Raw genomic sequence first — 230686 nt, 5'->3', positions numbered from 1 at the left:
AGGAGGACCTGCTCGCCATCGGCCGCCAGTTCAGCCGCCATGTTGGCGGCAAGGGTGGTCCGGCCCGGAGAGCCGGCGGGTCCCCATACAGCGATGATGCGTCCTGGTCCGGGCCTGCCCGGATCTGGCTCAGGCTCCGCGGCGACGGGATGCAGGGCTGCGCCGGTGTCCGCAAGGGAGCTCATTGCGGCCGCACGGGCCGGCGCCCCTGTCAATTGCTCCACGGCGTCGGCGATGCGGTCCGAAAGTTCCGCGGATTGCACGCCTGTCAGGGCGGACGCCACACCGATCTTGCGGAGGCGCGCTGCTTCTTCGGCACTGTCGGTGAGGGCGATGATGGCCACGCCAACCGCTCCCAGCCGGTCTACCAACGAAGCCGTGAGGCCTTCGGATCCGTCTGCCACGACGGCCGCCCTGGCCAGACCGCTTTGGCATGCCGCCAGCAGTTCGGGCAGTTCGGCGCATCTCCTGACCACGGTGACAGGGCCGTGCAGGCGTTCGAGTCCGCCCACCAGGTCTTCCCGGCTTTGCCCGACGGTGACGACAGGTATGCTCACTTTGCGCCCCCGGGGTTCCACACGACGGAGATTCGGGCGTCGTTGGCCTGGGCGCCCAGGATGGCCGGCATCCGGCCGTCCTCCACCAGCACCATCAGCACGGTGCTTTTGGCGGATCCGAGTGTTGTTGAACCTGCTGTTACCTCGGCGATCTCAGCACCCGGCAGCAGGAGCTTGGGTTCACTGAATCCGTTCTTGGTATCCGGCTGGGCAACCCAGACGTCCACGCGGGCCCCTGCGATAACCTGCGCAGGAAGGGTTCCGTCCACCGTAATGGCCACCGGCTTGCGGTCAAGGTCGTCCACCTCCCCGAGGCTGGCACGAGGGACGAGCTGGTCTTTTCCGATCCGTTGCACGGCCACGGCACCCTGGGGCAACCCGGATTCGGCGGTGATGTAGTGCTGTTCCGAATCGCCGAGCCGCACCTTGGCACGGACCACGTTCTCCTCCGTCAATGCTTCGCCCACGGCTATTCCGTCGCGGGCAGCGTAGACCTCTGTGGTCTGGTCTGCACTTCCGACCAGGAATACAACTCCTGCCACTGATGCAAACACCAGGAGGATCCCTACCAGCAGGCGCGGATCTTTCCACGAGGGGCGCTTCAGGCGTGCTGATGCGGCTGATGTTTCTGGAACCATGCCGTTTCTCCCCCTAGACGTTCCGGCGGGCCGTTCCGTGGCCGGACACCTCATTGTTGCGGGACGGACGCCGGAACAAAAGTCAAAGTCCCAAATATGGCGGAACTGTGGATAACGCAGGCGGGTACCCCGTTCGGATGGCAAAATGGTGGCATGCCCAGGTTCCTCACACTCGCAGATGTTGCCGAGCAACTCCAGATCAACTCTCCGGCCGCGTACGCACTTGTACGGAGCGGAGAATTGAAGGCCATCCAGGTTGGTGGCCGCGGGCAGTGGCGCGTGGAAGAGAAGATGCTCGAACAGTACATCGAGGAACGCTACGCAGAAGCGAGCAGGATGATTCAGGAGTCCAAGTCCAAGTCGGTCTGAGCGGGCGTATGCTCCGTCCCCGCCGGCCGTGGCCGGACCGGGCGCTGGCTACAGTCCGGCCTGCTTCCTGGATCTGATGGCCGCAAGTGCGGCGAACGGCACGGTTGATACGTCTCCAACATGCCGGCTCCTCCGGGCTTCACCGGAAGTTACTGCCGCAACGTCCACATAGTCCTTGCCCACGCGGTCAATGACGCCTTCCAACCGCGTGACACCCGTGCCGCCACCGAGGCTGATACTCAGCTCAGCCCTGTCCCTGGCGAGGGCCCGGAGCGAATGCGCCAACCCAAGCGCCCGCCGCACGGCTGACGGTTCGGTTCGAGCAAACCTGCCCAAGCCTACATAGCGGGCAACCGCCGGGTATGGAATGAGGACCTGATGCCAGTCTTCGTCTATAACCAAGGCCTCGGCACCAGCGTGGGCAAGGCGGCCGCTGACCGATTCCCCGCTCAGGAGGTGGACTCCAAGCGTGCATCCAAGGACGCCGCGGAGCCTATCGGACAATTCGATAGACACCAGTTCAGCGCGGGTCCTCTCCCCGATCTCAGCCTCCAGTAAAAGCCGGTCGGATTCCGCCAGTTGGCTTTCCATGTCGTTGAAGAGTGCATCCCAGCGCATCCGGCCACAGTAGGTCCGACCGGGCAAGCCGTCAATTCCACGAAGTTTTTCTCTCCACCGTCTGGACATAAGACTGAATACTGGCGCAAACTGAATCAAGCAACATCAAACTGCATCAAACGACATCAAAAGGATGAATCAATGATGAAGCGCGAATCCCACGGAATCAGAATGGACGCCCTGACGGCCTTGGCGTTGTTGGTCCTGGGAGCCGTGCTCGTCGTCATTGGACGCGGTCTTGTCCTGCAGTGGCAGGAGGCAGCGGCCAGGCACCAGAGCACGTCAGCCGAGGGCATCCTGGGGGCCGCAGCACTACTTTCGGGTTCGGTACTCATCGCCTGGTGGTTTTTGTCCCTCGCGGCTGCCGGAGCGGGCGTGCTCCTGGAGCGACATGGAAAGGTCCGTTCAGCTTCGCTGACGCGCAGGCTTTCGCCCGCTTTTATGAGGCGCCTGGTGGTCGCAGCGGTCTCCTTGCAACTGGCGTCGGGTGCAGCGGCCAACGCCGAAACCTTGGCTTCGGGTCCGCAGTGGGCCCCCACGCAAGAGTACGCCTCGGCTATGGAGGCAGCCCCGGACCTGTCGGACCCGCACCCGGCACCGTCCACAGGTACGCCAGGCGATCCTATGTGGGGCGCCGCCTCCACGCAGGCTGCGGCACCGGATGCAGCTCCGGCTGCGGGCCATCCGGAGCATACCCTGACGCCGGGATTAATCCCGACGTCAACGGCTCCGGTAGAACTTACCCAGCCAACTCCCGCTGCCGCCCCAATAACTGCGGACGCAAGTTCCGGCGCCGCGAATCATTCCCAGCTGCAGCCTAGATGGCAGCCACGGACTGCCCCGCTGGTGGACCCAGGGCTCTTGGCCCCGCCAGCCGCGCGCGAAGAGGCCGCACCGGGCCGGGGGTCAGATCAGACAACAGGGACGGTGACAGTCCTCGCCGGGGACACCCTGTGGGACATTGTGCGGGGTCAGTTGGGAACTAATGCTTCCGACATTGACGTCGCCCTTGAGTGGCCGAGGTGGTACGAAGCCAACAGGGCTGTCATCGGCCAGAACCCGGATGTCCTGCTCCCGGGCCAGGTCCTGCAGGCACCCTGAGCGTCGTAAGTATCCGTAACCATGCCGGCCGGATGCCGGCACCACAAAAACCAAAGGGGAAAGCAATGCCAGCAGTGACGCCTATCCGTGCCCTTCAGGGAAGAACCGAGAGTAAAGGTGACAGGGGCCTAACCCCGGCCGCAGCCAGCCAGGAGGCGCTGGGACAATCACAGCTGCGACAGGGGCAGTTGCGGGCCCTGGGCCAAGGCCGGCCTGCCCCGCATTCTGGAGAGCCGGTTCGGCTCCGGGCCGCGGACGAGGAAGCGGAAGTCCGGGCCATCACGCGGGGAACGGTGCAGGCTGCCATGGAAGTGCTGGCCGGTATCCGGCCCGTCCACCAACTGGCCCGCCGGCTTGACCCCCGATGCCTCGCTGCCCTCCAGCATCGCGCCGCACTGATTCGACGGGAAATCACCAGGACCGGAAATCCGACGGTGGGCCGGCTGCACCGGAACTCCATTGTCCGGTCAGTAAGGATCTGCGAGGTAGCAGAAGGCACCTATGAAGCAAGTGCAGTGGTGGTCGATGACGTACGTGCGCGCGCCGTGGCAATCCGCCTCGAGCGCAGCAAGCAGGTGTGGCGTGTCACGGAACTCGTTATTGGATGACGATCCGGTTGGCCGCCCGGACGAAGAAAGGGCAGGGCACCGGGATGCTGTCTCCCGCTGGCCCTGCCCTTGACTTACACGCCGTCGTCCGTGGACGCTGCCTTAGCGCCGCTTCTTCTTGGCCGGGCGCTTGGCGGCTTCCTTCGCTGCATCCTGCTCCGCCGCCTTCGCGGGGTTGCCTGAGCGTCCTGAGGAACGGGTTTCCACCCGGGTCTGAGTGCCACCGCCCTCGCTGGGTGCCGTGTACTGAAGCTGCGCAGGCTTTTCGGGGGCTTCCAGACCGGCAGCCCGGACCTGCGGTTCGACGTGTTCGGTGTGTCCGCCGGCGGCGTCCTCTACCACCACGTCCTGGGCCGGAGTCACTTCGACTTCCAAATTGAACAGGAACCCTACGCTTTCCTCCCGGATGGCTTCCATCATGCTTTGGAACAGGGTGAAACCCTCGCGCTGGTACTCAACCAAGGGGTCGCGTTGGGCCATGGCACGCAGCCCGATGCCCTCCTTGAGGTAGTCCATCTCGTAGAGGTGTTCCTGCCATTTGCGCCCAATGACTGACAGCACGACGCGGCGCTCCAGTTCCCGCATACTCTCGGAGCCGATGCTTTCCTCCCGCGCCTGATAGACAAGCCGGGCATCCGAAAGCAGCTCTTCCTTCAGGAACTCCACCGTCAGCCGGGACTTTCCTCCGGCTTCTTCGATGATGTCGTCCGCGCTCACGCTCACCGGGTACAGCGTCTTGAGATTGGTCCACAGCTGGTTGAAGTCCCAGTCGTCGCCGTTGCCTTCGGCGGTGGCGTCGTCAATGAGGGCCAGGATGGTGTCCTCGACAAAGAACTGCACCTTTTCGTGCAGGTCGTCACCCTCAAGGATCCGGCGGCGGTCGCTGTAGATCGCTTCACGCTGGCGGTTCAGGACGTCGTCGTATTTCAGCACGTTCTTTCGCTGCTCAGCGTTGCGGCCCTCCACCTGGCCCTGTGCTGAGGCGATGGCACGGGATACGAGTTTGGATTCGAGTGCCACGTCGTCAGGAACGGAGCTGTTCATGAGGCGTTCGGCGGCGCCGGAGTTGAACAGCCGCATGAGGTCGTCCGTCAGGGAAAGGTAGAACCTGGACTCGCCCGGGTCGCCCTGGCGTCCGGAACGGCCGCGGAGCTGGTTGTCGATGCGGCGGGACTCATGGCGTTCGGTGCCGAGGACATACAGTCCACCGAGGTTCAGGACCTCTTCATGCTCATCCTTGACGGATTGTTTGGCTGCTTCAAGCGCAGCCGGCCACGCGGACTCGTACTCCTCGGAGTTCTCCTCCGGGTCGAGGCCGCGCTTGGCAAGTTCGGCAACCGCCGTAAACTCGGCGTTGCCGCCCAGCATGATGTCGGTGCCTCGGCCGGCCATGTTGGTGGCCACCGTGACGGCGGCCTTACGGCCGGCCTGCGCAACGATCGCGGCCTCCCGTGCGTGGTTCTTGGCATTCAGGACTTCGTGGCGGATGCCGTCCTTGGCGAGCAGCCGGGAAAGATACTCGCTCTTCTCGACGCTGGTGGTACCCACCAGGACGGGCTGGCCCTTTTCATGGCGTTCGGCAATATCCCGGACGACGGCGTCGAACTTCACTGTTTCGTTCTTGAAAACGAGGTCGGACTGGTCGATGCGCTGCATGTCGCGGTTGGTGGGAATGGCTACGACGCCGAGCTTGTAGGTGCTCATGAACTCGGCCGCTTCGGTCTCAGCGGTACCGGTCATGCCTGAGAGTTTGCCGTACATGCGGAAGTAGTTCTGCAGGGTGACGGTGGCCAGGGTCTGGTTCTCCGCCTTGATCTCGACGCCTTCCTTGGCCTCGATCGCCTGGTGCATGCCCTCGTTGTACCGGCGGCCGGCAAGGATACGGCCGGTGTGCTCGTCAACGATCAGGACTTCGCCGTCCATGATGACGTAGTCCTTGTCCCGCTTAAAGAGTTCCTTGGCCTTGATGGCGTTGTTAAGGAAGCCGATGAGCGGCGTATTGGCGGACTCGTACAGGTTGGTGATGCCGAGGTAATCCTCGACCTTCTCGATGCCGCCCTCAAGGACACCGACGGTGCGCTTCTTTTCATCGACTTCGTAGTCCTTTTCGGGCTGCAGCCGAAGAACGACCTTTGCGAATTCGCTGTACCAGCGGTTTGTGTCGCCCTGGGCGGGTCCCGAGATGATGAGCGGGGTACGGGCCTCGTCAATGAGGATGGAGTCAACTTCATCGACGATGGCGAAGTTGTGTCCACGCTGGACCAGTTCGTTCCGGTCCCAGGCCATGTTGTCGCGGAGGTAGTCGAAACCGAATTCGTTGTTGGTTCCGTAGGTGATATCCGCTGCGTACTGCTCGCGCCGGACCGCAGGGTCCTGGTTGGCAAGGATGCATCCGCTGGTCAGCCCGAGGAAGCGGTAGACGCGGCCCATGAGGTCGGACTGGTATTCGGCGAGGTAGTCGTTCACGGTGACCACGTGGACACCCTTGCCGGTGAGGGCATTCAGGTAGGCAGGAGCGGTTGCCACCAGGGTCTTGCCTTCACCGGTCTTCATTTCCGCGATGTTGCCCAGGTGGAGGGCGGCGCCACCCATCAGCTGGACGTCGAAGTGCCGCATTCCCAGGGTACGCGAAGACGCTTCCCGAACAGCAGCAAAGGCCTCCGGCAGGAGGTTCTCGAGCTTTTCGCCGTCCTGGTGGCGTTCGCGGAGCCGGTCCGTTTCTTCACGGAGCTCGGCATCGGTAAAGGTCTTGAACGAGTCTTCGAGGGCATTAATGGAGTCGGCATAATTCCGCAGTTGCCGAAGTGTTTTCTTGTCACCCGTGCGGAGAAGTTTTTCGATAAGTGATGCCACGTGAAGATGCTCCCAGTCTCATGCCGCCGAATTCTGGCGTTTTTAGTCTACGGGAGAGACAACCTGCCGGTGCCGGTTTCCCTCAGAGCGGATCGGAGTCCGCGTTGCCGACGGCCCGCGCAAGGTCCGGCGCGAGGTCACCGGACGGCCAGACCTCCACGGACTGGAGGTCCAGCCATTCAGCCATAAGGCGCAGTTCCGCGGCAAGTTCGACGGCGGTGTCCGGCGGGGCGGCCGGCTCGGCGAAGGCGGCCCGGGCCAGCAGTTTTCCGCCTGCGCGGTCGGCCTTCAGGTCCACCCGGGCAACGATGCCGTCCCGGAGGAGGAAGGGAAGGACGTAATAGCCGTGCCGCCGCTTGTGTTCGGGCGTGTAGATCTCAATCCGGTAGTGGAAGCCGAAGAGTTCTTCCAGCCGGCGGCGCTCGAACACCAGCGAATCAAAGGGGCTGAGCAGGGCACGTCCAGTTGCCCGCCGAGGCAGGACAGCATCGGCATGGCGGTAGACATCCCTGTTCCAGCCCGTGACGGTCACCGGTTCCAGCACACCCCGCTCCACCAGGCGTTCCACAGACTGCGCCGTTGCCTTGACGGGTGTCCGGAAATAATCGGCAATACACCGGACAGTTCCGACGCCGTGCGCGCGGGCGGCAGCCTCCGTCAGCCGGTCCAGTGCCCCGGCCCGATCCCCAGTTCCCGTGGGGTCCTCCCCCGCGCCTATTCCGGCATGCGGGAGAATCTTCGCCGTGAGGGTGTATTTCCGCTCGAATTGCTCTGTCCGTGCAGCTGCGGAGACGAGCCCCGCTTCAAAAAGGTGTTCGAGGACCCTTTTGACGGCATTCCAGTTCCAGCCCCAATTGCCTGTTTGCCGTTCTTCCACGTGGCCGATCCGGGCGGTCAGCTCGGATGCGGTCAGGGGACGGCTACCGGCAAGGGTTGCCAGGATCAGCTCCGATATCGCAGCCCGCTGGTCCGGGTCCATGCTTCCGGCACCAACCCACGAACGTTTCTGCCAGAGCAGGAGGTCCTCATAGTGTTCCGGCCGGATGTAGCTGGCCTCGTGTGCCCAGTACTCAACCATCCGGCGCGGGTGGACACCGGACATCCGTTGCAGAATGCTCCGGTCGTAGTTCCCGAGGCGCGAGTAGAAGGGAAGGAAATGGCTCCGCGCCAGGACGTTTACGGAATCGATCTGGACCAGCTGCAAGCGGGCAAAGGTGCGGCCCACCGTCCGTGAAGTTACGGGTCCGGTGGGCCGTCCTTTGTCGAGCCCCTGTGCTGCCAGAGCGATCCGCCGGGCCTGGTTAAGGCTCAGCGAAGCGGGCACCCCAGTCCTCTCTGTTGGTTGTTGCTGCCAGCACCCTAAGCGGTTGCCGCGGCATCATCCGAACGGTAGGCGAGGATCTTTTCTTCCACCACGGTGTCTCCGGGTTCGCACTCGTGGTCAAGCGTGATCACACCATAGGTCCAGCCGCGCCGCCGGTACACGACGGACGGCGTATTGGTGGCCTTGTCGACGAACAGGTAGAAGTCGTGCCCCACGAGTTCCATGTTGTCCACGGCGTCGTCGAGCGTCAGCGACGCGGCCGGGAAGACCTTCCGGCGGATCAGGACGGGGGAATCGCCCGCCGGGATATCGTTGTCCACGTCGTAGGGAGACCTGTCGGCGGATGACGCGCTGGCCTCGCTCCGGTGGCTGGCCTCCATGTAAAGGGGCTCGTGCGCACTGGCCGGTTCGAGGGACGCGGTTGCTTCCCTCACAGCCTTGGGCGTGTGGCGTCCGTGATGGACCTTCTTCCGGTCCTTGGCCCGGCGCAGGCGTTCAAGCAGCTTGTTATACGCAAGATCGAAGGCGGCGAACTTGTCTGCAGCGCTGGCTTCGGCGCGGATCACCGGTCCGCGGCCCAGGACTGTCACCTCAACGGTCAACTGGTCGCCTGTTTGCCGGGCATTGGTCTCTTTGGAAACCTTGGCATCGACCCGCTGGACCTTGTCCCCCAACGACTCAATCTTTGAGATCTTCTCCCCGGCATATTCGCGGAACCGGTCTGACACTGTCAGATTGCGTCCGCTGATCATAAACTCCATGGTGCCCTCCAAATGACTTCGGTGACACGACGGCGGCGCTTCCCTGGGCCGATCTGCCTGACAGTCGAGCCCCTCTCCGAGCCGCCATCGAAAGGTACATTCTGTCTTGGTACCCACCACCGACGTTAGTTCATCGTCATCCGTTATTCATCCTTTCCCGGTTTATTTTTTTCTAAGTCGCGGTAGTTTCGCTGCTGGCTTAGGATGGGCCGTCCGGGCCATCCGGGACCGGCGGACGCGTTGCCGCGAGGACCACCGCCCCTGCCACCCGGGCCCCGTCGCGGTGCAGTGCACGCGCGGCTTCGGACAGCGTGGAACCGGTGGTGAGGACGTCATCGACGATGATGCAGCGTCTCCCGGCCACCGTGCCGCGGGCGCGCCGCCGCACCGTCATGGAGCCCCGGACGCGCCTCGCCCGGTCCCCCCTGTCGAGGCCTTTCTGGCCGCCGGCCGGCCGGATACCTGCGGGCGTGGCCTTGGCAAGGACGTCCTGCATAACGGCGCCGGGAAGCTGCCGGACTGCCTCGGCAAGAAGCAGGTGCACAGGGCTGAATCCCCTTGCCAGATAGGCGGCTGAACTGGTGGGAACCGGCACCAGGACAAAGGGCCGGCAGTCTCCCGTTGCCGTCCGCACCGTGTCTGCGAGCGCCCTGCCCAGGCACTTCCGGAGCCGGTGCTGGCCATGGCGCTTAAAGGACAGCAAAGCCTGGGCGAGTTCTTCCCTGTAGACACCTGCTGCAACCACCGGCAGCAGGATCCTTCCGTCCACATCTGTCAGCGCGGGTGCGGCAGCTTCGGCACGGAACGGTTGCGCGGTGAGCCGGCGTACCTGCCGTGAGCAGTGCGGGCAGAGCTGGTGGTCCTCAGCGCCGCAGCCCACACAGTCGGCAGGAATCGCCAGAGCCAGAAGGTCGGCCGCGGCTCCGCCCACCTGGTCGCTAAACCGAAGAAGGGCGCTCCGATGTTCTGATCTGTGCCTTGCCGCAGGTTGGGACGGCAGGAGGTCAGGGTCTGCCCCGCCACTTCCGGGTGTTGATTCGCTGCTCACGGCTCAACGATTCCTCCAGCCGGCAGCAAAGGAAAGCAGCAACAGGGCCTATGTGGACCCAGCCCACTCCGCGTTCCCCACGGGCCGCAGTAGGTTCGGTCCCTACCCCGGGTACGAAGGATCGATGGGGCCCTTGATCTGCGGCGACCATCCGTTCCCAAGCCGCTGGAAGATTCCCTCTGACGATTGCCCGTAGATCTCCTCCGGCCCGTTTCCTGCGCTGAGCGCCACCAGGCCCGGCCAGGGAGCGAGCTGCTGGGGCTGGCCCGAGGTGAGGGAGAGCAATTCCGGCGTCACGTTGGCCGCCGCCGCGCCCTTCATGACCACGACCGTAGAGTCGTTGACCCAGGCACCCTGGTCCGGGTTGCTGTCGGTCACTAGGGTGGTCGGCTGGGTCAGTTCACGGGGTGTACCGTCACCGCCGCGGATGATCCCTGCGACCTGGACCCGGGTCTTGCCGTTCTGTTCGGAAATGACCAGCGCACGGACGCCTTCCCGGGATACCCGGAATTCCTTGACGGACCGTCCCGCCAGCCAGGCAGGCGCCAGCGTCACCGACGGAACGGAAGCCCCTTCCGCTACTCCGGTGGGGCGGAAGGCCACCACTTCAGTGGCCCCGTTTCCCCCGGGCCCGGCCGACCAGACCCAGTCGTTGAGGCTGAAGGAGGGCCGGCTCAGGGTGCTCCGGGTCGTCAGGGCGCGGGCCGGCTGGCCCGGATTGATGCTGTACAGGGTTGTTCGGCTCTCATTGAGGAAGGCAGCGGTCTGCGAGACCGGGGATTCCGCGGGGAACCGCGGGTCCAGGGCCGAGACGGGCTGCATGTCCGGTAGGGGCGAAATCCTGTTGTTTTCGTACCGCACCAGTTCATTGCCGCTGACGGCGATCTGGCGCGAGGCGGCGCTCTTGTCCTGGACCGGCGGGAGGACTGAGCCGTTGTCCTCCACCCTTACCAGGTCCTGGTTGGCCCGCAGCTCGACATTCACGACGTCGGGCTGGCTGCGGAACGTCAGGGTGAGCTGCATCTGCATCCGGAGGCGGTCCTCCGGGGATGTCTCCGTGAGTTCCTTAGCTGTCAGGTCCACCTGCGCGGCTCCCGAGACTACGGGGACGGACTCGCGGGCGAGCTTGATGCCCGACGGGAAGGCGCTGGCCACCGCGCCCCGAAGGTAGGGGGCCGGCCCCGCCAGCAGGGCACTTGTCATGGCCTTGACCGTCTTGTTCCTGATGAACCAGCGGACGTCGGGGACGGCGTAAGTGAACGTGGGATCGTAGAAGTAGATGGGATAGGCACCGTAGATCACCTTGAACGTTTCCTCGGCGATGGCGGTCCCGTCCGGTATTGCAGAGATACGCCATTCTCCGTCCACCTGGGTAACCGTGACGGGGATCCGTTCCACGGTGCCTTCCGGGGACTGGGTGGTGATGCCGTCTGCATCGACGGTGTAGGCCACATCCAATTCATAGTTGTAGACGTTTTCGGTACCTGTGGCCACCACGCGCGCGTCCCGGTATACGAGGGCACGCTGGTCCGGCTTCCAAGACACGGACGAGGCCTGTGTGAGGTACTGGCGGGCCACGGCGTAGTCGTCCTCGTAGCCGCTGCCCGCGCGGTAGAAGTAGTCAATGATGGTTTCCGGCGATGCGCCCGGCTGGGGTGCAGCCGGGAGGAAGACCGGCGCGTTCAGGTTACCGGCGCTGCCTTCGCTGCTCTTGCCGACCGGTCCCGAGACAGGGATCCGGGCGCAGCCTGCCAGCAGCACAACCAGCAGGGCCAGCAGGAAAGCACCGAGCTGTGCCGGACGGCCGCGGCCGGTCATGGGTTCTCCTTCGTCGTCGGCACCGGCGCCAACCGCGCCGCACCGGTTTCCAGGACCAGGATGTTCCTGGTGTCGGGTTCCCGGGGAACGCTGCCCGGTTCGCCTGTGGTGATGTTGTCTTCGGGTTCGAGTTGGACCGGAGAGGTGCCGATCTCTTCGCCTTGGCGCAGCGGCAGGGTAAGCCGGAAGTTTGCCCCACTTCCTTTCCTTCCCCAGGCCTGCAGCCAGCCGTTGTGGAGCTTGGTGTCCTCCGCGGCAATGGACAGCCCCAGGCCGCTACCGCCGGTGGTCCGGGCGCGGGCAGGGTCCGCGCGCCAGAATCGGTCGAAGACCCGGGCCGCCTCGGCAGGTTCCATCCCGATGCCATGGTCACGGACGGCGATGCCGACGGCGGTTTCGCTGGCTGCCACAGTGACGGTCACCGGCCTGCCCTCGCCGTGTTCGACGGCGTTCAGGATCAGGTTCCGCAGGATCCTGTCGATCCGGCGCGCGTCCATGTCCACAACGATGGCGCCGGCCGGTGCACTCAGCACGATCTCTGAGCCGTATTCCGCGGCTACGGGCGACGCGCCTTCGATGACGTGGGCGATAACTTGGAGGATGTCTTCCGGTTCGGCGTCCAGCACGGCCACACCGGCGTCGAAGCGCGAGATTTCCAACAGGTCCGAGAGCAACGACTGGAACCGCTCCACCTGGTTGTAGAGCAACTCGGCAGACCGCTTGTTGATGGGGTCGAAATCGTCACGGGCGTCATACAGCACCTCGGCCGCCATCCTGACAGTGGTCAAGGGCGTGCGCAGTTCGTGGGACACGTCGGACACAAATCGCTGCTGCATCTGCGAGAGTGTGGCGAGCTGGGTGATTTGCTCCTGCAGGCTGGCAGCCATGTGGTTGAACGAGGCGCCCAGCCGGGCCACCTCGTCCTCGCCGCGGACCACCATCCGTTCCTGCAATTGCCCGGCGGCCAGCTTCTCCGAGACCATCGCCGCGTGGCTGACCGGGCTGACCACGTTGCGCGTGACGTACCAGGCCACGGCACCGATCAGGAGCACCAGCACTGCGCCGCCGGCCCAAAGGACGCTTTGGATCTCGTCCAGCGTCTGCTGCGCTGTGTTGAGGTCATAAATCAGGTACAACTCATAAACCGTGCCGTTGAAGGTCACCTTGTTACCGACGGCGATGCCCGGCCGGTCCTCGGTGCCCACGGGGATCACGGTGGACGCCCAGTACTGGTCTTTACCGGATTCCTGGACCGCCTTGCGGAGCTCAGGTGGGATGACACTGACTGTCAGCTGGTCCGAGGCCCGGGACTCCACCCAGCGGTTCCGTGGCTTGGTCTGCTCCGGCATGGCTTCGAAGACGTAGCGGCGCTGGATCACGGAGCCACGGCCTTCCACCGCGTTCAGGGTGTCGTAGACCAGCGTGATGACGCTTGACTGGTCGGTGACCTGGGCGCCGTCGAACGTCTCCTGGACCTGCTTGACGTTGTACCGGGTTTCCGATTCAGCTTGTGTCAGCCGTTCCTGGAAAAGGTTGTTCGCGATCTGGTTCGACAGGTAGGCGCCAACTACGGCGAAGGACGTGACGGCCAGGAGAAGCGTGGTGAGGACAGTCCTGAATTGCAGGGAACGGCGCCAACGCTTCTGCAGGGCGCGTCCGACGTAGCGCAGGGCCGGCAGGAAACGGAGGATACCGGTTTTGACCAGCCGGGCCACCCTGAGGCTGACAATGACAGCACGCCGCTGCCAGATCCGCACGCGGAAGGCGAACTGCCTGAATCCGGGGCTGATGGCATCGGTGTGCTCCGGCACCTGGTGGTGCTGCACTGTTTGATGCTGCAGTTCCTGGTGTGGCTGCAGTTCCTGGTGTGGCTGAGCCACGGTACGCCGTTCCGAATCCGCCGCTTCTCCGGGGGTCGCCTGGGCGGGGACGCCGGTCCGGCGTTCCCCGTCGGAGGAGGCGGGGTCAGGCCCCTGCTTTGTAGCCGACACCACGCACCGTCAATACAACTTCCGGAGCTTCCGGGTCCTGCTCGATCTTGGACCGCAGGCGCTGGACATGGACGTTGACCAGGCGGGTGTCAGCCGCGTGGCGGTACCCCCACACCTGTTCAAGCAGCAGTTCACGGGTGAATACCTGCCACGGCTTGCGGGCAAGGGCCACCAGGAGGTCGAATTCCAGCGGCGTCAGCGAGATCCGCTCGCTTCCGCGGCTTACCGTGTGCCCGGCAACGTCAATGGTGATGTCCGCGATCCGGAGGGTTTCCGGTGCCTTCTGGTCTCCCGGGCGGAGCCTGGCCCGCACCCGCGCCACAAGTTCGGCGGGCTTGAACGGTTTTGGCACGTAATCATCGGCCCCGGATTCAAGGCCACGGACGACGTCGGACGTGTCCGCCTTGGCCGTGAGCATGACGATGGGCACGTCCGACTCAGCGCGGACCTGCCGGCATACCTCTATGCCATCCACCCCGGGGAGCATAAGGTCCAGCAGGACCAGGTCCGGCCGCGATGACCGGAAGATGTCAAGCGCCTGGGCGCCGTCCGCGCAGAAGACGGGTTCAAAGCCGTCATTGCGAAGAACAATTCCAATCATTTCGGCCAGCGCTTCATCATCATCAACCACCAGAATGCGTGCCTTCATAGTTATATATTCCCTTATCAGGGGGGCTTTGTCCTGTTGAGCGGCTTCGGCATGGCGGAACGCTAGGACGTCCGACGCCGGAACTATAGGCTGGGACCGTGCCGGACCTTCCCGGCGGCGTACGGCTGCCAAGGCCCGGCCGCGGGACAACGGTGCGGCCGGAATGGGGGAAGGAAGAGCGTGTCAGGACAGGATTCAGGCCGGGAGGAACCGGCCGGAGCAGAGCAGCCCTCCGACGGTTCCCGGGAACCGTGGCACGGCCAAAGCCAGGACGGCCGCGGCGGTCACCAGCGGAGCCGGGACGATGACGGATGGGTGGCTCCGAACCGGGAAACTGCCGGCGAAGGCAACGGGATATGGGGTGGCACGCCGTCGTGGGGTCCCCCCGGGCCATGGTCCCAACAGCCGGGCCCCTATGGCCAGGCCCAGCCGGATCCCGGCCAGCCGACGTACGGCCAGCAGGCACCGTGGAACGGTTCTCCGCCGGTTTACCCTGGCGCAGCCTATCCGCAGCAGCCGTACGGAACGCCGTATGGACCCGGCTCGGGGAACCACTACGGCAACCAGTTTGGGAGCCCCTACGGACAGCCACGCTATGTTGCCCCGCCGAAACCCGGCATCGTTCCGCTGCGGCCGCTGATGTTCGGCGAAATCCTTGACGGATCCTTCCAGGCCATCCGCCGCAACCCGAAAGCCATGCTCGGTGCCGCCCTGCTGGCGCAATCGCTCTCGGCGATACTCGCCGCCGTCGTTACGGCAGTGTCCGCCACATCTGCCGGCTCCATCGAGGCCTGGGTGGAGGGCGCCAGCCCCGCGGACCTGGCCGGCATGGGCTTCGGCTTCGCCGGCGCCATCCTGGTGGTCAGTATCCTGACGCTCGTTATTTCTGCGGTGCTGCAGGGTGCCATGGTGGTGCCGGTCGCACGCTCAATCCTCAACAGGCCCACAGGGTTCCGCCAGATGTGGGCGCTCGCCAAGTCCAGGGCCGGCGCGCTGATTGGCCTCGCTGCACTGTTGGTGGCAGCCATGCTGCTTGCTTTCCTGATATTCGGTGGCGTGGCTTTCGCGCTCATCGCCGGGACCGACCGGGCAGCGGGCGCCCTGTTCCTGATTCCCCTTGTCCCTGCCTTCATTGCAGTATTTGCCTGGATCGCCATCAAGGTCATGGTGGCCCCGGCCGCGGTGGTCATCGAGGAAGTTGGTCCGCTCGCCGCCCTGCGCCGGTCCTGGCAGCTGACCCGCGCCAACTGGTGGCGGATCTTCGGAATGACCCTGGTGGTGAGTCTTTTGGTGGGCGTGATCAGCCAGGTGGTGATGATCCCGGTCAGCCTGCTGACCAGTTTCCTCGGCACCGTGGTCTCACCCCACGGCGGATCCGGACAGGACGCGGGGATGGCAGTGGCTATAGGGATCGCCACCGCTGTCCTCGGCGCCCTGGTGGGTGCACTGGGTTATGCATTCCAGACGTCGGTGATGGCCTTGCTGTATATGGACCTCCGCATGCGGAAGGACGGCCTGGACATCACACTCCTCCGCCTGCTCGAGACGGGCGCTGATCCCGACGGCGTTCCTGGCCGGGGTGCGGCATTCTCCGCACCGGGCCACGGTTCCCAGGGGCCGTCCGGAAGTGCATGGCCGGATGTCCGCTGAACCCCCGGTGCTTCCCGACGCGGACCAGGCACGCAGGTGGGCCGCGGAGGAGCTGGCAAAGCCTGAGTACCGGGAAGCCGAGCCGTCCTGGCTGGAGACCGTGTGGCGGGGCTTCCTCGATTGGCTGGGTTCCCTGGACGGCCCCTCGGGGCCCGACGGGTCGGTTCCCACCCCTGTCATAGGCATCGTTATCGTCCTGGTCCTGGCCGTGGCCATTGTCCTGGCCCGCCCACGGCTCAACCCGGCTGCCCGGAAGCCGAAGGATGTCTTCGGTGCTGACAGCACCCTCACTCCCACGGACTACCGCCGGCGCGCCGCTGAGGCCGCGGCCGGCGGAAAGTGGGGTGACGCCGTCGTCGACCGTTTCCGTGCCCTGGTGCGCTCGGCCGAGGACAGGGCCGTCATCGATCCGCAGCCGGGACGGACCGCGGATGAGACCGCACGAGAACTCTCCGTGCCGTTCAGGGCTGAGGCGCAGCGGCTGGCCCAGGCGGCTGCGGCCTTCGACGCGGTCCGCTACGGCAACAGGCCTGCCGGCAGCGCGGAGTACCAGGACATGGTCCTGCTCGATGACGCCCTGGCGGCGGCCAAACCCGAACAGCCCCTGGACCGGCACCAGCCGGCGGTTCTGCCATGACCGGACACGCGACGGAGGCTGCACGGGACGCGGGCCCGGGGACTATCCGTCCGTCCTTCCGGTCCCGGCTGCGCCGCGACCGGGGACTGGCCGCATTCGGCGCGCTGGTCGCGGTCGGGCTTGGCCTCGTGATCTGGGCCCAGCTGGCGCCCAAGGGAGACGTCGTCCCCCTGTCCGTGAGCAACGCCGGCCCTGACGGCGCCCGTGCCGTCGCCCAAATCCTTGGCGACCACGGGGTGCAGGTCCACGACGTCCGGAACTACGACGCTGCAATGGCTGCCCTGGACGGCAGTTCATCCCCCACCCTCCTGCTTTTCGACCGGAACGGAGCCCTGGACGGGCAGCGCCTCCGTGACCTCGCGGACTCAAGTGCCCGGGTGGTGGTGGTCTCGCCACGCCTTGAGACGCTCCGCGCCCTGGACAGTGGCATCCGGCAGGCAGGCGTTGTGCCGGACGGCACGCCCGCGCTGGAACCAGGCTGCTCCCTTCCGGATGCGCGGGCCGCAGGCCAGGTCAGCGGCGGGTCAGGATTCGTGTACGACGGCGGGACCACCTGTTTCCGCCCGCCCGGCTCGGCCGCCGGGGTGCTTGCGGCCGGCGCTGACGGCCGGTTGGTGGTCCTCGGCAGCACAGCAGTCCTGGGAAACGAACGGCTGGACGAGCTGGGAAATGCCGCCCTCGGGCTGCGGCTGCTGGGCGCCTCGCCAGACCTCGTGTGGTACCTGCCGTCCCTGGAGGACATGGATCTCACCGGATCGCCGCGCACCCTCGACGAACTGGCCCCGGACTGGGTGCGGTTCGTTGGCCCGTGGCTGGTGGTCGTCGCTCTCACCGCCATCGCATGGCGCGGCCGGAGGCACGGGCCGCTGGTCTTCGAGCCCCTCCCCGTGGTGGTCAAGGCGGTGGAGACTGCCGAGGGCCGCGCCCGGCTCTACCACGACTACCGGGCCCTGGACCAAGCCAGGGACAACCTGCGCGCGGGCACGCTGTCCCGCCTCGCCGCAGCCCTTCGGCTTGGCCCGGGAGCCACCGCTGAGGCCATCATTGATGCCGCCGCTCGGCATTTGGGTACGGCGGCATCCACGGTCAGCGGCCTTGTCAATGAACATCCCCACAGCGAGGCCCGCCTGGTGGCCTGGGCCCGGGAACTGCAAACCCTGGAGAAAGAGGTCAGAAAACAATGAGTGAACATGGCAGCGGCCAGCGGGTCCTTGACTCGATGGAGCACGACTCCGCCCGGCAGGCGCTCCTGGATGTCCGGCATGAAGTGGCCAAAGCCGTGGTGGGACAGGACGCTACAGTCACCGGCCTGCTGATAGCCCTGCTGTCTCAAGGCCATGTCCTCCTGGAGGGGGTGCCCGGCGTCGCCAAGACCCTGCTGGTGCGGGCATTGTCCGCGGCACTGGACCTGGAGACCAAGCGGGTCCAGTTCACCCCGGACCTCATGCCCGGTGATGTGACAGGGTCGCTGGTCTACGATTCCCACACGTCCGAATTCACGTTCCGGGAGGGGCCGGTCTTCACCAACCTGCTGCTGGCCGACGAAATCAACAGGACACCGCCCAAGACGCAGGCCTCGCTGCTGGAAGCCATGGAAGAACGCCAGGTCTCGGTGGACGGGGAGCCCCGCCCCTTGCCGTCGCCCTTCCTGGTTGCCGCCACGCAGAACCCGGTGGAGTACGAGGGAACCTATCCCCTGCCGGAGGCGCAGCTGGACCGGTTCCTGCTCAAGCTCACCATGCCCTTGCCGGAGCGCGGCGACGAGATGGAAGTCATCAGGCGCCACGCGGCAGGTTTCGACCCCCGGGACCTGGCAGCGGCGGGTGTGCGTCCCGTAGCGGATGCCCATGACCTGGAACGGGCCAGGCACGCAGTGGCCACCGTGGACGTTGCCCCCGAAATCATCGGCTACATCGTTGACATCGTGCGGGCTACCCGGACTGCCCCGTCCTTCCTGCTGGGTGTATCGCCACGCGGGGCGACAGCACTGCTGAACACCTCCCGGGCCTGGGCATGGCTGTCCGGGCGGACGTTCGTCACGCCGGACGACGTCAAAGCGCTCGCCCTCCCCTGCCTGCGTCACCGGGTGGCCCTGCAGCCGGAAGCACAGATGGACGGGGTGCAGGTGGATGACGTGCTGGGCAGCATCCTGGCGTCGGTCCCCGTCCCGCGCTGATGGCCATTTCCGGGCGTTTCGTCCTCCTGGTACTGCTGGGGCTGGTACCGGTCCTGCTGCTGCCGGGCTGGGGCTCGTTCTTCGCCGTAGCCGCTGCGCTTGCCGCCGTTGCGGGCGCCGACCTTGCCCTGGCCGGATCGGCCCGCTTGCTGCAGGTGGTCCGCGGCGGGCCCGTCAACGTTGCCCTTAACGCGCAGGTGCACGCCGCGCTCACCATCCAAAACAACGGACGGCGCCGCGTGCGCGGCAGTTTCCGTGACGCCTGGCAGCCTTCGGCCGGAGCGGCCGACCCGATCCAGCTGGTGGACGTGCCCGCGGGCGAAAGCCGGCGTGCCGCCGTCGTGCTCCGGCCCGTCCGGCGCGGCGACCTGAAGTCGCCGCATGTAACCTTCCGTTCCTTCGGCCCCATGAGGCTTGCCGCCCGCCAGCGGACCGTCACTGCCGCGGGGTCGATCCGGGTGCTTCCGCCGTTCACTTCGCGGCGGCACCTGCCCTCGAAGCTGCAGAAGCTCCGCGAGCTCGACGGCAAGGCGGCGGTCCAGATCCGAGGCGCCGGCACCGAGTTCGACTCCCTGCGCGACTACGTCCGGGGCGACGACGTCCGGTCCATCGACTGGCGGGCAACGGCGCGGCGCTCCGCCGTGGTGGTGCGGACCTGGCGTCCCGAACGGGACCGCCGCGTGGTGATGGTGCTGGACACCTCCCGCACCGCGGCGGCAAGGATCGACGACGAGACGCGGCTGGACAGCGGCCTGGAAGCTGCCCTGTTGCTTGGCGTCCTCGCCGAGCGCGGCGGAGACCGGGTGGACTTCATCGCTTTCGACCGCAGGGCACGCGCCCGGGCAGGCACCGCGGGCAAGGGCAACCTGTTGGGACGGCTTGTCCAGGCCATGGCACCGCTGGAACCGGAACTCATCGAGATGGACTGGGCAGCCGTTCCTGCCCAGGTACGTGCGGTAACTGCCCACCGCTCCCTGGTGGTGCTGCTGACCAGCCTCGACGGCGGCGCACCGGAGGAAGGCCTCATTCCCGCGGCGGCGCAACTGGCCGCACAGCACGAGGTGGTGGTGGCCGCGGTGCGTGACCCCCAACTGGGCGCCATGTTGGCCGAACGCAGCGATGCTGCAGGAGTCTTCAGGGCAGCAGCCGCCGAACGTGCCCTCCTCCAGCGTGCCGCCGTCAGCGCTGAACTCCGCCGTTTTGGCGTGGAAGTGGTGGATGCCGAACCGCACCAGCTGCCACCCGGGCTGGCCGACATGTACATCCGGCTCAAGGCTGCCGGTAGATTGTGAATCCAGCGCCGCAATCCAGCAGGAGGTCCCCATGAACGCACCGATCTATCAGCAGGCCCTGGGCGCGCAGTTCAGCCGGCTTCAGCCGGAACTCCAGGACTATTTTTCCCTGGTTCCCGGCTCGGGGCAGTACGGCGTGGGTGAAGGAACGTTCGACGTCGTGGGCTGCCGCCAGTCCTGGCTGCGCCCACTCATGCGGCTTACCAGCAGCGAAGAGGCGTTCTTTCCGGAGTACGGCGAGAATGTCCCGTTCCGGATCGAGAACCACGCTCACCTCGATCCCTTCGGCCGTTCCAGCCTGACGGCACGGCGGGAAATTCGCTTTACGGGTCGCACCCGGATGTTCCAGGACACCACCAGCGTCAACCAACAGGGCAACGGGCAGGAGCACGGCGAGGGGAAGGGGCCGCGCCGCGGAACCCCCTTGGTGGATTACGTTGGACGGTACCGGCGGATGGTCACCGACCTGAACCTCAGTGTGACCCCGGAGGGCAGGTTGCGCGGCGTATCCGAGGCCTCCCGCCTCTTCCTCGGGCCGCTGCGCATTCCCCTGCCGTCCGCGCTGGACGCCAAGGCCTACGCCGAGCAATGGTGGGACCCGGCAGAAGGCCCCGCCGGCAGGCACCGCATCCAGGTCAAGGTCATCCAGCCGCAGATCGGCCTGGTGCTGGTGTACGCCGGCAGCTTCGATTACCGGCTGCGGCCCTACACCGGGGGCAGCTCCGCCCAGAGTTTCCTGCCGCGGTACGCACAGCCTGACCGGTGGGAAAACCGAACCTGAGCGACCCGACGCGGGCCGCCCTAGCCGAGCGCCTGCTGGTTCAGCCCGTCGGCCACCTTGGTCAGCTGGCCCAGGAGTTCCTGTGCCCGGGACGGGGTGACCGCGGCGAGCCCGGACGAGGGGGTGATCCGGACGCTGCCGATGGCTGCGGCAGGAAGCCCGAGCTGCCGCCACGGGCGCCAAACAGCGTCAACGCAGTCAGCGGTCTTCGTCCTGGCAGTGCCGGCCACGTCCAGCGCACCGATCCAGAGCCGCTTTCCCGCTTCAGCGGCGCCAGCCAGCTGTTCCCACTGGCGGGTGGTCAGCGCCTTGAGCGGCACGGCAATACCGTCGGCACCGGCCGCGAGGATCTGTTCGAACGGCGCCTCCACCTCAGGTACCGCAATAACAGTTTCCACGGCGCCGGCATCGCGTAATGCATCAAGGACGAGGCGCCACGACTCCCGGGCTTCGGAACCCGCCACCGCACGGAGCGTACGGTAGCCACTGGCCGTGGGGATGGTGCCGGCCAGGACCGCAGCGATGTCCGGTTCGTCAAGCTGGACAACCAGCCGGGCTCCGGGCACGGCGGCCGCCACCCTGCCGAGGTAGGTACCCACGCCGGCAGCCAGCGACGCTGCGAGGTCCCGCCGGGCACCGTAGTCGATCAAGGCACGCTCACCGTTGTGCAGGTGCAGGCCCGCGGCCAGGCTCATCGGGCCGACCAGTTGAATCTTGATTTCCGGGGCAGGACTGTCTTCTGCGCCTGCGACATCGGCCAGGATGTTGATGTCCGTGGACAACGCCGAGGCCGCGCGGCGGTAATCCTTGCCCGGCCGGTCCACCAGGCGCCAGCCGAAGGGCTGCACATCGACGGCCAGCTCTTCAAGGAGGGACGCGGTGCGCCCCAAAGCGTCGGAGCCGACGCCGCGGGCCGGGAGCTCCGGGAGGAACGGCAGGTGCGGGCTGCCGAGTTCGCCGCGGATGATCCGCATTGCTTCATAGGGGTCTTCACCAGGCCACTGCCCGAGTGCCGTGGCGGTCACTTCCGTGGGCAGGAGCTGTTCCGGTGCCGGAGCGGAAACCCCCGGGTGTTGGGCGGTCACGCGCGCGTCGGCGCCTGCGCCTGCCGGCCGGTCGCCGCCTGGTGGTCCTCGGCAATGGCTTCGTGGTGCCGGATCACTTCGCCAATGATGAAGTTGAGGAACTTCTCGGCGAACGCAGGATCCAGGTGCGCGTCCTCCGCGAGCCTCCGCAGCCGTGCGATCTGCGCCGCTTCCCTTCCGGGATCGCCCGCAGGCAGGCGGTGGTTGGCTTTGAGGAATCCGACTTTCTGCGTTGCCTTAAACCGCTCGGCCAGCAGGTACACCAGCGTCGCATCGATGTTGTCGATGCTGGAGCGGATTGACAGCAGTTCAGCCATCACCGATTGGTCGACCTGCCCGGCCAGCGAACTGGCGGCGGGGTCAAAATCGTCGGAATCGGAAGAATGGAGGTTGTGCTGCGTCATGCATCCAGTCTATGGGCAGGCAGCGTATTGAACCGGCTGTGAAGCGCCGGTGCAGCGTTTGCCGCACCGGCGCTCCACACAGTGGCCGAACCCCGTGCCTAGAGGCCCAGCAGTGCCCGGCTTTCCTCCCGACGCCGGGCCTGCTCGTCGGGATCGGGAACGGGTAGCGATGCGATCAGGCGGCGGGTGTAGTCGTGTTGCGGGCTTCCCATGACCTGGCTGCCGATCCCCTGTTCCACCAGCTTTCCCTTGTACAGCACGCCCACCCACGTGGACAGGATGTCCACCACCGCGAGGTCGTGGCTGATGAACAGGCAACCGAAGCCGAACTCCTCCTGGATGTCCCGGAACAGCTCCAGGACCTTCGCCTGGACCGAGACGTCGAGGGCCGACGTCGGCTCGTCGGCAATGAGCAGCCGCGGGTTCAGGCTCAGTGCACGCGCCAGGGATGCCCGCTGCCGCTGCCCGCCGGAGAGTTCATGCGGGTACCGTCCCGCATACGACGCCGGGAGCTGGACTGATTCGAGCAGCTCGCCGACGCGTTTGCGCGCCTGCGCTTCACTGGGCCGGGTGTGGATCACCATAGGCTCGGCGATGCATTCCCCGATGGTCAGTTGCGGGTTGAAGGAAGCGGCCGGGTCCTGGAAGACGAAGCCGATGTCCTTGCGGAGTGGCTTGAAGGTCCTTTCCCGCAGGTCCAGCATTTCGTAGCCCAGGACCTTGAGGCTGCCGCCGGTAGTCCGGTTCAGGCCGGCGATGGCCCGTCCAATGGTGGTCTTGCCGGAGCCGGACTCCCCCACCAGCCCGAAAACCTCGCCCCTGGACAGGCTGAAACTGACGCCGTCCACTGCCTTGAAGGCCGGGGTTCCCAGCCTTCCCGGATATTCGATGGTGAGGTTTTTCGCCTCGACCAGCACCTCCTCGTCCTGGTGGCGCCGTTCGGTCAGCCCTTCCGACGCCGAGTTCCGGCCCAGGTGCGGCACGGCGGCCAGGAGCTGCCGGGTGTACTCCTGCTTGGGCTCGGCGAACAGCTTCCGCGCCGGCGCCTCTTCCACGATGTCGCCCCGGTACATCACCACCACCCTGTCGGCCAGATCTGCCACCACGCCCATGTTGTGGGTGATCAGGACGATCGAGGTGCCGTACTGGCCGCGCAGGTCGCGGAGCAGTTCCAGGATTTCCGCCTGGACGGTGACGTCGAGGGCTGTGGTGGGTTCATCAGCCACGATCAGTCCGGGGTTCAGTGCGAGGGCTGCTGCGATGACCACCCGCTGCTTCTGCCCGCCGGAGAACTGGTGGGGGTAGTAGTTCACCCGGTGTTCAGGGTCCGGGATACCCACCTTGCGCAGGGCATCGATGGCCCGTTCCTTGGCTTCCTTTGCTGAGACCCTCTTGCTGCCGCCCTGTCCGGAGTGGGCGCGGATACCCTCGGCGATCTGCCAGCCGACAGTAAAGACCGGATTCAGCGCCGTGGACGGTTCCTGGAACACCATTGCCACGTCCCGCCCGCGGATCTGGCGCAGGCGGGCAGGGCTGAGGCTGATGATGTTGGTGCCGTTGATGAGGACGGCACCGGAACTGGTGGCCGTTTCAGGTAGCAGGCCCAGGATGGTTTTGGCGGTGACGGTCTTGCCCGAGCCTGACTCCCCCACGATGGCCAGGACTTCACCGGCTTTGAGCTCCAGGCTCACATCCTTGACGGCATGAACGTCGCCGGAGTCGGTGGCGAAGGTGACCTCCAGATGGTCGATGCCAAGGACGGTCTTTGTTCCCGGGCCTCCGTTGCCCGATGGCGTGTCCAGGTTTTCGGTCACGGGTTGCTCGATTCTGTGTCAGGTCCCAGGGCAGCCGTGGCGGCCGGGGCCTTGCGGTTCGCCCGCTTGCGGCCGCGGAGGCGGGGATCGTTGAGGTCGTTGATGCTTTCACCCACCAGGGTCAGTCCCAGGACCACCCACACAATGGCCAGGCCCGGGAAGACTCCCGTCCACCAGATACCGGACGTGGTGTCGGCAAGGGCTTTGCTCAGGTCGAAGCCCCATTCGGAGGCCGAGCTGGGTTCGATGCCGAAGCCCAGGAAACCCAGTGCGGCGAGGGTGAGGATCGCCTCGGACGCATTGAGTGTGAAGATTAATGGCAGTGTCCGCGTGGCGTTCCGGTAAATGTGGCGGGTGATGATGCGCAGGTTTGAAGCACCCACCACCTTGGCGGACTCAACGAACGGTTCGGCTTTGAGCCGGATGGTCTCGGCCCTGATGACCCTGAAGTACTGCGGGATGAACACCACGGTGATGGATATGGCCGCTGCCATGACACCACCGAAGAGGCTGGACTGTCCCCCGCTGATCACGATGGCCATGACGATCGCCAGCAGAAGGGACGGGAAGGCATAGATGGCGTCCGCCACCACCACCAGGATCCGGTCAAGCCAGCCGCCGATGTAGCCGCTGACGAGGCCAAGGATGACGCCGGCGAAGATGGACAGCACCACGGCGATGATGATGACCAGCAGTGCCGTTTGGGTTCCCCACATCACGCGGGAGAGGACGTCGTAGCCGCCCACGGTGGTACCCAGCGGGTGTTTGCCGCCGGGCGGCTGCTGGGCGGGAAAGTTTCCGTCGCCGTCAGAGAGTTGGGCGAACCCGTACGGGGCCATGAAGGGGGCAAGCAATGCGGTCAGGAGAAAGACTGCTGTCAGGACAAGGCCCATGATGAGCATCCCGCGCTGCAGTCCTACGCTTTGGCGGACATGCGACACCACCGGGAGCCGAAGGAAGAAGGATGCCCGCGGGTTGGCCACGGGTGCTGGTGCTTCAGTTGTGGACATGGTCAGTACCTCACCCGCGGGTCGATCAGCGCGGCGACGACGTCCACGATGAAGTTGGTGGTGGCGACGATGACTGCCAGGAGCACCACAATGCCCTGGACGGCCACGTAGTCACGGGCCGTGAGATACGTTGCCAGCTGGAAGCCCAGCCCCTTCCATTCGAAGGTCTTCTCCGTCAGGACTGCACCACCGAGCATCACGGCGATCTGCAATCCCATCACGGTGATGATCGGAATCAGCGCCGGTTTGTACGCGTGTTTGGTCACCAGCCTGAACTCGCTGACCCCGCGTGAACGGCCCGCCTCGACATAGTCCTTGCCGAGCGTGCCGATGACGTTGGTGCGCACCAGGCGGAGGAAGATCCCTGCCGTCAGCAGGCCCAGGGCGATGGCCGGAAGCACAGCGTGGGCCATGACGTCGCCCAGGGCGGCCATGTTCCCGCTGCGCAATGCGTCGAGCCAGTAAATTCCCGTGGGAGCCTGGAGCGACGTCAGTGCCAGTTCGGTGGATGTCTTCGCCCGCCCGGCCACCGGCAGCCAGCCAAGCCAGACGGAGAACGTCAGCTTCAGCAGCAGTCCGGCGAAGAACACGGGCGTGGCGTAACAGAGGATGGCGAAGATGCGCAGGACGGCGTCCGGAAGATGGTCCCTGCGCTGTGCCGCCAGCATGCCCAGCGGAATGCCGACGAGGAGCGCCACGATCAGGGCGTTGACGCTCAGTTCCAGGGTGGCGGACCCGTACGTGCTGAGCATTTCGGTGACTTTGCGGTTGTCGGACAACGTGGTGCCGAAGTTGCCGGTCACCAGCTGTCCCAGGTATTCGAAGTACTGCACCAAGAGCGGCCGGTCGTACCCGGCTGCGGTGATCCGCTGCTGCAGCTGGTCGGGTGGCAGCCTTCCGCCCATCGCGGCGGTGATCGGGTCGCCTGTGATCCGCATGAGGAAGAACACCATGGTGACCAGGATGAAAATAGTGGGGAAAATCAGGAGGAAACGGATCAGGATGTACTGGCCAAGTCCCCCGCCGGACGACTTCTTCCTGGCCGGCAACAGGCCGTCGGAATCTTCCGGCGGCGCTTCAATCAATGTGGTCATCGGATTACCTAAAAGCTAAAGCCCGCGCCATTGCTCCCCCACAGGTGGCTGGAGGCGGCCAACGGGGCGGGATGCTGGTGCATCCCGCCCCATTGCCCGCCGTGGGCAGAATTGGCCGGACTACTTGGAGATAACACCCAGGCGGGTCTTGAACGAAGCGTCCAGGGTGGTCTCCACGCCCTTGACGTCGGCACCGGCCACCAGGACCTGGGCCCCCTGGAGCAAGGGCAGGGTGGAGAGGTCCTTGGCAACGGCGTCCTGGGTTTCGCCAAGGATCTTGACGCGCTCGTCCTTGTCTACAGTGGTCAGCTGCTTCTGGATCAAGGCCGCAACGTCGGCGTTCTCGTAGTGGTTCTTCAGGAAGTTACCCGGAACGAAGAACGGGGTGAGGTAGTTGTCCGGATCGGAGTAATCGGGGAACCAGCCCAGCTGGTAGACCGGGTAGGCGTCGGCGGTACGGTCCTTGGAGTAGGTGACCCACTCGGTGGACTGCAGGTTCACGGTGAACAGGCCGGACTTTTCAAGCTGTTCCTTGATCATGGCGTATTCGTCGCCCGAGGAGCTGCCGTAGTGGTCCGGGTTGTACTGGAGCTTGATGGTGACCGGGCCAGTAATTCCGGCGTCGGCGAAAACTTTCTTGGCCTTGTCCAGGCTCGGCTTGCCGCCATCTCCGTAGAGGTCCTTCAGCGGCTGCTTTGCGCCGAGGAATCCTTCCGGGACCACGGAGTAGGCAGGCAGGTACGTGCCCTTGTAGACCTGGGTGGCGATGGCGTCGCGGTCCACGATGTTGGCCATGGCCTGGCGGACGGCCAGGGCCTTTGCGGGGTCGGCCTCGGGGGTCTTTGCGCCGTACGGCATGGTGTCGAAGTTGAAGACGATGTACCGCAGCTCGCCGCCGGGGCCCTTGTGGACCTTCACCTTGGAATCTTTCTCCAGGTCGGCGACGTCCGTGGCGGTCAGCGACCGGCCGGCAACATCTATATTGCCCTGCTGGATATCGAGCTTGAGGTTGTTGGCGTCGGCGTAGTACTTGATGTTGGCGCCGTCGTTGGCGGGCTTGCCAAGCAGTCCCTGGTAGTCAGGGTTCACGCTGAGGCTGATGAGCTCGTTCTTCTTGTAGCTGTCGATGCTGTAGGGACCGGCGAAGGGCTTGGCCTTGACGATGTCGTCGTCGCCCATGACCTTGTCCGCCGGGAAGACTTCCTCGTCGATGATGGGTCCCGAGTTTGATGCCAGGACACCCGGGAAGACCTGGTCGTTTGCGGCCTTGAGCTTGAACACGACTGTGGTGTCGTCAGTCGCCTCAACGGATTCCAGGTTGCTCAGCAGCGACGCCGGGCCGTTGGGGTCCGCGATCTTCACCACGCGGTCAATGGAGAACTTCACGTCGGACGAAGTGAGCGCATGCCCGTTGGCGAATTTCAGTCCGGATTTCAGCTTGACCGTGTACTCGGTGGGGGCGGTGAAGGACGCTGATTCAGCGATGTCCGGCGAGGCGTCGGCACTTCCGGGCTTGGCGTTCAGCAGGAAGGGGTAGATCTGGTTCATCACCAGGAAGGAACCGGCGTCGTAGGAACCCGCGGGGTCGAGCGTGACCACTTTGTCAGTCGTTCCGAGGGTAATCGTGTTGCCTCCGCTGCCGTTCGTGGAGGTACCGCCGCCGCCCGACGGGCCCGTGCAGGCCGTCAGTGCGAGTGCGGAGATGCCTGCCAGCGCGATGGCGCCGTGCAGTGCTTTGTTGCTCTTGGTCATCTCTGAACTTTCTGTCCGATGAGTACCTGCGCGCCGGCCACGAAAAGGCGCATGAGCCCGGGCAGCGGCGCGCAGTGCTGATGGGTAGATTCAATCAGAGAGTAAGCACCCGGGAGCGCCAATCCTGTGAGTTGAGACACAAAATTTACCTTGGGCAACAGATGTTGTCCTCCGGCCTGCCGGTCAGGGGGCGGCAGGGCAAAAGGCGCCGCCCATACTGCGCCGGGCGGCGTCGTGAGGCAGGTGACTGCCCGGCCTGGGAAAATGCCCTAGAGCACTGCTCGCTGAAGCGAGCGGGCGGCGTCGATGGTGGCCTGGCCGAGCACCCGGCTGCCCTGGTACAGGACAACCGTCTGCCCGGGAGCCACGCCTCGCAGCGGGTCAGTCAGCGTGACCACAAGCCGAGCCGGTGCGTCCGCGGCGTCGGGATCCGCTGCCATCCGCGCACGCGCCGGCACGGGGTCCCCGTGGGCCCGGACCTGCGCGTAGCAATCGAATTCCGCGCCGGTTTCCACTTCACCGATGGGCAGTCCGGCCCAGGATACTTTGATGCCCTGGATCTCATCAATGGCCAGCAGCGCCTCAGGACCGACCACCACTTTGTTTTCCTTGGGCCGGATCTCCAGCACGAAACGGGGTTTGCCGTCAGCGGCCGGGCGTCCAAGCTTCAGGCCGCGGCGCTGCCCTACCGTGAAGGCATTGGCGCCGGGGTGCTCGCCAACCTTTGCGCCGGTTTCGTCCACGATGTCCCCAGTGGCCATGTCGATCTTTTCGGCGAGCCAACCGGCGGTGTCGCCGTCGGGGATGAAGCAGATGTCGTGGCTGTCAGGCTTGTTGGCAACCGACAACCCCCGGCGCTCAGCTTCCGCACGGACCTCGGCCTTGGAGGGCGTGTCCGCAAGGGGAAACATCGAGTGCTTGAGCTGCTCGTGGGTCAGGACGCCCAGCACATAACTCTGGTCCTTGGCCCAGTCCGCGGCCCGGTGAAGCTCGCGGTTCCCGTGGGAGTCTTCGATGACCTTGGCGTAGTGGCCGGTGCAGACGGCGTCAAAGCCCAGGGCGATGGCCTTTTCGAGAAGCGCTGCGAACTTGATCCGCTCGTTGCATCGCATGCAGGGGTTGGGGGTGCGGCCCGCAGCGTATTCGTCGATGAAGTCCTGGACCACATCTTCTTTGAAGCGCTCCGAGAAATCCCACACGTAGTAGGGAATGCCGAGTACGTCGCAAGCACGCCAGGCGTCCCGCGAGTCTTCAATGGTGCAGCAACCCCGGCTGCCCGTCCGCAGCGTACCGGGCATCCGGGACAGCGCCAGGTGGACGCCGACGACGTCGTGGCCCGCCTCGACGGCGCGGGCGGCTGCAACGGCGGAATCAACGCCGCCGCTCATGGCTGCTAAAACTCGCATGCTGGCTTTCTGGTGGAGGTATTCGGCTCGTGGCCCGGGGCGGACCGCCGGCACGTGCCGGAAAACGATCCTCGCCTATCTATTCTACGGCCGGCCGCAAATCGCCGCCCTTGCGCGCCCGCGGCCGGTAACGGCACCCGGTCAGCGGATGTTACGGCGGGCCACCGTTGCGGCCGTCTGGATGGAGGATTCATGGCCGGCCATCCCCGCCTGCCGTGCACGGGCGCAGGCATCCGGAAGCGCCGCCAGCAAGGCCTCCACGTCCGCTTCCGTGGACGCGTGGCCGAGGGTGAAGCGCTGCGCACCACGTGCGGTTTCCTCATCCAGCCCCATGGCCAGGAGGACGTGCGAGGGGCGTGGCACCCCGGCGGTGCACGCCGAACCGGTTGAGGACTCCACCCCGGCGAGATCCAGCAGGAACAACAGCGAATCGCCTTCACAGCCCGGGAAGGTGAAGTGGGCATTGCCGGGGAGCCTGCCGTCGCCGGGCGCACCCCGAAGGACCGCTTCCGGCACCCGCTCGCGGACGCCGTCGATCAGCCGGTCCCGAAGGGCGGCGATCCGGCTGGACTCCGCGGCCAGGGCAGTGGTGGCCCCCTGGGCAGCAGCGGCAAAAGCGGCGATCGACGCGGTGTCCAGGGTTCCCGAGCGGACATCGCGCTCCTGGCCGCCTCCGTGCTGTACCGGGGTCAGTTTGACTGCCCGGCCCAGGAGCAGCGCACCCACGCCCACCGGCCCGCCGATTTTGTGGCCGGACACGGACATGGCGTCCAGTCCCGAGCCCTTGAAGTCCACCTCTACCGAGCCGAAGGCCTGGACGGCGTCCGAATGGACAGGAACGCCCGCTGCGTGGGCCATCTCGACAATCCGCGAAACGGGCTGGATGGTCCCCACTTCGTTATTGGCCCACATCACGGTCACCAGGGCGATGGATCCGGGGTCCCGGGCAAGTTCGGCGCGGAGGACGTCCAGGTCCACTACGCCGTGGCTGTCTACAGGCAGCCACGTCACGGCGGCGTGTTCGTGCCGCTCCAGCCATTCCACTGTGTCCAGTACTGCGTGGTGTTCGACGGCGGAGCAGAGGATTCTCCGCCGCGCAGGATCCTCTGCCACCCGGGACCAGAACAGGCCTTTGACGGCGAGGTTGTCGGCCTCCGTGCCGCCGGAAGTGAAGATGACTTCGGAGGGGTGGGCGCCGGCGGCAGCGGCCACCAATTCCCTGGCGTCCTCGACAGTGCGGCGCGCCCGCCGCCCTGAGCCGTGCAGTGACGACGGGTTTCCGGTACGGGCCAACTCGCGCGTTAAAGCGGCCAGCGCTTCGGCGGAAAGTGGGGTGGTGGCGGCGTGGTCGAGGTAGGCGGACACGCTGCAATTCTATCCCCGGGGCGTGACCGCCCCGGGCTGCTGTGTACCCGCAGCTGTATCTGCAGTGATCCTGGCGCAACATCCTCCCGGGACGGCGGCGGCCGCCACATCGTCCCCGCTGCCTCCGCAGGCCAGCGCGGCGCCGCGCAGGAAGGCTCCGTTCATGACGCAGACTACGTCCCGGTACTCCTGGGACAGCCGGTGGAACGGGCAGTTCGGCAACGTATAGCCGCCGCGCCCGTCCGGAACGGGCCGGTATCCGGTGGACGTCAGGAAGTCCTCCAGCGAGGCGGCGCCGCCGGCCTGGTCGTGGCCCACCGTAAAGGCAACCTCCCGAAGCGCATCGCCCACGGCCTCCCCCGTGGTTTGCGCCCGCTCAATGGCCGCAGCAAGGACTTCTCCGGCAAGGTCATAGTTCCGCTCGGGAACCGAGGCCGAAACTTCCCGGGCAGCGGGCCGGTACATCTTGGCCGGGCGGCCCGATCCCGGCCCGGTGCGCTCGGGCGGCTTGTGGAATTCAACGGACAGGAGGCCGTCCTGGACCAGCCGGTCCAGGTGGAACGAGGCTGTGCTCCTCGGTACGCCGGCCGCGCCGGCCACCTCATCGCGTCCCAGCGCGTGCTGGGCGGCTGCGACGAGTTCAAAGATCCGGAGCCGCTTGTCGTCTGCCAGCGAGGCGAGGGCTGCCACGCGGCGCACCCAGGGAAGCCTGCCCATAATCCACCACTTCCATAGTCAAGATCTCTTGATTATAGACCCCGATATTTCTAAAATAGTGAAATCTACTTTTAGAAGGAGTTGCCATGAAAACTTCATCAACCACCCGCACCCATCACCTGACGGCCGTTGATCCGGCGCGGCAGGCCTTCGTGCTCCTGCACACGGTGTTCACCGTTGCGCCCATCCTGTTCGGCCTGGACAAGTTCACGAACGTGCTTACGGACTGGACCATCTACCTCGCCCCGCAGGCCACCGCCGTGGTGCCGCTCCAACCCCAGGCCTTCATGTACGTGGTGGGTGTCGTGGAGGTGGTGGCGGGCATCGCCGTCGCAGTGCGCCCCCGCTTCGGATCCCTGCTCGTGGCCGCATGGCTGGCCGGCATCATCATCAACCTCCTCGTCCTGGGAAGCTTCTTCGACGTTGCCCTTCGCGATTTCGGCCTGCTGGTGGGTGCACTGGCCCTCAACCGCCTGGCGCAATGGAGCAGCAGCGCCCAGCGGAACGGAGCGTCCCGGCAGGAGCAGGCAGCGCCGCGGACCGCTTAGTTGGACGGTGGCAGGACCGGCAGGAACTTTACGACGTCGCCACGTGCCGACCCCAAGGATGCGGTATCAGGGCAGGACACACTGACGTAGACCGAAGAACCTGCAGTAGCAAACAGCCGGGCCAGGATTGCCGTGGCCCGGCCGCCCTGCGGAACGGCGGGCTCCAGCGCCAGTACCTCGACGGTACGGGCGGGCGCGTCAGGATCGCCGCCCCACCGCAACTTCTCCGTCTTGAGGTATTCCGGCAGGATGGTGGGATCCAAGTATTTGAAGAGCGCCACTGTGGATTCGCGGTCGTCGCCCTTGGCCAACGCCGCCTGGTTGCCCCTGACCTTCGCCGCCACCAGGCAGCCGTCCGCCTTCAGATATTGGCTTTCACCGGCGACGTTGTCCTTGACCTGCTTCCACCCAGGGGCCTCCTTCAGGCCGTCCGCCAGCCCCACCGGAACACCGCGCGCCAGGATGGCGCCGGCGCTGAAGGGAAGGTTCTGCGCAGCCACGGCTTCAGCGTCATGGCCTGGAGTGATACTGGGGGTGGCCAGCGCCGACGGAGTCTGCACCGGTTCAGGAACGGACGGATCGCGGACATCCACGCTGCACCCCGCCAGCAAGGTACCCACCACTGCGGCTCCGGCCGCGAGCGCCTGCAGCGGCACCCGCCGAGGCCTTACGCGCGCAGCCCTGTCCGCCGTCGGTATCTCCATCTCCACCCCAGTCAGTTCCCGGACGGCCGCCCCGGCCGTGCCCCCACGAGTCTAAACTCCAGGGCGCCGGGAACCGGAGCCACACGGACAGACGTTGAGAGAACAGGGTCCGCGGCCGTCCCACAAGGAAAGTCGCTGGCTAGACTGGGCAGGCCGGATTCCCGCGGACCGGCCGACGGAGAAAAGGATGAGTGTTTGACTGAGGGCAACAGTTCCCACTACCAGGTCCTCAAGGTGGCCGTCACTGCCACCGACAAGGAAATCAAGCTGGCGTACCGCCGCGCTGCCCGCTCTGCCCATCCGGACCAGGGCGGCGATGCCGCGATTTTCCGACAGGTGACAGCAGCGTATGAAACCCTCATCGATCCGCAGCGCCGCAGGGCGTACGACCGTTCCTATGCGGCAGGCTCCTTCCAGAACGGCTCAGCGGACAGTGGTCCTCATTTTGACGCTCCGCCTGCCGGCAGCCGGGCCTCCGCTACTGTCCACCGCCAGCCCGGGACGCGCAACACCGCCGGCGACCCGCCCGTTTATGTGCCGCCCTACGACGACGGCGGCATGGTTCCGCTGATTCCCCTTGCCCAGGCAAGCCAGCAGGTCCACGGCATGCCGCGTAAACGGGGCATCTTCGGCGCCGAAGCCAGGATCCAGCGCGAAATGCGCACGGTACAGCTCCTCACCCGGCAGGTGCTGCCGGCCATCCCGGCCGCCAGGCTGATCAACGGCCTCCTGTCCCCTGCGGACAACAGCCATATCGATCACGCGGTCCTCTCCGGCTACCGGCTGGCGCTGGTGGGTTCCATGCTGCTTCCCAAGGGCGCCTACGCGTGGGACGGCCGGACGCTGAACCACGGAGGGCGTGCCATCGCACCACCGCAACTCGGGCAGGTAGTGCGCGCCATGCAGGATATCTTCCCGGAGCTGAACGTGACGGGCTGGACGGTGGTCCACAGCCCAGGCGGAAACCTGCACGAACCGGTGATTGACCAGCACCGGCGATCAGCGGGAGAACTTGAAACTGTCAGGATCGTGAACGCTGCGGGGCTGACCCGGGGGCTCAAGGAGTTCCTGTCCTCCGGCCCGGCCCCCAACACCGTGAATGTTCCGGTCCTTGCCCGCCTCCTGCGCGGAATGCACTGACTGCGGTAGCTAGGATGGGATGGTGTTCCGCATCCTCTTTCACGAACCCGAGATTCCCGGCAATACGGGCAATGCCATCCGGCTCGCAGCCATCACCGGTGCGGAACTGCACCTCGTGGAGCCGTTGGGCTTCGACTTTTCTGATGCGAAGCTCCGGCGGGCAGGCCTGGACTACCATGACCTCGCTGTCGTCACCGTGCATGCCACTCTTGAGGACGCGTGGCGCCACCTGCAGCCGGAACGCGTCTACGCCTTCACCTCCGATGGCACAGCCAGCTACACGGACATCGCCTACCAACCCGGTGACGTGCTGATGTTTGGCCGCGAATCCGACGGCCTGCCCGCCGAGGTAAAGACCGACCCGCACGTCACGGCCACGGTCCGGCTGCCCATGCTGCCCGCACTGCGCTCCCTCAACCTGGCCAACGCCGCCTCGATCGCCGTCTATGAGGCGTGGCGGCAGCAGGGGTTTACCGGCGCCAAAGTGTGACCAGCCATCGTCATCCCGCGTCGCGCCGAACCCGGGTGCCTGCAGGAATTCCCCAAGGCGGCCCATCCATTGGCCCGGCAGCCCCGAATCACAGCTGGGAATCGTCGCACGCGTGATGGAGGAGGAGCAGGTGACACTTCTGGAGGCAGGGTCCAGACCCGCTCGGCATGTCAATGGCATTGCTAAAGATTCTCCGCCAGGAGACTTATGCTTGGAAGCAATGGAGACTCCCAAGGCGCCAAACACCGAGGCTGTGGCAGCAGTAACAGATCCCCCGGCTGACTCGAGCCACCAACTGGCAGTTCTGCTGGAGGGTATAGCGCGGGGCGACCAGGCATCGTTTGCCGAGTTTTACCGGCTGACGTCACGCAGGGTATTCGGCATGGCGCGCCGGGTGCTGATCGACCCCGAACTCAGCGAAGACACCACCCAGGAAGTGTTCCTGCAGGTGTGGCAGAACGCTGCGAAGTTCGATTCCTCGGCAGGAAGCCCGCTCTCCTGGCTGATGACCATTTCCCATCGGCGGGCCGTGGACCGGGTGAGGTCGGCACAGTCCTCCAGCGACCGCGAGGCAAAGTACGGCGCGAGCTCGCAGGACATCGAGCATGACAGCGTTTCCGACGAGGTGAGCAGCAGGCTGGAAGCCGAAGCTGTGGTCCGCTGCCTGGAGACCTTGACCGAAACGCAGCAGGAGTCAGTACGCCTGGCCTATTACGGTGGCCTTACTTACCGGGAAGTCGCTGAACGGCTAAACGCTGCAGTACCAACCATTAAGTCCCGAATCCGCGACGGGCTGATCCGATTGAAGACCTGTTTGGGGGTGAGTTGAGATGACAGACATGAACCATGGACACCACGGCCGATCTTTTGGCGATACGGTTGCCGCGGACCTCGCATCAGGCAGGGCCGTGGATCTCGCGGAGCTTTATGCCCTGGACGCAGTGACGGACCAGGAGCGGCGGGCCATCGACGAGTACGTTTCCTCCGCACCGGAGCCCGAGCGGCAGGCCTTCCTCGGCAGGGTCCGCCAGGCGCGGGAAACACTGGCTGCCACCTTCCGCGTCGAGGAAGAACCCCCCGCAGATCTCTTTGAACGGATTGTCGCCCAGCTTCCGGCGCACGCAGTGGCCACCGAAGCCCCACCGGCAACAGTCCCCGCCGCGGCGGACGGCGATGAACTCGCCATGGCGCGCCAGCGCCGGGAAGAACGGCGCCGGCCTTCGGGAACACGCCGCTGGCTCGCGGGCGTTGCTGCTGCCGCGGCAATAGCTTTGGGCGGAGTCGGGTTGGGAGCGTACTTCGCAGACCAGAACGATCCCGTCAACCAGGTAGTCCGGGCGTCGGATCTGCGCGAGGCGTCTGTGGACGTTACCGGTGGCGGCACGGCGACACTGTTCATCTCGCCCTCGGAAAACGCCGCAGTGGTGAAGATGAACGGCGTTCCGGCGCCTCCGGCGGGCAAGGTCTACCAGATGTGGCTCATTCCCAAGGACGGTTCGGCACCAGTTTCCCAGGGTTTGATGGACAAGGAAGCACTGTCCAAGCCGGCTGTGGTTGAAGGAATTTCGTCAGCCGCAACGCTCGGAATCACCGTGGAGCCTGTAGGCGGTTCCCGCACCCCCACCCTGCCCACGGTCGCAGCTGCTCCGCTCGGAGCGTAGCCGCACCCCGAATGCGCAGAACACCCCGCCTCCTGAAGGAGGCGGGGTGTTCTGCGCTGGCGGCTAGAAGCCGGCGATGGTGCCTGGGCCGTTCACGGCCACTACATGGAACGCCTCTGCGCTCTGCCCTGCCGGAAGCCCGGCCCGCTGGGCGTTGACGCTCATGCCCTGCCTGACGGCTGCCTCCATGGCTGCCACATCCGGATGCTGGCTCACGTGCACGTGAATGGCCTGAAGCTTGGCATCCACGTGGCCGGTCACGTCCACCACGTGGTTTTCACGCTCCTCCGGGCCTGCATAGAGCCACAGCCACGGCAGCTTGTAGGCTTCGAGCCCCGCTTCAGCCAGTTCCGGGTAGGCGAAGGGGTTTTCGACCGCCGGGTAGACGGCGCGTGTCACGGCCTCCCCCACCGCCAGATGGTCCGGATGGCTTTTCTGGATGCGCCGCCAGTTGCGTTCAGGATGCATGGAAAGCACGACGTCGGGACGGATTTCGCGGATAAGCCGCACCACTCCGCGCATCACCTCGTGCGTCGGTTCGAGGTAGCCGTCGCGCTCGTGGAGGTAATGGATGTCGGAGACGCCCACGAGTTCGGCTGCCCTCCGCTGCTCAGCGTCGCGCATGGCGATGATGTCTGCCCGATGGGCCGGGTCGAATCCCCCGGCGTCGCCGTCGGTCATGATGCAGTAGCTCACCTGAACCCCTGCCGCCGTCCATGCGGCGATGGTCCCGGCAGCTCCGAAGTCGATGTCATCCGGATGGGCCGCGAAACAGAGCACCCGCTCCACCCGGTGGATTTCCGGATTGAACGGGCTCTGGTCCTGCTGAATCAGTGCAGCCAAGGTCAGCCTTTGCGCTTCCTGATTTCCGCCGCTGCCTGGGGCAGCACATCAAAAACGTCGCCGATGATTCCAAAGTCTGCGATTTCGAAGACGGGAGACTCAGCGTCCTTGTTGACCGCGACGATGACCTTGGAGGTCTGCATTCCGGCTTTCTGCTGGATGGCGCCCGAGATGCCTGCCGAGATGTAAAGCTGCGGCGAAACGGTCTTGCCGGTCTGCCCCACCTGGGCGTCGTGGCTGATCCAGCCTGCGTCGGTAGCCGCACGGGATGCACCCACGGCAGCGCCCAGGGCGTCTGCCAGTTCCTCGACAGGGCCGAAGTCACCGTCCATCCCGCGACCGCCGGCCACTACTACGCGTGCGTCCGTCAGGTCGGGGCGTCCGCTCGCCGCCTTCTGCTCGCGGGCAGTGATGCGGGCAGCGGGAACGGTTCCGGCTGAAACCTCCACGGTCACGGTTTCCGGTGCCGAGGCTGCTGCCGCCGGTTCCGGTACCACGTTGTTGGCCTTGATGGTCAGGACGGACACAGGGGTCTTGGCCTTGCAGGCGGTGGTGTAGGACCCCGCCAGGACCGACTTGTGGGCGGTTCCGTCGGCATCCACGGACACGACGTCTGTGATGACGCCGGCGTTGAGCCGGATGGCCAGGCGTGCCGCTACTTCTTTGCCTTCCGGCGAGTTATCCAGCAGGACGACGCCGGCTCCCGTGTTCTCTGCGGCGGCCGCCAGGAAGGCGGCCTTGGGGGCAACCAGGAAATCGTTCAGGTCCTGGGCAGAGGGCCGCAGCACGGCCGCGGCGCCGTATTCGGCGAGGGAGGCGGCGACGGCGTCGGTGAGTTCACCGTTGACGGCGACGGCGGGCTCCCCCAGCGAGCGGGCCAGGGTGAGCAGCTCAAGGCTGCTCTTCTTCAGGGCTGCGCCCGGGTTGTCAATGAAAACGAGTACTTTTGCCATGTCTGTGATCCTCTTAGAGCAGCTTCTGGGCGGCCAGGAAGTCCACCAGCTTGATGCCGGCGTCGCCTTCGTCGGTGATGATGGTGCCGGCGGTCCGTGGCGGCCGTTCTTCGGCGCTGGTCACCGTGGTCCAGGAGCCGGCGAAGCCAACCTGGTCGGGGGAAACTCCGATGTCCGCGAGGGACAGCGTGGCGATGCTCTTGCGCTTTGCAGCGATGATTCCCTTGAAGTTGGGGTACCGGGGCTCGTTGATCTGGTCCGTCACGGACACAATGGCGGGCAGCGGCGCTTCCACGGTTTCCGAGGAAGTGTCCGCGTCGCGTCGCGCAGTCAGGCTGCCGCCGCCGACCTCCAGCGAGGAAGCAAAGGTCACCTGAGGCAGGCCAAGCCGTTCGGCCAGCTGCGCCGGCACCAGGGACGTCTCACCGTCAGTGGACGCCATGCCGGTGATGACCAGGTCCACCTGGCCGAGGTGCCGGATGGCTGCTGCGAGCGCGAGCGACGTTGCGGCCGCGTCGGAGCCTGCCAGGGCGTCGTCGGTGAGGTGGACGCCTTCTGTGGCACCCATCTGCAGGGACTTCTTGACGGCGTTGACTGCGCCGGAGGGGCCCATGCTCAACGCGATGACCTGGTTGCCGGCCTTGCTGCCGCCGCGTGCTTCGGCGAGCTGCAGCGCCGCTTCGAGCGCGTACTCGTCCAGCTCTGACAGGATGCTTTCATCGCGGTCCGTAGTGTTGCCCTCCCCGTTGAGGTGGCGGTCGAACTGGGCGTCCGGTACATGCTTGACCAGGACGACAATCTTCAAAGTATCTTCCACTGTAGTGACAGCAGCCTTCCATGCTTGTGGACAGCCAGCCGGGTGAGGTCATGGCCGCGGAGTGCCCGGCATGCGGGTAGGTCTAGCTAACCATATTGCGACCGCCATGTGACGCCCGGTTAACCCCTGTGTCCGTGCGTTTCCCTGCGCGGACGCCCGCATCCGGAAACCCGGCGGCAGGGTGGTCAACCCGAAGGCGGCGCCGCCCCCGAAGGTGCGGCGCCGCCGTCGTTATTGCCGGTTCACCGGTGAGGTGGCCTTAGCTGGCCGCGGTGCCCAGTTTGACGTCGAACGTCTGTTCCTGGCCGCTGCGCAGGACGGTGATCTTCACGGAAGACCCTGCCGGCTGTTCGCGGACAGCCGCGGTCAGCTGGTTGGGCTCACCGATGGCGAGGTCGTTGAACTTGGTGATGACATCGCCCACCTTGATCCCCGCGTTGGCTGCGGGCGAGTTGGCTTCGACCGTGGCAACGTCTGCACCGACGGAGAACTCGGAGGATGCTCCGGAGGTCGTCTTTGCCTTAACGCTGACCCCCAGCTGCCCGTGGGACGCCTTGCCGTTGTCGATGATCTCCTGTGCCACGCGCTTGGCGTTGTTGATCGGGATGCTGAAGCCAACACCGATGTTGCCGCTGGAGGAGGATGAAGTGCCCGAGCCGGCGGAGGCGATGGCAACGTTCACGCCGATGATCTCGCCCTTGCTGTTGACCAGTGCGCCGCCGGAGTTGCCCGGGTTGATGGCCGCGTCAGTCTGGATCACGTTGATGGCGATGGATCCCTGGCTTGAATTCTGCTGGCTCTGGCCGCCGCCGGGAGGCGCGAACTGGAAGCCTTCGTCTCCGCCCTGGCTGTTGTCGCCGCCTTCGGGTGCTGCCGATGAGGCCACGCTGATGGTGCGGTTGAGGGTTGAGACGATGCCGTCCGTCACGGTGCCGGTGAGTCCCAGCGGTGAACCGATGGCAATGGCGGTATCGCCCACGTTGAGCTTGGAAGAGTCGCCGAGAGTGGCAGGCGTAAGCCCGGACGTGTCATCCACCTTGATCACCGCAAGGTCGGACAACGGGTCGGTGCCCACCAGTTTGGCGGGAACAACCTTGCCGCCACTGGTGCGGATTTCCAGGCTGGCGTTGGCGGACTGGCCGTCCAGGGTCACCACGTGGGTGTTGGTGAGGATGTGGCCCTGGTCGTCAAGGACGATGCCCGAGCCGGTTCCGCCGGAACTCCCGCTGGTGGCGCTGATGGTGACCACGCTCGGTGAGGCCTTCACGGCTGCGGCGGTAATCTCGTTGACGCTGTCCTGGTTGTTAACGATCACGGTGCCGGGCTGGCTGTTGCTGCTGGCCGTCGTGGAGGTTCCCGTGCTGCCGAACAGCTCGCCGGAACCAACTGTGGCAACGCCGCCTCCCACGAGGCCGGCAGCAAGGATGCTGGCCACCAGGGTCCCGACGCCGAACGTCGCCTTGCGCCGAGGTGCATCCTTGGCGTTGGGGGCAAATCCAACGCCGCCAGCGGGTGCCCCGTGGGCAGTTCCGGCAGCGGGCTGGCCGTAGTGGTGCGCGTTTCCGTTGTGCTGGTTCTGCTCGTGTTGCGGGTTCTGCCCGTAATAGGCCGACTGGCCGTAGAACGGCTGGCGCTGCGGGTACTCGGGGTGCTGTCCCCGCGGAATTTCTTGGGTGGGGTTGTCCGTGGCCTGCCGTTCGAACTGTTCCGTGGGGTGCTGGCGCCCTTGGTCAGCTCCCCCGGTGTTCGCATGGGTAGGAGTATTGCCGTCCGCGCCCTGGCTTCCTGCTGCTTCAGGGCCGGTACCCGGACTGTCCGCATGCCGAGCGTCCGTGGGACCGTCTCCCGGCATGGTGGGCTGCTGCCAGGGATTCCGGCTGGTGGACCGGCTGTCCTCGGGGCCTTGTCCGGAACTTTGGTTCTCAGTCATGGGACTTCCTTTCATCCTCGTCTGCATTAACTATGTACCCCGTCGCTGGAACAAGTTCGGATGTTTGCTGGGAGCTTGCTGAACGCGGCCGGTTCCTGCCCAGCAGCTATGACCTCACCTGGAAGCGACCCCGCCAGCAACGTTTCGCTGGTGGCATATTCAGCTCAATGGACGGCCTGTGGGGTGCACCATAGAATCAAGATGAAATGCCACAGCGACCTGCGGCTTCACACCGAGCGTGGGGGCGCTGCTGGATTTCGTGACGACTGATTCGTCCGGAATCGGTGTCAGGCGTGCTGAAGGGTTGCACATGCGGTCAAAGTTCAAACGTATTCTCGCCGTCGTTGGCCTTACCGGCCTGCTGGCGGTGCCCGCCGGCGCGGCCTGGGCCGAAGATCCGGTCACCCTGGATCCCCAGAGCAAGATCGTCGACTCGGCCGGAGTGCTGGGCGCAGACAAGTCCAAGGTCGAAGCTGCCATCAAGAAGCTTGGCACCGACCACGCCACCGTGCTGCATGTCGTCACCGTGAAGAAGTTCGAAAACCCCACGGATCGCGAAGCCTGGACTGACGAAGTAGCGCAGAAGGCGAACCTCGGGTCCAACGCCCTCATCTTTGCGGTAGCCACAGACACCCGGCAGTACACCCTGAACAAGGGCGGCAGTAAGTTCACCACCGCCCAAATCGACAACATCAAGTCGTCAGCCATCGGGCCGCAGCTCGCCAACGACAACTATGCGCAGGCTGCAATCAACGCGGCATCGGCGATCGGCGACGCCGCGGGCGGCGGCAGCGGTAAGCTCCCGTCCGAAGGCGGAGCCGGGGCCGCGGTGCTCGTGGGTACAGGTGTTGTGGCCGCCGGCGGTGCCGGCGCCTACCTGTATTTCCGCAACCGCCGCAAGAAGGCGGCCGGACAGGCCTCGAGCGCCAGCTATGGACCCCAGGGTGGCCAGGTGGACCCGCTGGCTTCCCTCAGCGTCGAGGAACTGCGCCGCAAGAGCGGCCCGCTGCTGATCGAGGCTGATGACGCCATCAAGTCCAGCGAGCAGGAACTCATGTTCGCCCAGGCGCAGTACGGCGACTCCGCCGTCGGCAACTTCACCAAGGCCCTCGATGAGGCCAAAGCCCACATGACCGAGTCGTTCAAGCTCCAGCAGCAGCTCGACGACCACATCCCGGACACTGAAGAGCAGCAGCGGACCTGGCTGGGCGAGATCATCCGGCGGTCAGAGGCCGCGCTGGCCTCCCTGCAGGAGCAGAAGGCGGACTTCGACTCGCTGCGGGAACTCGAAAAGAATGCTCCCCAGGCCCTTGCCGCCGTCAATGCCGGAGCGCGCGACGCCGATGCAAAGATTGCCAACGCTGAGGAATCGCTCACCACGCTGCGCGCCAAGTACGCCGACAGCGCCCTGGCCCAGGTGTCCGACAACATCCTCCAGGCCAAGGAACGCCTCGCCTTCGTCAAGAACGCCAGCACCGCCGCGCAGCTGAAACTGGATGAGGGCGAAGCAAGCCTCGCCGCCGTGGCCGTGCGCGCTGCCGAGGAAAGCCTCCACCAGACGAATGTCCTGATGGATGCCATCTCCAAGCTCTCGTCCAGCCTGGACGAAGCCCGGAACAGCCTTGAGGCAGCGGTGGTGGACACCTCCCAGGACCTGGCCCAGGCCCGGGCCATGATCCAGTCAGGCGCCCACCCTGAGCTTGCCGGCCCGGTAGCAGGCGTCGAGGCTGCCCTGGCGCAGGTCAAAAACGAAATCCAGGGTGGCAAGATCGACCCCATGGCCACGCTGCAGCGGGTTGAGACTGCCCATCAGTCCCTTGACCAGTCGCTGACCGGAATCCGTGACCAGCAGGAACAGGCGCGCCGGGCCCAGGCCTCGCTGCAGCAGACCATCATGTCCGCCCAGGCACAGATCAGCGCCACCTCGGACTACATCACGGCCCGCCGCGGCGGCGTCGGCACTGAGGCGCGGACCCGTTTGGCGGAATCCCAGCGGAACCTGGACTACGCCCTCTCCATTGCACGGACCGATCCCGTCACAGCCCTCACCTACGCACAGCAGGCACACGCCCTCGCCGCGCAGGCAGCCCAGTTGGCCCAGGCGGACGTGGACCACTTTGACGGCTACGCCAACCAGGGCTACGGCCGGGGCGGCATGTTCGGTGGCGGCGGAGGCGGCGGCCTGGGTGGCGCGATTTTGGGCGGCATCCTGATCAACTCCATCCTCAACGGCGGCGGTGGCGGCGGTTGGGGCGGCGGCCACGGCGACGGTGGTGGCGGTTTCGGCGGAGACTCCGGCGGTTTCGGCGGCGACATGGGCGGCGGCTGGGGCGGCGACTCCGGCGGCGGAGGCGACTTCTGACCACCACAAGCTAGGCGCCCGCCGGAATGCCGGTGGGCGGGTAGACGCAGTACACCACTGTTCACCGGCAGCAGTGGCCACAACAGAGCAGGACGAAAGGTAACACCATGGTTAAGCAGTCCATTTTCGGCCGCATCGCTCAGCTGGCGAAGGCAAACATCAACTCCTTGCTGGACAACGCTGAGGATCCGCAGAAGATGCTGGACCAGATGGTCCGGGACTACACCAACAACATCGCCGAGGCTGAGTCAGCCGTGGCGCAGACCATCGGCAACCTCCGCATGCTCGAAGACGACTACAACGAGGATGTCCGCAATGCCCGCGATTGGGGCAACAAGGCTCTGGCAGCCTCGCGCAAGGCCGATGAGTTCCGCAGCAGCGGTGATGTGACGGACGCCGAGAAGTTCGACAACCTGGCCAAGGTGGCCCTGCAGCGCCAGATGGCTGCCGAGAGCGAGGCCAAGGGCGCTGAGCCCAGCATCGCCTCGCAGCGCGAAGTGGTTGACAAGCTCAAGAACGGCCTCGACATGATGAAGGGCAAGCTCAACCAGCTCACCAGCAAGCGCAACGAACTGGTGGCACGGTCCAAGACCGCGGCTGCACAGACGCAGGTCCACGACGCCATCAAGAGCATCGACATCATGGATCCCACCAGCGAGGTGGGACGCTTTGAGGAGAAGATCCGCCGTGAAGAGGCGAAGGTCCGCGGCCAGCAGGAACTCGCCGCGTCGAGCCTCGACGCACAGTTCAACCAGCTGGAAGACCTCGGTGAACAGGTGGAGATCGAGGCCCGCCTGGCCGCACTGAAGTCCGGAGGCAAGAGCACCCAGGCCATCGGTTCGGGCAATTCGGCCGACTCCGCATCCACCGTGGATGAGGCGGATTTCGATAAGCTCTGAGCCTGCGGGAGCAGGTAATCACCAACGCTGAAGGGCCGGGACGGAAAGTCCCGGCCCTTTGCCGTTCCCCGGTGTGTAGCGTGGTGGCATGGCATCCACAGATCTGACGTCACTCGTATGGCTGCGCGACGACCTTCGCCTCGACGACAACCCCGCACTCTCCGAAGCTGCCCACCTCGGCGCACCGATGACAGTGGTCTATGTACTGGACCAGGAGTCGCACGGAGTTAGGGCGCTGGGAGGGGCCACCCGGTGGTGGCTGCACCACTCGCTGGCGGCACTCAGCGCCGATCTGGAAGCCAAGGGTTCGCGGCTGGTGCTGCGCCGCGGCAAGGCGGCGGATGTCATCAGTTCACTGGCTGCACAGACACACGCGGGCCACATCTTCTGGAACCGCCGCTACGGCGGGCCGGAACGCGATATCGACGCCGGCCTGAAGGAATGGGCTGCCGGGAACGGCATCGAGGCCTCCAGCTTCCAGGCCAACCTGCTCTTCGAGCCCTGGACCATTAAGACCGGCGCAGGCGGCCCGTACAAGGTCTATTCACCGTTTTGGCGCGCCTGCCTGGCAGCAGGCGATATCCGGGATCCTTTCGACCCTCCCCAAGACCTTCCCGAACCTGCTTCCTCCGGCCGCGGCCTCCCGGCAAGCGACTCCCTAAGCAGTTGGAAGCTGCTGCCCACCTCGCCCGACTGGAGCGGAGGGCTGGCCGAAACGTGGGTGCCCGGCGAAAAGGGCGCGCTGGACCGCCTGACAGACTTCCTGGACGGTCCCATCGAGGACTACGGGACAGGAAGGAACATCCCCGGCACTGAAGGGACCAGCCGGTTGTCTCCGTACCTACGGTTCGGCGAAGTCAGTCCGTTCCGGGTGTGGCGTGAGATCCGCCGCCGCCATCCGCGGCAGGTTCCTGCCGACGTCGGCATCTTCCGCTCCGAACTCGGCTGGCGGGAATTCAACTGGCACCTGCTCTATCACAATCCGGAACTGGCCACCCGGAGCTTCCGGCCTGACTTCGAGAAGTTCGAATGGGGATCCCTGAGCCGGAAGGAACTGGCCGCGTGGCAGCAGGGCCAGACCGGCTATCCGCTGGTTGACGCCGGCATGCGGCAGCTCTGGCAGACCGGGTGGATGCACAACCGCGTCCGCATGGCAGCGGCATCATTCCTCGTCAAGAACCTCCTGACTGACTGGAGGGTAGGCGAACAATGGTTCTGGGACACCCTGGTGGACGCCGACGCCGCAAACAATCCCGCCAACTGGCAATGGGTGGCCGGCTCCGGCGCGGACGCCTCGCCCTACTACCGCATCTTCAATCCGGTAACCCAAAGCAAAAAGTTCGACGCCGGCGGCGAGTACCTGCGCCGGTTCATCCCGGAGATCGCCGGCCTTGAGGGCAAAGCGATCCACGAACCCTGGACGGCGGAGCTGGACAGCTACCCCCAGCCCCTGGTGGAACTCCCCGAGTCACGGGAGCGGGCACTGGATGCCTACCAGAAGCTCAAGGACTCCTGACCGCCTCTACGGGCCACCAGGGTCAGCGGCTGACCTTGCCCATCAGTGACGCGATGGGGCGCAGGAAAAGCGGGCGGGCGAGGAACCAGGCGCCAACCATGACGGCCACGGAAGCGGCGAAGACCCAGAAACCGTACCAGCCGTCGTCGTCACGCACACCGTACATGTGGTTGAGGTTCCGGAGCGCCCCCGTGGCGAAGACCAGGAACACGTGCACCGCCACGAAGGCCACGAAGTAGATCATCACCGGGAAGTGCACGGCACGGGCCCACTCGATGGGGTAGGCCTTGTTCAGGCCGGCAGCTTTCTTGGGCCACGCACCGGACATGCGCAGCCCGGTGATAAACGCCAGCGGTGCGGCGATGAAGACGGTGATGAAGTACGTGAGCAGCTGGAGCGCGTTGTAGTTGACCCAGCCGTTCTCGGTGGGCCAGTTCAGCGATGCGTACTGGAGGGCGGCCGAAACGGCATTCGGGAAGACATCCCAGCTGGTGGGCACGATGCGCATCCACTGGCCGGTCGCAAACAGGAGAACAGCGAACACCAGGCCGTTGAGGATCCACAGGGCGTCCAAAGAGAGGTGGAACCACAGCTCAAGGCTGATCTTCGTTGGCGCATTCCTGGTCCGGATCAGGCCCTTGTTGTTGCGCGTCCAGTGGGCGCTGGGACGGGTGGTGGTCCGCACCTGCCAGCCCGTACGGATAATCAGGAGCAGGAAGAAGGCGTTGAGGAAGTGCTGCCATGCCAGCCACGCCGGGAAGCCCTCCGGGGCCGAGTCCGGCAGCTCTGAATGCCCCGGGTAGTCAGCCACGAAGGAAGCCACGGCTGGAAGGCCCACAAGCCATCGGGCGGCGAGGACCACCAGTACCAGCGCCACGAGGACGGCCGGGACGCCCCAGTAGAGTCGGGACCGCTTACCCGTGGCGGTGCCGGGCTTCTTCGTGGGTGTGGACATCGAACTACATTCCTCTCGAGAATGACTGGCCAGGTGCTCGCAGCACGCAAGCCCTGCGAACGAGAATACTAGGAACTATCCCGATCCACGGAAAAAAGAAGACCCCGTCCGGCTGGTGTGCCGAACGGGGTCTTTCCATAGTTGCGGGGACAGGATTTGAACCTGTGACCTCTGGGTTATGAGCCCAGCGAGCTACCGAACTGCTCCACCCCGCGTCGCTTGATCAACACTACCCTATCTTTTGGGCCGCCGTGACCACGTGGCCCAGAGCCCCTCCCGTCAACTCGCCAGAGACGTGATGTGCCACCGCCAACCGACGCATCCAGGAGCACAAAAAAGACCCGGACACTGTTTCCAGTGTCCGGGTCTTCTACCAGTTGCGGGGACAGGATTTGAACCTGTGACCTCTGGGTTATGAGCCCAGCGAGCTACCGAACTGCTCCACCCCGCGTCGCAGGATCTACTTTACCGGGAGGTGAACGCCAGGCCAAATCGGGAGAGCGTGACGTCCGTTACGCAAGCGGCACCCGCTTCCCGGAGGAAGCGGGTGCCGCTTTTCGTCGTCGTACTTTCGTTCAGGTCCTGGCCGCCCGGGGGCGGCTCAGGACCCCGCGAGCCTGGCTAGTTGCTGGGCGACGGTGACGGCGTGGCCGTCGGTGCCGGGCTGGCTTCCGGGGTGGTGCCGGGCATCTTGGCCTCGGCATCCACGGCCTTCTTCAGCGCCGCGGTGATCCGCTTCTGCGCCTCACCGTACGCGGCGAAGTCACCGGTCGAGAGAGCCGACTGGCCAGCCTGGATGGCAGCATTTGCTTCGTCCAGCGCCGCCTTCAGCTCAGCCTTGGCGTCCGCTCCCGGCTCCGACGGAGCAGCCGGCCCGGCAGGCGCCTGCCCGTTGTTGTCCGAATCGCCTGCTGCTGCGCCGGAATTACCGCCGAACAGTTGCTTCAGAGCTTCATCCAGGGTGGGTGCGAAGCCCACCTTGTCGCCGAACGCCACCAACACGCGCTGCAGGGTGGGATACGACGTCTCACCGGTCGACTTCAGGTAGACCGGCTGCACGTACAGGATGCCGCCGCCCACAGGCAGGGTCAGCAGGTTGCCGTTCAGCACGTCCGAGGCACCCTGGCGCAACAGGTTCAGGGCCTGGGACACCGTGGGATCGGAGTTGAACTTGTTCTGCGCCTGGCCCGGGCCGGGGACCTGGGTTTCCGGCGGGATATTGAGCAGGCGCAGCTTGCCGTAGCCCTCACCCTTGACCCCTGCCTGGTTACCGGCGTCGGAATCCGCCGCCAGGAAGCCATAGAGGACGTTGCGGGCGTTGTTGTTCACGATCTGCGGAATGAAGGATGACGTGAGCTGGAACGCCGGCTTGTCCTGGTCCGGCATCTGCAGCGACATGTAGAACGGCGGCTGCTTGACGTCCGTGTCCACGGTGGGATCGGCCGGAACGCTCCAGGCGTCGTTGTTCTTGTAGAAGCTGCGGGGGTCCGTCACGTGGTACTGGCCCAGCAGTTCACGCTGGACCTTGAACAGGTCCTCCGGGTAGCGGACGTGGCTCATCACCGCACCGGACATCTCCGAATAGGGCTTCAGGGACGTGGGAAACACCTTGTTCCAGGCCTTGAGGACGGGGTCCTGGTCATCCCAGGCGTAAAGGGTGACGGAGCCGTCATAGGCGTCCACGGTTGCCTTGACGGAGTTCCGGATGTAGTTCACGGTGCTGTTCGGCAGGGCCACGGCGCGGCCGGAGGTGGTCTGCGTGTCAGCAGTGGCCTCAGACAGCTGCTTTTGCTGCGAGTAGGGGTAGTACTGGCTGGTGGTGTAGCCGTCCACGATCCACTTCACGCGGCCATCAACAACCGCCGGGTAGGCGTTGCCGTCAACGGTGAGGTACGGCGCAACTTTCTGGATGCGTTCCCGGGGGTTGCGGTCGTACAGGACCTGCGACTCCGAGTTCACGCCGTCCGAGAGCAGCAGGTCCGAGGACTGGAACTTGATGGCGTAAAGGACCTTGTTGAAGAACGAGCCCACGTTCGGGCCGCCATTGCCGGTAAACGTGTACTGGGTTTCGCCTTCGCCTTCGCGGCCGGAAGGACGGTCCTGCTCACGCGGAGCGGTGCCCTCCGGAGCGCCGACGATCGAGTACTCGGGTGAGGATTCACCGAAGTAGATGCGGGGCTGGTAGGAGGAGTCGTTGCCCAGGACGCCATTGGAGGGGATGCCCGACTGCAGGAATTCAGGCTTGCCGTCCACGGTGAACTTGTTGCCCTTGGCCGCCACCACGCCGTAGCCGTGCGTGTAGACGACGTGCTGGTTCAACCAGCCCTGCTGGTTGGATGCCACGTTGGTGGGGTTCAGCTCCCGCACAGCGATCACAGTGTCCTGGATCTTGCCGTCCACTTCGTACCGGTCAACGTTGAGGGCTTCCGGGAACTGGTAGTACGGGCGGTACTGTTCCAGCTGCGAGAATGCGTCAGAGATCAGGTTCGGGTCCAGGAGTCGGATGTTCGCGGTGGTCTGGGCGTCCGGGGCCAGTGCGCCTGAGGTTGCGGTGTTGGTGGCGTCGTAGCGGGTCTCCTGGATTCCATCGAGCCCGTAAGCGCTGCGGGTGTTGTCGATGTTCCGCTGGATGTAGTCCTTTTCCAGCGTTTCTTCCGAAGGACGGACCTGGAACTGCTGGATCACCCAGGGGTACACTCCACCGGCCAGGATGGACGTGATGATGAGCATCGCCGTTCCGATGACCGGCAGGCGCCAGCGGCCGATGATGGCTGCCACGATGAACAGGGCAGCTACCAGCACGGCAGCGACGGCGAGGATGGCCTTCGTGGGGATGACGGCGTTGACGTCCGTGTAGAGGGCGCCGGCCCAGCGGCCGCCATTGCTCTGCACCGAGGAATACCGGTCAAGCCAGAAGTTGATGCCCAGCAGGATCAGGAACGCGGCACCGGTGACGGCAATGTGGATCTGGGCGGCACGGGCGGTGTAGACGCCGCGCTCCATGAGCCGGATGCTGCCGTAAAGGTAGTGGGTCAGGATGCCGGCGATGCCGGCAATGACAACCACGCTGATCAGGAAGCCCGTGACGAATCCCAGGAAGGGCAGGACCATCACATAGAAGCTGATGTCCATGTTGAACTGGGGGTCCTGCTTGTTGAAGCCCACCTGGTTGAAGAAGAGCAGTACCTTCTGCCACTGGCTCGCGGCAGCGCTTCCGGCGAAGAGGCCGAACAGGATGGGCAGGCCAATCATGACCACCCGCCGTACCGGTTCCAGCTGTGCCTGGTAGCGGTTGAGGTTGTCCCGGATATCGGAATCAGGCGCGTAGACCGGCCGTGAGCGGTAGGCAATGCGGATGGCGAAGAAAACGCCCGTGAACATCACGGCGAACCCGGCAGCGAAGATGGCGATCTTGGCGAGGTTCTCGGTGATGAAGACTTCCATGAACCCCAGCTGCCGGTACCAAAGGACATCGGTCCAGACGTTGGCGAAGAAGATGAAGCCCACGACGACGAGGGCAACAACGATCAGGGTGGGCGTCAGCGCGCCGCGTCGGGAAGGGGGTCTGCCGGTGGACATGGTGCTGGCGGGACGGGACAAACTGGGTACCTCATAGCTGGTCGTCAGATGTTCGAAGCGTGCGTGCGAGTGACGTACTCCCCCGGCCTGCAGCTGGAATTGTCCGTCACCTTTGCCACGAGTGGCGGTAAGGCTTAGTTCCTGTCGAGTCTAGATGCGCCCAGTCTAGTTGTTTCCGCAGGTGGGCAGGCCCGTTGTGTCCTGGCCGCTGCCGGCACGTTCGACGGCGGCCCTCGCCTCCGCGAGCTTGCCCACCTTGACCACCTGGAGCCCATCCGGGATGTGCCCCACCACTTCCCCGCAGTTTTCCGCGGGTGCCAGGAACAGGGTGGCTCCCCCGGCGCGGGCGCCCTGCATTTTCTGCACGATGCCGCCAATGGCACCAACAGTGCCGTCCGGCGAAATGGTGCCTGTGCCGGCGATGTGCTTCCCGCCGGTCAGGTCGCCGGGGGTGACGGTGTCGATGATGCCCAGGGAGAACATCAGTCCGGCCGACGGGCCGCCCACTTTGTCCAGCGAAATGTGCACGTCGAAGGGGAACGTAAACAGGTACTTGAGCATCACCCCGAGGATGAACCGGCCTTCGCCGTTGTCCTTGGGGGTGATGGTCTCAGTCACCGGCTGGCCGTCCCGCTCCAGCACCACTGCTGCCGGGGCGCCCTTGCCTGCCGCGAGCTCCTCCTGGATGACGGCCAGTGACGTAATGTCCTTGCCGTTGATGGTCTTGAGGACGTCCCCGGTTTGGATCTTGCCTTCCGCGGCCGATCCGTTTGACAGGCCCGCGGTCTGCAGCTGCTGGCCGAAGGGGATGTCCAGCTCGTTCAGGGCCGAAGCGACGGCATTTTCCTGGGAAGTGGTCATGGCGACGGCGCTCTGCTCCGCGGCTTCTTCCTTGGTAGTCCCCGTCGGATATATCAGCTCCACCGGATAAACGGACTTGGACCGGTCCAGCCAGGCGGAAAAAGCGGTCAGGATGCTGACCGGGCTGTTGGGGCCGCCGTCGACGTACACCGTGGTGAGGTCCAGGTTGCCGGCCGCCGGGTAGGACTCATGCCCGGTGACCTTGATGACGGGAGTCCCCTGGCCCTGGCCCAGCGTGTTGTACGTGGGCCCCGGGGACTCGATGACGTACGGCACAGGGAGGACCCCGACGGCGATGCCGAGGCCCAGCGCCGTCATACCGGCAAGCATCATGGCTGAAACCCTGGGGCTCCGGCGAGGCGCAGGTCCTGTTGGCGCGCTGCCGTCCGCGTCATTGCCGCCGGCTGCTCCGCCGTCGTAATCCCCGTGCCGGGGCTGGGAAAGAAGCTCTGAAGCGTGGTCCTCGGAGGGGTACCCGCCACGGGTTGTAGTCACCCAACAACAGTACGCGGTGGCAGGACCCGGGGACTCTTTGCCCACAGCGAACGTCTAGCCGGTGCGGCAGACAGCCGCGGATGGCCGGGGTACCGTGAAGGTTGAGCACCAGTCACACCGACGATCGGCGGGATCATGACCTCCAACCCACACAATTCTTCGAACGGCGACGATACCCCCAAGGACCCGTTGGCCGAGATGCTGCAGAACCTGATGGGCGGCAAGGGCATGGAAAACTTCGATCCGGCCGAGCTCGCCAAGGCCGCCGGCCTGCCGAACGATCCCAACCTGCTGGCCCAGATGTTCTCCCAGGTCCAGGCCATGATGAGTGCCCCGTCCGAAGGGCCCGTCAACTGGACGTTGGCACACGACAATGCCCGGCGGGTGGCGGCGAGCAGTTCCGATCCCTCGGTGACCTCCCAGCAGTCCCGGGAGGTGGATGAGGCCCTTCGCCTGGCGGAGCTGTGGCTTGACCCGGTCACGGACCTGCCGTCCACCGGACTGATCGGGCGCGCCTGGTCGCGTGCGGAGTGGGTCGAGGCAACGCTGGGAACCTGGAAGCGGCTGACGGAGCCCGTGGCGAACAGCATCGCCAATGCCCTTTCCTCCGCCATGACTGAGCAGATGCCCGAGGAGATGAAGTCCATGATGGGCGGCGCCTCCTCGATGCTGCAGAACATGGGCGGCGCCATCTTCGGCATGCAGCTGGGTCAGGCCATCGGCGCACTCTCAGCAGACGTTGTCAGCTCCACGGATATCGGCGTGCCGCTTGCGGACCTGGAAATGGCTCTGTTGCCGGCCAACGTTGCCGCGTTCGGGGAGGGCCTGTCCCTGCCGGAAAACGACATCCGGCTGTTCCTTGCAGTGCGTGAGGCCGCCCACGCCCGGCTGTTCGTGCAGGTCCCCTGGCTGCGGGGGCACCTCCTCGGAGCCATTGAGGCATATGCCCGCGGCATCCACATCGACACCTCGCGCATCGAAGAACTGGCCCGGGACCTTGACCCGAGCAACCCCGAGGGAATCCAGGAAGCCCTCTCCCAGGGTGTCTTCATGCCCAAGCGCACCCCTGCGCAGGAGCAGGCCCTGGAGAAGCTCGAAACGGCGCTGGCCCTCGTGGAGGGCTGGGTAGACGAACTGACGGCTGCCGCCACCGAGAATGTGCTCCCCTCCGCTGCCGCGCTGCGTGAAACCGTCCGGCGGCGCCGCGCAACGGGCGGCCCGGCAGAGCATGCCTTCGCCTCCCTGGTGGGGCTGGAGCTGCGGCCGCGCCGCCTCCGGGACGCGGCCACGCTGTGGGCCGCGCTGAAGGACGAGCGTGGCGTTGAAGGCCGGGATGCCATCTGGCACCACCCGGACCTGCTGCCCACCGCCGAGGACCTGGACGACCCCAAGGGTTTCAGCGCCCGCCGCAAGCTGGCCGAGGCCAGCGACAGCGAAGTGGACGATGCCCTGCAGAAGCTGCTCAGCGGTGGGTTTGATGCGCCCGCCACTGATGACGCCAACGACACGTCGGCTGGTGCCGCGGAGAAGGGCGACGGTGGCGCGGGTTCCGGCGAGGTTCCCGGCTCAGCCGGTTCCGCAGGCGGCAGCACCGATGACAATGGCACCGATAGCGACGCTACTGACGACGGCGGCGAAGGCACCCAGCCGAAGGCCTGACCCTCCCGCTGCGGCGGCAGCATCCTCTACTTAGTCGGCGTCCTCCGGCCAGCCTTCGGGCTCCGGCAGGGCGCCGGCTTTGTCGTCCCCGGCTCCGCGGCCGGTGGCCAGACCGCGCGCGGACGCAAAGGACACCCCTTCGAGGAACGCTTTCGCCCGCTGCGTTTCCGGGTACGCCTCGAGCATCTTCCAGAACGCGGAGTTGTGCCCGGCCACGAGGAGGTGCGCGAGTTCGTGCAGCAGGACATAGTCGATGACCCATTGGGGCATCGGCTTCAGCTTGTCCGAAAGCCGGATGGTGCCGTCCGCCGGCGTGGCAGAGCCCCAGCGTGAATTCTGGTTGCTGACCCACCTGACAGAAGCCGGAGTTGACCGCCCGCCCAGGTACTGGGCAGAAAGGTGGGCCGCGTGGGCTGCGAGGGCGGCATCGGACGCCGGCCGCTTCCTGCCTGCCGCGCTTCGCCGCTCCCCCTGCCTCTGCAGCTTTGCCAGCATGCGCCGGACCCACTCGGTCTCCTGGGCCGGCGTAAACCGCGCAGGGATGGCGACGACGGCGGTCCCGTCCTCCCAGAACGCGGCCACTGTCCGGGTCCGCCGGGAAGACCGCCTGACCTCCACCGGCGCGCCGTCGGCTGTGGTCAGTGCGGGCGTCGCGCCGGACCTCACAGCTCGGCGCTCTCGGTCAGCACCCGCAGGACGTCTTCGCCGTACTTCTCAAGCTTCGATGGACCCACGCCCGCCAAGCCGGCGAGATCCTCGATGGATGCCGGCCTCGCCTCGGCGATGGCGGTCAGGGTGGCATCGGTGAAGACCACGAAAGCGGGCACATCGGCTGAGAGAGCCACTTCGCGGCGCCAGGTCCGCAGGGCTTCGAAGGTCTGTTCCTCGTAAGTGGGCGGGCACGCATTGCACCGACCCACCTTGCGCTCCGCGCCAGAGGACAGCATGCTGCCGCAGACCCTGCACACTGCCGGGGCTGCAGCCTTCCGCCGTGGAGCCGGGCCCTTCCCCCGGGTGCTGGACGTTGCCACGGAATTGGGACGGAGTCCGTCAAGGAACCTGGACGGTTTCCGGTTGGCCCGGCCACCCGGCGTCCGCGCCGTACTCCAGGACAGGGAAAGGTTCTCCCGTGCCCGGGTGATGCCGACGTACAGGAGCCGGCGCTCTTCATCCACCGACTCCGGGGAATCGGCGAAGGAGATGGGCATCAGGCCTTCGCTGAGGCCCACCAGGAACACCGCGTCCCATTCCAGCCCTTTCGCGGCGTGCAGGGACGCCAGAGTGACGCCCTGCACCGTGGGGGCGTGCTGGGCGAGCGAGCGTTCCTGGAGTTCGTTGACGAAGTCCGCCAGTCCAAACTCCGGGCCGCGGACCTGGACCAGCTCATCGGCGAGGGCCACCAGCGCCGCCAGGGATTCCCACCGTTCCCGCAGTGCACCGCCGCTGTGCGGGGCGGAGTCTGTGTACCCGAGGGAGGAGACGATGTCCCGGACCAACTGCCCGAGCGGTTCACTGGCTCCTTCTTCACTCACTGCCCTGGTGGCGGCACGCAACTGGAGGATGGCGTCCCGGACTTCCTTCCTGGCAAAGAACCTTTCGCCGCCGCGGAGCTGGTAGCCGATGCCGGCGGCGGCCAGCGCCTGCTCGTAGGCCTCGGACTGTCCGTTGGTGCGGAAGAGGATGGCTACTTCGCTTGCCGGGGTGCCGGCGTCGAGCAGTGCCTTGATCTTTTGGGCGACGGTGGCCGCCTCGGCTTCGTCGTCGGTGCACTCGGTGAACGTGGGCACCGGGCCGGCGGGCCGCTGCGCCACCAGTTGCAGGGGCGCGGCCCACGCGGCATCCGCTGCCGGACCACCGCTGCGACGTCCGGCCAGCAGGTCGTTTGCCAGCTTCACCACCTGGGGTGTGGACCGGTAATCGCGGATCAGCTTGACCACGTTGGCCTGCGGGTACCTGGCCTTGAAATCCAGGAGGTGCCGGGGCGAGGCGCCAGTGAAGGAGTAGATGGTCTGGCTGGCGTCGCCCACCACGCAGAGTTCGTCCCGGCCACCGAGCCAAAGCTCCAGCAGCCGCTGCTGCAGGGGCGACACGTCCTGGTACTCGTCCACGACGAAGTGCCGGTACTGCTCCCGGACGGTGGCAGCAACTTTCTCGTCCTCCTGCAGGATCCCCACGGTGATGAGGAGGACGTCCTCGAAGTCGATGACGTTGCGGTCTGTCTTCACGTCCTCATACGACTGGAAGACTCGGGCCACGGCGGTGAGGTCGAAGCCGCCCGGGGCGCCCCTGTCCTGGGCGTTCTCGAGGTAGTTGGCCGGGGTCAGCATGGAAACCTTGGCCCACTCGATTTCCGAGGCGAGGTCGCGGATGGAAGCCCTGTCCGTGCTGAGCCGCAGCCGGCGTGCCGCCTCAGCCAGGGTCTGTGCCTTGTGCTCCAGGAGGTTCGGCAGCGTGCCGCCAACCGCCTGCGGCCAGAAGAACTGCAGCTGCCGCAGCGCCGCCGCATGGAACGTCCGGGCCTGCACGTTGCCTGCCCCAAGGTCCCGGAGCCGGCTTCGCATCTCCGCCGCGGCCCGTGCCGTGAAGGTCACAGCCAGGAGCCGCTGTGGTGTGTAGACGCCGGAGTGGACGCCGTAGGCAATGCGGTGGGTGATGGCCCGGGTTTTTCCGGTTCCGGCACCTGCCAGGACGCACAGGGGTCCGTTCAGGGTGCTGGCCACCTCGCGCTGTTCGGCGTCCAGTCCGCCCAGGATGCGGTCCTCCAAGGAGGCAGTACCGTCCTGCGAAAGGGCTGCGGTGAAGTTGTCTGTAGTCACGTCTATTGCTCTGTGTCCCGTTGCTGCTTTGTTCGACTGCCGCGCCCAGTCTTGTGAATATGGATCTCAGGCGTCGGCGAGGTCCCGGATCCGGCCGCCGTACCAGTGTTCGATGAGTGCCCTGGCGATGGAGAGCCTGCTGGAAATGGTGATCTCACCGCTGAGGACGGCGTCCTGGAGTTCCTCCCGGCTGAACCAGCGCGCCCTGGTGACCTCCACGCCGTCGGGCGTTGCCACGGCGTCATCGGTGATGGCGGTAAATCCAAGCATAAGGGAGGCGGGGAAAGGCCACGACTGCGAGCCCAGGTACTGGCAGGCTTTCACGCGGACCCCCACCTCCTCGAACAGCTCCCTGACCACGGCCTGTTCCAGCGACTCGCCCGGCTCCACGAAGCCGGCCAAGGTGGAGTAGTTTTTGGCGTCAGCCGGCCCCCCGCCGCCCAGGAGCAGGCGGCCGTCCGGGCCCACGACCGTCACGATGATGGCAGGATCTGTCCGCGGATAGTGCTCGGACGAATCCGCGGGGCAACGCCGCACCCAGCCTCCGGCCTGCACTTCAGTGGGCGTGCCGCACCGCGGACAGTGAGTATGGCCGGCGTGCCAGTTGGCAATGGCACTCGCCTCCACGAAGAGGGCTGTCGCCGTGGGACCCAGGCCGGCCGCCACATCACGGAACCCGGCCCATGAAGCCTCTTCGGGGACGCCTGCCGTTCCCGGTTCCACCGGGGCGGGCAGCACGAACAGCAGCAGCTCCGTCCCGGTGGGAAGATCGGCTGCCTGCAACGCGGAACCCAGGTAGACCATCAGCTCCGGAACGGTGCCCGCCGCCGCCAGCTCCCCGTGCAGTGCGCGGGCGTTGGCAAGGAGCAGGCTGCCCCCGCTCACCAGTCCTTGCCTGCCTGACAACACGACCGCCAGGGTGTCCGGAGCAGCCAGGAGCTCGTCCACCATTCCTGCCCTCATCCGTTCCGTGGAGCCCCTGTCCACCAGGGCGGGCCGAACCGGAAGCAGGGTGTCGCGAAGATGGTTGGCAGCAAGGAGTCCCGGCCCGTCCGGCGTAGTGGCTGGTTGCTCCTGGGCGGGCGTTTCCTGGTGGACGGGCGTGGCAGACTCCGCGTGGCTCATGACTCCACCGTACTGACTGGGACTGACATTTGAACATTTTGGCCTAGTTGGGTATCCCCCTGTTTTGCACGTATCTGGAGACTCGCCGCTACCGGACCGGCGTCTTGGACGGCGGGCAATCTACCGTGGGACGGTGAGAAGAAAACCGATTGAACTGGCAGCCGTTGCAACCGCAGCAGTCCCCGGACTGACCCCGACGGCAGTTAGCTCCGCTCCGGATGATCCCGCGGACTTCGACTCGGCGCTGCTCCTTGACTCCGAAGGAAAACGCTGGCGCGTCAGGTCACCCCGCCATGCGGAAGCCAGCGCCCGGCTGGAAACGGAATTCCTCGTCCTTCGTGCCTTCGCTCCTGCCATCCGGGCTGAACTGCCGTTCCTCATGCCCACGGTGGCCGGCAGCGTCCGGCTGGGGACCCTGAGCACCTTCGTCTACTCGCACCTGGCCGGCAGCACCCGCAGCGTTGAGGACCTCACCGCCGGCCCGGCTCCGCTGGCCCGGGAGATCGGCGTTGCCCTGGCAGCCATCCATGACCTTCCGCGGTTGCTGGTCAGCAACGCCGACCTGCCCAGCTACACCCCCAATGAGTTCCGCCAGCGGCGCCTTAATGAGCTTGACCAGGCGGCCACCACCGGCAAAATTCCTTCGGCGCTGCTGCTGCGCTGGGAACACGCCATGGAAGACGTGTCGCTCTGGCGCTTCAATCCCTGCGTGGTGCACGGCGACCTGCACGAGGACAACCTGCTGGTGGAGGGCCAGCGCGTCACGGCCGTCACCGGATGGACCGATCTGCGGATCGGCGACCCCGCCGACGATTTCGCATGGCTGGTGGCCTCCAACGAACAGGACTTTGTGGACGCCGTCCTGGCCGGCTACACCGCCAGCCGCCGTGACACCCCGGACGCGCACCTGCTGCGCCGGGCAGCCCTGTCTGCGGAGTTTGCCCTCGCCCAGTACCTGGTCAAGGGCATCGCCGCGGGGGACGCCGAAATGGTGGCCGAAGCAGAGGGCATGCTCGAGACGCTGGCCGCGGATATCGCCGAGCACGGCGGCCAACCCATCAGCGTCGAACCCCAGCCGCCAATCCAGCCGGGGCAGACGGCCGGCGTGGCGCCGGCAGATTCGGGCGCCGGCACCGCATCGGACACCCCGTCCCCGGGGGACCAGTCCCGCACGGGATCTTCCACGCAGGAAGCGCTCGACGACGGCTCGGCGGCGGGGATGCCCTCCGTGACGGTGGTTCCGGTGCCGGTCCAGCCCTCAGTCTCCGCCATTCCCTTGCCGGCGCAGGCAGCAGTTCACGTGACCAGGATTCCTGAGGCGCCTTCCGCAGCAGCAACGGGCGAGGGGGCGCCGGCCACTGAGCACGGCAGCGACACGGCTTCCCCGGCCTGCGTGGACCAGGGTGCCGGCAGGGCAGGAGACGATACCTCCACTGCGGCGCTTTCCGTCATCAAAACCAACCACGGCCAGTAACCGTTCGCTGCCGAGCGCGGCAGCGAACGTTTACTGGTTGGCAACAGCGGCGGCAACGATCGATTCGAGTTCTGCCGCTGTCCCGAGATCGTGGGGCCGGACGACCTCGTTGTCTCCCACGTAGAAGAACGCTGCCCGTACCGATTCCAGTGGAACGTCCTTGAGCCGCGCCCAGGCCAGCCGGTAGACGGCAAGCTGTACCGCCCGCGTCTTGAGCCGCGCGCCCGACGGCCGCCGCCCGGTCTTCCAGTCGACCAGGTCCCAGCGTCCGTCGGCGTCGCGGAACACAGCATCGATCCGACCGCGCACCACCACGTCGCCCACCCGGGTTTCCACAGGCACTTCCACATAGGCAGGCGCCCGTTCGGCCCATTCCGAAGCCCGGAAAGTCGCCACCATGGCGTCGAGGTCGTAGGCGGCATCGATGTGGTCATCAGACCCAGGGGCCTCGCCGAGGTCCAGCATTCCCGCGGAGCCGAAGTAGTCCTCCACCCATGCGTGGAAGGCTGTCCCCTTGCGGGCGGACATGCCCGGTTCTCTGGGTACGGGCCGGCGGAGCCTGGCCAGCACGGCCCCGGCATCCTCGTCGAGGTCAACCAGGGTGGACGCAGAAATGTGGGTTGGCAGGTGGACGTCCTGTCCCTGGGACCGGCGTGAACGGCGCTGCAGCAGCAACGCAGCTTCCCGGGCCCAGCCGGCTGCCGGGCCGGCCAACCCGGGGTTTTTGGCCGGGTCCTGCTGGGTCCGGAGATCGGCAGCCCCTTTTTCCAGTTCGGCCAGTACCCTCGCTGCGGCGGCTTCCATGGGTGCCCTGCGCCCTCCGGAGAGACGGAGCCGTTCTCCCGAACGGGGATCAATTGGTCCTTCCAGCGGATCGTAGGGCCAGCCCGCCACTTCCGTTTCCACCGTCAGAGGGCTCTTTTCCGGCAGGGCTTCTTCATCGAGCGACAGGGGATGCACGCTTGCACGGGCGGGTGATCCGGCCGCCGGCGCCGCCAAGCTTTCCAGCTCGGCAAGGAAGGGGGACATGGTGCTCCGCCCCGACCGTGATCCCACCCAGGCAGCGCTGGACACCCACAGGACATGTTTCGCCCTGGTATAGGCAACGTAGGCAAGCCTGCGTTCCTCGGATTCACCGTGTACCTGGACGGCTGCCTTGAAGTCCTTTTCGGCGTCGATCCAGCCCTTCTGGTCAGGCTGGTCCAGGTCCCATTGCGGGAGGTCGGACCGGTCCCCGCGAAGCGGCCACGGAAGCGCAGCGGTTCCGCTGCTCCAGCGTGAGTCCTTGTCGGTGGGGAAAGCCCCGGCGTTCAGCCCCGGAACGAACACCGCATCCCATTCCAGTCCCTTGGAGGCGTGAACCGTCAGGAGCTGGACGGCTTCCCGGTTCACGTCCCCGGGCGGGGCCTCGAGGCCGTTTTCCTCAGCAGCAGCTGCCTCGAGCCACGAAAGGAACGCGAGGATGTCCACCCTGTGGGAGGTGCGCAGGAACCCGGCAGCGGCGTCCTGGAAGGCGTCGAGGTTCCGCCGGGCCTGGTGGATGCTGACGCCGGGCAGGGCCGCAACCTCGATGTCGAGGAGCATGGCCCGTTCAACTTCGCCCAGCAGGGTGGTGAGGTCATCGCCCAGGTAGCCACGAAGCTGGCGCAGCTCGACGGACAGGCGGTGGAGCCTCCCGCGGGCAACCTCCGTCAGGGACCGCCCGGCGGAGGAGGTCCAGCCCTCGCGGGGCAGCCAGTCAAGGGCTTCGACAAGGCTGGCGCCATCGGTCAGGTCAGACTCGGGGACGGTTCCGTCGTCGTCCCCGTCGTCATCACCCTCCGGACTTGTTGAAAGCTGGCCGCGCCGGCGGGCCAGGTGGCTGGACCAGTCCCGCAATGCCATCAGGTCAGCAGGTCCAATCCGCCAGCGGGCGCCGGCCAGCAGGCGCATCAAGGCATCGGACCTGCCGGGGTCGGCGAGGACCCTGAGGGTGGCCACCAGGTCCACCACCTCCGGGGTATCCAGGAGTCCGCCGAGGCCGACAATTTCGTAGGCGATGCCGCGTGCCTCGAACTGCCGGCGGATCGTTTCCATCTGGGCACGCCGCCGGCACAGGACGGCGAGCGCCGGGGCCACCGACGATCCGTCCGCCTTGGTTTCAAAGTCAGTGACCCGGTACTTCAGGACATCGTCCGCGAGCGCAGCGGCCTCGTCAGCGTCGCTGGCGAAGCGCCCCAGGACCACCCTGCCCTCCACTGCGAACGGACTGGGCTGCAGCGGCGGCACGCTGGCCGCGGCCGGGGCTCCCCCGCCGGCCGGTCCGCGCTGCGCTTCGGCCTTGGCCAGGGACTCAGACATGACGTTGGCGGCCGCCAGGATCGACTTGCCGTTCCGCCAGGCGGTCGTCAGGTACGACGTGGGGGCCGGCCTCCAGTCGGCGTCGGCTTCCCCCGGGCCGGTGCGGACCGGGAACTCGCGGACGAAGTGGAACAGTTGCCCTGCCGAGGCACCCCGGAATCCGTAGATGGATTGATTGGGATCGCCCACCGCCGTGACGGCGTGACCGCCGCCGAACAGGCGCGAGAACAGGACCAGCTGGGCATAGGAGGTGTCCTGGAACTCATCAAGCAGCACCACCTTGTACCGCTGCCGCTCCATGTGTGCCGCGAGGGGAACATCGCGGGCAACCCGGGCGGCCAGGGAAACCAGGTCGCCGAAGTCCAGCGCTCCCCTGGCGCGTTTGGCATCCGTGTAGCGGCCCACCATGTCCGCCACGCTGGCCCGCGTCCTCAGCATGCGTGCGATGTCCGCGGCTGCCTGCGGCGGATTCTTCTGCTTCTCGGCGAGGTACGGCAGTGCCTCATAGTCGGCAAGCCGGGCCATCAGCCAGGCCTCCACCTCCTCGGGCTCCTGCAGGTGTTCGGCGCATTCGCCGGCCAGCTGGATGACGGCCTTCACGAGGGTGGACTTGGCCGCGCGGAAGTGGCCGTACTCGCCGTCGAACGCCTCGACGACTTCGGTGGCGAGTTGCCAGGCCTGCGCCCCGCCCAGGAGCACCACGTCCCGCTCGACGCCGAGCCGAAGCCCGTAGTCCGACACGATGCCGCTGGCGAAGGAATGGTAGGTGGAGACCTTGGGTTCAAGGGCGTCACTGGTGATCGTCCCGGCCGGAAACAGTGGTGCGCCAGCGTCCCGGGACGCCACCCGCTGCAACGCCACGAGTTTGGCCCTGATCCGCGACGCGAGTTCGCCGGCGGCTTTCCGGGTAAACGTCACACCGAGGACTTCCTCGGGCCGGACCCAGCCGTTGGCCACCAGCCACACCACACGGTCCGCCATGGTGGCGGTCTTGCCCGAACCTGCCCCGGCAATGACCAGACGCGGCGTCAGTGGCGATGAGATAATTGCCGACTGCTCCGCGGTGGGAACGTTCTTCTCACCCAGCAGGACCGAAAGTTCCTCAGGGCTGAAGCGCACGGGCGGCGGGAATTCACCGTCAGCAGGTTCGGCGGTTGGCCGGCCGTCGAGAGGCGCCTGCACATCCTGGCTCATTCGGTCACCTGCCGTCCGCGGGCACAGAGCGGGCAGACCTCAGGGAGCCTGCAGCCGTGTCCGCCGAAGCTTCCCTTGCCGGGGTCGTGCCTGGCCTCGAACGTGTTGCCTCCCATGACGGCTGCGGCCTCCTTGACCATGTCGAGGGCCCAGTTGTCCTGCGGATCCAGCGGCTCCTGTTCCTGGACAGCCGGCGACTTCGCCGTTGTCCCCAGCTGGGCAAGCACAGCCCCGCCGGGAAGCACCTGCCGGGTGTCGCTGCCATCGCCGAAACCGCCGGCGAGAACGGCGGCCTGATAGGCGCCCAACTGCGGGTGGCTGGCCAATTCAGTCTTCCCCGGCTGCCGTTTCCCTGTTTTCAAATCGACGACGACCAGTCTTCCCTCGCTGTCGATTTCCAGCCGGTCCACCTGGCCGCGGAGCACCGCTTCCCGCGGAGAGGCGTCATCGAGCAACACTTCTCCAAGGGCAACGTCAAAGTCCTGTTCCACGCCCAGCAGGCTGCGTCCACTGCCGCGCATCGCCAGGACGTATTGGGCGAGCTTCCGCACCATGGCCTCGGCCCTCTGGTGGTCGAGCCTGCCCTCCCAGTTGTCCTTCATTCCCAGCTGCGGCCAGCGGCGGGCAAGCTCTGCAATGTATTCCTGGCCGGACGCATCAGGCATGTCCTGGGCGATGGCGTGGACCAGTGTGCCGAGGCTGCGGGCGAAGTCTGTCGCCGCTTCGCCGCCGGCAGCCTGGACGAACCAGTCCAACGGCGATTTCTGCACGGATTCGACCTTTGATGGGGAGACAAACACCGTGCCGCCCGGCGGCACCACGGCGTCGGCGGATGTGAGCGGCTGGATCCCCCACCAGCTGTCCGGATGGGCGCCCGCGACCGGAGGCTCGGCGGCTGCGAGGCCTGCCAGGACCCTCGCCGCCTCCTGCGCCTGGGCGCCCTCCAACTGTGCATGCTGGCGAAGCTCCGCGACGAGGGCACGCAGCGTCATGGGCCGTTCAACTGCCGTGAAGCTCCGTGCATCCTCACCCGGGGCCAACGGTGCGGCGTAGTCGAGGAATGACGACGGCTGGTCGTCTTCGGAGGCCACTGCAGTGCAGATCAGCAGTTCCTCTGCACGGGAGACGGCAGTGGAAAAGCTGCGGAGTTCGTCATACCGGATGTCGCGCAGCCGGCTGAGCGGGTCGCGCTGCAGGGCGTAGGCCGTCCCGTGTTCAACAGCGTCCGCATAGAGTGTGCTGCCCAGGAGTTCCCCCCGGAGCCTGGTATTGGGCCACACCCCTTCCTGCAGGCCTGCAAGAAGGACAACTGGCCATTGCCGGCCGGCGGCGCTGGCCGGGGTCATGAGTTCGACGGCGTCGTCCACCTGGGCACGGGCGGCGAGAGTGTCCATGGGCAGTTCCTGGTTCAGGAGATATTCCAGGAACTGTTCCGGGCCGGCGCCGGGCATCTGGTCCACGTAGCGCTCTGCCGTGTGGAACAGGGCCATCATCGCGTCCAGGTCCCTGTCTGCCCGGGCACCGTGCGGCCCCCCGGCCAGGGCGGTTTCCGTCCAGGCCGCGGAAAGGCCGGTGGCGCTCCACAGGGCCCACAGCACAGACTCGGCGTTGGCCCCAGGCTGTGCGGCTGCTTCCTTGCCGGACTGGATCATCCTGGCAGTCCGGCGGGCGGCACGGCCTTCAATCCCCAGGCTCCCCAGGGCCCCAGGTTCCAGGAGTGCCTCGACCAGCAGGGAGTCGCTGCCGCGGCCGCCGCCACCTGTCAGCTCCTCGCGCCGAAGCGATTGCCGGAGCCGCCGGAGTTCGAGGGGGGTGGCTCCACCGATCCTGGACGTCAGGAGAGACACCGCCGCTTCGGGTGCCAGGAGCGAGGGGTCCAGGGCGATGGCGTAGGCGTCCAGGAGGGGGCGGACGGCCACTTCGTCACGCACTGCCGACTCAGCCACCGGGACCCGCACCGGGATGCCCTGCCCGGACAGGTAGCGCTGCAGTTCGCTGACCTGGCCGCCGTTGCGCACAATGACGGCGATGTCCGTCAGGGGCCGGCCCTGACCGATGTGCTGGTCGAGAATCCGCTGGGCCACGTACCGTAACTCGTGGACGGCCGAGGGCACCAGATGGGCTTCAACCCGGCCCGGATGATCGCCGGCGGAGCCTTGCTCCAGGCGGCGCGAAAGCTGGCCGCCGGCCCGCTGGGAGATGCGGCCTGCCACACCGAGCCAGGCTTCCGCGACAGCGGGAGCCAGCCGGTGGGCGTGCCATAGCGGCCTTTCGAGCACCACGGCGTCCGGAGACAGCAGCCGGGGCAATTCGGCCACAAGATCGGGCCGGGCGCCGCGGAACCCCTGGACCACGGTGTCCGGAGACGAGGTGACCAGGCAGTCCTTGCCGGCGGCAATGTCCGCCAACAGTTCGAAAACCGCAGGGTTGGCTTCCTGGATGTCGTCCACCAGGATCAGCTGCAGCCGTTGCCGCTCCGCGGCGAGGAAGTCCGGGGCGTCCTGGAAAATCTGCCGGGCAGCGGTGATGATGCCGGCCGGATCGAAAGCCTCAGGCATGCGCAGGTCCAGCACATCCCTGTACTCGCTGTAGAGGGCGGCCGCCGCGATCCAGTCCTGCCTGCCACACGCCTTGCCCAGCTCCACCAGGTCGGCGGGCGTCCGGCCGGACTCGATGATGCGGTCGAAGAGCTGGCGGACTTCCTGCCGGAACCCGCGGGTCTCCAGGGCACCCGCAAGGTCGGCAGGCCAGGGCAGTTCCAGCCCGGGCAGCCGGTGCCCTTCCAGCAGCTCCTTGATAATCAGGTCCTGTTCCGGACCCGAGAGGAGCCGCGGGGGCCTGGTGAGGGGGATGATGCCTTCAGCCTTGGCCCTCCGGATGAGGTCGAATGCGTAGGAGGCCCAGGTCCGCGCGGGAGTGGTGCTAAGGCTTCTGTCCAGGCGGGCGGTGAAGCGGTCGCGCAGGTGGTCAGCCGCCAGCCGTGTTGGAGCGAGGATCAGGATCCCTGCAGGGTCAAGGCCGTCCCGGTGGACACGCTCAACGGCGGCCTCGACAAGGACGGTGGTCTTGCCGGTTCCGGGAGCTCCCGGAACCAGCACCGGCCCGGAACCGGCCGCGACGTCGACGGCGGCTTGCTGGTCCGGGGTCAGTGCGGGCCGTACGGCATGGGACTGGCTCGGAGGAAGCAGCCTGAGGGGGCCGGAACCGGAGAGCATACCCTGCGCAGTGCGGCCGCCAGGAGCTTCCCCGCCCGCGCCGTCCCGGTCGCCAAAACCTGGGCCCGCCGGGTCCGGGTAGTCCTCTGGGTATCCGCCAGCCGCGTCTGTCAGTGGGAGTGTTACCGTCACACCGACATCCCATCATCAGCCACTGACAATCTGTGGAGCTCGCGCTCCAGTTGCTCCGCCACCGCATCCATCCGGTCGAAATCCTCTCCATCGGGCGCCCAGCGCGCCGCCTGGAGGTCCACCCGCCACCGGCCGTCTCCGGTGCGCTGCCACTCCCGGTAGGCGCCGACCAACGGCGTCCCTTCATCAAGGTATCGGCGCAGCGCGTCCGCCTCGTGTCCTTCGGGGGCGTGTCCACTGGCTTTCAGGATCCGCCACCAGGGGACGCCGCTGCCGTAGTGGCTCATGACCGAACCGATCTGGCGCGGTCCCCCGGAACCCAACAGCTCGGCGACGTCGCCATAAGACACCGCGGATCCTGCCGGCACCATCCTCACGATGGCGAGGACCGCCTGCACATACTCAATCCGCATTGATCCAATGTAGCCGCAGTGGCGTTCCACGGAATTGTCCGGGGGTCCCTTTAGCGTGGAGGTATGAGCACCTGGAACACCCTCCCCCGCGCCGCTTTTGACCTTGAAACCACCGGCCGCAACTCGCGGGCCGCCCGGATAGTGACCGCCTCGGTCACCGTCGTGGACCACAGGGGCGAGGTCATCCGGGAGCACGAGTGGCTGGCCGATCCCGGGGTTGAAATCCCCACCGAAGCCAGTGATGTGCACGGCGTCACCACCGAGCAGGCACGCAAGGACGGCCGTCCCGCGCATGAAGTCACCAGGGAGCTTGCGGCGGTGCTGCAGGAGCTTTTCGATACTGGCGTCCCCGTCATCGCGTTCAACGCCAGCTACGACTTCACGGTCCTGGCGGCGGAGTCGGCCAGGTACGGTGTTCCCCAGCTCACCCGGTTCCCCGTGCTGGATCCCTACATCATGAACAAGCAGGTGGACCGCTACCGCAAAGGCAAACGCACGCTGACAGCCCTCTGCGAGGAGTACGGCGTGGTCCTCGACAACGCCCACACCTCCGCAGCCGACGCCCTGGCCACGTTGAAGGTCCTGGACGCCATGGCAGGTAAATTCCCTAAACTGATGATGCCCGCAAGCCAGCTCCATCAGCTGCAGGTGGACTGGGCGGTGACGCAGGCCGCGGATTTCCAAGGATATCTCCGCAAAACGAAGCCCACGGCCGTCATTGAAGGTGATTGGCCCGTGCTGCCCCCGCAGGACGCTACCGGCGGCGGTTTCTAAGCCGCCATAACATCGCTGCGAGGTACGTCACAGTAGTGCCGCGTAACATTTGGCGCGTCCAGGAGCGCCCATCTGTTCGGCTGTACTGGATTTGAGCGTCCGCCCGACGTCCAGGAGGCACTAAAAGCCGAATTTCATGCGGCGTTTTCTTCGTTTGTTGTCCTGATCTTTGTCTCACGGCAGTGTTTGCCCAAGGTGAGAGAATTTAGTTTTGCGGTCACCCCTGCCCTGGCCATGCTGGACCAGCACCGGGCAGGTGCCAGGCGCCACCAGCGCAGCCTTGCGGCCCGGTTGACTTAAGACTCAATGAAAGTGACAACCTGATGAAAATCAAAGCGATGAAGTGGCTGACTACCGCTCCCGTTGCCATTGCACTGGCGGTCTCCCTGGCCGCATGCGGCTCCGGCTCTTCCCAGCCGAGCGGAACGCCTACTGACGCCCTGCAGGGCAGCGACCAGCAGACGCTGGATAAGTACACCACCGCCGATGTCACCCCTGTCGACAAGATCGACAAGACCAAGCTTGGTCTGAACACCGAAGGCAAGCTCGAAGTGGGCACGCTCTCCGACGCCCCGCCGAACATCTTTATCGATCCGTCCGGCAAGTTCACCGGCTACGACAACGAGCTCCTGCGGGCCATTGCCGGCAAGCTGGGCCTTGAGGTCGAGTTCGTGGCTACGGACTTCTCCGCTCTGCTGTCCCAGGTTTCCACCAAGCAGTTCGACGTCGGGTCCTCCTCGATCTCCACCACGGACGCCCGCCGCCAGAACGTTGGCTTCACCAACGGCTACGACTTCGGCTTCATGGCTGTTGTCGCCAAGAAGGACAGCGACGTCAAGGGCTTCGCTGACCTCAAGGGCGACCTCCGCATCGGTGTGGTCCAGGGCACGGTCCAGGACGATTACGTCACCAACACGCTCAAGCTCGAGCCCATCCGTTTCCCGGACTACGCCACGGTCTACGCCAACGTGCGCAACGGCCAGGTGGACGCCTGGGTGGCGCCGTCGCAGCAGGCCACCGGCCAGGTCAAGGAAGGTGACGGCACCGTCATCGCCGAGTCCGTGGTCAACACGCAGAACTTCACGGCCTACGCCGTCGCCAAGGACAACCAGCCCCTGATCGACGCACTGAACTCCGGCCTGGACGCCGTGATTGCCGATGGCACCTGGTCCAAGCTCACCAAGGAGTGGTACCCGGACCGCGAAACGCCGACTGACTGGAAGCCGGGCAGCAAGGCCGCCACGGTTCCCCAGAGCTGATTGAGCCGGGACGTTTATGGATCTCCTCGATCAACTGGCTGACACCTTCTTCAACTGGGAGGAAATGGCCAAGGTCATTCCCTCCCTGTTGTCGGTGGGCCTGCCCAACACCCTGATCCTCGCCGTGGCCTCCGGCATCCTCGGTTCCCTGCTGGGACTGTTGCTGGCCATGATGGGAATCTCACGGAACGCCGGTGCGCGTTGGGTTGCCCGCATCTACACCGACATTTTCCGTGGCCTCCCGGCCATCCTCGTGATCCTGGTGATCGGCATCGGCCTGAGCCCGATTGCCCGGGAAATCACGGGCTCGCGGAACCCGTACCCGTTGGGCATCCTGGCCCTGACCCTGGTCGCCGCCGCGTACATTGGCGAGATCTTCCGTTCAGGCATCCAGAGTGTTGAAAAGGGCCAGCTTGAGGCGTCGAGGGCGCTCGGGTTCAGCTACGGCAGTTCCATGCGCCTGGTGGTGGTGCCGCAGGGTATTCGCCGGGTCCTCCCCGCCCTGGTGAACCAGTTCATCTCGCTGCTGAAGGACTCCTCGCTGGTGTTCATGCTCGGCCTGGCTGCCTCGGACCGGGAGATCTTCCGGATCGGCAACGATGCCATGGCAAACACCGGGAATCTCTCGCCGTTGGTGGCTGCGGGTGTCCTGTACCTGATCCTGACCGTCCCGCTCACCCACTTCGTCAACTTCATCGATAACCGGCTCCGCACGGGCCGGCCGGAGAAGAAGGAACCCGACGACGCGGCAGCACCTATCGGCAAGGGGGCACAAGCATGACCGAATTCGCTTCCGGAACCCTGACCGGCAAGAACCTGCACCTTTCGTTCGGACACAACCACGTCCTGCGCGGTATCGACCTGCACGTGGAGAAGGGCACCACCGCATCGGTGATCGGCCCTTCAGGTTCGGGCAAGTCCACCCTGCTGCGGGTCATGAACCGGCTGATCGAGCCGGACCAGGGCGACATCCTGCTGGATGGCCGCTCGGTCCTGAAGGACAACCCGGACGAACTCCGCCAGCGGATCGGCATGGTGTTCCAGCAGTTCAACCTCTTCCCGCACAAGACTGTGGCGGAGAACGTGACGCTGGCGCTGCGCAAGCTGCGGAAGCTGCCCAAGGACCAGGCGCGTGCCGAGGCCCTGGAGCAGCTGGACCTGGTGGGACTGAAGCACAAAGCTGATGTCCGGCCCGCCAACCTTTCCGGCGGCCAGCAGCAGCGCGTCGCGATCGCCCGCGCGCTGGCCATGAAGCCCGAGGTCATGTTCTTCGACGAGGCCACATCAGCTTTGGACCCCGAGCTGGTCAAGGGTGTCCTTGCGCTGATGACGGACCTGGCCAAAGGCGGCATGACCATGGTGGTGGTGACGCACGAGATGGGCTTCTCCCGGAACGTGTCGGACACCGTGACATTCATGGACGCCGGCGTAGTGGTGGAATCCGGGCCGCCGGAACAAATCTTCACGGCTCCCGCCACGGACCGGCTGAGGGGCTTCCTCTCAGACGTCCTCTAGCCACAGGAACACAAGGAAAATCCCCGGTTGCGCCGCAGCCGGGGATTTTCTTTATGCTCTGGGCCGTGTGTCCGAAGCCTGTTCGCAGTTGGCCCGGGCGGAAGCTAGCCTTGTGCGGCTGCGGCAGCCCTGGCCGCCGCGGGCAGGGCGTCGAAGATCCGGTTCATGGCAGCGTCGTCGTGCGCGGCGGACAGGAACCAGGCCTCGAAGACGGACGGGGGCAGGTACACGCCGGACTCCAGCATCGAGTGGAAGAACGGGGCGTAGCGGAACGCCTCCTGGCCCTGGGCATCTGCGTAGTTGTGGACCCCGTGGGCCGAGGTTCCGAACGCCACCGAGAAGAGGTTTCCGGCGAACTGGATGGAGTGGTCCACCCCGGCTGCGTCCAGAGCCGAGGACAGGGCGGACGACAGCTCCAGTGAACGCACGTCGATGTAGGAGTACACGTCGCGGGTCGCGTGGGTCAGGGTGGCCACGCCGGCGGCCATCGCCACGGGGTTACCGGAGAGTGTCCCGGCCTGGTAGACCGGGCCGGTGGGCGCGAGGTAATCCATGACGTCGGCACGTCCGCCCAGGGCCGCCGTCGGCATTCCGCCGCCGATGACTTTCCCGAAGGTGAGCAGGTCCGGCGTCCACGGGTCTGCAGCGTCCGGAGCGCCGCCGGTGAGCCCCCAGTATCCGGAGTAGCCGGTGCGGAAGCCGGTCAGGACTTCGTCCACGATGAGCAGCGCGCCGTGCTCCCGGGTGATCTGTGAGAGGCCCAGGTTGAAGCCCTCGCCGGGCGTGACCACGCCCATGTTGGCGGGGGCTGCCTCGGTGATGACGGCCGCGATGTTGGGCCCGTGGGTGGCAAACGCCTCTTTCACGGCCGTGAGGTCGTTGTAGGGCAGGACCAGGGTTTCGGCCGCGGTTGCCTCGGTGACACCGGCCGAACCGGGCAGGGCGAGGGTTGCCACGCCGGAGCCTGCGGCGGCCAGCAGCCCGTCCAGGTGTCCGTGGTAGCAGCCGGCGAACTTGATGATGAGGTTGCGGCCGGTGAACCCGCGGGCAAGCCGGACGGCGGTCATGGTGGCCTCGGTTCCGGTGGAGACCATGCGGAGCCGCTCGACGGCGGGGACGCGTTCCATGACGATCTCGGCCAGGTTGGCCTCGTCCGGAGTGGAGGCGCCGAAGGACAGGCCACGGTCCACTGCAGCGTGGACCGCGTCAAGCACGGCCGGGTGGGCGTGGCCCAGCAGGGCCGGACCCCAGGAGCACACCAGGTCCACATACTCGTTGCCGTCGGCGTCCATCAGGTACGGGCCCTTGGCCGAGACCATGAACCGGGGCGTTCCGCCGACGGACCCGAAGGCCCGGACCGGGGAGTTGACCCCGCCCGGCATCAGTTTGCGGGCGCGGTCAAAAAGTTCCTCGTTGCGAGGGGTGCTGGAAGTCATGGTTCCTATTCTCTCAGTTTGCCGGCGCACCGGGTGCCGCCCTGTACAGCTGCCGCAGTGCCGGGGCCGGCTCCGCGGCGCGCCGGGAGGCGGGGCGGAAGATCAGCCGGCGAGGGCGTCTGCCACCCGGGGCGCCACCGCCGTGCCGAGCAGTTCGATGGAGCGCATCATGGCCGCATGCGGCAGCGGTCCGTTGCTGTACTTGAAGTCGAAGCGGTCCACGCCCAGGTTCCGTTTCAGCTGGACGATCTTCCGCGCCACCGTATCCGGGGAGCCGACGTACAGGGCGCCTTCCGGGGCGCAGAGGGCATCAAACTCACCGCGTCCTGCCGGACCCCAGCCGCGTTCGGCACCGAGCCGGTTGCGCAGGGCCAGCCAGTGCGGGAAGAACTCTTCCCGCGCCTGCTCGTCCGTGGCAGCGACGTGTCCTGGTGAGTGCGTGGCCACCTGCTGCATGGGATGTCCGTACTTGCCCATGGCTTCGCGGTAAAGGTCCGCCAGTGGACCGAAGGCACGCGGCTGGCCACCGATGATCGCGAAGATGATCGGGTACCCGTACTGGGCGCACCGCAGCACTGATTCGGGGGTGCCGCCTACGCCAATCCACGTGGGCAGCAGGTGGTGTTCGAGAGGCGGGTAGACGCTCAGCCCGTGCAGTGAGGGACGGGTCCGCCCTTCCCAGTGCACGGGTTTCTGCGCCCGCACCTTGTCAAAGAGCTCCAGCTTTTCTTCGAACAGGACATCGTAGTCGGCCAGGTCAAGGCCGAAGAGCGGGAATGATTCCACGAAGGATCCCCGCCCCAGCATGACTTCGGCGCGGCCGTTCGAGATCGCATCCACCGTGGAGAACCGCTGGAACACCCGGATGGGATCGTCCGAGCTCAACACGGTCACGGCGGAGCCGAGCCGGATCCGGGAGGTGCGCGCCGCGGCTGCAGCCAGGAAAACCTCCGGCGCGGACACGGCGTAGTCCTTGCGGTGGTGCTCCCCCACGCCAAAGGCGTGGAGTCCGACGGCGTCTGCCAGCTCCGCCTGCTCCAGCAGCTGGCGCAGGACTTCGGCGTGCGGCTGGGGGCTGCCGTCCGGATTCACGCCGACATCGCCGAACGTGTTCAGGCCGAGGAGGATCCGGTCCCCGCCCACGGGGGCCGTTGGGGATGAGGCCGGCGATTCCGGGACGGGCCCCTCGCCTGAATTGCCGTTCACCGGGCTTCCTTCAGCCAGCCGGCGAGCTCAGCGGCCCAGTACGTCAGCACCATGTGGGCGCCCGCCCGGCGGATGCCGAGGACAGACTCGGTGATGGCGGCGCGGCGGTCGATCCAGCCGTTGGCGGCAGCGGCTTCGATCATCGCGTACTCGCCTGAGATCTGGTAGGCGGCCACCGGCACGGGGCTCATGGCCGCGACGTCAGCGACGATGTCCAGGTAGCTCATTGCCGGCTTGACCATGACGATGTCCGCGCCTTCCGCGAGGTCCAGTTCCACCTCACGCAGCGCCTCGGTACGGTTGCCCGCATCCATCTGGTAAGTCCGCCGGTCGCCCTTGAGCTGTGAATCCACGGCTTCCCGGAACGGGCCGTAGAACGCCGAAGCGTATTTCGCCGAGTAGGCGATCACGGAGGTGTTGGCGTGGCCGGCGTCGTCGAGGGCGGCCCGGATGGCGGCGACCTGGCCGTCCATCATGCCGGACGGCCCCAGCATGTGGGCGCCGGCCTCGGCTTGGGCAACGGCCATCCTGGCGTAGATTTCCACGGTGCGGTCGTTGTCGACGTACCCGTCGGCGTCGAGTACTCCGCAGTGGCCGTGGTCGGTGAATTCATCCAGGCAGACATCGCTCATGATGACCAGGTCGTCGCCCACTTCGGCACGGACGTCGCTGATGGCCTTGTTCAGGACACCTTCCGGGTCGAGGGAGGCGGTCCCTTCGGCGTCGCGGGTTTCCGGGATGCCGAAGAGCATGATGCCGCCCAGGCCAAGTTCAACCGCCTCGGCCGCAGCACGCTTCAGGGAGTCGGTGGTGTGCTGCACCACGCCTGGCATGGACGTAATGGGGTTCGGCTCGGTGAGCCCTTCGCGGATGAAGGCCGGAAGGATGAGTTCGGCGGTGGCCAGCCGGGTTTCGGCGGTGAGCCGTCGCATGGCGGGGGTGGTGCGCAGGCGGCGGGGGCGTTGGCTGGGGAACGTCATGGATGCTGTCCTTCAGGTTGTTGCGTGGGTGCTGCTGCGGCCGGGTGGTCTGCCCGGTCAGGGCGGGGTGAGGGATTTGACGACGGCGGCCACAAGCCCCTCCGGCGTGGGCTCATCCGCCACCGCGGCCACGGGCAGGTCCAGCGCGGCTGCCTGTTCCGCCGTCGAACGTCCGATGGCCACGAGCCGGCAGCCGGCCAACGGTGACAGGGCGGCAATGCGGCGAACGGCGCTCGGGGATGCGGCCACCACGGCGGAAATTTGTCCGCCGGCGATTTCGGCCGCTGCGGCCTCGGGTGTGAGCAGAGCGTACGACGCCGTCGTTTGGCCCGCGCCGCCGTCTTCCGGCTGCACGGCGAGCCTGCGCTCCGCTGCCGCCGGGAAGTCGACCGTGCGGTAGGCCGTTACGGCTGTGACGTCACCGCCGCCTTTTCGAAGTCCGTCGGCCAGTGTGTCGGCGGCAATGTCAGCCTGGGGCAGCAGGACCCTGCCGCGCCCGGTCCAGGCTTCCAGGAAGCCGGCGGCCGACTGTTCCCCGGCCGGCGTCAGTTCCACTGCCAGGCCCTGGGACTCCAGGATCCTGCGGGTAGCGGGTCCGATCGCCCCGATCCTGGTGGCCTGAGGGACCAGGCGGCCCAATTCCAGTCCGCGTTCCGCTGCCTTTTCCATCAGGACGTGGACGGTGGTGGCGCTGCTGACCACCAGCCAGTCAAAGGCACCGGCGGCCAGGGCGTCGCAGGCGACATCCAGGGCATGCTGGTCCGGCGCGCGTTCAAAGTCGATCAGCGGCAGCAGGACGGGAGTGGCTCCTGCCCGGGCCAGCGCCTGGACAAGCGCCGCGGACCGTTCCGGGCTGCGGGTCACCAGGACGCGGGTTCCGCTGAGCGGTCCGTGCTGGCCGGGTGCGCTGGAAGGCATCGTCATGGCCGTGTCAGGAGGCCTGGAGGTCGGCGATGTCGGCGGCCCCGCCGGCAAGGAGGACTTCGGCCAGTTCGATGCCCAGCAGTGTGGCGCCCACTTCGGTGAGCCCGTCCGTGGCGCGTTTGTCCCGGACGGAAGCCTTACCGTCCACGGCACACACCACGGCTTCCAGGTGAAGCATGCTGCCCTTGCGGTACGCGTAGGCACCGACGGGAGCGGCGCAGCCGGCTTCGAGCCTGGCCAGCAGCGCGCGTTCGGCGGTGACGGCCAGCCGGGTGTCGGGGTCGTCGAGGGCGGCCAGGGCCTGCGCCAGCACTTCCTGGGAACCCTCAGTTGATCCGGGTTTGCGCGGCGCGTCGGCGGTCCGGCACTCGATGGCGAGCGACCCCTGGCCGGCGGCCGGGAGCATCACGTCGGGTTCAAGGTATTCGCTGACGGCGTCCAGCCGGCTGATGCGCTCCAAGCCAGCTGCGGCCAGCACCACGGCATCGAGGTCGCAGGACTTCCCGGGAACCACGTCTGCGATGGTGTTGCCGGGCAGTCCGGGGACGCGGCCCAGGCGGGTGTCCACGTTGCCGCGGATATCCACGATTTCCAGGTCGGCGCGCGCGGCCCGCAACTGGGCTGCGCGGCGCGGCGAGCCCGTCCCCACCTTGGCGCCCGCGGGAAGATCAGCGAGTTTGAGCCCGTCCCGGGCGCAAAGCACGTCGCGGACGTCCACGCGTTTGGGCGTCGCCGCGAGGCTCAGGCCCACGGCAGCGCCAGTGGGCAGGTCCTTGAGGGAGTGCACGGCGACGTCGCATTCGTCGCGCAGCAAGGCGTCGCGCAATGCGGCCACGAACACGCCCGTGCCGCCCATCTGCGAGAGCGGTCCGGTGAGGACGTCGCCGTCGGTCCGGATGTGGACGAGCTCCACGGGGAAACCTCCGACGGCGGCGAGCTGGTCCGCGGTCTGCTGCGTCTGGGTCAGGGCGAGCTTGCTGGCCCGGGTACCGATGCGGACAGTCACTGCTGCGCTGCTTCCCCGGACTGGCCCGAGGCGGTACCGGATCCGGCGGCCGGATACGGGTCGTGGCCGGTGCCGACGGTGGTGTCCGCCCCTGCGATGGTGGGTTTCTCGCCACGGAAGTTTGCGCAGCAGCCGGGCCGGCACACGTCGTACCAGGGACCGAGGCCGGTCAGCGCCGGGCGGTCGCTGATGTTGTTGGCCAGCGTGCGTTCGGAGATCAGGTCCACCAGCCCGTTAACGAACTTCCGGTGCGTGCCCGGCGTGGGAACGCGGGTAGCTGCCAGCCCAAGATTGGCACAGGTTTCCAGGGCCTCGGTGTCCAGGTCCCAGACGACCTCCATGTGGTCACTGACGAAGCCCAGCGGAACGATGACGATCCCCTTGGTGCCCTTGCCGGCGAGTTCCTCGATGGCGTCGTTGATGTCGGGTTCGAGCCACGGCACGTGCGGGGCACCGGACCGCGACTGGTACACCAGCGACCAGTCCGCGGTGAGTCCGGTTTCTTCCTTTACGCGCTCAATGACAGCCGCGGCGGTGGCAAGGTGCTGCGCCACGTAGGCGGAGCCCTCTTCGAACTCACGCGGTTCGCCCTCTGACCGGCCGGCGGCCTCGGCATCCCGGGTGGGGATGGAGTGGGTGGCGAACAGGATCTGGACCGGAGCGTCGGGAGTTCCGGCCTCGGCCAGCTTGGCGCGGACCTCGGCGAGGCCCGCGGCGGTGCCCTCAATGAACGGCTCCACGAAGCCGGGGTGGTCGAAGTACTGGCGGACCTTATCCACTTCGAGGCGGCCGTCGAGGCCGGTTTCCGTCAGGGCCATGCCGATGTCTTCGCGGTACTGGCGGCAGCTGGAGTAACAGGAGTAGGCACTGGTGGTGACCATCAGCAGGCGGCGGTGCCCGGCGTCGTACGCGTCCTGCAGCGTCTCCGGGATGTAAGGCGCCCAGTTGCGGTTGCCCCACAACACGGGCAGTTCGATGCCGCGGGCAGCGAGTTCAGCCTCAAGGGCGGCCTTCAGCTCGCGGTTCTGCTGGTTGATGGGACTGATGCCGCCGTTGGCACGGTAGTGGTGCGAAACTTCCTCAAGCCGTTCGTCGGGGATGCCGCGGCCGCGGGTGACGTTTCGGAGGAACGGGATGACGTCGTCCTGGCCTTCGGGCCCGCCGAAGGAGGCGAGGAGGACGGCGTCGTAATTCTTGGGAGCCATGCGGCCGGCCTCGGTGACGGGGTTGGCGACGGCGGTATGGGGGTCGAGCGGGCTCATGCGAGTACCTCGGCTACTTCCTCGGCGGAGATCCGGCGTCCGGTGTAGAACGGGATCTCTTCACGGACATGGTTCCGCGCTTCGGTGGCACGGAGGTGGCGCATAAGGTCGACGAGGTCAACCAATTCGGGGGCCTCAAGGCCAAGGATCCATTCCCAGTCGCCCAGGGCGAAGGAGGAGACCGTGTTGGAGATGACCTGGGGGAAGTCGCGGCCCAGCAGTCCGTGGTCACGGAGCATCTTGCCGCGCTCGGCGTCGGGCAGGATGTACCACTCGTAGGAGCGGACGAACGGGTACACGCACAGCCACTCGGCCGGGGCAACGCCGCGTGAGTAGGCCGGGGTGTGGTTCTTGGCGAACTCTGCTTCGCGGTGGACGCCCATGGCGGACCAGACAATTTCCGTGCCCGCGAAAAGGTCGCTGCGGCGAATGTCGCGGATGGCCTGCTGCAGGGCCTCCGGCTTAGGGCCGTGGAGCCACACCATCACATCGGCGTCGGCCCGCATGGCTGAGACGTCGTAGCTGCCGCGGTGCGTGACACCGGCGGCCGCGAGCCGCTCCAGCAGCGTTTCGAAGTCAGCTGCAGCATCGGCGCTGCGGTCAACCTGCCCGGACCGCTTGAAGACCGTCCAGAGGGTGAAGAACTGCTCGGCTGATTCTTCGGTTTTAGTGACAGATTCGGCAGAAGTGTGGCTCATGGTTACAAGTTTGCCCCTTCGCTACCCCCAAGTCGAAACCGAATACTTCTACGGCGTGTAGAAGTGCTTAATGTCACAGACGACCCGGCGTCCGCAGCTGGACGAGTGCCAGTCAGGGCTTGCGGAGACGCAGGTAGACGAGGCCCGCGGCACCGCCCACTGCAACGAGCCCAACGCCCAGCCACACCACAGCCGTCTGCATTTCTGACTGCGCCGGCGTCAGCGTGCCGGTGCTCCGCACGGTACTGCTCGCAGCGGCGCTGCCGGGCAGTGTTGCGGCCCGGGGCACGCGCGTGTCCGCCACGTGTCCCAGTCCGCTGGCTGCAGATACCAGCCGGTCCGCACCCGTCGATCCGGGAGTGCCCGAAGCGCGGCCAGCAGAAGCGTTGCTGCCCGGAGCAGCTTCGGCGGACGGCATGGCGCCGTCCGTGGACGATGGCTGGGCTACTGCCGGCGCGGCCGCAGTTGCGGAAACCTGCGGGGCGTTCGCCCGGGGAGCGGCCGGAGCTTGCTGGGCCGCCTGGAGCTCGGGAGTGGCCTGGGACTGTCGCGTTTCCGGTGCGGCCTGTGTGGTGGCGGCACCGGCAGGTACCGGGGCGGTTGCCGATGGACCAGCCGCGCTGCCAGAGGGCAAGGGCAGGGGCAGGTCCGGGAGCGGAACCGGAGGGAGGGTGACGGCCGGCGCGGTCAGTGCCCGGGCACTGGACGTGGGAGCAGCGGTGGCGGTGGCCGTGAGGGCAACGGTGGCCGTCGCCGTGGCCGTCAGGGATGCCTGCACTGCCGGGACCAGCGACGCGGGCACGGAGATAACGGCCGGGGCTGCCGTCCGCCGGCGGGTGTCCTTGGCGGCTGCTGTCTCGCGCGCTTCGCCGGGTTCCTTGGCCGCCCCGGAGCCGATGGCGAGGGACACATTCACAGGCAGGGACCCCGTTGCCAGCGTGGCGGACGCGGCGCTGTCGCCGGGGTCCGCCGTCCCCTGGTCTGCCTGGGACGCCTGTGCGCCTGTGGTGAGAACCAGTACCGCTCCGACGGCCGCGGCTGCTGCGCTGCGTCGGATTCCCCCATGGATACCGGTCCGGGACGTTGAAAGCTCGGACCTGTGTTGAACCATGGTCATCGACCCTAACCAAAGCCGGCAGGGAAAGAAAAGTTTGCAACCGCCGCCGCTATGTGCGCGGGCGGGCCCCGAAGCCGCGGCCGCGCTCCTGACCAGCGGCGACGGTCAGGACAGCAGGTTCCGCAGCTGGGTCCGGGTGTCGGACACCACGGCTGCCAGGCCGTTGCCGGCAACCCAGCCGCCCACGACGGCCAGGGCGCCGGTGGCGGAGCAGGCTTCCCGGATGGACGCCACCCGTGCACGGTGTCCCACCGCGGCAAACGGCAGCGAGCCGCGCCAGCGGACCACGTCCCAGTCCACAACGTCGCTGCGCCGGATAGGAACTTCCAGCAGTGCCGAGGCATCGTGCAGGGCAGCTGCCAGCAGTTCCTCATCGGTCTCCGGACCGCGCTGCTTCTCTGGCCCGCCGTCGCCGTCGGCCCGCCCATAGGACAGCCGCACCACGTGCCGGCCCGGCCCGGCTGCTTCGCGCAGCCATTCCCATTTGCCGGTGGCGTGCGTCAAGGCCTTCGCACCGATGCCGGGCGTTTGCGGCGCTACCAGGACGCCGGTGCCGCGCGGGCGGCTGTCCAGCGCCGCATTGCCAATGACCAGGGTCACCAGCTTCACGTCGGGGCCGGAGCCGGGCTTCTTTCCTGCGATTCCCGGAACGGACGGCGCCAGGAGGTCGACGGCGGCGGGACCGTCCGTGGCCACCACCAGGACGGTGGCGTCGTAGGTTGTTTGCCCGGCGGTTACCCGCCATCCCTGAGGCGTGCGGTCCGCGGATTCGGCGCGGGTGCCCGTCAGGAGGGTCACTCCCCTGGCGGCGAGGTCTGCCACCAGCGCGTCGGTCAGCGTGTGCATGCCGCCCTTGAGTCCGGCGACGGCGGCGCCGGCTTTTGCGGGGCCGCCGGCTTTGCCCCGGCGCAGCGCGGAAACCGCGGCAGCGAGGGAACCCTCCCGGCGCAGCCCGGCACGGAGACCTGGCGCAACCATGTCGACGTCGAGCATCCCCGGATCCGCCGAGTGGACGCCCCCCACCACGGGCGCCACCAGCCGCTCCAGGACGCGCTTGCCCATCCGCGCGCGGACCAGCGCAGCCACGCTTGCCACGTCCTTGCCGGCACCTACCGACGCCGGAAGGAAGCGGTCCGCTGAGGCCCGGAGCGCACCGAACAGGCCCAGGGACCGCCGGACTTCCGGGTCCCACGGATTGGCCGGGATGCCCAGGACGCCGGTCTTGGGCAGCTCGCGGGGGCCTTCGGGCAGTTGCACCCACGCGCCGCCCGGCCGGGGCTGCACGATGTTGGTGTCCAAGGCGAGTTCGGCGGCAAGGGATGCGACGGCGTCGGACCGGGTGGCGAACGATTCCGCCCCGCTGTCCAGGTTGATCCCGGCCACCGTGTGGCTGCCGACGCAGCCGCCCCAGGCGCCGCTTTCCTCGAGCACCGTCACCCGGTAGCCCGCTGCGGAGAGTTCCCTGGCGGAGAGCAGGCCGGATATTCCCCCGCCCACCACCAGCGCCTGGCTGGATTCTGCCGGCGAGCTGTCCACGCGGCTACTCCGGGGAGATGGAGTGGATGAGTTTGACCACGCGGGTCAGGACGTCCGGGTCGGTTTCCGGCGGGACACCGTGGCCGAGGTTGAGGACGTGGCCGGGGGCCCCGGCTCCGGCGGCTATGACGTCGCGGACGTGTGCTTCGAGGACGTCCCATGGAGCGGACAGCAGGGCGGGGTCAATGTTCCCCTGGAGCGGTACGGAGCCGCCCAGCCGGCGGTTGGCTTCGTCGAGCGGCAGGCGGTAGTCCACGCCCACGACGTCCACCCCGACGTCGCGCATGGCAACGAGGAGTTCGGAGGTGCCGGTTCCGAAGTGGATCAGCGGCGCGCCAAGGTGGCGGACGTGGTCAAGGGCGCGGGAGGATGCCGCCGCCACAAACCGCTGGTAGTCAGCCAGGCCCAGCGAGCCTGCCCATGAATCGAAGAGCTGGCCCGCGGACGCTCCCGCTTCGAGCTGGGCGCGCAGGAAGAGCCCGGAGGCGTCGGCAGCCCAGTTGGCCAGGGCGTTCCAGGTTTCCGGATCGGCGTGCATCATGGTGCGCGGGCCCAGGTGGTCGCGTGAGGGCTTGCCTTCCACCATGTACGCGGCCAGGGTGAAGGGTGCGCCGGCAAAACCGATCAGGGGCGTCTTGCCCAGTTCGGCAACGGTGAGGCGGACAGCTTCCCGGATGGGCTCCAGGGCTTCCCAGGTCAGCTTCGGAAGGGCGGCCACATCCGCTGCAGTCCGGACGGGCTTGTCCAGCACGGGGCCGACGCCGGGAACAATGTCGACGCCCACGCCGGCCAGCTTGAGCGGAATCACGATGTCCGAGAAGAAGATGCCTGCGTCGACGTCGTGCCGGCGCACGGGCTGGAGGGTGATCTCCGAGGCCAGTTCGGGCCGGAGGCAGGAGTCCAGCATGGCGATGCCTTCGCGGACCTTGAGGTATTCCGGCAGCGAACGCCCGGCCTGCCGCATGAACCAGACGGGACGGCGGGACGGCTTGCCGCCCCGGTAGGCCGTGATCAGCGGGGAGTCAGCGGTGCGGCCATCCATGAGCGGATGGTCTGCGGCGAGTGTGCCGGCAGCGGAGACGGCGGGGCTAGGAGTCATGCCTTCGATTGTGCCCAAAATCAGCGGCAAAAGATAACGACAGGCTGTCACGGATGGGCCCTGCCGCCGCCCGGTGGCAGGAATCACAGCCCCTCACAGGCGCACTTCGGCCTACCCGTTGTTCTACCGAGCTGCGAAAAAGCTATGATAGGTCTGCTGTGGTTCTTTTTTCATTGGTGGCTACACACGCCGACATCGATCTTGAGACCGTTGCTCAGTTGAGCAACGGTTCCTCCGGGATTGCCGCTTCCGTGCTCTCCGGCTCACCGGCAGTGTCCGGGGCCGTGGTCCTGGCTACGTGCAATAGGTACGAAATCTACGGCGAGGCTCCGAATACGGACGACGTCGAGGCCGCCCGCGCTGCGCTCGTGGCCCAGATCAGCGCCAAGAGCGGGCTCGCCGAACCACTCGTTTCGCGCTCCTTCAGCACCCGGACCGGCCCCGAAGTGACCCGGCACCTCTTCGCCGTGAGCGCGGGACTGGATTCCGCCGTCGTGGGCGAACGCGAAATCGCCGGCCAGGTGCGGCGCGCCCTGATCACCGCGCAGCATGAAGGCACTGCCAGCTCAGGGCTGGTGCGGCTTTTCCAGGCCGCCTCCAAGACCGCCAAGGACGTGGGCGCCCAGACCGCACTCGGTTCACGGGGCCTGTCCATCGTGTCAGTAGCCCTGGACCTCGCGACGGACCTCTCCGAAAACCCTGACTGGTCCGCCAAGAAAGTTGTCGTTTTTGGAACCGGTGCGTACGCTGGCGCCACCATGGCGCTGCTTCGTGAACGCGGCTGCACCGACGTGTCGGTCTTCTCCTCGTCCGGCCGTGCCGAAGGGTTCGTCGCCACCCGGGGAGGCACGGCCCTGGACGCTGACTCGCTCCGCCCGGCCGTGGCCGCAGCGGACGTCATGATCGGCTGCAGCGGTTCCGATACCCGCGTTGAAGCCGACGAACTGGCGCAGGTCCGTGCCGGCTCCACCCAGCCGCTGATCGCCATTGACCTTGCCCTCACCCACGACTTCGATCCCGCCGTGGGAGAACTCGATGGCGTGGAACTGCTGACGCTCGAATCCGTGCGCCTTGCGGCGCCGCAGGAGCAGGCCGAATCACTGGCGCAGGCCAGCGGCATCGTCAAGGGCGCTGCCAGGGCTTTCGAACAGGAACGCGAAGCCCGGTCCGTAGACTCAGCCATCGTTGCCCTCCGCCGGCACACCATGAACGTCCTCGACGCCGAAATGGAAAAGGTCCGCGCCCGGCACGGCTGCACTGCAGCGGCCGAGGAGGTGGAGTTTGCCCTGCGCCGGATGGTGAAGCAGCTGCTGCACGTACCCACGGTGCGCGCCCGCGAGCTCGCCGCGAACGGCCAGCAGGACGACTATGTGGCGGCACTGGAAGCGCTCTACGGCATCACCGTGGAACAGCCGGGAACGGCAGCTCCCGCGGCGGGCCAGCCGGAATGCCCGGTGGACCACAAAGGCCTCGAAAGCGCCTGACCCTCCCCCCTGCTCGTCACGCCCGCTCACTATCGGCGGCAATAATCCCAACGCGCGCTCACTAGTGGCGCACAAAACGCCAACGCCCGCTCACTTTCCTCAAGGGAGTGAGCGGGCGTTGCCAGTTAAGCCGCCGGAAGTGAGCGGGCGTTAGTGGGGTCAGTAGACGGGCTTTTGCGGTTCCACCTCACGCACCCAGGAAAGAATGCCGCCGTCGAGATGGCTCACGCGCCGGTAGCCTGCCTTCTGCGCAGCCGCCAGGACGTTCGCCGAGCGGGTGCCCGCCTTGCACAGGAACACGATGTCCCGGTCCTGGGCAATCTCCCCCCAGGCATCCCCGGCCAGGATCCTCCCCTGCGGAATGAGCACGGCGCCCTCGATCCGGACGATCTCGAACTCACCCGGCTCGCGGACGTCCACCAGGTCGAAGTCCTTCAGGCCGGCCTGCCGTGAGGCCAGCATGCTGGCGAGCTGGGCGGCGGTGACGGTGTGCTCAGTGTCTGCCGGCGCTTGGGGCTCGATGCCGCAGAACGCCTCGTAGTCGGTCAGTTCGGTGATGGGAGCGGCGGCCGGGTCCTTGGACACGCGGATCTCACGCCAGCTGCCGCCCAGGGCGTCGTACAGCGCCACCCGCCCCAGCAGGGAGCGCCCGACGCCGGTAATAAGCTTCACTGCCTCAGTCACCATCAGTGATCCCACGGCCGCGCACAGCATGCCGAAGACGCCGCCCTCGCCGCAGGAGGGAACAGAGCCGGCCGGGGGCGCCTCAGGGTAGAGGTCGCGGTAGGTGGGCCCGTGCTTTTCCCAGAAGACGCTCACCTGGCCGTCGAAGCGGAAGATTGAGCCCCAGACATAAGGCTTTCCCAGGATCGCGGCGGCATCATTGACCAGGTAGCGGGTGGCGAAATTGTCTGCACCGTCGAGAATGAGGTCGTAATCGGCAAACAACTCCAGCGCGTTGGATGCGTCGAGCCGGACCTGGTGCAACCGGACGTCCACAAGTGGATTCAGGGCAGCTATGGCGTCGCGCGCCGATTCGATCTTCGGCCGTCCGACATCTGCCACACCGTGGATGACCTGGCGCTGAAGGTTGCTCAGGTCCACGGCATCGTCGTCGATGATCCCCAGGGTTCCAACTCCCGCGGCTGCGAGGTAGAGCAACGCGGGCGAGCCCAGCCCGCCGGCGCCGATAACCAGCACTTTCGCATTCTTGAGCCGCCGCTGCCCTGCCGAGCCGATTTCCGGAATGATGAGGTGCCGGGAATACCGTTCCACCTCGTCGGAGGTGAGTTCCGCGGCGGGTTCCACCAAAGGATCAAGGGAAACTGCTGAAACATTTGCAGTGAACGGCGAAGGCATACTTCAATGTATGCCCCGGGGTACCGCCTGGTCATATTACCCCGCAGTAAAGTGGGGGTAACTGCAATGGAAAGAAGGACAACTGTGGTCCATGAAGCACGGGCTGACCGCCCGCCCGCAGCCGAACCGCAAAATTCCTCGCGACCCGCAGGACAACGGTCGGCCCGGCTCCCCCGCGATGAACGGCGGGCACAGCTTCTTTCCGCAGCGCAGGAAGTCTTTGTGGCGAACGGGTACCACGGTGCCGCCATGGATGAGATCGCCGAGACCGCCCATGTCAGCAAGCCGGTCCTGTACCAGCACTTCCCGTCCAAACGCGAGCTGTACCTGGCCCTCCTGGACAGCCACCTTGCGTCCCTGACCGATCTGATGCTGGGGGCGCTGAACTCCACCACTGACAACAAGGAACGCGTCCAGGCTGTCATGCGGGCATACTTCCGGTTCATTGCCAGCGATGACCAGGCCCACCGCCTGGTCTTCGAGTCCGACCTCGTCAACGATCCCGACGTCAGTTCGCGCCTCGAGACTTTCAACCGGACCTTTGCCGATGCCATTGCCCGGGTGATTGCCGGGGACACCAAGCTGCCCCACCTCGAAGCGGAACTGCTGGGCCGCGGCCTGGCGGGGATGGCGCAGGTCAGCGCCCGGTACTGGCTGGAAACGGACGGCAACCTGGACCTCGATGTGGCCAGCGACCTCATCTACCGTTTAGCTTGGCGCGGAATCTCTCGCTTCCCCAAAGAGTCCTAGACTACAAATAGACCATCATCAAAGAACCTGACCGGCTGGGAGGCCCCTGTGGAAATTAAGATCGGCGTGCAGAACGTTGGCCGCGAGATCGTCCTGGAATCAAACCAGGATGCGGAGACCGTGGCCAAGGTTGTGGGAGAAGCCATCAAGGGCGGCAGCGAACTGCGCCTCACCGATGACAAGGGGCGCCTGATCATTGTTCCCGGCAACGCCCTGGGCTACGTGGAAATCGGCGCGGAAGAAGTCCGGCGCGTAGGATTCGGCCAGTTCTAGCACCGGCCGGAACTGCCCTGCGTCCCGGAGGAGACCCATGCTTTCCCTGATCATTGTTGTGCTGGCCACCCTCGCGGCTGGCTTCATTGTCTGGGCCAATGACAAGCGTCACGCCAAGTATGGCGCAGGCCTTCCGGCCGGCGTGGCTGTCGGGGTGGCTGCACTGAGCTGGATCATCCTGATGGCGGCGGGGTTCGGCTACCTTCCCGGACTGACATGGCTTCCCTGGGTGCTGCCCATAGTGCTGGGCGCGGCTGCATCCGTCGGGGCGGCGCTCGTTCTGGGCCGCACCCGGGCAAGGAACGATACCCACCGGCTGACCGCCATTCTGAGGCGCTAGTCACCGAAAAAAGGCTGTGGCCGCCACCTTCAACGGTGGCGGCCACAGCCTTTTAATCGGGGCCATCCCCCAACCGGTACAGTCCCCAAAACGTCATGGTCAATGTCGCGTCAAAGTCCGTGAAGCATTACTGCCTAAAGGAACTCGGCCCGGCCCTCCATGGCGGACGACGCCAGTGCGTGCTCGCGGCGGGGAATGCGGCCGGCTTCCTTCGCCAGCCGCCCGGCGATGACGGCGTGCTTAAACGCCTCACCCATCAGGGCCGGGTTCTGGGCCCGGGTCACCGCCGTGGCCAGCAGGACAGCGTCGCACCCAAGTTCCATGGCCAGCGCCGCGTCGGATGCCGTGCCGATCCCTGCGTCCAGGACCACGGGCACGTTGGCCCGGGAAACGATGAGTTCGATGTTGTGCGAGTTAAGGATTCCCAGCCCGGTGCCGATAGGAGATCCCAGCGGCATCACAGCGGTGGCACCCAGGTTTTCCAGCCGGAGGGCCAGGACGGGGTCGTCGTTGGTGTAGGCGAAGACTTTGAAGCCGCGGTTGACCAGCTGTTCGGTGGCCTCCACCAGTTCAACGGCGTCCGGCAGGAGCGTGTGCTCGTCCGCGATGACCTCGAGCTTCACCCAGTCGGTTTCCAGCGCTTCCCGGGCCAGTTCAGCGGTCAGGACGGCGTCCCGCGCAGTGAAGCAGCCTGCCGTGTTGGGCAGGACCCTGATCCCGTGGTCCACCAGCAATTGGAACAGGGAGCCCGACTCCGCGGGTGAGTAGCGCCGCATGGCCACGGTGGTGAGGGATGTTCCGGAGGCAACCAGTGCGGCGCCCAGGCCGTCCAGGCTGGGGGCACCCCCCGTCCCCATAATGAGCCTCGACTCCAGGGCGACGCCGTCAATGACGAGGGCGTCAGGCCTGGTTGGTGCCGCGGAGGTAAGGAGGGCCGGTTCGGGAACGGTGTTCGTTTCGATCATGGTGTCAGCCTCCCTGTACTGCGGTGACGAGTTCGACGTCGTCTCCGTCAGCGAGCGCGGTGCCGTGCCATTGGCTGCGGGGCACAACTTCGGAATTGTGCGCTACCGCCACCCCCAGTCTTTGTCCGTCGGTTGCCTGGCCGTCTGCCGCAAGCGCGCGTCCGGTCACTTCGCTGACCAAAGCCGTGATGGACGCACCGTCCGCCACGGTGCGGGATGCCCCGTTCAGGGTGATGTTCATGCTGTCTCCTTGATGTTGATGCTGGGGGCCGGGATCCGGCCGGAAAAGCGGTCCGGACTGAACGGCTGCCACCGGGGGTCAGCCTTCCCGTCCATCAGGTCACGGCAGATGGCGGCCGCGGCCGGGGTGAGGAGGACGCCGTGGCGGAAGAATCCTGTGGCCACGATGAGTCCGGGGATATGCGCTGGACTGCCGTCTGCCCCGTCCACGGGAACCCTGCCCAGCAGCGGGGCATTGTCCGGGGTGGCCGGGCGGGCCCGCGCCGTGCATTCGAGCAGCTCCAGCTCTGCGACCGCAGGCACCAGCACCTGGGCGTCCCGAAGCAGCTGGTACACGCCACCAGCTGACACTCCGGACGCAGCGCCGACTCCCGCCAGGGCGTCCTCCCGCTGGGTGGCGCCGATGACCACGGTTCCGTCCTCGCGTGGAACCAGGTAGACGGGCACACCGCGCACCAGTCCGCGGACCGTGGACGTCAGCAGGGGCTGCAGGTGCTGGGGGACGGACAGCCGCAGGATGTCACCGTGCACTGGGCGCAGAGGTAACCGGAGTCCACTCGGCAGGTTGTCGAGGGAACCCGCCGCCATGCCGTTGGCAACCACCGTTTCGCCGGCGAGCACCAGTCCGCCTCCGGCAAGCCGGACGCCAGCCACGCCCCCGTCCGCCCACTCCAGTGCCACTGCCCTGTCCGCCACGGCGAATCCGTCCAGCGCGCCGGCAACGGCAGTGTCTGCACCCGCAGTGCCGGCAAGGCCGCTGCCGGCCGTCAGGTGGTTGGCCAAGGCTGCCCGGAAGCACTCCACAAGTCGCCGGGGATCCACCTGGTGGTCCGCAGGGGTATCGAGTGCGCAGGCAATGGCGGGGCTGAGCAGCGGTTCCCGGCGCCGGACCTCCCGGACCGTCAGGGGTTCCACGGCGAGTCCGTTAGCCTGCTGCACGCCACGCAGGTCCATGAGTGCCTGCCGGTCGGCGGCGTCGGCGCCAACGGTCAGCGTGGGCGTCGCCAGGTATCCGGAACCGCGGCCTGACACGCGGCCAAGGTCCGCGGCGAACTGCGGCCAACGCTCCGATGCATCCAGCATGAGGCCCAGGAGCTCTTCCTCCTGGTAATGCAGCTCGCTGACGGGGGCCAGCATGCCTGCCGCCGCCCAACTGGCTCCGGATCCCGGTGCATCATCGATCAGCACCACGGACCTGCCAGAGCACCTGGCTTCCCAGGCGATGCCGTGGCCTATGACGCCCCCGCCGATCACTGCTACGTCGGCGGATATTGCCGGGACAGTGGCAGACTCTGCGATGGTGCCCGGAGGGCTTTCGGGGATGCCCGGAGGGCTTTCGGGGATGCCCATGGTGTCTCCTTCCCTACGCCGGTATTAACCGGATCAGGTCAAGCGGTCGGCTCTGACGCCCTCTCAGCCCGGCGCTTTGTGACAGCTGCCGCGGGCTCCCGCAGTACGAGGCAAGTGTAGAGGAACTAGGCTTGCAGCCATGAATGTGTCCCACTCCCCTGCCCCCGCCGCAGCACCCGGCACCGATGCCTTCACCACCGCAGCGGGTAACGGCGCACTGAAATCCGCACGCCTGTACCTCTGCACTGATGCGCGCCGCGGCCGCGGTGACTTCGCCGGGTTCGTGGACGCGGCGTTCGAAGGCGGCGTGGACATCATCCAGCTGCGGGACAAGTCCATCGAGGCGGCCGAGGAACTGGACCTGCTGGCCGTCCTCAAGGAATCCGCCCAACGGCACGGGCGGCTGTGGGCCGTCAATGACCGGGCGGACATTGCGGTCCTCTCCGGTGCCCCCGTTTTCCATGTGGGCCAGAAGGACCTGCCGGTACCTGCCGCAAGGACGCTGCTCAACGGCAACGCCGCCATCGGCCTGTCAAGCCACACGCCGGAGCAGGTGGACGCCGCGCTGGCCGACGCCGCAGGACCTGCCGGCCTCGACTACTTCTGCGTGGGCCCCCTCTGGGCCACCCCCACCAAACCCGGCCGGGCCGCCGTCGGCCTGGACCTGGTGAAGTATGCGGCCGCGAAGGCGCCCAGTGACGTGCCGTGGTTCGCCATCGGCGGGATCGACCACTCCAACGTCGACCAGGTGGTCGGAGCCGGCGCGTCAAGGATCGTGGTGGTCCGCGCCATTACTGACGCAGCCGATCCCGCTGCCGCCGCTGCCTCGCTTCGTACCGCGCTGGACGCCGCGGCTTCCTGAAGCTGCGGACACCCCACAACCCGGTTTCCCGAACGTGCGGCGCCCCGCAGCAACACGTCAGGAGCGCGCCCCGCACCGATTCCCTGCGTAATCGGATGACTTGGGGTTAGGCTGATTTTCGTGTCACATCATCGGCTGGCTCCCAACGTCCATGAGCGCACCAATGCCCTGGAAGAGGCCCTGGCCGCGCTGCGGACGGAGCTGGAACTTCCGGGCCCCTACCCCGATGACGCGGTCAAGGACGCCGAGGCCGCGGTGGCAGCGCTGCACCTGCCGGACTACGACCTGACCGCGGTGGAGTTCGTCACCATCGATCCGGCGTCGTCCACGGACCTGGACCAGGCCGTCTTCATCGAAACGGACGACGACGGCGGGTACCACGTCCTGTACGCCATCGCCGATGTCCCCGCGTTCGTTGCGCCCGGCGGACCCCTGGATGCCGAAACCCGGCGCCGGGGCCAGACCTTCTACGCCCCGGACGGGCGTATTCCGCTGCACCCTGAAGTCATCAGCGAGGGCGCCGGCAGCCTCCTGCCGGACCAGGACTGCTCGGCCTTCGTGTGGGATTTCCAGCTCGACGGCAACGCCGAGGTCACGACCGTCGGTGTCCGCCGGGCACGCGTTCGAAGCCGTGCGAAACTCAGCTACAAGGGTGCACAGGCTGACCTGGACGCCGGTACTGCCACTCCCCTGCTGGGCCTGCTGAGGGAAGTGGGGCTCAAGCGTGTCCGCCTGGAACGCGCCCGGAACGGCGCCAGCCTGAACATGCCGGACCAGGAGATCGTCCAGCTGCCGGATGGCGGCTACCGCATTGCTGCTGCTCCCCAGCTGCCGGTGGAGGACTGGAACGCCCAGATTTCCCTGATGACAGGGATGGCCGCCGCCAAGATCATGCTCGATGCCAAGGTGGGGATCCTGCGCACCATGCCGCCACCGGACGAGCGTTCCCTGCACCATTTCCGGCTGCAGACAGAAGCTCTGGGCAAACCCTGGGACGGCGAGGTGGGATACGGCGAATACCTGCGGACCCTCGACCCAACGGACCCCCGGCAGCTGGCCATCATGCACTCGGCCGGCATGCTCTTCCGCGGCGCCGGCTACACCGCTTTTGACGGCAATGTTCCGGAGGCCGCGGTCCAGGCGGCCATCGGGGATGCCTATGCCCACACCACTGCGCCGCTGCGCCGCCTGGTGGACCGCTTTGTGCTGGTGACCTGCGAGGCGCTGAGCAACGGCGGTACTGTCCCCGGCTGGGTGCGGGACGCGCTGCCGACCCTCCCTGAGATCATGGCGGGCTCGGACCAGCTGGCATCCCGGATGGAGCGCATGGCGCTGGATACGGTGGAGGCCGCCCTGCTGGTCAACCACATCGGCCAGGAGTTCGACGCGATTGTGATTTCGGGGTCGAAGCCGCAGAAAGAGAACGGCAACGGGAACAACGGCCACGGCAACGGCAACAGCAAGAACGGGAACGGGAACGGGAACGGGAACGGGAGGAACGGTAATGGGAACGGGTCCTCCGGGATCATCCAGATCGCCGACCCTGCCGTGACAGCCCGCTGCGCCGGTGAACTGGAGTCCGGCACCAAGGTCAGGGTCCGTCTGGTGTCGTCGGATATTGCCGCCCGGGAAGTGCACTTCGAACTGGTTCAGTGAGCCTGACGCCCTCCGGTCCCGGCTTCCACACGGCGCGGAAACAGGGATTCCGGGCTGATGCGGCTAGACTGAAGAGGTAGAAATGGATGCCCGGTCGTTGATTTCCTTGAACTGAAACCAACAAGCCCGCCCCTACGCGATCTTGAGATTTGCCCGCTGGTCGCCAGTGCCAGCGTTAGATAGCCCGCGATCGGCTTCCACTGGAATTGCTTGCGCGCTTTGTTCGTGCTCCGGATCGGCCCCAGCGGCCTGCCTGTTGAGCACGCTGCGCGATTGCCCAAATGAATAAGGAAACTCCCCGTGAGTGAATTGCATACCCACCAGCTGTTGACGGACACCACCGGCACCGAGACCATCGAGCCCGAAGAGACCATCATCTCCGATGAGAAACCGCACGAAATTGCGGAAAAGTCCTTCGCCGACTACAACGTCCGCCAGGACATCGTGGACTCCCTCGCCGACGCCGGGATCACCCACCCTTTCCCCATCCAGGCCATGACGCTTCCGGTCGCACTGTCCGGCCACGACATCATCGGCCAGGCCAAGACCGGAACCGGCAAGACCCTCGGTTTCGGCATCCCCGCACTGCAGCGCGTCGTCGGCAGGGACGACGCCGGCTACGACAAGCTGGCAGTACCGGGCGCACCCCAGGCGCTGGTCATTGTTCCCACCCGTGAACTGGCCGTGCAGGTTGCCAGCGATTTGCAGACCGCCTCGACCAAGCGGAACGCCCGCATCGCCACCATCTACGGCGGCCGCGCCTACGAGCCCCAGGTGGAAGCGCTGAAGAACGGCGTGGAGGTGGTGGTGGGCACCCCCGGCCGCCTCATCGACCTTTACCGGCAGAAGCACCTGAGCCTGAAGAACGTCCGCATCGTGGTGCTGGACGAGGCCGACGAAATGCTGGACCTGGGCTTCCTGCCGGATGTGGAAACCATCATCGCCGGCACCCCTGCCGTCCGCCAGACGCTCCTCTTTTCCGCCACCATGCCCGGCCCGGTCATCGCCATGGCACGCCGCTACATGACCCAGCCCACGCACATCCGCGCCGCAGACCCCGATGACGAGGGCCTGACCAAGCGGGACATCCGGCAGCTGATCTACCGTGCCCACAGCATGGACAAGACCGAGGTTGTTGCCCGCATCCTGCAGGCCCGCGGCCGCGGCCGGACCATCATCTTCACCAAGACCAAGCGCACCGCAGCCAAGGTGGCGGAGGAACTGGTGGACCGCGGCTTTGCGGCCGCGGCAATCCACGGCGACCTGGGCCAGGGTGCCCGCGAGCAGGCCCTGCGCGCGTTCCGCAACAACAAGGTGGACGTCCTGGTGGCAACCGACGTGGCTGCCCGTGGCATCGACGTGGATGACGTCACGCACGTGATCAACTACCAGTGCGTTGAGGACGAGAAGATCTACCTGCACCGCGTGGGCCGTACCGGCCGTGCCGGCAACAAGGGCACGGCCGTGACCTTCGTGGACTGGGACGACATGCCCCGCTGGGGCCTGATCAACAAGGCCCTCGGCCTGAGCGTCCCCGAGCCCGTGGAGACGTACTCCTCCTCCCCGCACCTCTACGAAGAGCTGGACATCCCCGAGGGAACCAAAGGCCGCCTGCCCCGCAACAAGCGCACCCTCGCGGGCGTCGACGCCGAGGTCCTCGAGGACCTGGGTGAAACCGGCAAGAAGAACAGCCGGGAAAGCCGCGGAAACGATGGCCGGGACCGCGAAGGCCGCGGCCGGTCACGTTCGGGCGGACGCGACGGACGCAACCCGGAAACGGGCCGCTCAGGTGAGCGCCGCCGTCGTACGTCCCCTGACGCTGCCGAAACCCCCGCAGCCCCGGCTGCCGCTCCGGAAGCGGCAGCCGCCTCCGACGCTGAGAAGACCTCGCGTACCCGCCGCCCCCGCACGCGCACCCGGCGCCGCAACGGCGAGGTCGTGGCCGGTGCAGACAAAGGCACCCAACCCGGCAGCACCGAGGGCTGACCGGACGGAATGACGAACACTGTTTGGGCGCCGGACGGCGGCAGCCTGGTGGTGCACGCGGACAACGCGCAGTACCTCCCCACGCTGCCGGACGGCGCCTTCACGCTGATCTACGTGGACCCGCCCTTTAACACGGGCCGGGCGCAGAGCCGGCAGGAAACCCGCATGGTTGCCAACGCCGGCGGCAGCGGTGACCGCGTAGGCTTCAAGGGCCGCTCCTATGACACCATCAAAGGCGCCCTGCACCGCTACGACGACGCCTTCAGCGATTACTGGTCCTTCCTGGAGCCGCGCCTGGTGGAAGCCTGGCGGCTGCTGGCCGACGACGGCACGCTGTACCTGCACCTGGACTACCGCGAGGTGCACTATGCCAAGGTGATGCTGGACGCCATCTTCGGCCGCGAATGCTTCCTGAACGAGATCATCTGGGCCTACGACTACGGCGCCCGCGCCAGGAACCGCTGGCCCACCAAGCACGACAACATCCTCGTGTACGTCAAGAACCCGTCCAAGTACCACTTCGACAACGCCGAGGTGGACCGCGAGCCGTACATGGCGCCGGGCCTTGTTACGCCTGCCAAGCGTGAGCTGGGAAAACTCCCCACCGACGTCTGGTGGCACACCATTGTGTCCCCCACCGGCAAGGAGAAGACCGGGTACCCTACGCAGAAGCCCGAGGGTCTCATCCGCCGTGTCGTCTCAGCGTCCAGCCGGCCCGGCGACTGGTGCCTGGATTTCTTCGCCGGTTCCGGAACCCTCGGTGCGGTGGCGGCCAAGCTGGGCCGCAAGTTCGTGTGCGTGGACCAGAACCAGCCGGCCGTGGACATCATGGCCAAACGGTTGGGTGCGCACGCAGCCTTAACATCCTTCCCGCCCAAGTAGGTCGCACCAGATGCCGTTTTGAGCCTCCAAAACGGCATCTGCTGCTACCCAGTTGGGAAGGCGCCCAGGAATCAGCGGCGGACGACGGCGGTTCCCGAACCCAGTTCCTCGATCCGTGCCAGCACCTCCGGTGCCGTCAGGTTTTCGCCGAGCAGGTTCGGCTTGCCCGTGCCGTGGTAGTCCGAGGACCCGGTGACCAGCAGGTTGTTCTCCGCGGCCAGGCGGCGCAGGAAGCTGCGGCCCTCCTCAGGGTTGTCGCGGTGGTTGACCTCCAGCCCCGCCAACCCGGCATCGATCATGTCCCGGTAGACCCGCTCCCCCACGATCCTTCCGCGGGAGGACGCCACCGGATGGGCGAAGACGGGAACACCGCCGGCAGCGCAGACCAGCTCGACGGCGACCGCTGGGTTGGGTGCGTAGTGCGGGATGAAGTAGCGGGAGCGGGAGGTCAGGATGGAAGCGAAGGCCTCAGAGCGGTCCTCCACCACACCTGCCGCCACCAGGGCATCGGCAATATGCGGGCGGCCCAGAGTGGCCCCCGGCGCCACATGGTGGATCACGTCGTCCCAGGTGAGGGGATAGTCCTCGGCCAGGAGCGTGACCATCCGCTCCGCGCGGGTATGGCGGGCCTGCTTGGCCTTGGTGATTTCCTCGAGCAGCCCGGGGTGCGCGGGGTCGTGCAGGTAGCTGAGCAGGTGGACGCTGATGCCCTCAGCCGTCCGGCAGGACACCTCCATGCCGGGGACCAGTGCCACCCCGACGTCGACCACGGCGGCAGATGCTTCCGCCCACCCGTCCGTGGAGTCATGGTCAGTCAGGGCCACCACGTCCAGGCCCGCGCGGGCGGCAGAGGCCATGACGTCGGCGGGTTTCTCCGTGCCGTCGGAGACATTGGAGTGGGCATGCAGGTCGATCCTCACCTGTACAGACTAGTTGACCCTGCGGCTCCGGCACCGGAGGCTGTTCGCGCAGGCGGGACGCTGGTGAGACGATGGTCCCGTGAACGATGCCGAAAACACCCCAACCTCTGCTAACCAGCCGCTGGAGGAGCGCGTCAACAACCGCTCGCAGCGGCCCAGTTCCGACGCCTTCAAGGCCTTCATGGCCAGCAACTGGGCGCCGTCAAGCCAGGAACTTCCCGGCCGGGACGACGTCGCAGGCCACGCCGCGACCCGGCGCAAGGCCATCTCGGCCCAGTTCAAAGGTGAACGCCTGGTCCTTCCCGCGGGTCCGCCCAAAGTCCGCTCCAACGACTGCGACTACCGGTTCCGCCCGCATTCCGGCTTTGCCCACCTGACAGGGCTGGGCCTGGACCACGAGCCGGACGCCGTCCTGGTGCTGGAGCCCGTTGATGAAGGAAAGGGCGACGACGGCGGGAACCACTGCGCCACGCTCTACTTCCGTCCGCTGGCCGGCAGGGATACCGAACAGTTCTACGCCGACTCCCGCTCCGGCGAATTCTGGATTGGCGCCCGGCCCACCCTGGCTGAGTTCGAAGCCCGCCTTGGCCTGGCCACCGGCCACATCGACCAGCTGGAAACGGCGATCACCAAGAACGTGGGCGCGCCGGAGATCGGCGGCATCTCCATCCGCCTGGTCCGCAAGGTGGACGAGAACATTGACGCCCTGGTGGACACCGCCCGGTACAACACCGCCAAAGATCCCGAAAACCTCGACATGGGCGTCCTCGATGCCCTGGACGAGAAGCTCAGCGAAGCCCTCTCCGAGCTGCGCCTGATCAAGGACGAGTGGGAGATCGGGCAGATGGAGCTGGCCGTGGCCGCCACGGTGGAAGGCTTCGAAGAAGTGGTCAAGGTCCTGCCGCGCGCCCTGACCCACGCCCGCGGCGAGCGGGTAGTGGAAGGCGCCTTCTTCGCCCGCGCCCGCGAGGTGGGCAACGAGCTGGGCTACGACACCATCGCCGCCTCCGGCAACAACGCCACCGTGCTGCACTGGACGCGCAATACCGGGAAGATCCACGCCGGCGAGCTCCTGCTCCTGGACGCCGGCGTCGAGGCCGACTCCCTGTACACGGCCGACATCACCCGCACCCTGCCCGCGAGCGGCACGTTCAGCGATGTCCAGCGCAAGGTCTACCAGGCGGTCCTGGACGCGGCCGACGCCGGGTTCGCAGCAGCGCAGCCGGGCACGAAGTTCCGCGACATCCATACCGCCGCCACCACCGTACTGGCGGAACGCCTCGCCGAATGGGGACTCCTTCCCGTCAGCGTGGAAGAGGCCATCAGCCCCGACGGCCAGCAGCACCGGCGGTGGATGCCGCACGGCACCAGCCACCACCTCGGCCTCGACGTCCACGACTGCGCGCAAGCCAAGCGGGAGCTGTACCTCGACGGCATCCTGGCCGAAGGCATGGTGTTCACCATCGAACCGGGCCTCTACTTCAAGGACGAGGACCTGGCCATCCCTGAGGAATACCGGGGCATCGGTGTCCGCATCGAAGACGACATCCTGATGACCGCCGACGGGCCGGTCAACCTCAGTGCGGCGTTGCCCCGCACGCCGCAGGACGTAGAGACGTGGATGGCCGGCATCTACCGCGAAGCAGACGAATCCCGGCAGGCGTCCCAGGGCTGACGCCTGGCTGGCCGGCCGCACAACAGGCACTAAAAAGCGGTGCCGCCGGATTCCTCCGGCGGCACCGCTTTTTGCTGCTCTACCTAGTGGCGCGGGTCCGCAGGCCGCTCTGCAGTGCCGGCGTCCTGGCCTTCGCCGGCAGGTGCATCACCGTGGCGCTGCGGACCGGCCTCCGGCTGCGCGGGCGCGGCAGGCTGCTGTGTTCCGCCGTCCTGGCCCTGCGGCAGCCTGACGCCGTACTGCGGCCGCCCATCAGGGAGGTCGGGGTACCGGACCGCACGGGCCGGTGCGGCCGCCGGCTGCTGGTGCTGGCCGCCGTCGTACTGCTGCCCCTGGTGCTGCTGCGCGTCCTGCTGCGGCGCGGGAGGCTGGCCCTGCTGGCCCTGCGCGGGGTAGCCGGAATCCTGCGGGTGTCCCTGCTGGCCGTAGGGGTCGTTCCAGCTGTTGGGACGCGCCGGACCCAGCTGGTTGTTTGGCTGGTTGTACGGCTGGTTCTGCTGGTTCTGCGGGTTGTAAGGCTGGTTCTGCTGGTCGTACGGCTGGTTCTGGTAGCCGTGCCGCGGCTGGTGGGTGTTGCCACCTGCGGCGTCCGAGCGGGTCATGGGGAGCTGCTGCAGCAGGCGGCGGGCCTCCTGTGCTGCCTCCGGCGCCACGATCACGTCATAGCTGGTGGCAACCACCTGGCTGGTGGACGTGAAGTCACGCTTTCCGCGCTGCATCGCGTAGGTAACAATGCCGAACAGCATGAAGAATGCGGCACCCATCAACACGGACGTGAGGATGGAGAAGTAGCCGGGCGAGGGCGCGAAGAAGGAAAGCATCACACCGACGAACAGGCCGAACCACATGCCGCTGAGGGCTCCGGACAGGGCAACACGGGGGTAGCTGAGGCGCCCCGTAACCCGTTCCACCATCTTCAGCTCGTTGCCTACGATGGACACCATCTGCACCGGGAACTGCTGGTCGGCGAGGTAGTCCACCGCCTTCTGGGCATCCAGGTAGGAGGTGTAGGAACCCACGGTGTCGCCGGTGGGGACGGCCCTGGCTTGGTCAAGCCCGTTGGGGCCACCTGTCCGGGGAGCACCAAAAATGTTTGCCATACCCCCATTCTTGCCCATGAGGTTGTGTGCTGCCTGTAAATTCAGCTAAAAGTGAGCAGACTCGGTAGCCTGTACAAGTGAGCACAACACCTACCCGTGTCTTCGTGGCGCGCCTTCTGGGACTCGACGTCTTCGACCCCCTGGGTGACCGGCTGGGCCGGTTACGCGATGTTGTGGTGCTCTCCCGCGGCTCCCAGGGGGCCCCGCACGTGGTGGGCATCGTCGTCGAAGTACCCGGGAAGAAGCGCGTGTTCGTGCCGATGACGCGCATCACCTCCATCGACCAGACGCAGGTCATCTGCACCGGCCTGGTCAACCTGCGCCGGTTCGAACAGCGCGGCGCCGAAACACTGGTGGTGGCCGAGATGTTCGACCGCCGCGTGACCCTCCGGGACGGCAGCGGCGACGCCACCATCGAGGACATCGCCATGGACCAGCACAGGTCCCGCGACTGGTTCGTCAGCAAGCTCTTCGTCCGGCGAGGGCACTCCCTGTCCCCCCTCAGCCGCCTGCGCCGTAACGAAACCCTCATCATTGACTGGGCCGACGCCCAGCAAGGCGCGCGCACCGAGCCGCAGGCAGCAACGCAGTTCGTTGCCAACCACGAGGACCTCAAACCGGCCGACTTCGCCGAGGCACTCCAGGAAATGAGCGACAAGCGGCGTTTCGAAGTGGCCAGCGAACTGCAGGATGAGCGCCTGGCAGACGTCCTCCAGGAACTCCCGGAGGACGACCAGGTGGAGATCCTCTCCGCCCTGGACATCCAGCGGGCCGCCGACGTGCTCGAGGAAATGGACCCGGACGACGCCGCCGACCTCCTGGGCGAGCTCCCCTCGGCGCAGGCCGAGGAACTCCTCCAGCTCATGGAGCCCGAGGGCGCCGAGGACGTCCGCCGGCTGCTGGAATACGACGAGGACACCGCGGGCGGGCTTATGACGCCGGTACCGGTCATTCTGCCCCCTGAAGCCACTGTGGCTGAAGCGCTGGCGCACGTCCGGCGCGAGGAACTCTCCCCCGCCCTGGCCTCGTCCATCTTCATTGCCAGGCCGCCCATGGAGACTCCCACCGGCCGGTTCCTGGGTGTGGTGCACATCCAGCAGCTGCTCCGGTTCCCGCCGTTCGAGCCGCTGGGCAACCTGGTGGACAAGAACCTTGAGCCACTGTCCGACCAGGCCCACATCAGCGAAGTGGCACGGACACTGGCGACCTATAACCTGAACTCCCTTCCGGTGGTCAACGACGCCGGCCGGCTTGTGGGGGCGGTGACTGTTGATGACGTTTTGGATCATCTGTTGCCGGATGATTGGCGCGCCCATGATGGCGAGGCCCCGATAAGAAGGCTCGGTGGCCGTATTGGCTGACAACAGCGCTCCGAAGAACCCCAACCAGCGGAACACCGGCAACGCCGCGGCCAAGAACAACAAGGGCAGCCTGGATACACCGCTGAGTGGCAGGCAGCGGATCCTGCCCAAGTTCTCTCCGGACCCGGACGCTTTCGGGCACGCCACGGAGGGCTTCGCCCGCTTCATGGGCACTCCGCAGTTCCTGGTCTACATGACCATTTTCTGTATCTTCTGGCTGTGCTGGAACACCTGGGCGCCGGTTGACTGGCAGTTCGACTCCCGCGACCTCGGCTTCACGCTGCTGACGCTGATGCTGTCCCTCCAGGCGTCCTACGCGGCACCGCTGCTGCTGCTGGCCCAAAACCGGCAGGACGACCGCGACCGTGTGTCCCTTCAGCAGGACCGGCAGCGTGCCGAGCGGAACCTGTCCGACACCGAGTACCTCACCCGGGAACTTGCGTCGCTGCGGATCGCCCTGCGCGAGGTGGCCACCCGCGACTACGTCCGGGCCGAGCTGCGCTCCCTCCTCGAGGACATGTTGGAAGCCCAGGAAGAACTGCGCACGCACGACTCCACCGGCCAGGGCAGCCACGAGTCACCCAAGGACAAAGTCAAGGAAAAGCTCCGCGAACAACGCGACCGGCAGCGCAATCCCCGCACCCAGCAGATCCCCCGGGTCAAGCCCGGCCATTCCACCCAGGACCGGTAAACACCCTTCATGGATACAGCAACACCCGGCAACTCCCCGCTGCTCCAGGACGTCAACGACGCCCTCGCCACCGTCATTGACCCTGAACTGCGGCGTCCCATTACCGAACTCGGAATGGTGGACGCCGTCCACGTGTCCGGGGACGGCAAGGTCAACCTCACGGTCCTGCTCACCATCGCCGGCTGCCCCCTGAGGGACACCATCACGTCGGACGCCGAGTCGGCCCTGGCAGCAGTCCCGGGGGTGACCGGCGTCGACGTCGAACTCAAGGTCATGGACCAGGCCCAGCGGGATGCCCTGAAGGAGAAACTCCGCGGGCCCGGGGGGCTGCGCGGCATCCCCTTCAACCAGCCCGGTTCCCTGACGAAGGTCTATGCGGTTGCCAGCGGAAAGGGCGGGGTGGGCAAGTCCTCCGTAACGGTCAACCTCGCCACGGCACTGGCCGCGCAGGGGCTCCGTGTGGGGATCGTGGACGCGGATGTCTACGGGTTCTCTGTTCCGGCGCTCATGGGCATCACCCAGGCCCCCACGCGCGTGGACGACATGATCCTGCCGCCGGTGGCCTACGGCGTGAAGGTCATCTCCATCGGCATGTTCGTCACCGGCAACCAGCCCGTGGCCTGGCGCGGTCCAATGCTGCACCGGGCACTGGAGCAGTTCCTCACGGACGTCTACTTCGGCGACCTGGACGCGCTCTTCCTCGACCTGCCGCCAGGCACCGGAGACATTGCCATTTCGGTGGCCCAGCTGCTGCCCAAGGCCGAGATCCTGGTGGTCACCACTCCGCAGGCTGCCGCCGCGGACGTCGCCGAACGCGCCGGCGCCATCGCCACGCAGACGGGGCAAACGGTTGCGGGCGTCATTGAGAACATGTCCTACCTTGAGATGCCCGACGGCGGGAGGATGGAACTGTTCGGAAGCGGCGGCGGGGCGGTGCTCACCGAGCGGCTGACTGCAGCCATGGGCGCCGACGTTCCATTACTGGGCCAGATCCCGCTGGACATCAAACTGCGCGAAGGCGGCGACTCCGGGGCGCCCATCGTGATTGGCCAGCCGGACACTGCGGCGGCTAAGGCGTTGACGGAAATTGCCGCGAACCTGGCTTCGAGGCCGCGTGGCCTGGCCGGGATGAAGCTGGGTCTGCAGCCCCGCTAGTCACGCTGGTCTGCTCCCGCTGTCGCTGGGCCGGAGTGGCTCAGGTGGCCTCGGTGTCGAAGGGTGCGGCCTCGCCCGGCGGTAGGCTCTGCACTGCTCGTTCCGGCCGGGACGGGGCGGACCCATCTGCCGCTCCTACTGCTGCTGCGCCTGCAACGGCTGCCACTGCGGCAGGGGCGCCGGAGCTGACGGGCTTGGTGTCGTCATCCAGCAGCGCTTCCTTGATGATGCGCCGCGGGTCGTACTGCCGGGGGTCATACTTCTTCCAGTCGACATCGTCGATGTCGATGCCCACTTCTTCCTTGATCTGCTCGCGGGCACCGGACGCCATGCGCCGGACTTCCTTCACCAGGTTGGCGAGCTTCTGGGTATATTCGGGCAGCCTCTGGGGGCCGATCACCAGGACACCGATGATCAGCAGGAGGAAGAACTCCGGGCCGTTGATACCAAACACTTTAGGAAGATTACCCTCTCAAGGCTGCCAGTGACGATTCGCGCCCGGCGGGGGCGGAAACAGCCTGCATTACTGGGTAAAGACGGCCACAATCCTGTTGATTCCGCGCTGTAATCGGTTTCCCAGAGGCTCCCCGGCGGTGCCTTGGGCGTTGCCGTCGACCCCGGCCGTGAGCCCCTCCGCGGCCACGCCGCCGACTTGCTCCAGGATGGGCCCTGCATCATCCGCCTGATCGGCGGGCAGGTTCGATTCGAAAGTGAACGTCCGTCCCCCGGACGTGTAGGTGGCTGACCACGGCGAGGTTCCCAGGACCTGGACTGGACTGCCCTGGCGGCCCACCGCCTCCACCGACGCCGCCACATTGCCTGCGTGCTGCTCGGTCACCGTGGCGTAGTGCGATCCGTCGCTAAGCCGCAGTTCCACCGCCGGTTGCCCGCCCCTGACAACTGCCTTGGCGGACTCCAGGCGGAACCCCATGGCTTCGAGAACCGGGCAAGCCCAGCCCTCCTGGCGCAGGCTGCTGAGCTGGTCCGCAGTGAGGGCCCTGCCGTCAGCGGGAGTGTGTGCCGAGACTTGGGCAAGCGTCGCCGGCGCAACGGCATTTCCGGGAAGGGGCTCTCCGGCCGCAGCGAGGGCACCGACACCGAGGACACCAGCGGCGGCCACGGTACCGCCCGCGGCCATAGCCAGGACCCGTGCGGCCGTGCGGGGCGCAGTGACGGCAGGCGTGGCCGGAACCGGCTGCGCTGCGAGCAGAGACGTCCGTTCCAGGAGCCGCGCCGTCAGGTCATTGCTTGCCGGCGGGATGGGAGCCTCACGGAGCCGCTCCAGATACTGGCGTTCCCTGCGCATGGCCAGGGCACATTCCGGACAGGACGCCACGTGGCTGGGGGTGCGCGCATGCCTGCCGCCGGAGTTGAAGGGGGGCCTCATGCGCCGATCAGAGGATGCCGGCGATGCGCGGCATGGACAGTTTGCGCCGGGCGTGCTGAGGGCGCGGGTCCCTGTGAGCCAGCTTTTCCCGCAGCATGGTCCTGCCGCGGTGGATCCGGGAGCGGACGGTCCCGAGCTTCACATCAAGGGCTGCTGCTACCTCGTCGTAGGACAGGCCTTCGAGGTCGCACAGCACGACGGCGGCGCGGAAGTCCGGCGGCAGTTCCTCCAGGGCGGCCTGGACGTCCAGATCCAGGTTATTCAGTTCGAAGCTCTGCTCCGGACCCGGCTCGCGTCCGGGAAGGCGGGACTCGGCGTCCTCGGCCAATGCGTCAAACCTGATGCGGGTCTTGCGGCGCGCCTGGTCCAGGAAAAGGTTTGTGGTGATGCGGTGCAGCCAGCCATCCAGCGTTCCGGGCTTGAAGTTCTCCAGCGAGCGGAAGACGCGGACAAACACCTCCTGGGTGAGGTCTTCGGCGTCGAACCTGTTGCCGGTCAGGCGGTAGGCCAGCCGGTAAACTTTTGCCGAGTGGTTGGTGACCACTTCTTCCCAGGTGGGACGGACCCAATCGGCTTCGGGATGATGAACTGCTGGGACAGGTGCCACAACTGAAGATGACATCGTCCACTCCCCTCGTGGAATGCTAACGCCCGGATACTGTTGACATCTCTGATTCGGCGCCGGTCATCTCTTGGATGAGCGGATAATAATCATTTCAAACTTGGCTGGGAATTTCCTGACTGCGGGAAAGTTATGCCGTGGGCGCAACCGCCCGCCTGCCATACGGTTTCGCCCCGACCCATTAGGCTGTAGAAGACAACCCCTCTACGCCCAGAAAGCGAACATTAATGAGTGCCGACAAGTCCATCAGCTGGTCCTTTGCAGAAGATCTGCCCGCTGAGGATGACGTCATGCTTCGGGCCCGGGAGCGTTCCTTTGAACTCGGCGTAACCCCCATCGGCCCGGGGGTAGGGGCCGTCCTTACTGTCCTGGCGGCCGCGTCCAAGGCCCAGACCGCCGTCGAAATTGGAACGGGTGCGGGGGTGTCCGGCGTCTGCCTGCTGCGCGGCCTCGGCCCGCAGGCCGTTTTGACCACCATTGATGTGGATGTTGAACACCTGAAAGCCGCCCGCGAGGCCTACGCCGAAGCCGGCAGCCCCGCCAACCGGACCCGCACCATCTCGGGCCGCGCCGGCGACGTCCTGCCCCGCCTCACGGACAACGCCTACGACATCGTGTTTATCGACGCGGACAAGCCCGGCCTGCCCGGCTACGTCGAGCAGGCCGTCCGCCTCCTGAAGCGTGCCGGGCTGCTGATCATCAACGACGCCCTGGACAAGGACAAGGTCGCCAATCCGGCGGGACGCGAACCCAACACGGTCATCCTCCGTCAGGTAGGCAAGGCAATCCGCGAGGACGACAGGCTGGCCACCGCCATGCTCCCCACCGGTGACGGCCTGCTGGTGGCCGTCAAGAAGTAACGCCGCCTGATTTCCGCGACGGCACCTTGCCGGCAAGGGAACAGCAGCAGGAAAAGCACCGGGAACGGGACAGGGCCCGCAGCCAAAGGCCGCGGACCCTGTCCGGCACGATTATTCGGTAACGCCTACCAGGCATTCCTTGAGGTTTGCTGCCTCCGCAGCGTTCAGCTCAACCACAAGGCGCCCGCCGCCTTCGAGCGGGACGCGCATGATCAGGCTGCGGCCCTCCTTGGTGACTTCCATTGGGCCGTCGCCGGTGCGTGGTTTCATAGCAGCCATGAGGAATTCCCCTCCATTTAGTCCCAGGACTGATCAGCCCGGTCGGGCTGTGTCCGCATGTCGATCAGGCTGCTATGACGGCGGGGCTCTCCACCGCCAAAGCTGCACGTATTCTGAATGCTTTTTGTCCTTGCTTACTGACTATTATCCCGGAATTACCCGTACGTAGCTAATCGATGGACATTTTCGGCACGCCTCAATTCCGGCCTTGACCTGCACGGAAGCGCAATTAATCAGGGTGGGTAATCGCCGCCGCCGGGCAACTGCGCCCAGGCCCACAGCCACACGATCCAGACCATCTGCAGCAGCAGGAACATTGTCACCACAGTCCCCCGGTATGCCCTCGAGCGGGACAGCAGGACGGCCCCAAGTGCCAGCGGGAAAAGGGGCAACAGCATCCGGAAGGTGCTGGTCTGCGGGTGCAGGAAAACCACCAGGTAACCCATGTAGCAGGCGCACCACAGGCGCATCTCGACGCCGAGACGCACCACCGGCGGAAGGAACAGCATGGCGCCGAACAGCGCCACGAAAACAAACGGGGCCAGTACGCCCAGCACCGGGCCGACCAGGTCGACGCCGGTATCGAACCAGGGCCTGAACGGCACCAGGTCATGCCCGCGCCACACTGTCTCGGTTTTGGTATACGCCTCGATGTCTCCCGTTGCAGCCCACGCTGCCGCCGGCCAAGCCAGGGCGGACAAACCGGCGACACCGGTCAGGGCCCCCAGGCGGACCAGTTCACCGGCCGAGTGCCCGGTGTAATTCGGTGTAATCGCTTGTCCTTGCCTGAACCGGGACACCAACCGGGTTAGAAAAAGGATCCCCAGCATAACGGCGAAGGGCACCCCCACCGGGCGTGAAAGGCACATCAGCACCACCACGGGCAACGCCCACAGGTATTGCCGGCGGACCACCAGCAATAGCGCCGCCGCCAGCAGCAGCAGCGTGAGCGGCTCGGCATAAGGCACCTGCAGGACGGCCGACACCGGGAACGTGGCGAAGAACGCCACCCCCCACAACGCCGGAGCGTGGGCCGCTTTGTGCCGGAACAGTACGTAAACCACCAGCGCGGCCGCCCAGCCGGACAACATGGCGATGATGGTCAGCGAGGCTGCGGGGTTCATCCCGGTCAGGCCACCCAGGCCGCGGGCCAGCGCCGGGAAAAGCGGATAGAACGCCCAGGCATTTTCCTGCACGTTGCCCAGGGCATCAGTGGGCAGCTGCGTGGGATAGCCGTTGACAATGACCTCGCCGTACCACCGGGCATCCCAAATATTGATGAAATTCCAGTAGTCAGGTTTGGCCGGGAACCAAGGGTTGGTGCCCTGGTGCAGGGCTGCAGCCATGAAGATGCAGGCGCTGACGAGCCGGGCGGCTACGTAGATGCCGGACACCTGCGCCCACCACGGCCAGCGCCGGACCACCTCGCCTACCCTGGCGGCCGCAGCCTGCGCAGAACCAAGGTTCGCGCGGCGGCTGTCCACGGTGCTCACTGGACGTCCGCAGCGGATGGCGCGGTCCCGCCGTCGGACGTCTTCCCGGGCTCCACGGCTGACACCGCGCCTTGGCTGTCGCCACGCCCGGCGTTGGCTTCCAGGGCCTGGAGGCGTGACCGCAGCCCGTCGGACTCCTGCCGGGCCGCAGCGAGCTGGTCCCGCAGCTCGTCGAGGACCTGGTCCACCTGGTCCATGCGGTAACCCCGGAGGCCGAGCGCAAAACGGACCCGGTCCACATCGCGGGGCGCGGCATCGGCGGGGAGCAGCACCGGCGGAAGGTTTGCCGGCGGCTGCTCAAAACCGCCGTCCAGCAGCGCGGGCAACGCCTGCCGGCCGGTCTTCCGCGAGCGCAGCCCGACGCCGGTCCACAGCACTGCCCCGACCAGCACGATGGCAAGGAAAACGAGAAAGAAGGTCACCGTCCCATCGTGCCAGAACCGTGCCGGGCAGGATGCGTGCTACTCCGGGCGCTGCTCGCCGTTCAGGGGCGGGATGGGTCCACCGTGGAGCACACGCTCAACGGCTTCGGCGGGGCTGTCCACCACCTGGATCAGGTCGAGGTCCTTCTCTGAGACCATGCCCTCGGCCACCAGGGTTCCCCTGATCCAGTCGATCATGGGGCCCCAGAACTCGACGCCGAGCAGGACGATGGGGAATGACGTCACCTTCCGCGTCTGCACCAGCACCATGGCTTCGAAGAGTTCATCGAGGGTGCCCAGGCCGCCGGGCAGGACGATGAATCCCTGGGCGTACTTGACGAACATGGTCTTGCGGGCGAAGAAGTAGCGGAAGTTGATGCCGAGGTCCACCCACTGGTTCAGCCCCTGTTCGAACGGCAGTTCGATGCCGAGGCCCACAGAGACTCCGTTGCCTTCCACGGTGCCCCGGTTGGCCGCTTCCATGGAGCCGGGGCCGCCGCCGGTGATCACAGCAACGCCGGCTTCGGCCAGCTTGCGGCCCACCTCAACGCCCATTTCGTAGTAGACGCTGCCCGGCTTCGTACGTGCCGAACCGAAGACGCTGACCGCCTTGCCGATGTCCGCCAGGGCGCCAAAACCCTCAACGAATTCGCTCTGGATCCGCAACACGCGCCACGGATCGGTATGGACAAACTGACCGGGGCCCTTGGTATCGAGCAGATGCTGGTCCGACATTTCCACCGCCGCCTGCTTTCGGCGGAGTTCAAGGGGGCCTTTGCGGCGAGGTTGGATGTTCTTGGCCGGATCTGCACTGATGCTCATTCCCCAAGGCTAACGCGACTCGTGGCGCAGCCACGGCAGGTATCTCTTGAGTCACGATGTGCAGGAACATGCCGTGATTCGCGTCATAACCCGCCGTTCTTCGCTAGATTCTTCCTATGACTACTCATGTGCCCGGCGATGCCCTCGTCTCCCTGAACGCCGTCAATAAGCATTACGGCCAGCTGCACGTTTTGAAGGACATCAACCTGCAGGTCCGCAAGGGCGAGGTTGTCGTGGTCATCGGGCCGTCGGGCTCCGGTAAGTCCACCCTCTGCCGCGCCATCAACCGCCTTGAGACCATCGAGGACGGCACCATCAGCATTGACGGGAAGGTCCTTCCCGAAGAAGGGAAGGCACTCGCCCAGTTGCGCGCCGACGTCGGAATGGTGTTCCAGTCCTTCAACCTCTTCGCGCACAAGACCATCCTCGAAAACGTGACGCTTGGCCCCATCAAGGTCAAGGGCGTTTCCAAGGCTGAGGCTGACAAGGACGCCATGGCCCTGCTCGAGCGGGTGGGCGTCGGACACCAGGCACCGAAGCTTCCCGCCCAGCTCTCCGGCGGCCAGCAGCAGCGCGTGGCCATTGCCCGCGCCCTCGCCATGAAGCCGAAGGTCATGCTGTTCGACGAGCCCACGTCCGCGCTCGACCCCGAAATGATCAACGAGGTCCTGGACGTCATGGTCCAGCTGGCCAAGGAAGGCATGACCATGATCGTGGTCACCCATGAGATGGGCTTCGCCCGCAAAGCCGCGGACCGGGTCGTCTTCATGGCCGATGGCCAGATCGTCGAGGACGCCACGCCCGAGGAGTTCTTCACGAACCCCAAGAGCGACCGCGCCAAGGACTTCCTCTCCAAGCTCCTCACCCACTGATTCCCCTTCGAACAAACACTCCAAGTTCGCACCCAGGCCGTGATCCGCGGCCATCAATGAAAGGAATGTCATGAAGGCATTTTTGACCCGGCGGAAATCATTTGTTGTGGCGGCGACCGCCGCCCTTGCCCTGTCCCTGAGCGCCTGCGGCGGAGGCGACGCCGGCGGCGGAAGCAATCCCGCTCCCGTGGAAAAGCCGACGTTTGCAGCCGGCACCACCATGGAAAAGATCGCCTCGGCCGGCACCATCAAGATCGGCACCAAGTTCGACCAGCCGCTCTTCGGCCAGGTGGGCCTGGACGGCAAGCCCGTCGGTTTCGACGTTGAGATCGGCAAGCTGATCGCCGCCAAGCTGGGCATCGCTGCAGACAAGATCGAATGGTCCGAGACCGTCTCCGCCAACCGCGAACCCTTCATCGAGCAGGGCAAGGTAGACCTGGTGATCGCCACGTACACCATCAATGACAAGCGCAAGCAGGTTGTCAGCTTCGCCGGGCCGTACTACGAAGCCGGCCAGGCCCTCATGGTGAACAAGGACAACGACTCCATCAAGAAGCCCGAAGACGTCAAGGGCAAGAAGGTCTGCTCCGTGACCGGCTCCACCCCGGCCGCCACCATCGTGGATAAGTACGGCGCGGAACTGGTTCCCGCTGCCACTTACTCCGCCTGCCTGGAGCCGCTGCGCAACAAGCAGGTTGAAGCAGTCACCACGGACAACGTGATCCTGGCCGGCTTTGTTGACAAGGAGCCGGACGCCTTCAAGCTCGCCTCGGATGAAACCTTCACCAAGGAGCCCTACGGCATCGGCCTGAAGAAGGACGACACCCAGTTCCGTAACTGGATCAACGACCAGCTTGAAGCCTTCGACAAGGACGGCGACTACAAGAAGGCCTGGGAGGCCACTGCCGGTTCAGTCATCAAGACTGCCCCGAGCCTGCCCGCGATCAACCGCTACTAAGGCTCAACGGCAGTGCCGGGGCGCGCTTCGGCGGCCCCGGCACTGCACTGTTCCCCTACCCTCCGCTTCTTGAGCCGAAGGAACCCATGGACGTCATCATTGAAAACCTCCCGCTGTACTGGGAAGGTTTTCTCCGCACCCTCTTCCTGTCAGCTGTTTCCGGGGTCATCGCGCTTGTACTGGGCACCCTCCTGGCAGCCGCCAGGGTCTCGCCGGTGGCAGCGCTTCGCGGTTTCAGCACTGTCTACGTTGAAATCCTCCGCAACACCCCCCTTACCATTGCCTTCTTCTTCGCAGCTATTGTGCTGCCACGCCTGGGCGTCCAGTTCGCCCAGTTCGAAGTGGCAGCCATCATTGCACTCAGCACCTACACCGCAGCGTTCATCGCTGAAGCTGTCCGCTCCGGTGTTAACAGCGTGCCTGTGGGCCAGGCCGAAGCCGCCCGCAGCATTGGCATGAACTTCGGCCAGGTCCTGAACCTCATCATCCTGCCGCAGGCCCTCCGGACGGTGATCCCGCCGTTGATCAACATCCTGATTGCCCTGGTCAAGAACTCGTCCGTGGCCGGCGCCTTCTTCGTCCTTGAACTGTTCGGTTACGGCCGCCAGCTGGCCAACGCCAACGGTGACCAGGTCATCACGGTCCTGCTGGGTACCGCGTTCTTCTATCTCCTTCTCACCGTCCCGCTGGGCATCCTTGCCAGCACGGTGGAGCGAAAGGTGGCGATTGCCCGATGAGCTCGGTACTTTACGACGTTCCCGGCCCCAAGGCCCGCCGGATTTCCCTGATCGGTTCGGTGGTGGGCGGCCTGGCTATCCTCGGCCTGCTCGCCTGGATCATCTTCACCCTGGGCCAGCAGGGAATCTTTGAAGGCCGCCGTTGGCAGATCTTCACCCGGGCGGACGTTTGGCGGCTGCTTGGCAACGGGCTGGGGGCAACGCTGTCTGCTGCAGCGCTGGCCGCCGTCATCGCCTTCCCCCTGGGCCTGCTGCTGTGCCTGTTCCGGATTTCGGACGTCAAGCTGATCCGTGTTCCCACCCGAGTGGTCCTGGAGTTCCTCCGGGGCATGCCGGTGGTGCTGATGATGCTGTTCATCCTCCTCGGCTTCGGCACGTCGCAGTTTATTGCGGTCGTTGCCGGCCTGGTGGTTTACAACGCGGCAGTCTTTGCGGAAATCATCCGCGCCGGCATCCAGTCCCTCCCCAAGGGCCAACGCGAGGCAGGCTTGGCCATTGGCCTGACCAGCTTCAAGTCGCGGATGTTGATTGAACTTCCCCAGGCTGTCCGCCGGATGATGCCGTCCCTGGTGGCGCAGCTGGTGGTGCTCCTGAAGGACACGTCGCTGGGCTACATCGTCGCTTACGGAGAACTGCTGCGGGCGGTGCAGCTCATGGCTGACGTCCTGGGGCCGGCGTTCCTTTTCCCGGTGTTCTTCGTCGCCGCCGGAATGTACATCGCCATCAACATCGCCATCTCACGGCTCGCTGTGTGGATCGAACGGCGCGGTTCGAAGAAGGCCGCCGGGGGCACAGCCAAGGCTGACCCGGCTGTTGCTGAAGCGGGCGCTCCCTAGCCCCCGCGCGTTGCCTCCCAACAGTTATGGCCCGGATCTGACGATCCGGGCCATAACTAATTAAGCGCCGCGCTGCCTGGGCTGAAGCTGGCGGTCAGTCCTGAAGCCAGTCCCGCAACGCCCGAAGGCACTCACGGATGGCTTGGGCATCCACGTGCTCGTTGTCTTTGTGGGCCAACAGCGGATCACCAGGGCCGAAGTTTACGGCGGGAATCCCAAGCTCGCTGAAACGCGCGACGTCGGTCCAGCCGTATTTGGGCTTCGGCTCGGCTCCCACAGCGGCCACGAACGACGCTGCAGCCGGGTGGTTCAGGCCCGGCCGGGCACCGGCTGCGGCGTCGGTACGGACCACCTCGAAGCCCTCGAGGAGTTCGCGGACAACGGCCTCGGCCTCGTCAGGGGACTTGTCCGGCGCAAAGCGGTAGTTGATCTCCACCACGCACCGGTCCGGAATGACGTTGCCGGCCGTTCCGCCGTTGATCTTCACGGCGTTCAGGCTCTCGCGGTAGTCGAGGCCGTCAACGTTGACAGTCTGCGGCTCGTAGGCGGCCAGCCGGGCAAGGATCGGGGCCGCCGCGTGGATGGCATTGCTGCCCATCCATGCCCGGGCCGAGTGGGCAGCCTCCCCGACGGTGGTGGCCTCAAAGCGGCTGGTGCCGTTGCAGCCGCCTTCCACGGTTCCATGGGTCGGTTCCAGCAGGATGGCAAAGTCGCCGACCAACAGGTGGCCATGGTTACGGACCAGGCGCCCCAGGCCGCTCTTGACGGCCTCGACTTCCTCATGGTCGTAAAAGACGAAAGTGACGTCCCGCTGCGGCTGGGCGCCGTCGTCGAACATGGTGGCAGCGAGGGCCAGCTGGACAGCCACCCCGCCCTTCATGTCCGTGGCACCGCGTCCGTACAGCACCCCCTCCCCCGGCACTCCGGATTCCCAAGTGGAGGGCACGGTTCCCTTCGACCCCTCCGTCAGCGGCAACGGGACGGTGTCCAGGTGCCCGGCGAGGATGACGCGTTCAGTGTTCCCCAACTCCGTGCGGGCGATGATGGAATCGCCGTCCCGAACTACCGTCAATTGGGGAATTTCCAGCAGTGCGGCTTCCACGGCGTCGGCGAGCTCCTTCTCGTTGCCGGAGACGCTGTTGATGTCCATCACGGCTGCGGTCAGGAGCGCGACGTCCTGGCGGAGGTCCAGTGCGGTTAAGTATGTGTGGGGGGTGGGTTCGGCAGTCACGAAGCCAGTCTAGTTCGAACCCTGGGGCCACCCCTCGATAGACTGGACCACATGACTGAGACCGCTTCCTCCGCCGTGCCCGAAACCCTGAACGACACTACTGACAGCCGATCCGCCTACGGCTTTGGCGTTGCCACCATCGCCAGTGCCACCGGCGATGGTTCGGCTGAAGCAACTGTCCTGGACGTATGGTTCCCAGCACCGTCGCTGGGTGTTGCCGCGGAGAACCTCCGCTCGGTGGAAGACGCCGATCCGGTGCTGACCCAGATCGCGGACAACGGAGCCGACGAGGACCGTGGCACCGAACAGAAGGTGGTCTTCGTCCAGATCAACCTCGACGAAGCACCGGCAGACACGGCGGACGCTTACCTCCGCCTGCACCTGCTCTCCCACCGCCTGGTCCGGCCCAACACCATCAACCTGGACGGAATCTTCGGCAAACTCCCCAACGTGGTGTGGACCAACTTCGGTCCCGCCGCCGTCGAAGGCTTCGAACTCACCCGTGCGCGCCTCCGCCGCCGCGGCGCCGTCACCGTCTACGGAGTCGACAAGTTCCCGCGCATGGTGGACTACGTGGTTCCCGCCGGCGTCCGGATCGCCGACGCCGACCGCGTTCGCCTCGGTGCCCACCTGGCCGCCGGCACCACCGTCATGCACGAAGGCTTCGTAAACTTCAACGCCGGAACCCTGGGAACTTCCATGGTTGAAGGCCGCATTTCCGCCGGCGTGATCACCGGAGACGGCAGCGACGTCGGCGGCGGCGCGTCGATCATGGGCACCCTCTCGGGCGGCGGCAAGGAAAAGATCACCATCGGCGAGCGGGTCCTGCTCGGAGCCAACTCCGGCGTCGGCATCAGCATCGGCGACGACTCGGTCGTTGAAGCCGGACTGTACGTGACGGCCGGTACCCGCGTCCGCGTGCCCGGACCCAAGGACGAAGTAGGCGAAGACACCACGAAGATCGTCAAGGCCGCCGAGCTTTCCGGTGTGCCCAACCTGCTCTTCCGCCGCAATTCCACTACCGGCGCCGTGGAGGTCCTCCCCCGTCAGGGCCAGACGGTGGAACTGAACGACGCGCTCCACGCCAACTGATTCCACGGTGGCACGCAGACGCGGCCTCCGCCGACTCGCCGTCCTGTCGCTCGTCCTGGTCCTGGTAGCCGGCGGCATCTACTCTGCCGTGTTTTTCGTGCAGCGCTCCGAAACCCTCGTTTCTGAGCGCTGCACGGCTGTGGTGGGCGACAGGAAGGCCGAACTGGCTCCGGACCAGGCCGTCTACGCCTCCTTGATCACCGCCGTCGCGGTACAGCGTGGGTTGCCTCCCCGGGCCGCCAGCATCGCGCTGGCCACTGCCATGCAGGAATCGAAGCTGCGCAACATCGGCCACGGCGACCAGGCCGGGCCTGATTCGCGCGGTCTTTTCCAGCAGAGGCCGTCACAGGGGTGGGGAACCGAAGCCCAGGTCATGGACCCCTATTACGCCGTCAATGCGTTCTACGACGCCCTGGTGAAGGTACCGGGCTACGAAACGCTCGAAATTACAGACGCCGCCCAGCGCGTGCAGCGCTCCGCCTTCCCCACCGCCTACGCCGAACACGAGGACATGGGCCGTTCCTTCGCCTCCGGACTGTCCGGGCAGATCCCCGGGGCCGTGCAGTGCACGCTCCGGTCCGCCGGCACCGAGGGTGACACGGGCGCAGTCCTGGCCGAACTCGGCCGTGCTTACGGAAGCCTTCCGGCAACGGACGAAGGTCAGGCCCTGGTGGTGGAGGCCAGCGGCAGCACGGCGTGGTCTGTCGCCCAATGGGCCGTAGCCAACGCCAAGGGCCTTGACGTTGTCCGGGTGGACGTCGCGGGCAGGAGCTGGGACCGCGACGAACGTGCCGGCTGGCAGGATTCGGACGCAGCCGACGGCCAGATCCGCATTACCGTGTCCCGGGCCCCCTCCGGCGCCTGAGCCCCGGCTGCTGATCAGACGAGGATTTCCACTACCGGCTGCACGTAGCTGCGGAACAGCTCCGGCTCGCCCATCAGCTGCTGACTCATGATGATCTTGTCCGGCTCCAGGTACCACGCCCGGTGTTCGTTGAGAGGCAACTCGATGATGGACAGCTTGAAGTCACGCGAATCGCGGCCTACCTCCATGAGCCTGTCATCCACCATGTCGGTGAGCAGGTGATCAGCGCCGTTGGCCTCCCGTTCCGCTTCCAGCTCTGCGTACTCGCTTCGCCGTTCCCTGGCCCATGTCAGTGCGGAACCGAAGTGTGCCTGCAGGACACGCTGGAGGGCCGGCGAGTTCCCGAACGCCTCAAAGTCCGGCGGCGAGAGGTCCGGCGAGGTGTGCGGGTAAGACTTGAGCAGTTGCTCCCACCACGCCTCCCACTCGGTTTTCAGGGCACCCAGGCCGCCGACATCCGCGGTGAGGTGGCTGTGGTCGGCAGGGCGGACCTTGGGCTTGGCGTGCGAGAGTGCAGGATGCCCGGCTCCGTTCAGTCCTGCGGTGTCGCGGAGAAAGAGCGCGATCATCATGGGCCCCGAGGTGTCCGTGGTGATCTGCCACCTGGAACCGCTTGCCTGCTGCATCCGAAGTCCTTCCTGGAGTACTCCCCTGCCCGGGCTGACCGCACCATCACCAGCAGCCCCGGCTCCCAGTCTATTCCCGGTTCCACCCCACGTTAATGTCCGTCAGCGCCCCAGTCCGTCAAGATGGCGTTCCAGGACTCCAGTGCACATCTCCGCGGTCATCCACGCGGGCTGCAGCAGTGCGTGCATGCCCAGGCCGTCGAGGGTTGCCAGCAGCCGCTCGGCCTCGATCACCAGGTTCTCCTGCGGCTCGTCAGCGGGCATCAGTCCGGCTACGATGCGGCCGGCGATGGCTGCCACCTGCCGGTGGCTGCGGTCCGCCTCGGGCGCCAGGAAGGGTTTGATCCGGGCGGCACTCCTGAAGGCCATCAGGGCACAGATCTCCACGGCCCGCTCTTCGTCGAGCGGCAGCATCCCGCCCAGCAGTGTTAATACGGCCTCGCGGTGGGCTGCGCTGCCGGGGAGTGCAGCATCCGTGGCGGGGAGCATGGCCTGAAGCCGTCCCACCACCCGGTCCACAACGCTGGCGAAGCAGAACGCCAGAAGCTCGTCGCTGCCTGCGAAGTAGTGGCGGACGGACCCGACGGCGAGTCCCGCCTCGTCTGCCACCTCCCGCAGTGACGCCCGCTCCAGTCCGTCGACGGCAATAATGCGCAGGACGGCGTCTACTACATCCCGGCGCCGGGCATCCGGGTCAACAATTTTGGGCACCCTTATTATTTAGCACACTTGTGCCCCAAACGCGTGACCGGCGCCGCTGCCCGATATCCGGAATGCGGCGGCGGGAGAGTGTTCGGTTGGATAGGGTTGAGGCATGAAAATTCTGGTTACGGGGGGCACCGGCTACATCGGTTCCCACACTGTCCTTTCGCTGCAGGAAGCCGGCCACGACGTGGTCGTCATCGACAATCTGGTCAACTCCAGCGAAGAGTCCCTGCGGCGTGTTGCCGAACTCAGCGGAAAGGCAGCGGAGTTCCACAACGTGGACCTGGTGGACGAAGCCGCAGTGGAGCAGGTGTTCGCCGGTGCCGGCATCGACGCCGTCATCCACTTTGCCGGGCTGAAGGCCGTGGGTGAGTCCGTCCGCGAACCGCTGAAGTACTACTACAACAACCTGGTGGGCACGCTGAACCTGATCCGCGTCATGGACCGCCATGACGTCCGGTCTTTCGTGTTCAGCTCATCTGCCACCGTCTACGGCGAGCACAACCCCATCCCCTACGTGGAAAAGATGGAAATCGGCGCGAACAACCCCTACGGCCGCACCAAGGAACAGATCGAGGACATCCTCTCGGACCTGGGCGATGCCGACCCGCGCTGGCACATCGCACTGCTGCGCTACTTCAACCCGGTGGGCGCGCACCCGTCCGGCAGGATCGGCGAGGACCCGCAGGGCATCCCGAACAACCTCGTGCCGTTCATCGCCCAGGTGGCCGTGGGCCGCCGCGAAAAGCTGATGGTCTTCGGCGGCGACTACGACACCCCGGACGGCACATGCCTCCGCGACTACATCCACGTGGAGGACCTCGCCGAAGGGCACGTCGCGGCACTGAACTACGTGGCCGGCCGTGCCGGCGTGTTCCGCTGGAACCTTGGCTCCGGCAGGGGCTCATCCGTACTTGAAGTCCTCCGCTCCTTCGAAAAGGCCGTGGGCGAGCCCATCCCCTACGAAATCACGGAGCGCCGTGCAGGCGACCTCCCGGCCTTCTGGGCGGACGCCGCCTCCGCACTGGCGGACCTGGGCTGGTCCACCACCAAGACCGTGGACCAGATGTGCGAGGACCACTGGCGCTGGCAGAAGAACAACCCCCAGGGCTACGCTTCCTGACGCTTTTCAACTACCGGTACTGCCGACGGCGGCCGCCCACCTGTGGAAGGTGGGCGGCCGCCGTCGTAGTTAACGCAATGTGGGCGAAATCAGCGGACGGGGTAGTCGCGCTCCGGTTCGCCGATGTACAGCTGGCGCGGGCGGCCGATCTTGGTGTTGGGGTCGCTGATCATTTCACGCCACTGGGCGATCCAGCCGGGGAGGCGGCCGATGGCGAACAGCACGGTGAACATCTTCTCGGGGAAGCCCATTGCCTTGTAGATCAGGCCGGTGTAGAAGTCCACGTTCGGGTAGAGCTTGCGCTGGATGAAGTAGTCATCGTTCAGCGCCTTCTCTTCGAGGCGGAGGGCGATGTCCAGCAGTTCGTCGTTACCACCGAGCTTGGTGAGAATCTCGTGTGCAGTGGCCTTGACGATCTTGGCGCGCGGATCGTAGTTCTTGTACACGCGGTGTCCGAAGCCCATAAGCCGGACGCCGTCTTCCTTGTTCTTGACCTTCTCCATGTAGTCCTCGGGCTTGAGGCCCTCGGCCTGGATCTGGCGCAGCATCTTGAGCACAGCCTCGTTGGCGCCGCCGTGGGCGGGGCCGAACAGGGCGTTGATGCCGGCAGAAACGGACGCGAACAGGTTGGCGTTGGACGAGCCCACCAGGCGCACGGTTGACGTGGAGCAGTTCTGCTCGTGGTCGGCGTGCAGGATGAGGAGCAGGTCCAGGGCCTTGGCGACCACCGGGTCCACCTCGTACTGCTCGGCCGGAAGCCCAAAGCTCAGGCGGAGGAAGTTCTCCACCAGGTTGTGCGAGTTGTCCGGGTACAGCATGGGCTGGCCGATGGACTTCTTGTGCGCGTACGCAGCGATGACCGGCAGCTTGGCCATGAGGCGGATGGTGGAAACTTCCACCTGCTCGGCGTTGAACGGGTCCAGCGAGTCCTGGTAGAACGTGGACAGCGCGGACACTGCGGACGACAGCACCGGCATGGGGTGCGCGTCGCGGGGGAACCCGCCAAAGAAGCCTTTCAGCTCCTCGTGCAGGAGGGTGTGGCGCCGGATCTTCTGGTCGAACTCGTCCAGTTCCGTGGGCGTGGGCAGGTTGCCGTAGATCAGGAGGTAGGACACCTCGAGGAAGCTGGAGTGCTGGGCCAGCTGCTCGATGGGGTACCCGCGGTAGCGCAGGATGCCCGCATCGCCATCGATGTAGGTGATCGCGGACGTGGTCGCCGCGGTGTTCATGAAGCCGGGGTCGAAGGTGACTGCGCCCGTCTGCTTCAGGAGCTTGGAAACGTCGTAGCCTTCGTTTCCTTCAATAACCTGGATGCGCGGCAGCTTGAGCTCTCCGCCTGCGTGAAGCAGGGTGGCCGCGTTGTTGGTCTCAGTCATGGAGTCCCCTTCATGAGGCTTCTCGGCCTCTGTCGAAAGCTTGATCCAACATCAGGTGAGCCGCGCACTTGAGCCTGAGAAGACAGGATCCAACACCCGGACTGCCTTCTTGTAGAAAGCCACCATTGATAGTCACTTAAAAACTACCGCCAGTTGGGCACGTGTCACTAATCCGGGTCGGCGCAAATGCCCCTAAAATGCGGGCAGTGTGTTGCGAGTCACACGATTGTTACGGGATCACCCATGCGATCAGGACAACCGCTCCACAGCAGCGCCGATCCGTTCGTCGGAGCCCGTCAGGGCAACGCGGACGAACCCGTTGCCGGCTTCGCCGTAGAACACCCCGGGCCCCACCACGATGCCGCGATCGGCAAGGCGTGCAACCGTGTCCCAGGTGCTCTCCCCTGCCGAGCTCCAGAGGTACAGGCCGGCGTCGGAATCCTTGATCTCGAGGCCGAACCCGCGCAGGGCGGGTACCAGCTCCTCCCGGCGTTTGCGGTAGAGGTCCTTCTGGGCCTCGACGTGCGCATCGTCGCCGAGCGCTACCCGCATGGCTTCCTGGACCGGGAACGGAACGATCATTCCGGCATGCTTGCGGCTGTTGACCAGGTTGGGCATCAGCGCCGGGTCACCGGCAACGAACGCCGCCCGGTAGCCGGCCACGTTCGACTGCTTGCTGAGCGAGTACACCGCCAGCAGGCCTTCATGGGATCCGCCGGCCACGCGCGGATCCAGGATGCTGGGGACCGGCTGGCCGCCGCGCTGGACGTCCCAATCCCCCCAGCCGAGTTCTGCGTAGCATTCGTCAGAGGCAACCACGGCGCCGAGCTCCCGTGCCTGGACCACGAGTGCCTTCAGCGACTCCACGTCCCGCACACTGCCGGTGGGATTGCCCGGGGAATTGACCCAGATGAGCCGCACCCGGGAGCGGACGGCGTCATCGAGCTCGTCCAAATTGTCCGTGGCCACGGAGGTGACGCCGGCGAACGTGGCGCCGATATCGTACGTAGGGTAAGCCACCTTGGGACGTACGACGACGTCTCCCGGCTTCAGGCCAAGCAGCAGCGGGAGCCACGCCACAAGTTCCTTCGAACCCACCGTGGGCATGATGTTGCGCGGGTCCAGGCCGGATACCCCGCGCCGGCGCTCGAACCAGCCTGAAATGGATTCGCGGAGCGCGGGGGTTCCGTGGACCGTGGGATAGCCCGGGGCATTCGCTGCAGCCTTCAGCGCGTCCTGGATGATGGCCGGCGTGGGGTCCACCGGCGTTCCGATGGAGAGGTTGACTACCCCTCCCGAGTGTTCGGAAGCCTTCGCCAGGTACGGCGCCATGGCCTCCCAGGGGTAGTCGGGCAGGTCCAGGCCGAAAGTTCGCACTGCAGCGGTCACCGTTACGTCCGTATCAGTGGTCTTGGTTCTGCGGGGGCAGCGCGGCGATCATCGGGTGGTCCTTGCCCGTGTTGCCGATCTTCGCGGCGCCGCCAGGCGAGCCGAGGTCGTCGAAGAACTCGACGTTCGCCTTGTAGTAGTCAGCCCACTCGTCCGGGGTGTCATCCTCGTAGTAGATGGCTTCCACAGGGCACACCGGCTCGCATGCGCCGCAGTCGACGCATTCGTCCGGATGGATGTACAGCGAACGCTCGCCCTCATAGATGCAGTCGACCGGGCATTCCTCGATGCATGCCTTGTCCTTGACATCTACACACGGCTGCGCGATTACGTACGTCACGTCCCTGGCCTCTCCACGTTGGTTCCGGCATCCCGCCGGCTCTTTCGCCCGGCGCGGCCGGACTATTGACATCTGAGCCTATTATCTCCCACGCCGTTCCCGCGAACCTAGCCGGGCCTCCTAGTATGAAGTGGTGACGCTGCCCACCCCCGCTCCCGCCGGTTTCCTGTCCGCTGCCGCCCCCGGAATCCGCGTCGTGGTGCGGTACCGGATCGATGGAGGCTTCACTGACGCCCTGGGCCACCTTGTCTCGTGCGACGGCGGTGCGTGCACCGTCCGGACGCGGCAGGCCGACGTCGTGATCCCCCTCGCCGCCGTGGTGGCGGCCAAAGAGGTTCCGCCGGCTCCGGAGCCGCGCCGCCCCCGGGGCTGAGCCGCAGGCCTGCTTAAACGCGGAATGCCGCCGGCATGGGAGCCGGCGGCATTCTGTATGTTGCGGGGTGTTACGACTTGGCGCGGGCGCGGGCTGCCTTGGCGCGCTCGTTGGTGTCCAGGATGACCTTGCGGATGCGGATGGCGTCCGGGGTCACCTCAACACACTCGTCTTCGCGGGCGAATTCGAGGGACTCTTCGAGGGTCAGGTCGCGCGGCGGCGTCAGGTTCTCGAAGGTGTCGGAGGAAGCCGCACGCATGTTGGTGAGCTTCTTTTCCTTGGTGATGTTGACGTCCATGTCGTCGGCGCGGGAGTTCTCGCCGACGATCATGCCCTCGTACACCTCGGAGGTGGGCTTCACGAAGAAGGAGCCACGTTCCTGCAGGTTGATCATGGCGAACGGGGTCACAACGCCGGCGCGGTCGGCGACCATGGAACCGTTGGTGCGGTACTCGATGGGGCCGGCCCACGGCTCGTAGCCTTCGGAGATGGACGCTGCGATGCCGGCGCCACGGGTGTCCGTGAGGAACTTGGTGCGGAAACCGATCAGGCCACGGGCCGGAACGATGAATTCCATCCGGCACCAGCCGGTGCCGTGGTTGGCCATGTTGGTCATGCGGCCCTTGCGGGCGGCCATCAGCTGCGTGACGGCGCCCAGGTACTCCTCGGGGACGTCGATGGTCATGTGCTCCATCGGCTCGTGGATCTTGCCGTCGATGGTCTTGGTGACTACCTGCGGCTTGCCCACGGTCAGCTCGAAGCCTTCGCGGCGCATCTGCTCGACGAGGATGGCCAGCGCGAGCTCGCCACGGCCCTGGACTTCCCAGGCGTCGGGACGCTCGGTGGGGAGGACCTTGATGGAGACGTTACCGATCAGTTCCTTGTCCAGGCGGTCCTTCACCTGGCGTGCGGTGACCTTGGCGCCCTTGACCTTGCCGGCCAGCGGCGAGGTGTTGATACCGATGGTCATGGAGATCGCGGGATCGTCCACGGTGATCAGCGGCAGCGGCTGCGGGTTCTCGGCGTCGGTCAGGGTCTCACCGATGGTGATTTCCTCGATACCGGCGACGGCGACGATCTCGCCGGGCCCTGCGGACTCGGCCGGGACACGGTCCAGGGCCTTGGTGGCCAGCAGTTCGGTGATCTTGACGTTCTTGAGTTCACCGTTGGCGCGTGCCCAGGCCACGGTCTGGCCCTTGCGCAGGGTGCCGTTGTAGATGCGGAGCAGGGCGAGGCGGCCCAGGAACGGGGAGGCGTCAAGGTTGGTGACGTGCGCCTGGAGGACGCCCTCCGGGTTGTACGTGGGAGCGGGGATGTGCTCGATGATGGTCTTGAACAGCGGCTCAAGGTCCTCGTTGTCCGGGGCGGCGCCATCGGCGGGCTGGTCCAGGGAGGCGCGGCCAACCTTGGCGGCAGCGTAAACAACGGGAACTTCGAGGATCTTGTCCAGGTCAAGGTCCGGAACTTCGTCCGCGAGGTCAGAGGCGAGGCCCAGCAGGAGGTCCATGGACTCGTGGACGACTTCCTCGATGCGGGCGTCGGGACGGTCGGTCTTGTTGACCAGCAGGATCACCGGCAGGTGCGCGGCGAGGGCCTTGCGGAGGACGAAGCGGGTCTGCGGCAGCGGACCTTCGGACGCGTCAACGAGAAGGACGACGCCGTCGACCATGGACAGGCCGCGCTCCACCTCGCCACCGAAGTCGGCGTGGCCGGGGGTGTCGATGACGTTGATGGTGATGGTTTCACCGTTGGACGACGGTCCGTTATAGGCCACCGTGGTGTTCTTGGCCAGGATGGTGATGCCCTTTTCGCGCTCCAGGTCACCGGAGTCCATCACGCGGTCTTCGAGGTGGTTGTGCTCGGCAAAGGAGTTGGTCTGCTTGAGCATGGCGTCAACCAGCGTGGTCTTGCCGTGGTCAACGTGGGCCACAATCGCGACGTTGCGGAGGTCACTGCGCGAGGCAGTGGCTACCGCGGTGTTGGTGGTGGTTTCAGACATGCGTAAAGACTCGATTCCGTGGTCAGCTGTAGTCATCGCGACATTTCCAACCGAAACGCACGACAGATCAGGCCCATAACACAGGGCTCCTTCAACAAGTCTAACCGCAGTGGCAAGTGATGGCCTAAAACCGGTCCGGAACCGGCAGGAATCCTGCCCTCCGTCGATCCCCCGCGGGACGGAAATTGAGAGCAGTCACACTCACTGGATAAATACGGATTTATGCCCCATTATTGCTGTTGATGAGCAGCGAATACCACGAGAAACCAGCATGCGTCCCGCATCCGCTTTAACGCGGATCGCGGTATTTGCTATTGCCGCCGGCATCGTCCTGGCGGCCCCGGGCCAACCGGCACAACTTCCGGCGTCGGATGCACCGGCAGCCTCGGCCAGCCCGGACCAGGTTCCGCCTTCGCTGCTCAGGGCTGCTGCGACGGATCCGGCGGATGCGCCCCGATACACGCCGGGCGCCGACCTGTCCGAGGTCCTCTCCCGCCCCGCCATGCGCCCAGGGGAGGTCTTCCGGAACCCGGTCTTTGGGCGGAACGAAGTAGTGGTGCCGAACGTACGGAACACCGCTGTCCTGATCGGCGACTCCCAGTCGGTTCCGGACGACAGCTGGCCCCGCCGCGCCTTGGTTTCCCTTGGCTACAACGTCCACTTTTGCGGTTATGGCGGTACGGGCTTCACGGCAGCCAACGGCAAGGTGGGCAACTACATTGACGCCCTGGAGCGGGGCGACTGGATGCTGCCGGTGGGAACTCCCGGACTGGTGGTGATTGAAGGCGGCGGCAACGATGCTGCCCGCGGCGCCTCGGATGCCCAGATCACCGCCAACGCCAACCGCCTTGTCCAGGCCATGAAAGCCCGCTACCCCACTACCAGGATGGTCATGGTGGGCACCCTCGCGAAGGGCGCCAACAACGGTGGCGGCCGCCGGAGCCAGGTGGACAACCTGCTCTCAAGCATCGCAGCCAAGCAGGGCATTACGTTTGTCAGTGCGGGAGACTGGCTGACCAAGTACAACCTCACGCAGCACCTTGCGGACCCCGTCCACATGGACAGCGAAGGCCGGAAGGCGCTGGGGACGGTGCTGGAACGCCGCCTCCGGGAACTGGGAATTCCGGACATCACGGCCACTGCCGCGGCCCCCGCACAGGCCGGAGCCGGCAGCAAGAAGGGCTGAGGCCCCCGCTCCTTTCGGAGTGGCGCCCCAGCCCTTCAGCTGTACAGCGACGGATCGCGGCTTTATGCCACTTCCGGCGGCAGCATCAGCTTCGCACCCGGGATGGCGTTCAGGAGTGCCCTGGTGTACGCCTGCTGCGGCGCTTCGAAGACCTCGTCGGTGGTTCCGGTTTCCACCAGGCGGCCCTTCTCCATGACGCAGACATGGTCGGCAATCTGCCGGACGACTGCCAGGTCGTGGGTGATGAAGAGATAGGTCAGGCCCAGGTTCGACTGCAGGTCAGCCAGCAGGTTCAGGACCTGCGCCTGGACCAGGACGTCCAGTGCGGACACCGCCTCGTCACAGATGATGACCTCGGGGTCCAGAGCGAGGGCTCGGGCAATGGCAACGCGCTGACGCTGGCCTCCCGAGAGCTCATTCGGGTACCGCTGCATGGCGGACTGGGGCAGTGCCACCTGATCCAGCAGTTCCCGCACCTTTTTCTCGCGGCTGGCCGCATCACCGATCTTATGGACCCGCAACGGCTCCTCGATGGTGCGGTAGATGTTGTACATCGGGTCCAGCGAGCCGTACGGGTCCTGGAAGATCGGCTGCACCCGCCGGCGGAACTTGAACAGGTCCCCGGCCTTCAGCAGCGAGGTGTCCACGCCGTCGAAGAGGATCTTGCCGTCGGTAGGCTTTTCGAGCTGGAGCACCATCTTGGCCACCGTGGACTTGCCCGAACCGGACTCCCCCACGATCGCGGTCGTTGTTCCGCGCTTGACGTCGAAGCTCACGCCATCCACGGCCGCAAAGTCCGTGGCTTTACCCAGGCCCTGGCGGAGCTTATACACCTTCCGCAAGTCCTGGATCTGCAGGACGTTGTCAGCGACGGACGTTTCCGCTGCAGGAGCCAGCATGTCTGCCGTCTCAACACCCTGCTCCTTGGCTGCCTGGATGCGCCGGCTGGCAAGGGATGGTGCGGACTCAACCAGGCGCTTGGTGTAGGGGTGCTGCGGATTGCGGAGCAGTTCCAGTGACGGTCCCGCTTCCACGACGCGTCCCTGGTACATGACTACCACTTTGTTGGCGCGTTCTGCTGCCAGGCCCAGGTCGTGGGTGATCAGCAGCACCGAGGTGCCAAGTTCCGTGGTCATGGTGTCCAGGTGGTCCAGGATCTGCCGCTGGACAGTCACGTCCAGCGCGGACGTGGGCTCGTCGGCAATCAGCAGGCGCGGCTGGCATGAAAGGCCAATCGCAATCAGTGCACGCTGGCGCATACCGCCGGAGAACTCATGCGGATACTGGTTCGCACGGCGTTTGGCGTCGGGCAGGCCCGCTTCGGACAGCACCTTGGCGATGTCCTCCGGTCCGCTCGGACGGCCATTGGCGCGCAGTGTCTCCCGCACCTGGTAACCGATCTTCCACACCGGGTTGAGGTTGGACATCGGGTCCTGCGGAACCATGCCGATGGTATTTCCGCGCAGCTCGATCATCCGCTGCTCGCTGGCGTGGGAAATGTCCTCGCCGTCCAGCAGGATCTGGCCGCCGGAGACGCTGCCGTTATTCGGCAGGAGCCCAATGGCCGCCAGTGCCGTGGTGGATTTGCCCGAGCCGGACTCCCCCACAATGGCTACCGTCTCACCGGGCATGATGGTCAGGTGTGCGTTGCGCACGGCCTGGACTTCGCCGCTGCCGGTCTTGAAGGTGATGGCAAGGTCGCGGATTTCCAGGAGAGGCTTGTTGCCGTTGGCCCGGGCCTCGCCGATGCTGACGTCTGGAGTTGTCATCTCTTTATCTCTCATCGCTGGCGGCTCTTCGGGTCGAGGGCGTCACGGACGGCGTCGCCCAGCATGATGAAGCTCAGCACGGTGATGGACAGGGCTGCAGCCGGGAACAGCAGGATTTCGGGCCGGGTCCGGATGGAGGCCTGGGCACCTGCAATGTCATTGCCCCACGACATGATGCTCTGCGGCAGTCCGATGCCCAGGAAGGACAGCGTGGCTTCGGCCACGATGAACACGCCCAGTTCCAGCGTTGCCAGCACGATGATCGGTGCCAGGGCGTTGGGCAGGACGTGCCGGACCAGCGCCTTGAACTTTGACACGCCGAGTGCCTGCGCCGCGGTGACGAAGTCTGCGTTGCGTACTTCTATGACGGCGCCACGGGTAATACGTGCCATCTGCGGCCAGGCCAGGAGCGATATGACGAACACTACTGTCCACACGCTCTTGTTCTCGCGGAACAGCGGCAGCTGGGTGATCACCAGGGCGCCGAGGATCAGCGGCAGCGCGAAGAAGATGTCGCCAAGGCGGGCCAATACGGCATCGACCCAGCCGCCGTAATAGCCAGCCAATGCGCCGAGGGTTACACCGATCACCAATACGCAGAGCACGGAAAGGATGCCAACGGACAGCGAAGCCTGTGTGCCGTGGATGACCCGCGAGTAGATGTCGCAACCCTGGAAAGTAAACCCGAACGGGTGGCCGGCAGTAGGCCCGCCTTCCGAGTTCCCGAGTTCGCAGCCGTCGTTCGGCGGGGTGGACGTGAAAAGGCCGGGGAACAGCGCAATCACGATCAGGGCGAGGATCAGCAGCGACGAGATGATAAACAGCGGACGACGGCGGAGCTTGCGCCACGCGTCTGCCCACAGGCTGAGCGGGGCTTGGTCGGTCTTGACCGCGTCCGTCGCCTGCAGCGGGGTTTCATCGATGGGCGCCACGAAGTGGCTGTTGTTACTGGTCATAGCGAATCCTCGGGTCAAGCCAGGCGTACAGGAGATCAACGAGCAGGTTGGACACCACGAACACCAGCACCAGCACGCTGACGATGGACACGATGGTGGGGCCCTCAGTGCGCAGGACTGCCTGGTACAGCTTGTTGCCGACGCCCGGGACGTTGAAAATGCCTTCGGTAACGATGGCGCCGCCCATCAGGCCGCCAAGGTTGGCACCCAGGTAGGTCACCACGGGGATCAGCGAGTTGCGCAGGATGTGTGCCAGGACCACCCGGGGCCGGGACAGGCCCTTTGCTGTGGCGGTCCGGACGTAGTCCGCGTTCATGTTCTCGCTGACCGACGCACGGGTCAGCCTGAGAACGTACGCGAAGGAGACAAGGCCCAGCACGACGGCGGGTAGCAGCAGGCTGCCCCAGTCGGCGTTGGCGCCCACGGTGGGTTTCGCCCAGCCGAGTTGTACGCCAAAGACCAGCTGGAACACGAAGCCCAGCACGAAGGTGGGAACTGCGATGACCACCAGGGAAGCCACCAGGACAGTGGAGTCAAACCAACCGCCGCGGCGGAGGCCGGCGAATACGCCGAAAGCCACACCGAAGATGGCCTGGATGGCCAGCGCTTCGACGGCCAGCATCGCCGTTACAGGGAAGACGCGGGCGAGGCTTGCCGCAATGGGCTGGCCAGTGAAGTCGTTTCCGAGGTTGAACGTGAAGAGGTTCTTCAGGAACAGGCCGTACTGGACAATGAAGGGTTCATCAAGGTGGTACTGGCTGCGAAGGGTATCGATGACGGCCTGGGGTGGCTGGCGGTCGCCGAACAGTGCCGCGATGGGATCGCCCGGCAGGGCGAACACCATGTAGTACACGAGGAGGGTGGTGCCGATGAAGACAGGGATCACCTGGAGGAGCCGGCGAAGGATAAAGCGGACCACGGTATCACCAGCCTTCCGGGGAGGAAGTGAACAGGTTCATGCATACCTTCCTGCCGTGCAAGCCAATGGGGGCCCGGCCGTAACCGGACCCCCATTAGCCTTGGCGGCAAGTTAGATCAAGGACTACTTAGCCGTGATGTTGTAGTAGAGGATGCTGCCGTTCCAGCCGGTTTCGGCCTTCACGACGTTGTTGCTCCACACGATCGGACGTGCCTGGTCCCACAGGGGCAGGCCGGGCAGATCCTCGAACAGCACTTCCTGTGCCTGGTTGAACTTGGCGTTTGCATCCTCGGTGGATGTGGCAGCCAGGCCCTCCTTGAGGAGCTTGTCGAACTCGGGGTTCGTGTACTTCTCGTAGTTGGAGGAAGCGTTGGTGCCCCAGACCGGGCCGAGGAAGTTGTACAGCGACGGGTAGTCACCCTGCCAGCCTGCACGGGTCAGGCCGGGGAGCTGCTGGGACTTGCGCAGGTTCAAGACTTCAGCGAACTTGGCGAAGGGCTGGATTTCAGCCTGGATGCCGAGGTTGTTCTTGAAGCCGTTGGCTACGGCGTCGATCCATTCCTTGTTGCCACCATCGGTGTTGGAAGCAATCTGGAGCGGCTTGGAGTCGTCGTACGGCTGGATCTTGTTGGCCTGCTCCCAGAGGTCCTTGGCCTTGGCGGCGTCGAACGTCAGGATTTCGCTGCCCTTGAGGTCTCCCTTGAACCCGTCGATGACCGGCGGGACAAAGGCCTTGGCCGGGGTGCGGGTGCCGTTGAAGACAACCTTGGCGATTTCCTCGCGGTTGATGGCGTAGGAGAGGGCCTCGCGGCGCAGCTTGCCGGCTTCACCCTGGAAGTTCGGGTTGTACGGCGGGATGTTCAGCGTGGAGTTGGTGGCAACTGCCTTGGTGGCGTTACGGTCCTGGAAGTCCGTCTCATAGGTCTTCAGGGCGTTGGACGGCAGGACATCGGTGATGTCCAGGTTGTCCGACTGGAGATCCGTGTATGCGGGGCCCGGATCGGTGTAGAACTTGAAGGTCACGCCACCGTTCTTGGACTCGCGCGGGCCGCTGTAGTCAGCATTCTTGACGAGGGCGATCGACTGGTCGTGTACCCAGGCGCCTTCCTTCTCGAACTTGTACGGGCCGTTACCCACCGGGTTCTCGCCGAAGGTCTTCGGGTCCGCCAGGGCAGCGGAAGGAAGCGGGAAGAAGGCGGAGTAGCCAAGGCGCAGCGACCAGTCTGCTTCAGGCTGGGCAAGCTTCACGGTAATCGTGGAGTCATCGGTTGCTGCCAGGCCGGACATGGTCTCGGCCGTCGGGGCAGGGGTGGTCTTGGTCTTGCCGTCGGCCGTCTTCTCGCTGTTGACCGCCGACACTTCTTCGTAGCCGGCGATGGACTCGAAGAAGAAGCCGTTGTTCTGCAGGTTCTTCGAGTTGGCTGCGAAGTTCCAGGAGTCAACGAACGTCTTGGCCGTGATGGCCTCACCGTTGGTGAACTTCTGGCCCTGCTTGACCTTGATGGTCCAGTTCTGGGCGTCGGAGGAATCAATGGATTCTGCCAACGCGTTGACCGGCTTGCCGTCGGCGTCGTAGGTCCGCAGGCCTTCGAAGAGGAGTTCGACGACGCGGCCGCCGTAGACCTCATTGGTGTTGGCCGGCAGCAGCGGGTTCTGTGGTTCGTTGCTGTAGGCCGTGATGACCTTGTTGGGATCACCGGTGGCGTCGCTGGACCCCTCCGTGGTGCCGCCTCCAGCGCCGCACCCGGTCAGGGCAAGCGCAGCGATTGCCACGATGCCCAGTGCTTTGGAAGTGCGCGTGAAACGCATTCCGCCTCCTATGAGTTGTGGGAGATAACGAGGGGAAATCTGGTGTTTCCCCGCAGGCCGGGGCACAGCTGTGAACTGTGACCTGTCCTACATGTACGAGTAGCCTAACCGCACGAAGTCCAGATACTGGTACTCCGTTGCCAAACCGTGACCGGGGCGTTCGAAACGCGTTAACCGGTTAACGGAAGTTGTGCAAGTCACATGCTACTCGGCGGTAGCGCCACGGCGAAATCGAAGCGTGGCCTGCATCACCCATTTGCCGGGTGGGATCAGTTCTTGCTGCCCTGCTGGGCCAGGCGCCAATCGGAGACGTTCCACCACACCCCGAGCGGACCCGGGCTGGGTTTGACGCCGGCCACCCGGGCGTTGAAGGCTATGGCCCCGACCGTCTGGTACAGCGGCAGTCCGTACGCCTTCTCCCAGATGCGTTTATCGATCCCGGCCAGCAGTTCGTCCTGTTTCCCGAGGTCAGTGGTGGTAGCCAGCTGTTCCATCGCCTTGTCCGCGTCGCCGTCGGAGAATCCGTTGAAGTTGCTGCCCGCCCCGGTGCGGAAAATCTGGGGGATGCGGCCCACTCCGGCGCCCGTTCCGATCCACCCCAGCAACGCGGCGTCGTACCCTGCGCCCCCAAGCGACTTTGCCCAGTCCGCGTTTGCCTGGCCGGCATCAACCACGCGGAAACCGGCCAGCTGCGCCGAATCGCGGATCAGGCTGAACGCCCTGGCCCGGTTGGGATTGTCACGGTTGTACAGGATCCGGACCGTCGGTGTGGCACCGTCGAGAAGTTCCTTGGCTGCCTCGATGTCCACCTTGGCGTAGTCGGCCGAGCCGTTGTTTTTCACGGTATCCGCGTACTTGGGCTGCCCGGGAAGGAAGACCTGCGAATCAAGCGGCTTGGCGTCCGCAATCAGGTCCCCCACCACCGCATCCACGATGGCCTGCCGGGGCACGGCCTTCAGGAAGGCCTTGCGCACGTCTTCGTCCGCGAAGGGCCCGGAAAAGTTGAGGTCGAGGTGGTCGTACCCAGACTGGCTGTACTGCTCCACTGTGTTTCCCTGGTCCGCCAGGCCGGCGAAGAGTTTCGCCGTGTCGGCAGAAGGCTGCGGCGAGATAATATCCGCCTGCCCGCTGCGGAGCGCATCAACAGCCGCGGGAAGGGCACCGGTGAACCGGACGTTGATCTCGTCAAGCCACGGCTCGGTCCCCCAGACGTAGTCGCGGTTCCGAACGAGCTTCATGGATACTTCCGGAACGATGTCCCGCACGATGTAAGGTCCGCTGGAAAGATACAGCGCGGGGTCGTCGGGAAGGGATTTCGTGTCGAATCCGTTGTTCCAGAAATCTCCCACCGTCTTCAACGCCGAATTTACTGCCGGCTTCCCGGGGTTCCCCTTGGGAGCATCCTTGATCAGGTCGACGAGGTCCTCCTCGTCGCTCAACCCGGCCTTGGCGGCGACCACGTGGGCCGGCAGGCCGACGTCGAACGCGGTCTGCCAGTCCGCGTAAGGCGCGGCGTACTGCAGCGTAATGGACCGGCCGTCGTCGCCGAGTTCGGGGAACGCCGTGCCCGTGAGGCCACCGGCGGCTGACGCGGCCGAGAAGTACCTGGTGCCCGTCCCTGCCGCGGGATCCGCGTCGTCGAAGTAACCCGAACCTGCGGCCCAGCTCAGGAGGAGGTCGCCGGCGTCGATCGGCGCGCCGTCGGACCACTTGACGCCTTCGTTGACTGTGTACCGCACCTTGAGCGGGTCATCGGAGACCTTTTCGTAGCGGCCGAACTTATCGTTCCGCACCACCACGGATTTGTCGTCCAGGTAGTAGAAACCGGAATGCGTCGCTGAGCCGATCTTGGAGTTGATGTCCGTGTTGCCGTCGGTGCTGAACGGGTTGAAGGAGGAAAAAGCGTTGACCTCAGCCACGGTGGCGCTGCCCCCGCGCTTGGCCTCGCCCACCACCACCGGTGCGCTGCCGCCGCCTGAGCAGCCTGAAAGAGTCACTGCGGCCACTGCCGCTGCGGTGATGTACTGCATCAGGCGCCTGACTGGCATGCGTCCGCCTCCTTGTGAAATCCATTCCGGGAAAGGGGGCCTGGAGTCGCCAGGAACGCGCCCTACACAGTCAGGATACGTTGGCGCCGCCGGCTGGGCAGGGAGGAGGACCCCTATGCCCCGGGGTCCGGGGCCGGCCGCAGCAGCCGCGCGCCGCCGTCGTCCGGTTTTAGCAGCGCCTTCGCGCGGCGCCGGTGGCCGTTCCGGGTGTCCGGATCCATTGAGTCGAGAAGGGAGACTGCCATCCGGGACCTGGAGTTGCGCTCCATGACAGGACGGTGGTCATCGATGAACGTCCAGTACAGGGCATCCCAGTCGGGCATCCACTCCCCCGGCGGCAGATCGGACATTTTCCGCAGGTAGTTGCTGCCGGAGACGTATGGCTTGGTGGTGATTCCGGCACCGGAGGCGAACTGGCTCATCGCGTACACGTTGGGAACCATGACCCAGTCGTAGGCATCCACGTACATGGCCATGAACCATTCATAGACGTCGTGCGGGTGGATGCGCAGGAGTGACATGGCGTTGCCCAGGATCATCAGCCGTTCAATGTGGTGGCTGTATCCGGTGGCGAGCACCCGGGAGATCACCATATCCACTGGGGCCAGCCCGGTGGTGGCATCCCACCACCCGGCGCCCAGCCCATTCGTGTGGTTGAGCAGGTTTGCGCTGCGCATCTGCCGGCCGCGGAGACGGTAGGTGGCGCGCATGTACTCCCGCCATCCGATCAGCTGCCGCACGAAACCCTCGAGCGAAGCCAAAGGGGTGTCCTGGCCGGCGCCGTCCAAAACTGCGTCCAGGACCTCACGGGGGTCCAGCAGCCCGATATTGAGTGCCGGGGTGAGCAGCCCGTGGTTGATGAACGGGTGCGCGGTGGAGATGGCGTCCTCGTAGGCACCAAACCCGGCAAGCCGCTCGCGGACAAATTCGTCAAGGTGATTCCGGGCCTCCGCGGCTTCGGTGGGCCAGGCAAAGGAAGCAGGGTCCCCCGGGGCATCCGGAAACTCCTCGGCTACCCAGGCGATGGCTGCCTCGACCTCGCTTGACCTGGCGTCGGGAGTGTCCCCCGGCCCGCCGCCGTCGTCCATCAGTGCGTCAAGGTCGAACATCGCCTGCCCGGCGTCGTTTCCGCTGTTGAACCGGCCGACGGCGGCCGGAACATACCCGCGGGGAAGCTTCTTCCTGTTCTCGGCGTCAAAGGACCACTTGCCGCCCACGGGGCCGCCGCCATCCACCAGGACGTTGAGCCGGCGGCGTTGCCACACGTAGAAGTCGTGCATCCGGGCAGGATTGCCCGCGAACCATTCGTCGATCCGATGGCGGTCTGTGAGGAAGTTGGGAGTCTCCAGGACGTCGCCGTCCTGCATCCGGTAGCCGCCGTCAGCGAGGCCGGCGAACAGGTCCTTCTCAAGCCAGTCATCCACGACGTCGAACCAGGTCACCTGCCGCGGGCGGCTGCTGCGGACGAGCTGCCCCAGCTGGGTGCGCGACGTGAGGGAGGGGTGGCTGGCCAAGACGGCCACCTCATGGCCATGGCTGCGGAGCCGCCGTGCAAAGCGTGCCATCGATGCCCGGTGCAGGACCAGTTTGTGCGAGTGGAAGGCGTACTGCCGGAACATGAGGTCGTGCTCGATCAGTACAAACGCCGTGCCGTCAGCCGGCAGGTCAAGCTGCTGTCCGAAGAGCTGGTGCGGCAGGACGAGGCGCAGGTGCTGGCCGGATTGCATGCCCCAACGATAGTTGGAAGGCTCTGCGGACGTTGCCGAGCGGACACCGGCCCCGCTGTCGCAAACGGTAACCTCCACCTGCCCCGTCCACGAACGGCGGGCCAAGCGAGCATATTCTGGGGTCACCCACCAGACCCAAGCAAAGGAAGCCCATGCCAGATCAGAACCGCCCCCTGCGAAAGCTTGGCTTCCTCACGATCGGACTTTTCGATCCGGCCAACCCGGCCGCAGGCCACGAATCCACTTTGCAAGTCATCGAACTGGGTGAGCGGCTGGGTTTCGACAGCGCATGGCTGCGGCACCGCCACCTGCAGTTTGGCATTTCCTCGCCCGTGGCCGTCATGGCTGCGGCCAGCCAGCGCACGTCCCGGATCGAGCTTGGCACCGCCGTCACGCCGCTGGGCTGGGAGAATCCCCTGCGCCTGGCCGAGGACATTGCCACCACGGACCTGCTGGCCGGGGGCCGGATCAACCCCGGCCTCAGCGTGGGCGAACCGATGCACTGGGACACGGTGAAGCATGAGCTTTACCCCGATTCCGCGGATGTGGAGGACTTCAGCTACGCCCGCGTGGCCCGGTTCGCCCGGCTGGTTGCGGGCGAACCTGTCCGCGATTTCTCCGGCAAGCAGGGTGTGGTGGAGGAGTTTTCCAACCGCGTGGAACCGCATTCCCCGGGTCTGCGCGATCGCCTCTGGTACGGTGCTGCAAGCCGGAAATCAGCGGTCTGGGCAGGCGAAAACGGCTTCAACCTGCTCTCCAGCAGCGTGATTTTCCCTGGCGCGGGCGAAGAACCCGACTTCGCCCGGATCCAGCAGTCCCAGATCCGCGCCTACCGGGACGCGGCCGCAGCGTCAGGACAGCCGCAGGAGCGGACCCGGGTATCGCAGGGGCTGGTGGTCATTCCCACCGATTCGGCCTCTGCGGCACAGCGGGAGAAGTACCAGCAGTACGTCAACGAACGCACTCCCCGCACGGCCGCCCCGCAGGGCCCGAAGAGGATGCTGTTCGCCCGGGACCTCATCGGCACAAGTGAGCAAATCGCGGAGCAACTGTACTCCCACGCGGGTTTCCAGGAAGTTGACGAAGTGGCCTTCGCACTACCCTTCAGCTTTGAGCACGAGGACTACGTCCAGATCCTCACCGACATCGCCACCCGGCTGGGTCCGGCCCTTGGCTGGGCACCGGCCGGAGCCTGACGAACTTAGAAGGCGGTACTGGGCAGGTCCTTCTCGCCGTCGGCAATGGCTGTGACAATCCGCGCTGCAACCAGGTCGGGATCCAGCGCCGCGCCGAACCGCGGCGCTGTCCCGGCGATCGGATGCTCAGACAGGGCGGTGCCGGTGTGGCCTGGGCGTGCGTCCAGGATTCTGATGCCCGCCCGGCGATACTCGCGGGCCGCTGCGACAACGAAGGCCGCGAGTCCAGCCTTCGACGCCGAATACGCCGCCAGGCCAGCGACGGGCGCCTCGGCCACAACGCCACTCAATGTGACAACGAAGGGCTCCCGGCCCTCACGTGCGGACACCGCGAGGTAGGGCTGGCTCTTGGTGATGAGGTGGATCGGACCGGTCGTGTTCACCGCGAAAAGTTCGTCCACAGTGGCGGCTTCAAGTTCTGATGCTGCGCCGAAGGCCACGACCCCTGACGCAACCACTAACCCGTCGAGACGACCGTAGTGCGCATTCGTGTCATCCAGCATCGCTTGGATTACGGAAGGTACACGCAGATCGTGCCCATCTGACTTTGAGGACCTGGCAACGATGGCGCCGTTGCTCTCCAGCAGGGCAGCGACGCGCGAACCGAGTCCGCCGCTGGCGCCGACTACCAGTACAACCGCTCCCTGAAGAGTCGTCATGGATAGGATCCTAAGCCTTTCGAGGTGAAAGGCTCCATTAGACGTTGAAGCGGAACTCCACAACGTCGCCGTCGGACATGACGTATTCCTTGCCTTCGATGCGGACCTTGCCGCGGGACTTCGCCTCGGCCATGGATCCGGCCTCCACGAGGTCGGCGAAGGAGACCACTTCAGCCTTGATAAAGCCGCGCTGGAAGTCCGAGTGGATCACTCCCGCGGCCTGCGGGGCCGTGTCACCCTGACGGATGGTCCAGGCGCGCGCTTCCTTGGGACCTGCCGTCAGGTAGGTCTGCAGGCCGAGGGTGTGGAAACCGACGCGGGCCAGCTGGTCCAGGCCGGACTCTTCCTGCCCGTTCATCTCCAGCATTTCGCGGGCTTCATCCTCGTCCAGTTCGACGAGGTCCGCTTCGAGCTTGGCGTCGAGGAAGATGCAGTCCGCGGGGGCTACGAGGGCCCGCAGTTCGTCCTGCTTTTCCTTGCTGCCCAGGATGGCCTCGTCGGCGTTGAAGACGTAGATGAACGGCTTGGCGGTCAGGAGCCCCAGCTCCTTGAGGTGCTCCATCTCCAGCTTGTCGCTCTTGACCGAGGAAAAAACGGTGTCGCCGCGCTCGAGGACGGTCTGGGCGGCCTTGATGGCAGCCAGTTCGGCGGCCTCCCGCTTCTTGATTTTGACCTCTTTTTCGATCCGGGGAATGGCCTTCTCGATGGTCTGCAGGTCCGCGAGGATCAGCTCGGTGTTGATGGTCTCCATGTCCGAGCGCGGATCAACCTTGCCGTCCACGTGGATGACGTCGGGGTCATCGAATACACGCACTACCTGGGCGATCGCCTCCGCCTCGCGGATGTTCGCCAGGAACTGGTTGCCCAGCCCTTCGCCCTCTGACGCGCCCTTGACGATGCCGGCGATGTCCACGAAGGACACGGCGGCGGGCAGGACGCGCTGCGAGTTGAAGATCCCAGCCAGCTGCTGCAGCCGGGGATCCGGCAGGTTCACGACGCCGACGTTCGGTTCGATGGTGGCGAACGGGTAGTTCGCCGCCAGGACCTGGTTGCGGGTCAGCGCGTTGAAGAGGGTTGATTTGCCGACGTTGGGCAGTCCGACGATGCCAATAGTAAGAGCCACGAGCACTGATTCTACCCGCAGCGTCCCGTCCGCCCGTACCGGCGGATGTCACTCCCGTTGATTGTCAGTGCCCCGTGCAACAGTGAACTCATGGATGGATTTGCCTTAATTCTTGCCCTCTTCATGCTTCTTGTCGGTGCCTTGGCCGGTGCGGCCGCCACCTACTTTGTGCTGCGGAAGAACACCAACGGCGTTGAAGCTGACTTTGACGCCGTGTCCGCCCGGCTGTCGGAGGTCAGCGCACAGTTTGCAGCGGCCGACGCCGAACGCCGGCTTCTGGCGGCACAGAACCGCGAGCTGGGTGAGGCCAGGTCACAGGACGGCAGCGTGCTGCGCGCCCTTGCCCCGGTGGCGGAGAAGCTCACGGCAGTCCAGCAGCAGGTGGCGCTGCTGGAACGGGACCGCGTGGAACAGTACGGCCAGCTTGCCCAGCAGCTTCAGGAAGCGCGCCTCTCCGACGAACAGCTGATGCGCTCCACGCACGCACTGGAATCGGCCCTCAGGTCCAACAGCGCAAGGGGCCAGTGGGGTGAAGTCCAACTGCGGCGTGTGGTGGAGGCTGCCGGCATGCTGCGCCACGTTGATTTCGTGGAGCAGGTCCACAGCGCGGGCGGAGACTCCGCAGTCCGTCCCGACCTTGTAGTCCAGCTTCCCGGCGAGAAGATCCTGGTGGTGGACGCCAAGGTCCCGTTGTCCGCCTACCTTGAGGCACAGGAGATGGGCGCTTCCGCGGCACACTTCACGCAGCATGCCGAGGCACGGCCGGCACCCCAGTCGGTCTCCGACCGCCGTTCACAGCAGGCGCTCCTGGCCGCCCATGCAAAGGCACTGAGGGCCCACGTGGATGCGCTGGGTAACAAGAGGTACTGGGACATTCCGGGGAACTCCCCCGAATTGGTGGTCTGCTTCATCCCTGCGGAATCGATTCTTGCGGCTGCCCTTGAAGCTGACGCGTCGCTCCTGGACCACGCACTGTCCAAAAACGTTGTCCTGGCCTCTCCGGGGACCCTGCTTGCCGTACTGAAGTCTGTGGCGTTCACGTGGCGGCAGGACGTCCTGACCGACAATGCGCGGGAACTGTTTGACCTCGCCCGGCAGCTCTATGACCGGATGGGAACCCTGGGCGAGAACGTCACGAAGCTGGGGTCATCGCTAAAGACGTCCGTCGACCGCTACAACTCGCTGGTGGGGACGCTGGAGGCCCGAGTGCTGCCCACGGCCCGCAAGCTGAACACCCTGGATGAAGCGGGCCTGGCTTCACCGGCGCCCGTCGAAGTCACGCCCCGCGCCCTTGCGGCCCCCGAGCTGCAGCAGGACGGGGCCGCCGCGTAGGACGCCGGACGTCAGTCGCGCGGGCGCCGTCCACCGAGGGCGCGGCTGACGTCGCCGGCTTCCTTCAGGGTTGCGCGGAGTTCCTTAGGCAGCGAAAACAGGAGGTCTTCCTCGGCGGTGACCACTTCTTCCACGCTTCCGTACCCGTAGTCAGCGAGCAGCCGCAGCACGTCCTGGACCAGCACCTCGGGAACGGAGGCCCCCGAGGTCACGCCGACGGTCGCCACGCCTTCAAACCATGCTTCGTCCACCTGGTTGGCGAAGTCCACGCGGTAGGACGCCTTGGCGCCGTATTCCAGGGCCACTTCCACAAGCCGCACGGAGTTCGAGGAGTTTGCCGACCCCACCACGATCACCAGGTCCGCTTGGGGAGAAATCTTCTTGATGGCCACCTGCCGGTTGGTGGTGGCGTAGCAGATGTCGTCGCTGGGCGGGTCCTGCAGGGTGGGAAACCGCGCCTTCAGCAGCCGGACCGTTTCCATGGTTTCGTCGACGCTGAGAGTGGTCTGTGAGAGCCAAATGACCTTTTCAGGGTCACGCACGGTGACCTTGTCCACCTCGTGGGGGCCGTTGATGATCTGGATGTGGTCGGGCGCTTCGCCTGCTGTTCCTTCCACTTCCTCGTGGCCGTCGTGGCCGATCAGGAGGATGTCGAAATCGTCCTTGGCGAACCGGACGGCTTCCTTGTGCACCTTCGTCACCAGGGGGCAGGTGGCGTCGATGGTGCGCAGTCCGCGCTGGCCGGCAGACTCGACGACGGCAGGTGACACTCCGTGCGCGGAGAAGATGACCAGCGCACCTTCGGGAACCTCGTCCGTCTCGTCAACGAACACAGCACCCTTCTCTTCGAGGGAACTGACCACATGGACGTTGTGGACAATCTGCTTGCGGACGTAGACGGGAGGACCGTAGTGCTCCAGTGCCTTTTCGACGGCGATCACGGCCCGGTCCACTCCCGCACAGTAGCCCCGGGGGGCTGCGAGCAGCACCTTCTTGGCCCCGGTGACGGGCGCTGCAGCTGCTACTTCCTCGGGCGAGCGGCGCCTACGCGGGACGGTTGGCATCGAGAGGGAAACAGCTGTGGAGGTCATCTCTCCATGCTACCGGGTTGCCCGGGGCCGCCTTCGCGATACGGCTCCGCCCACGAGCGCCAGCACCAGCAGCACCCCACCGGTCACGGCCGTGCCCAGGGTCCAGCCCCCGAAATTGGATGCCGCAGCGGGAACGAACCCGTCACGGAAAAGGTTAGCCACATCATTGCCCGTGTCTGTCGCAAGGGCCCTGGCCGTTCCGGCATCCGTGGCCAGCTTCCACGCACCGGCCATCAGGAGTGCACCGATGCCGGCAGCAGCCCCCACTGTCCAGCGGCGGCGGGCCGCCACCAGCGCGAGGAGGAAGGCGACACCTGAACCGATGGCCAGCAGGTACCCCATGGGCGCGTAGGTACCGAGGCGTTCCACCCACTCCCGGTGTTCCGGCTGGCCGACGTTGATCAGTGTCTCCTGCGGTGCATCGAGGGGAATCCCGCTTGTCCTGGAAATTTCCTCCACTCCGAGGGCCACCAGCGGCGCGACGTCGAGCGTCAGGGACGATGCCTGCCCGGCGGCGCCTGCATCACCGGCCGTGGAGGCGAAACTCAAGCGGTGGCTCTTGCGCAGCGTCTCGTCCCACGCCGCCGGATACCCGGGAAGTCCCGTCAGGGTTGTTGCGGCGTTCTCCAGGACCGGCTGCACAAGGTCGTTCAGGAACCCGGGAACGGCGCTCGTGTCGATGGTCCCGACGGCGGCCGTCGCCAGCTGCTGCCGGAATTCGGGGTCCTGCCCCATGGGCGCCGCAAGGCTCACGAAACCGTCTTCGCCGACGATGTTGCGGTCCAGCCAGATGGCAGGAACCGCCACGGCGGCCAGGAGGATGCCCAGCACGGTAGCCAAGGCGGAAACGAAAGTGCGCACAGCAGGTCCTTCAGGTTGATGGCGGTAACCCCATCCTAGGCAGGTATCCTGACCGGGCTCTGTCAGTCCCGCGTGCTATTGCTTATGGATAAGGTTGAAGGACCGGTACCCGCATCATTTTCTGACTCAGCTCCTGACGCAGTATTTTCTGACAGCCTGATTGTCACAGCCACCAAAGGACCCCATGCCCGCAGTTCCAGTCCCGCAGGGGCACCCGCATGTCTGAGCAGCCTTCCCTGCCGGACACCGCGCCGACCACCCTGCCGGCCACGGCCGCTGAAACCACGCCGGAGAACCCGTGGCCCCTGCAGTTGCTCTCGCAGAAGCTGAAGGTCCACATCGACCGCACGCCGTCTGCCTGGGTGGAGGGCCAGGTCATCGAGATGAACCGCCGGGGAGGTAACGCCTACCTGACCCTGCGCGACGTCGATGCCGAGGTGTCGCTGCCGGCGTCTGTGTGGACCAAGGTCCTGGAACGCAAGAATCTTCCCTTGGAGCGCGGATCACGGGTGGTGGCCCTGCTCAAACCCGAGTTTTGGTTGAAGACCGGCCGGCTGAACATGCAGGTCCGGGATATCCGCCCCGTCGGCCTTGGGGACCTGCTTGCGCGCATCGAACGGCTCCGCCAGGCTCTCGCAGCTGAGGGCCTGTTCGCTGATTCGAGGAAGAAGCCCCTCCCCCTCCTGCCGCACCGCATCGGCCTCATTACCGGCCGGGACTCGGATGCCAAGAAAGATGTCGTGCGCAACGCCGCCCTGCGCTGGCCGGCCGTTGAATTTGAGATCCGCGAAGTGGCGGTCCAGGGCAACAGCGCCGTCTCGCAGGTGGTGCGCGCCCTCCGGGAACTGGACGGCCTCCCGGAAGTCGACGTCATTGTCATCGCCCGGGGCGGCGGGGCACTGGAGGACCTGCTGCCGTTCAACAGCGAAGAGCTGGTGCGGGCGGTGGCGGCGGCAGCCACGCCGGTAGTCAGCGCCATCGGGCATGAAGCCGACCGGCCGCTGCTCGACGACGTCGCCGACCTTCGGGCGTCCACTCCCACTGATGCGGCCAAGCGGATCGTTCCGGAGGTCTCCGAGGAACTGGCCGGTGTCCGGCAGGCCCGGGAACAGCTGCGCCGCTGCATTGAACGGCTGGTGGACCGGGAATCGGACCGGCTGGCCTCCCTCAATTCCCGTCCTGTCCTGGCGTCGCCGGAAGGCCTGGTCACTGTGCGCAGCGAGGAAATTGAACGGCTGCTTCGGCGGTCGTCCACGGCCGTGAACTCCACTGTGGTCCGTGCCGGTGACCGGTTGGAGCACCTCAGGACGCAGGTACGTGCCCTGTCCCCCCAAAATACGCTGGACCGAGGGTACGCGGTGGTGGAGCTCGCCGGGCCGCACGCGGCGTCGTCAGGCACCGGCCACGCAGTGGTGCGGCGCCCGGCCGATGCCCCCGCCGGGCAGCCCCTGGCCATCCGCGTCGCCGAAGGCCGGTTCGGCGCCACATCCACTGGCACCGGCAGCCCCGGGGAAAAACCAGAAACACCTGACCAGCACCATCCGGAAACGGGAGAAACAACATGACCGAGCAGACGCCGGATAACGGCACCGCCGCACTGAGCTACGAGGAAGCACGCGAACAGCTCATCGCCGTCGTAGGCCGCCTTGAAGCCGGCGGCGCCAGCCTTGAGGAGTCCCTTGCCCTGTGGGAACGCGGCGAGGCCCTGGCGGCACGCTGCGAGGAATGGCTGGAGGGCGCCCGCAAACGGCTCGCCGCTGCCCGGGACCAGCCGCTCTAGGCCATCCGAAACGTCCAGGGAGCTAAGAGCCTCAGGACCGAACCACCAGCTCGCGTTCCATGGGAACGTCGAACTCTGCCTTCGGCCACTCCAGGTTCAATCCGCTCATCGCGCCGAGCAGCAGCTGCTGGACCGCTATCCGGGCGTACCACTTCTTGTTGGCCGGTACCACGTGCCACGGCGCACCCGGGGTGCTCGTCGCGTCTATGGCAGCTTGGTAGGCCGCCATGTAGTCTTCCCAGAACGCCCGCTCCTGAAGGTCCCCGCTACTGTACTTCCAGTGCTTGGAAGAATCGTCCAGCCGGGCCAGCAACCGGGACTTCTGCTCCTCCGCGCTGATGTGGAGCATCACTTTCACCACAGTGGTTCCCGAGTCCGCCAGGCGGGCCTCGAACTCGTTGATGGCCACGTAGCGGCGCTTGATTTCATCCGGGCTGGCCCACCGGTGGACCCGGTGGATCAGAACGTCTTCATAGTGCGAACGGTCAAAAACCCCCACCATGCCGACGGCCGGCACTTCCTTCTCGATGCGCCAGAGAAAATCGTAGGACTTCTCCTCGTCCGTGGGTGCCTTGAACGCTTTGAACTGGACGCCCTGCGGGTCCATGGCCGCCATCACGTGGTTGACGATCCCGCCCTTGCCGGCAGTGTCCATGGCCTGGAGGATCAGCAGGACCCTCTTGCGGCTCCCAAAGCGGGAGGCAGCGAACAGTTTTTCCTGGAGTTCGGTGAGCGTGCTGTCCATCTCGGCCAGCAGCGCCCGCCCGTCGTCCTTGGTTCCGGTGTAGCCGGGGGTGGAATCTGGGTCGACGTCGTTAAGGACGAACCCCTTCCCAGCCCGAAGCGTCTCGGACGGATGCTCGTCAAATGTCTCGGGGCCGGCCATGGGTTTCCTTTCGCGCTGTGCTCGCGGGCGCTGAGCCCGTGAGCACAGGCTAGTTCCCCTGGTACCTGCTGAGGAAGTCCCCCATCCGGCCGACGGCTTCTTCGATGTCCTTGACGTTGGGCAGGGTGACCATCCGGAAGTGGTCCGGGCGCACCCAGTTGAAGGCGCGGCCATGGGATACCAGGATCTTCTGCTCACGCAGGAGGTCCAGGACAAACTTCTCGTCGTCGCGGATGTGGTAGACCTCGGGGTCGAGCCGCGGGAACAGGTACAGGGCTCCCTTGGCCTGCTGGGTACTGACACCGGGAATGGCGTTGAGCATCTCGTAGGCCTTGTTGCGCTGTTCGAGCAGCCGGCCACCGGGGAGGATGAGGTCCTGGATACTCTGGTACCCGCCCAGGGCGGTCTGGATGGCGTGCTGCGCCGGAACGTTGGCGCACAGGCGCATGTTGGCCAAAAGGCTGATGCCCTCAAGGTAGTCCGCGGCGTCCTTCTTGGGTCCGGAGATGGCCATCCATCCTGCCCGGTACCCGCACACCCGGTAGGCCTTGGACAGTCCGCTGAAGGTCAGGCAGAGGACGTCGTCGCCAGTCAATCCGGCCATGTTAACGTGGACGGCGTCCTCGTAGAGGATCTTTTCGTAGATCTCATCCGCGAAGAGCACCAGGCCGTGCTTCTCGGCCAGGGCAACGATCCGTTTCAGCGTCTCTTCCGGGTAGACGGCACCGGTGGGGTTGTTGGGGTTGATCACCACGATGCCCTTGGTGCGGGGCGTGATCTTCGCTTCCATATCCTCCAGGTCGGGCTGCCAGCCGGATTCCTCGTCGCAGAGGTAGTGCACGGGCTTGCCGCCGGCCAGTGCAACGGACGCTGTCCACAGCGGGTAGTCCGGGGTGGGGATGAGCACTTCGTCGCCGGAATCCAGGAGGGCCATCAGCGACATGGTGATCAGTTCACTGACGCCGTTTCCCAGGTAGATGTCGTCCACGTGGATGTTCTGGATACCGCGGGTCTGGTAGTACTGCGAGACGGCGGTGCGCGCCGAGAAGATGCCGCGGGAATCGCTGTAGCCCTGGGCGTGCGGGAGGTGGCGGATCATGTCCACCAGGATGGCGTCGGGGGCCTCGAAGCCGAACGGGGCGGGATTGCCGATGTTCAGCTTGAGGATGCGGTGGCCTTCCGCTTCCATTTGCTGGGCGGCCTGCAGGATGGGTCCACGGATGTCATAAAGGACGTTGTTGAGCTTCGTGGACTGCCTGAATTCTGCCATTCCTCAAATATGCCACAGGAAGGATGGACAGCTGCTGAGACCTCGCCCACATATGGACGACGGCGGCTGCCGGACTTTTGAAAGTCCGGCAGCCGCCGTCGTCATGGCGAAGCAAGCCCCGAGGGGCGCGGGAACTACTTGACGATGCCCTTGTCCTTCAGCCAGGCGGCCGCAGCGTCCTTGGCGTTCTGCTTCTGGCTGCCGCTTACTGCGCGGTTGAGGTTGATGAGGTCATCGGTGGTCAGGATGCGGGAAACTGAGTTCAACGCTTCCTTGGCCTTGTCCGTCATGTTCTTTTCGTTGTACAGCGGCACTACCTGCTGGGCGATGAAGTTGTTCTTCGGATCCTCCAGCACCACCAGGTCGTTGTCCGCGATGGACGGCGTGGTGGTGTAAATATCCGCCACCTGGACCTGGTCTTCCAGGAGCGCCTTCAGGGTCACCGGGCCGCCGCCGTCGCTGAAGGGTTCCAGCTTCTTGGGCTCGCAGTTGTAGTTCTTCTTCAGCCCGGGCAGCCCGTAGGCGCGCTCCGCGAACGTTGCCGGCGCACCCACCACAATCTCGCTGCAGACCTTGGCGAGGTCCTCGATGGACTTGAGCTGGTACTTCTCGGCGGTGGCCTTGGTGACCACCATGGCGTCCTTGTCCTCAGCCTTGGATGCATCGGCCACGGCGAGGCCGTCGGCCAGCTTGTCCGGCAGGGCCTTGTAGATGTCGTCAGCGGAGACCTGCGTAGCTGCCTTGTCCACATACAGCAGCAGGTTGCCGGTGTAGTCCGGAACCACGTCAACGGAACCGTCCTGAACGGCCTTGAAGTAGACCTCGCGCGAACCGATGTTGGGTTTGGTGGTGGCGGTGACGCCGGCCGCGTTGAGCGCCCCTGCATACAGTTCCGCGATGATCTGGCTCTCTGGGAAGTCGGCCGAGCCCACTGTCAGGGACGTTGCACCGCCGGAGGACCCGCCATTGCTGGACGGGGCGTTGCTGAGCGGATCGGACGAGCCGCCACAGGCGGACAGCGCAACGGCGAGGCCAAGCCCCGCTGCGAGGCCGCCGAAGCTCCTCCGGCCCAGGTTGATCGGACGGTTTTCTTTCATGACTTACCTCCTTGTAGGACAGTCTCCGCAGGGACGGGGTCTGTACTATCGGCCGCGGCCTGCTGGCTGCGGCGTGGCTTGAGTGAGGCCCCGGTTGTGAGGAAGAGCCTCTGGAACAGGGCTAGGACAAGGTCGACGGCGATGGCGAGCGCCGCGATGAGCAGCGAGCCTCCCAGCATCTGGGGAAAGTCGCTGAGGACCAGTCCGTCGAACAGGTACCGTCCCAGGCCGCCCAGGTTGATGTAAGCCACCACGGAGACTGTGGCAACCACCTGCAGCACGCCCGTGCGGAACCCTCCGAACATGACGGTCAGGGCGTTGGGGAGCTCGGCCCGGAACAGGACCTGCAATTCCGTCATGCCCATGGCGCGGGCGGCATCCACAACGTTCCGGTCCACGCTGGAGATTCCGGCGTAGGTTCCGGCCAGGAGCGGCGGAACGGTGAGAATCACCAGCGCCCAGACCGGCGGCATGAGGCCGATGCCGGCGAGCAGCACGAAGAGTGTCAGGAGGCCCAGTGTGGGCAGGGCACGCAGGGCGCCTGCCAGGGCCACCACCGCCACCCGGCCTTTTCCGGTGTGGCCCACGAACAGGCCGATGGGGACAGCAATCGCCGTGGCGATCAGCATCACCAGCCCCGTGTACTGCAGGTGCTCGGCCAGCCGAACGGGGATCCCCATGCTTCCGGACCAGTGCAGGGGGTCGGCTAGCCAGTCGAAGGTATCGGTGAAGACGTTGCTCATGCGTTGCCACCTCCGGCCTGCGGCTGGGAAAGGCGCCGCGCGGCGTTGGCCGGTTCATCGGCAGCACCAGCGTCCAGGCCCGGCCGGGAGTGCTTTCCGGCCCGTACCCAGGGCGTGAGGATTCTTTCCAGGAGAACCAGGACGGCATCCATCAGCAGCGCCAGGACCAGGATGGCGACGATGCCCACCACAATCTCGGTAACGAAGTCCCGTTGCAGGCCGGAGGTGAAAAGCATGCCCAGGTTTCCGATGCCCAGCAACGCTGCAACGCTGACCAGGGAGATGTTACTGACGGACACCACACGCAAGCCGGCAAACATGACGGGCAGGGACAGCGGCAGGTCGACCTGCAGGAACCTCGCCAGCGGCCGGTATCCCATGGCGACGGCGGCCTGGCTCACTTCCTGGTCAACGGAGTCGAAGGCGTCCAGCGCGGCCCGCACCAGCAGTGCCACCGCGTAGATGGTCAGGGCCACCACCACATTCAGGGGGTCCAGGACGCGGGTGCCCAGAATGGTGGGCAGGATGATGAACAGTGCCAGCGACGGAATGGTGTAGAGCAGGGAACTTGCGGTCAGCACTACGGACCGCAGTGCGCCGTTCCTGCGCGCGAGCTGAGCCAGGGGGATGGACAACACCAGCCCCAGCACCATGGGCACAAGGGCGAGGACCAGGTGTTGCCCGGCCCGTTCGAAGACCACGCCGCTGTTCGACAGGAACCATTCCATCAGAGCGCTGCCTGCCTGACCTGGCGGGCCTCTTCGATCAGGGCCAGGACTTCACCGCCCCGGACGGTACCGAGTACCTTGCCGCCGGCGTCCACGGCCACGCCCAGGCCCGACGGCGAGGACAGGGCCGAGTCCAGGGCACGGCGCAGGCTTTCTCCCGGCCGGAACAGCGACCCGCCGGGAATGAGGCCGCTGTCTGTGCCGGGCACCGCCCAGCCGAGTGGGTGCATGTCCGCATCCACCACCAGCTGCCAGCCGCCGGCGGCGCCGGGATCGGACTCGTTGCCGGCCGCCCCCCGGATGATTGTTGGCACCGGATGGATGGTGACGCCGTCGGACGCTGTGAACCCAAGGTGGCGGAAGCCGCGGTCCCTGCCCACGAAGGACGCAACGAAGTCGTTGGCCGGCGCCCGGAGGATTTCCTCCGGTGTGGCGTACTGCGCCAGTTTCCCGCCGACGGCGAAGACGGCAACCATGTCGCCCAGCACTGTGGCCTCGTCGATGTCGTGGGTGACGAAGACGATGGTCTTGGCCAGGTCCTTCTGGAGGCGGAGGAGCTCCTGCTGCAGCTCTTCCCGGACCACGGGGTCCACGGCGCTGAACGGCTCGTCCATGAGCAGGACCGGCGGATCGGCCGCCAAGGCGCGCGCCACACCCACGCGCTGCTGCTGGCCGCCGGACAGCTGGGCGGGGTACCTCTTCCCGAGGGACCGGGCAAGGCCCACAACGTCAAGAAGTTCTTCGCCGCGCTTGCGGGCGTCGGCTTTCGAGACGCCGTTCAGCCGCGGAACGGTGGCGATGTTGTCCAACACCGATCGGTGCGGCAGCAGCCCGGCGGACTGCATGACGTAGCCCATGGAACGCCGCAATTCGGCGGCTGGCGCCGAGGTGACGTCCTTGCCGTCCACCGTGATCACTCCGGACGTGGGCTCCACCATCCGGTTAATCATGCGAAGCGACGTGGTTTTTCCGCAGCCGGACGGCCCCACGAAGACCGTAATGGAGCCTTTGCGGATGGACATGGTCAAGCCGTCCACGGCAGGTTGTCCGCCCTGGTACTCCTTGGTCACGTTCTGGAATTCGATCATCGATGTGTCCATGGTGCGGACTTACCTGTTCTGCTCGGATGCCACTCAAAGCGACGTGACATGGTCATCAGCACGCTGATAATTACGGTAGCCCAAGCCGGCCCGGCACACAGCAGTTTGCGGCACGGATCCGGACAAAGGAATCCCTACTGTGACCATTCGCAGCCGGTTGCGGTCCGGATGGGACACCGCTGCCGCACTGCGGCACGCCACGGCCCTAAAGTGGGAGGGTGACCAACTTGGAAGTATCGCCGCAGCAGGAAGTCTGTCCCCCGGCCGCCGCAGAGGGTCCGTCCGGCCCGTGCCTGCAGCTGTGGCCTGAGCGGGAAGTGCCGCTCGGCGGGGTGCGCGCCATGAACGTCCGGCGGACCCTCCCCCAACGCGGCCTGCCCACCATCGGCGCCTGGTGCTTCCTGGACAGCTTCGGCCCGGACCGGACGGCGATGTCGGTCCTGCCGCACCCGCACACCGGGCTGCAGACGGTGACCTGGCCGCTTGCCGGGACCATCCGGCACCGCGACAGCGTGGGCAGCGACGTGGTGGTCCGGCCCGGTGAACTGAACATCATGACGGCGGGCCACGGAGTCTCCCACTCGGAGTTCGCGGTCCTGCCGCAGGACGGCGTCCTGCCCGTGCAGCGCGGCCTCCAGTTGTGGGTGGCGCTTCCTGACGCCCACCGGCACTGCGCGCCCGCGTTTGAACAGCACCGGGAGTTGCCGCGGGCCACCGGTGCCGGTTTCACCGCCACCGTCATGGTGGGAACGTTCGACGGCGTGGCCTCGCCTGCCACGATGTTCTCACCCATTGTTGGGGCTGACGTCTCCTGCGGCGGCGATGCCGTCCTGCCGCTGGATCCGGAGTTCGAACACGGCATCCTGGTGCTCGACGGGGGGCTGCGCCTGGATGGGCAGGAGCTTCCGCCGGGGCCGCTGGGCTACCTGGGTACGGGCCGGAAAGAGCTTCGGCTGCAGGCAGATCCCGGCACCAGGTTCCTGCTCATCGGTGGGGAGCCCTTCCGGGAGGAATTGCTGATGTGGTGGAACTTCGTGGGCCGCACCCATGATGAGGTGGAGAAGGCCCGCGGGGACTGGGAAGCCCAGGCAGGCCTGGCCGGTGCCCAGGCGGCAGCCGCACGCTACGGGCTGGTTGCCGGCCATGGTCCGGAGGCCGGCGCTGAGGCCGGCCGGATACCGGCTCCGCCGCTCCCAGGGGTCCGGCTCACACCCCGCAGGCGGACCGTCCGGGACTGACGCCGGGCGGCCCTGCCCGTCAGGCGGGCTCGGCCACCAGCTGGAGCACCCCGAATACGGGTTCCTGGTCCAGCACCCTGACGTCGGCCGCGCCGCCATCAGCGAGGTAGCGGCGGAAAGCCTCCTGAAGGGGCACCACGTTCATGCCCAGGCCGCTTCCGAGGATGACCGGACCGTTGATTCCCAGCTGGCGCAGGACCTGGAGGGCCAGGCCTGCAAGGTCCTTGCCGGCCTGGTCGAGTATGTCCCGGCTTTCCTGGTGCCCCCGGGCGGCTGCCTCCACAACGTGCCTTGCCTGCTGGGCCCAGAACCTGCGGCCGGTGTCCGGTGAGTGGAACAGGGCAATGAGCCGGTTGGGGTGGTCCACTCCGCATGACTCCAGCAGCGCTGCCGTGAGCGGATCCACAGCCAGCCCCTGGTCCATCCGGCGGAGGCTGTGGCGGACCGCCTCCCGGCCCAGCCAATATCCGCTGCCTTCGTCGCCGAGCAGGTAACCCCACCCCCCGGCCCGGGCTTCGGCACCGTCGGCGTTTTTGCCCCACGCTGCCGAACCGGTGCCGGCGATGACTGCCACGCCGGTGCGGGCGCGCCCGGCTGCCAGCAGCAAGCGGGAATCGTGTACCACCGTGACCACTGCGCCGGGAACGTGCGGCCGGATCAGGGCGGCGAGGGCTTCGGCGTCCTCGGCGGTATCGATGCCACCGGAGCCGGCGTAGACGCGGGACACGGGCCCCGCACCGATCCGGGCGAACAGCTCGGCAATGTTGCGTGCCGCCTCGTCGCGGCTAACGTTCTGGACGTTGGAGCTTCCTACGGACTCGTCAGCCGCCGGGGTGCCGTCTTCGAACCGGATTCCGCGGGTTTTGGTGCCGCCGATATCGAGGCCGATGATGATGCCGGCCAGCGGGCTGGCGCCGGACTCACCGGAGTTCTGGACGGGAACGGCAGGGGGTTGTTCGCTGTTTTGCACGTCACAAGACTACTGTCCGGAGCGGACAGCAGGGCTGCTGCGGCATGCCGGAATGTCACTGCCGCTGTCAGTGCTCCGTGCGGTGCCTGACCAGTCCGGCCAACAGCCGCGGACCGTCGGTCACCACCATCTCCCGGAACAGGCGCACGGAAGCAGGCTCGGCGCCGGCTTTGGCCCTTCGCCACGACAGGCCCACTTCGCGGACGGCGAGCGCCGAGCCCAGCGGTACCTCCACCCACCCAAGGTTGCCGGTTTCCGGGCTCACGGTGCGGCCGGGCGCGTCACCGCCCGGCGGCAGGATGCTGACGCCGAGCCCGGCCGAGACGAGCCCGCGGACCGTGTGGGAATCCTGGCTTTCGAAGGCTATCCGGGGCCGGTAGCCCGCCTCTTTGAACAGCGCGTCAGTCAGGGACCGCAGCCCGTATCCGGAGCCGAGGGCCACAAATGGTTCCGTCCTGATGTCGGCAAGGTCCGCCGTCGGCCTGCCCGCGAGGCGGTGGGCATGGTGCACCACGAGGCGCAGCGGCTCCCGGTAGAGCGGCGCCGACTCCAGGTGGCGGCCGGCAGGTGCTGCCGGGGCGGTGAGGGCGAGGTCGGACGCACCGGATGCCAGCTCTTCGAGGCAGGCGTTCCGGGCGCCTTGGCTCAGCGTAAAGGACGCTCCCGGGTGCCTGCTGCGGAAGGCACTGATGAGCAGTGGCAGCGTCCCCTCGCCGAAGGTGTGCTGGAACGACACCGCGATCCTGCCCCGAGCCACATCCGATTCATTGCGCACCACGTCCAGCCCACTACGGAACTCCTCCAGGGCGTTCTCGATGAAGGGCAGGAGGGTCCGGGCGGCGGGGGTCAGGCGGACTCCCCTACCGTCGCGGACCAGCAGTTCGGTCCCGACGACGGCGCTCGCCCGGGCGATGGCCCGGCTCACCGTGGACTGGGGTACTCCCAGGATTTCCGCCGTCGCGGTGACGTGCTCCGTGCGGCCCAGCTCGGACAGCACAGGTAGAAGGGGAAGCAGCTGCACCAGTTGTTTGCCGTCCGGTTCCATCAGCCCTGCCCCCTTAAACTCATCCAGCGTAGCTATAAGTCTGACATGAATAATGCATTGGAAGCATCTATTAGCCCGGGACTACGCTTACCCCATGCCACCAAACACCAGCCTTGCAGGCACCCACGCCTCGCCACCGCGCTGGACCGGGCATGCGAAGGGATCCGCCGCCTACGCGCGGATCCTCGCCGGCCTGTCCTTTGCCGGCGTTGCCACCTTCGCCCAGCTCTACTCCACGCAGGCCGTGCTGCCACTGCTTGCCTCCGACCTGCAGATCAGCGCGGCCGAGGCCGCCCTGACCATCTCGCTGGCCACCGTGGGACTCGCCGTGACTGTCATCCCCTGGTCCTTCCTCGCCGACAGGATCGGCAGGGTCCGTGCCATGACGTGGGGAATCTGCGTGGCCACCGTCCTGGGCCTCCTGGTTCCCCTGGCCGGCAGTTTCCAGCTCCTGCTGGCCCTGCGACTGCTGGAAGGAATGGCGCTGGGCGGAATCCCGGCCATTGCCATCGCATACCTGAACGAGGAAGTGACGAAGGCGCACGCCGCCGTCGCTGCCGGAAGCTACGTGGCAGGCACCACCCTTGGCGGCCTGGCCGGGAGGCTGGTGGCTGGACCGGCCGGAGAATTGTGGGGCTGGCGCGCGGCCGCCCTTGCGGTGTCGGTCCTGGCCACGCTCGCAGCCGTCGCGTTCCTGCTGCTGGTCCCCAAAGCGCGGGGTTTCGTGGCATCCGGGGGCACCGGCCTGCGCGGGGCTTTCAGGACGCTTGCCGGGCATGTGCGCCATGGCCGCCTGCTGGCGCTCTATCTCCAGGCCTTCCTCATGATGGGCGGCTTCGTGGCTGTCTACAACTACCTGGGGTTCCGGCTGGCGGGCGAGCCGTTCACCCTGCCCGCGACCCTGATCAGCCTGATTTTCCTTGCCTACCTGTCCGGGACCGTCACCTCCCGCTGGGCCGCCGGCCTGACCATGCGCTTCGGCCGCCGGTCCGTCCTCCTGGCGGGCCTGTCGCTGTCCGTCGGCGGGCTTGCCCTGACACTTACGCAGTCCCTTGCCCTGATCCTCGCCGGCCTGGTGGTCTTCACCGGCGGCTTCTTTGCGGCCCACAGCATCGGCGCCGGGTGGACGGGAGCCATCGCCACGTCCGGCCGGGCCCAGGCGGCATCGCTGTACAACCTGGCCTACTACCTGGGCTCCAGCGTGCTCGGCTGGGCGGGTGGCCTCCTGTTCCAGTCCCTGGGCTGGAACGCCCTGGCAGCAGCCGTCATGCTGCTGGCCTGCCTCACGGCGGCGATTGTCGCCGTCGTCCATCCCTCGCGCGAGCCCGCACCGGCCTGAAGGGCGCCCCCGGCGCCTACCTGCGCAACGAATTAAGTCCTTCGCAGGAACTGATGGGAACGCAGAAATTCGGCGTGAGTGGCCCTGCAGGGCCTGGGAGGGCGGTTCCGGCGGTCTAGGATGAATGCAGGACAGTTGGAAGGAACCCGCAGTGAGTATGAATCCCCGGCACCCCAGGCCCGGAGCACACTTGGAACCGCTGGATGCCATCGACGAGCGCCTCCTTGCCGCGCTGGTGGCCGACGCGCGGATCTCGAACAAGCAGCTCGCCGAAATGGTGGGCATCGCACCGTCCACTGCCCTGATGCGCGCCCGGGCACTCTCCGAACGCGGAATCGTCAAGGGCTACGAAGCCAAGCTGAGCCTTTCGGCCATCGGCAGGTCCGTGCAGGCTCTGGTGGCTGTCCGGTTGCGCGCCCACGACCGCGACCAGATCGACCGTTTTACCGCACGGGTCCCGCACCTGCCGGCGGTGCTGTCCACCTTCCACACCTCAGGTTCCGTGGATTACCTGCTCCACATCGCCGTCGGCAGCACCGAGGACCTCCGTGACTGGGTGCTCGACAACCTGGCCACGGACCCCGTGGTGGGCCATACCGAAACCACACTGGTTTTCGAGCACATCCAGGGCAACCACGGGCCGCTGCCCGACTGACGGGTTACTGCCGTCAGGCGAGCCGGCCGCGCAACGCCTGCGCCAGCGTAAGGCTGGCCAGGACCACCGCCGCTGCGCCGCATACCACAACGAAGCCGAGCACCGCCGCAGGCTGCCCCACCATGCCCGACGCCCATCCCAGGCCCAGGACCGGGACGGCGCTGCCCAGGTACGTGATGACGTAAACCGTGCTGATCACCTGGGCATGGCGGGCGGCCTCCACCTTGCCCGCAACGTCGTTGAAGACCGTGCGGAAAGCCAACCCCTGCCCCATCCCGGCTGCCACGCAGGCGGCCACCAGCAGCAGCGGGCTGTGCAGGGCCCCGGCAGTCCCCAACAGGACCACCGATACCCCCAGGACGGCAAGGCCCGCCGGAACAACGAACCGGCCCCGCACGGTGAGCAGCTGGCTGAAGGCCGAGGCCGCCAGCGGCAAACCGGCGAGGACACCTATCAGGGGCCGGGAATCAGTCTCGAGGACCCGTGCAAAGTACCCGGGCGCGAGGGAAAGGGAAAACCCGAACACGGCGAAACTCAGGAACCCTACGCCGGAAGCAAGCCAGAAAGCTCCCCGCGCATTCCGGGACACCGCCGGGCGGCGCGGGGCAAGGGCCTGGAGCGGCCGGGACACGGCCGGAACCGCAATGGCCGGGCGTGCGCGGATGAGGAAGAGCGGGACCAGCAGGCCGGCGAGGACCACAGAATGCACGCCGTAGGGTGCCGTGGTGGTGCCCGGCAGGAGGGACAGCAGGCCGCCGATGGCCGGGCCAGCGGCCACTCCCCCGGAGGAAGCCAGGAGCGTGAAGCGCGACGCCCATTCCGGGCGGGAGGGCAGCAGCTCGCGCAGGGCAGCCGCGCTGGCGCCCGTTGCCAGCGCTACAGCGATCCCCTGCAGGGCCCGGCCCGCGCACAGCCCTGCCAGAGTGTGGGCCTCGGCAAAGACAAGGTTGCCGGCGAGGCCGCCCAGCACAGCCAGGAGCAGCGCGGCCCTGCGGCCGATATGGTCCGACCAGTGCCCGGCCAGCATCAGGGTGGCTACCAGGGCCAGGACGTAGCTGGCGAACGCTGCCGTGACGTCCAGTGCGGAAAGTCCCAGCGATGCCTGCAGCAGCGGATACAGCGGGGTGGCGAGGTTGGCCCCCACCAGCAGGGCAAAAATCACCGCGCCGGAGATCACCAGACGGGCAGTGGTAGAGGCGTTCCAGCCGGACGCCGTGGCGGGGCGCATCCGCAGTTCGCTGAAGACCGTCATGGTGCCGCCTCCGGGGTTGGCCGCGCGGGTGGCCCTTGTGGGGTGCCGCGCGGAGGAATACAGGTGTGGCTCCAGAATGCGGCACTGTTGGCCCTTTGATCCGAAACAAGTGCAAGAATTGAGCACAATCATCAAAGATGCCGCGAGCGAGTGACGGAGAATGAGCATTTGAACAATCTGGATGCCACCGACCTGAAGATCCTGCTGGCCCTCATCCGGGACCCCCGGATCCAGGTAGGGGAACTCAGCGATGCCGTGGGCATTGCCCGGAACACTGCACAGACGCGGGTGCGGCGCCTGATCAGGACCGGCGTCCTCCGGCCCGGCGGACGGGAAGTGGACCTGGAGGCCGTTGGCTACGACGTGGTGGCCTTCGTGACCATCGAAGTGTCACACCGGGAACTGGACGGCGTTGTGGGAGCCCTGAGGCTGATTCCACAGGTGCTGGAGGTCCACGAAATTTCCGGGCGCGGCGATGTCTGGTGCCGGGTGGTGGCAACGGATACCCACAACCTCCAGTCATCGCTGCGCCAGGTGCTGCGGATCAAGGGCGTCATCCGCACGGAAACGGTGTTGGCCCTCCACACCCACATCCCGTACCGGACCGAGCCACTCATCAGTGGCCTGAGTAATTCGGCATCCGCCGGCCGCTAGGATTTCCTGAATGACCATCATCGATAACGCCGTGTACGTGGACGGCGCCCGCCATGCGGAGCCGGAAAGCCTTGAGCAGACGTTCGAAACTTTGGCCCGGCACGGCGGCATGGCGTGGATCGGCCTGTACAGGCCCACCGCCGAGGAGATGGCTGCCGTAGCTGCCGAGTTCGGCCTCCATGAACTGGCTGTCGAGGACGCCATCTCGGCACACCAGCGCCCCAAGATGGAACGCTACGACGACAACCTTTTCACCGTCCTGCGGCCTGCGCGCTACCTCGATGCGAGCGAGACCGTGGAGTTCGGCGAACTCCACATCTTCACCGGAAAGAACTTCGTGGTGACCGTCCGGCATGCGGAGATGGCCGGCGTGGCCAGGGTCCGGCAGCGGCTTGAGGCCCGTCCCGAGCTCCTGCGGCATGGGCCCGAAGCAGTGCTTTATGCCTTGCTGGACCGGGTGGTGGACGACTATGCCCCGGTGGTGGCCGGCCTGGAAAACGACATCGATGAGATCGAGGACCAGCTGTTCAGCGGCGATAGCAGCGTTTCGCGCCGGATCTACGAACTGGCCCGTGAGGTCATCCAGTTCCAGCGCGCCATCCACCCGCTGCCGGACATGATGCACCAGCTCAAGCGGGGGTTTGCGAAATATGGAGTGGAAACCGAACTACAGCACAGCCTGCGGGACGTGGAGGACCATGCCGAGCGGGTCATTTCCCGGGCCGATTCGTTCCGGGACCTGCTGCAGAACGCCCTGACCCTGGACGGTACCCTCACCGCCAACCGGCAGAACGAGGCAAGCGCCGAACAGAACGAACAGGTGAAGAAGATTTCATCCTGGGCAGCAATCCTGTTCGCGCCGTCCTTCGTGGCCGGCGTCTACGGCATGAACTTTGACCACATGCCCGAACTCCATTGGGGTTTCGGCTACCCCATGGCACTGGTCCTGATGGTGGCCGCCGCAGGACTCATGTACGGAATCTTCAAACGCAAGGGCTGGCTGTAGCAGGACGGTGCCTCAACAGCCTCCCGCGGGGCGCGGGCGTCACTCCTGCCTGGGCCGTGACAGTGGCGGGTGGACATACCTGTCGGTTGCCGTAAACAGCGCAGCGGGCGCTCCGCCGGTTGAGGCGCGGGCCTTTCTTCCGGTGTCCTCCAGCTGGGGTGTCATCTTGCGGGTGAAGTTTCCTGCCGCCAGCGGAGCGTTCCACACTGCCTCGTAAACGGTGCGCAGCTGGGTGAGCGTGAACTCTGCGGGGAGGAGCCTGGCTGCCACGGTGGTGTATTCCATCTTGCCGGCAAGCCGCTGCAGGCCCTCCGCAAGGATCTGCGAATGGTCGAAAGCCAAAGATTCGCCGGTGCTGCCGGCGAGCATTTCGTGGACCGGGTACCAAGCGGCGCCGGCGGCATCGGTCCCGGCCGAGACGGCCGGAAGGGTTGCGCCGTCCGTCGCCAGCAGGACCAGGTGGGCAACGGAAACGACCCGCATCCGGGGGTCGCGCCCGGGGTCGCTGTACGTAGCCAGCTGTTCGAGGTGGACCGGCAGTGTTCCCAGGTCCAGCCCGGTTTCCTCGGAGAGCTCGCGGCCGGCAGCTGCCTCCGCTGATTCCCGGGGTCCAACGAATCCCCCCGGCAGTGCCAGCCGGCCCTTGAAGGGGTGGGCGCCGCGGCGGACCAGGGCGGCGTGGAGGACGCCGCCGTTGACGGCGAAGACCACCAGGTCTGCGGTCAGGGCAACGGACGGGTAGTCGCCCGGCCGGTAGGACTGGAGATAGTCCCGCTCGGCGTTGGAGTCATTCATGCCGGCGCACCTTCCAGGACGGTGCGGGTGGCCCAGGGCGGGGAGGTGAAGCCGTTCCGCTGGGCCAGAACCAGGTCGATGACGTCAGTGGCGGTTTTCATGCGCCGTTCGTGGCTGCCGGTGACCAGGATCCAGGAGTGTCCTTCCGCTGTCAGGGTTCCCTTGAACCATTCGGTCATATCGGCACGGCGGTGTTCGCCCTCCCGCCAGCCGTCGTCTTCGAAGGCCACACCTTCGTCGTCGGTGACCAGGTACAGATCCCGGCGCGGCAGCGTATCCATGGCGTGATAGGAGCCGTAGCTGCGCTCCCCCAGGTAGTACCGCTCCCACAAGGTGGTGGCCAAGGCGTCGGTGTCGGCGATGACCAGCGGGCAGGCATCCGCTGCTGCGTTCTCCAGCTGGTTTTGCCGGGCACCGATAACGCTGAAGTCCCGTGCTGTCCACACCATGTCGGCCAGTTCCGCGTCCGGCTTCACGGCCCGCAGGGCGTCGAACTTTTCATAGGTGTGGGTGCGGCCATATTCGGGCACTTCAGCGATGAGCGGGAACCGTGCCCGGTAGTGGTCCATCAGGGCGCGGGTGAGGGTGGTGGTGCCGGTGGACTCCGCGCCGACAATGATGATCCTGGTGGCCAGTTCCTGCCGGGCCGGAGCTATCACATATGGCCAGGCCGCGCCGGGGTCGTCACGGCAGATGGTGCCGCTGATCGGGTAGGTGGTGCGGGACTGGTCGACGATCACATGGTCGGCGCCGAAGTAGCCCGCCAGCCGGGCGCCATAGGCCTCGGAGCTGAAGACGGCGTCGACCGCGGTGATTCCGTGGGATTTCAGGGCCAGGCGCATGAGCTCGTTCTGGGCTTTCCAGATGGCGTCGGAGCGGTAGTCCTCGGGGCAGTCATTCGGCATGGCGATGACCTGGACGTTGGTGTCTTCAAATTCGGCGGCCAGCCATGTGGCACGGTCGGCGACGGTGATGGACTCAAAGCGTGTGCCGAGGACAAGGACCGCCACCTTTTCGGACTGCGAGGCGGCCGTGGCAATGAGGTGGGCATGGCCGGCGTGGGGAGGGTAGAACTTGCCGATGACCATTGACTGGGTGAACATCGTCAGACTCCTGCCGGGACGGTCATCAGGGTGGCATTTTCGGCGGCCCGGGTGCGTTTCCAGCCGCTGAGCCCGTAAATGCAGAGGGCGAGGAATCCGATGTAGAGGATGGCTGTCAGGGCAAGCCCCCGGCTGAAGTAGAGCGGAATGGAGACCACATCGATGAGGATCCAGACGTACCAGTGCTGGAAGATCTTCTTCGCCTGCCAGTAGGTCGCCACCAGGGAAGCTGTCAGGACAAAGGCATCCGGCCATGGAACTTGGGAGTCGGTGCCGTGGGTCAGGATCATGGCCACAGCAGCAGTGCCGGCCAGGGTGGCACCGGCGCCGAGGAGGACTTCCTTGCCGGTGGCGTCCCGGATGGGCAGATCGTTGCTGGCCTCGGTGGCGGAGCTCCCGCGGACCCAGTTGAACCAGCCATAAACGGCCACAGCAGCGAAGATGACCTGAAGGACAGTTTCGCCGTAGAGGCCGGCCCCCAGGAACAGGATGATGAACGCCAGGTTGTTGACGATTCCTACTGGCCAGTTCCACAGCTTCTGCTTCGCGACGCCGTAGACGCATGCCGCGCCGGTGACGAAGCCGATGACCTCGATCCAGCTCACGGGAGAGCCGAGGAGATCTGGCACAGCGGTGGAGTTCATCCAGTCGAGTAGGGCCGTCATCGCCGCTTCCTTTCATTATTATCAATCGGATAATTAGAATGTAGCTGATAATTATCAAACTGACAACTAGGACTGTGGCGCACTTCTCCAGCTGCGCCCGATGTTGCCTGGAAACGACAAAGGCCATCCCGGAAGGATGGCCTTTGATGAAACGAAAACTGTGGAGCTAAGGAGATTCGAACTCCTGACCTCTTCGATGCGAACGAAGCGCTCTACCAACTGAGCTATAGCCCCGAAACGGTGTGACCTTTTGGCGGGATCTGAACCGGTGCCCCTAGGCTACACATTTTTACTGTCCCAATGCCAACCGACGTTCCCGGCACCGCGAATGCCCGAGCAGGGGCCGCGGTCTGGCCAGGCTGGGGACTAGGCCCTGCGTCGCTGCAGGACGTCGTCGAGGTTGCTCAGGGCGCTCTGCGCCTTGGTGAGCTGCTGGGCGTCAACAGATTCAGCGCCGGCCGCGCCCTGCTTCAGCGACGGCTTGCCGACGGCTTTCGGCGCCTCGGGAAGCTCAAGCGGTTTGGGCTCGGGCCGCTCGGCCTTGGCAGCCTCCACGTAAACGGGCTTGGGGACCTCAACGGGCTCCCAGGGCGTACTGGAGGGAACGTCCGACGCCGGTGCTGCCGCGCTGGTATCGCCCGCGGCCACGGCTACGGCAATGGCTGCTTCACGCAGCTCGACGGCGGTCAGCGGCTTGGCCTGGGGCTTGTGCGCCTCGGCGTCGAAAAGCGGGCTTTCCGGCCGGGCGGGCACCGGTGCGGTTTCCGGCATAGGCGGTATCCGGTCAACGGGGGCAGAAGTCCTGGACGGGGCGCTCATGGCGGAGCGGAACGCTGCATTGACTTTCGCCTTGCGGCTCCGGACAGCGAGGGTGCGCAGAAGAACGACGCAGGCCGCCGTGAGCGCCACGCAGGACAGCGGCAGGACGGCGGAACCCAGGCCGAAGGGCAGCAGCACGCCGGAGACGAACGCCGTGATGAGCGAGAGGAACCCCACGAGTGCGATGGATGTGCGCCCGTAGTGGATGCGCAGCCGCCCGTTGGCTGCGCCGGGGGGGCCGGCAGCGGCCGCGGGCCTGGCAGCGGGTGCGGCGCTCTTCCTCGTATCCATCGTTTTCTCCTGCTTGGCGGCGACGTTCAGAACCATGCCTTGCGGCCGTTCCGGTTTCTCCTCTGCGGGTGTGTCCGCCATGAAATCGCCGGCGGGCTGGAACTGGTGCCTGCGGTTCCGGAGGACGTAGGGGGCAACCCACACAATCCAGAGCACGACAGCAACCACAAGGATCACAGAGCTGCTAAGGGGGAAGTCCACACTCAAAACCGTATGAGTATCACCACTGCCACAGTGGCATTGGCTGCGGTGTGTCGCAGGGCGGTTGCCAAATGAGTGGAATTAAGACGGCCGGGACGACAACCAACGCGGCAACAGGCCGTCCGGGACTTCCTCGGAGGTCAGCGCAAAGGACCGGTGGTCAGCCCACGCACCATTGATGTGGAGATACCGGGGCCGGTACCCTTCGTCGCGGAAGCCCAGCTTCTCCACCACCCTCAGGCTGGGTCCGTTTTCGGGCCGGATGTTGATTTCCATCCGGTGCAGCCCAAGAGTCTGGAAGCAGTGGTCTGTCACCAAGGCCACCGCAGTGGGTGCAATCCCCCGGCCCGCCCGGGCCTGGTCCACCCAGTAACCCAGCGTCGCCATCATTGCCGAGCCCCAGAGGATGGATGACACCGTCAGCTGGCCCACTATGTGTGGGGTCCGGCTGCCCGCCACCCGCTCCGTGATGAGGAAAGGCAATGCCGTGGACTGGGCCGCCTGGGAGTTCAGCGAACGTACCATCTGCCGGTAATCCGGCAGCCCTCCCCGCGGATCGGGGTTGGACGCTTCCCACGGCGCGAGCCACTGGCTGTTCCGTGACCGCACGTCGGTCCATTCTTTCCGGTCGCGGTAGCGGATGGGCCGCAGGACCAGGTCACCGCACTCAAGCGTGGCCGGCCAGATGGGACCGAAGCGCACGGTGCTACTTGGAAAGTTGGGCGGCGAAGCCCGGCAACCACTCCCGCAGGCCTGGGCCCAGGTCGTCACTGTCAACGGCCAGCTGCACGCAGGCTTTCAGGTAGCTCAGTTTGTCACCGGTGTCGTAGCGGCGGCCGCGGAACACCACACCGTAGACGCCATAGCCTTCACCCTCGCCGGTGGCAAGTTCCTGCAGGGCGTCGGTCAGCTGGATCTCGCCGCCACGGCCGGGGCCGGTTTCCTCCAGCACGTCGAAGACGGCGGGGTGCAGCACGTAGCGGCCGATGACTGCCAGGTTGGACGGTGCCTCGTCCGCTGCGGGCTTCTCAACGAGCCTGTTGATCCGGACGTAGCCTTCGCCGTCGATCTCCTCTATATCCGCGCAACCGTAGGCGCTGATCTGGGACGGATCCACCTCGATCAGCGCAACCACCGAACCGCCGGTCTTGGCCTGCACATCGATCATGGTTCCCAGGAGCTCGTCCCGCGCATCAATAAGGTCATCACCGAGAAGCACGGCAAAAGGCTCGTTGCCCACATGCTGGCGGGCCCGCAGCACGGCGTGGCCGAGCCCGTTGGGGTCGCCCTGGCGGACGTAGTGGATGTCGCCGAGGTTGCTGGCGGCCTGGATGGATTCCAGCTTCTTGGTGTCACCCTTGTCCGAGAGGGTGGACTCGAGCGACGGGACACGGTCAAAGTGGTCCTCGAGCGCCCGCTTGTTGCGTCCCGTAATCATCAGGACATCGTTGAGCCCGACGCCAACGGCTTCCTCCACGACGTACTGGATGGCAGGCTTGTCCACCACCGGAAGCATTTCCTTGGGCATAGCCTTGGTGGCGGGAAGGAACCGGGTACCCAGCCCCGCAGCGGGGATGACGGCTTTGCGAACTCTCGGGTTACTGGTAGTCACCGGACTAATCTAGCGTCAGCGGCAAGCATTAAGTAATCAGCGGTCCGGCCCCGGCGCCGTCCTGCACATGAACCCGCCGCCCGCGGCGATGGAGGGAAAACCATGACTGAACATCAGACCGGTGCCAAGGACGGCATCCGGACTGCCCACCGTGCCCGCCGCGCGGAACTCTCCCCGGCGGCCCTGGAGGACGCCGGCAACGCCCTGGCGGAACATGGCACAGCCTGGGCCGACTCCCTCGCGGACGGCGCGGCCGCAACTTTCTGCGTCTACCTGGGCGTCGGCGTCGAACCCCCTACCCTGCCGCTGATCCAGGCCCTTCATGCCCGCGGACACCGCGTCCTCCTGCCGGTGTGCGAACCCGCGCGGGAACTGAGTTGGGTGTTCTGGTCTCCCGGCATCCCGTTTGCGCGCAGCCGCTACGCGCCCGTCATGGAACCTGACGGGCCGCGACAGGGGCCGGATGCGGCCGGCGGGGCGTCCGGGCTGTTCATTCCGGCCACTGCCGTTGATCTTTCCGGCAACCGGATCGGCCAGGGCGGAGGCTATTACGACAAGTTCCTGGGCCATTTGGACACTGCCGGGAAGCATATTCCGCTTGCCGCTGTTATCTATGACGAAGAACTCCTGCCTGCCGGGCGGATCCCCGCCGAGGAGTTCGATCGTCCCGTTCCGGCCGTCCTGACTCCGGGCGGACTGCGGGTCCTGGCAGGCGCTCCCTGAACCCGGACGCCGGTGGACGGGGATGATAGAATTAGCACTCAGGCCCTGCGACTGCTAACGGACCACCAGTGGAACGGGTGGCAGCACGGGACCTCTCGTTTGCCCCAGAGGAGGAGCACCAGTGCCAACATATGCTTACGCCTGCAAGGATTGCGGCCATGCTTTTGACATCGTCCAGTCATTTTCGGACAGTTCGCTGACGTCCTGCCCTGAATGCGAAGGCACGCTGCGCAAGAAGTTCAACAGCGTGGGCGTTGTCTTCAAGGGATCGGGCTTCTACCGCACCGACTCCCGCGACTCCAAGGGCAGCACCGTCTCCGCAGCACCCGCGGCCCCGGCAGCCCCTGCTCCGGCCCCCGCACCGGCGGCTGCCGCCAGCTGACACTGGTCCACACCGGCCCTCAACACACTCGGGCTGACCGCGGCCCCGGACCTGAAGACAGCGCCATGTTGTCCACATAGGACCGGGGCCGCTGTCGTCTGGCATGCCTGCCCGCCTAGCGTGGAGGGATGCCTGCACATCCCCTCCGTGCCCACCGCAGACCGTCCGTCTTCCAGGCCAAAAAAGGAGCTGCCGCGTCCCGGCGCGGCAGCCCGCTGACCCGTGTGGCGGGGTTGCTCAACCGCAACCGGCGCCTCGCTGTTGCCCTGCTGCTCTGCGCAGCGGCGTCCATGACGGTCCACCAGCTCACCCCTGCACCGGCCGACACTGCCACAGCCCTGTCCGCAGCGAGGGACCTGCCCGCCGGAACGGCTGTCACGGCCTCGGACCTTGTTCAGGTGCGGGTACCGCCCGGCATGCTTTCCGAGGGCGTGCTGAGTGAGCAGGCTGAGGCGGCAGGCAAACAGTTGGCAACGCCGCTGCGGAAAGGGCAGCTGGTCACCGATGTCCAGCTCCTGGGTCCCGGGCTTCTCACCGGCACTCCCCCGGGATCGGCTGCCGTTCCGTTGCGGATGGCCGATGCCTCGTCCATTCAGTTGGTTTCACCCGGGCAACTGGTGAACGTCGTCCTCACATCCGGAAACGGGTTCGACCAGCAGGGACCCTCGGAGGTCCTGGCCGCCGGAGTCCCCGTCCTTTGGACCGCAGCCAAGGGTGGCCAGGGCGGACAGTGGCTGGGTACCGCCGAAACCGACGGACTCATCGTGGTGGCAGCCACAGCTGAACAGTCAGCGCGGCTGGCCGGGGCGTCCACGCAGGGCAAGTTGTTCTTCGTCCTGGTGGGACCGCCGTCGTGACCGGCCTTGCCGTGCCCTGCAGGGCTGCCGTCACGTCCGTAGGGCTGTGGGCCGTCAGCCCCAGTGCGGGGGCTTCTGCTCTTTCAACCACGCGTCATGGTCGTCGTCGCGATCGCCCCAGGCCCGGGGATCATCTTCCGCGGCAGTTTTGGGCAGTACGCCCTCCACCTGTCCGTGAGCTGCCCGTGAGCCGGCGTCTTCCGTGTCCGCGGGATCGGCGGAATCTGCGGCGCTTTCGGTTTCGGCCGCGTCCGCGGTGCTGTCAACATCCTCGGGGTTCGCGGCATCCTGTGGCGCTGAAGCATCCTTCGGGGTCATGATGCCCGCCTCCTCACTGTCTGGTCCTGCAGCGGCGTCGTCGGCGCCGTCTGAAACTGAATCGTCCTGGGATGCAGGGCGCTCCTCGCCCCGCGTGGCGTCACGCCGGAAACCCGACCCGTTCGTGCCCGCGTACGGGACCGAAGCAGGCTGCGCTGCGTCGATTCCATTCAGCGCCTGATGGACGTCGTCGTCAAGGAAACCGGCGGACTCTGCCGAGCGGCCCGGAAGAACCACCCGCTCCAGCCCCAGGTACCCTGCAATCCGGTCCGCGCAGGCCGAAGGATCGGTGAACACCTCAATGGTCCACAGCGGCATGTACCGCCACCCCAGCCGCTCCAGCATCTGCGGGCGCAGCCGGCTGCGCTCACGGACGCTCATGGTGCGGTACTGCTCGGTGCCGTCGGACTCGATCGCCACCGGCCAGGGAAGGTCTGCCTCGTCCTGGCCCATGGTGCCCAGCGGGTCTGCGGCCGCCACCACGTCGATGACGCCGTCGTACTGGTGCCACACGCGGGCGCCGCGTGCACGAAGCCTGTCGCCGAGGTCGGCAACAAGCGGGTCGGCGCCGAGCGCCTGCTCGCTGGCAGCCGCCCGGGACGCCGGAGTGCCGAGGTCCGTATTCCCCGAAATCTCCCGGTCAAGGAGCGCGTACAGGTCCAGGGCACCGTACGACAGCCTGGTGTGGTCCAGGTCCTCCGGACGGAAGCACGTCAGGACGTGGATGGAACGGCGGGCGCGGGTCATAGCCAGCGCGAACTTCTCCCTGCCGCCCTCGGCGGACAGCGGGCCGAAGTTGTGAAGGGCACGCCCATGGGGTGTGCGCCCGTAGCCGGGCGAGAAAATGACATGGTCACGCACCAGGCCCTGCGCCCGCTCCAGGTCTACAACCCGGAAGGACTCAGGCCCCGCACCGAAGAAGCTGGCCAGCCCGGGGTAGTTGGGCAACTGGAGCCGGATGGACTCGCCGATCCTCGCGGCATGCCGCAGGCTAGCTGTGACAACCGCCAGGGACGTCCTGGGCCGCAGCCGAGCGTGCTCGAACACCAGCTCCACCACGCGGTTGACCTCGGCCACCACGGACTCCACGCCCTCGTGGTCGGCGCTGGGCAGGCCGGTGCCGTCCGGCAAGTACTCCACGAGCAAAGACCGGTCCAGCCCCGTGGCCGACTGGCCCTCGGGAAGGCGGCGGAGGCCGCCGTCGTAGAAGTTCCTGCTCAGCTGCAGCACCAGGTCCTCGTCCACACCTCGGTAGACATTGGTGAGCTGCCACACCGGCAGCACCGCGGAGAGAGCTTTGAAGGCGCTCTCGACCCGCTGATGCGCGGACTCGCCGGGCGCGAGCCGCTCCACCCCCACGGTGAAACTGCGGGGACTGGCGATCCGGGCATCGCCGAAGGCAATGACCTGCCGCGCACGGGCGATGGAAGGCAGGACCGCCTGCAGGCTGGTGGCTTCGGCGTCGAGGATCACCACGGCGTCGAAGTGCTGTTCCGCGGGCAGCAGCCCGCTCATCAGGTAAGGGCTCACCGACCAGACGGGCACCAGCGTGCCGATCAGGTCCGGTGCCTGGGCGGTCAGCGCGGGAAGTGATACCCGGCCGTCCTTGAGCAGGCTGCGCAGGAGGCCGGCCTGCCGGGGCTGGTCCCCGATGGCTGCCCGCCAACGCTCGGCCAGGTCCCAGCGCAGGCGTGCTGCCCCGCTGGCGATGTGGGCGTTGTCCGCGAGCCGGTACTCGGCTTCGAGCTGGCGCAGGGCATCGCCGTCAGACATTGCGAGGTAGTCGTCGCCGCTGATCATGGCCTCGAGGGCTGACTGCCACCAGGCCAGTTCAAGTTCGGCAGCCACCGATCCGGCGGGAACTTCACGTTCGGCGAGGTCGGCCAGGAGCTCGCCCAGGCCGTGCTCGCGCATGTTCTCCACCAGCAGCGTCCGCTCGGGGAGTGTCTTGAGCGTGTCAGTGTCCGCCACCAGCCGTTCCAGCCGCTCCAGGAGGTCTTCGTAGCGGATGGTGGACAGCGCCCCGCCCCCGGCTGTGTGCTTCAGGCATTCACCAAGGCTCGCAAGCTCCTGGTCCAGCTCGAGGTACAGGGCGTTCATTTCCGCCAGTCCGGACGGGACGGCAGGGTGCCGCTGGGTGGTGGCGTAGCCGGCCCAGCGGGCACGCTGTTCCTGGACCAGGACCAGGGACGTGTGCAGGTCTGCGATGTGGACGCCTGGCCGGACGTACTCCTTGGCCACCCGGCGGAGCCGCGACCGCTGCATGGAGGTCATCTCGATCCCGCGTTCCCGCCGCCACGCCGAGGGTGCGGTGGATGAAATGAGGTCGGTGACCGGCCGGTCGAAGATATCCGGCGTGAACTTGTCCAGGCTTCCACGCACGGCAACCAGCAGCTCCAGCTGCTCGCCCCACTCGGCGAACGATTCACCAAGGCGGATCTCCGCGTGCTCGGCCACGGCATTCATCCGCTCCCGGAGCACGGGAAGGCTCTTTGCAATGGCCCGGACCAGGTCCTGGGCTTCTTCCGTTTCCTTTCGCGTCAGGAGCCGGGCGCCATGCCACGGGCTGGTGGTGGACGCCTTGCTGAAGCTGCCCAGCTCTGCTGCGCGCTGGAGCCGGCCAGCGAGTTCCTCGCGGTCGCGGATACTGTCCAGGACGCTCCGCTTCAGCCGCACAGTGGTGGCAGGTGCGGGATGGATGGAGGTCAGCTCGGCCAGCGACTGCATGGCCTGGTAGGGCGAGCAGCCCCATCGGTCACGGACATTGTGCAGGGACGCCACGTGGTCCATCAGCGCATGGCGGTGTTCGGTCAGCGTGCTGTGCAGGTTCCCCAGCTGTGGCTTGAGGGACTTTTCGTTCCGGACAATAGCGCGTACCAGCTGGGACTTCAGTTGCTGCGCGGTGACGTTCCCGGACAACTGGAACAGGATTGAGTCGAGGCCCAGGGCTTCGAGCTGACCGGAAACCTCGTTCAGGCTGGCGCGCCGGTCCCCCACCACCAGGACGGTCCGGCCGGCGTCCACCAGGGCGCCGATGGTGTTGATGGCTGTCTGCGTCTGCCCTGTGCCGGGCGGGCTGCTGACCACCAGCGAGTCGCCTGCGCGGGCGGCGTCCACCACGTACTGCTGGTCCGCGTCCGCGTCGAGGAGGAGCAGTTCGTCCTGGGGATGCCGGCTGTCCAGCGGCGGAAAGCGGGAGGGGTCCGGTGCTTCGACATCCACCACTTCGCCGCCGCCGGCCGTGGCCAAGGCGGAGACAACGGGGTTGGAGTCATTGATCCAGGGGTCGTCAAGGTTCCCGGAGAGGTCCGCAAACGTGGATACCAGCAGGTTGTGCTGCGCTTCGGCGCCGTGGATGGGCCGGATGAGGGTGCCCAGCCGGTCCAGCACGGGCTGCGGATCGAAACGCGCTGTGCTGTACGCGAGGCGGGTGACGGCGTTGACGTCGAAGACAATGCCGTGGACGGACTTCAGGTGGCGGACCAACGCGGGGTTGATGTGTGCCTGCTCTGTCAGCTGGAGCTCGTAGTCGTCTTCCCCGGGCCGGACGGTGAGGGAGATCGCCGTGAGCATTACGGGCGCGGAAACCCGTTGCGGTTTGCCTCCGACGGCGGATGTCCACACCACAGTGCCTGCGGAGAGGTACCCGGCGTCGATGCCGCGGTCATTGGACAGTTCGAAGATCTTGGACCGGATGTTGCGGGATGCCCTGGCTGCCACCACATACTGCTGCTGATCGCGGATCAGTGTGGACAGGCGGGTGCGGCGCCCGGCCATGAGCTGGGCCAGGCCTGAGGGGTGGGCCGAGGTGAGGTCTATGGAACCTTCGGGCGTCTTGGTGAAGCGCAGCATTGTGTCTGCCCCGGTGACGGGTTTGAGCCCGGACAGCCATTTACGAAGCTCTTCCGAGCCTTCCGGGTGGCCTTGACCAACTGACACTTCTGCCTTCTTTTCTGCGTTTGCACGTGACGCCCTGGACCATACCGGCATAGGTTCGAGAGTAGCCGCTTCCGCGGCCGGACTGAGAGACCGCAACACTGGAGCCGCGAAATAGGGGAGATTTCACAGGCGGCTCCCGGGAGATTCGCCACCGTGGCCGGAGACAGCGGCAAGACAGAAGTGGCCGGCCTCCGTTGACGGAGGCCGGCCACTTCAGGATGCTATTCCCACTCGATGGTTCCCGGCGGCTTGCTGGTGACGTCCAGCACGACACGGTTGACGCCGTCCACCTCATTGGTGATCCGGTTGGAGATCCGGGCCAGGAGGTCATAGGGCAGGCGTGACCAGTCAGCCGTCATCGCGTCTTCTGACGAGACCGGGCGCAGGACGATGGGGTGGCCGTAGGTGCGGCCGTCGCCCATGACGCCGACGCTGCGGACATCTGCCAGCAGCACGACGGGCATCTGCCACACCTCGTTGTCCAGGCCTGCGGCGGTCAGCTCGGCGCGGGCGATGGCGTCGGCCTTGCGCAGCAGGTCCAGGCGTTCCTTGGTGACGTCGCCGACGATCCGGATGCCCAGGCCGGGGCCCGGGAACGGCTGGCGTCCCACGATCTCCTGGGGCAGTCCCAGCTGGGCGCCCACGGCGCGGACCTCGTCCTTGAACAGGGCCCGCAACGGCTCCACGAGCTCGAACTGCAGGTCCTCGGGGAGGCCGCCCACGTTGTGGTGGCTCTTGATGTTTGCTGCACCTTCACCGCCGCCGGATTCGACGACGTCCGGGTACAGGGTGCCCTGGACCAGGAACTTGATCTTCTCACCGTGCGCGGCGGCCTCGGCGATGATGGCCAGTTCGGCTTCTTCAAAGGCGCGGATGAACTCGCGGCCAATGATCTTGCGCTTGGTTTCGGGATCGCTCACGCCGGCCAGTGCGGAGAGGAAGCGCTCCTGCTCGTTCGCGATGTAGAGCTTGACGCCGGTGGCAGCAACGAAGTCGCGTTCCACCTGCTCCGCTTCGCCTTCGCGAAGCAGTCCGTGGTCAACGAACACACAGGTGAGCTGGTCGCCAACGGCGCGCTGGACCAGGGCCGCTGCGACGGCGGAATCAACGCCGCCGGAGAGTCCACAGATGACCCGGGCATCGCCGATCTGGTTGCGGATGCGCTCAACCTGCTCTTCGAGGATGTTCCCCGTGGTCCAGTTGGGCTCGATCTTGGCGCCCTTGAAGAGGAAGTTTTCCAGCACCTGCTGGCCGTAGGCCGAGTGCTTGACCTCGGGGTGCCACTGCACGCCGTAGAGGCACTTTTCTTCGTTGGCGAAGGCTGCAACCTCGGCGCCGGCCGTTGTGGCCAGGACCTCGAAGCCGTCCGGGGCCGCGTGAACGGAGTCGCCGTGGCTCATCCAGGTGTTCTGGTGCTGGGGCATGCCCTCGAGCACGGAGCGTCCCTCGCCCAGGATGGTGGTCTGGGTGGAGCCGTATTCCCGGAGGCCGGTCTTGTCCACCTTGCCGCCCAGTGCGTTGGCCATGGCCTGGAAGCCGTAGCAGATGCCAAAGACGGGTACGCCGGCTTCGAAGAGGTCGGCACCCACGCTGGGGGCGCCGTCGGCATAAACGCTGGAAGGTCCGCCTGAAAGGATGATCGCGGCGGGGTTCTTGGCGAGGAGCTGTTCGGTGGTGTAGGTATGCGGAACCACTTCCGAATACACATTCGCTTCCCGGACGCGGCGGGCAATCAGCTGCGCGTACTGGGCTCCATAGTCAACAACCAGCACCGGCTTCTGGGAAGTCTGGGATGCAGTGGGAGTAGTCACCGTAATAGCCTACGTTGCGGCGTTGCACCGGCGCACCTTGAGACGCCGCGCTGTGACGGAGCAAACGTCCGACGGCGGGCGGGCGGCAGGGCTGCCGGGACAGGAGCGCCGGGGTTCAGCAGCGCCGTGGTTTCAGTACCGCCGCTGGTCAGTACCGCTGCGGCGCCTGCGGGTTCGCGGCGAGCTCGGCTTCCACCTCGGCATGGAACTTCTTCTCGACGATGAAGGAGAGGAACGGGACCACGCCGCCCAGGGCCAGCAGGATCAGCTTGAGGAACGGCCAGCGCATGAGCGACCACAGCCGGAAGTTCGAAATCAGGTACACCACGTACATCCAGCCGTGGACGATCAGCACCGTGATGGACAGGTTGACGCCGTTGAGGACTCCCGGCGGCTCGGCGTCGGCAAAACCGAAGCCGAAGGGCTGGCCTGTGGTGGCGTTGGTGCCGCCGGCGAAGAGGTACTGCCCGAAGCCGTACCGTGCCACGAGCTCGGCACACAGGAGCAGCAGCATGGCGCCGGTCAGGTAGGCCAGCACCTTGTAGAACTTCAGGGACGACCGGATCTGCGCTTCGGTGCCGCCGAACCGGCGCTTCCTGGGGGCGGCCTTCCCGGCCATTTCGTTTCCGGTGGCCGGCTTCGGATCAATCATGGCTGTACCTTTTGCTCGGTGTGTTCAGGCTGCCGGGTGGTCCCTGGCTGCTGTTCTGGTTCATGCGGTTCGGCTTCGCCGTCGAGGGCCTCTTCGAGGTCCCGGTGGTAATCGTCTTTGACCAGGCGCCACCAGATGAAGAATGCGAAGCCGGCGAAGACCACCCACTCCAAGGAGTAGAAGAGGTTGAGCCAGTTAATCTGCTGTGCGGGCGGCTGCGGACCGATCTCCAGCGGCAGGAGGTTCCCCGGCACGGCGGCGGCGCTGACGTCCGCTCCCCCGGCAACCTCGGCGGTGGCCGCCACGAAGCCCGGGTAGCTGCTGATTTCCCAGTCGTTGATGAGTTCTGCCACGGAAACCGCCGTGGCTTCGCCAGGGTTGGCGGCCTTACCGGCCACGGGCGCTTCGGAGGGCAGGAGCCGTCCGGTTACCTGCACGGGGCCCGACGGCGGCGCTGTCGCGTCAGCGGCGTCGGCCACCCATCCGCGGGCCACCGGGATCCAGGTGCGGGGTGATGCAGCGGAACCGGTCAGGGCTGGTGCTCCGTCCACGGCGAAAGCGGAGACAACCCAGTAGCCGGACTTCCCGTCGTGCAGGCGGCCGGGGACCAGGACCTGCTTGGCGGGATCATAGGTTCCGGTGGCACTGACCATTTGGTCGGCGTCGGACCCGTGGAAGAACTCGCCGGGCTGGAGGGTGTCAGTCAGCGGCTGGACCTTCTCGGTGTCCGGATTTACCGGCATTTCCGGGCTTGTGGAGCGGCCGAACTGCCATTGGCTCAGCAGCACGAAGACCCCGGACACGGCGATCGCAAAGATGAATCCCGCAATCCATCGGGACTTAAGGGCTGTTTTCCACACGTCTTAACCGTACTTCGTAGTTCTGTAGAACAACTAAACGCCGCAGCTGCGGGCACGCCCGCCGGCTCCGGTCAGTGGTCGAAGAACACCAGGCTGGAGTTGATGAGTTCGGCGATCACTTCGGCGTCGTAGGCCCGGCGGAGCGATTCGCGGAACGATTCCTTGGACAGCGAGCGCGCCAGCGTGGCCAGGACCTCGAGGTGGTCCGAGAAGGAACTGGCGGGGGTGGCGATGAGCAGGATCACTGTGGCCGGGCCGTCGGCGGCGCCGAAGTCCAGGGCATGGCCGTACTTGGTGATGCCCACGGCGATGGAGGTACGGGCTACGAACTCGCTGCGCGCATGCGGCAGGCCGATGCCGCCCGGGAGTCCGGTGGCGAGCTGGTGTTCCCTGGCATTGACGTGCAGGAGGAACCCGTCGAGGTCGGACACCCGGCCGGCCGCGAACAGCCGCTCGGACAGCTGAGTGGCGGCGTCGTCCTTGTCCGTGGCCTCCAACTCCAGGATGACCATGTCCGGGGTGGTGAGTTCGGCGTCGTACGGGTCAAGCGGTTCCGCCAAGGCGTGTCCCTTCAGTCAGCAGCGCCGGCCATCCACCCCTTAGCGCAAGGGCACGATGTCTTCCACGCCCAGGCGGGCGGCGTCTGCGGATTCGTCATCCGGCTGTTCCTGGCTGAGCCGTTCCGCCTCAACCCGGGCAATGTAGTGCCGGACCTCATTTTCGCGCTGAGCGTCGCTCCAGCCGAGGACGTCACCCATCAGTTTAGCGACAACCGGAACAGCGGACACGCCGCGGTCCCAGGCCTCGATGGAAATGCGGGTCCGCCGGGTCAGGACATCGTGGACGTGCCGGGCTCCTTCGTGGGTGGCTGCATAGACCGCTTCGGCCTGCAGGTAGTCATCCGCTCCCGGCAAAGGCTCGGCCAGTTCCGGATTCTCTGCGATGAGGGCCAGGACTTCCGGGGTCATGGAGCCGTAGCGGTTCAGCAGGTGCTCGATGCGGGCCACGTGCACGCCCGTTTCCTCGGCCGTCCGGTTGCGGCGGTTCCAGGCTGCCCGGAAACCGCTGGCCCCCAGCAGCGGGATGGTCTCGGTGCAGCTCGGCGGCACGCGTTCGTCCATGGTGCGGGTGGCCTCGTCCACGGCGTCCTTTGCCATCACGCGGTAGGTGGTCCATTTGCCGCCGGCCACCACCACCAGCCCCGGCACGGGGTGGGCCACGACGTGCTCGCGGGAGAGCTTAGCTGTGGAGTCGTTCTCGCCGGCCAGCAGGGGCCGGAGTCCCGCGTAGACGCCTTCGACGTCTTCCCGGGTCAGCGGCCGCTTGAGGACCTTGTTGACGTGCTCCAGGATGTAGTCGATGTCTTTGCTTGTTGCGGCGGGGTGGGCCTTGTCGAGGTGCCAGTCCGTGTCCGTGGTGCCGATGATCCAGTGCCTGCCCCACGGGATGACGAACAGCACGGATTTTTCGGTACGCAGGATCAGCCCGACGGTTGATTGGAAGCGGTCCCTCGGCACCACCAGGTGGATGCCCTTGGACGCCCGGACCTTCAGCTGCCCGCGGTCCGTGACCATGGCCTGGGTTTCGTCGGTCCACACGCCCGTGGCGTTGATGACCTGCTTGGCACGGACGTTGAACCGGGAGCCGTCCTCGCGGTTTTCCACCTTGGCACCGACCACCCGCTCGCCTTCGCGGAGGAAGTCCACCACCGCCATCCGGTTGACGGCGTGGGCCCCGTAATGGGCGGCAGTGCGGACCAGGTTGGCGACGTACTTGGCGTCATCCACCTGCCCGTCGTAATAGCGGATGGAGCCCACGAACGCGTCGTTCTTCAGGCTCGGCGCAGCCCGCAGGGTGCCGCGCCTGGACAGGTGCTTGTGGAAGGGTACGCCGCGGCTGTGGCCGCTGGAGACGGACATGGCGTCGTAGAGGGCGATGCCCGCGCCAACATAGGGCCGTTCCACGAAGGGCTTGGTCAGCGGGTAGAGGAAGGGAACGGGCCGGGCCAGGTGGGGCGCCAGTTCGGAGAGCAGCAGCCCGCGTTCCTGCAGCGCCTCCTTGACCAGGGCGAAGTCCAGCATCTCCAGGTAGCGGAGGCCGCCGTGGATGAGCTTGGATGACCGGGAGGACGTTCCTGCCGCCCAGTCGCTGGCCTCGACGATGCCCACGCTCAGCCCGCGGGTGACGGCGTCCAGCGCCGCGCCGGTCCCCACGATCCCGCCGCCAACAATCAGGATGTCCAGCTCCTGGCCGGGTTCCGTCGTGGCGCGCAGCCGCTGGATGGATGCTTCCCTGGCTTCCGGGCCCAGGGCCCCGCCGCCTGCAGGATCAGTCTTCATTGAACGCCTCCAGTGCCTCAAGTGCCGGTAGTAGAACCACCCTACTTGCTTGGGGCACGCTTGGGCAGGGCGCCCTTTCGGACGCCCTGCCGGAAAGCGTGGGAGTCAGTTTCCTTCGTAGGGGGAAACCACGACGTCGACCCGCTGGAATTCCTTCAGGTCCGAGTAGCCGGTGGTCGCCATGGAGCGGCGCAGCGCACCGATCAGGTTGGACGTTCCATTGGTGTGGTGGCCGGGTCCGAACAGGACTTCCTCCATGGGTCCGACGGTTCCCACGTTGGCCCGGTCCCCGCGCGGGAGTTCCAGGTGGTGGGCTTCCTGGCCCCAGTGCCAGCCCTTGCCCGGCGCTTCTTCGGCGCGGGCCAGGGCACTGCCCAGCATGACGGCGTCGGCGCCCATGGCGATGGCCTTGACGATATCGCCGGAGGTGCCCATGCCGCCGTCGGCAATGACATGGACGTACCGGCCGCCGGACTCGTCCATGTAGTCGCGGCGGGCGGCGGCGACGTCGGAAATCGCCGATGCCATGGGCGCGTGGATCCCCAGCGCGCGGCGCGTGGTGGTGGTTGCCCCGCCGCCGAAGCCAACCAGGACACCAGCGGCGCCGGTGCGCATGAGGTGCAGGGCCGGCGTGTAGCCGGCGGCCCCGCCGACGATTACGGGTACGTCGAGCTCGTAGATGAACTGCTTGAGGTTCAGCGGTTCGTGGTCCTTGGAGACATGTTCGGCGGACACGGTGGTGCCGCGGATGACGAAGATGTCGACGCCGGCAGCCAGGACGGTCTTGTAGTGCTCCTGGGTGCGCTGCGGCGTGAGGGCGCCGGCGACGGTGACGCCGGCTTCACGGATTTCGGCCAAGCGGGACGTGATGAGTTCGGGCTGGATGGGGGCCTTGTAGAGCTCCTGCATCCGGCCGGTGACGGCGGGGCTGTTGGTCTCGTCCCCCAGGGCACTGATTTCATCCAGGACTGCCTGCGGGTCCTCGTACCGGGTCCAGAGGCCTTCGAGGTCGAGGACGCCCAGTCCGCCGAGGCGTCCAAGCGCAATGGCCGTCTTGGGAGACATGGCTGAATCCATGGGGGCGGCGATGACAGGCATGCTGAACTGGTAGGCGTCGATCTGCCACGAGACCGAGACGTCCTTGGGGTCACGGGTGCGACGGTTGGGGACAACAGCTATGTCATCCAGGGAGTAGGCACGACGCCCACGCTTGCCACGGCCAATCTCGATCTCGTAAGTCACTGCTCTAGGTTATCCCAGCAGGTTCGGTGGCTTCGCCTGGCCTGGGCCCGGCGCGGACAAGCTTGGGTCCGGATGGGCAGGGCTGCCCATGGCGGCGGCGTGGACCAAGCACGTAGCCTAGGGCGGGGGGCTCGGTGAACGCTCCCGTGCCCAGCTTCCGAGGAGAACCACCATGGCCCCTGGCCTCTATGGCGCCGACATCGAACAATTGCGGTCCTTGTCCAAATCCATGGACCGTTCCGGATCACGCCTGATGGATACCGAACGCCAGATCACCAGCCTGGTATCGGCCATCGATTGGAAGGGTAACGACGGGGGCCGCTTCCGCCGTGAGTGGAGCGACACGTGGCGCCCCATGATGAAGCAAACGTCGCAATCCCTCCTTGACGCCTCCAAGACTCTCCTCACGCAGGCTGATGAGCAGGAGAACGCCAGCACGGGCGGATCATCCGGCGGTCCCGTCACGCCGGGTCCGGGCAGTACTGCCCCGGGCACTGACGCGACGAACCCCCTCGACAGTGTGCTGGGTGTCGCCGCGAGTCCTGGCTGGTGGGGCGCCAACGCCGCCGTGACCGGTGCGGGGCTGTACGCGGACAACCTGCTGGCCACCATGGCCAAGGGCGGACTCCTCACGCAGCTCACAAAGTGGCCCTGGCTCAGCGCGCAGTACGCGCAGGTGCCGGGGGTGGGCTATGTGCGCGGAACCCAGCTCCTCAACGGCACGTCCATGCTGGGCCGGCTTTCCGGTGGCCTGGGGATCGTCACCGGCGGGCTCCAGTTCGCACAGGGCCTGGAGAGCGGCAACACCGGAATGGCGATCGACGGCGGCATCTCCACGGTCCTTGCGGCCGGAAGCTTTATCCCGGGCGCAGGACCCTTCTTCGCTGTGGCAGGGATAGCCTGGGGCGGCATGGGCCTGCTGGCCTCGAACCTCGGTTACGGTTCGGCCTCGGAGATGGTGGCAGATGCCGCCAAGAAGACCGCGGATGCCGTGGCTGATGGTGCAAAGAAGACCATTGATGCCGTAGCCGACGGCGCCAAGAAGGTGTGGGGCTGGCTCACCTGAGGGCCGGCTTCCCTAGAATAAGACCCGAGACCTGTCGACCCTAAGGCTGTTGTGACTATCCAAGAAGACGCACCCCTGCCCATCACCGAACACGAACTCATCGCCTTGGTTGCCTTGGCCGGAACGCCTGGCGCACTGAAGTGCCAGAGCCTCTTCAGGCTTGACCACGCTGCCGGGGCGCCGCTCGAACAGGCGGGAGTGGCTACCCTCCTGGAACGCGGACTCATGACCGTTGAACAGGAAAGCCTCGTACCGGCAGGCCCGGCCGCAAGCGTGGCAGGGGTCCTTGCGGACTCCGATGCTTGGCTGGAGGTTGCCCTGGTGACCCCCAAAGCCGAACACGTCTACTTTCTGTTCGGCTCGGACAGCGGCGCCCTGGTCCTCAGCCTCAGCAAGTTCGGTGTCCACGAACTGCGTCCGCTGACCGGTTCCGACGGCATGTTCACCACCGCCGTCGAGATGGTCACGTTCTACCTTGGGACCGCACCGGACGGACGCCCGGCGGCCGGCACGGTCCGCAGGCACCTCGCGGACGGCCGCTTCCACTCCGTCCACGTCAAGACGGAGCCCGATGGTTCCCTGGAGATCGTCACCGGTGATGACGCCACGCCTGCCCCTGCGCCGCTGCAATCGGAGGATCTTGAGGACCAGCTCCGCCGGGGACTGGGCCTGCTCCCGGCATGACACATCACGTTCCTTTCCCCGCCGGCGCACCCGCGCATTCCCTCGACCACTGGCTCTCGCCTGAACTGGCCCGCGTCAGCCCGCCGAACGCGCCGTCCCGGCTGCGGCAGTTGGCAGATGCCCAAGGCACCCTCGCTGCCGGTTGGAGCAGCGCGATCGCGGGTGGACCCGTTCTGGCCCTTGCGGGCGCATTCTTTTCAGCCATGTACGGGCATCCCGCCCCGGTACTGGTGTTGCTCCCGTTAGGGGCGGCACTGACGTTGCTCGGCGTGTGGTCCTGGAAGCGGGTTCGCACCTCACTTCCGGATACCGGCAGGCTGCTCATCAGCCGTGGCCCGGGATCGGCCCGCGGCGGCATCGCCATGGTGTCGGTCCTGGGAGTTGCCCTGGCGGGGATCCTGGCTCTGTACCTGCCGTCCGCCGCGGCCAAGGGTGACGGCACGGCCATCACCCTTGTTGGCGCCTTCGTGCTGCTCCTGGCCCTCCTGGTCGCGTGCATCGTGGTCCCCTCCACGGTAATGGGCCGTGCCCGGCAGTCATTTCGGCTGCGGGTTCAGGCCAACCCCGGGCTCCGGCGTGCTGTGGAAGAAGATCTGGCGGTTTGGCGGGATCCGCACGGCAACGCCGGCTACGGCCCGCTGTAGGCCGGTAGCGGGGGGCAGACCGATGCGCAATCGCTGGATCTTCGACGGGCACATTGCCGGGATCGGTACCTCCTCTGGCCTGCGTACTGTGGTGGGCATGTGGCAGCATTCCCCCTTTGGCGCTTTTGCCGACGTCATGGTCCAGCAGCCCTCAGGGCACAGGCTGCTGTTGGCACCCAGCGAAGCCGTAGCGGAATTCATCGCCGCCACCTACCGGTTTGACGACGTACAGGTGGTTGACGTCCGCGCAGTCCTGGCGGACCGGATCCTGTCGGTCGATGCCGGCCCGCTGGCAATCCGGGCGGTGACCGGACGCAGGATGTTGCTGGGTTCAGCGCTGAGACTGCTTCCGCACCGGCTGGCCGTGCATCCTCGCTGGCTGGCCACCGTCAACCCCCTCGCATCGCTGGTGGCTGAGGGTGCGCAGACGTTTGGTACGGCCGGCAGCGGCAGGCTGGAGTACTACGGTGTGAGCGACCTCCACCATGTCAGGTCCGCCGTCGTCAGCTGGGATAGGGCCGACGCCGGTGCGCTGGCTCCGGTGGTGCCTCCGGTGACCTTCGGGTTCAGCAGCGTGCCGCCCCGCCCCAGCCTCGCCCGGGTGCGGACCACCGTGGTGGAGGGGCAGGATCCAGTCCGGCGCTGACTCAGGGCTGGCCGGCTTCATCCACGGTGAGCTGCGATTCGAACATCCGGAAGTAGCGGCCGCGGAGGGCCACCAGTTCCTTGTGTGTTCCCTGCTCCACTACCTGCCCGTCCTCCAGCATGTAGACAACATCCGCCTTCTCGATGGTGGCGAGCCGGTGGCTGATGGCGATGATGGTGCTGCTGCGGTCCGCGAAAAGCCTAGTGAAGATCCGGTGCTCGGCAAGGGCATCGATGGCTGATGTGGGTTCGTCCATCACCATGAAGGCTGCGTCCCGGTAGAAGTTACGGGCCATGGCCAGCCGCTGCCACTGGCCTCCGGACAGGCCGCTCCCCTTGCGGCCGCGCGGGTCCTCCATCCAGTTGCTGACGTGGTTCTCCAGGCCGTTGGGGAGCTTGTTGATGAAGTCCAGCGCCTCCGCGTCGGCCGCCGAGCGGCGGATCCTGGCCTCGTCCCGGGGGCTCTGCACATCGCCGAAGTAGATGTTCTCCGCGGCGGTGGCGAACTCGTACTTGAGGAACTCCTGGCTGAGCACCGCCAGGTGCCGGTGCCATGAGGTGACGTCCACCGCGGCGAGGTCGACGCCGTCGAGCATCACCTGCCCGGAATCCGGACGGTAGAGGCCCGCGAGGATGCGGATCAGCGTCGACTTGCCGGCGCCGTTCTCCCCCACGATGGCGATGTGCTGGCCCTCCCGGATGGTCATGCTGATGCCGCGGATCACCTCCACGTCGCTGCCCGTGTAGGTGAAGCGTAAGTCCCGGAGTTCCACTTCGCGAGGCGCGGCGGGCAGCGGCGGGGCGTGCCCGGAGTGGACGGGCAGGTCCATGAACAGTTCGTAATCCTTCAGGTTGGCGAGGTCCTCGTCGATGGAGCTGAGCGAGGAGACGAGGTTGTTCGCCGTGGACAAGGCCCGGCTGACGATCTGCTGGACGTAGAGGAACTGGCCCACAGGCTGGGCGTGCGCAATGATCTGGCCCACCACCCAGATCAGCGAAACCACCTCCGCACCGTACTGGAGGGCGTCGGCAGCCAGTTGGCGGGGAATGTAGCGCCGCTGGTAATCGAGCCGGCGCCGTTCGTCCGCGTCGCGCAGGCGGGACCTCAGGCCCATCAGGAAGCCGACCACGCCGTACAGCCGCATCTCGGCGATGTGTTGGGGGCGGAGCAGGTTGGTTTCGATCATCCGCCGCTGCCGCCGGGAATCCACCTGGGTGTTCCAGTGCGCTATCTGTTCGCGGGACAGCTTGAACTGCAGGTAGACGCTGGGGATGATGGCCACCAGGACGATCACCGCTATCCACCAGCTGACCAACAGCAGGGCCCCCACCGCCAGGATCACGGACACCAGCTGCGTGAAGATCGCCGCGATGCGGTCCAGGACCCGGGCATAGGAATCCGAGAAGCGCTTGGCCCGGTCGTAGAGATCGACCGTTTCCTTGTCGTCGTAGCGCCAGAATTCCAGCGCCAGGAACCGCTCGTACATCTGGTCACCGACGATGGCGCCCACCTTGAAGCTCATGAGCTGCTGGATGTAGCGGTCAACGCTGGTAAAAGCTCCCCAGAAAAGACCGAGCACTGCGGTGATGACGACGTAGACGATGGCCCGTTGTCCCGCCCCGGCGTCGCCCGCATACGCCGCCGCCAGGGCTGTGGTGGTGAGGGCCGCGAAGTAGGTGGTGACGAGCGGAAGGACGGCGGAGATGAGTGAGCCGAGCACCTTCATGACCACGGCCCCCGGAGACGCCCGGAAGCTTACCCTCAGGACCTGGGCCACCGCGCGGGCGTAGGGCCGCAGGGCAAGCCTGCGTGCGGGCTCGCGTTTGGGGCTTAGTTCGGGCGGATGGCTCGGTTGGGACATGCCATCAGCCTATTACCGCTGGCAGCACGGACTCCCGCGGCAAAAAAGAGGGGATGGGCAGGCTGCCCATCCCATCTTCAGTGCCAGCGTCAGCGTGAACCGTAGTTCGGCGCCTCCACCGTCATCTGGATGTCGTGCGGGTGCGATTCCTTGAGGCCGGCCGGGGTGATCCGGACAAACTTGCCGCGGGCCTTGAGCTCGGGAATGGTCGGCGCACCGGTGTAGAACATGGTCTGGCGCAGGCCGCCGACGAGCTGGTAGGCCACGGAGGACAGCGGGCCGCGGTAGGCCACGCGTCCCTCGATGCCCTCGGGGATCAGCTTGTCATCGCCGGACACGTCGGCCTGGAAGTAGCGGTCCTTGGAGTAGGACGTGTTCTTGCCCCTGGACTGCATGGCGCCCAGGGAGCCCATGCCGCGGTAGGACTTGTACTGCTTGCCGTTGACGAAGATCAGGTCGCCCGGAGATTCGTCGCAGCCGGCCAGGAGGGATCCGAGCATGACGGTGTCAGCACCGGCCACGAGGGCCTTTCCGATGTCGCCGGAGTACTGCAGGCCGCCGTCGGCAATCAGCGGAACGCCGGCAGGAATGGCGGCCTTGGCGGATTCGTAGATGGCGGTGATCTGCGGAACGCCGACGCCGGCCACCACGCGGGTGGTGCAGATGGAGCCGGGACCGACGCCAACCTTGATGCCGTCAGCACCTGCGTCGATCAGCGCCTGCGCGCCTTCGCGGGTGGCTGCCTGGCCGCCGATGACGTCCACGTGGGCGGCTACGGGGTCCGACTTGAGCCGACGGATCATGTCCAGGACACCCTGCGAGTGGCCATTGGCCGTATCTACGAACAGGGCGTCCACGCCGGCGTCGATCAGCGTCATGGCGCGCTCCCAGCCATCCCCGAAGAAACCGATGGCTGCGCCGACGCGGAGGCGGCCTTCGTCATCCTTCGTGGCCAGGGGGTACTGCTCGGCCTTGGTGAAGTCCTTGGTGGTGATCAGGCCCTTGAGCCGGCCCTGCTCGTCAACCAGGGGCAGCTTCTCGATCTTGTTGGTGGCCAGCTTGTGCGAAGCTTCTTCGCGGCTGATCCCCACATGCCCGGTGATCAGGGGCATCTTGGTCATGACGTCGCTGACGAGCCGCAGCGGGAAGTCGGACTCCGGCACGAAGCGGGTGTCGCGGTTGGTGACGATGCCCAGCAGGCGGTTCGCCTCGTCCACTACGGGCAGGCCGGAGACGCGGTACTGGGCGCAGAGGTCATCGAGCTCGCGGAGGGTGGCCTCCGGGCGGATGGTCAGCGGGTTGGTGATCATGCCCGACTCGCTGCGCTTGACGCGGTCAACCTGGTCAGCCTGGTCGGCGATGGACAGGTTGCGGTGCACCACGCCCAGGCCGCCCTGGCGGGCCATGGCAATGGCCATGCGGGACTCAGTGACGGTGTCCATTGCAGCTGACAGCAGGGGGGTCTGCACGGTGATCCGCTTGGAGATCCGCGAGGAGGTGTCGGCATCCGACGGGATAACGTCCGTGTGCCCGGGCAGGAGCAGGACGTCGTCGTAGGTCAGGCCGATAAGGCCAAAGGGGTTGTGTTCGGGCTCGGTCATGAGTGCGCCTCTTACCTTGGTTGCTGGGGCGGGCAGGGGTTGCAGCCGATGACCAGCCCGTCATTACGGAACTGGCCTGTGCAGGACATACTCCGGAATCGCCGCTTGCGTCGGCCGGCCATCCGGAGCAGAAAGTGTTGAGTAAATATTAGAACCTTCGCGCCAATCCCCCTATTCCAGCTGGACGATGTGAGCAACCGCACTCCCCCGGCCCCACACCTTGGCGTGCGGCCGTCAGGGGCATGGCTCAGGTCCAGCCGGTGGCGGCGAGCAGCCGTTGCTCGAACATGGGAATCATGGATTCGGCGTAGGTCCTGCTCAGGTGGTTGTCGTCCTTGTACACATAGACATTGCCCACCACCGCGGGGCAGACGCCACGGGCGCAGATGAAGTCACTCATGTCCATCAGGTGCAGGCTGTCCACCTTGCCGCGGTAATTTTCCAGCGGCGAAGGCTCCACCAGGGACTCGGCAAGGGGCGGATTGCATTCCGGGGCGTCGGCACCGTTGCGCTGGACGCACTCGGGCATGTTGACCGTGAACCGGGGGTTGTCGCGGATGCCCAGGATTTCGATCCCTGCGTCAGCAAACGGGCGGATGCCGTCCAGGTAGCCGGGGACTTCCGTCTCGAACGGGGCTTCCTCGTGCGTCAGGGATGCCACGGTGAAGACGGCGTCGGGCCGGTGTTCCAGCACGTAGTCAGAGCTTGCCCTGTTGTAGGCGTTGCATTCGGCGGTCCTGGTGTCCGACTCGGCACCGAACCTGCAGGCAGGCATCAGCAGGGTGACCAGTTCCCAGCCTTTGGCCGCGGCGATGGGGGCCAGCGCACCGAGGTACTGCTGAGAGTGGGAGTCGCCGAGGACGACGATTCGCTTGGTCCCGCCGCCTTCGGGGATCTCCTGGCGGCACCCTTCGAGGATGGGATTGTCCGTGGCGTTGGACCCGACGCAGGGGGTCTGGATACCGGCCCAGTCATTGTCCAGGGCTGAGGGGCCCGGGATGATCCTCGCGGCGGGAGCGGGGTTCGCCTCGATTCCCGGGGTGAGCGCCGCGGCGCCGGGCGTCAGCTCCCTCGGTTGGGCCGCCGTCGCGGCTTCCTCCGCGGTGAGGAAGGTCTGCCAGACGGAAACGGGTCCGGCGAGGATGGCACCGCAGGCGGCAATGACGACGGCGGTGCGCCAGGCACGCCGTTTGGGCCAGTGCCAGTCCCGTAGCGGCTTCTCCACGAACCGGGTGGTGAGGACGGCCAGCAGGACGGACGCACCCACGATGCCCAGCCCCTGGATGAGGTTCGGGGTTTCGACGCCGGTGGCCGCGAGCGCGAGGACCAACACCGGCCAGTGCCACAGGTACAGGGCGTAGGAGTTGTCGCCCAGCGCCACGGCCGGCTTGCTGCTGAGCAGACGGTCCACGCCGTACCGGCTGCCGGTTTGTCCCGCCACGATGATCGCGGCGGCGGACAGGGTGGGCCAGAGCGCCACGAAACCGGGGAAGGACCGGTCCACCGTCAGGAGGAGGCCGCACGACACCATTCCCACCAGGCCGGCCCAGCCCAGTACAACGCGCAGCGCCTTGCCGGGTTTGACGTACGGCAGTGCGAGTGCCAGCAGGGAGCCCAGGGCGAACTCCCACAGCCTGGCCCTGGTGTCGAAGTAGGCGTACGCCTGGTTGCCGGCCGTTTGCTCAACGGAGTAGGCCAGCGACACTGCGAACACGGCGCCGAAGCTGATTCCCAGGAGGCCCCGGTAGGTCAGGCCTGCGCACGCCGGGACGCGGCGCAGAGCAGCGAGGATGCCGGCGGCGGCCACGAAGATGAGCGGCCAGAGGATGAATACCTGGCCCTGGATGGACAGCGACCAGAAGTGTTGCAGCGGGCTGGCTCCGGCGTGGTCCTGGGCGTAGTAGTCCACGGCGGTATCGGCGAGCAGCCAGTTCTGCCGGTAAAGCAGGGATGCCCAGGCCTGGTCCAGGATCTGCGGCCAGCGGCCCTGCGGCAGGATCATCCAGGTGCCGGCCAGCACACCGAGGATCACCACGACGGCGGCGGGCAGCAGGCGCTTGAAGAGGTGGAGCCAGTGCCCCAGTAAACCGAAGGGGCGGCCCGTTTCGGCTTTTCGCACGAAGGACAGCGTGAGGAGGAAGGCAGAGATCAGCAGGAAGATGTCCACGCCGCCGGAGACCCTTCCCAGCCAGACGTGGTAGGCCACGACCATCAGGACGGCGAGGGCCCGCAGCCCCTGGACCTCGGGCCTGAAGGAGGCCGTCCGGGTTTTGGTACCCGCCGCCGGCTGCACCTTATCGCTGCCTGTCATTTCCACCCCGTTGCTTCGAAGAAGCGCCTGCCAAACTCGTCAGCCATGCTTTCCGTGTATTCGGCCGTGAGGTGGTTGTCGTCCAGGTAGACGAAGATGTTTCCCACCACTCCGGGACATTCCGTGGCCGTGCAGATCCGGTCTGTGAGGTCCAGGATTGCCAGGCCCGGCAGGCTGTCCTTGAGGGTGGCAAGGGGATTCTCCGGCGCGAGGGAGTCCCGTACGGCCGGCCGGCAGGACTGGGCGTCCGGGCCGTCCGTCACGACGCACTCAGCCATGTTGAACGTAAACCGGGGGTTGTCCCTGAGCGCCACCACGTCGATGCCCTTGTCGATCCATGGCCCCACCAGGTCCGCGAAGCCGGGCGTCAGTTCCTCTGCGGAGCTGGAAGGCGCCGCAGCGGTGCCCAGCAGGATGATGGCGTCCGGCTGCTGCCGCTCTATTTCCTTCTGGACGGACGCGTTGTAGGTCTCGCAATCGTCGCTGGCCGCCTTTCCGGCCGGCGCAACTTTGCAGGCGCCTTTCAGCATGGAGTACAGGAGCCAGTTGTTTTGTGCGGCGATGGGCTTGACGGCCCCGGACCACTGCTGCGCATGGCTGTCCCCCAGCACCAGGACACGCCGCGAGGGATTACCGGACGGTTTCTGTTCAAAGCACGTGTCCTTCACCGCCTGGTCCTGCGGAGTGATGTCGCCCGTGCAGGGCCCGTCGAGGGAGACCCAGTTCTGGGGCAGGTCGGTGGCCGTCGGAAGCAGGGTGACGTCGCCGGCGGGCACGGTACCGGTGAACGCCGGATCCAGAACCCGTGAGCCCGGGTTGTTCGCCACTTTCTGTTCCTGGGCCACCCGGCGTTCTGTGTCCAACTGGTGGCGCCACAGTGCCAGGGGCGCCGCTGCCACGGAGACAGCCAGCATGATGGCCAGGACGGCACGGCGCTTCCTGGCCTCGGGCCACTTCCATTCCCGCCAGGGCTTTTCGATGAAGCGGGTGGTCAGGTACGCGAGCGCGAGCGCCGAGACGATGATGACCGTGCCGGACAGCCAGCCCGCATGTTCCTTGCCGGTCCATGCCAGCGCGAGCACCAGCACCGGCCAGTGCCAGAGGTACAGCCCGTAGGAGATGTCTCCCAGCTTGACCAGGGGTTTGGAGCTGAGGATCCGGTCCACACCGGCCGGGCTTTGCGTCTGGCCGGCCACAATGACGAATGCGGCGGCGACGGTTGGCCACAGTGCTGCCACGCCCGGGAAAGCTGCCTGCACGTTGAGCAGGATGCCGCAGGCGAGCATGGCCACCACACCTACCCAGCCCATGACGATGCGCACCGCACGGGAGAGCCGCAGCCCGGGAAGAACCAGGGCCACCAGCGTACCCAGCGCGAATTCCCAGAGCCGGGCGCCCGTGTCGAAGTACGCCTGGACCTGGTTGGTGGCCGTGAAGTAGATCGAGTACGCCAGCGAGACGAGGAACACGAGGAAGAACACGTAGGCCAGCAGCGGCCGGTAGGAAAGCCTGAACCGGCGGGCTGCCCAGGCTGCCGCGAGGAAGATCAGCGGCCACAGGATGAATACCTGGCCCTGGATGGACAGCGACCAGAAGTGCTGCAGGGGGCTGGCAAGGCTGTGGTCGTTCGCGTAGTAGTCCACGGCCTGCGCCTGCAGAAGCCGGTTTTCCGAGTAGAAGAGAGACGCCCAACCCTGGTCGATGAGGTCCAGCCACCGGGTCCGCGGCAGGACCAGGTAGGAGACGGCAAGGGTGGCGACGATAACGGTGACGGCCGCGGGAAGGAGCCTCCGGAACAGGTGCAGCCAGTGCTTGAGCAGGGCAAAGGGCTCCCTGCGCTCGTGGCGCCCAACGAACTGGAAGGTCATCAGGAACGCGGAGATCAGGAGGAAGACGTCCACGCCCCCTGACACCCGGCCGAACCACACGTGGTAGGTCACCACCATGAGGACAGCGAGGGATCGGAGGCCCTGGATTTCGGGGCGGAATGACGATTTTCGGGACGCCTGCCGGCGGTCAGCGGCAGGCGCCGTCGCTCCCTTGGTCCACAGTGTTGGCACATCAAACCCTTCGGAGCGCGTAATCAACCGTCAAGTTTAGCGGTACGCTGCACTCCTTCCCGAATCGACCGCGTGTCGTGAGAGCAGCCTACCGGCCAGATACCTGGCATCCCGGACGCTTCCGGTCACCGTGGCGGACGCCGCTGAATACTGGAAATTCCGGCCGAGGAAATACAGGCCGGGGGCGTCCAGTGCCTCTCCGCGGTGCTGCCGCTGACCTCCACCGGCGCCTGCAAGGGCCGGGTCAAGCCAGTCCAAATCTTCCTGGTATCCCGTGCACCAGATGACGTTCGCGACGTCGGCCCGCGTCCCGTCTGCGAGGACCGGCAGGCCGTCCTCCACGCCGCTGACCCGGGGGACGAAATGGACACCGGCGGCAGCAAGGTCCCGGCGCTTGGTCCTGATCAGCGGTGCCCCGTGGGCTGTGAACTCCGGCGCAACCTTCCGTCCCACCGGGGTGCCCAGGCTCAGGACGTGCAGGCCGGCGAACCGGACCAGGGGCAGGACGAAGCGGGCTGTTGTCCTGCCGTGCTTGAAGGGCATTTCCTTGGGCTCGTTCGCGGCAACAAGCGTTGCGTGGGTGCGGGCAACCTCTTTGGCGATTTCGGCTCCGGAGTTGCCCAGGCCCACCACCAGGACGGAGCCGTCCTGGAGCTGTGCGGGGTTCTTGTAGGCGCTGGAGTGGAACTGCACGGTTGAGCCCTTCAGGTCCGCGGCGAACACCGGAACTTTGGGATGCCGTTCCGCCCCCGTGGCCAGGACCACGTTGCGGGCCTCCCAGCGCTGCCCGTTTGCGGCGGCCACATAGCGGTCGCCTTCATGCCAGAGGCGCTCCACCCTGACTCCGGTCAGCACCGGAAGATCCAGGCCGGCCGCGTAGCGTTCCAGGTAATCGGCCATATCGTCCTTGCCGGGAAAGGACAGCGGATCAGCCGGGAAGGGAACTCCGGGAAGTCCGTTGTATTTTGCCGGGGTGAAAAGGCGCAGGGAATCCCAGCGCAGCCTCCATCCGTCACCGATCCTCGGGTTGGCATCGAGAATCAGGAATTGCCGGCCCTGGCGGGACAGATGGTGGCCGATCGCCAGCCCTGCCTGCCCGCCGCCGATCACCAGGGTGTCCAGCACTTCCGGAGCGCTGTTGGTACCTGCAGTACCGGTGGTGTTCTCGTTCATGCTCTGAGGCTATGCCCGGGCCCGCGCGGGGTGCGTCGGCCAATATATGCAAATCGGCGGGGACATCCGCTGGGTATTTCTACCCAGGGCCATCAGCCAGCCCGTGTTCGAAGGCATAACGCGTGGCTGCTGTCCGCGACGTCAGGCCAAGCTTGAGGAAGATGTTGCTGACGTGGCGTGCCACCGTCTTTTCACTGAGGAAGAGCCCGACGGCGATGGCACGGTTTCCCTGTCCGGACGCCACCAGCCGCAGGACCTGTTCCTCGCGCGGGGTGAGCGGGCCGGCACCTTTGCCGCGGCCACGCTGCATCAGTGAGGCCGCCCACGCCGCGGCGGGCGCTGCGCCGAGACTTGTCAGGGCCTCGTGGGCGGCAGTGAGCTCCATGTCCGCCGACGTTTCGTCGCCAAGCCCAAGGCAGGCCTGCCCGATGAGCACCCTGCACCGGGCGGCCTCGTAGGGCACGCCAAGGTCGAACCAGAGGCGCCAGGCCCGCCGCAGCGCTGCGCAGGCCCCGGCCGGATCTCCCTCTGCCAGCCGGACGGCCCCGTCAGCCTGGGCGGCAACGGCGCGCACCATGGGCGTGGCGGAGCCTGCGGCGAAGCGGCCCAGTTCATCGGCTCCCTGCCGTGCCGCCGCCACATCCGGAACTGCCAGTTCAATCTCCACCAGTGCCGGCAACAAGTGCCGGCGGATGACGGCGTCCGCGGTTCCGGCTGCCCTGCGGATCATCGACTGCGCCTGCTGGATGCCTCCGCGCTGGAGTACCAGCAGGGCCAGGCCGGGTTGTGGCTCGTATCCGCTGCTGGCTGCGGCGCTGAAGGAGAGGCCGGCGGCGTCCAGCTGGCCGCGAAGCCGCTGCACCTCGCCCCGCTGGTAGTGGGCTCCGAACTGCACCTCGGGGTCGTTCTCCGCAGTGCGGGCATCCGCCGCGGTGGCAGCGGCCAGCGCCTCGTCCCAGGCACCGTGCCACCGGAACAGTTCTGCCCGGTGGGCCTGGCACTGGCCGCTGAACGCCGCCATGTCCGGCTGACCGGCACACCAGCGGTCAAGTGCTGCCGTCCATTCCAGTGCCCGGCCGAGGTCGAAAGCCAGCTGGCAGGATGCAATGACGGCGCAGTAGGCAATCCCCGACGGTATGGCCGAAACTTCACCGGCAGTCACCGCAACCATGACCTCGTCAAAGATTTGCAGGCCCTCCTTCACCCTGCCCTGCCCCACCGCTGCCTGGCCCGTACCGAGCAGGGCGAGCGCCATGAGGTCCCGGTCCTGGAAGGCCTGGCCGATGCCGGCGGCCCGGGCGAGCAGCTCAAGCGCTCCCCCGTGGTCACCCTGGTGCAGGCGTGCCAGGGACGTCGGGATCAGCAGGAACCCCTCGACGGCGTCGGGCCGCGGGATCTCCGCCACCAGCCGCTGCCCCCGCGCCAGCCACCCGCCCGCGCGTTCTCCGTCGCCAAAGTGCATGAGGTGGATCGCCATCCAACCCGCACAGCGGGCGGCCCCGGCAAGGTCCCCTACCACCAGGTATTCCTCGTGGGCCCGGGTCAGCGACGCAAACCCGGCAGCGGCACTGCCGGTCAGGATTTCGGCGGTGGCAAGGCGTTCCAGGTCGGCCGCGGGAAGTCCACCCGATTGGTCTGCTTCCCGCAGGGTCTGGAAGGCATCGGTCCAGCGCTGCTCGCGGAAGGCGGCACGGCCGCGGTCCAGGCCGCCGTCCAAACCACCGTCCAGTCCTGTTTCAGCCGACACCTGGCCTCCTTCCGGATACCCGCCGAGCCGGCCCGCCGCCGTCGTGCGCTGGCCGCGGCGGTGCCTAAGCGTCACCGTACGCCGGGCACCCGCGCCAGACAAGCAGCAGGCCGGCGGACGGGTCAGGGGCGCAGCAGTGCCCCAAGGGTTTGGATGGTGTCCGCCTCAGCGGCGGTCTTGTCCTCGCGGTAGCCCTTGACCCGTGCGAAGCGCAGGGCGATGCGGCCGGGGTACCGCGGGGATTGCTGCACGCCGTCGATGGCAATCTCGACGACGGTGACCGGTTCCACCCACACGGTGCCAGCAGTGCGCCGCACCTCGATCTCCTGGAACCGTTCGGTCTGCCACTGCAACAGGGCATCGGTGAGGCCCTTGAAGGTTTTGCCCACCATCACGTACCCGCCGGGATCGCCGAACTCGCCGTCAGGGTCAAGGGCACCAAGGTGCAGGTTGGACAGCATCCCGGTGCGCCGCCCCGAGCCCCACTCGCACGCGAGCACCACGAGGTCGTAGGTGAGCACGGGCTTGACCTTGATCCAGTTGGACCCGCGCCGCCCGGCGGCGTACAGGGACCCCACAGATTTCAGCATGACGCCCTCATGCCCTGCGGAAAGCGCGTCCCGCGAGATCCGCCCGGCAACCTCCGGGTCCGCGGTGATCTCCCCCGGGATCCGGTGGGCGGGGGCAATGGATTCGAGCACCTTAATCCGTTCGGACAGGGGTTCATCGAGCAGGTCCCGGCCATCAATGTGCAGCACGTCAAAGAACCAGGGATGCAGCACCGTGGTGCGTGCGGCATCGGCGCCGAACCGTGACATCGTCTCCTGGAACGGCCGCGGGGCGCCGTCTTCTCCCAGGGCGAGGGTCTCGCCGTCGAGGATCACATCGTGCACAGGGAACCCGCGCACCACCTCCACCACTTCGGGAAGCCGGTGGGTCACCTCGGCCAGGGTGCGCGTAAAAATGCGGACCTCATCGCCGGACCGGTGCACCTGGATGCGGGCGCCGTCGAGCTTGTATTCCACGGACGCTTCGCCCGTGGTGTCCAGCGCAGCCGTGACGCTCGCGCCTGTCCCTGCGAGCATGGGCTGCACGGGCCGGCCCACCTTCAGGCCCACCGCATCCAACTCCGTTGCTGTGCCGGTCAGCGCGAGCCGGGCCGTCGAGCCGAGGTCGCCGGAGAGCATCGCGGCCCTGCGGACTGACTCGACGGAGCGCTCAGCGGCGCGGGCCACTGCATCGGTCAGGACACCTTCCAGCGCTCCCGTTCGCAGTTCGCCCAGGAGCACGCCGCCGATGAACGCCTGTTCCCGTTCGGTTGCCTCCGCGGTGAGCTCGCGGAGCGTGGCCGCGCGTTCGGCTGCCGAGCCCGCCCCGACGAGGGCCTGGAGCCGGTCCAGGGCGGCATCGAGGTTGGCGAGCGTGAGGCCGGGTTCCGCGGCAGGCTCCCCCATGGCCGCCGACATGCCGCGCCACCCGACGCCCACCCGCCCCTGGCGGGGCTTGGCGGTGAGGAGGCCGACGGCGGCAGGAATGTCCGCGGGGTCGAGGCGCTTCAGCAGCTGGGCCAGGGCGTCCACCTTTGCCAGCCTGGAGCGGGTGGACGCAACGGCGTCAGTGGTCCTCACAAGCTCGTCCAGCAGCATGGCAACAGTCTGCCACGCCGCCGGACCCTCGACAGGTGAGGGGGCCGGTTCCAGAATGGACGGATGGGCATCATCGTTGCGAACCTGTTCATCACCCTTGACGGCGTGTACCAGGCGCCCGGTGGCCGGGAGGAGGACCCCGCTGACGGCTTCGCCTTCGGCGGCTGGCAGGCGCCGGTCTCCGATGATGAGGCCGGGGCGGACATCGCCGCGGCCATCGACCGCATGGATGCACTGCTCCTCGGCCGGAAAACCTACGACATCTTTGCCTCGTATTGGCCGCACCAGTCAGATGCGATTGCCGGCGTGCTCAACCGGGTGCCGAAGTTCGTGGTGTCGGGGTCCCTCAGCGATCCCGGATGGGAAGGCACCACGGTGCTCCCGGACGCTGCGGCGGCGGGACAGCTCCGCGGGCAGTATGACGAGGTGCAGATGTTCGGCAGCGGCCACCTCATCCGGTCATTGTTGGCCGCCGACGTGCTGGACCGTCTCCACCTGTGGCTGTACCCGGTGGCACTCGGGCAGGGAAAGCGGTTGTTCGACGCCGGGACCGTCCCTTCCACGTTCCGCCTCGCCGAGCCGGTCCGTTCCTTTCCCAAGGGGGCGGTGTCGCTGGTCTATGAGCGTGCCGGCGACGTTGAAACCCGGGAGATGGCCTCCTGACAACACACAAAAAACCGGCCCGGCGGATGCCGGACCGGTTCTCTGTTTTTCGGCTATAGCCGCGGGACAACAGCCTTAGTGGCTGTGGCCTGCGTGCTCGTCCTCGTCAGCAGGCTTCTCCGCTACCAGGGTCTCGGTGGTGAGAACCAGGGCAGCGATGGAGGCAGCATTGCGGAGGGCAGCGCGGGTGACCTTGACGGGGTCGATGACACCGGCAGCGATCAGGTCCTCGTACTCGCCGGACTTGGCGTTGAAGCCGTGGTTGGCGTGGAGCTCGCTCACCTTGGCGACGATGACGTAGCCATCGAAGCCGGCGTTCTGGGCGATCCAGCGCAGCGGCTGGGTCAGGGCGCGCCGGACGATGCCGACTGCCGCGGCAGCGTCACCTTCGAGTGCCTTGACTGCAGGGTCCTCGTCCAGTGCCTTGAGGGCGTGGATGAGTGCGGAACCGCCGCCTGAGACGATGCCTTCCTCGAGCGCCGCACGGGTGGAGGACACGGCGTCCTCAATGCGGTGCTTCTTTTCCTTCAGCTCAACTTCGGTGGCCGCGCCAACCTTGATGACGCCGATGCCGCCGGCCAGCTTGGCCAGGCGCTCCTGGAGCTTTTCCTTGTCCCAGTCGGAATCGGTGCGGGTCAGCTCAGCGCGGAGCTGGGCAACGCGGGCGGAGACGTCCTCTGCCGAACCGGCGCCGTCAACGATGGTGGTGTTGTCCTTGGTGACGGTGATACGGCGGGCAGTGCCGAGCACCTCGAGGCCAACGGTGTCCAGGCTCAGGCCCAGCTCGGGGGAAACAACCTGCGCACCGGTGAGGGTGGCGATGTCCTGCAGCATGGCCTTGCGGCGGTCGCCAAAGCCGGGAGCCTTGACTGCCACAACGTTGAGGGTGCCGCGGATGCGGTTGACGATCAGCGTGGACAGGGCCTCGCCGTCGATGTCCTCGGCGATGATGAACAGGGGCTTGGAGCTCTGCAGCGCCTTCTCCAGCAGCGGCAGGAATTCCTGCACGGAGGAGATCTTGCCCTGGTTGATCAGGATGAGGGCGTCCTCGAGGACTGCTTCCTGGCGCTCTGCGTCGGTGACGAAGTACGGGGACAGGTAGCCCTTGTCGAACTGCATGCCTTCGGTGAGGACCAGCTCAGTCTGCGTGGTGGAGGATTCCTCGATGGTGATCACACCATCCTTGCCCACCTTGCCGAATGCCTCGGCGAGCAGTTCGCCCACCTCGTCGCTCTGGGCGGAGATGGATGCCACGTTGGCAACCTGGGTGCCTTCGACCGGACGGGCGTTCTCGAGCAGGCGGGCCGCTACGGCCTCAACCGAAACTTCGATGCCGCGCTTGATCTGTCCGGGAGCGGCGCCGGCGGCCACGTTGCGGAGGCCTTCCTTAACCAGTGCCTGGGCCAGGACCGTTGCGGTGGTGGTGCCGTCACCGGCAACATCGTTGGTCTTGGTGGCAACTTCCTTGGCGAGCTGTGCGCCAAGGTTTTCGTAGGGGTCGTCCAGCTCGACTTCGCGGGCGATGGTGACGCCGTCGTTCGTGATGGTGGGCGCGCCCCACTTCTTGTCCAGGACGACGTTGCGGCCGCGGGGGCCGAGCGTCACCTTGACAGTGTTGGCGAGCTTGTCGATGCCGGCTTCGAGGGACCGGCGGGCAGCGTCGTTAAACGCAAGCTGCTTTGCCATGGTTGTGTCCTTTCAAGACAGAAACCCCGCGCAGCTGACCAGCATCAAGGCATGACCAGCGGCGCGGGGATCCGGAAGATTTACTTTACGACGATCGCCAGGACGTCGCGGGCGGACAGCACGAGGTACTCGGTGCCACCGGTCTTGACTTCGGTTCCGCCGTACTTGGAGTAGATGACTACGTCGCCGACAGCTACGTCGACCGGGACGCGGTTGCCGTCTTCGAAGCGGCCGGGGCCAACTGCGACAACTTCGCCTTCCTGCGGCTTCTCCTGCGCGGAGTCCGGGATTACCAGGCCGGAAGCCGTGGTCTGCTCGGCTTCGAGCGGGCGGACAACAATACGATCCTCAAGAGGCTTAATAGAGACCGACACTCGGACCTCTCCTTTTCGTCAGCAAATTCGTGGACTTGAAAGCCGTTTGCCGTGGCTGGCAACCGTCGTCGCGGTGCCGGCAGCAGCCAGGCTGGCAGCTCTTCATGTGTTAGCACCCTCCTAGGGAGAGTGCTAATGAAGACTCTAGGCGGGGGTTAGCACTCGGTCAAGGCGAGTGCCAGCCATTTCGTCATGGGAGAACACTTCGCCTGTAGATTGAACCGGTGCGAGCTGCCTTCTTCCTGATCCTTGCCACCCTCTTCTGGGCCGGCAATTTCGTGGTGGGCCAGGCCGCCGTCCAGTCCATGGCCCCGCTGCAGCTGACGTTCTGGCGCTGGACACTGGCCGCCCTGCCGCTGCTGTTCCTCGCGCACGTGGTGGACCGCCCCAACTGGGGGGCAGCCCTCCGTCACTGGCCCGCGCTCCTGCTGCTCAGCGCATTGGGCATGACCGCCTACACCCTGCTGCTTTACAGCGCCCTCCAGCACACCTCGGCCCTGAACGCATCCCTCGTGACGGCCGCGAACCCGGTGCTGATCATGGTGCTTGCCGCGGTGCTGCTGAAGGACAGGCCGCGGCCCTTGGGCTGGATCGGCCTGGCCCTTGGTTTGGCGGGCGTCCTGCTTGTCCTCACCGGCGGCCAGTTGCAGCGGCTCCTGACCTTCTCATTGGGAGCCGGCGAACTGCTGATCCTGGCGGCCATCACCGTCTGGGCGCTCTACACGGTCCTTGCCCGCCGCGTGGCGGTCCCCGCCGTCACCTCCACGGCCCTGCAGGCGGCCATAGCGGCCGTTGCCCTCGCTCCCGTCGCCGCCGTAACCGGTGCAGGATTCCCGTCCACCCAGTCCGGGGCGTGGTCCCTGGCATTCATCGCCGTCTTCCCCTCATTGGGCTCCTACCTGCTGTGGAACCTGGCCCTGAAGCGCACCAGCGCGGCCCATGCCGGAAACTACCTCAACCTCATCGCGGTGTTCACTGCAATCATCACCGTATTGCTGGGCCAGCCCATCACGGCCGCCCAGGTTGCAGGCGGCGTCCTGGTGATTTCGGGGGTCCTGCTGACGGGTGCGGGCCAGCGCCCTCAGCGGCCGAGGTCGTCGAAGTCGACGTCCTCGCCGCCGTCGGAGGCGCTGCCCCGGTTACGGGCCCGGTAAAGGACCACGGAGGACGCGAGGACCACCAGCAGCGACGCCACCAGGAGGGCGATTCCTCCCGCCCGCGCACCGGAATACAGGCCCCGGATGTCCTGCGCTTCCTGCGTGTTGTCCTGGACGTTATTGCCGCCCACCGAATACACCGTGGCGTTGAACGTGTCCAGGAAGAAAATGATGACCAGCAGCGCCAGGCACACCACAGCCAGTACCGCACCTGCGATCAACGCAGGCCGCGCGAACCTGGCCAGGCCCTGCACCGGGGGCTGCTGTTCTCCGGACTGTTCGGGACCTGCGCTGTCAACCATGGGTTCAACACTATCGGCATCCCGCAGCAGCCCGGGGCACTAGGCTGGAACGCATGGCTCACGCTCCCCAGGACCAGATTGCACCACTGCTGACCCCCGAAGGATGGGAGCTGCTGGCGTCGCTGGGCCCCTACACCGAGGACGGGTCCTTCGCCCTGAACGGTCAACTCCGGAAGGCCGGCCACAGCCCCGAGCTGGTGTCCGCGGTGCTTACGCAGTCCCGGCTCCGCACGAAGGCCGAGGCCAAGTTCGGCGAGTTCGCCCGCCAGATGCTCTTCACCCAGGCGGGGCTGGAACAGGCCACCCGCCTGAACGTTGCCGCCCGGCACGCCCAGCGGTTCGCCGCCGCCGGGGTCAGCCACGTGGCGGACCTGGGCTGCGGGCTCGGCGCCGATTCCCTGGCCCTCGCCTCCCTGGACATCGCAGTAACGGCAGTGGAGCTCGATGAAACCACGGCTGCCTGCGCCACGGTGAACCTCATTCCTTTCCCCAACGCGTCGGTTGTGCACGCCGACGCCACCTCGGTGCCCCTGGACGGGGCGGACGGCGTCTGGCTGGACCCCGCGCGCCGGGTCACCTCCACCTCGGGCACCAGGCGCATCTGGGACCCTGAGGCGTTCTCTCCCCCGTTGTCCTTCGTGGAGTCCCTTGCCGCTTCAGGGAAGGCCGTGGGCGTCAAGATGGGACCGGGCATGCCCCACGAATCGGTACCTCAGGGCTGCGAGGCGCAATGGGTGTCCGTGGGCGGGGACGTCACCGAGGTGGCCCTGTGGTTCAACACCGTCAGCCGCCCGGGGATCCGCCGCGCAGCACTGCTCCTGGGACCGCAGGGAGCCGCCGAAATGACCAGCGGAGAGGATTTCGGGCAGGGTCCCGAGGCGCCGGTGGGCCCGGCTGAAGGGTACCTGTACGAGCCGGACGGGGCCGTCATCCGGGCGGGCCTCGTGGCCGACCTCGCCCTCGAACTGCGCGGGCACCTGCTGGACGAGCACATCGCCTACATCTGCTCGCCCGCCCTCGTCGACACCCCGTTCGCCCGCGCCTACCAAGTCCGGCGGGTGATGCCCTACAACGTCAAAGCGCTGAAGTCCTGGGTGAAGCAGGAAGGCATCACGGTGCTGGACATCAAGAAGCGGGGCACCGCCGTCACGCCCGAGGAACTCCGCAAGCAACTGCTTGGCGGGAAGGGCTCGGGCAGCAGGAAGGGCGGCCGGACCGCCACCCTGGTCCTCACCCGCATCGGCGAGGACCGGGTGGCCATCGAGGTGGAGCCGGTCAAGCCGGCGTAAGCGTTACTGCGCCCGGGTAAATTCCTCGGCGGCCCGCACCTGTTCCGCCGTGGGACGCACGCCGGTGTACAGCACGAACTGCTCCAGCGCCTGGATGGTGGCCACCTCCGCACCGGTGATCACCGGCTTGCCCGCCGCCCGGGCGGCCCGGATCAGCGGCGTCTCGGCCGGCAACGCCACGACGTCGAACACCACTTTGGCCGCCGCGATGGCGTCCTCGGGGAAGGACAGTGAGTCGACGTCGGGACCTCCGGCCATCCCGATGGGGGTGACGTTGACGATCATGTCCGCCGCACCGCCGTCGAGCGCTGCCCGCCACTGGAAGCCGTACTGCTCGGCGAGCGCCCGGCCGGCCGCCTCATTCCGGGCGATGACTGTGACATCCGTGAAACCTGCGTCGCGCAGCGCCGCCACGGTTGCTTTCGCCATGCCGCCGGCGCCCTGGACAAGGACCGAGTAGCCGGTCGGCACCGAGTTGGTGGCCAGCAGCTGCTCGATGGCCGTGTAGTCGGTGTTGTAGGCCTTGAGGTGCCCGTCCGTGTTCACGATGGTGTTCACCGAATCGATGGCCTTGGCCGAGGGGTCCATCTCGTCTACCAGCGCGATCACATCCTCCTTATACGGCATGGACACGGCGCAGCCGCGGATACCGAGGCCCCTGACGCCGGCAATGGCCTGCTCGAGGTTGGTGGGCGCGAAGGCCTTGTAGATCCAGTTCAGGTCGAGCTGTCCATACAGGTGGTTGTGGAAGCGCGTCCCGTTGTTGCTGGGCCGGGCCGAGAGGGAGATGCAGAAGGTCATGTCTTTATTGAGGATAGGCACCTCTCCATTAAACGCGGCCCGGGAGGTTAGGGGCAGCCGCTGCCGGCAGGATAGGGCCCGACGGCCGCCGGCAGCTTTCCGGGGGCCGCCGCCTTCCCGGCCAACACGGCGGCGAGGGCATCGAAGGCAGCGTCGGTCCGGCCGTACAGCGCGATCTTCACCGGCGCGGGGGAACCCTGCAGCGGCCAGGGGGCATCCAGGGTGACGGCGATGTCGCCGCCGGCGGGCGCGCCGCCGTAACCGATGAGGCTGACCAGGGGTCCGGAGCCCACGGCCAGGCCTGCGCGGGCGGCTGCGGCTTCGAACCGTTCCTTGTCGCCCGGTCCCCCGCCGGCTACCCGGACAGCTCCGGGGACCAGCGGTCCGCTGCAGTTGCCGGACAGGATGGTGACAGCGGACCCTGAAACCTTGGCGGACAATGCCGCGCCGCTGCCAGCGGGCGCCGGCGCGGAACCACTCCGCCCCCGCCAGATCATCATGGTGGCCACCCTCGTGGCGGCTTCGTCCAGCCGTTCCTTCGGCAGCGCACCGGAGGTCACGGCCTGGACTATTGAGGCGTGCGCCTGCGCGACATCGGCCGGCATGAGGAGCAGGTCGGCCCCGGCTGCGAGGGCAGAAACGGCGGCGGAACCGGCCGGGTACTGCTTGGTGACGGCGCCCATGTTCAGGGCGTCGGTCACCGCTACACCCTTGAAGCCGAGGCCACGCAGCGCGGCGTAAGTCCTGGACGAGAGCGACGCCGGCACGCCGGGTTCCAGCGCTGGCACGGCGATGTGCCCGGTCATCACGATCGGCAGGCCGGAGTCGACGGCCGCCTGGAAGGGCTTCCAGTCCCGGCCGCGCAACTCCTCCACGCCGGCGTTCTGGAGTGGCAGGCTAAGGTGCGAATCGGCGGTGACTGAACCGTGGCCGGGAAAGTGCTTGACAGTGGGCAGTACCCCGGCGGCCAGCATGCCCTGGGCGAATGACACGCTCTGCGTGGCCACAGCTGCAGGATCCCCGGATATGGACCGGGCGCCGATGGTGGGGTCTTTGGGGCCGATGGTGACATCCGCGTCCGGCGCGAAGTCCAGGTTGAAGCCAAGCGGCGCCAGCTCCCCAGCGACACCCTGCCCGGCGTCCCGCGTGAGGGACGCATTTCCGGCGGCACCGTAGCTCATGGGCGTGGGCCATTCGGTCAGGGGCGCTCCCAGCCTGGCCACAATCCCGCCTTCCTGGTCTACGCCGACGATGCCCGGCCACGGGTCACCGTCAGCGGTGGTTGCCCGGGAGAGCCGCTGGTTGACCGCCGTCATGGCGGCAACGTCCACCTGTCCCTGCGGGTCGCGGGGAACGTTGTCACCCATGATGATGCTCCCGGCCAGGTGCAGCCGTTCTATGGCAGCAGCCTGCGCTTCCACCTGCTGGCCGCCGTAGGACGGGAGCAGGACCTGGCCGGCCTTTTGCTCGGGTGTCATGGCTGCCACGGCGGCTGCTGCCGCGTCCTGGTCGCGCTGCTGGGGACCCCACCCCAAGGGCCGGGAACCCGGATCAGGTGACGGGGACGCCATGGTGGGGACCGGCGTCGTACGCGGTGCTGAAGAGGGCGTGCCGGGCGACGCCGATGCGGAAGCCGACGGCGATGGGGCCGGCGTTGAGGGCGCAGGAGTGGGCGGCCCTGCCGTGCACGAGGCCAGGGCAACGGCGGACAAAGCCGCGATCAGGGGGAGGGTTTTGTGGGTACTGTCACGCAGGCGTTGGAACGGGGACATCATTATGATGCTACCCCTGCGCTATAGACTTGAAACACCCGTTCGTTTGCCGGCACTTTCCGGAAGCGGCGCCAGCCAGCGGCATCCCGGACAGTGAGGAAATGCGTGAAGATCGACTTCGCACCATCGAGGCAATCAACCCTTGGTGTTGAGTGGGAACTGGCGCTGGTGGACGGCCGCACCGGTGAACTCGCGTCCGTCGCCAATGAGGTGCTCCGCGGTGTCGCCTCCCGCCATCCCGAACTGAACGAGGATGACGAACATCCCCACATCAAGCAGGAACTGCTGCTGAACACGGTGGAACTGGTTACGGGCATCTGCGAGACCGCTGCCGAGGCGAAGGAAGACCTCAGCCGCTCCGTGGCCGCAGTCCGGGAAATTACCGATCCCATGGGCGTGGAGCTCTTCTGCGCCGGCAGCCACCCGTTCAGCCCGCCGCAGCTGCAGCCGGTGACGGACAAGGCCCGCTACGCGAAGCTCATCGACCGTACCCAGTGGTGGGGCCGGCAGATGGTCATCTATGGCGTGCACGTCCACGTGGGCCTGGACCGCCGCGAGAAGGCCCTCCCGGTGCTCGACGGACTGGTCAACTACTTCCCGCATTTCCAGGCGTTGTCCGCGTCCAGCCCGTTCTGGGGCGGCGAGGACACCGGCTACGCCTCGCACCGTGCCCTCATGTTCCAGCAGCTGCCCACCGCAGGCCTGCCGTTCCAGTTCCCCTCCTGGTCCGAATACGAGTCCTACGTCCAGGACATGTTCACCACCGGGGTGATCGACACCATCTCCGAGATCCGCTGGGACATCCGGCCCGTGCCGGCCCTGGGAACCATCGAAATGCGCATCTGCGACGGCCTGGCCACCCTGGAGGAAGTCGGCGCCATCGCGGCCCTCACCCAGTGCCTGGTGGACGAGTTCTCCACCACCCTGGACAACGGCGGCACCATCCCCACCATGCCGCCGTGGCACGTCCAGGAAAACAAGTGGCGTGCCGCCCGCTACGGCATGGACGCCATCATCATCCTGGACGCCGCCGGCAAAGAGCAGCTGGTGACGGACCACCTGATGGAAACGCTGAACCGGCTGGAGCCCGTGGCGGCGAAGCTGGGCTGCCAGGATGAGCTGGCCGACGTCGAAAAGATCATCCGCCGCGGTGCCGGGTACCAGCGCCAGCGGCGCGTGGCGGAGGACAACGGCGGCAACCTGCAGGCCGTGGTCCTGGACCTGGTCAAGCAGATGCGCAGCGGCCCCACCGCCTGAGTTGCCGCTTCACCCCACTTAGCCGACCGCTCCCCCAAACAACGCGGGTGTTCAGGCCGGGAGGGAGACCGAAGTGACGGGCATCGAGGAGTCCGGTGCGAAACTGATCCCGCTGGGTTCGGCGCCCGCCATGACCAGCTGCGCGCCGAGGGCGGCCACCATGGCCCCGTTGTCCGTGCACAGGTCCAACGGCGGAACGTGAAGCCGGATCCCGGCGGATGCGCAGCGCTGACCGGTCAGCTCCCGCAGCCTGGAGTTGGCGGCCACGCCGCCGCCCAGCAGCACGTCCTTGATCCCGTGTTCCCTGCAGGCAAGCACGGCCTTTGAGGAGATCACGTCCACCACGGCTTCCTGGAAGGCCGCGGCGATGTCAGCCACCGGGATTTCTTCCCCGCGGGCTTCGAACTGTTCCACGCACCTGGCCACGGCGGTCTTCAGTCCGCTGAAGGACCAGTCGTAGCGGTGCTTGCCCGGTTCTTCGGCCGTTCCCATGTATTTGGGCTGGCTGAGGCCGCGCGGGAACCGGATCGCTTTCGAGTTGCCGGTACGGGCCACCCTGTCGATGGCCGGGCCGCCCGGGTAGCCGAGCCCCAGGATGCGGGCCACCTTGTCGTACGCTTCGCCGGCGGCGTCATCGATGGTGGAGCCCAGGAGTTCCACGTCGCTGGTGATGCTGTTGATCCGGAGGATTTCGGTGTGGCCGCCGGAGACCAGCAGGGCGCCGAGGATTTCAGGCAGGGCCTGCTGCTGTCCGGTTGCCCGGTCATCCAGGAGCCCCACGCCCACATGGGCCACCAGGTGGTTGATGGCATACAGCGGTTTGCCGGTGGCCACGGCCAGAGCCTTCGCTGCACAGACTCCCACCATCAGGGCACCGGCCAGGCCCGGGCCCGAGGTAACCGCGATGGCATCGACGTCGTCCAGGGTGGCCCCTGCCTCAGCGAGGGCCTGTTCCAGGGTGGGGACAAACGCATCGAGGTGCGCCCGGGAGGCGATCTCCGGGATGACACCGCCGAACCGGACATGCTCGTCCATCGATGAGGACACCGTGTTGGCCAGGAGCGTGGTTCCCCGGACGACGCCGACGCCGGTTTCGTCGCAGGAGGATTCGATGCCCAGCACCAGCGGCTGCGTGCGGTTCATGGCCGGATTCCTTTGCTTGGGGATTCTGTTTCTGTTTCCGGCACCAGCGCCAGCCGCATGATCAGGGCGTCCACGCCGTCGCGGTAGTAGCGGGGGCGGACATGGATCTGCTGGAAACCGAAACGGAGGTACAGCCGCTGGGCGCGCGGGTTGTCGGCACGTACTTCCAGCAGGACGTCCGCGGCGCGCCGCCGGCGGGCCTCGTCGATCAGTTCGGTGAGGAGCGTGCTGCCGATGCCACGGCCCTCGCGGTGGGGCACGACGGCGATGGTCTGGACATCCGCGATGGGTTCAATGCACATGAGCCCGGCATACCCGACGATGCCGTCCGGCCCTTCGGCCACCAGGTAGCGGCGCGTTTCCGGCTGGGCAAGTTCGTCGAAGAACATCTGCACCGGCCAGGCGTCCACCGGAAACAGTTCCTGCTCAAGGGCGCTGACCGCGGGAATATCGGCCTCTGTCATGTCCCGGATGGCGACACTGTCGAAGGAGGCAGAACGGGGCTCCGGAATCCCGTCCGACCCGGCGGCACTCACAGGGCCCTCTTCCGCGGCCCCGGGACCTGGGCGTCGGATTCCCGAAGGTACAGGGGCGTGGAGTCCAGGAGCGCCGCGCCGGAAGCCAGCCTGGCCAGGGCGAACTGCCCCAGGTACAGGGCGTCCGGCTGCTCACCGGCAAAGTCAGGGTCCGCCCGGAGCGCGTCCGCGTACAGGCCGGCGCCTGCACCAAAGGCGGGCAGGTCCGGCAGGTCAACGGCGAAGCCAACATGCGGCCCGTCTTCGAGAACCGGCAACTGGCCTTCGGCCAGGCTGTAGCGGGCCCAGTAGACCTCCTTGCGGCGCGCGTCGGTGACCACCAGGAACTCAGGAGCAGCCGCCGTCGACTCGGCCACCTCCAGGGCGATTGCGTCGAGGCTCATCAACCCGTGCAGGGGCTTGCCCCATACGAAGGCCAGGGTGCGTGCCGTGGCGATGCCGGACCGGAGACCGGTGAACGGGCCGGGCCCCACGCCCACCACTACGGCATCGATGTCTTCCCCCGCGACGCCGGCATCGGCCAGCATTCCGGCAATGCCCGGGGCCAGCACTTCGGCGTGGCTGCGGGTGTCCTCGGTGGAGAAGTTGGCCACCACGCCTTCCAAGGCATTGTCGGAGACCAGTGCTGCGCTGGCCACGGCCGAGGTGTCGATTGCGAGGATCAGCATCAGTTGGTCCCCCCGGCAGCGTCCAGATCCGGAGCGTCGGCCCACCTGGGGCCGTACCCGCGCATCACGATGGTGCGTGGCTCGTCCGTCTCATCCGTATCAAAGTCCAGGCTTCCGCGTGCGCCGTCCTGCCCGGCATTCGCGGCGTCAGCTGTCCCGGTGGTGACGGACCCGCGGCCGAACCCGCCGCCCAGGCCGATGGCGCGGTGCAGGTCGATCTCCAGCCGGTTCTCGCTCAGGTGTTCCACCCGGTCATGTCCCCACTCCACCACTGTCACGGAGGTGTCCATGGTGTTCTCAAGGTCGATGTCGTCCACTTCGGCGGCCGAACCGAGGCGGTAGGCATCCACGTGGACCAGGTCCGGGCCGCCGGGGCGGGGCCCCTCAGGGAGGTTGGGGTGGATCCGGACCAGCACAAAGGTGGGTGAAATGATGCCGGAGCGCACTCCCAGCCCCTCCCCCAGCCCTTGGGTCAGGGTGGTTTTCCCGGCACCCAGCTCGCCGGAGAGCACTACCAGGTCCCCGGCGTCCAGGACCCGGGCCAGCCCCGCGCCGAGCGCATGGGTCTGGTCCGCCGTCGTAGCCGTATAGGTCTTTTCCCAGTTGGCTTCAGCCGTCTGGCCGGGCATGTGGTTCGCGGCGCTCACAGGGCACCTTCCCCGCTGGCGGCTGAAGCGTTCCCGCCGCCGGACGTGTCCTGTTCGTTGATGAAGCGGCGCGGCACGCGCGGACTGATCCGCGTGACGATCTCATAGTTGATGGTCCCGGCGGCGCGCGCCCAGTCATCAGCTGTGGGACCGCCGTCGGCTCCGCTGCCGAAAAGCTCAGCCTCGGCACCCAGCAGCGCGGCCCCCTGGACCCCCGGGCCGAGGTCGATGACCATCTGGTCCATGGCGATGCGGCCCACCACCGGGTACGTGGTTCCGGCCACCCGGACCGGCCCGCCGGTGGCTGCCCGGGGGATGCCATCGGCGTAGCCCAGCGGGATCAGGCCAAGGGTGCTGGCGCCCGAAGTCCGGTAGTGGAGCCCGTAGGAAACCCCCTGCCCTGCCGGGACGGCCTTGCACTGGGACACCCTGGTCAGCAGCGCCATGGCAGGGCGCAGGCCGAGTTCAGCGGAGGTCTGGCCGTCGAAGGGTGAAAGTCCGTACATTCCCAGGCCCACGCGTACCAGGTCGAAGTGGGTGTCCGGCCGGGACAGGGTGGCGGGCGTGTTGGCCAGGTGCCGGACTTCGGCGTCAACCCCGGCGTCCTCGGCCACTGCGAGCGCGTCGCGGAAGGCTGCCAACTGGTGGTCGGTTTCGGGGCGTTCGGGTTCATCTGCAACGGCGAGGTGGGAGAAGATGCCCACCACCCGGAGCAGGCCCTGGTCCTGGTACTCCATGGCTTCGCCCACCAGCGTGTCCCAGTACTCCAGGGTGGCGCCGTTGCGGCCCAGCCCGGTGTCCACCTTGAGGTGGATCCTGGCCGGGCGCTCCTGCTCGCGGGCCGCGGCGACGATCCGTTCGAGTTCCCACCCTGAGCAGCCGATGTCGACGCCGGCCGCCACCGCCGCGCCGAAGTTGCTGTCAGTGGTGTGCAGCCATGCGAGCAGCGGCGCGTCGATCCCGGCAGCGCGCAGGGCGAGGGCCTCGGAGATGTGCGCCACTCCCAGCCAGGCGGCGCCTGCGTCCAGCGCTGCCCGGGCAACGGGGACGGCACCGTGCCCGTAGGCGTCGGCTTTGACCACGGCCATGACCTTGGCCGGCGAGGCAGCGGCAGCGAGCCGGCGGACGTTGTGCCGGATGGCGTCCAGGTCGATCACGGCGGAACGCTCGTAGTGGGGATCGTGCACTGAAGCAGCGCTGATTTCACCGGTTGGGGCGGGGTAAGTCACGGTAGTGATTCTAGTAGGGGTGCCTGCGGCCGAATAATCGGACGGCCGGCCGTGCCCGGGCAGCAGCGGCAGCTCAAGCGTCCGAGAGGTGGGCGATGGTGGCTGCTGCCCTGCGCTGGGCCGCCTGCGGGACGTCCTGGATGATCTCGGCCAGGAATCCGAAGCGGCGCAGCCACTGGCTCATCTGGCGTTCGGGCCGGGCGTTGGCACGTTTCCACCAGTCGGCGATGTCTCCCCAGCCGGGGGCGGCCAGCGAACCGCCCACTTCCTGCACGGCCAGGGAGGCGCACAGGTTGGCGAAGCGGAGCCTGTTGCCCAGCGGCCAGCCGGCCAGCGTGCCCACAATGAACGCGGCGTCGAAACAGTCGCCCGCTCCAGTGGGGTCAAGCGCCTTGACGGGAAGGGACGGAACCCACTCCTCCTCCCCCGTTTCCGAATCGACGGCGAGCGCCCCCTGCGGGCCGAGGGTCACCACGGCCACGGGGACCCGGTCCGCGAGCGCATACAGGGCGGACCAGGCATTGTCCTTGCCGGTCAGTGCCATAGCCTCACGCTGGTTGGGCAGGAACGCGTGGAAGTACTGCAGGTTTTCCAGCCGGACCGGAGCCCATTCCCCGGTGGGGTCCCAGCCCACGTCCCCGAAGAGCTTGACGCCGGCCCCGTGGGCGGCGCGGGCCCAGGGTTCCACTTCGAGGCCCACTTCCGCGATGCCAGCGAGGGTGGGCGGCGGCTCCCCGATGAGTTCGGAGGATGTGACAGGGGCGGCATGCCCGTGGGTGACCATGGACCGGTCCTTCTCGACGCACAGCGATACCGTCACCGGCGAGTGCCAACCCTCCACCCGGCGGGACAGGCTCAGGTCCACCCGCTCCTGGCCGGCGAGGATCTTCCAGTTGAAGTCGCCGTAGCCGTCGTCGCCGAAGACTGCGGCCAGGCCGGTCCGAAGTCCCAGCCGGGCCGCCGCGATGGCCTGGTTCGCCACCCCGCCCGGGCAGCTGCCCATGCCGTCGCTCCAGATTTCGGTGCCCGGCTCAGGGCCGTGCGGCAGTCCGGTGAAAATGATGTCCTGGAAGACGGTTCCGGCCAGCAGGAGATCGAACCCGGGGCCGGAATGTTTCCGGACCGAGGCCAGCGGATCAAAAGGGCGTGCCGGGATCGCGTCCATGTCCGGCACACTACGCCCTGCCAACGACATCCGGTAGAGGAGCGCCCGGGCCCGCCCTAGACTGCTGGGTATGCGGCTTCTGATTGCCGGCGGCGGGGGTTTCCGGGTGCCGCTCATCTACCGGGCGCTGGCTTCAGGCCGCTTTGCCGGTCTGGTCACCGAGCTGGTGCTGTACGACGTCGATCCCGCCCGCCTGGCGGCCGTCACCGCTGTGCTCAACAGTATGCCGGTGGGCCCCGGACCACGGCTGCCGGTCCGTTCCACCACCGATCTGGCCCACGCCCTGCCCGGGACGGACATGGTGTTCGCCGCCATCCGTCCGGGCGGGACCGCAGGGCGGATCGCGGACGAGAAGGTGGCCCAGGACCTGGGACTGCTGGGGCAGGAAACCACAGGCGCGGGCGGCATCTCCTATGCGCTGCGGACCATTCCCCACATGATGCACCTGGCCCGCCTCATGCTCCGGCACTGCCCCGGAGCCCGGCTGATCAATTTCACCAACCCGGCAGGCATGGTCACCGAGGCCCTCGTTCCGGTGCTGGGGAACCAGGTAGTGGGCATCTGCGATTCGGCGGGTGCCCTGGTACAGCGCGCCGCACACGCTGCGGGAGCGGACCTGGCGCAGGAAAGGCTCGACGGCGTGGGCTACTTCGGGCTGAACCACCTGGGCTGGCTGTACCGGCTGGAGTCCGGCGGCCGCGACCTGCTGCCGGGGCTGTTGGCCAATCCCGCCGCCTTGGCGTCCTTCGAGGAGGGCCGGCTGTTCGACCAGCCGTTCCTGGCCGGCCTCGGCATGCTGCCCAACGAGTACCTGTATTACTACTACCGGCGCGACGCCGCCCGGCGAGCCATGCAGGCGATGCGGCAGACGCGCGGCGAGAGCATCCACGAACAGCAGCAGGACCTCTATCCACGCCTTGCCGGCGCCGGTACGGACGCCTTCCAATTGTGGGATGCTGCCCGCCGGTCCCGCGAGGAGGGCTACTTGGCGGAGGCACGCCCGGAAGGTACGCAGCGGGATGAAGACGACCTCGCCGGCGGCGGCTACGAACGCGTGGCGCTCGCCGCCATGCGCGCGCTGTCCGGGGCCGGCGGGACGCAGCTGATCCTGAACACCCGCAACGCGCTGGCCCCGGGCGCTCAGGAACCCGCCATTCCGGGACTGCCCGCGGACGCCGTCGTCGAACTTCCCTGCATGGTGACGGCCGACGGCGCGCTGCCGCTTCCCCAGCAGGCTCCACCGGAGCCGCAGCTCCGGTTGCTGCGGCAGGTCAAGGACGTTGAACGGCTCACCGTCCGGGCAGCCACCACCGGCGATCGCGGCGCCGCCCTTGCGGCCTTCGCGCGGCATCCGCTGGTGGATTCGGAAGAATTGGCGGCCCGGCTCCTGTCCGGTTATGAGGAAGCATTTCCGGAGCTGCGGGCGCTGTGGCGTGGTGGGACGGCGGCTGCGGCCCCGGTTGGCTGAAGGAGTAATGTTTTACCGAGTGCGCACTGAACGGGTACCCGGGACAGGTGCGCCCGTAACAAGCGCCGGCGGCCGGAAGGAGGTCCCTTGGCATTGATCCGCAGGGTGGCCTTGCTGTCGCTCCACACCTCGCCCATGGAACAGCCGGGTTCCGGCGATGCCGGCGGCATGAACGTCTACATCCGTGAACTGGCCTCGGCCCTGGCCGAAGCCGGCGTTGAAGTCGAGATCTTCACGCGCGCCACCTCGGCAGGCCAGCCCGCCGTCGAACATCCGGATCCCGGCGTCTGTGTCCACAACGTCCTTGCCGGACCGACGAAGAAGATCCCCAAGGAAGAACTGCCCGGCCTGCTGCACAGCATGGTCGAGGAGATCGAACAGATCCGCCGCCGTCAGCCGCACGGCCGCTACGACGTCATCCACTCGCACTACTGGGTGTCCGGCATCGCCGGGCTGGAGCTGTCCGAACTGTGGGGTGTGCCGCTGGTCCACACCATGCACACCATGGCCAAGGTGAAGAACCTCCTGCTCGAGTCCGGCGAACAGCCCGAGCCGCGGCGGCGTGAGGTGGGCGAGCACCAGATCGTGGACGGTGCGGCACGCCTCATCGCCAACACCAGCTCCGAGGCGGCAGAGCTGGTGTCGCACTACGGCGCGGACTACGACCGGATCGACATCGCTCCCCCGGGCGTGGACCTGGCCACGTTTACCCCGGCCTTCCGGACCAAAGCGCGCAAGGACCACGGCGTGGATCCGGGGACGTTCCACCTGCTGTTCGCCGGCCGCATCCAGCGGCTCAAAGGCCCGCAGGTGCTGGTTAAGGCGGCGGCCCTGCTGCGGCAGCGGCGCCCGGACATCGACCTGCGGCTCACCATCCTGGGCGAGCTCAGCGGCAACAAGGAGTTCAACCTCCGCAAGCTCGTGGCAGACGCAGGGATGGACGACGTCGTCACGCAGCTTCCGCCCGTCACGGCACCTGAGCTGGCGGCCTGGTTCCGCGCGGCCGACGTCGTGGTGATGCCCTCCTTCAGCGAATCCTTCGGGCTGGTGGCCCTGGAAGCCCAGGCCTGCGGGACCCCGGTGGTGGCAACCCGCGTGGGCGGACTGTCCCGCGCCATCTTCCATGGCCGGACGGGGCTGCTGGTGGACGGCCACCACGCGGCTGATTGGGCGGACGCGTTTGAGGCGCTCTACGACGATCCCGCCACCCGGGTGGACATGGGGCGGGCCGCTGCCATCCGCGCCCAGAACTCCGGCTGGTCCCGCACCGCCGCCATCACGCTCGAAAGCTACCACGCCGCCGTCGACCGGCACGTGGGCCACCTTGTGCCGGCCGTTCCTGTAACCTGACGCCATGACCGGCGTTCCCAGCGACCTCGAGATAGCACGGGCAGCACGCATCAGGCCCATCGAAGACATTGCCGCTGCCGCAGGGGTGAACGCAGCAGCGCTGGAACAGTACGGGCGTTACAAAGCCAAGATCGATCCCGCCCGGCTGGACGCACCGCCGCCGCACGGCAAGCTGGTGCTGGTCTCAGCCATGTCCCCCACGCCGGCCGGCGAAGGAAAGTCCACCACCACCGTGGGGCTGGCGGACTCCCTGGCGCGGGCGGGCCACAAAGTGATGATCGCTTTGCGTGAGCCCTCGCTGGGCCCGGTCCTGGGGATGAAGGGCGGCGCCACCGGTGGAGGCTACTCGCAGGTGCTGCCGATGGACGAGATCAACCTGCACTTCACGGGCGATTTCCACGCCATCACCTCCGCCAACAACGCGCTGATGGCACTGGTGGACAACCATATTTACCAGGGCAACGCCTTGAACATCGATCCGCGGCGCATGACATTCAAACGCGTCCTGGACATGAATGACCGGGCCCTGCGGGAAGTGGTGATCGGCCTCGGGGGGCCGGCCCAGGGCGTGCCGCGGCAGGACGGGTTCGACATCACCGTCGCTTCAGAGATCATGGCCGTGTTCTGCCTCGCCACGGACCTGGCCGACCTCCGGGAACGGCTGGGCAGGATCACGTTCGGGTACACCTATGAGCGCGTCCCGGTGACGGTGGCGGACCTGGGCGTGCAGGGGGCGCTGGCCCTGCTGCTGAAGGAAGCGGTCAAACCCAACCTGGTGCAGACCATCGCAGGCACCCCGGCGCTGGTGCACGGCGGCCCGTTCGCCAACATTGCGCACGGCTGCAACTCCCTCATCGCCACCCAGACCGCGCGGCGGCTGGCGGACATCGTGGTGACGGAGGCCGGTTTTGGGGCCGACCTGGGTGCCGAAAAATTCATGGACATCAAGGCGCGGATCGGCGGCCTGGCCCCGTCCGCCGTCGTGGTAGTGGCCACCGTGCGCGCGCTGAAGATGCAGGGCGGAGTGGCCAAGGACCAGCTGACACGGCCGGATGTGGCAGCGCTGGAGGCCGGCGTCGAGAACCTGCGCCGGCACGTGCACAACGTGGAGAAGTTCGGTGTCACACCCGTGGTGGCCATCAACAGGTTCGCCACGGATACGGCGGAGGAACTGGACTGGCTGCTGGCGTGGTGCGCCGCGGAAGGTGTTCCGGCTGCCGTGGCAGATGTGTGGGGCCGGGGCGGCGGCGGTGACGGCGGGGATGAGCTCGCCGGGCTGGTGGCGCGGGCCCTGGAGGCACCCAACAAGTTCCGTCACCTGTACGCGCTGGAGCTCTCTGTGGAGGACAAGATCCGCACCATCGCGCAGGAGATCTACGGGGCGGACGGGGTGGACTTCTCCGTCCCGGCACTGAAGCGGCTGGCCGACATCGAACGCAACGACTGGGGCGGGCTTCCGGTCTGCATGGCCAAGACCCAGTACTCCTTCACCGACGACGCCACCCGGCTCGGCGCCCCCAAGGGCTTCACCATCCATGTCCGCGACCTGCTGCCCAAGACCGGCGCCGGCTTCATCGTGGCGCTGACCGGCGCAGTGATGACCATGCCGGGGCTCCCCGCCGTGCCGGCTGCGCTCCGCATGGACGTCGACCCCGACGGCAACCCGGTAGGCCTCACCTAACCCCCGGCCCCAACCCTCCCCCTTCCCCCCTTCCCCCCTCCCATATCCCCCCTCCCCGTCTCCCGCCCTTCCCCCCTCCCGACGCGCGCTCACTTGTGGCGGTCTAAATCCAAACGCCCGCTCACTAGTGGCCGCCTAAATCCAAACGCCCGCTCACTCGTGGCGGCATTATTCCCAACGCCCGCTCACTCGTGGCGGCATTATTCCCAACGCCCGCTCACTCGTGGCGGTATAAACCCCAACGCCCGCTCAGCATCGGATTCAGCGGCCCACGAACTGGGCTGACCCCTGTGGATAACTTCCGATGCTTGTCGGATGATTCGGTGAGAATGCAGTATGCGCAGCAGCCCTCCCTTACCGGTCCACCTCGCAACCAAGCCGTTCACTGTCGAAAGTGCCGTGAGCGCCAATCTGACTCGCGATCGGCTGACGCGTGCCGACGTCGAGCACGTCGGACGCGGCCTCTTCCGCCCGTCTTCCTGGTCTTTCGATCTGGAAGATGCGGCGCGTGCGCTGTCGGAAGCAACACCGGGAGCCTGGATATCCCACGTAACGGCGGCTCGGCTCCGCAATTCGTACTTACCGCCGTGGCTTTCGGACTCCAACGAGCTCCACCTCAGCAAACCTAAAGCCCTTCCCGGCGTTAGGAGGCAGGGCATTTGCGGCCACCGGGTCATCTCCGGGCCCGGCGAAATCGAGTTGGTGGAGGGGATTTGGCTCAGCACCCGTGCCCGGACGTGGCTGGACATGGCTCGCATTCTGCCGCTCAATGACCTTGTGGCGTTGGGAGATGAGCTGATCCGAATGCCTCGTCCCGCTTTCGAGGGCAGGGCGGAGGCCTACACGTCCATCTCCGACCTCAAAACCTTGATCAACCGGCATTCAAATCTCCAGGGCATCGTGCGTGCCCGGCAAGCACTCGATCTGATGCGTGTCGGCTCAGATTCGGCGCCGGAAACGTTCCTCCGCCTTGGCATCCTGGACGCCGGCCTTCCGGATCCGGAATTGCAAGTGCGCCTTCGGCAAGGAGACAGCCGTTCTCCTTCCGCGGACCTGGGGTATCGTCGGTGCCGGATCGCGATCCAGTACGACGGCGGCCATCACCTTCAAGAGCCGCAGCGCCTCAGCGATCGACGCAGAAACAGGGCCTTTGAGGCGGCAGGCTGGACAGTCCTCGTGTTCGACAAGGCTGACCATGAGGACAACTTCACTACCGCAATCAAACACATCAAGCGAGCGATAAGAGCTTCCACCATGGATCCTGCAGCCTCAGCCGGATTCGCGCGTGCTCTCTAGGGCCGCTGTGCCACGACTGCATCGCCACTAGTGTCACCGTGGGACTCCCGGTTCCGCCAGGCCGGGGAAACGGTGATTTTCCTGTCGCCTCTGATCAGGGATGCGTAAGCTACGCCAACGGACAGCAGCACCAGAGCGGCGACGAAAAAGGCTGTGCCGGGATCGGCCAGAAGAAGCAGCGGAATGCTGCGCCCCGGAACCCCCACAGCAAACCCAAAAGCAACGGCGATCCCGATGTAGCTCCCTACCATGTTGCCGCGGTGGGCCGGGATGTTGTGCCGCACTGCGCTGATCAGCCCGAGTGTGACGGTGACGATGGTGAACGCGGACAGCCCGTGCAGCCAACTGAAGTGGCCATCGCTGACGATGCCGAAACTGCTGAAACACACGTAATACATGTCTGCTACCCACAGGTAACCCATGGTCCGGTGAATGCGGTCTCGCCGCCGTCGGAGAATCTGCACCGGTCCGATGGCCAGGACGAAGAGTGCCGCAACAACGTGGCTGACAAGTAAGACGTTCCAGTGCTCCATAGCTCTAAGATAGAGGTACTATCCAGTAAAAGTACATCAAGATAGTGGACCAGCAGTCCGCTACCTTACGGAGGCGCCATGCAACTGAAGGAGCTTAGCGAAGTCACCGGAACGTCCGCGGCAAGCATCAAGTATTACCTCCGCGAAGGGCTCCTGCCGCCCGGCGAGTCAGTACACGCCACGCGCGCCAGCTACAACGCGGACCACGTCAAACGTTTGGAGTTGATCCGCTCACTGCGTCAGATTGTGGGCCTCAACATCGAACAGATCCGCAGCATTGTGAAAATGGCGGACGACGGCGTTCCGCGCCTGGCGCTGCTTGCCCACGTGCAGCGCGTGGTCCTGAAGCTTGGAACCGACGGCGGCGAGGTTGCCCGCACTGCCGCGGCAGACGCCGTCGTACGCATGCGAAGCTGGCCCGATGTACCCAGCGACGCACGGGATGCACTGGACCGGCACATAGCCCTGATGGAAGGGCTGGGTATCGGGTCGACGCTGGATCTGCTGGACCAGTACAGCAGCGCGGTTGACTCGATTGCCGGGCTGGACCTTGCCGCAACCACGGCAGGACAGGACACGGACAGCGTCATCCTGACCGCTGCCGTCGGCATGCATCTGCATTCACAGCTGATGCTCAAGCTGCTGGCCCTTGCCCAGGCAAGCCACGCCATCCGCCGACTGACAATCACGGACGAACGTTAACGCCGAACGCTCCCCCGTGAGAAACGGAGGAGCGTTCGGCGGGGAACCACCACAAATGAGCGCGCGTCCCCGGGGGAACCACCACTAGTGAGCGCGCGTTCCCGGAGGGGGTTTTAGCGCTCCAGGTCGCCGCGGATGAAGGCCTCGACCTTTTCACGGGCGAGGTCGTCATTGAACTGCTCCGGCGGGGACTTCATGAAGTAGCTCGAAGCGGAAAGCAGCGGACCGCCGATGCCGCGGTCCAGGCCGATCTTGGCGGCACGGATGGCATCGATGATAACGCCGGCGGAGTTAGGCGAGTCCCAGACTTCCAGCTTGTACTCGAGCGACACGGGGGCGTCACCGAAGTTGCGGCCTTCCAGTCGGACGAAGGCCCACTTGCGGTCATCGAGCCACTGCACGTAGTCGGACGGGCCAATGTGGACGTCCTTGGCGGCGAGCTCAGCCTCGACGTTGGAGGTGACGGCCTGGGTCTTGGAGATCTTCTTGGACTCGAGGCGGTCGCGTTCCAGCATGTTCTTGAAGTCCATGTTGCCGCCGACGTTCAGCTGGTAGGTGCGGTCCAGGGTGACGCCGCGGTCCTCGAACAGCTTGGCCATGACGCGGTGCGTGATGGTGGCGCCGATCTGGCTCTTGATGTCGTCGCCCACGATCGGAACACCGGCGGCGGTGAACTTGTCGGCCCATGCCTTGGTGCCGGCGATGAACACGGGAAGGGCGTTGACAAAGGCAACGCCTGCGTCGATGGCGGCCTGGGCGTAGAACTCAGCAGCGGCCTGGGAACCGACGGGCAGGTAGCAGACCATGACGTCAACATCGGCGTCCTTGAGTGCCTGAACCACGTCAACGGGCTCTTCGGTGGATTCCTCGATGGTCTCGAGGTAGTACTTGCCAAGGCCGTCCAGGGTGTGGCCGCGCTGGACGGTTACGCCAGTGGGCGGGACGTCGGCGATCTTGATGGTGTTGTTTTCGCTGGCCAGGATGGCATCGGCGAGGTCGTTGCCCACCTTCTTGCCGTCGACGTCGAACGCGGCCACGAACTGGACATCGCCCACGTGGTACTGGCCGAACTCAACGTGCATGAGGCCCGGGATGGTCGCCGTGGGGTCGGCGTCCTTGTAGTACTGGACGCCCTGCACCAACGACGCGGCGCAGTTGCCTACGCCGACGATTGCGACACGGATCGGATGTGAAGACACGGAACTCCTTAGGACAAACGTCAGCCGGCCTGGTAATGCGTCGGGGAAATTGCGACGGCGGCCGGCTGGGACAGCGCCGCGCGGCGCCTATTCATAGTACCCAACACAGCGGGACCGGCTATTGTTCCGCCGGTCCCGCTGCGTAAGAAAGGGGGGGGTGTCAGACAGTCTGCTTCCACAGGTTGATGTCCGATTCCACCGCGAACTCATCGATGGCGGTCAGTTCGTCGGCGCTGAATCCGAGGTTGTTGATGGCGGAGAGCGTGTCCTCGAGCTGGCGGACACTGGAAGCTCCCACGAGCGCCGACGTCACCGGCGAGCCTTTGGGCTGGTCCCGGAGGATCCAGGCGATAGCCATCTGCGCGAGCGTCTGGCCGCGGCCTTCGGCGATGGCTTTCAGGCCGCGGATCCGGGCGAGCTTCTCATCCGTGATGGCATCCTCGGACAGGAACCTGGCCTTGGCTGCGCGGGAATCGTCCGGAATGCCGTTCAGGTAGCGGTCCGTAAGCATGCCTTGGGCCAGCGGCGAGAAGGCGATGGACCCTGCCCCCACCTGGTCGAGCGCCTCGTAGAGGTTGGGGCTGCCGTTCTCGGTCCAGCGGTTCAGCATGGAGTAGCTGGGCTGGTGGATGAGCAGCGGCGTGCCGAGCTCCTTCAGGATGCGGGCAGCTTCGATGGTCTGCTCCGGGGTGTAGGAGGAGATGCCCGCGTAGAGTGCCTTGCCCGAGCGGACGGCATGGTCGAGGGCACCCATGGTTTCTTCCAGCGGCGTTTCCGGGTCCGGCCGGTGGCTGTAGAAGATGTCCACGTAGTCCAGCCCCATGCGCTCGAGCGACTGGTCAAGGCTGGAGAGCAGGTACTTCCGTGAGCCCCACTCACCGTAGGGGCCGGGCCACATGTAGTAGCCGGCTTTCGTGGAGATGACCAGCTCATCTCGGTACGGCTTGAAGTCGTCCTTGAGGTGCCGGCCGAAGTTGGTCTCGGCGGATCCGTCCGGCGGGCCGTAGTTGTTGGCGAGGTCGAAGTGGTTCACGCCGAGGTCGAACGCGCGGCGCAGGATGGCCCGCTGTTCATCAAAGCGCTTGTCGTCGCCGAAGTTGTGCCACAGGCCCAGGGAGATAGCCGGGAGCTTCAGGCCGCTGCGGCCCACCCGGCGGTAGGGCATGGATTCGTAGCGGTCTTCCGCCGCGGAATATGTCATGGGTTCCATCCTGCCAGCTGTGACCGGCGCAACAGGCAGGACCGCAAAAGTTACGCCGCGGGCTGACAATGCCAGCCCGCGGCGTAACTCGCGCACGCGGCAAGGAACGGAAGCGTCAGGACTTAACGACGGCGGCGCTCCATGGAGCCAAAGCGAGGGCGTCGCCGTCCAGGCTTGTCCCTTCGTCGGAGGACAGCAGGAGGGATCCGTTGACGCCGTCCAGCCGGACCTTGGCGTCGGCGAAGTTCACCAGCACCTCAACGCTGCCGCGGCGGAACCGCAGCCACCCGGAGTCGTCGTCGTATGCCACGTCGGTCTCGCCGAAGCCGAGTCCGGCCAGTTCCGGATGGCTGCGCCGAAGTGCAGTCAGGGACTTGTAGAGTTCCAGCAGCCGGGCGTGGTCGCCCGTGCCGGCTTCGTCCCAGTCCAGCTTGGACCGGTGGAAGGTTTCCGGGTCCTGGGGATCGGGCACGACGGCGGGATCCCACCCCATGCGCTCGAATTCCTTGATGCGCCCTTCCGCGGTGGCCTTACCGAGCTCGGGTTCCGGGTGGGACGTGAAGAACTGCCACGGCGTGGTTGCCCCGTATTCCTCGCCCATGAACAGCATGGGCGTGAACGGCGAGGTCAGCGTGAGCACCGCCGCCACGGCCAACTGCCCGTAGGACAGCGACTGGGACAGCCTGTCGCCGATGGCCCGGTTGCCGATCTGGTCGTGGTTCTGGTTGCAGACCACCAGTGCCGCCGGGTTCACCAGCGAGGCGTTGATGGGCCTGCCGTGGTGCCGGCCGCGGAAGCTGGAGTAGCTTCCGTCGTGCAGGAAGCCGTCCTTGAGGACCTTGGCCAGCACCGCCAGGGACTCAAAGTCGGAGTAGTACCCGGTGGTTTCGCCGCTGACGTTGACATGGACCGCGTGGTGGAAGTCGTCACTCCACTGCCCTGCCAGGCCGTACCCGTTGGTGTCCCGCGGGTAGATCAGGCGGGGGCTGTTCAGGTCGGACTCCGCGATCAGCGTCTTGGGCAGCCCGGTTTCGGCCGAGACGGCGTCACCCAGCGCACCGAACTCCTCGAGGATGTGGACCGCCCGCTCGTCGCGCAGGGCGTGCACGGCGTCGAGCCGCAGCCCGTCCACGTGGTAGTCCCGGAGCCACAGCGCGAGGTTGTCCAGGATGTACTCCCGGACCACGTCGGAGCCGGGTCCGTCGAGGTTGACGGAGTCGCCCCAGGTGTTGGCGTCGCCCTGCTTCAGGTACGGGCCGAACTTGGGCAGGTAGTTGCCGCTGGGGCCAAGGTGGTTGTACACCACGTCCTGGATGACGCCGAGCCCGGCCGCGTGAGCGGCGTCGACGAACCGCTGGTACGCGGCGGGGCCGCCGTAGCCCTCATGGACGGCGTACCACTGCACGCCGTCGTAGCCCCAGTTGTGGGTGCCGTTGAACCCGTTGACGGGCAGCAGCTCCACGAAGTCGACGCCCAGGTCCGCGAGGTAGCCGAGCTTCCCTGCGGCGGCGTCCAGGGTTCCCTCCGGGGTGAAGGTGCCCACGTGGAGTTCGTAGATCACCGAGCCGGTGAGTTGCCTGCCCTTCCAGCCGGAATCCTGCCACGCGTACTCGGCGGGATCGAAGGTCCGGGACAGCTCGTGGACTCCTGCGGGCACCCGCCGGGACCGGGGGTCGGGCAGCGGGTGGCTGTCGCCGTCGAGCTGGTAGCCGTAGTCCACGTCGCCGTCGGCCGGCGCGTCCGGGGCGGTCCACCAGCCCTCCGTGCCGGGCGCGGTGTCCTTCTTCACCATGGGGTACTCCCGGCCGCCCGCCACGAGGGTCACGGAAGAGGCGTCGGGTGCCCAAACGTCGAAGCGTTCGGGTCCTTGGTTGACCAGGGTCATGCGTTTCCTCCATCCACAGGGACCAGCAGGGCCACGGGGTAGGTACCCAGCACGTCAGCCACCAACACGCTGCCCGCACCAAAGTCGGCGCCCGTCAGTTCGTCACGCATAGGAGCGGGAAGTTCGACGGCGGTATCGCGCCAGCCGCCGCCGGCGTCCAGGCCCGCAGGCAGCCGCGTTGCCAGGGTCACCGCCCCGGGTGTGCCGTCGGCCGCGCCGCGGGAGAACCCGAGCAGGTGTCCGGCTGCGGCACCGCTTGCCGTCACCGGGACGTAGCCCTCGAAGAGATCCGGCCGGTCCCGCTTGAGGCGGAGCGCCCGAGTGGTGGCCAGGAGCTTGCTGGCTTCCGTGCCCGCGTCAGGCAACGTGCCGGCGTCGATCTTGGCCAGCTCGGCTTCCCGGAGCGCGAAGTCCACCGGACGGCGGTTATCAGGATCGGTGAGGGACCGTTCCCAGAATTCGCTGCCCTGGTAGACGTCCGGAACGCCGGGCATGGTCAGCTGGACCAGCTTGGCGGAGAGGGAGTTGGACGCTGCGAAGGCATCAATGCGGGCCACGAAGTCCTCCACAACCTTGGCTACGCCGGCGTCGTCGAACACAGCATCCACGGCGGCCTTCACCCGGGACTCGAAGTCCTCGTCCGGGTCAGTCCACTTAGTGGAGTTGCCGGCCTCGCGGGCGGCCTTCTCGGCGTAGCCCTGCAGGCGTTCCCGGCTGGCCGGCCAGGCGCCGACGATGGCCTGCCACAGCAGGTTCTCGTAGGGGCCGTCGGGCATGGGAGCCAGCTTCCGGAGGGTGTCCAGTGTGGCGGCCCACTCCCCCGGCAGCTCGGCGATCACGGAGATCCGTGCCCGGGCGTCCTCGCTGCGCTTGGTGTCGTGCGTGGACATGGTGGTCATGGACAGCGGCAACTCGTCCTGCCGCCGGCGCATCCGGTGATGGAACTCCTCCGGGGACACGGCGAACTCGGTGGGTTCTGCGCCCACCTCGGTCAGTGTGCCCAGGCGGGTGTAGCGGTAGAACGCGGTGTCTTCCACGCCCTTGGCCATCACCATGCCGGAGGTCTGCTGGAACCGGACGGCGATGGGGTTGGCCGGGTCCAGCAGCAGCGGGAGGAGCGTCCCCACTGCAACGGCGAGGTCCGGACGGTGTTCGGCGGCAGATTCGCAGGCTTCCTTGAGAACCTCGGCCCCGGTGGGCAGGTAGCTCCGGTAGACCGGGAAGGAGGCGATGACCTCGGCCAGGGCGTCCGCTGCCTGATCAACGGACAGTCCATGGGATTCCGGGACCAGCCGGGCCAGCCGCAGCACCTCGGAGCGGAGGATGCCGTCGGCGATCATCCGCTTGGTGCCGCGGATCATCTCCGCGTAGTCGGCGGCTTCGGGAGTGCCACGCAACTCAGCGTCCAGCGAGTTCAGTGACTCTTCTCCGGCGGGATCCACGAACACCCTGTCCACGTCGGCGAGCGCGTCGTACCCGGTGGTGCCCTCGCAGGCGAAGTCCCCCGGCAGCACCTCGCCGGGCTCCAGGATCTTTTCCACCAGGACGTAGGCGCCGCCGGTGAGGTCCTTCAGCCACCGCAGGTAGCCCGCGGGGTCGGCCAGTCCGTCCGGGTGGTCGACCCGCAGGCCGTCCACCAGGCCTTCGGTGAACCAGCGGCCAACCTCGGCGTGGGCTTCTTCGAAGACGGCGGGAGTTTCCACCCGGATTCCGGCCAACGTGGTTACCGCGAAGAAGCGGCGGTAGTTGAGCTCGGCGTCGGCGCGGCGCCAGTTCATCAGCTGGTAGTGCTGGCGGCTGTGCACCTCCTGCGGGGAGTCTCCTTCGGAGTACGTCCCGTCGGCGAGCGGGAACCGGTGATCGTAGTACCGGAGTTCCCCGTCCTTAATCTCCAGCTTGTCCAGGTCCGCGTCGGAGCCCAGCATCGGGAGCCGGACCTTGCCGCCGCCGAGGTCCCAGTCGACGTCGAACGCTTCCGCGTACCGTGACCCGCGGCCTTCCTTCAGCAGTGACCACCACCAGGGGTTCTGCGCCGGGGTGGCAACGCCCACGTGGTTGGGCACGATGTCCACCAGGACACCCATGCCGTGCTCGCGGGCGGCGCGGGAAAGGGCCAGCAGCCCCTCCGGGCCGCCGCGCTCGGGGTCGACGGCGGAGGGATCGGTCACGTCGTAGCCGTGGTCCGAGCCCTGTTCCGCCGTGAGGATGGGCGACAGGTAGACCCAGTCCACGCCGAGCGACTTCAGGTAAGGGACCTTTTCGGCGGCGTCAAACAGCGTGAAGCTGCTGCGGATCTGCAGCCGGTAGGTGGAGGCCGGCGTCCTCATGCCTTGGTTTCCTTATCGGCGCCCGTTGCCTTTGCCTCGCTCGCTTCGGCGGCCTTGGTCTGGGCTTCCACCATCTCCTCCTGGGCTTCCTCATGCTCGGCCATGGAGGCCAGGGAAGCGGCCGCGGACGTGTCCACCTCCGCCTCGGGACCGGAGTAGGCACGCAGTACCACCGTGGACTTGGCGTCCAGCGTCAGTGTGGCCCCTGCCTTGAGGGGTTCGTAGGCGTCGGCCTGGGCCGCGGTGTCCACCATGACCTCCCAGTACTGCGAGTACTCGTCGGAGGGCAGGAGGAACTCCACCTCGTCGTCGTGGGCGTTGAAGGCCATCAGGAAGCTGTCGTCAGTGATGCGGCGGCCCCGGGAGTCCTGCTCCTGGATTCCGTCACCGTTGTAGAAGACACCGATGGTCCGGCCGAAGCCGCTGCCCCAGTCCTCGGGCAGCATTTCGGTGCCATCGGTCTTCAGCCAGACGATGTCGGGCAGCTTTTCGCCCTCGCCACGGCGGACGGGACGGCCGTCGAAGAAGCGGCTGCGGCGGAACGTGGGGTGGTCGCGCCGGAGCTTAGAGACGAACGCCGTGAACTCCACCAGGGGCTGGTCCATGGCTTCCCAGTGCACCCAGCTGAGCTCGGAGTCCTGGCAGTAGGTGTTGTTGTTGCCCTGCTGCGTGCGGCCCAGTTCGTCGCCGTGCAGGACCATCGGCACGCCCTGGGAGAGCAGCAGGGTGGCGATGAAGTTCCGCTGCTGGCGGGCGCGCAGGGTGAGTACCTTCTCGTCGTCGGTGTCACCCTCCTCGCCGCAGTTCCAGGACCGGTTGTGCGATTCGCCGTCGTTGTTGCCCTCGCCGTTGGCCTCGTTGTGCTTCTCGTTGTAGGACACGAGGTCCCGCATGGTGAAGCCGTCGTGTGCGGTAACGAAGTTGATGGAGGCGACAGGGCGGCGCGCGGAGCTCTCGTAGAGGTCGGCGGAGCCGGTGAGGCGGGAAGCGAATTCACCCAGGGTGGACGGCTCGCCGCGCCAGAAGTCACGGACCGTGTCGCGGTACTTTCCGTTCCATTCCGTCCACTGCGGCGGGAAGTTGCCCACCTGGTAGCCGCCGGGGCCAACGTCCCAGGGCTCGGCGATCAGCTTGACCTGGGAAACGATGGGGTCCTGCTGGATGAGTTCGAAGAACGTGGAGAGCTTGTCAACGTCGTAGAACTCGCGGGCCAGGGTGGATGCGAGGTCGAAGCGGAAGCCGTCAACGTGCATCTCGGTGACCCAGTAGCGCAGGGAGTCCATCAGCAGCTGCAGGGAGTGCGGGTGGCGGACGTTAAGCGAGTTGCCCGTGCCGGTGTAGTCCATGTAGTGCTTGAGGTCGTTGTCCACCAGCCGGTAGTAGGCCTGGTTGTCGATGCCCTTGAAGGACAGGGTGGGGCCCAGGTGGTTGCCTTCGGCGGTGTGGTTGTACACGACGTCGAGGATGACTTCGATGCCGGCCCGGTGCAGGTCGCGGACCATGGCCTTGAATTCCTGGACCTGGTGTCCAACGTCGCCGGTGGAGCTGTAGGTGTTCTGCGGCGCGAAGAAGCCAATGGTGTTGTAGCCCCAGTAGTTGTTGAGGCCCTTCTCCTGCAGGGTGCCGTCGTTGACGAACTGGTGAACCGGCATGAGCTCGATGGCCGTGACGCCGAGCTTCTTCAGGTGCTCGATGACCGCGGGGTGGGCCACGCCTGCGTAGGTGCCGCGCTGCTCTTCGGGAATTTCCGGGTGCAGCTCGGTGAGGCCCTTGACGTGGGCCTCGTAGATGACGGACTGGTGGTACGGGACGCGGAGCTGCCGGTCGCCGTCCCATTCGAAGAACGGGTTGATGACCACACCGTGCATGGTGTGGGCGGCCGAGTCGGCGTCGTTGCGCGAATCCGGGTCACCGAACTCGTAGGAGAAGAGGGCCGGGTCCCAGTCGATCTCGCCCTGGATGGCTTTCGCGTACGGGTCCATCAGGAGCTTGTTCGGGTTGAAACGGCTGCCGTTGGCGGGCTCGTACGGTCCGTGGACGCGGTAACCGTACTTCTGGCCGGGCTGGATGTGGGGCAGGTAGCAGTGCCAGACGTAGCCGTCCACTTCGGTCAGTTCGATCCGCGTTTCGGTCAGGTCATCAGCCAGGAGGCAGAGTTCCACCCGTTCGGCCTGTTCGCTGAACAGTGCGAAATTGGTGCCGGTGCCGTCAAAGGTTGCTCCCAGCGGGTAGGCAGTTCCAGGCCAGACTTCCATCGTGCTCCTCATTTGTTGGTCAGCAGCAGAGGGCATCGGAACGCCCCTACTGCCGGTGCGAACTAATGCCTACCGTAATGGTTGGCTGTGACTATTACGTTTCCAGGCTCCAGAGTTACTAAGCATGCTGACTTTACCGCAGATTTCGGGTATGGCATTCGCCACCGCACCGGCGGTGATCGGACCGCCCGAGCGCGCGTCCGACGCCGCCCTCCCGGCGAGGCCGTGAAGCGCAGCTCCCAGCGCGGCCAGCGCAGCCCAGCGGACGTCGTCGTCGATGCCCAGAGGGCGGAAACGGTCGACGCCGGGACCCGCCTGGGCGAGCAGGGCGCCGATGACGCCGGCCAGCACGTCGCCGCTTCCGGCCGTGGCAAGCCAGGGCGTGCCGTCCGCCTGGCTGAAGGCTCCGCCGCCCGGCGCGGCCACCAATGTGGCGGGACCTTTGAGCAGCACGGTGGCCCCGGTCAGGCCCGCCGCCTTGCGGACTGCGTCGAAGGTGGCGGCTTCCACGGCCCCGCGGTCGCCAAACCGGGCGTCGGCTTCGCCCTCCAAGCGCTTCATCAGCGCGGCGAGCTCGCCTGCGTGCGGCGTCAGCACCACGTTCGGTGCGAGCTTTTGGGGCAGCGCCGGCAGCGCGCCGGCGTCGGCCACAACGGGCAGGCCGGATTCGATGGCATCGCGCGCCCGCGCCAGCTGTTCGTGGTCCTCCGGCCCCATGCCCGAGCCCACCAGCCAGGCCTGCACCCGGTTGTCCGCCACGGATCCGTCGCTGCACACCACTTCGGGGCACGACTGGCGCACCAGGTCAGCCACCTCGGGCGGGCCAAGGTACCGGACCATGCCCGCACCGGCGGCAAGTGCCCCGCGGCAGGCCAGCACGGCAGCGCCAGGATACTGCACAGAGCCGGCCACGATGCCCAGGACCCCGCGCGAGTATTTGTGCGCCCGGCGGGCGGGGTGCGGCAAAAGGCCGGAAAGCTCTGCCTCACCGAGCCGGCGGAGGACCGGAACAGGAAGATGTTCCTCGATGCCGATGGGAACCACGTGCACCCTGCCTGCATGGTCCGCGCCGGGGTCAGCCAGCAGGCCCGCCTTGGCTCCGCCGAACGTGACCGTCAAGTCGGCAGGCAGCACCGGCCCGGCTGCCTCGCCGGTATCCGCATTCACGCCGCTGGGCAGGTCACAGGCCACCACGAACCCGTCGCTGAGGGCAGGGTGGCGCGCCTCGAGGACGGCCTGCACCAACGTGGCAGCACTCCCCCGCAGCCCGCCTTTGGCACCGGTGCCCAGAATGGCGTCAATGACGACGTCGGCACGCAGAGTCTCCGCGGCCAGCCCACCAAGTGCCGCGTCGGTCAGTTCCTCCGCGCGGCCGCCGGCGCGTGTGAAGGCAGCCAGCGCCGCCGGGTGGGCCGCACCGCCGGTGAGGACCGCCGTCGTACGCATCCCGCGGGCGGCGAGGAACGCTGCGGCGTAGAGGCCGTCGCCGCCGTTGTTGCCTTTGCCGGCCAGCACCACGAGGCGGGTTCCGTAGATGCGGCACCCGCGGGAACGCAATTCGTTGATCACCGCGTTGGCGAGGCCGTGTGCAGCACGCTGCATCAGGACATCACCGAGCCCGGCGGCGAGGAGCGGCTCCTCGGCGGCACGGACCTGGGTTCCGCTGTAGGCGCTGATCATCGTCTGAGGTCCCAGCGGGCGGGCCGGGTCAGCCCTCGGCCAGGACCGTCGCCGTGGCGATGCCGCCGTCGTGGCTGATGGACAGGTGCCAGCGCTTGACACCCTTGGCCTCCGCGACTGCCAGCACCGTGCCCTTGACCTGCACGGTGGGCCCGTTGTGGTCCAGGCCGATCCAGCAGTCCTGCCAGTTCATGCCTGCAGGCGCGCCAAGGACCTTGGCCACAGCTTCCTTGGCGGCGAACCGGGCAGCAAGGGACCGGGTGTTGAGCTCTCGCTCGGCGGGCACGAACAGCCGGTCCCGAAGGCCCGGTGTCCGTTCCAGCTGGCGGCCGAACCGCTCGATGTCTACTACGTCTACCCCAATGCCAACGATCATGGGACTACTCTACGGTGACGCTCTTGGCGAGGTTGCGCGGCTGGTCCACGTCGTAGCCCTTTGCTGCGGCGAGTTCCGCGGCGAAGATCTGCAGCGGGACGGTGGTCAGCAGCGGCATCAGCAGCGTGGGGGTCTCCGGGACGTAGAAGACGTGCTCGGCGTAGGCCTTCACGGCTTCGTCGCCTTCCTCGGCGATCACCAGGGTCCGGGCGCCGCGGGCGCGGATTTCCTGGATGTTGGAGACCACCTTGGCGTGCAGCGAATCGCGGCCGCGCGGGGACGGGACCACCACGAACACCGGCTGGCCCTCGTCGATCAGGGCGATCGGGCCGTGCTTGAGCTCGCCGGCGGCGAACCCCTCGGCGTGGATGTACGCGATTTCCTTGAGCTTCAGCGCACCTTCCAGGGCCACCGGGTAGCCCACGTGCCGGCCCAGGAACAGCACCGACTTCTCGTCCGCCATGGACCGGGCCAGTTCCCGCAGGGGGCCGGCGTTGTCCAGGATGGTCTGGATCTTGTCCGGGATCTTGGCCAGGTCCGCAAGGACGTCCTTGATCTGGCCGGAGAAGATGTTCCCGCGCAGCTGTGCCAGGTACAGGCCCAGCAGGTACGCGGCCGTGATCTGGGCCAGGAACGCCTTCGTGGACGCCACGGCGATCTCCGGACCGGCGTGCGTGTACAGCACGGCATCGGATTCACGCGGGATGGTGGAACCGTTGGTGTTGCAGATCGAGATGGTCTTCGCGCCCTGCTCGCGGGCGTACCGGACAGCCATCAGGGTGTCCATGGTCTCGCCGGACTGGGAGATGGAGACCACCAGGGTGTTCTCGTCCAGGATCGGGTCGCGGTACCGGAACTCGTGCGCCAGCTCAACCTCGGTGGGGATCCGGCACCAGTTCTCAATGGCGTACTTGGCCACGGTGCCGGCGTACGCGGCGGTGCCGCAGGCCAGGACCACGATCTTGTTGACCTGTTTGAGCAGCTCGGGGTCGATCCGGAGCTCGCTCAGGGTCAGCTTGCCCTCCAGGTCGGAGCGGCCCAGCAGGGTCTGCGCCACGGCGTCGGGCTGGTCATGGATTTCCTTCTCCATGAACGAGGAGAAGCCGCCTTTCTTCGCCGAGGCCGGGTCCCAGTCAACGTGGTATTCCTTGCCCTCGGCCGGGTTCCCGAAGAAGTCGGTGATCACCACACTGTCGGCGGTGATGGTGACAATCTGGTCCTGGCCCAGCTCCACCGCGCGGCGGGTGTAATCGATGAACCCGGACACGTCCGAGCCCAGGAAGTTCTCCCCCTCGCCCAGGCCCACCACCAGCGGTGAGTTACGGCGGGCAGCAACCACGACGTCGGGCTGGTCCGCGTGGACAGCCAGCAGCGTGAAGGCGCCCTCGAGGCGCTGGCAGGCCAGTTCCATGGCCTTGGTCAGGCCGCCGTTGGAGACGTCCCCGCCCAGCTGGTTCCGGAAGATGTCCGCCAGCAGCGCGGCAGCAACCTCGGTGTCCGTCTCGGACAGGAAGGTCACACCCTTTTCCACCAGCTCGAGCTTAAGCTCGGCAAAGTTTTCGATGATGCCGTTGTGGATCACGGCCAGCTTCCCGCCATCGGCCAGGTGCGGGTGCGCGTTACGGTCCGTGGGGCCGCCATGGGTGGCCCACCGCGTGTGGCCGATGCCGGTCAGGGTCTCCGGCAGGGGACGCTCCTCCAGCTCAGTCAGCAGGTTGCTCAGCTTCCCGGACTTCTTCCGCGACTCGATCACACCATCCGAGACCACAGCAACGCCCGCCGAGTCATAACCGCGGTACTCCAGCCGGCGAAGCCCCTCAAGGACAACGTCCAAAGCACTGTGACCATTAACAGCGCCGTCAACAGAACGGCCTACATAACCCACGATTCCACACATAGCCTCAAGAGTATCGGGTGGGAACTGGTTGCTTGTAACCCGGAACCGGATCTTGAGCACTTCTTGCCCGGACCGCCGCGCCCCGGAGCCGCTTCCATTTCGCTATGCGCGGAGTGCGGGGCAGAATCTCTAACGTGACTTTGCAACGCAACGAGGCGAACGGGGAGGGTGCTTCCCCGTTCGTGGAACTGGACCGGCAGACCTGGTCCAGGCTGGCAGCCCAGATGGAACAACCCCTCAACGAAGAGGATATTGTCCGCCTGCGCGGCCTTGGCGATCCCCTGGACATGAAGGAAATCCGAGAGGTCTACCTTCCGCTGTCCCGCCTCCTGCACCTCTATGTGGAAGCTGCCGGGCAGCTGCACGCGGCCACCACAACCTTCCTGGGCGAACAGACCCAGCGCACCCCGTTCGTCATCGGCGTTGCCGGATCCGTTGCCGTGGGCAAATCCACCATTGCGCGCGTGCTGCGGGAGATGCTGCGCCGCTGGCCCGGCACACCCAACGTGGAGCTCATCACGACGGATGGTTTCCTGTATCCCCTGGCCGAGCTCAAGCGGCGGCAGCTGCTGGACCGGAAGGGTTTCCCGGAGTCCTATGACCGGCGGGCGCTGCTGCGGTTTGTGAGCGAAATCAAGGGCGGGGCCGAGGAAGTCCACGCGCCCTGGTACTCGCATGTCACGTACGACATCGTTCCCGAAAAGGAAGTGGTGGTCCGCCGCCCGGATGTCCTCATTGTGGAAGGCCTAAACGTGCTGGCCCCGGCGCGCCCCAGGCATGACGGCCGGCAGGGTCTGGCGCTGAGCGACTTCTTCGACTTCTCCATCTACGTTGACGCCAAGACCTCCTATATCGAGGAGTGGTACGTGGACCGGTTCCGGAAGCTGCGGACCACGGCGTTCGCGCAGCCGGAGTCCTACTTCCACCGGTATGCCAGCCTGTCCGATGACGAGGCGGAGAGCACCGCCCGGGACATCTGGAAGCGCATCAACGAGCCCAACCTGGAGGAGAACGTCCTTCCCACCAGGGGCCGGGCCCAGCTGGTGCTCACCAAGGACTCCGACCACACCATCCGCCGGATGCTCCTGAGGAAGGTCTAGCACAGGTGTGCCACAACTGCGCCGCTTCAGCCGTAACGGCCAGCCGCCGGAGCTTTGCCCGCTTCCTCGCCGTGGGGGCCGGGCTGACCGTACTCACCGCCTGCACGCCCGGCGCGCCTGAGGCTGCGCCGCCGTCGTCGGTCCCGCCGTCGGCTTCCCCGGTCCCGTCCCCGACGTCGGCGGGCACCCCGGTTGCCGCGCCGGAGGCAGCGACGGCGGCCGGCACACCGCCGGAACCTTCCGCAGCCCCCTCACCGTCAGCGGCGCTCCCCCGCCAGTTTTCCCTGACCGATCCGGCCAGCCCGTGGGTAGTGGTCAACAAGCACCGGCCGCTGGCCCCCGCTGACTATGCGCCGGCGGACCTGGTGAGTCCCGCCGTCGGGATCTCCGCATCGGGTGAGTCCGCGCTGCTGAACAGTACGACGGCGGCAGCGGCCGAGGCGATGTTCGCGGCTGCCGCGCGGGACGGCGTGGTCATGGTCCTGGCCAGCGGGTACCGCTCCTATGCCACGCAGGTGTCCACGTACAACGGGTATGTGGCCGCGCGCGGCCAGGCGGACGCGGACACGGCCAGCGCCCGGCCGGGCTACTCGGAGCATCAGACGGGCTGGTCCTTCGACATTGCCGACGGCGGCGGAGCATGCGCCTTCCAGCCGTGCTTCGCCGACCAGCCTGCCGCCGTGTGGGCGAAAGCCAACGCCCACCGGTTCGGGTTCGTGGTGCGGTATCCGTGGATGTTCCATGAAACCACCGGGTACTACTACGAGCCGTGGCACCTGCGGTACATCGGAGTGGATGCGGCCACGGACATGTCCGCACGCGGGGTTGTCACGCTCGAGGAGTACTTCGGCGTGGGGGCGGCACCGGGGTATCCCTAACGGACAACTCGGCCGTTAGGTTCCCAACACGGTTCAAAATAGGGGCCGGGGTTCACACAGGGTTAACAGACGTGGGCTAGCTTGGAACTCATGTTGACCGGATTCAAGAATTTCATCATGAAGGGCAACGTCGTAGACCTTGCCGTCGCTGTCGTGATGGGTGCCGCATTCGGCGCCGTCGTCACATCGATCGTGGAAGGACTGCTCACACCGTTGATCGGCCTTCTGTTCCAGGCGAAGGGAATCGAGGAGATGCAGTGGGAGGGCTTCCTCTACGGCCGCGTCATCTCCGCCGTCATCTCGTTCGTGCTGATCGCCGCCGCCATTTACTTTGTTGTGGTCCTGCCCATGAACCACATGATCGAACGGCGCAACCGCCGTCTCGGCATCAACCCTGACGTCAAGGAAGAATCTGCAGAGGATCCGCAGATCGCCCTGCTCACCGAGATCCGCGACGAGTTGCGAAGCCGCTCGTCCTAGCCGATATACACATGAGGCCCGCTTCCATTTGTGGAAGCGGGCCTCATTCGTATGTGCAGCTATTCGCTGATGAGTTCCAGCGCGAGTTCCGTGCGGACCACCTGTGCAAGGTGTTCGGCAATGGACTGCGCGGTTTCCTCGTCGGCGGCCTCCACCATGACCCGAACCACCGGTTCGGTGCCGGAGGGGCGGAGGAGGACGCGGCCGGTCTCTCCGAGGGCAGCCTCAGCGGCTTTGACGGCCTGGGCCAGGACGTCATTGCTGTTGACCTTCGTGCGGTCCACGCCCTTGACGTTGATGAGGACCTGCGGAAGCTTAGTCATGACGGCGGCCAGGTCCTTGAGGGACGTCCCGGTCAGGGCCACCTGGGCGGCGAGCTGCAGGCCGGTGAGCAGGCCGTCGCCGGTGGTGGCGTGGTCCGAGAAGATGACGTGGCCGGACTGTTCCCCGCCGAGGTTGAAGCCGCCTTCGCGCATGTTCTCGAGGACGTAGCGGTCCCCCACGGCTGTTTCGCGGATGCTGATGCCGGCGTCGCGGAGGGCGATCTTGAGGCCGAGGTTGCTCATGACGGTGGCCACCAGGACGTCGTCGTTCAGCTTGCCGGCCTTTTTGAGGGCGACGGCGAGGATCGCCATGATCTGGTCGCCGTCCACTTCGTTGCCTTCGTGATCCACGGCCAGGCAGCGGTCAGCATCGCCGTCGTGGGCGATGCCAAGGTCCGCGCCGTACTGGAGGACTGCTTCCTTGAGTGGGCCCAGGTGGGTGGAGCCCACGCCGTCGTTGATGTTGAGTCCGTCCGGGTCGGCGCCGATGACGATGACGTCCGCGCCGGCGTCCTTGAAGACCTGCGGTGAGCAGCCGCTGGCGGCGCCGTGGGCGCAGTCCAGGACCACGGTGAGGCCCTCAAGGCGGTGCGGGAGGGTGCTGAGGAGGTGGACGACGTAGCGGTCCTCGGCGTCGGAGAAGCGCTGGATGCGCCCCACGTCGGGACCGATGGGACGGACGGCCTCGTTGTGCATCTGGGCCTCGATGGCGTCTTCCACGTCATCAGGGAGTTTCTGGCCACCCCGGGCGAAGAATTTGATGCCGTTGTCCGGTGCCGGGTTGTGGGAGGCTGAGATCATGACGCCGAAGTCGGCTTCCAGGTCTGCCACCAGGTACGCGGCGGCCGGGGTGGGGAGGACGCCGGCGTCGTAGACGTCGATGCCCGAGCTGGAGAGCCCTGCCTCCACCGCGGCGGCGATGAATTCCCCGCTGGCACGCGGATCACGGGCCACCACGGCGCGGGGCCGGGAGCCGTTGGAGTTGCGGTCGTGGCCAAGTACGACGGCGGCCGCCTGGGCCAGCTGCAGGGCCAGCTCTGCAGTCAGCAGCCCGTTGGCCAGCCCCCGGACACCATCAGTTCCAAATAATCTAGACACCGGTCAAGTGTATGGGATGGCGGTGGCAGTGGCTTGGAGCCAGTGTTCGGGTCTGTCCCGCAGCATCTGCGGATATCTTGAGCCTGGAGCTGAGATTACGTGGATATGCTCACGCCAGCGATGCTGACGCGTCATATATTGGGGGGTCCTATGCCGGCTACTGGCCGCCGTTTGGCAAGCCTGACTGGGCTTCGTTTCTTCGCTGCCTTGGCAGTGGTTATGTACCACTTGCACCTATATGTCCCGCCCCTAGCCGACAGCCTGTCTGTCTTCGGTTACGGCTTCACAGGAGTCAGCTTTTTCTTCGTGCTTTCGGGATTCGTACTTGCCTGGTCTCAACGGCAACACGGCTCAGCACGCAGTTTCTACTGGCACCGGATAGCGCGAATATGGCCACTTCACCTGCTTACTACCGGGCTCGCGGTCTTTACAGCACCCCTGCCAGCATCTCCGGAATTCACATGGTGGGCTGCCCCGTTTGTTGTCTCCCTAACCCAATCATGGATTCCCGCTAGTCCCTTCTTAGGTGCGTTCAACGGTGTCTCTTGGTCATTGTCATGCGAAATTTTCTTCTATCTAGCTTTTCCTCTGCTCTGTCAGCGACTCATAACGCCTTCTTTGGCGGCTAGGGCAATGATCGTTGTTCCGGCAGCAATGCTTGCCTTGCCAATTGGTCTGGCGCCCCTTTCATCCATGGCCGCCGCTGACTTCCTCCTTGGCACGATGCCCCTCTACCGACTCGGCGAATTCGTACTCGGGATGTCCGTTGCCAACCTCCTGAAGGAAGGCTGGCGTCCCCGTTTCAGTGTTTTACAAGCAGCATCGCTTGTGGGTGCATTGAACCTCGCTCTCATAATCGCGACGGCCATCTGGCGTGTCCCTATACCGGTCACGTTCGCCAACCTCATCATGTTGCCGGCCTTCCTGGCACTCATCGCCGCTTGCACGCGAGCTGACCTTTCCGGTAGGAGCAGCGTGCTTAGCTCCTCGGTGCTGATAAAGCTCGGCGAGTGGTCGTATGCCCTTTACTTGGTTCACGAACTCCTGATCAGGACGGCGAGTCCTTACGCCACCTCTACGGACCAAGCGGCTTGGCTGGCAGCCGTTGTTGTCCTGGTCTCCATTTCGTTGTCCGGGCTTCTCCATGAGTTCGTGGAAAAGCCCGCAGAAAGGTGGCTGCGAGGACTGACGAGTGCTCAACCGCGACGGCAAGTACAGCACCCGTAAGTTGCTACCTCCACTGCTATTCGGATGGATACGAGTACTGGGCTACTTGGATTTCCCGCCCGAGTACCTGTCTTTCCCAAAAAGCCTCGTCAGGGTGAATTGCGGGCCCCTACGATCCATGCATGACACCTAGCTATGGGGGCTTGGCGCTCGAAATTGTAGTACCGGTCTACAACGAAGAAGCGGTACTCGAAAACAGCATCACAAGGCTCGCCGAATACTTGACGAATGAAATGCCGTCGACGTGGAAAATCACCATTGCCGATAATGCAAGCACTGACCGGACGCCGGTGATTGCCGCTCGACTCAGCGAGCACTTGGAGAACGTCGGTTACCGGCGGCTTGAAACTAAAGGGCGCGGCCTGGCACTGAGAGATGCCTGGAGCGCCTCGGAAGCCAAAGTGCTTGCCTACCTTGATGTGGACCTGTCAACTGACTTGGCCGCGCTTCCACCGCTGGTGGCGCCCCTGTTATCCGGGCATTCCGATATCTCTATTGGAACGCGACTGGGCCAGAGCTCAAGGGTGATCCGTGGCCCAAAGCGGGAGTTCATTTCCCGTACTTACAACTTCCTGCTCCGGCGCACGATGCAGGTTCGTTTTTCGGACGCGCAATGCGGGTTCAAGGCAATTCGGGCTGATGTGGCCAAGCGCGTGCTCCCCCATGTGGAGGACAACGGCTGGTTTTTCGACACTGAGCTGCTGATCATTGCTGAGCGCTCCGGACTTCGCATCCACGAAATTCCCGTTGATTGGGTGGACGACCCAGACAGCCGCGTTGATATCAGGCAAACGGCATATGACGATTTGCGGGGAATGGTCCGGGTGGCCGGGTCTCTTGTCCGAGGAGCGATTCCCGTACAGGCTATCTATGCCGAGTTAGGCCGCCGGCCGATCGTCCCTTTTGGTCGCCCAAGCTTTTTCGGCCAAGTTCTACGTTTCGGACTCGTCGGAGTTGCCTCAACTCTCGCCTTCGCGCTCCTTTATCTCGTGCTCCAAGGGCCTTTCGGTGCACAGGAAGCTAACTTCCTTGCACTGCTTCTGACCGCCATGGGAAACACCGCGGCTAACAGGCGCTTCACCTTCGGTATCAGTGGACCGGCCAAGCTGTTCACCCAACAACTACAAGGCCTCATAGTCTTTCTTCTCGCTTGGAGCATTACCTCTGCATCGCTGCTGACGCTCCACGCATTGCATCCCGATGCCGCGCCTAACGTGGAGTTGTTGGTTCTCACCGCAGCAAATGTTCTGGCAACGCTGATGCGGTTTGTTCTCCTCCGAGTTTGGGTGTTCCGAGAGCGTCGCAGCGGACGGGCCGTTTCACTGGTCAGGGCAGCATTGGCGCATGACGGACGACCACTATGAGCCAGCTGTTGAAGACGCTGGGAACCGGTAAACCATCGCATTCAGGTGAACCAAGGGAGCGACGGTTTCGTTCAATCGCGGCGATATTGATGTCGGTGCCGATGAATTGGAGGTTGCTGTGGCGTGGACCGGCGCAGAATGACCCCTGGGAGCGTCCTGGGCTAATAGGTCTGCTGGCGAGCGTTGCATGCCTTTATCTCTGGGGCCTGGAAGCAAACGGTTGGGCCAACCCGTACTACTCGGCGGCGGCGCAGGCTGGTGCACATGACTGGAAGGCGTTCTTCTTCGGGTCCGTGGAATGGGGAAATCTCATAACGGTGGACAAGACTCCGTTGAGCACTTGGGTTATAGCACTCTCAGTCCGTCTGTTCGGACTCAGCAGCTGGAGCATCCTGGTCCCCCAAGCCCTCATGGGTCTCGCGACCACTTATCTCGTCTTCCGCATAACGAGACGAGCTTTTGGACCCCGCACAGCATTGTTCGCAGCGGCTGCGTATGCGGTCACGCCGGTCGTGATGCTTATGTCGCGCTTCAATAATCCAGAGCCTTTAATGGGTCTCCTTATGGTGTCGTCAGTACTCGCGACGCTTAAGGCACTTGAATCGGGGAGATCCCGAACTTTTGCTTTGGCTGGCTTCCTGCTGGGCCTGGCGTTCATGGCCAAACAGGTTCAAGCACTATTGGTTGTCCCAGCGCTCTGTGTAGCCGTCCTGGCACTTGGCCAGGGCCGCTTTGTACAACGCCTTCGCCAGCTCGCGGTTGCCTCACTCCCCGCTGCTACAACGGGGGGTGCCTGGCTAGTCGCTGTAGACCTCATCCCTGTGTCTTTACGCCCCTATGTGGGAGGTTCGGTCAACAACAGCGCTATCGAACTCACGCTGGACTACAACGGTTTGGCTCGGTTTGTGCAAATACCTATGAACAGCAGCGGCAGCCGAGCAACTGCATCCGAAGACGTGGCTCCCTTGGGCGGGGGCATACGGCGCATTTTCAACGGAAACTTTGCGCCGGAAATAGGCTGGTTGCTTTTCGCGGGGATTGTCTGCTGCATCATCACGATGGTGCTCAGCAAGACACTTGTATTGACGAGACAGCAACGCAGCCTCTCGATTGTTGCCATCGTATGGTTCGCTACAGTACTTGCTCTTCTTTGCTTCATGGGGACGATGATCCACACGTACTACACATTTGCTTTGGGCGGCCCGCTTGCCTTTGTCGTGGCAATCGGCTTGTCAACTCTCTGGCGCCTTAGGAACCGCGCGATCCTTAAACTTGTTGGGGCTGTACTTATCGGAGCCTCGTCCTATATGGGGCTGCGAATCATGAACTACAGCCATGAGTGGCCAATATGGTTTAGAGTCGCCTTTGTCATCGCTGGATTAGCGGGAACCGCGGCCTGGATACTTCCGGCTCGCAATGGCAAATGGACCCTGCTCTCTTTGCTCCTTATCGCCATAAGTCTTCTAATCGGGCCCGCCGGCAACAACATCTACACTCTGCTGACACCACAGAAGGGGACAAATCCGCAGTCCGGACCCGTCGGCGCCGATTCAACATCGATGTCTCGTCTCATGCTGGCCATCAAAGCGGGCGACCCAGCCTGGGCACAGAAGATTGCGCTAGGCAGTCCGCCCTCGCCTGCCGTCATCGGAGTTCTGCAGAGCGGTCCAGCAACTCGTACTTGGGCAGCCGCCACGTATTCCGCTCAGAACGCAGCGCTCTACCAACTGGAAAGTGGACTTCCCGTCATACCTTTGGGTGGGTGGCTCGGAACGGATCCGGCACCTACCCTCGATCAGTTCAAGGCGCTGGTCGCCGAGAAGCGCGTTGGCTACTTCATCTGGCAGCAAGACCTTCTCGAGCGCGGCGAGCTCAGCACAGAAACTAAAGACATCAGCAACTGGGTGCGAGCAAACTTCACGGAGGAGGTGGTCGACGGTGTCTCTCTCTACAACCTGGCGAGCAGGGCAGGGTAGGCAGCGCACGACGCCCCAACTGCTGTCGCGAATCACGAGTGGACTTACTCGTTTTCTACGTGGTCCCGACAAAGATCCCGCCTGGGAACGATCCGCCTTACTGACGGTCCTAATTGTGAATGGGGTGCTGTACTGCTGGGACTTGCCCATCAATGGCTGGGGAAACTACTACTACAGTGCCGCCGTGCAGTCGGGCGCCATTGATTTCAAGGCGTTCTTTTATGGATCCTCCGACTGGGGCAACTCAATTACAGTGGACAAACCGCCCCTCAGTCTCTGGCTTATGGGGCTATCAGTTCGTGTGCTTGGTTTCAACCCCGTCGCGATACTGCTCCCACAAGCAATTCTCGGCGTAGCGACGACATTTCTGATCTACAACATTCTTCGCAGGTGTATCAGCACGGTTCCCGCGCTTTTTGGGGCAACCGTATTCTTTACGACGCCAATCATCACGCTCATGTCCCGCTACAACAATCCGGACCCACTGATGCTATTTCTCATGGTGGCGGCTGTCTGGAGCTTAATCGCATATTTGGAGTCAGGACGCCCAGGTTATTTTGTTCTCACTGCGGCCTTTCTTGGAATGGCGTTCATGACCAAACAACTTCAGGGTCTCCTAAGCGTCCCCGCCATCGGACTTTCATTCCTGATGTTCAGTCCCCAAACGTTTCGAAGAAAGCTGCGTACTGCCTGCGGGGGGCTGCTTGCCCTGCTTGCCGTTGGCGGAATCTGGCCAATCACAGTGGACCTCACACCCAGCGAGGAACGGCCCTTTGTGGGAGGCTCATCCTCGAACAGCGTCCTGCAACTAACGCTTGCGTACAACGGGATTGACAGGGTGGCGGGAAGCGAAGAGGTACCGATGACCGTCCTAATTCCTAAACAGTTCAGGTCCGTCGGCAGCGACGCTGGTGTCTTTAGGCTGCTGAACGCTAACTATGGGCAGGAGGCCAGTTGGCTTCTCTACGCGAGTCTGTTAGCAGCAGCTTTGTTGGTGGCCACCACCTGGTCCAGGACGGGCTCGAGGCAGAAGAAGGCGCTGACATTGCTTTCGGCGATATGGCTCTTCAGTACCTTTCTCCTCTTGTCGTATATGGGTAACCAAATCCACACGTACTACACCGCTGCGTTGGCTCCGCCAATGGCACTAACCCTTGGCTTAGCTGCGGATGTTCTTATCCAACGAAGAGATTCGGTCTTCGTGCGGTCAGCTGTTAACGCCAACCGAAAATAGGGCCAGTTTTGCCGACTGAAAACAGGGCCACGGGTTGCTGTTCTATTGTGCCTGAAGCTGGGTTCTTGTCTTG

At 66.2% G+C, this 230686-nt stretch carries 201 protein-coding genes, 3 tRNA genes and 1 riboswitch (1 of these 205 cut by a window edge); of the genes, 77 read left to right on the top strand and 127 right to left on the bottom strand.

Annotated elements, in window-relative coordinates; all coding sequences use genetic code 11:
* Together ACFV4R_RS01020 and ACFV4R_RS01015 are read right to left on the bottom strand one after the other, a co-directional pair.
* Positions 1-557, bottom strand: partial view of a CpaE family protein gene (locus ACFV4R_RS01020; RefSeq protein WP_377202732.1) — the 5' end (the start) only. The gene continues 751 nt to the left of window position 1, outside the view; 557 of the gene's 1308 nt are visible here — the first part of the coding sequence; it begins with the start codon at positions 555-557; its stop codon lies off the left edge, out of view.
* Entirely contained in the window at positions 554-1195 is a 642-nt protein-coding gene (locus tag ACFV4R_RS01015) for a hypothetical protein (RefSeq protein WP_377202733.1), read from the bottom strand. The genes ACFV4R_RS01020 and ACFV4R_RS01015 overlap by 4 nt, the downstream gene beginning before the upstream one ends.
* A gap of 153 nt (positions 1196-1348) precedes the next feature.
* Here ACFV4R_RS01015 and ACFV4R_RS01010 point away from each other — a divergent pair, with 153 nt between their 5' ends.
* On the top strand, positions 1349-1564 hold the full coding sequence (locus ACFV4R_RS01010; RefSeq protein WP_045729765.1) for a helix-turn-helix domain-containing protein: 216 nt from the start codon (positions 1349-1351) through the stop codon (positions 1562-1564).
* A 48-nt stretch (positions 1565-1612) separates the two neighbouring features.
* Here ACFV4R_RS01010 and ACFV4R_RS01005 read toward each other — a convergent pair whose 3' ends face one another.
* Positions 1613-2182: a hypothetical protein gene (locus ACFV4R_RS01005; protein ID WP_377202734.1), complete on the bottom strand. Its 570-nt coding sequence runs from the start codon at positions 2180-2182 to the stop codon at positions 1613-1615.
* Between the two features lie 927 nt (positions 2183-3109).
* Between ACFV4R_RS01005 and ACFV4R_RS01000 the strand changes: the two genes are divergently transcribed.
* On the top strand, positions 3110-3283 hold the full coding sequence (locus ACFV4R_RS01000) for a LysM peptidoglycan-binding domain-containing protein (RefSeq protein WP_377202735.1): 174 nt from the start codon (positions 3110-3112) through the stop codon (positions 3281-3283).
* A gap of 32 nt (positions 3284-3315) precedes the next feature.
* Positions 3316-3891 (top strand): Rv3235 family protein, encoded by a 576-nt coding sequence (locus ACFV4R_RS00995; protein WP_377227101.1) that lies wholly within the window; start codon positions 3316-3318, stop codon positions 3889-3891.
* A gap of 102 nt (positions 3892-3993) precedes the next feature.
* On the opposite strand, the gene secA is transcribed toward ACFV4R_RS00995, so the two are convergent.
* From secA to mtrA, 7 genes are all read right to left on the bottom strand, one after another.
* Complete coding sequence (secA, locus tag ACFV4R_RS00990) at positions 3994-6744, bottom strand: preprotein translocase subunit SecA (protein WP_377202737.1); 2751 nt, start codon at positions 6742-6744, stop codon at positions 3994-3996.
* Between the two features lie 82 nt (positions 6745-6826).
* Entirely contained in the window at positions 6827-8068 is a 1242-nt protein-coding gene (locus tag ACFV4R_RS00985; protein ID WP_377202738.1) for a winged helix-turn-helix domain-containing protein, read from the bottom strand.
* A gap of 35 nt (positions 8069-8103) precedes the next feature.
* Positions 8104-8829, bottom strand: coding sequence for a ribosome hibernation-promoting factor, HPF/YfiA family (gene hpf / locus ACFV4R_RS00980; protein ID WP_015937616.1), 726 nt, complete (start codon positions 8827-8829; stop codon positions 8104-8106).
* Positions 8830-9028: 199 nt separating this feature from the next.
* Complete coding sequence (locus ACFV4R_RS00975; RefSeq protein ID WP_377202739.1) at positions 9029-9877, bottom strand: ComF family protein; 849 nt, start codon at positions 9875-9877, stop codon at positions 9029-9031.
* A gap of 102 nt (positions 9878-9979) precedes the next feature.
* Positions 9980-11695: an LpqB family beta-propeller domain-containing protein gene (locus ACFV4R_RS00970; protein ID WP_377202740.1), complete on the bottom strand. Its 1716-nt coding sequence runs from the start codon at positions 11693-11695 to the stop codon at positions 9980-9982.
* A complete protein-coding gene (gene mtrB, locus ACFV4R_RS00965; protein WP_377202836.1) occupies positions 11692-13452 on the bottom strand; it encodes an MtrAB system histidine kinase MtrB in 1761 nt (586 codons plus the stop codon). Before mtrB ends, ACFV4R_RS00970 begins: the two co-directional genes overlap by 4 nt.
* Before the next feature lie 208 nt (positions 13453-13660).
* A complete protein-coding gene (mtrA, locus tag ACFV4R_RS00960; protein ID WP_015937620.1) occupies positions 13661-14335 on the bottom strand; it encodes an MtrAB system response regulator MtrA in 675 nt (224 codons plus the stop codon).
* Positions 14336-14515: 180 nt separating this feature from the next.
* On the opposite strand from mtrA, the gene ACFV4R_RS00955 reads away from it, so the two are divergent.
* From ACFV4R_RS00955 to ACFV4R_RS00930, 6 genes are read left to right on the top strand one after another with little or no spacing between them, the layout of a single operon-like run.
* The gene (locus tag ACFV4R_RS00955; RefSeq protein WP_377202741.1) at positions 14516-15985 is read left to right on the top strand and encodes a hypothetical protein; all 1470 of its coding nucleotides are present in this window, start codon (positions 14516-14518) and stop codon (positions 15983-15985) included.
* A complete protein-coding gene (locus ACFV4R_RS00950; protein ID WP_377202742.1) occupies positions 15975-16622 on the top strand; it encodes a DUF4129 domain-containing protein in 648 nt (215 codons plus the stop codon). Before ACFV4R_RS00955 ends, ACFV4R_RS00950 begins: the two co-directional genes overlap by 11 nt.
* Entirely contained in the window at positions 16619-17806 is a 1188-nt protein-coding gene (locus ACFV4R_RS00945; protein WP_377202743.1) for a DUF4350 domain-containing protein, read from the top strand. The genes ACFV4R_RS00950 and ACFV4R_RS00945 overlap by 4 nt, the downstream gene beginning before the upstream one ends.
* Entirely contained in the window at positions 17803-18798 is a 996-nt protein-coding gene (locus ACFV4R_RS00940) for an AAA family ATPase (protein ID WP_377202744.1), read from the top strand. The genes ACFV4R_RS00945 and ACFV4R_RS00940 overlap by 4 nt, the downstream gene beginning before the upstream one ends.
* On the top strand, positions 18798-20090 hold the full coding sequence (locus ACFV4R_RS00935) for a DUF58 domain-containing protein (RefSeq protein ID WP_377202745.1): 1293 nt from the start codon (positions 18798-18800) through the stop codon (positions 20088-20090). The genes ACFV4R_RS00940 and ACFV4R_RS00935 overlap by 1 nt, the downstream gene beginning before the upstream one ends.
* A gap of 31 nt (positions 20091-20121) precedes the next feature.
* Positions 20122-20871, top strand: coding sequence for a DUF4166 domain-containing protein (locus tag ACFV4R_RS00930; RefSeq protein ID WP_377202746.1), 750 nt, complete (start codon positions 20122-20124; stop codon positions 20869-20871).
* Positions 20872-20891: 20 nt separating this feature from the next.
* Here ACFV4R_RS00930 and ACFV4R_RS00925 read toward each other — a convergent pair whose 3' ends face one another.
* The 9 genes from ACFV4R_RS00925 to ACFV4R_RS00885 form a co-directional block, all read right to left on the bottom strand.
* Positions 20892-21956, bottom strand: a complete 1065-nt coding sequence (locus tag ACFV4R_RS00925) for a hypothetical protein (protein ID WP_377202747.1) — start codon at positions 21954-21956, stop codon at positions 20892-20894.
* Positions 21953-22360, bottom strand: a complete 408-nt coding sequence (locus tag ACFV4R_RS00920; RefSeq protein ID WP_015937628.1) for a chorismate mutase — start codon at positions 22358-22360, stop codon at positions 21953-21955. The genes ACFV4R_RS00925 and ACFV4R_RS00920 overlap by 4 nt, the downstream gene beginning before the upstream one ends.
* A gap of 98 nt (positions 22361-22458) precedes the next feature.
* Positions 22459-24174 carry an ABC transporter ATP-binding protein gene (locus ACFV4R_RS00915; RefSeq protein ID WP_377202748.1) on the bottom strand — a complete coding sequence of 572 codons (1716 nt, stop codon included), beginning with the start codon at positions 24172-24174 and terminating at the stop codon, positions 22459-22461.
* The gene (locus tag ACFV4R_RS00910) at positions 24171-25184 is read right to left on the bottom strand and encodes an ABC transporter permease (RefSeq protein ID WP_377202749.1); all 1014 of its coding nucleotides are present in this window, start codon (positions 25182-25184) and stop codon (positions 24171-24173) included. Before ACFV4R_RS00910 ends, ACFV4R_RS00915 begins: the two co-directional genes overlap by 4 nt.
* A gap of 2 nt (positions 25185-25186) precedes the next feature.
* Positions 25187-26278: an ABC transporter permease gene (locus ACFV4R_RS00905; protein ID WP_377202750.1), complete on the bottom strand. Its 1092-nt coding sequence runs from the start codon at positions 26276-26278 to the stop codon at positions 25187-25189.
* A 120-nt stretch (positions 26279-26398) separates the two neighbouring features.
* A complete protein-coding gene (locus tag ACFV4R_RS00900; protein WP_377202751.1) occupies positions 26399-28030 on the bottom strand; it encodes an ABC transporter substrate-binding protein in 1632 nt (543 codons plus the stop codon).
* A 269-nt stretch (positions 28031-28299) separates the two neighbouring features.
* On the bottom strand, positions 28300-29436 hold the full coding sequence (gene mnmA, locus ACFV4R_RS00895; protein WP_377202752.1) for a tRNA 2-thiouridine(34) synthase MnmA: 1137 nt from the start codon (positions 29434-29436) through the stop codon (positions 28300-28302).
* Between the two features lie 141 nt (positions 29437-29577).
* Positions 29578-30801 carry a cysteine desulfurase family protein gene (locus ACFV4R_RS00890; protein WP_377202753.1) on the bottom strand — a complete coding sequence of 408 codons (1224 nt, stop codon included), beginning with the start codon at positions 30799-30801 and terminating at the stop codon, positions 29578-29580.
* 9 nt (positions 30802-30810) lie between these two features.
* Positions 30811-31518, bottom strand: coding sequence for a helix-turn-helix transcriptional regulator (locus ACFV4R_RS00885; RefSeq protein ID WP_377202754.1), 708 nt, complete (start codon positions 31516-31518; stop codon positions 30811-30813).
* An 86-nt stretch (positions 31519-31604) separates the two neighbouring features.
* Between ACFV4R_RS00885 and ACFV4R_RS00880 the strand changes: the two genes are divergently transcribed.
* Positions 31605-32066: a hypothetical protein gene (locus tag ACFV4R_RS00880; protein ID WP_377202755.1), complete on the top strand. Its 462-nt coding sequence runs from the start codon at positions 31605-31607 to the stop codon at positions 32064-32066.
* Here ACFV4R_RS00880 and ACFV4R_RS00875 read toward each other — a convergent pair.
* A complete protein-coding gene (locus tag ACFV4R_RS00875; RefSeq protein ID WP_377202756.1) occupies positions 32063-32722 on the bottom strand; it encodes a hypothetical protein in 660 nt (219 codons plus the stop codon). The two genes, ACFV4R_RS00880 and ACFV4R_RS00875, sit on opposite strands and share 4 nt — an antisense overlap.
* A 243-nt stretch (positions 32723-32965) precedes the next feature.
* Between ACFV4R_RS00875 and ACFV4R_RS00870 the strand changes: the two genes are divergently transcribed.
* The 4 genes from ACFV4R_RS00870 (at position 32966) to ACFV4R_RS00855 (ending at position 36061) form a co-directional block, all read left to right on the top strand.
* Positions 32966-33910 carry a J domain-containing protein gene (locus tag ACFV4R_RS00870; protein WP_377202757.1) on the top strand — a complete coding sequence of 315 codons (945 nt, stop codon included), beginning with the start codon at positions 32966-32968 and terminating at the stop codon, positions 33908-33910.
* A gap of 22 nt (positions 33911-33932) precedes the next feature.
* Complete coding sequence (locus ACFV4R_RS00865) at positions 33933-34400, top strand: tRNA (cytidine(34)-2'-O)-methyltransferase (RefSeq protein ID WP_377202837.1); 468 nt, start codon at positions 33933-33935, stop codon at positions 34398-34400.
* 220 nt (positions 34401-34620) lie between these two features.
* Positions 34621-35229: a sigma-70 family RNA polymerase sigma factor gene (locus ACFV4R_RS00860; RefSeq protein WP_377202758.1), complete on the top strand. Its 609-nt coding sequence runs from the start codon at positions 34621-34623 to the stop codon at positions 35227-35229.
* A 1-nt stretch (position 35230) separates the two neighbouring features.
* Complete coding sequence (locus tag ACFV4R_RS00855) at positions 35231-36061, top strand: anti-sigma factor domain-containing protein (RefSeq protein WP_377202759.1); 831 nt, start codon at positions 35231-35233, stop codon at positions 36059-36061.
* A gap of 63 nt (positions 36062-36124) precedes the next feature.
* Here ACFV4R_RS00855 and ACFV4R_RS00850 read toward each other — a convergent pair whose 3' ends face one another.
* From ACFV4R_RS00850 to ACFV4R_RS00835, 4 genes are all read right to left on the bottom strand, one after another.
* Entirely contained in the window at positions 36125-36904 is a 780-nt protein-coding gene (locus tag ACFV4R_RS00850) for a PIG-L deacetylase family protein (RefSeq protein ID WP_377202760.1), read from the bottom strand.
* 2 nt (positions 36905-36906) lie between these two features.
* Positions 36907-37857, bottom strand: coding sequence for an electron transfer flavoprotein subunit alpha/FixB family protein (locus ACFV4R_RS00845; RefSeq protein WP_377202761.1), 951 nt, complete (start codon positions 37855-37857; stop codon positions 36907-36909).
* A 13-nt stretch (positions 37858-37870) separates the two neighbouring features.
* Complete coding sequence (locus ACFV4R_RS00840) at positions 37871-38662, bottom strand: electron transfer flavoprotein subunit beta/FixA family protein (RefSeq protein WP_377202762.1); 792 nt, start codon at positions 38660-38662, stop codon at positions 37871-37873.
* Between the two features lie 271 nt (positions 38663-38933).
* A complete protein-coding gene (locus ACFV4R_RS00835) occupies positions 38934-40604 on the bottom strand; it encodes a trypsin-like peptidase domain-containing protein (RefSeq protein WP_377202763.1) in 1671 nt (556 codons plus the stop codon).
* Between the two features lie 310 nt (positions 40605-40914).
* Between ACFV4R_RS00835 and ACFV4R_RS00830 the strand changes: the two genes are divergently transcribed.
* The 3 genes from ACFV4R_RS00830 (at position 40915) to ACFV4R_RS00820 (ending at position 45381) form a co-directional block, all read left to right on the top strand.
* Positions 40915-42966 (top strand): TPM domain-containing protein, encoded by a 2052-nt coding sequence (locus ACFV4R_RS00830; protein WP_377202764.1) that lies wholly within the window; start codon positions 40915-40917, stop codon positions 42964-42966.
* Between the two features lie 107 nt (positions 42967-43073).
* Positions 43074-43865, top strand: a complete 792-nt coding sequence (locus ACFV4R_RS00825; protein ID WP_377202765.1) for a PspA/IM30 family protein — start codon at positions 43074-43076, stop codon at positions 43863-43865.
* Between the two features lie 88 nt (positions 43866-43953).
* Positions 43954-45381, top strand: a complete 1428-nt coding sequence (locus ACFV4R_RS00820; protein ID WP_377202766.1) for a cryptochrome/photolyase family protein — start codon at positions 43954-43956, stop codon at positions 45379-45381.
* Between the two features lie 22 nt (positions 45382-45403).
* Here ACFV4R_RS00820 and ACFV4R_RS00815 read toward each other — a convergent pair whose 3' ends face one another.
* The 5 genes from ACFV4R_RS00815 to ACFV4R_RS00795 form a co-directional block, all read right to left on the bottom strand.
* Entirely contained in the window at positions 45404-46336 is a 933-nt protein-coding gene (locus ACFV4R_RS00815) for a cytochrome b/b6 domain-containing protein (RefSeq protein WP_377202767.1), read from the bottom strand.
* 141 nt (positions 46337-46477) lie between these two features.
* A tRNA-Met gene (locus ACFV4R_RS00810) sits at positions 46478-46551 on the bottom strand.
* Positions 46552-46713: 162 nt separating this feature from the next.
* Positions 46714-46787 (bottom strand) — tRNA-Met (locus ACFV4R_RS00805).
* A 170-nt stretch (positions 46788-46957) separates the two neighbouring features.
* Positions 46958-49915 carry a UPF0182 family protein gene (locus ACFV4R_RS00800; RefSeq protein WP_377202838.1) on the bottom strand — a complete coding sequence of 986 codons (2958 nt, stop codon included), beginning with the start codon at positions 49913-49915 and terminating at the stop codon, positions 46958-46960.
* A gap of 165 nt (positions 49916-50080) precedes the next feature.
* Positions 50081-51271 (bottom strand): PDZ domain-containing protein, encoded by a 1191-nt coding sequence (locus ACFV4R_RS00795; RefSeq protein ID WP_377202768.1) that lies wholly within the window; start codon positions 51269-51271, stop codon positions 50081-50083.
* 135 nt (positions 51272-51406) lie between these two features.
* Here ACFV4R_RS00795 and ACFV4R_RS00790 point away from each other — a divergent pair, with 135 nt between their 5' ends.
* A complete protein-coding gene (locus tag ACFV4R_RS00790; protein WP_377202769.1) occupies positions 51407-52930 on the top strand; it encodes a zinc-dependent metalloprotease in 1524 nt (507 codons plus the stop codon).
* Positions 52931-52960: 30 nt separating this feature from the next.
* On the opposite strand, the gene ACFV4R_RS00785 is transcribed toward ACFV4R_RS00790, so the two are convergent.
* The 3 genes from ACFV4R_RS00785 to nudC all read right to left on the bottom strand — a co-directional run bounded on the left by ACFV4R_RS00785 (position 52961) and on the right by nudC (position 56871).
* Complete coding sequence (locus ACFV4R_RS00785) at positions 52961-53596, bottom strand: M48 family metallopeptidase (protein WP_377202770.1); 636 nt, start codon at positions 53594-53596, stop codon at positions 52961-52963.
* Positions 53593-55746 (bottom strand): ATP-dependent DNA helicase UvrD2, encoded by a 2154-nt coding sequence (locus ACFV4R_RS00780; RefSeq protein ID WP_377202771.1) that lies wholly within the window; start codon positions 55744-55746, stop codon positions 53593-53595. Before ACFV4R_RS00780 ends, ACFV4R_RS00785 begins: the two co-directional genes overlap by 4 nt.
* Before the next feature lie 66 nt (positions 55747-55812).
* Entirely contained in the window at positions 55813-56871 is a 1059-nt protein-coding gene (gene nudC, locus ACFV4R_RS00775) for an NAD(+) diphosphatase (protein ID WP_377202772.1), read from the bottom strand.
* Positions 56872-57004: 133 nt separating this feature from the next.
* Between nudC and ACFV4R_RS00770 the strand changes: the two genes are divergently transcribed.
* Positions 57005-58345 carry a phosphotransferase gene (locus ACFV4R_RS00770; RefSeq protein WP_377202773.1) on the top strand — a complete coding sequence of 447 codons (1341 nt, stop codon included), beginning with the start codon at positions 57005-57007 and terminating at the stop codon, positions 58343-58345.
* Positions 58346-58375: 30 nt separating this feature from the next.
* Here the strand turns inward: ACFV4R_RS00770 and ACFV4R_RS00765 are convergent, their stop codons facing one another.
* Genes ACFV4R_RS00765 through ACFV4R_RS00755 form a run of 3 tightly spaced genes read right to left on the bottom strand, consistent with a single transcriptional unit; the run spans position 58376 to position 65639 of the window.
* The gene (locus ACFV4R_RS00765) at positions 58376-61879 is read right to left on the bottom strand and encodes an ATP-dependent helicase (protein ID WP_377202774.1); all 3504 of its coding nucleotides are present in this window, start codon (positions 61877-61879) and stop codon (positions 58376-58378) included.
* Positions 61876-65226: an ATP-dependent helicase gene (locus ACFV4R_RS00760; RefSeq protein ID WP_377202775.1), complete on the bottom strand. Its 3351-nt coding sequence runs from the start codon at positions 65224-65226 to the stop codon at positions 61876-61878. The genes ACFV4R_RS00765 and ACFV4R_RS00760 overlap by 4 nt, the downstream gene beginning before the upstream one ends.
* The gene (locus ACFV4R_RS00755; protein ID WP_091721537.1) at positions 65223-65639 is read right to left on the bottom strand and encodes an MGMT family protein; all 417 of its coding nucleotides are present in this window, start codon (positions 65637-65639) and stop codon (positions 65223-65225) included. Before ACFV4R_RS00755 ends, ACFV4R_RS00760 begins: the two co-directional genes overlap by 4 nt.
* 63 nt (positions 65640-65702) lie before the next feature.
* On the opposite strand from ACFV4R_RS00755, the gene ACFV4R_RS00750 reads away from it, so the two are divergent.
* From ACFV4R_RS00750 to ACFV4R_RS00735, 4 genes are all read left to right on the top strand, one after another.
* On the top strand, positions 65703-66413 hold the full coding sequence (locus ACFV4R_RS00750) for a 3'-5' exonuclease (protein ID WP_015937658.1): 711 nt from the start codon (positions 65703-65705) through the stop codon (positions 66411-66413).
* A gap of 323 nt (positions 66414-66736) precedes the next feature.
* A complete protein-coding gene (locus ACFV4R_RS00745; RefSeq protein WP_377202776.1) occupies positions 66737-67672 on the top strand; it encodes a substrate-binding periplasmic protein in 936 nt (311 codons plus the stop codon).
* Between the two features lie 16 nt (positions 67673-67688).
* Positions 67689-68453 carry an amino acid ABC transporter permease gene (locus tag ACFV4R_RS00740; RefSeq protein WP_056084887.1) on the top strand — a complete coding sequence of 255 codons (765 nt, stop codon included), beginning with the start codon at positions 67689-67691 and terminating at the stop codon, positions 68451-68453.
* Positions 68450-69187 carry an amino acid ABC transporter ATP-binding protein gene (locus ACFV4R_RS00735; RefSeq protein WP_091721542.1) on the top strand — a complete coding sequence of 246 codons (738 nt, stop codon included), beginning with the start codon at positions 68450-68452 and terminating at the stop codon, positions 69185-69187. The genes ACFV4R_RS00740 and ACFV4R_RS00735 overlap by 4 nt, the downstream gene beginning before the upstream one ends.
* Positions 69188-69291: 104 nt before the next feature.
* Here ACFV4R_RS00735 and hemL read toward each other — a convergent pair whose 3' ends face one another.
* The 10 genes from hemL to hemE form a co-directional block, all read right to left on the bottom strand.
* Positions 69292-70623, bottom strand: coding sequence for a glutamate-1-semialdehyde 2,1-aminomutase (gene hemL, locus ACFV4R_RS00730; protein ID WP_377202777.1), 1332 nt, complete (start codon positions 70621-70623; stop codon positions 69292-69294).
* A 102-nt stretch (positions 70624-70725) separates the two neighbouring features.
* Entirely contained in the window at positions 70726-71829 is a 1104-nt protein-coding gene (locus ACFV4R_RS00725; RefSeq protein WP_377202778.1) for an LLM class flavin-dependent oxidoreductase, read from the bottom strand.
* Positions 71826-72809 carry a porphobilinogen synthase gene (hemB, locus tag ACFV4R_RS00720; RefSeq protein ID WP_377202779.1) on the bottom strand — a complete coding sequence of 328 codons (984 nt, stop codon included), beginning with the start codon at positions 72807-72809 and terminating at the stop codon, positions 71826-71828. The genes ACFV4R_RS00725 and hemB overlap by 4 nt, the downstream gene beginning before the upstream one ends.
* 57 nt (positions 72810-72866) lie before the next feature.
* Positions 72867-73727 carry a uroporphyrinogen-III synthase gene (locus ACFV4R_RS00715; RefSeq protein ID WP_377202780.1) on the bottom strand — a complete coding sequence of 287 codons (861 nt, stop codon included), beginning with the start codon at positions 73725-73727 and terminating at the stop codon, positions 72867-72869.
* 13 nt (positions 73728-73740) lie between these two features.
* Positions 73741-74739, bottom strand: a complete 999-nt coding sequence (gene hemC / locus ACFV4R_RS00710) for a hydroxymethylbilane synthase (RefSeq protein ID WP_377202781.1) — start codon at positions 74737-74739, stop codon at positions 73741-73743.
* Complete coding sequence (locus ACFV4R_RS00705) at positions 74736-76001, bottom strand: ferrochelatase (RefSeq protein ID WP_377202782.1); 1266 nt, start codon at positions 75999-76001, stop codon at positions 74736-74738. Before ACFV4R_RS00705 ends, hemC begins: the two co-directional genes overlap by 4 nt.
* A complete protein-coding gene (gene hemQ, locus ACFV4R_RS00700) occupies positions 75998-76699 on the bottom strand; it encodes a hydrogen peroxide-dependent heme synthase (RefSeq protein WP_377202783.1) in 702 nt (233 codons plus the stop codon). Before hemQ ends, ACFV4R_RS00705 begins: the two co-directional genes overlap by 4 nt.
* 112 nt (positions 76700-76811) lie before the next feature.
* On the bottom strand, positions 76812-77810 hold the full coding sequence (locus ACFV4R_RS00695) for a hypothetical protein (protein WP_377202784.1): 999 nt from the start codon (positions 77808-77810) through the stop codon (positions 76812-76814).
* A 111-nt stretch (positions 77811-77921) separates the two neighbouring features.
* Positions 77922-79352, bottom strand: a complete 1431-nt coding sequence (gene hemG / locus ACFV4R_RS00690) for a protoporphyrinogen oxidase (RefSeq protein ID WP_377202785.1) — start codon at positions 79350-79352, stop codon at positions 77922-77924.
* 4 nt (positions 79353-79356) lie between these two features.
* Positions 79357-80451 carry a uroporphyrinogen decarboxylase gene (gene hemE / locus ACFV4R_RS00685; RefSeq protein ID WP_377202786.1) on the bottom strand — a complete coding sequence of 365 codons (1095 nt, stop codon included), beginning with the start codon at positions 80449-80451 and terminating at the stop codon, positions 79357-79359.
* Between the two features lie 158 nt (positions 80452-80609).
* Here hemE and ACFV4R_RS00680 point away from each other — a divergent pair, with 158 nt between their 5' ends.
* Positions 80610-81935 carry a glutamyl-tRNA reductase gene (locus tag ACFV4R_RS00680; RefSeq protein ID WP_377202787.1) on the top strand — a complete coding sequence of 442 codons (1326 nt, stop codon included), beginning with the start codon at positions 80610-80612 and terminating at the stop codon, positions 81933-81935.
* 159 nt (positions 81936-82094) lie between these two features.
* On the opposite strand, the gene moeB is transcribed toward ACFV4R_RS00680, so the two are convergent.
* Positions 82095-83294, bottom strand: a complete 1200-nt coding sequence (gene moeB, locus ACFV4R_RS00675; RefSeq protein ID WP_377202788.1) for a molybdopterin-synthase adenylyltransferase MoeB — start codon at positions 83292-83294, stop codon at positions 82095-82097.
* Positions 83295-83378: 84 nt separating this feature from the next.
* Here moeB and ACFV4R_RS00670 point away from each other — a divergent pair, with 84 nt between their 5' ends.
* Genes ACFV4R_RS00670 through ACFV4R_RS00660 form a run of 3 tightly spaced genes read left to right on the top strand, consistent with a single transcriptional unit; the run spans position 83379 to position 84657 of the window.
* Positions 83379-84044 (top strand): TetR/AcrR family transcriptional regulator, encoded by a 666-nt coding sequence (locus tag ACFV4R_RS00670; protein ID WP_377202789.1) that lies wholly within the window; start codon positions 83379-83381, stop codon positions 84042-84044.
* A 48-nt stretch (positions 84045-84092) separates the two neighbouring features.
* Positions 84093-84317: a DUF3107 domain-containing protein gene (locus ACFV4R_RS00665; RefSeq protein WP_015937675.1), complete on the top strand. Its 225-nt coding sequence runs from the start codon at positions 84093-84095 to the stop codon at positions 84315-84317.
* Positions 84318-84354: 37 nt separating this feature from the next.
* Positions 84355-84657, top strand: a complete 303-nt coding sequence (locus ACFV4R_RS00660; protein ID WP_377202790.1) for a hypothetical protein — start codon at positions 84355-84357, stop codon at positions 84655-84657.
* A gap of 134 nt (positions 84658-84791) precedes the next feature.
* Here ACFV4R_RS00660 and ACFV4R_RS00655 read toward each other — a convergent pair whose 3' ends face one another.
* The 3 genes from ACFV4R_RS00655 to ACFV4R_RS00645 form a co-directional block, all read right to left on the bottom strand.
* Positions 84792-85622 (bottom strand): thiazole synthase, encoded by an 831-nt coding sequence (locus ACFV4R_RS00655; RefSeq protein ID WP_377202791.1) that lies wholly within the window; start codon positions 85620-85622, stop codon positions 84792-84794.
* A 4-nt stretch (positions 85623-85626) separates the two neighbouring features.
* Complete coding sequence (thiS, locus tag ACFV4R_RS00650; RefSeq protein WP_091721612.1) at positions 85627-85863, bottom strand: sulfur carrier protein ThiS; 237 nt, start codon at positions 85861-85863, stop codon at positions 85627-85629.
* On the bottom strand, positions 85860-87212 hold the full coding sequence (locus ACFV4R_RS00645) for an FAD-dependent oxidoreductase (protein WP_377202792.1): 1353 nt from the start codon (positions 87210-87212) through the stop codon (positions 85860-85862). The genes thiS and ACFV4R_RS00645 overlap by 4 nt, the downstream gene beginning before the upstream one ends.
* A riboswitch (TPP riboswitch) is annotated at positions 87206-87324 on the bottom strand. (Overlaps the previous gene by 7 nt.)
* A gap of 27 nt (positions 87325-87351) precedes the next feature.
* Between ACFV4R_RS00645 and thiE the strand changes: the two genes are divergently transcribed.
* The 4 genes from thiE (at position 87352) to ACFV4R_RS00625 (ending at position 92598) form a co-directional block, all read left to right on the top strand.
* The gene (thiE, locus tag ACFV4R_RS00640; protein ID WP_377202793.1) at positions 87352-88074 is read left to right on the top strand and encodes a thiamine phosphate synthase; all 723 of its coding nucleotides are present in this window, start codon (positions 87352-87354) and stop codon (positions 88072-88074) included.
* Positions 88075-88194: 120 nt separating this feature from the next.
* The gene (locus ACFV4R_RS00635) at positions 88195-89730 is read left to right on the top strand and encodes an RNB domain-containing ribonuclease (protein WP_377202794.1); all 1536 of its coding nucleotides are present in this window, start codon (positions 88195-88197) and stop codon (positions 89728-89730) included.
* A gap of 300 nt (positions 89731-90030) precedes the next feature.
* Positions 90031-91716 carry a DEAD/DEAH box helicase gene (locus tag ACFV4R_RS00630; RefSeq protein WP_377202795.1) on the top strand — a complete coding sequence of 562 codons (1686 nt, stop codon included), beginning with the start codon at positions 90031-90033 and terminating at the stop codon, positions 91714-91716.
* A 9-nt stretch (positions 91717-91725) separates the two neighbouring features.
* Entirely contained in the window at positions 91726-92598 is an 873-nt protein-coding gene (locus ACFV4R_RS00625) for a DNA-methyltransferase (protein ID WP_377202796.1), read from the top strand.
* Positions 92599-92669: 71 nt separating this feature from the next.
* Here the strand turns inward: ACFV4R_RS00625 and ACFV4R_RS00620 are convergent, their stop codons facing one another.
* A complete protein-coding gene (locus tag ACFV4R_RS00620; protein ID WP_377202797.1) occupies positions 92670-93518 on the bottom strand; it encodes a PHP domain-containing protein in 849 nt (282 codons plus the stop codon).
* Positions 93519-93597: 79 nt separating this feature from the next.
* On the opposite strand from ACFV4R_RS00620, the gene ACFV4R_RS00615 reads away from it, so the two are divergent.
* Positions 93598-95193: an aminopeptidase P family protein gene (locus ACFV4R_RS00615; RefSeq protein ID WP_377202798.1), complete on the top strand. Its 1596-nt coding sequence runs from the start codon at positions 93598-93600 to the stop codon at positions 95191-95193.
* Between the two features lie 83 nt (positions 95194-95276).
* Here the strand turns inward: ACFV4R_RS00615 and ACFV4R_RS00610 are convergent, their stop codons facing one another.
* Entirely contained in the window at positions 95277-96293 is a 1017-nt protein-coding gene (locus ACFV4R_RS00610) for a general stress protein (RefSeq protein ID WP_377202799.1), read from the bottom strand.
* A gap of 77 nt (positions 96294-96370) precedes the next feature.
* Between ACFV4R_RS00610 and ACFV4R_RS00605 the strand changes: the two genes are divergently transcribed.
* From ACFV4R_RS00605 to ACFV4R_RS00595, 3 genes are read left to right on the top strand one after another with little or no spacing between them, the layout of a single operon-like run.
* Positions 96371-97654, top strand: a complete 1284-nt coding sequence (locus tag ACFV4R_RS00605; protein WP_015937687.1) for a magnesium transporter MgtE N-terminal domain-containing protein — start codon at positions 96371-96373, stop codon at positions 97652-97654.
* Positions 97638-98345, top strand: a complete 708-nt coding sequence (locus ACFV4R_RS00600) for a DUF1003 domain-containing protein (RefSeq protein WP_056074970.1) — start codon at positions 97638-97640, stop codon at positions 98343-98345. The genes ACFV4R_RS00605 and ACFV4R_RS00600 overlap by 17 nt, the downstream gene beginning before the upstream one ends.
* Positions 98346-98354: 9 nt before the next feature.
* Positions 98355-99500 carry an Mrp/NBP35 family ATP-binding protein gene (locus ACFV4R_RS00595; RefSeq protein WP_377202800.1) on the top strand — a complete coding sequence of 382 codons (1146 nt, stop codon included), beginning with the start codon at positions 98355-98357 and terminating at the stop codon, positions 99498-99500.
* Between the two features lie 40 nt (positions 99501-99540).
* Here the strand turns inward: ACFV4R_RS00595 and ACFV4R_RS00590 are convergent, their stop codons facing one another.
* From ACFV4R_RS00590 to sigE, 3 genes are all read right to left on the bottom strand, one after another.
* Positions 99541-99954 (bottom strand): Sec-independent protein translocase TatB, encoded by a 414-nt coding sequence (locus tag ACFV4R_RS00590; protein WP_377202801.1) that lies wholly within the window; start codon positions 99952-99954, stop codon positions 99541-99543.
* Positions 99955-100023: 69 nt separating this feature from the next.
* Positions 100024-100887 (bottom strand): anti-sigma factor, encoded by an 864-nt coding sequence (locus ACFV4R_RS00585; protein ID WP_377202802.1) that lies wholly within the window; start codon positions 100885-100887, stop codon positions 100024-100026.
* A 7-nt stretch (positions 100888-100894) separates the two neighbouring features.
* Positions 100895-101509 carry an RNA polymerase sigma factor SigE gene (gene sigE, locus ACFV4R_RS00580; RefSeq protein ID WP_377202803.1) on the bottom strand — a complete coding sequence of 205 codons (615 nt, stop codon included), beginning with the start codon at positions 101507-101509 and terminating at the stop codon, positions 100895-100897.
* Positions 101510-101736: 227 nt separating this feature from the next.
* Between sigE and ACFV4R_RS00575 the strand changes: the two genes are divergently transcribed.
* Positions 101737-102369: an O-methyltransferase gene (locus tag ACFV4R_RS00575; RefSeq protein ID WP_377202804.1), complete on the top strand. Its 633-nt coding sequence runs from the start codon at positions 101737-101739 to the stop codon at positions 102367-102369.
* Positions 102370-102480: 111 nt separating this feature from the next.
* On the opposite strand, the gene ACFV4R_RS00570 is transcribed toward ACFV4R_RS00575, so the two are convergent.
* The 4 genes from ACFV4R_RS00570 to ACFV4R_RS00555 all read right to left on the bottom strand — a co-directional run bounded on the left by ACFV4R_RS00570 (position 102481) and on the right by ACFV4R_RS00555 (position 105385).
* Positions 102481-102648 (bottom strand): DUF3117 domain-containing protein, encoded by a 168-nt coding sequence (locus tag ACFV4R_RS00570; protein WP_009357720.1) that lies wholly within the window; start codon positions 102646-102648, stop codon positions 102481-102483.
* 233 nt (positions 102649-102881) lie between these two features.
* Positions 102882-104141 carry a hypothetical protein gene (locus ACFV4R_RS00565; RefSeq protein WP_377202805.1) on the bottom strand — a complete coding sequence of 420 codons (1260 nt, stop codon included), beginning with the start codon at positions 104139-104141 and terminating at the stop codon, positions 102882-102884.
* Positions 104138-104563 carry a DivIVA domain-containing protein gene (locus ACFV4R_RS00560; RefSeq protein ID WP_377202806.1) on the bottom strand — a complete coding sequence of 142 codons (426 nt, stop codon included), beginning with the start codon at positions 104561-104563 and terminating at the stop codon, positions 104138-104140. Before ACFV4R_RS00560 ends, ACFV4R_RS00565 begins: the two co-directional genes overlap by 4 nt.
* A 39-nt stretch (positions 104564-104602) precedes the next feature.
* Complete coding sequence (locus ACFV4R_RS00555; RefSeq protein WP_377202807.1) at positions 104603-105385, bottom strand: TIGR00730 family Rossman fold protein; 783 nt, start codon at positions 105383-105385, stop codon at positions 104603-104605.
* Between the two features lie 116 nt (positions 105386-105501).
* On the opposite strand from ACFV4R_RS00555, the gene ACFV4R_RS00550 reads away from it, so the two are divergent.
* The 4 genes from ACFV4R_RS00550 (at position 105502) to ACFV4R_RS00535 (ending at position 108788) form a co-directional block, all read left to right on the top strand.
* Positions 105502-106257 (top strand): amino acid ABC transporter ATP-binding protein, encoded by a 756-nt coding sequence (locus ACFV4R_RS00550; protein WP_377202808.1) that lies wholly within the window; start codon positions 105502-105504, stop codon positions 106255-106257.
* Positions 106258-106327: 70 nt separating this feature from the next.
* Positions 106328-107215, top strand: a complete 888-nt coding sequence (locus ACFV4R_RS00545; protein WP_377202809.1) for a glutamate ABC transporter substrate-binding protein — start codon at positions 106328-106330, stop codon at positions 107213-107215.
* Between the two features lie 86 nt (positions 107216-107301).
* Entirely contained in the window at positions 107302-107952 is a 651-nt protein-coding gene (locus tag ACFV4R_RS00540; protein WP_377202810.1) for an amino acid ABC transporter permease, read from the top strand.
* Entirely contained in the window at positions 107949-108788 is an 840-nt protein-coding gene (locus ACFV4R_RS00535; protein WP_377202811.1) for an amino acid ABC transporter permease, read from the top strand. Before ACFV4R_RS00540 ends, ACFV4R_RS00535 begins: the two co-directional genes overlap by 4 nt.
* A 94-nt stretch (positions 108789-108882) precedes the next feature.
* Here ACFV4R_RS00535 and dapE read toward each other — a convergent pair whose 3' ends face one another.
* On the bottom strand, positions 108883-110019 hold the full coding sequence (dapE, locus tag ACFV4R_RS00530) for a succinyl-diaminopimelate desuccinylase (protein ID WP_377202812.1): 1137 nt from the start codon (positions 110017-110019) through the stop codon (positions 108883-108885).
* 51 nt (positions 110020-110070) lie between these two features.
* Here dapE and dapD point away from each other — a divergent pair, with 51 nt between their 5' ends.
* Together dapD and ACFV4R_RS00520 are read left to right on the top strand one after the other, a co-directional pair.
* Entirely contained in the window at positions 110071-111111 is a 1041-nt protein-coding gene (gene dapD / locus ACFV4R_RS00525) for a 2,3,4,5-tetrahydropyridine-2,6-dicarboxylate N-succinyltransferase (RefSeq protein ID WP_377202813.1), read from the top strand.
* 7 nt (positions 111112-111118) lie between these two features.
* Positions 111119-111976 carry a hypothetical protein gene (locus tag ACFV4R_RS00520; protein ID WP_377202814.1) on the top strand — a complete coding sequence of 286 codons (858 nt, stop codon included), beginning with the start codon at positions 111119-111121 and terminating at the stop codon, positions 111974-111976.
* A 14-nt stretch (positions 111977-111990) separates the two neighbouring features.
* Here ACFV4R_RS00520 and ACFV4R_RS00515 read toward each other — a convergent pair whose 3' ends face one another.
* Together ACFV4R_RS00515 and ACFV4R_RS00510 are read right to left on the bottom strand one after the other, a co-directional pair.
* On the bottom strand, positions 111991-112602 hold the full coding sequence (locus ACFV4R_RS00515; RefSeq protein ID WP_377202815.1) for a hypothetical protein: 612 nt from the start codon (positions 112600-112602) through the stop codon (positions 111991-111993).
* 102 nt (positions 112603-112704) lie between these two features.
* On the bottom strand, positions 112705-113313 hold the full coding sequence (locus ACFV4R_RS00510) for a TetR/AcrR family transcriptional regulator (protein ID WP_377202816.1): 609 nt from the start codon (positions 113311-113313) through the stop codon (positions 112705-112707).
* Between the two features lie 103 nt (positions 113314-113416).
* On the opposite strand from ACFV4R_RS00510, the gene galE reads away from it, so the two are divergent.
* A complete protein-coding gene (galE, locus tag ACFV4R_RS00505; RefSeq protein ID WP_377202817.1) occupies positions 113417-114430 on the top strand; it encodes a UDP-glucose 4-epimerase GalE in 1014 nt (337 codons plus the stop codon).
* An 89-nt stretch (positions 114431-114519) separates the two neighbouring features.
* On the opposite strand, the gene ACFV4R_RS00500 is transcribed toward galE, so the two are convergent.
* From ACFV4R_RS00500 to fdxA, 3 genes are all read right to left on the bottom strand, one after another.
* Positions 114520-115806, bottom strand: coding sequence for a citrate synthase (locus tag ACFV4R_RS00500; protein ID WP_091721691.1), 1287 nt, complete (start codon positions 115804-115806; stop codon positions 114520-114522).
* 249 nt (positions 115807-116055) lie between these two features.
* Entirely contained in the window at positions 116056-117195 is a 1140-nt protein-coding gene (dapC, locus tag ACFV4R_RS00495) for a succinyldiaminopimelate transaminase (protein ID WP_377202818.1), read from the bottom strand.
* Between the two features lie 13 nt (positions 117196-117208).
* Positions 117209-117535: a ferredoxin gene (gene fdxA / locus ACFV4R_RS00490; protein ID WP_009356972.1), complete on the bottom strand. Its 327-nt coding sequence runs from the start codon at positions 117533-117535 to the stop codon at positions 117209-117211.
* 133 nt (positions 117536-117668) lie between these two features.
* Here fdxA and ACFV4R_RS00485 point away from each other — a divergent pair, with 133 nt between their 5' ends.
* Complete coding sequence (locus ACFV4R_RS00485; protein WP_377202819.1) at positions 117669-117908, top strand: hypothetical protein; 240 nt, start codon at positions 117669-117671, stop codon at positions 117906-117908.
* 70 nt (positions 117909-117978) lie between these two features.
* On the opposite strand, the gene typA is transcribed toward ACFV4R_RS00485, so the two are convergent.
* Positions 117979-119907, bottom strand: coding sequence for a translational GTPase TypA (gene typA, locus ACFV4R_RS00480; protein ID WP_056075034.1), 1929 nt, complete (start codon positions 119905-119907; stop codon positions 117979-117981).
* 271 nt (positions 119908-120178) lie between these two features.
* Between typA and ACFV4R_RS00475 the strand changes: the two genes are divergently transcribed.
* Positions 120179-121093 carry an SGNH/GDSL hydrolase family protein gene (locus tag ACFV4R_RS00475; protein ID WP_377202820.1) on the top strand — a complete coding sequence of 305 codons (915 nt, stop codon included), beginning with the start codon at positions 120179-120181 and terminating at the stop codon, positions 121091-121093.
* A gap of 62 nt (positions 121094-121155) precedes the next feature.
* On the opposite strand, the gene ACFV4R_RS00470 is transcribed toward ACFV4R_RS00475, so the two are convergent.
* The 6 genes from ACFV4R_RS00470 to ACFV4R_RS00445 all read right to left on the bottom strand — a co-directional run bounded on the left by ACFV4R_RS00470 (position 121156) and on the right by ACFV4R_RS00445 (position 130321).
* Entirely contained in the window at positions 121156-122862 is a 1707-nt protein-coding gene (locus ACFV4R_RS00470) for a dipeptide ABC transporter ATP-binding protein (protein ID WP_377202821.1), read from the bottom strand.
* Between the two features lie 11 nt (positions 122863-122873).
* Positions 122874-123818 (bottom strand): ABC transporter permease, encoded by a 945-nt coding sequence (locus ACFV4R_RS00465; protein WP_056075044.1) that lies wholly within the window; start codon positions 123816-123818, stop codon positions 122874-122876.
* Positions 123808-124737, bottom strand: a complete 930-nt coding sequence (locus ACFV4R_RS00460) for an ABC transporter permease (protein WP_056075047.1) — start codon at positions 124735-124737, stop codon at positions 123808-123810. Before ACFV4R_RS00460 ends, ACFV4R_RS00465 begins: the two co-directional genes overlap by 11 nt.
* Positions 124738-124860: 123 nt before the next feature.
* Entirely contained in the window at positions 124861-126546 is a 1686-nt protein-coding gene (locus tag ACFV4R_RS00455) for an ABC transporter substrate-binding protein (RefSeq protein WP_377202822.1), read from the bottom strand.
* A 269-nt stretch (positions 126547-126815) separates the two neighbouring features.
* A complete protein-coding gene (locus tag ACFV4R_RS00450; RefSeq protein WP_377202823.1) occupies positions 126816-128594 on the bottom strand; it encodes an ABC transporter family substrate-binding protein in 1779 nt (592 codons plus the stop codon).
* 113 nt (positions 128595-128707) lie between these two features.
* Entirely contained in the window at positions 128708-130321 is a 1614-nt protein-coding gene (locus tag ACFV4R_RS00445; protein ID WP_377202824.1) for a cryptochrome/photolyase family protein, read from the bottom strand.
* Positions 130322-130473: 152 nt separating this feature from the next.
* Here ACFV4R_RS00445 and ACFV4R_RS00440 point away from each other — a divergent pair, with 152 nt between their 5' ends.
* On the top strand, positions 130474-131517 hold the full coding sequence (locus ACFV4R_RS00440) for an LLM class flavin-dependent oxidoreductase (protein WP_377202825.1): 1044 nt from the start codon (positions 130474-130476) through the stop codon (positions 131515-131517).
* A gap of 5 nt (positions 131518-131522) precedes the next feature.
* On the opposite strand, the gene ACFV4R_RS00435 is transcribed toward ACFV4R_RS00440, so the two are convergent.
* Together ACFV4R_RS00435 and ychF are read right to left on the bottom strand one after the other, a co-directional pair.
* A complete protein-coding gene (locus ACFV4R_RS00435) occupies positions 131523-132176 on the bottom strand; it encodes an SDR family NAD(P)-dependent oxidoreductase (protein ID WP_377202826.1) in 654 nt (217 codons plus the stop codon).
* A 37-nt stretch (positions 132177-132213) separates the two neighbouring features.
* On the bottom strand, positions 132214-133299 hold the full coding sequence (gene ychF / locus ACFV4R_RS00430; protein WP_377202827.1) for a redox-regulated ATPase YchF: 1086 nt from the start codon (positions 133297-133299) through the stop codon (positions 132214-132216).
* A gap of 90 nt (positions 133300-133389) precedes the next feature.
* On the opposite strand from ychF, the gene ACFV4R_RS00425 reads away from it, so the two are divergent.
* Entirely contained in the window at positions 133390-134631 is a 1242-nt protein-coding gene (locus tag ACFV4R_RS00425) for a DNA recombination protein RmuC (protein ID WP_377202828.1), read from the top strand.
* A gap of 11 nt (positions 134632-134642) precedes the next feature.
* Here ACFV4R_RS00425 and ACFV4R_RS00420 read toward each other — a convergent pair whose 3' ends face one another.
* Together ACFV4R_RS00420 and ACFV4R_RS00415 are read right to left on the bottom strand one after the other, a co-directional pair.
* Entirely contained in the window at positions 134643-135722 is a 1080-nt protein-coding gene (locus tag ACFV4R_RS00420) for a 4-hydroxy-3-methylbut-2-enyl diphosphate reductase (protein WP_377202829.1), read from the bottom strand.
* A 9-nt stretch (positions 135723-135731) separates the two neighbouring features.
* The gene (locus ACFV4R_RS00415) at positions 135732-136583 is read right to left on the bottom strand and encodes a hypothetical protein (RefSeq protein ID WP_377202830.1); all 852 of its coding nucleotides are present in this window, start codon (positions 136581-136583) and stop codon (positions 135732-135734) included.
* A 218-nt stretch (positions 136584-136801) separates the two neighbouring features.
* Between ACFV4R_RS00415 and xseA the strand changes: the two genes are divergently transcribed.
* Together xseA and ACFV4R_RS00405 are read left to right on the top strand one after the other, a co-directional pair.
* The gene (gene xseA / locus ACFV4R_RS00410; protein ID WP_377202831.1) at positions 136802-138148 is read left to right on the top strand and encodes an exodeoxyribonuclease VII large subunit; all 1347 of its coding nucleotides are present in this window, start codon (positions 136802-136804) and stop codon (positions 138146-138148) included.
* Positions 138145-138363, top strand: a complete 219-nt coding sequence (locus tag ACFV4R_RS00405; protein WP_015937726.1) for an exodeoxyribonuclease VII small subunit — start codon at positions 138145-138147, stop codon at positions 138361-138363. Before xseA ends, ACFV4R_RS00405 begins: the two co-directional genes overlap by 4 nt.
* 31 nt (positions 138364-138394) lie before the next feature.
* On the opposite strand, the gene ACFV4R_RS00400 is transcribed toward ACFV4R_RS00405, so the two are convergent.
* The 6 genes from ACFV4R_RS00400 to ACFV4R_RS00375 form a co-directional block, all read right to left on the bottom strand.
* Complete coding sequence (locus ACFV4R_RS00400; RefSeq protein ID WP_377202832.1) at positions 138395-139249, bottom strand: polyphosphate kinase 2 family protein; 855 nt, start codon at positions 139247-139249, stop codon at positions 138395-138397.
* Positions 139250-139298: 49 nt separating this feature from the next.
* Complete coding sequence (locus ACFV4R_RS00395; RefSeq protein ID WP_377202833.1) at positions 139299-140519, bottom strand: pyridoxal phosphate-dependent aminotransferase; 1221 nt, start codon at positions 140517-140519, stop codon at positions 139299-139301.
* A 134-nt stretch (positions 140520-140653) separates the two neighbouring features.
* Positions 140654-141616, bottom strand: a complete 963-nt coding sequence (locus tag ACFV4R_RS00390) for an ABC transporter substrate-binding protein (protein WP_377203910.1) — start codon at positions 141614-141616, stop codon at positions 140654-140656.
* Positions 141613-142359 (bottom strand): ABC transporter permease, encoded by a 747-nt coding sequence (locus ACFV4R_RS00385; protein ID WP_377203909.1) that lies wholly within the window; start codon positions 142357-142359, stop codon positions 141613-141615. The genes ACFV4R_RS00390 and ACFV4R_RS00385 overlap by 4 nt, the downstream gene beginning before the upstream one ends.
* The gene (locus tag ACFV4R_RS00380) at positions 142356-143087 is read right to left on the bottom strand and encodes an ABC transporter permease (protein WP_377203908.1); all 732 of its coding nucleotides are present in this window, start codon (positions 143085-143087) and stop codon (positions 142356-142358) included. Before ACFV4R_RS00380 ends, ACFV4R_RS00385 begins: the two co-directional genes overlap by 4 nt.
* Complete coding sequence (locus tag ACFV4R_RS00375; RefSeq protein ID WP_377203907.1) at positions 143087-144187, bottom strand: ABC transporter ATP-binding protein; 1101 nt, start codon at positions 144185-144187, stop codon at positions 143087-143089. Before ACFV4R_RS00375 ends, ACFV4R_RS00380 begins: the two co-directional genes overlap by 1 nt.
* A 218-nt stretch (positions 144188-144405) precedes the next feature.
* On the opposite strand from ACFV4R_RS00375, the gene ACFV4R_RS00370 reads away from it, so the two are divergent.
* Positions 144406-145425: a pirin family protein gene (locus tag ACFV4R_RS00370; RefSeq protein ID WP_377203906.1), complete on the top strand. Its 1020-nt coding sequence runs from the start codon at positions 144406-144408 to the stop codon at positions 145423-145425.
* 19 nt (positions 145426-145444) lie between these two features.
* On the opposite strand, the gene ACFV4R_RS00365 is transcribed toward ACFV4R_RS00370, so the two are convergent.
* Both ACFV4R_RS00365 and ACFV4R_RS00360 read right to left on the bottom strand, forming a co-directional pair.
* Positions 145445-146395, bottom strand: a complete 951-nt coding sequence (locus ACFV4R_RS00365; protein ID WP_377203905.1) for an N-acetylglucosamine kinase — start codon at positions 146393-146395, stop codon at positions 145445-145447.
* 67 nt (positions 146396-146462) lie between these two features.
* Positions 146463-147440 (bottom strand): LysR family transcriptional regulator, encoded by a 978-nt coding sequence (locus ACFV4R_RS00360; protein ID WP_377203904.1) that lies wholly within the window; start codon positions 147438-147440, stop codon positions 146463-146465.
* Between the two features lie 94 nt (positions 147441-147534).
* Between ACFV4R_RS00360 and ACFV4R_RS00355 the strand changes: the two genes are divergently transcribed.
* Entirely contained in the window at positions 147535-148779 is a 1245-nt protein-coding gene (locus ACFV4R_RS00355) for an MFS transporter (protein ID WP_377203903.1), read from the top strand.
* Between the two features lie 157 nt (positions 148780-148936).
* Positions 148937-149434, top strand: coding sequence for an Lrp/AsnC family transcriptional regulator (locus ACFV4R_RS00350; RefSeq protein ID WP_377203916.1), 498 nt, complete (start codon positions 148937-148939; stop codon positions 149432-149434).
* 13 nt (positions 149435-149447) lie between these two features.
* On the opposite strand, the gene ACFV4R_RS00345 is transcribed toward ACFV4R_RS00350, so the two are convergent.
* On the bottom strand, positions 149448-150686 hold the full coding sequence (locus tag ACFV4R_RS00345) for an MFS transporter (RefSeq protein WP_377203902.1): 1239 nt from the start codon (positions 150684-150686) through the stop codon (positions 149448-149450).
* 168 nt (positions 150687-150854) lie between these two features.
* Between ACFV4R_RS00345 and ACFV4R_RS00340 the strand changes: the two genes are divergently transcribed.
* Both ACFV4R_RS00340 and corA read left to right on the top strand, forming a co-directional pair.
* Positions 150855-151340, top strand: a complete 486-nt coding sequence (locus ACFV4R_RS00340; RefSeq protein ID WP_091721748.1) for an Lrp/AsnC family transcriptional regulator — start codon at positions 150855-150857, stop codon at positions 151338-151340.
* A gap of 10 nt (positions 151341-151350) precedes the next feature.
* Positions 151351-152346 (top strand): magnesium/cobalt transporter CorA, encoded by a 996-nt coding sequence (corA, locus tag ACFV4R_RS00335; protein WP_045729655.1) that lies wholly within the window; start codon positions 151351-151353, stop codon positions 152344-152346.
* Between the two features lie 39 nt (positions 152347-152385).
* Here corA and ACFV4R_RS00330 read toward each other — a convergent pair whose 3' ends face one another.
* The 7 genes from ACFV4R_RS00330 to galU form a co-directional block, all read right to left on the bottom strand.
* The gene (locus ACFV4R_RS00330) at positions 152386-153141 is read right to left on the bottom strand and encodes an NUDIX domain-containing protein (protein ID WP_377203901.1); all 756 of its coding nucleotides are present in this window, start codon (positions 153139-153141) and stop codon (positions 152386-152388) included.
* Entirely contained in the window at positions 153138-154244 is a 1107-nt protein-coding gene (locus ACFV4R_RS00325; RefSeq protein ID WP_377203900.1) for an AAA family ATPase, read from the bottom strand. Before ACFV4R_RS00325 ends, ACFV4R_RS00330 begins: the two co-directional genes overlap by 4 nt.
* Before the next feature lie 2 nt (positions 154245-154246).
* Positions 154247-154909, bottom strand: coding sequence for a nicotinamide riboside transporter PnuC (gene pnuC, locus ACFV4R_RS00320; RefSeq protein WP_377203899.1), 663 nt, complete (start codon positions 154907-154909; stop codon positions 154247-154249).
* 161 nt (positions 154910-155070) lie between these two features.
* Positions 155071-155143 (bottom strand) — tRNA-Ala (locus ACFV4R_RS00315).
* A 132-nt stretch (positions 155144-155275) separates the two neighbouring features.
* Positions 155276-156196: a hypothetical protein gene (locus tag ACFV4R_RS00310; protein WP_377203915.1), complete on the bottom strand. Its 921-nt coding sequence runs from the start codon at positions 156194-156196 to the stop codon at positions 155276-155278.
* Between the two features lie 105 nt (positions 156197-156301).
* Positions 156302-156922, bottom strand: coding sequence for a GNAT family N-acetyltransferase (locus ACFV4R_RS00305; protein ID WP_377203898.1), 621 nt, complete (start codon positions 156920-156922; stop codon positions 156302-156304).
* 4 nt (positions 156923-156926) lie between these two features.
* On the bottom strand, positions 156927-157832 hold the full coding sequence (gene galU, locus ACFV4R_RS00300; RefSeq protein WP_045729649.1) for a UTP--glucose-1-phosphate uridylyltransferase GalU: 906 nt from the start codon (positions 157830-157832) through the stop codon (positions 156927-156929).
* A gap of 102 nt (positions 157833-157934) precedes the next feature.
* Between galU and ACFV4R_RS00295 the strand changes: the two genes are divergently transcribed.
* The 3 genes from ACFV4R_RS00295 to ACFV4R_RS00285 all read left to right on the top strand — a co-directional run bounded on the left by ACFV4R_RS00295 (position 157935) and on the right by ACFV4R_RS00285 (position 159794).
* Positions 157935-158555, top strand: a complete 621-nt coding sequence (locus tag ACFV4R_RS00295; protein WP_377203897.1) for a 5-formyltetrahydrofolate cyclo-ligase — start codon at positions 157935-157937, stop codon at positions 158553-158555.
* A gap of 121 nt (positions 158556-158676) precedes the next feature.
* On the top strand, positions 158677-158937 hold the full coding sequence (locus ACFV4R_RS00290; protein WP_015937748.1) for an FmdB family zinc ribbon protein: 261 nt from the start codon (positions 158677-158679) through the stop codon (positions 158935-158937).
* Between the two features lie 128 nt (positions 158938-159065).
* Positions 159066-159794 (top strand): Flp pilus assembly protein CpaB, encoded by a 729-nt coding sequence (locus tag ACFV4R_RS00285; protein WP_377203896.1) that lies wholly within the window; start codon positions 159066-159068, stop codon positions 159792-159794.
* A 54-nt stretch (positions 159795-159848) separates the two neighbouring features.
* Here ACFV4R_RS00285 and ACFV4R_RS00280 read toward each other — a convergent pair whose 3' ends face one another.
* The 7 genes from ACFV4R_RS00280 to ACFV4R_RS00250 form a co-directional block, all read right to left on the bottom strand.
* Positions 159849-164102, bottom strand: a complete 4254-nt coding sequence (locus tag ACFV4R_RS00280; protein ID WP_377203895.1) for an AAA family ATPase — start codon at positions 164100-164102, stop codon at positions 159849-159851.
* Between the two features lie 170 nt (positions 164103-164272).
* Entirely contained in the window at positions 164273-165862 is a 1590-nt protein-coding gene (gene guaA / locus ACFV4R_RS00275) for a glutamine-hydrolyzing GMP synthase (RefSeq protein ID WP_056075153.1), read from the bottom strand.
* Between the two features lie 148 nt (positions 165863-166010).
* Positions 166011-166514, bottom strand: a complete 504-nt coding sequence (locus tag ACFV4R_RS00270; RefSeq protein ID WP_377203894.1) for a DUF3817 domain-containing protein — start codon at positions 166512-166514, stop codon at positions 166011-166013.
* On the bottom strand, positions 166511-167374 hold the full coding sequence (locus ACFV4R_RS00265) for an SURF1 family protein (protein ID WP_377203893.1): 864 nt from the start codon (positions 167372-167374) through the stop codon (positions 166511-166513). The genes ACFV4R_RS00270 and ACFV4R_RS00265 overlap by 4 nt, the downstream gene beginning before the upstream one ends.
* Before the next feature lie 71 nt (positions 167375-167445).
* The gene (locus ACFV4R_RS00260) at positions 167446-167934 is read right to left on the bottom strand and encodes a PTS sugar transporter subunit IIA (RefSeq protein ID WP_377203892.1); all 489 of its coding nucleotides are present in this window, start codon (positions 167932-167934) and stop codon (positions 167446-167448) included.
* A 39-nt stretch (positions 167935-167973) separates the two neighbouring features.
* Complete coding sequence (locus ACFV4R_RS00255; protein ID WP_377203891.1) at positions 167974-169713, bottom strand: glycerol-3-phosphate dehydrogenase/oxidase; 1740 nt, start codon at positions 169711-169713, stop codon at positions 167974-167976.
* A gap of 105 nt (positions 169714-169818) precedes the next feature.
* Positions 169819-170955: a GuaB3 family IMP dehydrogenase-related protein gene (locus tag ACFV4R_RS00250; protein WP_377203890.1), complete on the bottom strand. Its 1137-nt coding sequence runs from the start codon at positions 170953-170955 to the stop codon at positions 169819-169821.
* A 172-nt stretch (positions 170956-171127) separates the two neighbouring features.
* Between ACFV4R_RS00250 and ACFV4R_RS00245 the strand changes: the two genes are divergently transcribed.
* From ACFV4R_RS00245 to ACFV4R_RS00230, 4 genes are read left to right on the top strand one after another with little or no spacing between them, the layout of a single operon-like run.
* Positions 171128-172021 (top strand): WXG100 family type VII secretion target, encoded by an 894-nt coding sequence (locus ACFV4R_RS00245; protein ID WP_377203889.1) that lies wholly within the window; start codon positions 171128-171130, stop codon positions 172019-172021.
* Positions 172022-172072: 51 nt separating this feature from the next.
* Positions 172073-172705 (top strand): hypothetical protein, encoded by a 633-nt coding sequence (locus ACFV4R_RS00240; RefSeq protein ID WP_377203888.1) that lies wholly within the window; start codon positions 172073-172075, stop codon positions 172703-172705.
* Positions 172702-173349, top strand: a complete 648-nt coding sequence (locus ACFV4R_RS00235; protein WP_377203887.1) for a hypothetical protein — start codon at positions 172702-172704, stop codon at positions 173347-173349. Before ACFV4R_RS00240 ends, ACFV4R_RS00235 begins: the two co-directional genes overlap by 4 nt.
* A 22-nt stretch (positions 173350-173371) precedes the next feature.
* Complete coding sequence (locus tag ACFV4R_RS00230; RefSeq protein ID WP_377203886.1) at positions 173372-173995, top strand: hypothetical protein; 624 nt, start codon at positions 173372-173374, stop codon at positions 173993-173995.
* A gap of 1 nt (position 173996) precedes the next feature.
* Here the strand turns inward: ACFV4R_RS00230 and ACFV4R_RS00225 are convergent, their stop codons facing one another.
* The 7 genes from ACFV4R_RS00225 to ACFV4R_RS00195 form a co-directional block, all read right to left on the bottom strand.
* Positions 173997-175856, bottom strand: coding sequence for an ABC transporter ATP-binding protein (locus ACFV4R_RS00225; RefSeq protein ID WP_377203885.1), 1860 nt, complete (start codon positions 175854-175856; stop codon positions 173997-173999).
* An 89-nt stretch (positions 175857-175945) separates the two neighbouring features.
* Positions 175946-177457 carry an IMP dehydrogenase gene (gene guaB / locus ACFV4R_RS00220; protein ID WP_377203884.1) on the bottom strand — a complete coding sequence of 504 codons (1512 nt, stop codon included), beginning with the start codon at positions 177455-177457 and terminating at the stop codon, positions 175946-175948.
* Positions 177458-177704: 247 nt separating this feature from the next.
* On the bottom strand, positions 177705-179768 hold the full coding sequence (locus tag ACFV4R_RS00215) for an acyltransferase family protein (RefSeq protein WP_377203883.1): 2064 nt from the start codon (positions 179766-179768) through the stop codon (positions 177705-177707).
* On the bottom strand, positions 179765-181855 hold the full coding sequence (locus tag ACFV4R_RS00210; RefSeq protein WP_377203882.1) for an acyltransferase family protein: 2091 nt from the start codon (positions 181853-181855) through the stop codon (positions 179765-179767). Before ACFV4R_RS00210 ends, ACFV4R_RS00215 begins: the two co-directional genes overlap by 4 nt.
* Before the next feature lie 9 nt (positions 181856-181864).
* Positions 181865-183001: a flavin-containing monooxygenase gene (locus ACFV4R_RS00205; RefSeq protein WP_377203881.1), complete on the bottom strand. Its 1137-nt coding sequence runs from the start codon at positions 182999-183001 to the stop codon at positions 181865-181867.
* A gap of 79 nt (positions 183002-183080) precedes the next feature.
* The gene (locus tag ACFV4R_RS00200) at positions 183081-184748 is read right to left on the bottom strand and encodes a LuxR C-terminal-related transcriptional regulator (RefSeq protein ID WP_377203880.1); all 1668 of its coding nucleotides are present in this window, start codon (positions 184746-184748) and stop codon (positions 183081-183083) included.
* A 122-nt stretch (positions 184749-184870) separates the two neighbouring features.
* Positions 184871-186394, bottom strand: coding sequence for an ATP-dependent DNA ligase (locus ACFV4R_RS00195; protein ID WP_377203879.1), 1524 nt, complete (start codon positions 186392-186394; stop codon positions 184871-184873).
* A 63-nt stretch (positions 186395-186457) separates the two neighbouring features.
* On the opposite strand from ACFV4R_RS00195, the gene ACFV4R_RS00190 reads away from it, so the two are divergent.
* Positions 186458-187057 carry a dihydrofolate reductase family protein gene (locus tag ACFV4R_RS00190; protein WP_377203878.1) on the top strand — a complete coding sequence of 200 codons (600 nt, stop codon included), beginning with the start codon at positions 186458-186460 and terminating at the stop codon, positions 187055-187057.
* A 75-nt stretch (positions 187058-187132) separates the two neighbouring features.
* Here the strand turns inward: ACFV4R_RS00190 and groL are convergent, their stop codons facing one another.
* Both groL and groES read right to left on the bottom strand, forming a co-directional pair.
* Complete coding sequence (gene groL, locus ACFV4R_RS00185; protein ID WP_377203877.1) at positions 187133-188743, bottom strand: chaperonin GroEL; 1611 nt, start codon at positions 188741-188743, stop codon at positions 187133-187135.
* An 80-nt stretch (positions 188744-188823) separates the two neighbouring features.
* Positions 188824-189117: a co-chaperone GroES gene (groES, locus tag ACFV4R_RS00180; protein ID WP_003805290.1), complete on the bottom strand. Its 294-nt coding sequence runs from the start codon at positions 189115-189117 to the stop codon at positions 188824-188826.
* A gap of 224 nt (positions 189118-189341) precedes the next feature.
* Here groES and ACFV4R_RS00175 point away from each other — a divergent pair, with 224 nt between their 5' ends.
* Positions 189342-190271, top strand: a complete 930-nt coding sequence (locus ACFV4R_RS00175; protein WP_377203876.1) for a DMT family transporter — start codon at positions 189342-189344, stop codon at positions 190269-190271.
* Here the strand turns inward: ACFV4R_RS00175 and ACFV4R_RS00170 are convergent.
* Complete coding sequence (locus tag ACFV4R_RS00170) at positions 190199-190576, bottom strand: hypothetical protein (protein ID WP_377203875.1); 378 nt, start codon at positions 190574-190576, stop codon at positions 190199-190201. The genes ACFV4R_RS00175 and ACFV4R_RS00170 overlap by 73 nt on opposite strands.
* Positions 190577-190629: 53 nt before the next feature.
* On the opposite strand from ACFV4R_RS00170, the gene ACFV4R_RS00165 reads away from it, so the two are divergent.
* Positions 190630-191865, top strand: coding sequence for an SAM-dependent methyltransferase (locus tag ACFV4R_RS00165; RefSeq protein ID WP_377203874.1), 1236 nt, complete (start codon positions 190630-190632; stop codon positions 191863-191865).
* A 3-nt stretch (positions 191866-191868) separates the two neighbouring features.
* On the opposite strand, the gene ACFV4R_RS00160 is transcribed toward ACFV4R_RS00165, so the two are convergent.
* The 3 genes from ACFV4R_RS00160 to ACFV4R_RS00150 form a co-directional block, all read right to left on the bottom strand.
* Positions 191869-192687 carry a shikimate 5-dehydrogenase gene (locus ACFV4R_RS00160; RefSeq protein WP_377203873.1) on the bottom strand — a complete coding sequence of 273 codons (819 nt, stop codon included), beginning with the start codon at positions 192685-192687 and terminating at the stop codon, positions 191869-191871.
* Between the two features lie 26 nt (positions 192688-192713).
* Positions 192714-194144 carry a glycoside hydrolase family 3 N-terminal domain-containing protein gene (locus ACFV4R_RS00155; RefSeq protein ID WP_377203914.1) on the bottom strand — a complete coding sequence of 477 codons (1431 nt, stop codon included), beginning with the start codon at positions 194142-194144 and terminating at the stop codon, positions 192714-192716.
* Positions 194145-194217: 73 nt separating this feature from the next.
* On the bottom strand, positions 194218-194355 hold the full coding sequence (locus ACFV4R_RS00150) for a hypothetical protein (RefSeq protein WP_377203872.1): 138 nt from the start codon (positions 194353-194355) through the stop codon (positions 194218-194220).
* Positions 194356-194543: 188 nt separating this feature from the next.
* On the opposite strand from ACFV4R_RS00150, the gene ACFV4R_RS00145 reads away from it, so the two are divergent.
* Positions 194544-195695 (top strand): glutamate--cysteine ligase, encoded by a 1152-nt coding sequence (locus tag ACFV4R_RS00145; protein ID WP_377203871.1) that lies wholly within the window; start codon positions 194544-194546, stop codon positions 195693-195695.
* Positions 195696-195746: 51 nt separating this feature from the next.
* On the opposite strand, the gene tsaD is transcribed toward ACFV4R_RS00145, so the two are convergent.
* The 6 genes from tsaD to ACFV4R_RS00115 all read right to left on the bottom strand — a co-directional run bounded on the left by tsaD (position 195747) and on the right by ACFV4R_RS00115 (position 201083).
* The gene (gene tsaD, locus ACFV4R_RS00140; protein WP_377203870.1) at positions 195747-196838 is read right to left on the bottom strand and encodes a tRNA (adenosine(37)-N6)-threonylcarbamoyltransferase complex transferase subunit TsaD; all 1092 of its coding nucleotides are present in this window, start codon (positions 196836-196838) and stop codon (positions 195747-195749) included.
* The gene (gene rimI, locus ACFV4R_RS00135; protein ID WP_377203913.1) at positions 196835-197302 is read right to left on the bottom strand and encodes a ribosomal protein S18-alanine N-acetyltransferase; all 468 of its coding nucleotides are present in this window, start codon (positions 197300-197302) and stop codon (positions 196835-196837) included. Before rimI ends, tsaD begins: the two co-directional genes overlap by 4 nt.
* A gap of 68 nt (positions 197303-197370) precedes the next feature.
* The gene (gene tsaB / locus ACFV4R_RS00130) at positions 197371-198042 is read right to left on the bottom strand and encodes a tRNA (adenosine(37)-N6)-threonylcarbamoyltransferase complex dimerization subunit type 1 TsaB (RefSeq protein WP_377203869.1); all 672 of its coding nucleotides are present in this window, start codon (positions 198040-198042) and stop codon (positions 197371-197373) included.
* Positions 198042-198671 (bottom strand): tRNA (adenosine(37)-N6)-threonylcarbamoyltransferase complex ATPase subunit type 1 TsaE, encoded by a 630-nt coding sequence (gene tsaE / locus ACFV4R_RS00125; RefSeq protein ID WP_377203912.1) that lies wholly within the window; start codon positions 198669-198671, stop codon positions 198042-198044. Before tsaE ends, tsaB begins: the two co-directional genes overlap by 1 nt.
* Before the next feature lie 14 nt (positions 198672-198685).
* Entirely contained in the window at positions 198686-199918 is a 1233-nt protein-coding gene (gene alr, locus ACFV4R_RS00120; protein WP_377203868.1) for an alanine racemase, read from the bottom strand.
* Positions 199919-199991: 73 nt separating this feature from the next.
* Positions 199992-201083, bottom strand: a complete 1092-nt coding sequence (locus ACFV4R_RS00115; RefSeq protein WP_377203867.1) for a carbohydrate kinase family protein — start codon at positions 201081-201083, stop codon at positions 199992-199994.
* Positions 201084-201153: 70 nt separating this feature from the next.
* Here ACFV4R_RS00115 and ACFV4R_RS00110 point away from each other — a divergent pair, with 70 nt between their 5' ends.
* From ACFV4R_RS00110 to ACFV4R_RS00095, 4 genes are all read left to right on the top strand, one after another.
* On the top strand, positions 201154-202551 hold the full coding sequence (locus tag ACFV4R_RS00110; RefSeq protein ID WP_377203866.1) for a 6-phospho-beta-glucosidase: 1398 nt from the start codon (positions 201154-201156) through the stop codon (positions 202549-202551).
* 87 nt (positions 202552-202638) lie between these two features.
* Positions 202639-203901: a D-inositol-3-phosphate glycosyltransferase gene (gene mshA / locus ACFV4R_RS00105; protein ID WP_377203865.1), complete on the top strand. Its 1263-nt coding sequence runs from the start codon at positions 202639-202641 to the stop codon at positions 203899-203901.
* 4 nt (positions 203902-203905) lie between these two features.
* Positions 203906-205582: a formate--tetrahydrofolate ligase gene (locus tag ACFV4R_RS00100; protein WP_377203864.1), complete on the top strand. Its 1677-nt coding sequence runs from the start codon at positions 203906-203908 to the stop codon at positions 205580-205582.
* Positions 205583-205918: 336 nt separating this feature from the next.
* The gene (locus tag ACFV4R_RS00095; RefSeq protein WP_377203863.1) at positions 205919-206878 is read left to right on the top strand and encodes an endonuclease domain-containing protein; all 960 of its coding nucleotides are present in this window, start codon (positions 205919-205921) and stop codon (positions 206876-206878) included.
* Here the strand turns inward: ACFV4R_RS00095 and ACFV4R_RS00090 are convergent.
* Positions 206875-207411 (bottom strand): DUF2306 domain-containing protein, encoded by a 537-nt coding sequence (locus ACFV4R_RS00090; protein WP_377203862.1) that lies wholly within the window; start codon positions 207409-207411, stop codon positions 206875-206877. The two genes, ACFV4R_RS00095 and ACFV4R_RS00090, sit on opposite strands and share 4 nt — an antisense overlap.
* Before the next feature lie 78 nt (positions 207412-207489).
* Here ACFV4R_RS00090 and ACFV4R_RS00085 point away from each other — a divergent pair, with 78 nt between their 5' ends.
* Positions 207490-208113: a MerR family transcriptional regulator gene (locus tag ACFV4R_RS00085; RefSeq protein ID WP_377203861.1), complete on the top strand. Its 624-nt coding sequence runs from the start codon at positions 207490-207492 to the stop codon at positions 208111-208113.
* A 113-nt stretch (positions 208114-208226) separates the two neighbouring features.
* Here ACFV4R_RS00085 and ACFV4R_RS00080 read toward each other — a convergent pair whose 3' ends face one another.
* From ACFV4R_RS00080 to glmS, 8 genes are all read right to left on the bottom strand, one after another.
* Positions 208227-209312: an inositol-3-phosphate synthase gene (locus ACFV4R_RS00080; RefSeq protein WP_377203860.1), complete on the bottom strand. Its 1086-nt coding sequence runs from the start codon at positions 209310-209312 to the stop codon at positions 208227-208229.
* A 160-nt stretch (positions 209313-209472) separates the two neighbouring features.
* Positions 209473-210513 (bottom strand): L-glyceraldehyde 3-phosphate reductase, encoded by a 1041-nt coding sequence (gene mgrA, locus ACFV4R_RS00075; protein WP_377203859.1) that lies wholly within the window; start codon positions 210511-210513, stop codon positions 209473-209475.
* A gap of 115 nt (positions 210514-210628) precedes the next feature.
* Entirely contained in the window at positions 210629-212398 is a 1770-nt protein-coding gene (gene treZ / locus ACFV4R_RS00070; protein ID WP_377203858.1) for a malto-oligosyltrehalose trehalohydrolase, read from the bottom strand.
* Positions 212395-214725, bottom strand: a complete 2331-nt coding sequence (gene treY / locus ACFV4R_RS00065; protein ID WP_377203857.1) for a malto-oligosyltrehalose synthase — start codon at positions 214723-214725, stop codon at positions 212395-212397. Before treY ends, treZ begins: the two co-directional genes overlap by 4 nt.
* On the bottom strand, positions 214722-216980 hold the full coding sequence (gene glgX / locus ACFV4R_RS00060) for a glycogen debranching protein GlgX (RefSeq protein ID WP_377203856.1): 2259 nt from the start codon (positions 216978-216980) through the stop codon (positions 214722-214724). The genes treY and glgX overlap by 4 nt, the downstream gene beginning before the upstream one ends.
* 69 nt (positions 216981-217049) lie before the next feature.
* On the bottom strand, positions 217050-218660 hold the full coding sequence (locus ACFV4R_RS00055; protein ID WP_377203855.1) for an NAD(P)H-hydrate epimerase: 1611 nt from the start codon (positions 218658-218660) through the stop codon (positions 217050-217052).
* A gap of 28 nt (positions 218661-218688) precedes the next feature.
* A complete protein-coding gene (locus ACFV4R_RS00050) occupies positions 218689-219036 on the bottom strand; it encodes a holo-ACP synthase (protein WP_013601780.1) in 348 nt (115 codons plus the stop codon).
* Positions 219037-219040: 4 nt separating this feature from the next.
* The gene (glmS, locus tag ACFV4R_RS00045; protein ID WP_377203854.1) at positions 219041-220933 is read right to left on the bottom strand and encodes a glutamine--fructose-6-phosphate transaminase (isomerizing); all 1893 of its coding nucleotides are present in this window, start codon (positions 220931-220933) and stop codon (positions 219041-219043) included.
* 104 nt (positions 220934-221037) lie between these two features.
* On the opposite strand from glmS, the gene coaA reads away from it, so the two are divergent.
* The 3 genes from coaA to mscL all read left to right on the top strand — a co-directional run bounded on the left by coaA (position 221038) and on the right by mscL (position 223391).
* A complete protein-coding gene (coaA, locus tag ACFV4R_RS00040; RefSeq protein WP_172829987.1) occupies positions 221038-222033 on the top strand; it encodes a type I pantothenate kinase in 996 nt (331 codons plus the stop codon).
* Positions 222034-222038: 5 nt separating this feature from the next.
* The gene (locus ACFV4R_RS00035) at positions 222039-222911 is read left to right on the top strand and encodes a D-alanyl-D-alanine carboxypeptidase family protein (RefSeq protein ID WP_377203853.1); all 873 of its coding nucleotides are present in this window, start codon (positions 222039-222041) and stop codon (positions 222909-222911) included.
* A 90-nt stretch (positions 222912-223001) separates the two neighbouring features.
* Positions 223002-223391, top strand: coding sequence for a large conductance mechanosensitive channel protein MscL (mscL, locus tag ACFV4R_RS00030; protein WP_268156743.1), 390 nt, complete (start codon positions 223002-223004; stop codon positions 223389-223391).
* 59 nt (positions 223392-223450) lie between these two features.
* Here the strand turns inward: mscL and glmM are convergent, their stop codons facing one another.
* Positions 223451-224812 (bottom strand): phosphoglucosamine mutase, encoded by a 1362-nt coding sequence (gene glmM / locus ACFV4R_RS00025; RefSeq protein WP_377203852.1) that lies wholly within the window; start codon positions 224810-224812, stop codon positions 223451-223453.
* A gap of 105 nt (positions 224813-224917) precedes the next feature.
* Between glmM and ACFV4R_RS00020 the strand changes: the two genes are divergently transcribed.
* The 4 genes from ACFV4R_RS00020 (at position 224918) to ACFV4R_RS00005 (ending at position 230613) form a co-directional block, all read left to right on the top strand.
* Positions 224918-226039, top strand: a complete 1122-nt coding sequence (locus ACFV4R_RS00020) for an acyltransferase family protein (RefSeq protein WP_377203911.1) — start codon at positions 224918-224920, stop codon at positions 226037-226039.
* A gap of 122 nt (positions 226040-226161) precedes the next feature.
* Complete coding sequence (locus tag ACFV4R_RS00015; RefSeq protein ID WP_377203851.1) at positions 226162-227403, top strand: glycosyltransferase; 1242 nt, start codon at positions 226162-226164, stop codon at positions 227401-227403.
* Entirely contained in the window at positions 227400-229379 is a 1980-nt protein-coding gene (locus ACFV4R_RS00010) for an ArnT family glycosyltransferase (protein WP_377203850.1), read from the top strand. The genes ACFV4R_RS00015 and ACFV4R_RS00010 overlap by 4 nt, the downstream gene beginning before the upstream one ends.
* A 184-nt stretch (positions 229380-229563) precedes the next feature.
* A complete protein-coding gene (locus ACFV4R_RS00005) occupies positions 229564-230613 on the top strand; it encodes an ArnT family glycosyltransferase (RefSeq protein ID WP_377203849.1) in 1050 nt (349 codons plus the stop codon).
* The last annotated feature ends 73 nt before the right edge of the window (positions 230614-230686 follow it).

This window comes from Pseudarthrobacter sp. NPDC059871, assembly GCF_042731175.1.
In the GTDB taxonomy this organism is placed as follows: domain Bacteria; phylum Actinomycetota; class Actinomycetes; order Actinomycetales; family Micrococcaceae; genus Arthrobacter.
The sequence above is the reverse complement of the archived record's forward strand: the minus strand, read 5'-3'. Positions and strand labels throughout refer to the sequence as shown.

Bases quoted from the DNA above. Each gene is read 5' to 3' on its own strand.
- ACFV4R_RS01015 (WP_377202733.1), bottom strand. From the start codon at position 1,195: ATGGTTCCAGAAACATCAGCCGCATCAGCACGCCTGAAGCGCCCCTCG.
- ACFV4R_RS01010 (WP_045729765.1), top strand. From the start codon at position 1,349: ATGCCCAGGTTCCTCACACTCGCAGATGTTGCCGAGCAACTCCAGATC.
- ACFV4R_RS01005 (WP_377202734.1), bottom strand. From the start codon at position 2,182: ATGCGCTGGGATGCACTCTTCAACGACATGGAAAGCCAACTGGCGGAA.
- ACFV4R_RS00995 (WP_377227101.1), top strand. From the start codon at position 3,316: ATGCCGGCACCACAAAAACCAAAGGGGAAAGCAATGCCAGCAGTGACG.
- hpf (WP_015937616.1), bottom strand. From the start codon at position 8,829: ATGGAGTTTATGATCAGCGGACGCAATCTGACAGTGTCAGACCGGTTC.
- ACFV4R_RS00970 (WP_377202740.1), bottom strand. From the start codon at position 11,695: ATGACCGGCCGCGGCCGTCCGGCACAGCTCGGTGCTTTCCTGCTGGCC.
- mtrA (WP_015937620.1), bottom strand. From the start codon at position 14,335: ATGAAGGCACGCATTCTGGTGGTTGATGATGATGAAGCGCTGGCCGAA.
- ACFV4R_RS00950 (WP_377202742.1), top strand. From the start codon at position 15,975: ATGTCCGCTGAACCCCCGGTGCTTCCCGACGCGGACCAGGCACGCAGG.
- ACFV4R_RS00945 (WP_377202743.1), top strand. From the start codon at position 16,619: ATGACCGGACACGCGACGGAGGCTGCACGGGACGCGGGCCCGGGGACT.
- ACFV4R_RS00940 (WP_377202744.1), top strand. From the start codon at position 17,803: ATGAGTGAACATGGCAGCGGCCAGCGGGTCCTTGACTCGATGGAGCAC.
- ACFV4R_RS00935 (WP_377202745.1), top strand. From the start codon at position 18,798: ATGGCCATTTCCGGGCGTTTCGTCCTCCTGGTACTGCTGGGGCTGGTA.
- ACFV4R_RS00930 (WP_377202746.1), top strand. From the start codon at position 20,122: ATGAACGCACCGATCTATCAGCAGGCCCTGGGCGCGCAGTTCAGCCGG.
- ACFV4R_RS00920 (WP_015937628.1), bottom strand. From the start codon at position 22,360: ATGACGCAGCACAACCTCCATTCTTCCGATTCCGACGATTTTGACCCC.
- ACFV4R_RS00910 (WP_377202749.1), bottom strand. From the start codon at position 25,184: ATGTCCACAACTGAAGCACCAGCACCCGTGGCCAACCCGCGGGCATCC.
- ACFV4R_RS00905 (WP_377202750.1), bottom strand. From the start codon at position 26,278: ATGACCACATTGATTGAAGCGCCGCCGGAAGATTCCGACGGCCTGTTG.
- ACFV4R_RS00900 (WP_377202751.1), bottom strand. From the start codon at position 28,030: ATGACCAAGAGCAACAAAGCACTGCACGGCGCCATCGCGCTGGCAGGC.
- mnmA (WP_377202752.1), bottom strand. From the start codon at position 29,436: ATGCGAGTTTTAGCAGCCATGAGCGGCGGCGTTGATTCCGCCGTTGCA.
- ACFV4R_RS00885 (WP_377202754.1), bottom strand. From the start codon at position 31,518: ATGGGCAGGCTTCCCTGGGTGCGCCGCGTGGCAGCCCTCGCCTCGCTG.
- ACFV4R_RS00880 (WP_377202755.1), top strand. From the start codon at position 31,605: ATGAAAACTTCATCAACCACCCGCACCCATCACCTGACGGCCGTTGAT.
- ACFV4R_RS00860 (WP_377202758.1), top strand. From the start codon at position 34,621: ATGGAGACTCCCAAGGCGCCAAACACCGAGGCTGTGGCAGCAGTAACA.
- ACFV4R_RS00855 (WP_377202759.1), top strand. From the start codon at position 35,231: ATGACAGACATGAACCATGGACACCACGGCCGATCTTTTGGCGATACG.
- ACFV4R_RS00845 (WP_377202761.1), bottom strand. From the start codon at position 37,857: ATGGCAAAAGTACTCGTTTTCATTGACAACCCGGGCGCAGCCCTGAAG.
- ACFV4R_RS00835 (WP_377202763.1), bottom strand. From the start codon at position 40,604: ATGACTGAGAACCAAAGTTCCGGACAAGGCCCCGAGGACAGCCGGTCC.
- ACFV4R_RS00830 (WP_377202764.1), top strand. From the start codon at position 40,915: ATGCGGTCAAAGTTCAAACGTATTCTCGCCGTCGTTGGCCTTACCGGC.
- ACFV4R_RS00825 (WP_377202765.1), top strand. From the start codon at position 43,074: ATGGTTAAGCAGTCCATTTTCGGCCGCATCGCTCAGCTGGCGAAGGCA.
- ACFV4R_RS00820 (WP_377202766.1), top strand. From the start codon at position 43,954: ATGGCATCCACAGATCTGACGTCACTCGTATGGCTGCGCGACGACCTT.
- ACFV4R_RS00815 (WP_377202767.1), bottom strand. From the start codon at position 46,336: ATGTCCACACCCACGAAGAAGCCCGGCACCGCCACGGGTAAGCGGTCC.
- ACFV4R_RS00800 (WP_377202838.1), bottom strand. From the start codon at position 49,915: ATGTCCACCGGCAGACCCCCTTCCCGACGCGGCGCGCTGACGCCCACC.
- ACFV4R_RS00790 (WP_377202769.1), top strand. From the start codon at position 51,407: ATGACCTCCAACCCACACAATTCTTCGAACGGCGACGATACCCCCAAG.
- nudC (WP_377202772.1), bottom strand. From the start codon at position 56,871: ATGAGCCACGCGGAGTCTGCCACGCCCGTCCACCAGGAAACGCCCGCC.
- ACFV4R_RS00765 (WP_377202774.1), bottom strand. From the start codon at position 61,879: ATGAGCCAGGATGTGCAGGCGCCTCTCGACGGCCGGCCAACCGCCGAA.
- ACFV4R_RS00755 (WP_091721537.1), bottom strand. From the start codon at position 65,639: ATGCGGATTGAGTATGTGCAGGCGGTCCTCGCCATCGTGAGGATGGTG.
- ACFV4R_RS00750 (WP_015937658.1), top strand. From the start codon at position 65,703: ATGAGCACCTGGAACACCCTCCCCCGCGCCGCTTTTGACCTTGAAACC.
- ACFV4R_RS00745 (WP_377202776.1), top strand. From the start codon at position 66,737: ATGAAAATCAAAGCGATGAAGTGGCTGACTACCGCTCCCGTTGCCATT.
- ACFV4R_RS00740 (WP_056084887.1), top strand. From the start codon at position 67,689: ATGGATCTCCTCGATCAACTGGCTGACACCTTCTTCAACTGGGAGGAA.
- ACFV4R_RS00735 (WP_091721542.1), top strand. From the start codon at position 68,450: ATGACCGAATTCGCTTCCGGAACCCTGACCGGCAAGAACCTGCACCTT.
- hemL (WP_377202777.1), bottom strand. From the start codon at position 70,623: ATGACTTCCAGCACCCCTCGCAACGAGGAACTTTTTGACCGCGCCCGC.
- hemB (WP_377202779.1), bottom strand. From the start codon at position 72,809: ATGACGTTCCCCAGCCAACGCCCCCGCCGCCTGCGCACCACCCCCGCC.
- ACFV4R_RS00715 (WP_377202780.1), bottom strand. From the start codon at position 73,727: ATGCCTTCCAGCGCACCCGGCCAGCACGGACCGCTCAGCGGAACCCGC.
- ACFV4R_RS00705 (WP_377202782.1), bottom strand. From the start codon at position 76,001: ATGAGCCCGCTCGACCCCCATACCGCCGTCGCCAACCCCGTCACCGAG.
- hemQ (WP_377202783.1), bottom strand. From the start codon at position 76,699: ATGAGCCACACTTCTGCCGAATCTGTCACTAAAACCGAAGAATCAGCC.
- ACFV4R_RS00695 (WP_377202784.1), bottom strand. From the start codon at position 77,810: ATGGTTCAACACAGGTCCGAGCTTTCAACGTCCCGGACCGGTATCCAT.
- hemE (WP_377202786.1), bottom strand. From the start codon at position 80,451: ATGACTCCTAGCCCCGCCGTCTCCGCTGCCGGCACACTCGCCGCAGAC.
- moeB (WP_377202788.1), bottom strand. From the start codon at position 83,294: ATGCCTTCGCCGTTCACTGCAAATGTTTCAGCAGTTTCCCTTGATCCT.
- ACFV4R_RS00660 (WP_377202790.1), top strand. From the start codon at position 84,355: ATGCTTTCCCTGATCATTGTTGTGCTGGCCACCCTCGCGGCTGGCTTC.
- ACFV4R_RS00655 (WP_377202791.1), bottom strand. From the start codon at position 85,622: ATGATCGAAACGAACACCGTTCCCGAACCGGCCCTCCTTACCTCCGCG.
- thiS (WP_091721612.1), bottom strand. From the start codon at position 85,863: ATGAACATCACCCTGAACGGGGCATCCCGCACCGTGGCGGACGGTGCG.
- ACFV4R_RS00645 (WP_377202792.1), bottom strand. From the start codon at position 87,212: ATGGGCATCCCCGAAAGCCCTCCGGGCATCCCCGAAAGCCCTCCGGGC.
- thiE (WP_377202793.1), top strand. From the start codon at position 87,352: ATGAATGTGTCCCACTCCCCTGCCCCCGCCGCAGCACCCGGCACCGAT.
- ACFV4R_RS00625 (WP_377202796.1), top strand. From the start codon at position 91,726: ATGACGAACACTGTTTGGGCGCCGGACGGCGGCAGCCTGGTGGTGCAC.
- ACFV4R_RS00610 (WP_377202799.1), bottom strand. From the start codon at position 96,293: ATGGCAAACATTTTTGGTGCTCCCCGGACAGGTGGCCCCAACGGGCTT.
- ACFV4R_RS00595 (WP_377202800.1), top strand. From the start codon at position 98,355: ATGGATACAGCAACACCCGGCAACTCCCCGCTGCTCCAGGACGTCAAC.
- ACFV4R_RS00585 (WP_377202802.1), bottom strand. From the start codon at position 100,887: ATGAGGCCCCCCTTCAACTCCGGCGGCAGGCATGCGCGCACCCCCAGC.
- sigE (WP_377202803.1), bottom strand. From the start codon at position 101,509: ATGTCATCTTCAGTTGTGGCACCTGTCCCAGCAGTTCATCATCCCGAA.
- ACFV4R_RS00575 (WP_377202804.1), top strand. From the start codon at position 101,737: ATGAGTGCCGACAAGTCCATCAGCTGGTCCTTTGCAGAAGATCTGCCC.
- ACFV4R_RS00570 (WP_009357720.1), bottom strand. From the start codon at position 102,648: ATGGCTGCTATGAAACCACGCACCGGCGACGGCCCAATGGAAGTCACC.
- ACFV4R_RS00555 (WP_377202807.1), bottom strand. From the start codon at position 105,385: ATGAGCATCAGTGCAGATCCGGCCAAGAACATCCAACCTCGCCGCAAA.
- ACFV4R_RS00550 (WP_377202808.1), top strand. From the start codon at position 105,502: ATGACTACTCATGTGCCCGGCGATGCCCTCGTCTCCCTGAACGCCGTC.
- ACFV4R_RS00545 (WP_377202809.1), top strand. From the start codon at position 106,328: ATGAAGGCATTTTTGACCCGGCGGAAATCATTTGTTGTGGCGGCGACC.
- ACFV4R_RS00540 (WP_377202810.1), top strand. From the start codon at position 107,302: ATGGACGTCATCATTGAAAACCTCCCGCTGTACTGGGAAGGTTTTCTC.
- ACFV4R_RS00535 (WP_377202811.1), top strand. From the start codon at position 107,949: ATGAGCTCGGTACTTTACGACGTTCCCGGCCCCAAGGCCCGCCGGATT.
- dapD (WP_377202813.1), top strand. From the start codon at position 110,071: ATGACTGAGACCGCTTCCTCCGCCGTGCCCGAAACCCTGAACGACACT.
- ACFV4R_RS00515 (WP_377202815.1), bottom strand. From the start codon at position 112,602: ATGCAGCAGGCAAGCGGTTCCAGGTGGCAGATCACCACGGACACCTCG.
- galE (WP_377202817.1), top strand. From the start codon at position 113,417: ATGAAAATTCTGGTTACGGGGGGCACCGGCTACATCGGTTCCCACACT.
- ACFV4R_RS00500 (WP_091721691.1), bottom strand. From the start codon at position 115,806: ATGACTGAGACCAACAACGCGGCCACCCTGCTTCACGCAGGCGGAGAG.
- typA (WP_056075034.1), bottom strand. From the start codon at position 119,907: ATGTCTGAAACCACCACCAACACCGCGGTAGCCACTGCCTCGCGCAGT.
- ACFV4R_RS00475 (WP_377202820.1), top strand. From the start codon at position 120,179: ATGCGTCCCGCATCCGCTTTAACGCGGATCGCGGTATTTGCTATTGCC.
- ACFV4R_RS00470 (WP_377202821.1), bottom strand. From the start codon at position 122,862: ATGACAACTCCAGACGTCAGCATCGGCGAGGCCCGGGCCAACGGCAAC.
- ACFV4R_RS00465 (WP_056075044.1), bottom strand. From the start codon at position 123,818: ATGACCAGTAACAACAGCCACTTCGTGGCGCCCATCGATGAAACCCCG.
- ACFV4R_RS00455 (WP_377202822.1), bottom strand. From the start codon at position 126,546: ATGCGTTTCACGCGCACTTCCAAAGCACTGGGCATCGTGGCAATCGCT.
- ACFV4R_RS00450 (WP_377202823.1), bottom strand. From the start codon at position 128,594: ATGCCAGTCAGGCGCCTGATGCAGTACATCACCGCAGCGGCAGTGGCC.
- ACFV4R_RS00445 (WP_377202824.1), bottom strand. From the start codon at position 130,321: ATGCAATCCGGCCAGCACCTGCGCCTCGTCCTGCCGCACCAGCTCTTC.
- ACFV4R_RS00440 (WP_377202825.1), top strand. From the start codon at position 130,474: ATGCCAGATCAGAACCGCCCCCTGCGAAAGCTTGGCTTCCTCACGATC.
- ACFV4R_RS00435 (WP_377202826.1), bottom strand. From the start codon at position 132,176: ATGACGACTCTTCAGGGAGCGGTTGTACTGGTAGTCGGCGCCAGCGGC.
- ACFV4R_RS00425 (WP_377202828.1), top strand. From the start codon at position 133,390: ATGGATGGATTTGCCTTAATTCTTGCCCTCTTCATGCTTCTTGTCGGT.
- ACFV4R_RS00420 (WP_377202829.1), bottom strand. From the start codon at position 135,722: ATGACCTCCACAGCTGTTTCCCTCTCGATGCCAACCGTCCCGCGTAGG.
- xseA (WP_377202831.1), top strand. From the start codon at position 136,802: ATGTCTGAGCAGCCTTCCCTGCCGGACACCGCGCCGACCACCCTGCCG.
- ACFV4R_RS00405 (WP_015937726.1), top strand. From the start codon at position 138,145: ATGACCGAGCAGACGCCGGATAACGGCACCGCCGCACTGAGCTACGAG.
- ACFV4R_RS00400 (WP_377202832.1), bottom strand. From the start codon at position 139,249: ATGGCCGGCCCCGAGACATTTGACGAGCATCCGTCCGAGACGCTTCGG.
- ACFV4R_RS00395 (WP_377202833.1), bottom strand. From the start codon at position 140,519: ATGGCAGAATTCAGGCAGTCCACGAAGCTCAACAACGTCCTTTATGAC.
- ACFV4R_RS00390 (WP_377203910.1), bottom strand. From the start codon at position 141,616: ATGAAAGAAAACCGTCCGATCAACCTGGGCCGGAGGAGCTTCGGCGGC.
- ACFV4R_RS00385 (WP_377203909.1), bottom strand. From the start codon at position 142,359: ATGAGCAACGTCTTCACCGATACCTTCGACTGGCTAGCCGACCCCCTG.
- ACFV4R_RS00380 (WP_377203908.1), bottom strand. From the start codon at position 143,087: ATGGAATGGTTCCTGTCGAACAGCGGCGTGGTCTTCGAACGGGCCGGG.
- ACFV4R_RS00375 (WP_377203907.1), bottom strand. From the start codon at position 144,187: ATGGACACATCGATGATCGAATTCCAGAACGTGACCAAGGAGTACCAG.
- ACFV4R_RS00360 (WP_377203904.1), bottom strand. From the start codon at position 147,440: ATGGAACCGGACGGCAAACAACTGGTGCAGCTGCTTCCCCTTCTACCT.
- ACFV4R_RS00355 (WP_377203903.1), top strand. From the start codon at position 147,535: ATGCCACCAAACACCAGCCTTGCAGGCACCCACGCCTCGCCACCGCGC.
- ACFV4R_RS00350 (WP_377203916.1), top strand. From the start codon at position 148,937: ATGAATCCCCGGCACCCCAGGCCCGGAGCACACTTGGAACCGCTGGAT.
- ACFV4R_RS00345 (WP_377203902.1), bottom strand. From the start codon at position 150,686: ATGACGGTCTTCAGCGAACTGCGGATGCGCCCCGCCACGGCGTCCGGC.
- corA (WP_045729655.1), top strand. From the start codon at position 151,351: ATGACCATCATCGATAACGCCGTGTACGTGGACGGCGCCCGCCATGCG.
- ACFV4R_RS00330 (WP_377203901.1), bottom strand. From the start codon at position 153,141: ATGAATGACTCCAACGCCGAGCGGGACTATCTCCAGTCCTACCGGCCG.
- ACFV4R_RS00325 (WP_377203900.1), bottom strand. From the start codon at position 154,244: ATGTTCACCCAGTCAATGGTCATCGGCAAGTTCTACCCTCCCCACGCC.
- pnuC (WP_377203899.1), bottom strand. From the start codon at position 154,909: ATGACGGCCCTACTCGACTGGATGAACTCCACCGCTGTGCCAGATCTC.
- ACFV4R_RS00295 (WP_377203897.1), top strand. From the start codon at position 157,935: ATGACTGAACATCAGACCGGTGCCAAGGACGGCATCCGGACTGCCCAC.
- ACFV4R_RS00285 (WP_377203896.1), top strand. From the start codon at position 159,066: ATGCCTGCACATCCCCTCCGTGCCCACCGCAGACCGTCCGTCTTCCAG.
- ACFV4R_RS00280 (WP_377203895.1), bottom strand. From the start codon at position 164,102: ATGCCGGTATGGTCCAGGGCGTCACGTGCAAACGCAGAAAAGAAGGCA.
- ACFV4R_RS00270 (WP_377203894.1), bottom strand. From the start codon at position 166,514: ATGATTGATCCGAAGCCGGCCACCGGAAACGAAATGGCCGGGAAGGCC.
- ACFV4R_RS00255 (WP_377203891.1), bottom strand. From the start codon at position 169,713: ATGAAGACTGATCCTGCAGGCGGCGGGGCCCTGGGCCCGGAAGCCAGG.
- ACFV4R_RS00245 (WP_377203889.1), top strand. From the start codon at position 171,128: ATGGCCCCTGGCCTCTATGGCGCCGACATCGAACAATTGCGGTCCTTG.
- ACFV4R_RS00235 (WP_377203887.1), top strand. From the start codon at position 172,702: ATGACACATCACGTTCCTTTCCCCGCCGGCGCACCCGCGCATTCCCTC.
- ACFV4R_RS00230 (WP_377203886.1), top strand. From the start codon at position 173,372: ATGCGCAATCGCTGGATCTTCGACGGGCACATTGCCGGGATCGGTACC.
- ACFV4R_RS00225 (WP_377203885.1), bottom strand. From the start codon at position 175,856: ATGTCCCAACCGAGCCATCCGCCCGAACTAAGCCCCAAACGCGAGCCC.
- guaB (WP_377203884.1), bottom strand. From the start codon at position 177,457: ATGACCGAGCCCGAACACAACCCCTTTGGCCTTATCGGCCTGACCTAC.
- ACFV4R_RS00215 (WP_377203883.1), bottom strand. From the start codon at position 179,768: ATGACAGGCAGCGATAAGGTGCAGCCGGCGGCGGGTACCAAAACCCGG.
- ACFV4R_RS00205 (WP_377203881.1), bottom strand. From the start codon at position 183,001: ATGAACGAGAACACCACCGGTACTGCAGGTACCAACAGCGCTCCGGAA.
- ACFV4R_RS00195 (WP_377203879.1), bottom strand. From the start codon at position 186,394: ATGCTGCTGGACGAGCTTGTGAGGACCACTGACGCCGTTGCGTCCACC.
- ACFV4R_RS00190 (WP_377203878.1), top strand. From the start codon at position 186,458: ATGGGCATCATCGTTGCGAACCTGTTCATCACCCTTGACGGCGTGTAC.
- groL (WP_377203877.1), bottom strand. From the start codon at position 188,743: ATGGCAAAGCAGCTTGCGTTTAACGACGCTGCCCGCCGGTCCCTCGAA.
- ACFV4R_RS00170 (WP_377203875.1), bottom strand. From the start codon at position 190,576: ATGGTTGACAGCGCAGGTCCCGAACAGTCCGGAGAACAGCAGCCCCCG.
- ACFV4R_RS00165 (WP_377203874.1), top strand. From the start codon at position 190,630: ATGGCTCACGCTCCCCAGGACCAGATTGCACCACTGCTGACCCCCGAA.
- ACFV4R_RS00155 (WP_377203914.1), bottom strand. From the start codon at position 194,144: ATGACACCCGAGCAAAAGGCCGGCCAGGTCCTGCTCCCGTCCTACGGC.
- tsaD (WP_377203870.1), bottom strand. From the start codon at position 196,838: ATGAACCGCACGCAGCCGCTGGTGCTGGGCATCGAATCCTCCTGCGAC.
- rimI (WP_377203913.1), bottom strand. From the start codon at position 197,302: ATGACAGAGGCCGATATTCCCGCGGTCAGCGCCCTTGAGCAGGAACTG.
- tsaB (WP_377203869.1), bottom strand. From the start codon at position 198,042: ATGCTGATCCTCGCAATCGACACCTCGGCCGTGGCCAGCGCAGCACTG.
- tsaE (WP_377203912.1), bottom strand. From the start codon at position 198,671: ATGCCCGGCCAGACGGCTGAAGCCAACTGGGAAAAGACCTATACGGCT.
- ACFV4R_RS00115 (WP_377203867.1), bottom strand. From the start codon at position 201,083: ATGGACGCGATCCCGGCACGCCCTTTTGATCCGCTGGCCTCGGTCCGG.
- ACFV4R_RS00110 (WP_377203866.1), top strand. From the start codon at position 201,154: ATGCGGCTTCTGATTGCCGGCGGCGGGGGTTTCCGGGTGCCGCTCATC.
- ACFV4R_RS00100 (WP_377203864.1), top strand. From the start codon at position 203,906: ATGACCGGCGTTCCCAGCGACCTCGAGATAGCACGGGCAGCACGCATC.
- ACFV4R_RS00095 (WP_377203863.1), top strand. From the start codon at position 205,919: ATGCGCAGCAGCCCTCCCTTACCGGTCCACCTCGCAACCAAGCCGTTC.
- ACFV4R_RS00090 (WP_377203862.1), bottom strand. From the start codon at position 207,411: ATGGAGCACTGGAACGTCTTACTTGTCAGCCACGTTGTTGCGGCACTC.
- ACFV4R_RS00085 (WP_377203861.1), top strand. From the start codon at position 207,490: ATGCAACTGAAGGAGCTTAGCGAAGTCACCGGAACGTCCGCGGCAAGC.
- mgrA (WP_377203859.1), bottom strand. From the start codon at position 210,513: ATGACATATTCCGCGGCGGAAGACCGCTACGAATCCATGCCCTACCGC.
- treZ (WP_377203858.1), bottom strand. From the start codon at position 212,398: ATGACCCTGGTCAACCAAGGACCCGAACGCTTCGACGTTTGGGCACCC.
- treY (WP_377203857.1), bottom strand. From the start codon at position 214,725: ATGAGGACGCCGGCCTCCACCTACCGGCTGCAGATCCGCAGCAGCTTC.
- glgX (WP_377203856.1), bottom strand. From the start codon at position 216,980: ATGGAAGTCTGGCCTGGAACTGCCTACCCGCTGGGAGCAACCTTTGAC.
- ACFV4R_RS00055 (WP_377203855.1), bottom strand. From the start codon at position 218,660: ATGATCAGCGCCTACAGCGGAACCCAGGTCCGTGCCGCCGAGGAGCCG.
- ACFV4R_RS00050 (WP_013601780.1), bottom strand. From the start codon at position 219,036: ATGATCGTTGGCATTGGGGTAGACGTAGTAGACATCGAGCGGTTCGGC.
- glmS (WP_377203854.1), bottom strand. From the start codon at position 220,933: ATGTGTGGAATCGTGGGTTATGTAGGCCGTTCTGTTGACGGCGCTGTT.
- coaA (WP_172829987.1), top strand. From the start codon at position 221,038: ATGCGCGGAGTGCGGGGCAGAATCTCTAACGTGACTTTGCAACGCAAC.
- mscL (WP_268156743.1), top strand. From the start codon at position 223,002: ATGTTGACCGGATTCAAGAATTTCATCATGAAGGGCAACGTCGTAGAC.
- ACFV4R_RS00020 (WP_377203911.1), top strand. From the start codon at position 224,918: ATGCTCACGCCAGCGATGCTGACGCGTCATATATTGGGGGGTCCTATG.
- ACFV4R_RS00015 (WP_377203851.1), top strand. From the start codon at position 226,162: ATGACACCTAGCTATGGGGGCTTGGCGCTCGAAATTGTAGTACCGGTC.
- ACFV4R_RS00010 (WP_377203850.1), top strand. From the start codon at position 227,400: ATGAGCCAGCTGTTGAAGACGCTGGGAACCGGTAAACCATCGCATTCA.